Raw genomic sequence first — 189,472 nt, 5'->3', positions numbered from 1 at the left:
GGCAACAGGTAGTGCGGCATACAGGTTGCGTATCTCATCCCAGGCTTTTACGTAAGTAACCGGGTTCGAGCGTGACGAGCGGCCGATAGGGTTCTGGTCAACCATTTCAACCTGTTCAATTTTCTGGTAGTCGCCTTCAATACTGTCATAGGCGCCGGTTTGTTCGGCGTTATAGTTGCCCAGGGTTTTTTGGAGCGCAGGGGCTAATATTCGTTTTACCAAACTGGTTTTACCCGAGCCGGATACGCCGGTTACCACGGTCAAAACTCCCAGTGGGAATTTGGCATTTACGTGCTGCAGGTTATTTTCCCTTGCACCCTTTATCTCTATAAAGTCGTTCCATTTACGGCGGCTCGCCGGGATTGCAATTTGCTCCTTCCCGCTCAAATAACGACCGGTTAAGCTTTTGTCGTCCTTTAAAATCTCATCGTACGTGCCGCTAAAAACCAGGTTACCGCCATGTGTGCCGGCTTCGGGGCCAATATCAATCACGTGGTCGGCGGCTTTCATTATTTCTTCTTCGTGTTCAACCACCAAAACCGTATTGCCCACATCACGCAGAGATTTTAAAACACCAATTAAACGTTGCGTATCGCGCGGGTGCAGGCCGATGCTTGGCTCGTCCAATACATAAACAGAGCCCACCAGGCTACTGCCCAGCGAGGTTGCCAAATTTATACGCTGAGACTCACCACCCGAAAGGGTATTTGATAACCTGTTAAGCGTTAAATAGCTCAACCCAACGTCATTTAAAAACAACAGGCGGTTGGTTATTTCCATCAGCAGGCGCTTGCCCACTTTGGCATCGGTTTCGTTAAGCTCAATAGTTTGAAAGAAATCCAATGCTTTATCCAAAGCCATCAACACAACATCGGTAATGGATTTGCCGTTAATTTTCACATAAGATGCATCTTTCCTTAACCGGCTGCCTTTACATTCCGGACAGGTGGTTTTTCCCCTGTATCGCGAAAGCAACACCCTATATTGAATTTTGTAAGTTTGCTCCTCCATCTCCTTAAAAAACTCGTTAAGGCCACGGAAATACTGGTTGCCGGTCCAAAGCAATTGCTGCTCTTTTTCGGTCAGGAAATTATATTGGCGATGGATTGGAAAATCAAACTTTAAAGCACTTTTAACCAGGTTGTCGTTCCATTCGCGCATTTTTTCGCCGCGCCATGGGGCAATAGCGCCCTCGTAAATACTTTTGCTTTTATCGGGTATTACCAAATCTTCGTCGATGCCAATTACCTTACCGTAGCCCTCGCAGCGTTTACAAGCCCCGTAAGGATTGTTAAAGCTGAAAAAGTTTGGCGTAGGTTCTTCAAAGCGGATGCCATCCAGCTCAAACCTGTCGCAAAAAAAACGCTCTGTTTCGGCTGCAGCATCCGGCTCGGTGTAACGCACGTAACAATCGCCCTTGCCTTCAAAAAATGCAGTTTGTATCGAGTCACCAAGGCGGCTGTAGGTTTCATCTTCTTCGTTTTTGGAGATACGGTCGATTACAATTCTTACCGTTTGGATTGCCGCCTGGGGAGCAACCTCCTCAGCCACGACCTCTGCCTTTTTGCTTTTTGCCTTGGTCTTCCCGGCTTTCGCTTTCACCCCAACTTCTTCCCCGTTTACTTCTTCAACCAGCCAGCTGCCATCGTCCACAATGCTCATATCCTCCAGCAAATCCTCAATTTTGGATAATTTGCCACGGAATTCGACCCTTACAAAGCCTTTTTGCATCAATACGGCCAACTCCTCTTTCAGGCTGCGGTTATTGTGCGGGTAAAGCGGGCAAAGTATAGTCACCATGGTTTCGGCCGGCAGCGTCATTATAAAATTAATGACATCAGTAACCGAATCTTTCTTAACCAAACCGCCTGATACCGGCGAAATAGTTTTGCCGATACGGGAAAACAGGAGTTTTAAATAATCGTAAATTTCAGTTGATGTACCAACGGTTGACCGAGGGTTTGAAGTGATAACCTTTTGCTCAATAGCTATTGCGGGGGCAATTCCTTTAATATAATCAACATCGGGCTTGTTCATGCGGCCCAAAAACTGGCGCGCGTATGATGAAAGGCTCTCTACATAACGGCGCTGCCCTTCGGCATAAAGCGTATCAAAAGCCAGCGACGACTTGCCCGAACCCGACATACCGGTGATCACCACCAGCTTGTTTTTAGGTATGGCCACATCCATATTTTTAAGGTTGTGTACCCGGGCGCCTTTTATAATAATATGATGTTGAGGGTCTTTTTCTGCTTCTTCCATTTAGTTCATAGTTCATGGTTCATAGTTCATGGCAATAACAGGTTACCTAATGAGCTACAGACAGTTATTGGGCATAGTTTTGGCGTGCTTTTTCACTGCAAATAGCATTCCGGCTATGAACTATGAACCATCAACCATGAACTTTCGCCCAAAATGCAAAAATCCTAAAATATTTAGCAGAATCCAAATGAGTTTTAGAATTAGTGGGGAGTTATCTGCCTATTTACTAAATAGTTTGCATTGGGCTGACAATTGCCGCTAAAACCTTTTGAAATGCTTTCAGTCTATGTTTTAACCATATAAAACAAGGAAAAATATTTATCGTGAAAAATAATATTTGTTTATTTGGTGATAATTTGTTTTATTTGGGATAACAATTTTTTAATCCCTAAAAGATAACGCTATAGAAGAAACTCTACTTTAATAAAATATTTAAATACTTAAGTAAGTAGTTTTCTATGGATTTTCAATTGAAGAGTGACCAGGATTTAATCCATCTTTACATTGCGGGTGATGAAGGAGGGCTGGTTGAATTAATTCGCCGCTACCAATCAAAAATATATACTTCCATTTATTTGCTTGTTAAAGACGAATACCTCGCTGAGGATATTTTTCAGGATGCGTTTATTAAGGTGATAAATACCTTAAAAGCCGGAAAATATAACGAAGAAGGTAAGTTTTTGCCGTGGGTAACACGTATAGCTCATAATTTAGTGATCGACCATTTCCGCCGTGAAAAACGAGCGCCGATGATTAGCAATGGCGATGATTTTGATATTTTTGAGGTGTTAGGAAATTATGACGAAAGCACCGAAGACCGCATGGTCAGAGAGCAAACGTATAAAGACCTGAAATCATTAATCCACCTGTTACCTGCAGAGCAAAAAGAGGTGTTGATTATGCGCCACTTTGGCGATATGAGCTTTAAAGAAATTGCCGACATTACCGATGTAAGCATCAATACTGCCCTTGGCCGTATGCGCTATGCGCTTAATAATCTGCGCAAAATGATGCAAAGCAAGGAGTTGAGCCTTAAAAACTAGAGAATAGTTAATTAGAAGTTAGATATTAGGTCAGAAAGTTTACCGGTGCAAAATCGCCAGTTAAACTTTCTGACTTTTTTATTTGAGAACGCCTGGTTGGTTAATTATCGGCTGCACAACGCATTCCGCCCTGGAATATTATTAACTATCCCATAAACATTTCGCAATCTCCCGCAGTTTACTATTTTTACAATCCAATTAATCATCACTCTAAAGCGTTACCCAATGATAGTTATAAGAAACCACCCCGAATTTGAATCCTACCTCGGTAAAGAGATTGGCATTTCAGGCTGGCACACCATAACCCAGGAACAGATAAACAAGTTTGCTGATGCGACCATCGACCATCAGTGGATACATACTGATCCGGTGCGGGCCGAAAGTGAAGGCCCTTTTAAAGCCACCATTGCGCATGGTTACCTAACTGTATCCTTGCTGCCTTACTTTTGGCACCAGATTGCAGATGTGCAAAACCTTAAGATGCAGATAAACTACAGCATCGAAAATATCCGCTTTGCGCAACCCGTAAAAGTCGACAGCCAGGTGCGCCTGCATGCCAAATTGGTGGCCATTGTTAATTTGCGTGGTATTACTAAAGCAACCATTGGTGTGACCATGGAGATTGACGGCGAGAAAAAACCGGCTTACACCGGCGAGGTGGTATTTTTATATCATTTTAACTCCTGATAATACTTATTGGGTATAATTAAAAGATATATTGCTCTATTATACCGACATAAAATTAAGTCAAAGGAAATTGTTGGGGTTTTAATATATTTATCCCATGAAACATACCTTTATCCTTATCGCCGTTGTGGCATTTTTTGCAACGGGCTGTATATCTTCAAAAAACGACCCAAAGCCTGGCGACGGTGCTTCAACATCCGACAGCTATTTCCCGGTTACTTCCGGCAGCACGTGGACTTATAAAGAAGAAATTGCCGGTGCCACAAGCTCGACAGTGATAAAAATGACGGGGAACACAAAAACGTTTAATGGCAAAAGCTATTACGAAGCAACCAGCTCGTCGACCGTAAAGGGGAACACCTTAGGTTATTTTTACACAGCTAATCATGATTTTGCGATACTCCAAACCATTCCGAATTACGGGATTAACATAGAAATACGTTTGGGGAACGACACCAAAGCGGCAGGATATAGCTGGACTACCAGCCCAACTGCTGATGGTTACGTTAATGGTTTCCCGGCACAAATGATAAATACCATTAAAGAAAAAGGCATAACCTGGGTTGTTAACGGCAAAACTTTCACCAATGTAATGCATACCCAGGCTGACCTTCAATATGATTTAGGTTCCGGTTTTATGAGCTATTCGGTTTATGATTTCTACCTTGCCAAAGGCGTTGGTATGATAGAATCGGATACCGGCATTTCGGGCTCTATTTATGATAAGGAAACCATCTTGAGTTATAACGTGAAATAAGTTAACTCTTCTCTTCCCACACCACGCACAAGTGCAAAATGGTGCCTACCGCTTTTTGCATATCCTGTACCGATACCCATTCGTGTTTGCCGTGAAAGGCGTGCTCGCCGGCAAAAATATTGGGGCAGGGCAAGCCCATGAACGACAGTCGCGAACCATCCGTGCCGCCGCGAATACTGCATAGTTTTGCATCAAGCCCGGCGCGTTTTATGGCTTCCATGCCGTACTCAACAATCTGCGGGTGCTTGTCCAGTACGCTTTTCATGTTGCGGTATTGGGGCTTTATATCAAGCGTATAGGTTGAGCCGGGAAAGTTTTTTAATGCCTTATCTGCAACATGGCGGATTACATTGGCATGTTCAATCAGTTTATCATCCTCGAAATCGCGGATGATGAAATCGATGCTTGCCGTTTCCACATGGCCCTCAATGGCTACAGGATGCACAAAACCCTGCTTGTTTTCAGTTCCTTCGGGCGATAAATCATAAGGCAACGATGCTACTATCTGCCCGGCAATTTTTATGGCACTTTCCATTTTGCCTTTGGCAAAGCCCGGATGCGAGCTCACTCCCTTTATCACCAGCTTCGCGCCATCGGCACTGAAGGTTTCGTTCTCCATATTGCCTGCGCTTTCGCCATCCATGGTATAACCGGCATATGCGCTAAGTTTTTTAATATCAGCCTTATCGACTCCCCGGCCAATCTCTTCATCGGGTGTAAATAATATGCGGATAGTGCCGTGCTTTATTTCAGGGTGATTGATTAGCTGGTAACAGGCATCCATAATTTCGGCTACGCCGGCTTTGTTATCAGCGCCTAAAAGGGTAGTACCGCTGGCAGTAATTATGTCGTTACCCAGCTGGTTTTTTAAATCGGGGTGTTCTGTAAGTTTTATTATTTGCGCTGTGTCATCGGGCAAAACAAGGTCCTCGCCATCATAATTTTTGTGTATTATTGGTTTTACATCCGTACCGCTGCAATCGGGCGCCGTATCCATGTGCGAGCAAAAACAAATTACGGGGACAGCCTTGTTAACATTTGCAGGTATTGTTGCGTATACATAGCCATATTCGTCCATGTGGGCATCAGTAACGCCCATCGCCAGCAATTCGGACACTAACAATCGCCCCAAATCTTTTTGTTTTGGCGTTGAGGGTGTAGTTTCGGATGCCGGGTCGGATTGAGTATCAATGGTTACGTACCTTAAAAACCGTTCGGTAACCGTGTATTTGAGCAACGAATTAATATTCATATTAAGCAATATGTCACTAAAATTTTTAATTTTGAGGAAACAGTATAATATTACTCCAAAATTGTAAATATTGCGCAAAATTTATCAATTGAAAAGATATATTTTATTAATAGCCCTTGTAATTTCTACTGTTGCTGCCAATGCGCAGGCTGGTTACAATTATTATCAATTTGGCGTCGGTTTTGGCGCAAGTTATGAGCGTGGTTATACGAATGTCCCTAAACAAAGTCAAAACTTTACCGGGCAAATCTTTGGTACTTATAATTTCAACCCTTATATCCCCATGGAATTGGAATTGCAGCGTGGCAATTTATCGGGCGGAGGGCTAACTGTTGATAAGGACAGGTACGGTCGCCAGTTTACCAATAATTTTTTGGCGCTTTACATGCATGCCGATGTGCAGCTGGGTGCGTTCATTGATTATGAAAACGACTGGTTTTTAAATGCAGTAAAAGGATTTTATGCAGGCACCGGTATCGGAATAGTTAGCAACAATAATAAAGTACAGCGTACAAATGTAATTTTAGCCAATGGCGGCACCGACTACGTTTTCCCGGGGAAAGACAAAAGCATTAATTTTTCGATACCGCTAAGGGTGGGTTATGAGTTTAAAATATACGACTCATACGCCGAACCAGGCTGGGCAATTGATGTAGGCTACGTGCACAACATTGTTTTTGGCGAAGGTTTGGATGGCTACGACGACCCTACCTCGAAATTTAAGAATAATGCAACTAACCAGTACCGGCAGTTTACAATTGGCTTCAAGTACTTCTTCGGTACAACGGTATCCTATAACAAGCTGGTTAGGACTTACGGATTTTAAGCATGAATATTGAAGAACTTCGTGATTATTGCCTGCAAAAGCCTGCGGTGACTGAGGGTTTACCCTTTGGCGAGGATACGCTGGTATTTAAAGTTGCCGGCAAAATATTTTTACTTACCAGCATAAGTCAGGGAGCAAGCTTTAATGTAAAATGCGAGCCCGAACTTGCCGTTGAACTGCGCGAAAAATATACTGAAGTACAGCCCGGCTACCACATGAACAAAAAGATGTGGAACACAGTTAGCCTTAACGGCACACTCACCAAAAAACAACTTCACGATATGATTGACCACTCATACAACGAAGTGATTAAAGGTTTGCCTAAAAAGCTGCAGGAAGAGCTGGCCGCAGGTAACCAATAAAATACATTTTTATTCGGCGCCGGTAATTATATTTGCCAAAAGCCCTTTTCATGAAAACTCTTTTATCGGCCCTGTTTTGCTGCTTTGTTTTTTTTAACGCAAGCGCCCAGCTCACCCCTTTTGAACTTAGTAAGGATAAACACTACACAGCCACTTACAGCGAGGTTATTGCTTATTACAAAAAACTTGCGGCCACCAACCCGCAGATGAAATTGATCAATTACGGCACTACTGATATCGGCAAGCCTTTAACACTGGTGGTGTTATCGCGCGATAAGGTGTTCGACCCTGCTTTAATCAAAAAACAAAACAAACGTGTGCTGCTGATAAACAATGGCATACACCCCGGCGAGCCGGAAGGCATAGATGCCAGCATGATGTTTGCCCGCGACCTGCTGAAAAAAAATGCGCTGCCCAAAAACATTGTAATTTGCATGATAGCCCTATACAATATTGACGGCGCCATGAACCGTGGCTGGAGCCGCGTGAGCCAGAACGGGCCGCGGGCCTATGGTTTTAGGGGCAATTACCGCAACCTCGATTTAAACCGCGATTTTATTAAGGCCGATAGTCGCAACGCGCTGGCTTTTGAGCAGATAGTAAACACCTGGAACCCTGAGATCTTTTTGGATAACCACACCAGCGATGGCGCCGACTACCAGTACACCATGACGCTAATTGAAACCCAAAAGGATAAGCAAAATCCAATACTCTCAAAATATACTTCAGAAACTTTAACGCCAGAACTTTATAAACGTATGAAAAAAGGCGGTTATGAAATGATACCTTACGGCGCAGGGGAGCGTGGTTTGCCCGATTCAGGAATCGTAAGTTTTTTGGAAACGCCGAGGTTTGCTACGGGCTATACGTCACAGCGCAACATCATCAGCTATATTACCGAAACGCATATGCTGAAGCCGTTCGACAAACGGGTGTGGGCCACCTACGAATTTGAAAAGCACCTGGTTGATATTTATGAGCGTGATGCCAAACTGGTAGGCGAACTGAAGCATAAGGCTGATGAGCAGGTGGCTCAGCAAAAAACCTTTGCCATGGACTGGGACGTCGACCACGACCATATCGACACCATCACTTTTAAAGGCTACGCTGCCCTGTACAAACCCAGCGACATTAGCGGTCTGAAACGTTTATATTACGACCGCAACCAGCCATATACCAAAACTGTAAAGTATCTGAATACCTACAAAGCAACTGAAACAGTTGATAAACCGCTGGCCTATGTAATACCGCAGGCCTGGGGCAAAATCATAGACCTGTTTAAGCTGAATAGTGTTGCTATGCGCCGCCTGACACACGACACCTCGCTTACCCTGCAGATGTATTATATCGACGATTATAAAACCCCGAATAAGCCTTACGAAGGGCATTATATCCACAGCGCCGTAAAGCTTAACCCTATTACTATGCCGGTTAAATTTTATGAGGGCGACTACGTGGTTTACACTAACCAGCCACTGAACCGTTACATAGTTGAAACTTTGGAGCCGCAGGGTGTAGATTCTTTCTTTGCATGGAACTTTTTTGATTCGGTTTTGGGCGAGAAGGAGTATTTCAGCAATTATGTGTTTGAAGACAAAGCCGCTGAGATGCTGAAAACCGATACAGAGCTAAGGAAGAAACTGGATGATGCCAAAGCAAAGGACCCTAAACTGGCCGCCAGCGCGGGCGCACAATTAAACTTTTTGTACCGCAACTCTATCTATTTCGAAAAAACATATCTTCGCTACCCGGTAGGCAGGATTGTTACCGATACTAAACTCGATTTGAAATAATGGAATATTTGCAGACGGCCCCAGTGGCCTCCTTTATATTTGCTTTTACTATTCTTACTTCGGTTTGGGCATTTTATAGCGATAACATTTATGCCCAATTGATATTGCACCCGTTCAGCGTATACCGCGGTCAGCGTGTTTATACCGTTGTGAGCAGTGGATTTATTCACGCCGACATCATGCACTTGCTGTTTAACATGCTTTCATTTTCCTTTTTTGCGTTTGGGCTTGAACCGGTTCTGGGGCACTGGCAGTTTGGGGTGCTATACTTTGTCAGCCTGATTTTAAGTGACCTGCCCACAGTTTACAAGCATAAAAACGACGAATGGTATCACAGCCTCGGGGCTTCTGGTGCAGTGAGTGCGGTTATATTCAGCTATATTCTGTATAGCCCTGTTTCACCGCTGGGGCTTATGCTGATACCCGGATTTCAAATGCCGGCTGTGGTTTTTGGTGTACTTTACCTTATTTATTGTAATTATGCTGCCAAGCGTGCCGCAGATAATATCAATCACGATGCGCACATGTTTGGCGCACTGAGCGGATTGTTAATAACCATTGCGCTGCACCCGCACGTTGTAAACGGGTTTATAAATCAAATTACCGAGAAAGTTCAATCGTGGATGCATTGATATAGCTACCATCCGGGTTAAATAAAAAACTCATAGGCTGCTCGGGATTTTTAATAATCTCGAGTAGTAAAAAGCCCCAGTTTTTCCAAAAGCTTTCCAGCACCTGTCCGTATATTTTATTTAGCCAGGTATCAAACAATGGCTTACTGCTGGTGCCACGTAAAGGCATCGCTTCAATATAAATTTCGTCGTTAGCCTCCAGTACGTTATACTCCGGCAGACGATTAAACAGGTAAGCCGAATAAAATACCCGCCCGCAAAACTCCTCAAATTGTATTGGGTGCAGTACTTCTTCCTTTATTTTATCGTAAACCTCGCGGTGATACGAATAATTTGCGCCATTATCCTGCAAACACATCACCAGCCCAAAATCGCGGATACGGAGCGAAAAAGTAAGTGTGTTTATCTCATCGCGATAGCCAAACTCGGCGGGGTTATTATCAACCTTAAACAAAAAAATACTGTAGGGCTTAAAGTCTTCAAACACCACAGGCAGGTTAAGGCTTTGCAGCATTAAATGCAGGTTATCGAATTTATGGATGATTGATTGTGATATGTTAAATTCTTCGCCTTTGGAGTGCTGTAGTTTTATTCCGCCTTGCACTTCATTAAAAATCAGCCCATAAAGCATTTTGGCCGCCCACTGAAAAAGCAGCTGGTCATCTAATTCTTTAACAGCATCGTAACCCGATTCAAAGGCAGCGGCAATTTTATTTTCAAGCGGCTCCAGGTACTCGTCATTAACAGCGGCGGCACACGGTATTTTAATGTCCTTATAGGTGGCCATGCTTTCATCAAGCATTTTAAATGGCTTATCTTCCAGCTCGTAAAGGCTCATTAACCACTGTGGGAACACCTGCACGCGTTCCTCTTCCGACGTTAGCGCCTGCCCGGTTAAAAAGCAATTACGGTTGCCGAATTTAAAAGATTGGAACGGATGATAAATTTGTTGGCCCATGGCCGCAAAGATAAGCATCAAATCCGACCGGAAAATTTTAGCTTTGAATTTAACATGAAGCTGACTTACCAACCATTCGAACTGCTGCTGCGGCACACTTTTACAATTGCGAAATTTTCGCGTACCTCAACGCCGCTTATGCTTATACAAGTTGAGCACGAAGGCAAAACCGGCTACGGCGAGGCGTCAATGGTGCCCTACATGGGCGAGAGCTTTCAAACCGCCACCGATTTTTTAGGCAAGGTGGATGCCGCGCAGTTTAAATACCCTTTTGATTTTGACGCGATAATAGCTTACCTGGATGAAATTGCCCCCGGCAACCCCGCCATTAAGGCAGGCATCGACATTGCCCTGCACGACCTGGATGGCAAGCTGCAAAACAAACCCTGTTGGCAGTTGCTGGGTAGCAGCCCTGCAAATATGCCGGCAACCAGTTTCACCATCGGGATTGATACGCCCGAAGTCATCATCCAAAAAGTAAAGGAAGCGCCGGACTGTAAAATAATAAAAGTAAAACTTGGCCGCGACAGCGACCGCGAGCTGATAAATACCATTCGCTCGGTAACCGATAAACCACTATTTGTCGACGCTAATCAGGGCTGGACCGATTTGGAGCAAAGCCTCGACCTTTGCCACTGGCTGCACGAACAGGGTGTGTTACTGATAGAGCAACCCATGCTGAAAACCGATATCGACAGCAATGCCTGGCTTACCGAGCGCAGCCCGATCCCCATCATCGGCGATGAAGCGGTGCAGCGCCTGCCTGATGTGGAAAAGGCAAAAGGAGTTTACCATGGCATCAACATTAAGCTGATGAAATCGGCAGGAATGTATGAGGCTCACCGGATGATATTAAAAGCCAATGAACTTGGTTTAAAGCTGATGATAGGCTGCATGAGCGAAACCAGCTGCGCCACCCTGGCCGGGATAGCGCTTGCCCCGCAATGCGACTGGGCTGATTTGGATGGGCCGTTTTTAACGAGTAATAATCCTTTTAAAATGCCGGAGTTTGTGGATGGGAAGTGGGTGTTGCGATACAATGCAGGATTGGGTATTGAAATTTAAAATGCAGCTCGCTTTTTCAAACTCGCATACGCTCTCACCGGGAACGTGCCTGCTCCTTCAATTTTTGGCGGCACGGCGCTGAACAGGTAACCGCTTTCGGGCAGCAATTCCAGGTTGCACATGTGCTCAACTATCAATATTTCTGCACCAAGCAGGGTGGTATGCACAGGCCGGGTTTTGCCGGCGGTGTTATCAATATTATGGCTGTCGATCCCGACTAGTTTTACGCCGCATTCTTTTAGGTAAATGGCTGCTTCTTCTGTAAGGTATGGGTGGCCTTCAAAATAATCGGTGGTGTTCCAGTGTTTTGCCCAGCCGGTGTAAATCAATACGGCTTTGTTCCTGATTTCTTTGCCGGTAAAGTATTCTTTACCAATTTCGGTAGCATCTTTTGCATTTATGGTGATGGCCTCAAGCTCCGCACATTGTTCAAGTGCTATTTGCGATAAATCCATGCCGTGTTCAAACCTATGAAAAGGGCAATCCAAATAAGTACCGGTATTGGTAACCATCTCGATTTTGCCAATCTGGAATTCGGTGCCGGCTTCATAAAATTGTTTCGAGTTCTCGCGGCTCAAATAATCGCATATGATAGGTGCGGGCAGCCCTTTGTAGGTTACCAGGCCATCAAAAACGGAGTGGCTTAGATCGATGAGTTGTTCATCGGCCGCGATGTTTACGGCAGTCCGCTTATGTTTTTCTTCGATGTAATACTTGTTAAGGATTTTTACTTCGCCAACCATCAGCAGCTGCATATCCTGCACAACGTAATCGGCGAGGGCCTTATCGTCAATGGTGTCGCCATCAATATCCAGCCGAAAGTCCTGTCCCTGTATGCCGCCGCCATTGGTGAAAGCTATATCGAAATCAAAAACAACTCTTTTATCGGCCATAAGTACTTAGTTTGAAAAGTTATCGGTAGACGCCCCTGCCACCGGTTAAAAATAGGAAATTGTTACCGCCTGGCAAACTTAAGCAGGTATTTACGGACACGTAACTATCCGCTCAAATCCATTCCCCCATCAAATTTCAATTTATTACCTTTGCCCCGTTGCTATATTTTACATCATGAGCGAAGAAAAGTCATTAAATTTTTTAGAGGAGATAGTTGAGGCCGATATTGCTGCCGGCAAAAACAGCGGCCGTGTGCTTACCCGTTTCCCGCCCGAGCCTAATGGTTACCTGCATATCGGCCATGCCAAATCAATATGCTTAAACTTTGGTTTGGCGCAGCGTTACGGCGGACAAACCAATCTTCGCTTTGATGATACCAACCCCGCCAAAGAAGAAGTTGAATACGTTGACAGCATTAAGGAAGACGTAAAATGGCTTGGCTTTAATTGGGCTAACGAACTTTACGCGTCCGACTATTTTGATACGCTTTACGAATTTGCAGTTACGCTGATAAAAAAAGGCCTTGCCTACGTTGACGATAGCACTTCCGAAGAAATAGCAGGGCAAAAAGGCACGCCAACCGAACCCGGTACGCCAAATCAATACCGCAGCCGCAGTATTGAGGAAAACCTGCAGCTGTTTGCCGATATGAAGGCAGGCAAATATCCAGATGGCGCAAAAGTATTGCGTGCAAAGGTTGACCTTGCCTCGCCAAACATGCTATTGCGCGACCCGTTGATGTATCGTATAAAGCATACCCATCATCACCGCACCGGCGATACCTGGTGTATTTACCCGATGTATGATTTTGCGCATGGCGAGTCGGATGCCATTGAGGAAATAACCCACTCTGTTTGTACCCTCGAATTTGTATCGCACCGCGATTTGTACAACTGGTTTATCGAGAAGTTGGAGATTTTCCCTTCAAAACAATATGAGTTTGCCCGTTTAAACCTTAACTACACCGTAATGAGCAAGCGCAAGCTGCTACAACTGGTTGAGGAAAAATACGTTGAAGGCTGGGACGACCCGCGTATGCCAACCATCAGCGGTTTGCGCCGCCGTGGCTACACGCCTGCTTCTATCCGCGAGTTTTGCGAACGCATCGGCGTGGCTAAACGTGAAAATATGATAGACGTGAGCCTGCTGGAGTTTTGTATCCGCGAGGATTTGAATAAAACAGCCTGGCGCCGTATGGCCGTGCTCGACCCTATTAAAATGGTTATCACTAACTATCCTGAGGGCCAAACCGAATTGCTGTTCAGCGAGAACAATCCTGAAGTTGAAGGCGGCGAAGGCGGCAGGGAATTGCCATTTAGCAGCGAGCTTTGGATTGAGCGCGAGGATTTTATGGAAGAGCCTCCAAAGAAGTTTTTCCGCCTGGGTGTTGGCCTGATGGTGCGCCTCAAAAGCGCCTATATTGTTAAATGCGACAGCTTTGTTAAAGATGCCGAAGGCAACGTGACTGAAATACACTGTACTTATATTCCCGAATCAAAATCGCAGAACGATACCAGCGGCATACATGTAAAAGGCACCATCCACTGGGTGAGTGTGCCCCATGCAAAAACCGCTGAAGTGCGACTGTACGATCGCCTGTTCAAGGTTGAAGATCCATCAAACGAAGACGGTGATTTTAAAGAATACATCAACGCAAGCAGCCTGCACATATTAAACAACGTGTATATCGAGCCTGACCTGGCAACGGCCGTACCCGGTAAAGGTTACCAATTTATGCGCAAAGGATATTTTACGCTGGATAAAAACTCAACTACTGATAAGCTGGTGTTCAACAGAACAGTAACGCTGAAAGATGGGTGGGTGAAAAAATAAGCTGGCAGTTTGACTTAGCCGTTGGGTATTAAAAATACTCGATTTATTCAATATTAACGTGGCATTAATCGCGTCGGGTCAAAACCCGGCGCTTTGTGATTTTTTAATCCTATAATCTTCTAATCCTGTAAATCTTAGTTAAAAAACGCACATTTGCATATCATTCCCGAAAACAGCCGGGGACACATCAACAACAATGTCATTAGCCGATTTTTTTACACCCATCGACCAAAAAATGATTGTCCCTGCAAAGGGGTATTATACCAGTCAGCTGGGGAGCAAAATTGAATTTTATTCGGTTGATTTTCCATCGATGGCTGATAAAACAGATATCGCTATCATTGGCGTGCAGGAAGACCGCAATGCCGTCAACAACCCGGGCTGCGCGTTAGGTCCCGATTATGTGCGCGAAAAGCTATACCGTCTTAACGAGGGTAATTATAACACCAAGATCGTCGACCTTGGTAATATTCGCCGTGGTGCTACTGTTACCGATACATACATTGCTTTAAAAACGGTGGTTAGCGAGTTAGTCAAAAAAGATATCATCCCCATCATTATCGGCGGCGGGCAAGACCTTACCTACGCCCAATACCTGGCTTATGAGGATCTGGAGCAAAAGGTAGACCTGGTGATTGTTGACTCGCATTTTGATTTGGACGACGACGACAGCAAACCGGATAGTATTGAAACCACGTCCGAATCATACCTCAACAAAATATTTCTGCACGAACCAAATTACCTGTTTAATTTCAGCAACCTTGGCTATCAGACCTTTTTTACCAGCCAGGATAGCCTGCGGGTAATGGACAAGCTCTATTTTGATGTACACCGGCTGGGAGAACTAAGCGGAAATGTTGCCGTAGCCGAGCCCATCATCCGCAATGCCAGCATGATAAGCTTTGATATAAGCGCTATCCGATCATCTGATGCCGTGGCGAATGCCAATGCAACGCCAAATGGTTTTTATGGCGAAGAGGCCTGCCAGATAGCCCGTTACGCGGGGTTTAATGACAAGCTTACGTCGATAGGGTTTTATGAGTTTAACCCTGCTTATGATAATAATGGGCAAACCGCAATGCTGCTGGCCCAAATGATCTGGTATTTTATGGATGGAGTGTATAACCGCAAGCGCGATTTCCCACTCAGCCCAAAATCACAGTATTTGATATATAAGACCAGCCTAAAGCACGATGAGCACGAACTGGTGTTTGTAAAAAGCAAAAAATCCGACCGCTGGTGGATGCAGGTTCCTTACCCTGCAGGCGGCTCAAAAAACGAGCGCTTTCACCTTGTGCCCTGCCAATATGACGATTACAAGACCGCAGTTTCGGGCGAAATGCCCGACCTTTGGTGGCGCACGTATCAAAAATTAAATTAAGCTGTATAATTCAATCGTCGTTTTAACGTTAACACAGCTTACACGCTGATGAACAGATGAAGAAAGTATTTTTTTTAGTAGTAGCATTTTTGCCCTTTTTAGTACAGGCGCAAACCGAAGAGACCTTTGCGATAAAAGGCAAAATAGGGAGTTTGGACGCGCCTGCGCGGGCTTATTTAATATACAAACTTGGCGCTAACCAGGTAATCGACTCCTCGCTGGTGGCGGGAGGCAGTTTTGATTTTAAGGGCAATATATTGAACCCCACCAACGCCATTTTAGTGGTTGACCATAAGGGCATCGGTTTTAACAAGCTGGACAGCACTGCCGATATACTGCATTTTTATATTGATAAAGGTGAGTTTGCTATAAACAGTCCCGATTCGGCGAAGAAGGCAAAAGTTACCGGCTCGAAAATAAACGACGACGACAAAAACCTGACAGCACAGCTTGAGCCGATAAAGGCGCGGGCACAGGTTTTGGCTTCTGAAGGCATGAAAGCCGGCGCCGAAAAAAATACGCCCGAATTCAGGAGCGCGATGCAGGCCAAATACAAAAAGCTGCAGGCAGACCAGAAAACGGTCATCAAAAAATTTATACTCGGCAACCCCGACAGCTATTTGAGCTTGCTGGCCCTGTATGATGTTGACGGCCCGTCGCCCGACCCTTTCGAACTGGATTCGTTATACAAAACGCTTTCGCCGGCTTTGCGCAATACCGAAACCGCCGTTAACTTTATGAAGGCACTTGAGCCGCTGAAACACACAGCCCCTGGAGCAATGGCGCCCGATTTTACGCAGAACGACGTAAACGGCGTGCCTGTGAAGCTATCATCGTTTCGTGGTAAATATGTTTTGGTTGATTTTTGGGCCTCGTGGTGCGGCCCTTGTCGCCAGGAAAACCCCAACGTGGTGCGGGTATACAATAAATACAAAGAGAAAAACTTTACTATCCTTGGCGTATCGCTCGACAGGCAGGGCGCCCGTGCCGACTGGCTGTCAGCCATCAAAAACGACGGCCTTAACTGGACACAGGTATCGGACCTAAAGTACTGGAGCAACGCCGCAGCGGCCCTGTTTTATGTATCGTCCATCCCGGCAAACTTCCTGATTGACCCTAACGGCAAAATCATAGCGAAAAACCTGCGTGGTGATGATTTGGATGAGAAACTAAAAGAGGTGCTGGGTAAATAAAACGTCATCGTCAAACAACAGATTTTCCTTTCGTAGCCTTTTTTTGACAATTGCCGCACACCTTTCATCAATTAAATTTTTTAAGTTTACGTTTCAAACAAAAAATTAAACTGATGAAAAAGATTGTACTAATGGCATTGGCAGGCTTACCGGCGCTTGCATTTGCGCAAACCGGCAAATATGTGGTGCAGGGTTCCATAGGTAATTTAAATGCCCCGGCCAAAGTCTACCTGCAATCGCGCAAGGATGGCAAGCCTGCTACCGACTCGGTGGTGGTTGTTAATGGCAAATTTACTTTTACCGGCACAACAGGCGCAGCGCCATCAATGGCATACCTGCAGCTTAATCAAAAAGGCACCGGCCCGGGCTATCACGATTATAAAAGCATATACCTTGAAAACGGCACTATAACCGTTAACAGCCCCGATACCCTTGCCGATGCAAAGGTTGAAGGCACCAAAACCAACCTTGAAAATGCCAAATACGATTTGGCCCGCAAACCGATAGACGACGCTTACACAGCTTTAGAGGCGAAAATGAAAGCAGCCTCTGACGATGTTAAAAAATCAGAAGCTTTTCAAAAAGAAAACGAAAAAACCGAAAAAACAATTGAAGCACAGGGGACACAGATTGATGTTCAATTTATAAAGGATAATCCAGACTCGTACATCTGTTTAAACCTTTTACCCGGCTTTGCTTACGGGCATGACTATGCAGAAATAGCCCCGTTGTTTAACAGTTTATCACCAGCCGTAAAATCGTCGGAAAGCGGTAAGAAATTTGCCGAATTGCTGCCAAAAATGAAAAATGTTGCCATGGGTGCTATTGCACCAACGTTTGCCGAGGCTGATACTGCCGGCAAAATGGTTAACCTGTCATCGTTCCGTGGTAAATATGTTTTGGTTGATTTTTGGGCATCGTGGTGCGGCCCTTGCCGTATGGAGAACCCTAACGTGGTTAAGGCATACAATCATTATAAAAACCAGAAATTTACTATTATAGGCGTGTCGTTAGACAGGCCGGGAGCAAAACAAAAATGGATGGATGCCATCCATAAAGATGGTTTAACATGGAACCATGTGTCTGACCTGAAATTCTGGGACAGTGCAACTGCCGGTTTGTATGCCGTGCGTGCCATCCCTCAAAATTTCCTGCTCGACCCGGATGGAAAAATCATCGGTAAAAACCTGCGCGGCGAAGACCTTGAAAACAAATTAGCCGAAATTTTCGGGAAGATTTAATTAGTACGGAAAATCGGTAAAGACCGAAAGAAGGAAAGAAAAAGTCCGGAAGAAAGAGTCGATCAGACCCTTCGTTCCGGACTTTTTTGTTGGTGGATAAATCAATAACGGGTGTTAACCACCAGGCTGACCAGCTTTAGGATGTTTCTCGGTCTTCCGTTTACTGAAACGTTACCGTTTTAACACTTTGCTCATTGCCAGTTAATAATACCAGGCGATTACCGCCTGCGCTGGAAAACAACGGCAACAAAGTATAGGTGCTTAGCTTTACGTCCAGTTCTTTTGCAAAATGCACCGGGGCATCCATCAGCCCATCGTTATTAATTGTAATAGCCACCGGCAGCTTGTAGTTTTTGTAATATTTATCGTCGATGTATTTACCATATATATCGTTAAAAACAATGGCCAGCTTGTTATTGATAATGCCAGATGCTACCATAAATTGTTGATCAACATTGCGCGACTTCCAGTTATTGCGGCTAACCGGCAAATCAAACTTTTTGTTTCCGTCGCCGCCGAAAGCAGTTACAACAATATCGCCATGCTCATAGTTGAAATTCTCCTCCGCGTTTAGTGCAGCCATCCCAGTTTCCCTGTTAGGCTCTTTTTCTTCCTTATATTGCTCGCCCACCATAAAAAATGTATCGCCGTTGTAAACAATATTACGGGCAGTCATATTTGTTATTGGTTTATCAAACTTAAAGGTTTTTACTTCCTGTGGTTTCGAGGAATTAAATAACCAGGTACCAACCGCCTGCACATCGCCCATCGAAAACGTTTTCTTTTGCTGCGAATAGCCGGCAATTACCAGGTCGCCCGCGGGGTTTACACCGGATACGTAGTTCAGCACCCTCAAAGCAGGGTCAGCAATAATAACCGGGATAATGCTGCCTGTAGCCGACCCTGCCTTAGCCTGGTAAACAACAGGATATTTGTATGACTTATCAAATTCTTCGGATATGATATACAGGTCGCCTTTGTCTGACGCGAGGAAATTCCATACAGATATTTCTTTGGTATAGCCTGCAAAGCTGAACTGGCCGGTACCGGTAACTTTCAGGGTTTCGTCCAGCAAAAAGTATTTAAACTGGTCGGGCATATTTTTTTCGTGGGGTAGCCGGCCTACTACGGCAATGTGTTTTTTATCCGGGGTAACGGTAGTGTACCAGTCGCCGGCGTTGCTCATTTTTACAAAATCAATGCTGCCTACCGGTAAGTCGGTGTTGCTGATGGTCCCGTTTTTGTCGACTATACGGGCAGTAAGTGTATTCTTGCCATTGTCTTTGCTCCTGCTTTCTACAAAAGCGACAATGGAGTTGCCGGCAACAAGCAAACTGTTTACTTCCGCATTGTTATTAAATGTGCCGCGGTTTATCCTTATCTCTTTGTCGATATTAATGCTGCCGGTTTTATCAGCTACAATAAGGGTGTTTATTTTTTCGAAATGTTCAACCCGTTTTATTATAAAATAGTTGGCGTTATCATCAGAAAATGACGAAAATTTAGGCTGTTTTATTGTTTTAAATTCCTGGCTGTTATTTCCCTGGTTTACTTTTACCTGGGCCTGCGCGCCTATGAAGGCAAAAATGGCTATAGTGCTTAATATATAATTTTTCATACTGTTATTGATTGTTTTGCTGACGTGTTTTAAGCTCGGAAAAAAGCATGTCATATCCAATTTTTGTTCTCCTGTCTGACATCGACAGGTTAATGTTGTTCATTTTATCTAAAGTACTTTGACCATCGCTTACGTTGCCTTCGGCAAAATAAGCTTCCAGCAGGTTAAAGTATATCACCAGGGTTATGTCTTTATTAATGCGGGCCTTTTTGTTGTTTGGGTCCGCCTCTTTTAACGCAGTGTTCCACAAACCACAGGCTTTGTCTAATTTCGCTTTGGCACCAGCCGCATCCTGCTGTAACATAATCAAGCCTGATGACGCTTCGTTAAAGGCCGTGGTCATATCCTGGTATTCGGCATCGTTGTTTTTTATATAATATAGGGTGGCGGTGCGCTTAACTTTTGAGAAACCGTACTTATCGTTTAGCAGAGTGTTTATAAATTTTAAGTTTTCCTGTAATACTTTTTCGGCCGATGTTTTTACAAGCAGCTCCGTATTAATCCTTACGGGCGTTGTGGTGGCATCGCTTTTGTAAATTTTATAGGAATTAAGCTCCGGCGGTGTTAAGCTTAGCTGTTCCTTGCCATCGGGCGCAAAAACCTTCACCGTCATGGGGTGCCTGTACGAAAATTCGGTGTGATACAAGGTGGTTTTATGAACGCCGTTGTTGCCGCTGCCCAGGCTTACGCTTTCCTGCTGTTCATCCATATTGCGGGGCACAGTATGATCGTACCCAAAAAGGGTTACCACAATTTTCAACGCATTGGTTGGGTTGTTTTGATAGCCTTCCAGATTAATATAGGTCGACCCGAGGGCGCCGTAGTCATATGATGATTGTAAATCGGGGTAGGGCACCTCCGTCATATAAGGCCTGTTGGGCAGCTGCTTTACCGGCTTTCCGTTGCCATTAAGCGAGGTTTCAACAATTTTTGTGCCCAGCGACTTTTTGTTGTACTCAGCCATTTCCTTATCATACCTTGCTTCTGCGGCCTTTACAAGTACGGGGTAATCAGCCAGATCTTTTCTATATCTGTCGACAGCGGCACGTTTCTCCTGCTCGTAATTTTTCATTAATTGCTGGTTTTTCGCTTCGTAAGCGGCCTCAAGTACTACCTGGAAATTTTTGATGTTTTTGTCCACTGCAACTGCAGGTGGCTTGTTATAAAAATAGGGTATTTCGTCAGATTTTATCTTTTGTGCGAAACAGGCGCCGGTTATAATCACCAGCACAACAGTCAGCCACGTTTTAAGCGCTTTTTTCAAAATAATTAAATTTAGTAATTGATTTATTGGAGTAATGGGGCGGTTATTTTTTTGATGCGGCCCATTTATTATATTCATCCACAATAGCATCCAGGCTTGTTAAGCCGTATCCTTTTTCTTTACGGTCAATTTTGCCGGCAAGCTCGGTATCATCGCCAACCAGTTTTAGCATACTCTTCCTGAAACCTAAAAACAGAGAGGCATTGCTTACGGGTTCTTCATCGCCTTTTTGTAAAACAACTTGTTCTTCGCCCAGGTAATAAATGTATTCGCCAATTGCGCCTGGTTTTAAAACCAGTAAAAAATTACGCCCGTTTTTGCCGAATCCGATGTTTCCGCTATAGTTCATGCTTTTGTACTGAAAATTTTCAATCGAGTACCCAACCAGGTCGGCGGGTTTAAAAACGATTTTTGTGCGTAAGTCATCAGCATCAGTGTAAAAAAGGCATTCCCGCTGATTGGCTTCTTTGCCCTGGTTAAAAATATACCCCTTAATAACCTGCCCATCGGTTTTGGTTATGCTACCGGGATATAGGTGCCTGTCTAAATTGAACTTACCCGTTTGGGCATTGGCTTGTATGCTGATAAGTGCTATCAACATTGTTGTGCAGAGAATTTTGTACATGGAGGTTTATACGGTTTAGAAATGTTTATGGCTATCGGTTTCAGTTAAATTACCATTAAAAAATGTTACGCAACAATAATTAGCTATAATAGCATCTGGGTGTAACAACTATTTTACACTCGACAAGGGCCGGAATAAATCGACCTTTTTTGCCGGGTATTTGCTTTGCCTGGTATTAGGAAATCAATTTTCTTATCGATATTTTTGATTTGCGGATTAAACCTTTATGCGACTTTTTTGTCTAACTGAAAAAGTGCTTTTAATTTAAAGGAGCCGATACTTAAAACCGGAAACTTCTGTTAATAAGATTATAATAAAAATATGAAAACGTTATTCAAATATGCATCAGGGTTGTTTTTAACCGGGATGCTTTCTGTGTTAATGGTTGCCCCGGCCAGTGCGCAGCGTGGTGCAAGCCATGGTGGCGGTGGCGTTCGTATAGGTGGCGGCGGCAGCATGGGCGGAGGCTTCAGGGGAAGTAACTTAGGTATTGCACGCCCGGCAACTGGTGTAGGTGTCCGCGGCAATAGTGGCAGCTTTGCCGGTGTCAGGCCAAATTCAGCGGCGGTAGGTTACAGGGGACGTACGGGCAATGACCTGGGCGGCTCAACCGGTTACCACGGCGGCGCGTTTTACCGCACCGGCCTAGGTTACTATGGTTACCCGCACATTGGTTTCTACCTTGGCTTTTTGCCTTATGGCTATTACCCTTTTTACTGGGGTTCATCGTTATATTATTACTACGGGGGCGTGTTTTACAGCCCTTACGATAATGGTGGATACCAGGTTACCGAACCGCCTGTTGGCGCAGGCGTGCCAGACTTGCCTGAAGATGCACAGCCAATAAAAATTGACGGCGTACAGTTTTACGAGCTGGACGGTGTGTATTACAAAGAAACCGTTGACGACAAAGGCAAAAAAATATACGTAGTGGCCGGGAAAGATGGCGTGCTGAACACCAACGACAGCGCTACCGATCCTAATGCAAACATAGCCGCACCACGCGTGGGCGACATTGTAAACCAATTGCCCGATGACTGCCGCAAGGTGTCGTTAAACGGTAAAAAATATTTTGTATCCCCTAACAATATCTATTACGAAAAAGTAACTGGTCCGGATGGTAATACCGCATACCGGATTGCAAGCCTGCCCGCCAACGACGGCAAAGATATTTAATTGCCGATACGAAAATAGTTTTATGGAAAGGCCCCTATTGATCGGGGCCTTTTTTATTTCATACGACCGTAAATATTATTTAGTGTACCAAATATTGGGCAGGTACCCCCTGCACCGCTGATTAATTATTAGTCACAGCGCAATATGTGTTGAAATATTTCCTCCTGGTAATTAATATTATATCAAACGAAATAAGATTTCAAATGTCCGCATCATTGCCTTTTGGCATCCGCTTTGTATAATTGCATTTATACATTTCAGTAAAATATGAAAACTTTTCAATTTAAGGTGGCTACGCTTGGTGTAGCTTTAGCATTAGCCGGTACATTAGGAACTAGCTGTAACTCGTTAACAAAAACACAAAAAGGGGCAGCCATTGGTGTTGCCGGTGGCGGCGTATTAGGCGCACTGGTCGGCAAGGCAGCCGGTAATACTGCACTGGGTGCAATAGTAGGTGGCGCCGTTGGCGGTACTGCCGGAGCGCTAATTGGCCACAAAATGGATAAACAGGCTGCCGAAATAAAACAAACCGTTCCGGGCGCAACTGTTACCCGCGCGGGCGAAGGCATAATTGTTAATTTTAGCTCGGGCATTTTGTTTGATACCGACAAGGCCGACGTAAAAGCCGCAGCACAAACAAACCTGCAAAAACTGGCAGCATCGCTGCAAAGCAATCCCGAAACAAACATCCTGATAGTTGGACATACCGACAATACAGGCTCTGATGCGCACAATATGGAACTTTCTATACAGCGTGCACAGGCGGTAAAATCGGTAATTACAGCTAATAACATCAGCGGTTCGAGGCTTACCGTACAGGGCAAGGGCGAAACCGAGCCAATTGGCGACAACACCACCGTTGACGGCCGCGCTCAAAACCGTCGCGTTGAAATTGTTATTGTAGCAAACGATAACATGAAATCAAGCGCCAAAACTACAGGACAGTAATTAAGAGTCAAGAGCCCAGAATCAAGAGTCAAGATAAAAAGATGAACCCTGCCCAATGTGGCGGGGTTTGTTGTTTTATGGCTTGGTTATTTGCTGTTTTTAATCTAAAATGGCCCACAGTTGATCAGGGCTTTAAAAAGGCAACAATTTTTGGCGTAACATAACATTGTGTTTAAGGCGGGTAAAGGCCTGACAGAAAAGCGGGCCAGGGAGTCTGCCCTGCAGCGCTGAAGCTTTTTTCTGTCTTGATTTTTTGGTTACTTTTTTATCAAGAAAAAAGTAACAGCCCCCGCGGCAATTGAGCGGGGTGGACAATAGGTTGATACTAAAAACTTTATTTCGAAGCAACCCGCCGTGCATTAAGTACATTTCTCGCGTGCAGAGGCCTTTGCCCTCATGCTTCGAGTGTATCAGCATGACACCCATTTCACGCAAAAAAGCCGCTCCATTCAGAAGCGGCTTTCCCATTAAAAGTATAACCTGCAATAAAATTACACGGTCATAATATCTTTTTCCTTAGCGTCCGACAGCACATCAACTTTAACAATATAGCTATCGGTAAGCTTTTGAATTTCGGCTTCGCCGGTTTTCATTTCGTCTTCTGATACACCTTCGGTTTTTAGTTTCCTTATTTTTTCGTTGGCATCCTTGCGGATGTTGCGGATAGCAATTTTACCTGTTTCGGCTTCCGCTTTGGCTTTCTTCACCAGGTCGCGGCGGCGCTCTTCGGTAAGCGGGGGTACGTTTATGCGGATGATAACACCGTCGTTTTGCGGGTTAACGCCCAGGTTGGCTTCCATAATGGCTTTTTCTATCGGGCCCAACAACGACTTTTCCCAGGGCTGCACCACAATGGTACGCGCATCAGGGGTGTTAACGCTGCCTACCTGGTTCAACGGGGTAGGACTGCCGTAATAATCAACCACAATATCATCGAGCATGGAAGGACTAGCCTTGCCGGCGCGTATTTTTAGTAATTCGCCGTCGCAGTGTTCAATGGCTTTTTCCATGTGGGCGCGGGCGTCGGTAACTTGTTTTTTAATGAGTTCGCTCATTGTTTTGCTGATTTTGGTGACAAAAATAATAAAAAAGTCCGAAAGTAGGGAAGACGGAAAAGACCGAACGACAGAAGATAAATTTTGTTTGATACCAGGCCGCCCGGGGCACAGCGCAGCAGGTAATAAACGTTCCTGTTCACAGTGAAACACAAGGAACAGGGTGGAACAGCGCAAAGTCATCCCGCAGCACTAAAAGCGCGGTTTCTGCATCAGTAACGCAGTTTTTTATAATTTACCAGGCCAAAAAACGAGAAAAGTACTGACAAATTGGTGTCAGCACTTTTCTCATTTTAAATTACTATGCATTTTTAGGACAGGAAAGTATTTGCCGGCCGCCGGCCGCCCACTGCAAACTATTTAAAAGTAATGTTTGTAGTACTTTTACACAATGGCCGATGTACATTCCAAAGAAACGCGGAGCTACAACATGTCGCGCATACGTAGTAAGGATACCAAGCCCGAAATGCTGGTGCGCCGGTTTCTGCATAAAAACGGTTTCCGCTACCGGCTGCATGTAAAAACGCTGCCCGGCAAACCGGATATCGTGCTGCCGAAATACAAAACGGTAATATTTATACACGGGTGTTTTTGGCATGGGCATGAGGGGTGCAGGTATTATGTTGTGCCGAAAACAAGGACGGAATGGTGGCTAAATAAAATTGGCGGCAACATTGCAAACGACAACAAGGCTAAAGCAGTCTTACAAGATGCGGGTTGGAATATTATCACAATTTGGGAGTGCGAATTAAAGAAATCTTCGCTCGAAGAAACGCTGAAAAACCTGTTAAATTCTCTCCATAAAATTTCCTAACAATATCAAAAGTTCACTTATATCCGATTGACTTATAGTCGAATACGCGATAGCTTGCAGGCATGGATATTCGTAAGAAAATCGGCCTGCGCATAAAGGAATACCGAACAAATTTAAAGCTCACCCAGGAAGCTCTAGCCTTTAAGGCAGAGATAGATAAGACCTATGTAAACGAGGTTGAAAACGGAAAAAGAAATGTTTCAGTAATTAATCTTGAAAAAATAATCTGTGCACTTGATGCAACTGTTAAGGATTTCTTTAACAGTGAAGTTTTTAATGGAGGAACCAACTAATGGCGGTAAAACCTTCACAAGCTAAGTCATCAATTATTACAGATGAACTCGACACAGCTGTATTAACGCATTATGTAGTTACTCAAAATCCAGTCTACAAAGAAAGGGCGTACGAAATTACCGAAAGCACTTATGGCAACTTTAGTGAGCCCGAAGTATTATATCAGGCCGTTCAAAAAAATCTATTCAATGTAACTGATATTCCGTTTCCAGGGCCAGAACCGGGTACTGAAAAATTTACATTTATAGATTTGTTTGCCGGTATTGGAGGCTTTAGGCTGGCGTTGCAAAATTTAGGCGGATTATGTCTTTACAGCTCCGAATATGATAAATACGCTCAAAAAACATACTTGGCAAATTTTGGTGAAACCCCCTTTGGCGATATAACAAAAGAAGAAACGAAATCTTTTATACCGCAAGATTTTGACATTCTTTGCGGAGGCTTTCCATGTCAACCATTTTCAATAGCGGGCGTATCAAAGAAAAATAGTCTTGGTAGAAAGCACGGTTTTGAAGACGAAAAACAAGGGAATTTGTTTTTCCATGTCGCCGAAATCATTGAGAAGCACCGACCAAAAGCATTCTTTCTTGAAAATGTAAAAAACCTTGTATCCCATGATAAGGGCAATACATTTAAAGTGATAAAGCAAACACTGCTGGATTTGGGATATTCATTTGATCATCGCGTTTTAAATGGCAAGCATTTCGTTCCACAGCACCGCGACAGAACAATTATGGTAGGCTTCGATAAGAGTGTTTTTGGTGAGGATATTTCTTTCGATTTTAATTTGGTTAAACTCCCGGATGCAGACAAAAAGATAAAAACCATTTTAAAAAAGGATGTTGACCCGAAATATACACTTACCAACAACTTATGGAATTATCTCCAGGAATATTCTAAGAAACATAAGCTTAAAGGAAATGGCTTTGGCTTTGGTTTGGTAAACATGGATGGAATAACTAGAACAATAAGTGCAAGATACTATAAAGATGGCTCTGAAATATTGATACCTCAAGATGGGTTAAATCCAAGAAGGTTAACTCCAGATGAGTGCGCCGCGTTGCAAGGATACCCGGTAAATAAAGGCAAAAAGAGTTTCAGAATACCTGTTTCGGATAACCAAGCATACAAGCAATTTGGCAATTCTGTGGTAACACCACTAATTGAGGCAGTCGGAAAAGAAATAACTAACGTTATTACGTCTTTTAAAGATTAGAGGGTTAAAAGATTAACAGTTTCGGATTTATGATATAGGTAATTTAAATTACCTGACTTTATCCGGAACTGGCTCCTCCGTTTGATTAATGGCGTCTTCGAAGCGTGTTCCATTTTGATCCCCGGATCGTAATAAATGTTACCGAGGGCCATCTGTTTCAAAAACAATTGGAAATCGGTTCCATTGCCAATGAGAACATTGTTGCCATAATAATATTTTCTGTCGGGCTCCTTTAACGATTTCGATGGAACATAACATGCTTGATTATGTTTTCTATTCCAATGCTTGATTAAAGACGTAAAACTCCAACTTGACGCCTCGTTTCCTTTTTCATCTATTAAAGAAATCGATCCACCTGCATTTCTGATCTTAGAGTTCTCAACATCAAACCCAATGAGTTCTAGGGTTAGCCCTGTAAGTGGTTGCTTAATGCCCATTAAATGTTTGCCTCCTATATTCAAACGGTCCTCCTTTCCACTTTTATCTTCATATCCGTAGGTCCTAATGAAGTTTCCCACACCTTTATCGACGTAGATTCCGCCATTGGGCTCTGGGGTCATTAAGGTTATAACTTCATTCGAAATTTTGTCGAAGTTTGCAGCCTTAAATTGCTTTATTTCATACCCTAGATAATCTGGCTCAGAATATCCATTTGCGGAAATTCCTAATTCTGCTTCCAACGTATAACCCCCGCAGTTTGACGATTCACAAGGCAAAATAGCACCTGTTTTATGAAGCCTTTTAGAATCTATCCATCCAAGGGAATGTATCCTTAATAACTCATTTAATAGTATTTCCCGATAGTCTACTTTAGGCTTTAGATCGAGTATTTTAAATACCCCTACATCTACACTTAAATTTAAGGAATTAATTTCCTTCGTTACCTCTGATTCTGGAGATGATACATAACCAATGGTACGACCATTTTTTGCAACAGCCAATAAAAGTAGTCTTCCAGGTAGGCGTTTTGTCATCAAATCGGATGGTGCATCTTTACTACCTTTCAAGAAGCCGGAAAAACGAACTTCGGGATATTTAGGGTATAGTATGAACTGAGAATTTGGCGCATTGGAAATTCTGCCATCCTCGGTTATCCAAGAAAAATTAATACTGGCTTTAAATCGTTCTTTCTTCCAATCTCCTGACGAGTCCGCCTTTACTTCTGAAATCGGGAAAATGTTTAATATCTCATAACTACCACTTAGATATACCTGGTTTTTTGAGTTGTCGTTTGCAGATAATGTTTTTATGTAAATTTTATTGCATCCGTGATCAATAAACGCTCGTTTTAAATTCTCTAAGGTCATTAGGCTATTTCTAATTAATAAACTTAAGAATATAATTCATCACATTCAATTATAAAGTTTTATTTAAGAAGAAACATTAGAATTATTTTTCAAATCTGTTATTTAAATCCTTTTCCCTAACTTTCCCCCATCAAATAAAAATCTGAAATTAATTTAATACCCCATGAACGATCAAACACAAAACGACAAAATTAAAGCCGACTTAGCCGGCCGCGCTGTCGACCTCGACACTACCCTGCTGAGCAGCGCAGCATCAACTTATGCCTACAACAAAATAAACAACCTGCTGCTGATGCAAATCCTCGCCAAGCTGGAAGGCCGCGACCTGGAAGAGATCCGCAATAATGTAGACAAGTACATCGCCCAGTTTTCGGCAGAGTTTATTAATATGAATTCGGGGTTTTAAGAACCCAAACCACGCCTCATAACGTCATTGCGAGGAACAGCCTGTCCCGAACTTGTTTCGGGAAAGCAATCTCTGCACGTGCAAATCAATGGAACAATAGCTCTATGGTGACCTATCAGCGGCATTTAGGTCGCCGCAAACATTAAGGTTCGTGATTGTCCTGCGTAGAGATTGCTTCGTTCCTCGCAAAGACGGATGGAGAATAGTGGATCTTATTATTCTGAATTCGGAGGGTTCAAAGTCTTACGTTTCTTGTTTACTATTAATACTGAAATGAATTTTGTAAATTTGTTATCAACGGCTATTTAAAAATATTTGATTGCTATGGTACAAATGCAGGAAATAATGGAGATGAGTGTGGCGGAACGAATTTTGATGATCGAAAAAATTTGGGATAGCATTGATCATGATAATATCGAAACTCCTGCGAGCCATCAGCAGGAGTTGGACAAGCGTTTAGCGCGCTTTGAAAGAGGAGAAACCGCCTTTTTTAGTTGGGCTGATATAAAAAAGGAACTAAGCGCTTCTAAATAATAATGTACGACTTGTTAATATCAGACGAATCGCGTCTTGACATTCTGGACGCGTTTTCGTGGTATGAAAGTCGGCGCGAGGGTCTCGGCAGAGATTTTGAATTGTGCTTAGAGGCGGGATTTAATCAAATTCAGCGTAATCCTTTATTATATCAAAAGCGCTACAAAAATTTGCGTATTCACTTTATCGACCGGTTTCCTTACGGCATTCATTTTTTGATCGACGAAAAAAATGTTAAAGTATTTGGCGTTTTTCACACCAGCAGAAATCCTCAAAACTGGACAGCGCGGCTGAAACGCTAGCAGCGCCGCATCAACTTATGCCTGCAACAAAATAAATAACCTGCTGCTGATGCAAATCCTCGCCAAGCTGGAAGGCCGCGACCTGGAAGAGATCCGCAATAATGTAGACAAGTACATCGCCCAGTTTTCGGCAGAGTTTATTAATATGAATTCGGGGTTTTAAAAACCCGCCCCTTCCGTCATTGCGAGGAACGAAGCAATCTCTACGAAGGACATTCATAGACCAACATAATTGTGTAGACCTAAATGCGGCTGACAGGTCACCACAAAGCCTTTGCTTCATTGATTTACCTACGTAGTCCGCCAGCTGGCGGATCGTTCCTCGCAAAGACGGGTGGGAATGGCAAAATTAATATAATAAAGAGCTTAGTGGTGCTGAAGCCGTGGGTCTGTTTTGTTATAATATGCAAGCTACTGCATACATGTATTAGGGTGTGGGCTAAACAAACTTTTAGGGTTGTGGCTGGTATGAAATACCGCATTAACAATTACAGTTCGTTTTTTATTTTGAAAACAACCAAATATGGAAAATAATTAACCCCGGCGAATCTGAAGTTTTTTGAGAATTTTGCTTCATAATGCAAAGGATTAGCTTCAATCCGTCGCAACGTGCCAATTACCTCAAGCAAAAATCTTTCGCCCACTCCATCCTGCTGCTCGTTATACCAATCAGCCGACTTCTGCATATCCTCCCTGGCTTTGCGAAGAATCAGCAATTCGTACATTATTTTTCTTTTATATTAAAATGAGCTATTATCTCGTTTAACGAATAGCTTTCGGCCTCACCCGCTTCGTACTGTCTGTCGCGTTCCAGTATTTCCTGTTGTTGCGCGTCAGATAACAGGACGGTTTCATCCTCCCTGGCGTAGTCGTACTTCATGCTGTCAAGAAAGGCTAATAACGCCTGTTCTTCCTGCGGGTTATGTGGATTAACTACGATAGTCATATCACAAATTTAGAGAATTTTAAATATTGTTCCGAATTAAAAATACCGGAAACCGGGAAAGTAATCGCGCACTATGCAATCCGCTCTTTAAAGTTCGCGGTTGCCGCGCTCGTTCCTCGCTCGCAATGACAAAAATTATAGCATTCGGCTATGGTCTATCGTCCATGGTCTATGGACTAAAAAACTGACTCACCGCGCCCCCGGAAACTGTTGCGACACCAGCGTTTCCACCGGGTAGCCCATGGCCTTGCATTTGGCTACAATTTCTTCGTGCAGTTTGGCATCCATTTCGGGTTTGCGGGCCATTATAAACAGGAATTTATGGTCGGGATGGCCAACTACGGCCCAGGAGTAATCGGGAGCAAGTTCAACCACCCAATAGTCGACCTTAAAGGGCCATAAAAACTGGGCCTTCATCTGGCCGTCACTGGCGCCGTCAACCCGGAAAATTTTTGATTTAACGGTGTGCAGGTCGCCCTTTTCGTTTTTTATGCAGGTGGTTACCACATCGTAGTATCCGTCTTTATTTAAGGTGTAATGGGTAGTGGTTTGGCGACTGCCCTTATCAAACATCGTGGGTATAGAGTATAACGAATACCAGGTGCCGCCAAATTTCTTACTGTCCACATAGCTTACCGTTTTATTGGGCAAAGCCGTTACAAGGCTTAAAAAGCTAACGAATAACAGGGCTATAGTTTTCATAAATTGCTGTTGGTTACAGCTTATTTACGGGAAACGACAGGAGAGGGATTTTGGGAGGGAGGAAAAGAGCTTTTGAGAATAACAATCTCTACGCGCGTCATTGCGAGGAACAGCCTGTCCCGAACTTGTTTCGGGAAAGCAACATCTACTTAGGACAATCAACGAACCCTAATGTCTGGGGGAACCAATCAGCGGCTGATAGGTTCCCATATGCTGTTACTCCTTGATTAGCATGTGCAGTCCGCCAGCTGGCGGATCGTTCCTCGCAATGACGTTATAAGGGCTTTGTCTTCCTCTATGGTCTATCGTCCATGGTCTATGGACAAAAAACGTAGTCTTTCGGACTTTCCCGACTTTACTGACTTTCCCGACTATTTCACCAACGTCCCAATCTTCTCACCATCGGCTATTCGCATAAAGTTGCCGGGCTTGTTCATGTCGAACACGATGATGGGGAGGTTGTTTTCCTGGCAAAGGGTGATGGCGGTCATGTCCATAACGTTAAGGCCTTTGTCGTACACTTCCTGGAAAGTTATTTCGTCGTAGCGGGTTGCTGTAGGGTCTTTCTCCGGATCGGCGGTGTAGATACCGTCAACACGGGTACCTTTAAGCACTACGTCGGCTTTTATTTCGATAGCGCGCAATGATGCGGCTGTATCAGTGGTAAAGTAAGGGTTACCTGTGCCGGCGCCGAATATTACGATGTGGCCGGTTTCCAGGTGGTGCATAGCACGACGGCGGATATATGGCTCGCAGATCTGCTCCATCTTGATGGCGCTTTGCAGGCGGGTTTCAACGCCAATGGTTTCCAGCGCGTTTTGCAGGGCCATGCAGTTGATAACGGTGGCCAGCATACCCATGTAGTCGGCCTGGGCGCGGTCCATACCCGATTTTTCGGCACTCAGGCCGCGGAAGATGTTACCGCCGCCAACCACAACGGCAATCTCCATGCCTTTGTCTTTAACGGCCTTAATATCTTGGGCGTATTGTAAAACTTGTTTATTATCGATGCCGTAAGATTTATCGCCCATCAGCGACTCGCCGCTAAGTTTTAGTAGGATTCTTTTATATGCCATTCAGAGGTGGTTAAATCGGTCAAAAATATGGAAATATAATCAGTGTTAAAATTTTATATCTACTTTGTTAAGTAATAGTACTTTATGGTTTTTTGCAGAAGCACAATAGGTATCCATCGAACCTTTTTATTTATTTTTTTCTCAGCCCTCTTTACCGTTCACGGAAGAGAGGGCAGCTCCAGCGAAGCGTCGAGCGGGTGAGTAAAATCTGTGCGCGGCGTTCACGGTAATGCATTGGCGCCAATGCACGACGTTAACGCATGGCGTAGAGGACTCACCCCGACCTCGCTACGCTGGTCGACCCTCTCTCCGGCAAGCCGGAAAGAGGGTGAGCTTCATTTTTTTAAGTCTACTTCTTCAACCACTCCCCCTTAAACACCGTCCCCAACACTTCAAATGCATCGTTAAATACAATCAAATCCGCATCGCAGCCTGCTGCAACACGGCCTTTATGAGGTAATGATGCCAGTTGCGCGGGATATAACGAAGCCATGTTGATGGCTTCGGCCAAGCCGATCCCAACATGTTCCATGCAGTTCTGCACGGCCTTCAGCATGCTAAGGCACGAGCCTGACAGGGTGCCATCAGGCATTACATACCGGTCGCCGGTGAACTGGTGCTGATAGGTGCCTTCGGTAACGGCGGTAACAGCATCGGTAATCAGGTATAGCTTGTCGCCCAGCTCGCGTTTGGCCAGGCGTATCATGGCAAAATCAACGTGGATGCCATCGGCCACAACGCTGGTATAAGGGCGTTCCTCAAATATTGCGGGAATATAGCCCGGGTCGCGGTGGTGCATTTGGGGCATGGCGTTAAACAGGTGCGTTACTGCCGGGATAGGATTGTTTAGAAATGCTTTCCCTTCGCTGTAAGTGGCATTGCTGTGCCCGCTCGACAGGATGATACCATGATCGTGCAAATAATCAATCACTTCCTGGTCCTGTAGCTCGGGAGCTATGGTCATCATTTTAATTTCGCCGTCGGCCATTTCAACCCAGCGTTGTACTTCGGCCAGGGTTCCCTTTTTTATCAGGTTGGCCGGGTGGGCGCCGCGTTTTATAGGGTTAAGGTAAGGCCCTTCAAAGTGCATACCCAAAAAGTTACCTTTCGCGCGCTTCCTGTATTCTTTGGCGGCGGCAATGCCCTGCTCAAAAATAGCGGGTGTATTGGTGCCTATGGTGGCAAAAAAGCCGGTGGTGCCCTGGGCAAGCAGGTCGCTCTCCATACGTTCCAGCGCTTCCACAACCGGGGTGCCTGCAAACAGCTTGCCGCCGCTGCCGTATATCTGCAAATCGATTAACCCGGGGGCCACAAGGGCGCCGTTTAAATCAACTTTGGTAACACCATCCGGGATGGAAGTTTCGTCGGTAATGGCAATGATTTTTCCGCCGGTAATTAAAATTACCTTGTTGGGGCTGATGTTGCCATCGGTAATGAGCTGTAGGTTGTGGAGGGCTGTTATCATGGTGGTGGTATTTAGCCAACACGTCATTGCGAGGAACGAAGCAATCTCTACATAGGACAGTCAACGAACCGAGATGTTATGGGAACCGAAAAGCCGCCGGCCGATTACTTCCCACAATTTTATTGCTCCTTGATTAGCGAGTGCAGTCCGCCAATTGGCGGATCGTTCCTCGCAATGACGTGCGTGTGTTTTTTATTGCAAAAAAAATCCCCTTCGTTTTCACGAAGGGGATTAAATATTTAAGCTCCTAAAGCAACCCGCTTAAACGCGGTAACTGTAAGGCCTTTTTCAACGGTGGCCAGAAACTGGGCAACGTTTTTCGAAGGGTCCTTAACAAACTCCTGGTTTAACAGGGTGCTGTCTTTATAAAACTTGTTAAGCTTGCCTAAGCTGATTTTTTCAACCATTTCTTCAGGTTTGCCTTCTGCGCGGATTTGATCCTTAGCAATTTCAAGCTCGCGCTCAATAGTTGTAGCATCAACACCATCTTTATCAATAGCAACAGGGTTCATAGCGGCAATTTGCATTGCAACGTCTTTACCTGCTTCATCAGCACCGGCAACGTTAGCACTTAAACCAACCAATACACCTAAACGGAAGTTACCGTGTATGTAGGCAATAACTTTTTCGCCTTCAACAACTGCATATTTAGATACGCCGATCTTCTCGCCAATTTTACCTGTTTTGTCGATGATCAATTCACCAATTTTAGCAGTGGTGCTGTCAACATCAACAGTAAGGTCATAAAGTTCTTCAATTGAAGCTGGTTTGCTTTCAACGGCTGCGTTTGCAATCTGATTACCAAAGGCAACAAATTCAGCATTCTTAGCCACGAAATCAGTTTCGCAGTTCAACTCGATGATCACACCGAATTTGCCATCGGCAGATGAACGTGCAATAACCACACCTTCGTTGCTTTCGCGGTCCTGGCGGCTTGCAGCCACTTTAGCACCTTTTTTCCTTAAAAAATCAATAGCAGCTTCAAAATCGCCGTTGGTTTCAGTTAAAGCTTTTTTGCAATCCATCATACCGGCACCAGTTTGCTGGCGCAGTTTGTTTACGTCGGATGCAGATATAGTTACTGTAGACATTTCTTTGTTTTTTATATGTGAAAAATCGTAAGCCCTAAGTCCAAAGTCACTCAGTACTTTCGACTTAAGACTTACGACTAAATTTTATTATTCTTCTGTTGCTTCAGCAGTTGGGGTAGTATCCTCAACGGCAGCATCAGCTTCAACAGCTACTTTGCGGGTCCTTTTGCCTTCGGCAGCAGGGGCACGGTCAACTACAGCTTCAGGAGCATCAGCTTTAGCTTTCGCTACTGCTGCTTCTTTTTCAGCTTCGTCTTCTTTCTCGCGTTTGCGCTCGTCTAAACCTTCAACAATCGCCTGGATGATGATACCGGTAATCAACGAAATTGATTTGGTAGCGTCGTCATTTGCAGGGATTGGGAAATCGATGTTCGACGGGTCAGAGTTGGTATCAACCATTGCAAAGGTTGGTATGTTCAACTTTAACGCCTCGCTAACCGCGATGTGCTCTTTCTTAACGTCAATCAGGAACAATGCAGCAGGCAAACGGTTTAAGTCCGCAATACCACCTAACAGTGTTTCTAATTTAATACGCTCACGCTGAATCATCAGACGCTCTTTTTTCGAAAGGTTGCTGTAAGTACCGTCTTTAGTCAATTTATCGATGTTCGACATCTTTTTGATCGACTTGCGTACGGTTGCAAAGTTGGTTAACATACCACCTAACCACCTTTCGGTAATGAACGGCATGTTTACTTGTTTTGCGTAATCGGCTACTATATCTTTCGCTTGTTTCTTTGTAGCTACGAATAATACCTTGCGGCCCGATTTTACAATTTGTTTTATAGCTGCAGCAGCTTCTTCAACCTTGGTTAAGGTTTTATTTAAATCGATAATGTGGATACCGTTGCGCTCCATAAAAATGTACTGTGACATTTTTGGGTCCCATTTGCGGGTAAGGTGACCAAAGTGTACACCTGCATCCAGTAAGTCCTGATATGTTGTTCTTGCCATTTTGTTGTCTCCTCTTGATTAGCGTTTACTGAATTGGAATCTCTTACGTGCTTTCTTGCGTCCTGGTTTTTTACGTTCAACCATACGGTCATCACGTGTCATTATACCTTTAGCGCGCAGTGCGGGTTTCTTTTCAGGATCAAGTTCAACAATAGCTTTCGCAATAGCTAAACGAACGGCCTCAGCCTGTCCTTTAACACCACCACCAGCAACATTAACCTTAACATCAAATTTTCCGGTTGAACCCGAAACCTCAGTGCTCTGAGTAACGATGTATTGCAATGGCAATGTTGGGAAGTATTCTTTGTAATCTTTACCGTTTACGATAATTGCGCCGCTACCATCTGTTAAGTAGATGCGCGCAACAGCTGTTTTTCTTCTGCCCGAAGTGTTTGTTGTTGTTGGCATTTTTTCTTTTCTCCTAAATTAAAAGTTAAATGGTTGTTGGGTTTTGTGCTTCATGAGGATGCTCAGCACCTGCATATACATGCAAATTGCCAAACAATGCTTTGCCCAAACGATTTTTAGGTAACATACCACGCACCGCTTTTTCAATTACGCGTGTAGGATGTTTTGCCATTAACTCCTTAGGAGAAATGAAACGCTGACCACCTGGGTAACCAGTGTAAGAAACATAGTGCTTGTCGCTGAATTTGTTTCCGGTCAGTTTTACCTTGTCTGCATTGATAACTATGACATTATCGCCGCAGTCTACGTTCGGGGTGAAATCAGGCTTGGTTTTTCCACGAATGATCATTGCAATCTTCGTAGACAAGCGCCCCAAAATCTCGCCTTGTGCGTCAACAACAACCCATTGTTTGTTAACGGTTTTTTTGTTGGCTGAGACAGTTTTGTAACTTAACGTATTCACTTGCTTTAAATTAAATTTATTAAACGTTTATTATACCCCGCATTTTCGGGACTGCAAAGATACGCCTTTTTAGTTTAATTGCAAGTGGAATTTATGATTTGTGATTGCACCGATTAGGAATAATAATTTCACCGATTTCATTATTGGGAATTTCACCGATTTGAAGAGGATTTCACCGATTTTTTGTTGGGGAATTTGGGTGGTTTTTAAGGGCGATGAGGTTGGTGATGAATGTTTTGGACTTCTCTGCGCGCGTCATTGCGAGGAACGAAGCAACCTCTACATAGGACAATCAGGGACCTTTATTTCGTGCGAACCTGCATGCGGCTGTTAGGTCAGCACTAGCTTTTTGCTTCTTGATTAGCACGCGTAGAGGTTGCTTCGTTCCTCGCAATGACGATTTGGTGAGATGAAGCGAACTGCCAACTCACAACTGCTTACACTGATTATTTGGGCGTTTCCCCGCTGATAGAAGCGGGGCCGGGCTTTCCGCTCATACTGCACAGGCCTTGGGCGCCGGCCGGTATCCGCTGCAATCCCTAACGCAAGATTGTCTGAACCGGGATTAAACAGATTTTGGGATTTATTGGATTATGGCTTGATAAGCTCGAGGAAGGTTAATTCGTAATGTCTTCAATATCTGAAAAATCCGTTAATCTGTTTAACTGCGAAGCCTTCTTGAACTCCGATTGAAAACAAATTGTACCGTGAAAAATCCCGGTTCAAATGATTTCACTATTTTTAACCCTCACACCATGACCCAACATTCAACCAAAAACGAAATCCCCTACATCATCAAGGAGGCAGATGAAATTGATGCGGAAAACATCATTCAATATTCCAAAACCGTATTCGCCTCAACCGACCAGGTACTCACCATGCCGGAAGAATACAATATCTCCGTAGCAGACGAGCAGATTTGGATAAACAACATCAGCAAAAGCCCAACGTCGAAATTACTTGTTGCGGTGCGGGATGAGGAGATTATTGGCTTCCTGTTTTTTATCGGGCAGCAAAAAGCAAAGATTGCCCACGTCGGCGAATTGGGTGTTAACGTTCATCCCGGGTACCGGGCCATGGGTATAGGCCGTGCGCTGATGGGGGCTCTGATTAAATGGGCCGCCGACCATAAAACGATTGAAAAAATTGTGCTCCAGGTTTTTGCAACAAACTACAACGCAATTAAATTATATCACTCCTTAGATTTTAAGGAAGAAGGAAGGTTTGCTAAATCCGTCAAACAAAAAAATGGGGATTATGTGGATGTTGTGCAGATGTATTTGTTTGTGGGAGGTGCTGAAAGCAGTGAGGTATTTTTTTAAACCAAACAACACAACAACATTTTACAGAACAACACAATATCACTAACAAATTAACCGTGCCAAAACAAAAACTGCTGCTGCTTTCGATTGCTGTTTGTGCTATCTGGAGCAGTACAAAAGCACAGTCCTATACTATAGAATCTTTGGAAGGTACCAAAGTAAAAATTCACTTTACCAAGACCCCTTCATGGTATGGTGAAGCCTTTTCCTGTTTGGCCGACACCTTGTTTTTGGACGATTATGGATATGCCAAAGAAATACATGTATTGAAACGTAAGTTTTTACAGATCGATTACTATACCAGGGGTGGCTCAAATTCAATATTCCGGAGTACAATCATCTTATCTGTTAAAAGAAACAAGATCAATGCATCGATACTCGTGCAATCTTTTGGAAAGGCGTTTGGAGGCGATATTGACGGCAGCCTTTATAGGATAAAATTTAATGTAACCGGCAATGATACTGGCAATTTTAAGCTTATCGCTCATATTTACGACCGGCACAAATCATATGAGCATCCCAAAACTAGTTATACTAAAAATAAGCAGATAATTTTAGCTTTTGACCCGGACCAAAACATTTTCTACAGCGCCCGTAAAAAAGTAGCACAATCATTTATCATTGATGACCCCAAAGTACCATCGGAAAAACTGGCGGTAAATGAAGTATTACCTGTAATTTTTTTAGATAAATTAGATAAATATACTTATTGCTATTATATAAGAGGTTCGTGGTATCAAACAGGGGAGGGTGATAACTTGTTTAAACTCTATTCCAAATAACTGCCTTTCCAATACGGTATCAGTGTGGCCAAAAGAGTGGGTTACCCGTGCGCAGCTGCCTGGTAATGAACTATAAGCATAAACTCATTAAGCACTACACCCGGACGCACCCATATAATCACCTTAAATACGCCAAATGTCAAATTAATGCTAATGAGGTGCTTACCCATTCGCTTTTTTTATTTTTGCTCCAAGAATTATTACGAACGAATGAAAGTACTACTATCATATTTGTCGAAACACCGTTGGGTGGTTGCCCTGGCTCTGCTTATGGCGGCACTTAACATCGGTTTCTCCCTGCTTGATCCCTACATTACCGGCCGCATTGTTGATGAGGTAATTGAAAAACGAGCCTCACTCGATTATTCGCAATACGTACACAACATCATCGTGTTGGTAAGCATGGCCATAGGCGTGGCAATGGTATCGCGTATTGCAAAAAACTTCCAGGATTATTTCACTAATATCATTACCCAAAAAGTAGGTGCAGAAATGTATGCCGATGGGTTAAGACACTCGCTCGAACTGCCTTACCAGGTGTTTGAAGACCAGCGCAGTGGTGAGACGTTGGGTATATTGCAAAAAGTAAGGCTTGATTGCGAAAAGTTTATCACCTCGTTTATAAGCGTGTTGTTTGTTAGCTTGGTGGGGATGGTATTTGTAATTGTGTACTCGTTAAAAGTGAACTACATGGTTACATTGGTTTATTTTGGCGCAATACCTGTTATAATGTTTGTGAGCATGGCTTTAAGCAAACGGATTAAAACTATCCAAAAGCGAATAGTATCTGAAACCACCGCACTGGCCGGTTCAACTACCGAATCGTTGCGTAATATTGAGCTTGTTAAAAGTTTAGGACTGGTAAAACAAGAGATAGAACGTTTAAACAATACCACCTATAAAATACTTGAACTTGAATTAAAGAAGGTAAAATATGTCCGCAGCATGAGTTTTGTGCAGGGTACCGTGGTAAACCTGGTGCGCAGTATAATGGTTGTAATACTGTTAATGCTTATTTTTAAAGGCAGCTTATCGCCGGGAAGTTATTTTATGTTTTTGTTTTACTCTTTCTTCCTTTTCAACCCATTGCAGGAACTTGGAAATGTAATACAGTCATGGCGCGAAGCTGAAGTATCGTTGGGTAACTTCAGCAGCATCTTAAGCACCCCCATCGACCCCAAACCCGAAAAGCCAGTACTGCTTGAAAAGGTTAAAACCCTCACTTTTGATAATGTAAGCTTTAAGCACCTAACCGCTAACCGCAACGCGTTAAACCATATTAGCTTTGAAACTAACACCGGCGAAACCATCGCTTTTGTGGGGCCGTCGGGTTCGGGCAAGACAACATTGGTAAAATTGCTGGTGGGCCTTTACCAGCCTTTGGAGGGTGATATTTTATACAACAACACCCTCAGCAAAGAAATCGACCTCGACCAGCTCCGCGAGAAAATTGGTTTTGTTACACAGGATACCCAGCTGTTTTCGGGCTCCATACGCGAGAATTTGCAGTTTGTTCGCCCGGGTGCAACCGACGAAGAATGCATGGATGTGCTGCAGCGTGCAGCATGCCAAACGCTGATGGCCCGCGCCGACAAAGGCCTGAGTACTGTAATTGGCGAAGGTGGCGTAAAAGTTTCAGGCGGCGAGAAACAACGTCTGTCAATAGCCCGCGCACTACTGCGCCGGCCGGATATTTTGGTATTTGACGAGGCTACCTCATCCCTGGATTCAATCACCGAAGAAGAAATTACCGAAACTATCCGCAATGTATCGGTGCTCGATAATCACATTACTATACTGATTGCCCACAGGCTATCAACAATAATGCATGCCGATAAAATTTATGTGCTCGAGAAAGGCCGCATCATCGAGTCGGGCAGGCACTTTGATTTGCTGAACCAGAAAGGCCTGTACTACGCCATGTGGCGGCAGCAGATCGGCGAGAAGGTTTCTTTGGAAGAAGTCTGAAGTCGATAGTCTGAAGTCTTGAGTCGGGAAAGAGTTTTTTGACTTAAGACTTTCGACTCAAGACTTTGGACTACACGTTAATAATCCCTGTCTTAATAGCAAAAATAACTAACCCTACCAGGTTTTTCGAGCGGGTTTTTTCGAACAGGCGGGCGCGGTAGCCTTCAACGGTGCGCACGCTGAGGCATATTTTGTCGGCAATTTCCTGGTTCGAGCATTCCTGGCAAACCAGGCGCAAAACTTCAATTTCGCGTTCGTTAAAATCAGCCAGCGATTGCGAAGGGTTGTTGCTATTGTTATTGCCTGCCAGCTGTTTAATAAGCGTGATAGACAGGTGCTCGTTAAAATAATAGTCCTTATAAAATACGGTGGATATGGCTTCGATAATCTCCTCGGGTTCGGCATTCTTTAACAGGTAACCCGATGCCCCGGCCTTCATCATATCAACGATGTATTTATCCTCGTTAAACATGGATAATGCCAGCACCTTCACATCTCTATATTTTTGTTTGATGGCCGTAGTGGTTTGTATGCCGTCCATTTCGGGCATTTTAATATCCATCAATATCACATCCGGCTTAATATCGGTTAGCATACCCAGCAGTTGCTTGCCGTTTGATGCTTCAATTACCAGGTCAAAGTCGGCACAATCTTCAAGTGTAGCTTTTAAACCGTTTCTGAAAATTTTGTGATCATCGGCAATAGCTAATTTGATTTTTCCCATGATTTGCTTAAAAGTCAATAAAGATAGATAAAAGCGGCAATTATATCACAACTCTAATTATTGAGATGGTCCCGTTCTTTGGTTTGGTGTACACATTTACCTCACCATTAATTAATTGGACGCGGCTTTGCAGGTTTTTAAGCCCAAAGCCACGCTTTACCTCATCTAAATTAAAGCCCTTGCCATTATCCTTAAATTCCATTACCAGCCACCCATTATCCTTTGTGAGGTTTAAGTGGATGATGGTTGCATCAGCATGTTTTATAGCGTTGCTAAATAATTCCTGCGCCATCCGGTAAAAAGCAAGCTCAATTTCGGGGCGAAGTCTTACCTCGTCTAAATTATTTTTACAGTGCACCTTAACACTGGTAGTTTGTTCCATTTTAAGACAAAGGCCTTCCAGTGCCTCTTTCAGGCCGTAATCGGTTAAAACCGGGGGCAGCACGTTGTGTATGATGTTGCGGATTTCCTGTATGCACTCATCTGTAAGCTGGCGGGTGTCGGCGAGCAATGGCGTTTTTGTTTCACCAACACCTGCTTTATCCAGTCGGTGCAGGTTAAGTTTTATGGCCGAAAGTACCTGGCCCACGCTGTCGTGCAAATCCTCGGCAAGGCGCCTGCGTTCACTTTCCTGCGTTTCAAAAACGGCGTTCAGCAGGTCGGTTTGCTGCTCGTCGTGCAGTTTACGCATCTCCACCTGGTTCTTTATCATTTTTCGCTGGTATATGATTACGAAAAAAAATAAAAAAACAAGCAGTATTACAATTACAAGCGTGCCTGTAATTAATACAGGTATCAGGTTGTCTTCTGTGGCTGGGGTTGGCAAAGTAATCCTACGGTATATAACAAGTTAGCAATTATGTTGGTTACGTTTTGTATCATCAGGTATTCTTCCAGGTGCGCCTGTACAATGCGGCTAAAAAGCATAAACAAAAATATGTTTATCGAAAAATAAAACAACACGCCCGCATTTATCCAAAATAGCCCCTGTTTTTCGATATGCACAAACTCCTGCCGGCTAAGCAATTGGTAAAAATAGGCCAGCGAATAAAAAATGAGCACTATATTTAAAACCGTGTGCGATAGTGCCGGGTAATCTTTTATCGCGTCAACAAAAACAACATTTACTATCATGATCAGCAATGTTATTGCTGACATGATAACGATAGTTTTTTTAAGCACCCGGCTGAAAAAGGCATTGTAATATATTGCCGAAAAAAACAGTAAACAAATTACCAGGAACAGCCGGATGATATGCAAATTGTTAACCATACCCATTGACATGGTTATCGCCTGCACCAAATCGAACCCGGCAGATATCACAAAAAACAGGGCAGCTATACGTAGCACCTTGTCGAGGTGTTTATAGTTCAGTACTACCGCTGCAACCGGTAAAGCACCGGAAAAAGCACTGATAATACTTAAAGCATGCTGTAACGACATTGACAAGGCTGGTTTTATTAACTGATATTATGGTCCGTCATCATATTTTTAGGACATCCCGGCGAGCCTGGGCACGGTAATGCTTCCTGGCCTACTGTGTCAAGCGGTGCTGCAACAGCCCTCATATCGGCCCTTGATAGCTTTTGTGCGCTTGCTGTATTCAGCATGTCGGTACCATCGGCTTTTGCGCCTACTATAATAAGGTGTTTTTCGCCGCCGGCCTCGCTGTGTGCTTTGTTGTGTCCATGGTAAAAACGCAGGCCAACACAACCCTCCTGGTCTAAAATTTTTTGTAATATTTCTTTACCGAAAAAGTGCGAATGCGGTTGGTCAGGATGTCTTTCCCTATGATTTTTTGTCCAGCTTGCTGCTTTATGCAAGTCGAATTCTTCTCCTTCTTTACCGGTTAAAACCGGTGTTTTTGATTTTTCCACGTCGAATAAATAATTGGATTGGGGTTAAGTATTATTTTCAGGCTAATATACGATACTATTTATGATAAGCTGCGCTGCCCAACGCTAAGTTTGTTTTTCGGGCATCCCGGCGAACCCGGGCATGGAAGCGCTTCCTGTGCAACTATATCAGCCGTAGCGGTTGACGTGGCGGCGGTCATAACCGTTGCCATCTCGGCCCGGGCCATAGGTTCACCAACAGGGGCTGCCGGTTTTGTGTTAATCATATCGCTGCCGTCGTGCACGGCGCCTGCAACAATAATGTGCCTTTCGCCTTCAATATTGCCTATAACCTTTAATATAAAATTACTTATCGCCACCATTGCGCGCTGCCAGCCGTTAATCGGTTTATCATAAGCGTGGTAAACGCGAATTCCCAGGCAGCCTTGTTGCGCCAGTATTTTTTCAATTATTTCCCTGCCAAAAAAGTGAGATACGATATCACCGGGGTTTCTGTCCCGGTAGTTTTGAGTCCAGTTTGCACATACATCCAGGTCAAATGGTTCGCCCTCTCTGCCGGTTAAAACTTTTGGTGTTGGTTTTGCCTCCATAGTATTAAATTCTTAGGGGTTAATAAATAGTTTGTATAAAACTAATATTAATTAGTTATTATTTCAATTGCGCCGTAAAAACCCGTGGTTCAATAAGTTTGTTAAAAATATACATAACTAACTCATTATCAATAAATAGCGAAACTGCGGCGGGGGTTACTACTTCAAAACATTGCGTAGTTTTACGTATCAAATTCCGTGGTAGTACGGGAAGGGCGGAAGCCCTTAATTGGGGTGTGATATAGCAATGCGTTGCGGCAACTCCTGTAAAAAACTTGTTTCAATACAAGCAGGTAATAAAGTATTTATGTAACTTATACAATTATTTGTTTAATTTTACTTTCTACAAACCAATTGTACAGACATTACTACTTTTACTATGCGGCGAAAATTATATTTACTGTGGATATTGTGCGCGGGGTGTATTGCGGCCATGTTTAATGCATGTAGTAACACTGCATCAAATATTGAGGATCAGACCCCTGATACCATAAGCTATAATTTTAATATCCGCCCCATCCTCTCAGATAAATGTTATAAATGCCATGGGCCCGATGCCAGTAAAAGGCAGGCCAATTTAAGGCTTGATATGCCCGAAAGCGCGTTTAAAGCGTTGAAAGATAATCCTAATGCGCACGTATTGGTTCCGGGCAGCCCTGATTTGTCGGAACTGTTCAGGCGAATTTCAACCAGCGATACTTCGGAGATGATGCCGCCGGCAAATTCAAACCTCAAGCGCTTAACCCCGCACGAGGTTGACTTGATTAAAAAGTGGATTAAACAGGGCGCCAAATACGAAAAGCACTGGGCCTTTGTGGCGCCAAAGCTATGGCCGGTTCCGGAGGTTAAGGATAAGGATTGGGTAAAAAATCCCATAGACAATTTTATACTCCATAAACAGGAACAGTATGGATTAAAACCAAATCCGGAAGCGGATAAAGAACATTTACTTAAAAGAGTAAGCCTCGATTTAACCGGCCTGCCGCCAACTATTGAAATGCAGGACAAGTTTTTGGCGGACAAAAGCCCCGATGCTTATAACAAGATTGTTGATGAACTGATGAAAAGCCCGGCCTATGGCGAAAAAATGGCACTCCACTGGATGGATGTTGCCCGCTATGCCGACTCGCATGGTTACCAGGACGATAACTACCGTACACAATGGCCATGGCGCGATTGGGTGATACATGCCTATAACACCAACGTGCCTTACGATAAGTTTATATCCTGGCAACTGGCCGGAGATTTGATGCCGAACCCAACCAAAGAGCAATTGCTGGCAACCGGCTTTAACCGCAACCACAAAATCACTGAGGAAGGCGGCGTAATTGACGAAGAATATCGCGTTGCTTACGTTACCGACCGTACCAATACTTTTGGCAAAGCCCTGCTCGGCGTAACACTGGAGTGTGCTCATTGCCACGATCATAAATTCGACCCGTTTTCGCAAAAGGAATATTACCAGGTTTTCTCGTTTTTTAACAGCGTGAAAGAAGCCGGCCTCCAATCAACCGTTGGCGGGCCCGAAACCTATGCCAAGCGGCCGATGATGCAGGTAACCAAAGATGATGTAAAAGGCATTTTAAATTTCATAAACAAGCAGGATACCGGCAAGCTGATTGTATCCATTATGGGCGACAGCGACGCTTACCGCAAAACCTACATATTGAAGCGTGGCAACTACGATACCCATGGCGACGAAGTGGAACCCGGCACCCCAAAAGCTATTTTACCATTTGACAACCGCCTGCCAAAAAACAGGCTGGGGTTATCCGAATGGTTGTTTGACAAACGCAACCCGCTTACCGCCCGCGTATTTGTAAACCAAACCTGGCAGGAACTGTTTGGCAAAGGTATATTGAAAAGCTCGGGCGATTTCGGTATGCAGGGTGATTTGCCGTCGCATCCTGAATTATTGGATTGGTTATCTGTCGATTTTATGAATCACGGCTGGGACATGAAACGCCTGGTTAAACAAATGGTGATGTCAGCAACATACAGGCAGTCGGCAGTTATTACTAAGGATAAAGTGAAGCTCGACCCGGATAACGCATTACTGTCGCGCGGCCCGCGCTACCGCCTGCCTGCCGAGTTAGTGCGCGATTTGGTTTTGGCAAGCAGCGGTTTGCTGAACAAAACCATTGGCGGCCCAAGTGTGAACCCTTACCAGCCGCCTGGCCTTTGGGAAAACGCAACATCAGGTCGCGGCATATTAGCCAGCTACAAACAGGTTCATGGGCCTGATTTGTACCGCCGCGGCATGTACACTTTGATAAAACGTACTGTTCCGCCCGTCGAAATGGCCATTTTTGACGCCAGCAACCGCGACCAGTGCGAGGTAAAGCGCCTGCGCACCAATACGCCCCTGCAGGCCCTGCTGATGGAAAACGACCCAACGGTATTGGAAGCTGCGCGGGTATTAGCTGCTAAACTTTTAAAAGACAACAGCCCATCAAAAGATAAAATTACTAAAGCCTTCAGGTTGATAATGTGCCGCTTGCCAAACGAGCAGGAAATGGCCATATTGAACGGTTATTACACCGACCAGTTAAAAACATTAAGCAAAAAGGATGCGCAGAAGGTAATTAGCGTGGGCGAGTACCCCATCCCACAAAATATTGATAAAGTAATGCTGGCAGCAATGATGAAAACGGTAGATACAATTTATAATTTAGAGGAGGCGATAACGAAAACCTGATGGCAATGGAAAAAGACGAATTAGAGCATCGCCTGAATATTAACAGGCGGAAGTTTTTATCGAAGCTTAGTCTCGGTATTGGCAGCATCGCCCTTGGCTCGTTGCTGATACCTGATTTATTTAGCGGCGGGGCCGACGCGGACTCCGACTTTATAGCCGGCCTTCCCAATTTTGCACCAAAGGCAAAACGGATTATCTATCTTTTCCAGGATGGCGCGCCATCGCAGCTGGAATCGTTCGACTATAAACCGAAGCTGCGCGAAATGATGGGCCAGGAGTTGCCGGCATCCGTTCGTGGCAGCCAGATTTTAACCGGGATGACCGCACAGCAAAAATCCTTCCCGCTGATTGGCTCCTATTATGATTTTAAGCAATATGGCGAATCACGCACATGGATTAGCGACCTTTTTCCGCATATCGGCGGTATAGCCGACGATATTTGCATGATTAACTCCATCTACACCGAGGCCATTAACCACGACCCTGCCCTAACGTTTTTCCAGACCGGGGCACAGCAGGGCAACCGCCCAAGTATGGGATCGTGGGTGAGCTATGGTTTGGGTAGCGAAAACAAAAACCTCCCTGCGTTTACAGTACTATTGTCAAAAGGCAAGGGCAACGGACAAGGGGTATATTCAAAGCTTTGGAGCAATGGCTTTTTAGATTCCATTCACCAGGGTGTGCAATTTAGCAGCAGCGAAAACCCCGTTTTATACCTTAATGATCAGCCCGGCATTGATCGCCGTGACCGCCGCAAAATGCTGGACAAGCTGGCGGAATTGAACGACATATCCTACAAAGAGTTTAACGACCCCGAGATATCGGCCAAAGTACAGCAGTACGAAATGGCTTACCGCATGCAGGCCGCTGTGCCCGAGATTATGGATGTCTCGAAAGAGTCGGACGATATTGTAAAAATGTACGGGCCCGACTGTTTGGTGCCGGGTACGTATGCGGCTAATTGCCTGCTGGCGCGCAAGCTGTCGGAAAGCGGCGTGCGCTTTGTGCAGCTTTACCACCAGGGCTGGGACCAGCACAGCAACCTGCCTATGGAAATGGCAGGCCAGGCAAAGGATGTCGACCAGGCATCAGCCGCATTAGTGACCGATTTAAAACAACGCGGTCTGCTCGACGAAACCCTCGTAATTTGGGGCGGCGAATTTGGTCGCACCAACTTTAGCCAGGGCAAACTGGAGAAAGCCAACTATGGCCGCGACCACCACCCCCGTTGTTTCAGTATATGGATGGCTGGCGGCGGTATTAAGCCGGGCATAGTTTATGGCCAGTCGGACGAGTTTGGGTACAACATTGTGAAAGACCCGGTACACGTGCACGATTTTCATGCAACCATATTAAACCAATTAGGCCTCGACCATACAAAACTAACCTTCAAAAGCCAGGGCCGCAGGTACAGGCTAACTGACGTAGCGGGTAATGTGGTGAAAGGGATAATAGCATAACACGATTTAAGGATTGGAAGGATTACAGGGTTTTAACCATCCTGCCCATATAAATCCTGTAAATCATTATAATCATTCAATCGTGTAAAAAGGAATAATAGCATAACACGATTTAAGGATTGGAGGGATTACAGGATTTTAACAATTATCCTGGCTTCCCAAATCCTGTAAATCATAATAATCATCCAATCGTGTAAAACAATGGAAAGAAGAACGTTCATTAAGCAATCGGCAGTTTTTACCGGCAGCTTTTTTATAGCAAAGGATTTACTGGCAAAAGATGACGGGCCAATTTATGGCCATGGCGATATGCGCTACCGTATGGACAAGGCCTGGAGCAAGGCCGACCCGATGAAAAACCCGGTAAACGACTGCCACGAAATGGTGCAGGATAAAAAAGGGCGAATATTACTGCTTACCAACGAGACAAAAAACAATGTGCTGATTTACAACAAATCGGGCAAGCTGCTGGATACCTGGGGGCACGAGTTCCCGGGAGCGCATGGACTTACACTGGTAAATGAAAACGGCACAGAGTTTTTGTTTATAACCGATACCGTGAAGCACGAGGTGTATAAAACCACCATGGATGGCAAAATATTGATGACGCTTGATGTGCCGCTGGAAACCGGCGTTTACAAAAAACCGGAAGATTTTGTCCCTACAGAAACCACGGTTGATACCAACGGCGATTTTTATATTGCTGACGGATATGGCTCGCAATACATTATGCATTACGATAAAAATGGCAAGCTGAAGCACTTCTTTGGCGGTCGTGGTGATGGCGATGAACATTTGGATAACGCGCACGGTATAACTATCGATAGGCGCGGCGCAACCCCTACCTTAATTATTACCGACCGCACCCGCAATTGCTTTAAACGCTTCAGCATGGACGGCAAGCTGATAGAAGTTATAAAGCTTCCCGGTGCCTGCGTTTGCCGCCCCGTAATAAAAGGCGACCATTTATACGCCGCGGTGCTGCGTTCGCCAACCTTAAATGCCGAAAACTCGGGATTCACTACCATACTGGATAAAGACAACAAGGTAGTATCAAACCTGGGCGGTACCGAGCCGGTGTATAAAGATGGCGTGCTGCAACCGATGGCCCAGGCCGAAAAGATATTTTTAAACCCGCACGATGTGCTGGTTGATAATGACGAAAACTTGTATGTTGCCCAATGGGCGTCGGGCAAGGTGTACCCTTATAAATTTACAAGGGTATAAGACTTTTTCCGCCGTTGTTGGTGTTGTCACCAACAACCGATGATGTTTGTGAGGGGGAGAAGCAGGCATGTTTATGGCGAAAGGTAAAAATTATGCACATCCCTCTTGTTGGTGACAACACCAACAAGGGCGGGTGGTAAAAAAAAGAACTAACTAATAATTATAAAACTATCCTAATTAAATGATAAAAAGCAAGCACAAAGGTTTTGCGGAGAATTTACTATTTGCCCTTAATATTTTTATCATTTTTTTCCTGCTGTTTAGCTCATCTATAGCAATCCCAACCTGGCTTCAGCCGGTAGGCCGGCTACATCCGCTGATACTGCACTTCCCCATTGTGGTGCTTATAATGGCCATGATGCTGGAGTTTTTCCGCTTCAGGGAGCGTTTTCGCACCGAAAAACTTTACCACGATTTTACTACTTACCTGTGGCTCACCGGCGCTATATTCGCGGCTATTACAGCCATTATGGGCCTGTTTTTATCAAAAGAACAGGGTTATGAAGGTAGCACTCTTGTTTGGCACAAATGGCTGGGCGCCAGCGTTGTTTTTGTATCCACTATCATTTACTGGTGCCGCACGGCCGGGTGGTATAATGTAAAAGTTGCCCGCTTGGGTGCGGGAACTGTCGTGCTGGCCCTTGTAGTTGCAGGCCATTTTGGCGCCGATCTTACCCATGGCGACAACTTCGTATTAGCACCCGTTTGGCACCCCGAAAAAGAACTGGTGCCTGTTGATAAGGCACTGGTTTACAAAGATGTCATTCAACCAATTTTTGAAAGTAAATGCATAAGCTGCCACAACCCTGATAAAACAAAAGGCGGCCTGATGCTGATTAACGAAAAATCTATTTTGAAGGGGGGTAAGGATGGTAAGCTGATCGTTCCCGGTCAGCCGGCTGTAAGTTTGCTGCTGCAGCGGGTACATTTGGTTGCCGAGGATAAAAAACACATGCCACCCGCAGGCAAACCTCAGCTAACACCCGATGAAATGAACCTGCTTTACCTTTGGGTAAAAGGAAACGCCGATTTTAAAAAGAAGGTTATCGATCTGCCGGCAAAAGATTCGTTACGGCTCATTGCCTCAACCTATTTAAAGCCCGCCGAACAGGTTGAAGAGAAGTTCGACTTTGCTGCTGCCGATGATAAAACCATTAAAAAGCTGAACAATAATTACCGGGTTATTTACCCGCTTGCAAAAGAGTCGCCGGCGTTGGGGGTAAACATCTATAACAGAAGCAACTATCAGCCCAAAATACTGGAAGAATTAAGCGCCATAAACAAGCAAATAGTAACACTTGATTTGGACAGAATGCCGGTAAAAGATGCTGAATTGAAAACCATTGCCCAGTTTGAAAACCTGCATACCCTTAACCTTAACTTTACCGATGTAACGGGCAGCACGCTAAAGGAGTTGGCCGGGCTTAAATTTTTAAAAATGATTTCGCTGGCAGGTGCTCCGATTAACGCAGATGCCATTAAGCAAATAAGTACATTAAAAAGCCTCTCCAAAATAACCCTTTGGGACACCGGCCTCACCGACGCTCAACTGAAAGATTTGCAGGCGCGCAATAAAAAAGTCGAGTTTGTAAAAAGCTTTAAAGACGACGGTAAGCCCATTAAGTTGAACGTGCCCCAGGTAAAAAATGCGGCGTTGGTTTTCGCGCAATCAATACCGCTGGAGTTAAGTCATCCCATCAAAGGTGTGCAGATAAGATATACCACTGATGGCACCGATCCCGATAGCTCAAAGTCGCCAATTTTTAAACCGGGCGTGGCGATCACCCAAAACAAAAGCGTAAAAATAAAAGCCTACAAACCCGGCTGGCTTAGCAGCGACGTGGTGCAGTTTAACGTTTTTAAAAGCACGTTTACGCCCGATAGTGTGAGCTACCTGCAGCCACCGGTACCTAAATATAGCGCTGATGGTGCGAAGTCGCTATTTGATAAAGATTTGGGCGGCACAAATTTTGGCAACGGCAAATGGATAGCGGCACAAAAACCTATTGAAATTTACATGCAGTTTGCCAGACCTACCGGCCTGCACACCGTAACCCTTAACTGCTTGCGTATTTTGGGCACCCAGATATTTTTACCCGTGGGCATCGAAGTTTGGGGCGGCGCAGATAGAGACCACCTGAAACTACTAAGCAACGTAATACCGCCCGCCGCGCAAAAAGGCGATAAGGACATGGCCATCGGTATAGACTGTAAGTTGAATACCGCCAAGCCGGTTTCGTGCCTGAAAATCGTTGTAAAAAACATCCAGAAGCTACCAAAATGGGATCCCGTAAAAAGTACGCCGGAGTGGATATTTATGGATGAGATATTCTTAAATTAGACCAGGATTCGCAGGATTTTTAGGATTAGAGGATTTCTAGCCGTTTAGATTATAAACGAACAAAAACAAACTCGTCATTGCGAGGAATGAAGCAAACTCTACATAGGACATTCAATAACCTTGATGTTTGTGGAGAACAATACGCCGGCTATTAGGTCACCATGAGTTTATTGCACAATTGATTTGCATGTGCAGAGATTGCTTCATTCCTCGCAATGACAGTTGATAGATGATTTTATGGAAAACAAAACATTCGACGCCATTGTTGTCGGCTCCGGCATAAGCGGTGGCTGGGCGGCTAAGGAACTGTGCGAGCTGGGCGTTAAAACCCTGGTGCTTGAGCGCGGGCGCAATATTGAACACCTGAAGGATTACCCTACGGCTACGAAAAACCCGTGGGACTTTCCGCATCGCATGCAGGAACCGAAAGCGGTATTGGATGAAAACCCCGTCATCAGCAAATGTTATGCTTTTGGCGAGGATACCCAGCACTTTTTTGTGAAGGACAAGGAACACCCGTATATACAGGAGAAACCATTCGACTGGATACGCGGGTACCAGGTTGGCGGTAAATCCATTACCTGGGGCCGTGCCTGCCAGCGCTGGAGCAATTTTGAGTTTAGTGCCCCACAGCGTTACGGCTACGCGGTGGATTGGCCAATCCGCTACGAAGATATCGCCCCATGGTACAGCCACGTTGAGCGGTTTGCCGGCATTTGCGGCGGCAAGGATGGGCTTGAAGCATTACCGGATGGCGAATACCTGGAACCATTTGAGATGAGCGCGGTGGAGCAGGAAATCCAGAAAAAAATAAGCACCCATTACAAAGACCGCTTCATGGTGCGAACCCGCTGGGCACATCTCACTAAACCAGTGCCAATTCATTTGGAGCAAGGCCGTGGCCAATGCCAGGCGCGTGATCTGTGTACCCGCGGCTGCCCGTTTGGCGGTTACTTCAGCTCGGTATCGTCTACCTTGCCATGGGCGAAGAAGACGGGTAATTTAACTATCAGGCCGCACTCGGTAGTGCATTCTATTATTTATGATGAGCAGAAAAGTAAGGCAGTCGGTGTAAAAATTATTGACGCACTTACCAACCAGGAAGTTGATTACTATGCCAGGGTAATATTTTTGAATGCAGCCTGTTTAAATACCAATTTGATATTGCTGAACTCCAAATCGCACCGCTTCCCGAATGGTTTGGGTAATGATAACGGGCTGCTGGGCAAGTTTATGGCTTTCCAGAATTACAGGGCCAGTGTTTATGGCACATATGACGGCTTGAAGGATGTTTATTACTTTGGTCGCAACCCAACCAATCCCATCATTGCCAATTACCGCAACCTGCACAAACAGGATACGGATTATTTGGGCGGCTTCCTCACATTCGTATTCTCCAATCGTAACCCCGAGTATAAGAACGACCGTAACCAGGGCATCGGCGGCGATTATAAAGATTCGTTGACCGAACCCGGTCCATGGCGCGCCGGCATGTTTATGCAGGGCGAAACTATCCCTAAGGAAGCAAATCATGTGCGCCTGAGCACTGACCAGAAAGACCCATGGGGCATACCGCAACTGATAACATCCATCGGTTATGATGATAACGACGACAAAATGGTAGCCGACTTTTTAACTCAAAGCGCCGAAATGCTGGCGGTCGCCGGCCTGCGAGATATCGTTAAGAAAGATACCCACCAGGCCCCCGGCCTCGACATCCACGAAATGGGCGGCTGCCGCATGGGCCACGATCCGAAGACATCGTTGCTGAACAAATTTAACCAGCTGCACTTGTGCCAAAACCTATTTGTTACCGATGGCGCCTGCATGACCAGCACCGGCAATCAAAGCCCTTCGATATTGTATATGGCCTTTGCCGCACGGGCAGCCCATCATGCGGTTGAGGAGATGAAGAAGCGGAATATGAGTTAATTTAAAGGTATAGCAAGATATCATCATCCGATCAAAGGCTTTTTATGGATATATTCTTTCCCCGTGTCATATTTTTCATCCCTCTTGTGGGAACTTTAATGGTATTATCGTTCCCTAAGGGCAGAGCGTCATTCACTCCACATGCATTAAGAAATATGGTTATAATTTCAATTGGTGGTTCTGCTATGGGACTCTGGGCGATAAAAACATTGTACGACGAGAGAAATATGAGTTTCAATGGTGTTATTCAAAAGGTTTGTTATGAAAAGCCGAAAGAAATTCCCTATGTAACAATAAAAAGAATTGAGTATTGTTGGGGTGGGTCAAGCTACCCGAATAACGATACAATTAAAGCCGGAGACAGCGCTGTTAAAGTTAAAGGTTCATTTGAATTTAAATTAATAAGACGAAAATAACAGACCAGTCAATACCGCATTTGTTTAACGCGAAACCAGCGAAACGCCAGCTCATTAGAAAGGGAATTTATTCACCAAAAACTATAACTTCGGACAACGCTTAACGTAGATGAAATTTAGATTGAACTATCATGCTTCTGAAGAGACCGCTCTAAACGCTAACGTTATAGTTGAAAATATACGATCGCAGCTAAACGACAAAAAGTACGATATTATTTGTGTGGCAGATAATAGTGTAAAATTTAAAACTAATCCATGGGAATTGCGATGGAATTTTAGTCCGATAACATTGGATGGGGGAGAATTTAAACTGACGAATTCTAAAAGTGGTTCGACCATAGAATTAAATTATTATGACAATATTTTACCAAGGCTGTTTGTTATTGCATTCCTGGCGATTTCTTTAATTATTGAGGGAGCATATGAAGGCATTCTGTTTTTTGTCGCATTTTTCCTAATTACCGGTATCATACATACTTTCATATTAAAAAGTAAAGCCAGGGAACTATTAAGAGAAATATTAAATAGCGATACACCATAAAAACCATGACCACCAGAAGAACCTTTTCCTGCCCTTGTTGGTGTTGTCACCAACAAGCCGGGTGTGCAGAATCTTTTAAGTTTTAAGAATTAGCAGCCGGCCTATTTAACCCACAAACCTCGTCGTTTTGTTGGTGACAACACCAACAAAGGCATAATGACATGGGGGCGGGGTTGTCACACCTGTCACATCTATCACGTCAAAAACAGTGTAACAACGTGATAAGCTACATCTTCAAATCAGCTAATTATCAAATTCAACTTTTCTCCGCCAGTAAATCCTCAGTCAGTTTATCAAACTCAACAATAAATTCGGTATAGTGCTTGCCGGTACCTGGGCCGTTGAAGCCAGTGTGTATTTTGCGTACATTGCCCTTTTTGTCGATGATGATGGTGGTGGGGAAGCCCATAAAGCCGGCCAGTTGGGGCAGGCTTTTCTGCGGATCGCCTTTGCCGGGCGTGTAGCCGGTAATCAGCAAGGGATATGGCACTTTAAAATGATCTTTCAGCTGCGCCACTGTTTTCTGCGATTTTTTGAAATCGGTAGTGCGCTCGTAGGCCAGGCCTACCACTTCAACGCCTTTAGGGTGATATTTTTTATAATAACCGCTGTTGATTATAAAGTTGGTTTCGTCCATACAGTTAGGGCACCACGAGCCCAGTATCTGCACAATAACCACTTTATTTTTAAAGCGGGCATCGGTTAACGATACCTTTTTGCCGTTGATATCAGGAAAGCTAAAAGCTATTTTTTTGACGCCCGGTTTCATTGCGGTTAACCCGTAGGCATCAGGCAGTTTGGCGTTGACATTTTTTACGGCCGTCCATTTGGTGAAAGCCGAGAAGCCGGAATAGTTTTCGCCATCCACCAGGGTTTTGGCATCTTTAATTTTGGCGGAGAATATAAAAGCATGACAGCCATCAAAACACGACAGGTACATCATATCGCCCGATACCGAGCCTTCCAGGTAGCGGTCATCGCCGGTGGTGGTTAAAAAGGTGCCGGTAAGGCGGTTGCCGGTTTGTTTAAACTCGCCCACCAGTTCATCGCGACCATCAGTCCCCTCGCCAAAAACAGCAGCCCAACGGCCGGTAATATCAAACTTAGGTTTCTCCGGGTTTTTAAAAAAGCGCCATGGCGTGTTAGGGGTGGCGGCGAAAGGCAATGCGGAATCATGGTCGCCCAAGTGGCGTATCCAGTTGCCGGTTAAATTATCGCCGGTAAGCTTCAGCCTGAATTCTGAATCGAACAAAGGCATCTTTATAAAAACCGAATCGCCTTTGGTGGTAACACCGGGCACTTTGTAATGCTCGGTACTGTTTATAATAGTTATTTGCTGCTTGCTGCCAACATTGGTAACCTCGAAATTAAAGGGCAGCTGGTGTTTGCTCTCGTTGGTTAAGGTGCCGCGCCACATGCCCGTTTTAAGTTTGGTTTGGGCCGATGCAGTGGTTGCTATACAAAATGCCAATAAAATTGACAGGCTGAGTCGTGATTTTAGTATCATACCCAAACCTATAAAATTATTGCGAAATTACTTCAGCACCTCTCGCGAAATTACAATTCTTTGAATTTCAGAAGTCCCCTCGTATATCTGGGTTATTTTGGCATCGCGCATTAAACGCTCCACATGGTATTCCTTTACAAAGCCATAGCCCCCGTGTATCTGTACAGCCTCGATAGTAGTGCGCATGGCTACTTCGCTGGCAAACAGTTTGGCCATTGAGCTTGCCTGTGCATAAGGTTGACCTTGGTCTTTTAACCATGCGGCGCGTAGACACAGTAAGCGTGCGGCTTCAATTTCGGTAGCCATATCGGCCAGCTTAAACTGGGTGGCCTGCAGGTCGGCAATGGTTTTGCCGAATGCTTTGCGTTCTTTGGAATAATTTAATGCGAGTTCATAAGCGCCTGATGCAATGCCCAGTGCTTGTGCAGCAATACCTATACGGCCGCCCTCGAGCGTGTTCATGGCAAACTTAAAGCCGAAGCCATCGTCGCCAATGCGGTTTTCTTTGGGCACTTTAACGTCGGTAAACATCAGCGAGTGGGTGTCTGAGCCGCGTATGCCCATTTTATTTTCTTTGGCGCCAACTTCAAAGCCCGGCATCCCTTTTTCAACTATCAGTGCATTAATGCCGCGCGAACGTTGCTCGGGGTGGGTTTGTGCCATCACCAGGTAGGTCGATGCGGTGCTGCCATTGGTTATCCAGTTTTTTACGCCGTTTAACAGGTAGTGGTCGCCCATATCAACAGCGGTAGTGCGCTGCGATGTAGCATCAGAACCCGCTTCTGGTTCGGATAAGCAAAATGCACCTATCTGTGTGCCACTGGCCAGTGGTACCAGGTATTTTTGTTTTTGAAATTCATTGCCATATTTCTCCAGCCCGTAACATACCAGCGAGTTGTTTACCGAAACCACTACCGATGCAGAGGCGTCAACCTTGGATAGCTCCTCCATAGCCAGCACGTACGATATGGCATCCATGCCGCTGCCACCGTATTGGGGCGATACCATCATGCCCAAAAAGCCAAGCTCGCCAAGCATTTTAACCTGCTCGGCCGGAAATTTCTGGTGCTCATCGCGCTCAATTACACCGGGTTTAAGCTCGTTTTGTGCAAAGTCGCGCGCTGCCTGGCGAATCATTAACTGTTCTTCGGAAAATTCAAAATGCATGGGCTGGTTATTTTGTGCTGCAAAAATAATATTATGCATGCATAGTAAAAAATATCTGTCAAAAAAAAGAGAGCCTTTTTGAAGCTCCCTTTCCCCTAATTAATTTAAACTATTGATTAAACCCAAAACAAAGAACAAAAAAACCTCAGCTTGGGCGTCTGAGAATTCAAAAACAATTATTTTTCACAGGTAGATGTTTTATCGTTTTTCACAGATTGTATGCAGGGCTGTTAACTTCTTATCAAATGTTAAGCCATAAATGGTAAAGGCTGGTATTATTTTAACTTGCCGTGCCAAAATGGGCCGGGCCCTCCAAAATAACCGGGGCGCTACTATTAGTTAATATTTTAGTTATTGATTTATAGCCAGTTAAGTAAATTAACTAAAGGCGTACCCCTTACACCACTCTCAATTAAAAAGCATAAAACAGGAACATATTAGCACGAACTATTCCTGTTAGTTGTGGACGGTAACAAAAATGTTACGCTATTAAAGCGCTATGTATTAGCGCATTGGGGGTTTTCGCACTAAAATCTATTTTTATTTAACGTTTATTTGCTGCGCGATGCCGGCAAGTGTACAATTTAGCGCCTTTTTGCGTTTGCTTGTCTGATATTTCATACACCTGCTGTATTATATTATCTACATAGAACTAAAAAAATGAACAAAAAACCAACAAAACTGGCCATTTACCCCTTTATTGTGGCCGTATTATTCATCACTGCCTGTAATACCAAAACAAAAAACTACGCCGACAATGATATCATATTTAAAAACATGGACACCACGGTTAAACCGGGGGATGATTTTTTTAAATATGCCAACGGAGCCTGGCTTAAAAAAAATCCGATACCGGCGGCCTACCCATCGTGGGGTATTGGCAACGTAGTTAACGACGAACTGCGCGACCGCCTGAAGAAAATTAATGAAGACGCCCTAAACGCAAAAGCCGAAAAAGGCAGCAACACCCAAAAAATTGGCGATTTTTATTTTAGCGGGATGGATACCCTTGGTATCGAAAAGCATGGCCTCGACCCGCTTAAGGCCGAGATGGATAAAATTGAGCAGGTGAAGGATGTTAACAGCCTGGTTGATGAGTTCGCACACCTTGCAACCATTGGGGTGGACCAGCCGATAGCGGCGGGTGTTGGCCAGGACGCCAAAAACAGCAGCAAAAACATGCTGCAACTCTTCCAGGGGGGCATTGGCCTTCCAAATCGCGATTATTATTTTAATACCGATGCCCATAGCGTTGAAATCCGTAACGATTACCAGCAAAAACATTTGCCTATAATGTACAAGCTGTCGGGCTTAAGTTCTGACGCTGCCCTTGCAGCAACAAAAAAGACCTATGAACTGGAGAAGTTTTTAGCAGATAGCAGCCGCAAGCTGGAAGACCTGCGCGATCCGTATAAAAATTATCACAAAATGCCCATTGCCGGGCTTAGCAAACTTGCACCGGCTATCGACTGGAAATCCACCTTTGATAAAATGGATTTTAAAAATGCAGATACCGTAATTGTTGGTCAGCCCGAATATTACCGTGCCCTAAATAAGGCATTAAAAACCTATAGCATTGCCGACTGGAAAAACTACCTGCGTAAAAACCTGGTTGATGCTTATGCCGGTTATCTGAGCAAAGCTTTTGACGGCGAAAACTTCAGGTTTTACGGCACCGTATTATACGGCAGCAAAGAACAGCTACCCCGCTGGAAACGCGTGCTGGATACCGAAAACGGCATAATGGGCGAGGTTTTGGGGCAAATATTTGTAAAAGAGTATTTCCCCGAAAAAACAAAAGAGCGCTACGTAAACCTGGTTGAGGCCATGCGCGCCAGCTTTAAGGAGCATATTGAAAAGCTGGATTGGATGAGCGAACCCACCAAGCAAAAAGCCTACGACAAGCTGGCAAAAGTAACCCCCAAGGTTGGCTACCCTGATAAATGGAAAGATTTTTCGACTTTGACTATTGACCGCGGGCCTTATGCGCAAAACGTAATTCGGGCAAACAACTTTTGGCACCGCTTTAACGCCAATAAGCTGGGTAAGCCGGTTGACCGTACCGAGTGGGATATTACGCCGCAAACCTACAATGCGTACTACAACCCATCGAACAACGAAATTGTACTGCCTGCTGCCCAGTTTTCAATCCCAGGCATAAAGGATGAAGATGTTGACGATGCCGTAGTTTATGGCTATGCGGCCGCATCGACCATTGGCCACGAAATGACCCATGGCTTTGACGACCAGGGCCGCCAGTTTGACGCAGCCGGCAACCTTAAAGCCTGGTGGCAGCCACAGGATTCGGTTAAGTTTACCCAGCGTGCCCAACTGCTGATCAACCAGTTTAACGGCTACACTATTTATGGCCTGCACGTAAACGGCAAAGCTACCCAAGGCGAGAATATTGCCGATTTAGGCGGCATAGTAATAGGCCTTGATGCGTTTAAAAAGACAGAACAGTATAAAGAAGGCAAATCGATAAACGGGTTAACGCCGACGCAAAGGTTCTTCCTCGGTTATGCCTTAGGCTGGCTTGGCCAACAGCGGCAGGAATACTTATCGAGCCAGATACTGACCAATGAGCATGCGCCGGGCTTTATGCGTGTAAACGGTCCGTTTACCGATGTGCCCGAGTTTTACGAAGCCTTCCACATTAAAAAAGGCGACAAAATGTGGCTCGACCCTGATAAACGGGTGAAGATTTGGTAGGGAGAGTCGGGAAAGACAGGAAAGTCAGTAAAGTCCGAAGACAGAACACTGATTGATATTAATCAAGCAGAGATGCGCCAGGTAACCGGCGCGTCTCTACTTTTTTCACCTAATCTCCAATCTCCAGCCTCTAATCTCTATATTTGACTTAAACTGACTCTCCCATGAAAATGATAACTACCAAGCCGGTTATTTATTTGGCGGCATTTGCAGCTTTTGCATTGTGCGCATACCAAACCAAAACCATACTTGATAATCCCGACGACCCCATCTATAAAAATGTCGACGCTTCGGTTAAGCCCGGCGAAGATTTCTTTTTATACGCCAATGGCACCTGGATAAAAAACAATCCAATCCCTCCTGCTTATTCAAGTTGGGGCATTGGCAATATTGTTACCGAAGAGATCCGCAATCGCCTTAAAAAGGTAAACGAGGATGCCATGCAAGCCAATGCGCCAAAAGGTACTACCACCCAAAAGCTGGCTGATTTTTATTATACAGGGTTGGACAGCGTGGGCATCGAAAATGCTGCGATGTCGCCTTTGTTGCCGCAACTGGCTATAATTGAAAAGGCCAAAACACCTGACGATATTTTAAATGCGGCTGCCATGTTAACAACCACCGGCACGCGTAATATAATTGGCATGCGAGTAAGCCAGGATGATAAAAACAGTTCGAAAATGATGGTGCAGCTAAACCAAACCGGGCTGGGGCTGCCAAATCGCGACTATTACTATAAAACCGATGCCCGCACCACCCGCATCCGTGCCGACTATACCGATAAATATTTACCCACGCTGTTCAAGCTATCAGCCTGGGGCGACCAAAAGAGCGCCGCAGCAGCCAAAGGCGCGTTTGCCATTGAGAAATTTTTGGCCGATAGCAGCCGCAAACTGGAGGCCCTGCGCGATCCATATCATAATTATAACAAGCTAACCCTCGCCCAATTAAACAGCCTCACCCCCAGCATAAACTGGAACAATTTATTTACAGCATTGGAGCTTAAACCGGTAGATACCGTAATTGTGGGCCAGCCTGAGTACTACCGTGCTGTTGATAAGGCAATACATACTTTTAGCGTTGATGACTGGAAAGCATACCTGCGCTTAAAGCTGATTACCTCGAATGCGCCATACCTTAACAACGCAGTCGCCGAAGAAAACTTCCGTTTTACAGGCAAGGTGCTGCGCGGCCAAAAGGAACAGTTACCACGCTGGAAGCGGGTGCTCGACACCGAGAACGGCATAATGGGCGAACTGCTGGGCCAACTGTTTGTAAAGGAATATTTTTCGGAACGGAGCAAAGCGCGCTACGTTGCCATGGTTGAAGCCATGCGACAAACCTATCGCGAGCATATCGAAAAGCTGGACTGGATGAGCGCTGAAACCAAGCAAAAAGCTATAATTAAGCTAAATGCCATCCACCCAAAAGTGGGCTACCCTGACCAGTGGAAAGATTTTTCGACGCTTAATATCAGTCGGGCATCATACGCCGGTAACGTAATAAAAGCCCGGCACTGGCAATACACGGTTAATATAAACAAGCTTGGCAAACCTGTAAACCACCAGGAATGGGGCATGACACCGCAAACCTACAACGCCAGCTATAGCCCATCGAACAATGAGATTACATTGCCGGCCGCACAATTGCTGATACCCGGTATAAAGGACGAGGATGTTGATGACGCAGTGGCTTACGGTTATGTTGCAGCCTCAGTCATCGGCCACGAAATTACGCATGGCTTTGACGACGAAGGCCGTTTGTTTGATGCAAAAGGAAACCTGAAATCATGGTGGACACCCGCCGACTCGGTTAAGTTTACCCAGCGCGCCCAAATGCTGGTCAACCAGTTTAACGGTTACAAAGTGTTGGATAGCCTGCATGTAAACGGCAAAGCCACCCTCGGTGAAAACATTGCCGACCTTGGCGGTATTGTATTGGGTATTGATGCCTTTAAAAAAACGCAGCAGTATAAAGAAGGCAAAAAGATAAACGGCTTTACGCCTATGCAGCGTTTCTTTTTAGGCTATGCCCTAAGCTGGCTTGGTCACGAGCGGGACGAAGCGCTGGCCAACCAGGTTATTGTCGATGTGCATTCGCCGGCCTACTTGCGGGTAAATGGACCGTTTACTGATGTGCCCGAGTTTTATACGGCTTTCCACATTAAAAAAGGCGATAAGTTATGGCTTGATCCGGATAAAAGGGTAAGGATTTGGTAGGAGGAAGTCCGAAAAGTCGGAGGATTTTTCAAAACAAGCGGTATATCAGCCGCTTAAAACTATTTTTGTCATTCTTCTCTCTGTTCAGAATGACAACAGGGGATAAAAATGCAAAACAAATCATCCGAAATAATAAAAATAGCAGTTGTAGGCCCTGAATCGACGGGCAAATCAACCATGTCGGAGTACTTAGCGGCGCACTACAATACCATCTGGGTGCCCGAATATGCACGAGGTTATTGCGAGAAGCTAACCGAACCTCCTACGTGGCAGGACGAAATCAATATGTTTTATGGCCAGGTTGCCCAGGAGGATGAAATGTTGCCCAAAGCCAACAAGCTGCTTATTTGCGATACCACCTTTCTCACCGTAAAAATATGGAGCGAATACACCTTTGGCAAAGCGCCACAGCAAGTGCTTGATGAATTGCCCAAACGCCCTTACGACCTTTACCTGCTGCTCAACATCGACATGCCATGGGAAGAAGATCCTTTAAGGGACTTTCCGCACATGCGGGAACACTTTATGGAGGTGTGGTACAAAGAATTAAATGAGTTAAATGCTAAATACGTATTGATAGAAGGAACAGGGGCCGAAAGGCATGAAAGGGCTGTGGAAGCTGTGGATGAATACTTAAAGAGATTCTAATACAGGAAAATAAATCCGAATTCGGGCATCCGATATCCTAAATTCTTTCTCCGCCATGCAACGTTCTAAAAACCCTTGCGTCATTTAACGTGCAAGCTGATCAAAAATTGGAAGCCATCTTTATCGACAAGCATTATAACCTGGTGGTTGAGTGCAAAAAAGGCAGTAAAAAAGCCTGTTATGAGCTTTACAAATTGTATTCTAAAGCGATGTTAAACGTCGCTTTCAGGATAGTGGGAAATATTGCCGAAGCTGAAGATGTTTTACAGGAGGCTTTTGTTGATGCGTTCAGTAAACTGAAGGATTTTCGGCAGGATACCACCTTTGGTTTATGGCTTAAACAAATTGTGGTAAACCGCTCCATCAACCTGCTGCGGAAACGCAAGCTTGACCTGGTTGATCTGGAAGGCGAACAAATAGAAAACATTGCCGGCGAGGAAGCAGAGGATGATGATGAAACACAATACCAGGCGGCAAGGGTTAAAGAAGCAATGAAGGATCTGCCTGAAGGCTACAGGTTAGTAATATCGCTATACCTGCTTGAGGGCTACGATCATGAAGAAATAGGACAGATATTAAACATTTCGGAAAATACCTCGCGGACACAGTTCCTGAGGGCAAAACGAAAGTTATTGGAAATTTTACAACGAAAGGGAATAAAATCATGAGCAAGCGATTAGAGGAATTTATGAAAATGAACAGGGAAGAATTTGACGACCTTGAACCGTCGGCAGATTTGTGGAGCAGGATTGAAAAACACCTGCCACCACAAGGTGAAGAGTTGAAAAAGAAAGAAGCAAAAACATTTTCGCTGGGCTTTGTGCTGCGCGTTGCAGCTACCGTTATTGTGATTATGGGTATAGGTTTTGGCTTTTACCTGCATGGCGAGAAGAAAGAAAAGATTGATTTAGCGGCCATTAACCCAATTTATGCACAGCAGCAAGTTCAATATACATCGCTGATTCATAGCCAGCGCACCGAGCTGAAGTCGCTTGCTAAAACCGAGCCCGATTTGTATAAGGAGTTTAGCAATGAAATTGCCCAAATGGACTCTACCTACAAGCAACTTAACAGCGACCTGGCCACCAGCCCTAACCAGGAACGTGTTTTACGCGCAATGATACGCAACCTGCAGGTGCAGACACAAGTACTTACACAGCAACTGGATGTTATTGAGCAGCTAAACAAGTCAAAAAAGGAACAGAACAATGAAACTAAAAGCATATAAGCCCGCGCTGCTGTTAATGGCGCTTTTTATAGGCTGTACTGCGGGGCTTGCCCAAACTATATCTATACAAACAAAGCCATCGCTATCGGTGAGCACAAGTTTTGACAATGCTGGCTTTGACCTTAAAATGGATAACCTGGCGCAGAATTTAAAGGCTGATCTGAAAGATTTGGGTAGACATATTTCGGCAACAGTCAATAACATTACGTCGAACATAAAGATTGAGGAAAATGAAAGTGATTCCTCTTCTGCAATTAGCCTGAACCTTGGTGATTTGCTTAGCAATCTTAATTTAGAGTTTTCGAAAAATGATGACGCATCTGATGCGAATGGGCCGGGTATAAGAGAAAAAAATTATAGCAAAAGCTACCCGCTTGATGGGAACGACAAAATAAGGCTGAGTAATCAGTATGGTAAAATAACAGTGAATACCTGGGATAAAAGCCAGGTTAGGGTCGACATAGAAATTAAGGCCGAAGCAGGTAGTGAAAGTGATGCGCAACGCCTGATTGATGGGGTACAAATACACGACAATAAAAATGGGGACCAGGTGTCATTTACTACTGACATACACCATGATGACGACGATGAAGGTTTCTGGAGTTTTTTTAATTTTGGCGGGAAGAACAAAAAACATAAGCTAAATATAAATTATGTTGTTTATATGCCGGCCCAAACTGACTTAAATGTTGAAAGCAGCTATGGTTCAATATTCTTGCCCAGTCTAAACGGAAGGGTCCGGATTGTCGCCTCACAGGGCAGCGTAACAGCACAAAGCCTGTCGAGCAACTATAACGAAATTGAGGGCAGCTATTGCAGTTTAAAAGTTTCTGCTATGAATGGTGGCAGGCTTGCTTTTTCGTACGGAAGCGTTGATGTAGAAGAATGCAACAATATCAGGGCGGACTTAAGCTACGCTTCGTTTAGGTTAGGTAAGCTGAATAACACTGCCGACGTAAATTTAGCGTATGGCGGTGGGTTTAAAATAAGAGATCTTTCCAACTCATTTAAAAAGCTAAATATTAACACATCCTACTCAGATATATCGTTGGGCATATCTCAGTCGAGTAATTTCGACTTTGATATTGTAACCAGCTATGGAAGCGGGTTCAAATACAACGACAACAAAGTAACTATAACCGCCAAAAATCCACCGGAAGGAAGTAAGCATGTAAGCATGACGCATAGCTATAAAGGTTATGTCGGCAAAGGCAACTCCGATTCGCATATCGCCATAAACTCAAGCTATGGCGGTGTGAATTTTGAATAGGCCCTAATTTTTACGAGTTATGGCGAATTTCACGAATTGATTTTCTGTATCGTCTTCTCAATAGTCGCCTTATTCGTTTCAGATTTTGCCAGCTTCAACGCAGTTTTCAAATGCCGGATTGCTTTTTTATTATCCAACTCGGTATACAAAAAACCAAGCAGCGAATAGTACAAATGGCTGTCTTCCAGCTTTAGCTTTTCAGCTTCGGCAATGGCCGCGGGTTTGCCATTGGCTTTGGCAAGGGCATAGGTGCGGTTAAGTGCTGCCATGGGCGAGTACTCAATGGTCAGCAATCTGTTGTATAGCTGCAAGATGCTCTCCCATTTTTCTGTGCTGTCCTCGTGATGGGTGTGCCACCAGGCTATGCCGGCTTCAATATGATATTTTGTTAGCTGGTTACCGGTGGCAGCATTATTTAAAAAATACTTGCCGCGTTCAATCAGTTCAACGTCCCAAAGGCTGGTGTCCTGGTCGGGGTATAAAACCTGCTCGCCATCGGCATTAATGCGGGCATCAAACCGCGATGCATGGAAACACATTAAAGCCATCATGGCGTTTACTGTCGGTTTGTTGGTTGCTTCGTTAATGGTAAGTAAGTAACACAGGCGCATGGCTTCCACACATAAATCCTTCCTTACACTTGTGTTTTGCGAAACAGAGTAATAACCCTCGTTAAACAACAGGTAAAGCGTAGTCAATACATTTTCGAGCCGTTTGTCAATTTCCGAATTTGGCGGGAACGCTATTTTCACATTATCCTCGCGCAGTTTGGTTTTGGCCCTTAAGAGGCGTTTGTTAATGGTTTCTTTATTGCTCAGGAAGGCATTTGCAATTTCTTCGATACCAAAACCGCAAAGTATACGCAATGAAAGGCCTATCTGTGCTTCGGCCGGGATAGATGGCTGGCAGATAGCAAACATCATTTGCAGCTGGCTATCTATAATGTTATTGTCGGACAGGTCAATTTCTATTTCGTGCAGCTCGGTATTGCTGTACTGAAGTTCCGTGGTTATTTTTTCGCTGAAAAGTTTGTTCCTGCGCAGGTAATCGCGGGCTTTGTTTTTGGCAACGGTGTAGAGCCATGCCGCAGGGTTATCTGGCAGGCCCTTCAGGCCCCACGTTTCTGATGCCAGCAGGAAGGTATCGCTGGCAATATCTTCCGCAATTTCTATATGCTCGAAACCAAAAAGCTTAGCCAGTACAGCTGTAATTTTACTAAACTCGGTGCGGAATAAATGCGGTATCAGTTCCTTTTGTTCCATTATAAAAAAGGCCCATGCAATAATACAAAGGCCAGGTTAAGTTTGATTGTAAAACGGGATAAATTAATATAGAATAATGAATGTCAAATATCCAATTCCAAAAGTTTCTTCACTTAATCGTTCGATGTTCGCCATTCATTATTCGATATTCAAAGAAATCACATCGGGTTAATTTCGCGGACCTCAACGTTTCCGCCAAATTCAAAAACAGGGCAACCTTTTGCTAATTCAACGGCTTCCTCCATTGTTTCTACTTTAACAATCGAATAGCCGCCTATCAGTTCTTTAATTTCGGTATAAGGGCCATCGGTAACAACGTTGTTTGGCCTTACAACCTTGCCATCTGAAGTTAAGCGGTTGCCTGGGCTGCTCAACTTGTTTTGGGCTGCAATGCCGCCAACCCAGTCCATCCACCTTTTTGTAACGGCCTGCAATTCTTCGGGCGAGCCGGTAGGCTGGTTTTTGTAGTCGTTTCTGTAAACGAAAAGAAAATCTTTCATGATGTTTAGTTTTTAATGTTTATACCTCAATGACGAACTGACAATTACCGATTGGACAAAAAGAAAAAATTAATTTTAAAAATATCAAGCCGCGGAAAAAACCTTTCGTTAATACACCCTGCAAAGCAATCCCTTTAAATACTCCCCTTCCGGAAATGACGACCGCACCGGGTGATCTTCCGGCTGACAAAGCTGGTTTATAAATTGTACCTGCTTCCCGGCATCAAGCGCGGCCCAGGCCAGCACCTGTTTAAAGGTTTCCATATTCATAGCGCCCGAGCAGGAATAGGTTGCCAGCAGGCCGCCTTTATTCAGTAGTAACATCCCTAACCTGTTCAAATCCTTGTATGCCCGTGAAGCTTTGTCCAATGCCGACCGCGATGGTGCATACTTTGGAGGGTCGAGAACGACAATGTCAAACAGCCCACCATCCTCCCGTAGTTTGCGGAGTTGTTTATTTACATCGGATGTTACTGTGGTTACTTTACCGGCGTCAAACCCATTCAGCAACACATTTTCTTTTAGGGTTTCAACGGCCAGGGCAGAACTATCAACAGACATAACGGCGGCGGCCTGGTTTTGCAGCGCGTTTAACGTAAACCCACCGGTATAACTAAAACAGTCCAGAACCTTTTTGCCTTTGGCATGAGCGGCTACAATTTTGCGGTTGTCGCGTTGATCGCAGTAGAAGCCCGATTTCTGCCCTTCGGCGATGTTGATGTTGTATTTAATTCCGTTTTCAATTACCTCAACCCTATCAGGCGGATGTGTGCCGGCCAATACTATGTTTTGTGTTTGCAATCCTTCATGACCACGCGATGTAGCATCGCTTTTATCGAAAATGCTTTCAGGTTTTAGGATTCTATTCAGTTCATCTATAATACAAGGCATCATTTTTTCGATACCCGAGGTAAGTACCTGCACCGCTAAATGATCGGCGTATTTGTCTACGATCAACCCTGGCAGGTAGTCCGATTCACTGAATATTAAACGGCAGGTGTTGGTGACGCCATCAACCAAAACCTCGCTACGGCTTTCAACCGCTACAGCCACTTTATCTTTAAACCACTGCTCGTTAATTTCAACGGTTTCATCCCATTCCAGCAAGCGCAGGGCAACACGCGATTGGTCGTTGTAAAAACCATAGGCCATAAATACGCCTTTGGCATCAATAAGTTTTACCACATCGCCATTGGCAGGTTTACCTTTTACTTTTTCGATGGCACCCGAAAATACCCACGGGTGGCGGTGCAAAACAGCTTTTTCTTTACCCTTTTTTAATACAACCTCAATCATAGTTGCAAAGGTATTAAATCAGGACCGGGATTAATGGATTTGAGGGATTTTAGAAATATACCGTATAGCGGTGGGTTTAAAACCCATCGCTATACCTGTAAGAAATCCTATAATCCAAAAAATCTTAGTTTAGTTCGGCTTTTGCCAAAAATATTCAGGATTATTGGCGGCATATTCAATTGTACCCTTTGACACCGCTTTAGGCTGATTTTGAATAGTGCTAAACCCGCCGGGGTACAGGTTAATATATTCAACATCCTTTACAACCTTGCGGGTCTCTAAATCCCAATCGCTTTTAAGCGCGCATCTAAGCCAGTACAGGTTTTTCGACATGTAGCGGCCCAGGTAATCTTCTTTAGTTTGTTTCACTTTATTGTTCCAGTTGGCATCGTCATTTAATACCAGCGGTTTGCTGGCAATTAGCCGTCCGCGCACTTCCTCAATATTCAGTAAGTTGCCCTGATCGTCACTTACATAAGCGTTAAAGGTCGGATCCATCCACACCCATTTGTTCAATGTCTTCGACCACACTACCGTGATTACGTGGCAATCAAAATCAGCGGTGTCCTTCGGCATACAGGTTACCAACCGCGCTTTAAAGCCCTCTGCCTGGTAAGCGTCTTTTAATATAGTGGCCATCATGCGGCAATTAACGCCGCGGTCATCCTTTTTGCATACCGCAATTATATCCAGCGCATTTCGTGATGGCGGATTGTTCGAGTTACCATCGTGCCTTACTACGTTGTGCGCCCAGTACAGCAGGTTTTTAATTTTGCTTATCTCGTCGCCATTGCCGCTGACGGAATCGAGATTGAATTTGATTTTGAAATCAACAAGCTCGGGTGCGGATGGCGATTGATAGGTAAACGCCGGCAGGCCTGTAGCTGCGTTACTATAGGTCCCGGCATTTTTCAAAATATAGCCATAGTCGTATTTTCCGCGTATTTGGCTCAATAGTTTTATAAACGTAGGATCATCGCGCAGGCTGTTTAAATCGCTGTCGACACTTGCATTTGCATAATTGCTGAAGCCTTCATCAACTGCTTTTTTAAACCATGCAATAGCTTCTGGTTTTTGTTTGTTCAAAGCGGTATAGCAGGCCTGGTTATAATAAAGGCTTTGTGTAAGGCCTTGGCTGTTTTGCTTTGCAGCGGGAGATAATTTATTGTAACGGCCAAGCCAATCGTTAACAACCGCGATTGCCTTTGGGTAATCTTTTTCTTTGGAAGCCGCCAGCATGTTGCTCTCCATTTTTACGCAATATTTATTAAAATCAGTGGATTCGTTGCTTTCCTGCGCTTTTACTATAAATGCGCCTAAACAAATACCACATACCAGCAGTAATTTTTTCATTGTTTTAAGATTTTATGTAAGATGAAAATTTGAGGCAAAAGGTTGCCTGGCGGAAAAATTTTCGCGGGATATACAGGAATTAATAAAATGTCGAACTGTCTATTTAGCAAGTGGGGTGCTGAAACAAGTTCAGCATGACGATGATCGGTTTACCCTGTATCCATCGCTTTTTTAACTGCCTCTTTTTTATTACGCGAAACGGGGATTTCATTACCGTTAAACAAAAGCAGGAAATCGCCATATTCCTTTTTCCAGCTTTTAACAAGCTGTTTATTTACCAGGTGCGATTGATGACAGCGGATAAAGCCGTAGTCTTTTAATATCTCTTCGTACTCGTAAATGGGCTTGCAAACCAAAAGTTCTTCGCCATCTTGCAGGAAGAAGGTGGTGTAGTTGTTCGACGATTCGCAGCGTATAATTTCACCTGTTTTAACAAAGCGGGTTTCTTTGAGTGTGTTTAAAGCGATGCGCTGTTCATCCTTGTTTTGCTGCCCCTTTAATAAATGGATGAGGTTTTCCAACTGCAAGTTCTGCGCTTTGGCCTGGTACTTTTTTATCGCCCTGTCCACCGCAGCCTGCAGGTCATTAATATCAATAGGCTTTAACAGATAATCTACAGCCGCAAAGCGCATGGCTTGTATGGCATATTGGTCGTAGGCGGTAACAAATATTACCTCAAAATCATAGTTATTCAATCCCCTTAACAAATCGAAGCCGGTTTTGCCGGGCATCTGTATGTCTAAAAACACAATATCCGGGCTGTGTTTTAAAATAAGAGACGTGCCATCATCAGCATTTAAAGCTGTGTCGCAAACAGTAACCTGCGGGCAGTAGGAATTTAGCAGCCCCTGCAGGTTGGTCAGATTGTGCTTTTCATCGTCAATTAATACAGCCTTAATACTCATAGAAACCAGTTATTAAAGGTAAGCTCAATATCTGCACCGGTTGACTTGTTCTTTTTCACTTCAAATTTAATGGGTTGGCCTTTTGTAAACTCGTTCAATAACTTTATACGGTCATGGGTGAGTTTTAGTCCAAACCCATCAGTATTTGTATTTCCCAAAAATCCGGGACCGTTATCTTTAATATTTACTATCATGTTATTGTCGCGCCTTGTAAAGTTAACCGCTACTTCGCCTTTCTCCTGCAATGCCGAGATGCCGTGCTTTATGGCATTTTCAACCAGCGGTTGCAGCAACAGCGATGGCACTTCTGTTTCATAAGCATTAATGTTTTTATCTATATTGACATGATACGTAAACCCAAACCGCAGCTGCTCTAGCTTCAGGTAAGTCTCTAAAGTTAGTATTTCTTTATCTAACGATGTTTGGTCCTTATTGCTGTTATTTAACGAATCGCGCATCAAGCGGGCAAAGTCCGAGAGGTAGCTGTTGGCGCCTTTTATATCCTGTTTGTTTATCAGGCCCTGTATCGAACTCAATGCATTAAAGATAAAATGCGGGTTAAGCTGGGCATAAATACTTTTAAGCTCCAGTTGCAGCTTGGTTTTTTTTGCCAGTTCCTTCTCGGCATTCTCTTTTTGTTTAACATGCCTTACCATGAAAAAAACAAAGCCCAGCGAAGCACAAGATAATATCCCGGCGATAATCTTAAATAGCACGGAATCATACCAGGGCGTTTTAACTTCAAACGGATAAGTGGTTACATGTTCGCGCTGCGCGGTATAACGCATTTTTAACAGGTACCGGCCAGGTGCAAGGCTTTTTAGCCAGATGAAATTATTATCAAAATCGTTGTATTTCCAGGGGGTGATGGTGTTATCGTTTTTTACCAACTCGTACTCCAGTTGCTCTTTGTGGTAAATATCGGCACTGAAATAAAATACCAGGTTATTGTCTTTGGGAGCAACTATTAGTTTCTTTGGCAGGTAGCTAAACCGATCAATCTGATCGGCCGGATACTTCATCTTCCATTTGTCAATCTCGGCTGCATCCTGCCGGTAGCTCCATGGGTGGGCAAGCCTTTTTAGAAAAAAGTTCAGCTCATCAGGAAGGTATATCTGGCTGATAGTCGGTTTAACGGGCTGCCATTTTACCACAGCGGCAGCGACAATTTTCCCCGAGTTTTTTAACCGTACATCCACAATAAGCCGGTTGCCAAGCGCAGTGTTGTAACCGCCCAGGTAAGCCATCTGTGGCATTGACGATGCGGATTGCACCATATAGTCGGTAAAGCTCGCGGGTTTTTGCCAGGGCGTTACTACCGGACCATCTTCAATCATCACCCGGTATTCATAATTATTGGCATTGCTTTTATCAACCCCATGCAGAAAAAAATGTGCCTTCGCCGTATCGTAAGTGGTAATGGCGACAAAGTTTAGCGGGCGGTTACGGATAAACGCCGTGTCTCTTTTCAGCGCCTCAGTAAGTGCGGCGCAGCTGCCATCGCCCCAAAATGCGTTGTTAATTTCTTTAATTGCTGAAACTATACCAATATTACCCGGTTTGTCAGTTAGCCCGCTTGGGTAGCTTTGCGAGTATGCACCCCACATAATTTGTGCATTTGCTGGTTTTGCTAACGCGATAATTATTATCAACAGCAGGAATATCTTTTTCATTTTCGTTTGATTTATACTCAAATGTCTGCTGATTATAAATGTTATTTTGCGGCGATGTGAATTGGGTGGCGTGTGGTGTGAATTTGGTTTAAAAAGCGAATTGATTATAAGAAGGCAAGGAAAATCGCCGGTAGCTTAACCCCCGATATGGTCCCACCCCACAACGCTATATTTCGTCCTCGCCTGATTTTCTGAACCACCGTATATCAGCGTTTTGTGCACTTCGGCCGGCAACGCAAGTTCACCAAACAAATCCATCCCGTTAAACAACCCCTGGGTAATGGTTTGTGTGGCTTTGACCTCAAAAATATCAAAACCACCGGGCTTTCTTAGTAACATATCAACTTCATTACCCGCGCGGTCCTGCCAAAAATAATATTCGCGGTGAAGGTATTGATGCTGGTTTTGCTTTTGATACTCCGCGACAATCATATTCTCAAAAAGATTACCTTTTAACCTGTTTTCAATTAATTCGTGACCTGTTCTTATTCCTAACAGGTGGCTTAACAAGCCGGTATCGTAAAAGAACAGTTTGGGGCTTTTAACCAATCGCTTATTAAAATTTTCGTGGTATGGTTGCAGCAGAAAAATAATATAGCTGCTTTCCAATATAGATAACCATGCTTTAGCGGTAGGTTGTGATATATCGCATTCATTTGCAATAGCGCTAATGTTTAGCAACTGGCCTGCGCGAGTGGCACATAAGCTCAAAAATGTGCGAAACAGCTTTAAGTCCCTGATATTTAAAAGCTCTGTTACGTCTTTTTCAATATAGGTTTGTATATAATTGGCGTAAAACACTACCGGGTCAATATCCCTGTCGAAAATAGCTGGATAAAATCCCTTTATAGCAGCCGAAGCATAGGTGCTATCCAGCAAATCAACATGTTTCAATTCCTTAAAATCTAAAGGCAGTAATTTAAACAGCGCCACCCTGCCAGCAAGCGTCTGGGTTATATTACTTAGCAGGTGGAAATTTTGCGAGCCTGATAAAATATACTGCCCCATCTGTCTCGACTCATCAACTCTGCCCTGGATATAGGAGAATAGCGCAGGCACGCGCTGTACTTCATCGAAAATTACTTTTTCATTATATTGATTCAGAAAGCCGACAGGATCATCAGTTGCAAAGGAACGTGTATCCGGATTTTCCAACGAGATATATCGGTAATCTGCAAATAATTCTCTCAACAACGTGGTTTTTCCCGATTGCCTTGGACCAGTTAGGGCAAGAACCGGGAATTTAGATTGCTGGGCAGCTATTATTTGCGCAATTTGACGGTTAATATACATTTATCAGCATTTAAGTATAGTCAAATTTAGTGCTTATTTTGAATTTGCCGGCATTTCATTTTGAATTTGCCATTGTTTTATTTTGAATTTGTCAACATTCTATTTTGAATTTGCCCCAAAAAATGTTTAAATAATCAATAACAATCCATTTCACAAAAAAGGCATCCACAAACAAATGCAGATGCCTTTCAATTCTTAAACGCTAAACAATTACAGCGTAGCCATATCAATTACAAAACGATACCTCACATCGCCTTTAACCATACGGTCGTAAGCGGTTTGGATATCTTTAATGTCGATCATTTCGATGTCTGACACAATGTTATTCTCGGCGCAATAGTCAAGCATTTCCTGGGTTTCGGCTATGCCGCCGATGCCCGAACCGGCAAGGCTTTTACGACCGCCCAGTAAGCTGAATGCGGCTATCTGTGCAGGCTCTGGCGGCACTCCAACACAAATATGTGTACCATCAGTACGCAGCAACGAAAGGTACATGTTAAAATCGTGCGGGGCTGATACGGTATCCAATATAAAATCAAAAGTTCCCTTTGCTGCGTTTACCTGCGCTTCATCCGTGGTAACCACAAAATGGTGAGCACCAAGTTTTTTGGCATCTTCTTCTTTTTTGGGCGATGTGCTCAATACGGTGACATCAGCTCCAAAGGCAACGCCAAATTTTACAGCCATGTGGCCAAGGCCGCCCAGGCCCAGTACTGCCAGTTTATGGCCCTTGCCAACTTTCCAGTGCCTTAGCGGCGAGTAGGTAGTTATACCGGCACACAAAAGTGGCGCAACGGCAGCAAGATTAAGTTTGTCTGACACATGCAGTACGAAGTCTTCATTAACCACAATGGTGTTTGAGTAGCCGCCGTAGGTTGGCGTTTTACCATCCTGCTCAAGGCCATTGTAAGTCTGCGAACTGCCTTTTAAACAGTATTGCTCCAAATCACGTTTACAATTTTCGCATACCCGGCACGAATCCACCATACAGCCGGTACCGGCCAGGTCACCAACTTTGAATTTTTTAACATGGTCGCCCACTTTAATTACGCGGCCAACAATTTCGTGACCCGGTACCATTGGGAAAATGCCCGGAAACCAGTCGTTTTTTATCTGGTGTAAATCGGAGTGGCAAACGCCGCAAAATAAAATATCGAACTGAACATCGTGCGGCCCTACTTCGCGGCGTTCAAATGTCCAGGGGGCTAAAGGGGTGTGCTCGTTTTGAGCAGCATAAGCTTTTGTTTCAATCATGGTTGAGTTTTTTTAAGTTAGCTAATAATCCGGGGTGATTAGGGCTACCCTTATGGCAAATATACAGGTGTGTTGTTAACATGTATTACCTGTGCAATAAATATTTATCAATTTAGTGTACTTATTAAGTCTTAAGCCGAAAGTCCTGAGTCAGAAGCTACCTGGTGACTAAGGACTTAAGACTAATTAGCCTCAACGTGTTTCTTAAAGTTATCCAAAATAGCCTGCCAGCCGCCGCGCTGCATCTCAATAGGATTCTGGCTTTCCGGCACAAATTCTTCCACAACTTCGGTGGTATTATCGTTGCCGCTAAACTCAATTTTAACGGTGCGGCCATCAGCCATGGCGTATTCAATCAGCGCATGCTCTTTCACATTACTGTAAACGCCTTCAAAATCAAAGCTAAAGCTGCCGTCTTTAGCAGCCATAGTTGTTTTAAATTTTCCGCCGGTACGCGCGTCGTTATCGGCATAAGGCGCATACCAATCGTCGGATGCAAAGGCCCATTGTGTTATGTGTTCGGGTTTTGTCCAAAACTCCCACACCTTTTCAACGCCCGCGTTGATTGTTGCTGACACCGTTATTGTTTTATTTTCTGTTGCTGCCATATGTACGCTTTTAATGGTGGTAATCCTAATCCGAAAATAAAGGTAAAAGATTCATTTTGATGCAAAAAACATGAAAATATTGGGCGTCTCTTTATACCGGTCTATCCTCCTTTCCGCGTTAGCTCCAGGTCGCATACCAGCACGCCGCCTTGGGCCGTCAGCGTCCAAAATTACCCACGCATTCAAACATAATCTCTTTTTATAAATTAATCAATTGATTATCAATGCGTTTCATGGCATTGAGAACCACAAACCCGGAAGCGCTGATTATCAAGACATTACAATTGGTAAAAATTAGAACAACTGATAGTGAGGATGTTTCACAACGTTCCGGGTGTTCCGAGGAAAAATGGAACGCTTGCTTCCGGCGGCAGTAGAAGTCCAGACCCAGGCAAACCCACATTAGCGAAAGTTTTCTTTTCTGTTCCGATTGATACAATTTTCCCCATGTATAATTTCCATTTTAGTTTGCCGTTAATAATTCGGTTATTTAAAAAAAATCTATCCTAAATTATCAACAGTGAGCAACATAAAAATACTGAATACCGAAATCCTTTCAAACAACTGGTACACGCTTAAAAAAGTAACTTATGAAATTCTTCAAAAGGGTGAGGTTTTAGTACAAAACCGCGAAGCTTATGACAGGGGAAACGGGGCAACCATCCTGCTTTATAATAAAGAAAAGCAATCGGTAATTTTAACACGGCAGTTCCGGATGCCCACCTTTATAAATGGGAATGCGTCGGGGTATTTGATTGAGGCCTGCGCAGGATTGTTAGATACCGATAATGCCGAAGATTGTATAAGGCGCGAAACCGAGGAAGAAACCGGGTTTAAAATAACCCATGTCGAAAAAATATTTGAGGCTTATATGTCGCCGGGCTCGGTAACCGAGATATTGTATTTCTTTGTCGCCGAATACACCAAAGAAATGAAAGTTACCGAAGGTGGCGGGCTTGAAGAGGAAAGTGAAAATATTGAAGTGCTTGAGCTATCATTTACCGAAGCGCTGGGCATGATTAAAACGGGCGAAATAATGGATGCCAAAACCATAATGCTATTGCAATACGCCGCGCTAAATAATTTGTTGGGCTAGTTTGCAGTTACCTTACCGCTAAAAATAGTGGCAGGATTGCTTTTGTCGAATGAGCGCGTAGCGGTTACCATTAGCGTGCTTTCGCCTGCGGCCAGTGCCTTAAATTCCCAGGTATCGGTACCGGCAAAACCTACAGGTGCGTTGGTACCGGGGTTTGAATGAGAATGGCTTACCAATGTTAAAACTTGTGGATTAAATTGAGGCGGATCGAACGCGTAACCGCCATCGGCCGGGTTATTAAGCGTTAGTTTCAGCGATTGGCCTTTCGCCAGCGCAATGGTTTGCCCGTTTTTGGTATAATCAACCTGAACCGCACTGTTAGGCGAAACACCATTTTTCTTGCAGGACGAAACCGATGATAGCGACAATGCAATTACAGATAAAACAATGAGTAATTTAATTTTCATGTGGCGGGTTAATAGCTTGTATACCATTACGCAATATAAGCTTTGAACGCTACAGCGACAAGGGGAAAAGGTTTAATCGAAAGTCTTTAGTCTGAAGCAAAAGAGATCTTGGGCTGACTTTGGACTTTAGACTAAAGACTCCAGACTTAAACTAACTGGCGGCCCGCCGCGTGCCCTGGTACAACGAATGCAAGTTAAGCAATGTTTCCAGCTTTACCGGCTTGCTGATATTCGCTTTTACAAAGGCATATTTATCAACCAGCAGCTGGTCCTTAGGATCAATTGATGATGAAATTATATAAATATCTATTGTTTTTTTTAACCGTTTATAAATATGCTCAAAACTATCGAGAAAGTCCCAGCCGTTAAAACCCGGCATGTTGAGGTCTAAGAAAACAACATCGGGCAAAATATCCGGAGATGAATGAAAACTTTCGATAAGGTCCATACTTAAACGTGCATCCTGGCTATGTGACGCATCGGGGAACAAATGAAATTTATCCAGCATCTTCTGCATAATTAAATGCTCGATGGGGTCGTCGTCTATCATTAATAAATTAATCATAATTATTAATATTAAGTGTGACGTTTAGTGGAACAGCGATAAAACAAAACCCGTTCCAATACATTACTGAACATCAGTAAATTAGGCATAATTGTGCAGAAACAGCTTAAAACGTACTGGTTCAATAAATTCCGCTTATTACCAATATTATTATAACAAGATAATTATGATTGGTATACTATACAGTTTTTTAAACGCGCGCAATTTTTCAATACAACACCTGCTGGTGCTTACCATTCAGCGCCCTGCTTAACCAATAATTTAAGGCGAGGCGTTTTTTTAACCTAAGATTAGCAAAAATTACTTTTAACTGATTCCATTTGCAAGTCGCAAACATTCAGCGCCGTTTTTTCGTATAAACACTCACTTACAGTTTTCTGCTAAATGAGGTCCGGAAAATATATTTTAATATTTCTTCTTTGTCTGCAATCATTTGTGTCGCTTTCGCAGGAAATGACATTGAATGTTACCGCATTAAACAGCGCCAATGGCCTTTCGCAAAACTCGATACTATGTGTAACCAAGGATAGGTATGGTTTTATGTGGTTTGGAACACAGGATGGTTTAAATAAATACGACGGCTTTAAATTTGTTGTTTACAAACACATTGGGAATAACCCCAAAACGCTTCCCGCAAATAATGTAAACTCCGTTTGTGAAGATTCAGAAGGCAGCATTTGGGTGGGCACCCGGCTTGGCGGATTGAGTAAATATGACCGCGCTCACGACTCATTTCAAACATTTCAGCACGACAACCTAAAGCCACTTTCAATAAGCAGTAACAATATAACTTTTATTTACTGCGATCGGCAAAAAAACCTATGGATCGGAACCGAAAACGGGTTGAATTTATACAACAAATACACCGGCAGATTTAGGCGTTTTGTTAATAGTCCCGGTGATTCAGCGTCGCTTAGCAACTCGTCCGTCTTTTCAATTTTTGAGGATTGTAACAATCATTTATGGGTTGGAACAGCCGGAGGATTAAATATGCTTAACCTGGCCACCGGAAAATGGGAGCGTTTTGTTGACAAAACCGGTGGTAAATCGGCAAACAGTATTAATGCCATAACAGGCGACGAAAACGACAACATCTGGATTGGTACCAGCAAAGGTTTGAGCTTGCTGGAAAAAAACAGTCGTAAATTTAAAAGCTATACTATTAACCCGGATAAGAATTCAGCAGGTGGTGTCAATCCAATCTACTCGTTGGCAAAGACGGCCGGCAATAGATTTTGGATAGGTTCAAATACAACCCTGCAGTTATTTGATGCGGCAAACCGGAAGCTAATCCCCATTAACGAAAACACCAATGGAAGTAACGCAATGCCCAACGATGGTGTATATGCCTTATACGAAGACAATGCCGGGATACTTTGGATCGGGACCTCCAGTGAAGGCCTCCTGAAATATGATAAAAACCTATCAATTTTCCCTGTTTACCAGGCATCATTAACAAACACCCCTTCAGCAAAAAATATTGTAAGGGGCATTACCGAAGACAAAAACGGAAACCTGTATCTCGCCACAGATGTAGGTCTCGAATATTTTAACCGTGCCAACCAACGGTCTGTTTATTATCAGCACAACTCAAAAAGTGCAAATAGTTTGGTGAGCAACTTCACCTCATGTGTACTCATTAATAAAAAAAATGATGCTGTTTGGGTTGGAACATATTCAGGTGGACTGGATTGCTTCAACCCAAACACAGGTCAATTCAAACACCACATAAAAGGAAATGGCCGGGTAGATATCACATCAAACGCCATTTATGCATTGCTTGAGGACCATAACGGCCATATCTGGATTGGATCGGAGGATGGCGGATTGAGTGAATACGACCCTAAAACGAATTCGTTTACCCGGTATCTAAATGACAAAAAAACAAGTAACAGTTTAGCCGATAACACCATTGAAGCCCTTTACGAAGACAAAGAAGGCAATATTTGGGCCGGGGGATATTCAAATGGGATATCTGTGTTTAACCCCACAACGCGTCAATTTGCGCAAATAAATATTCATAACAGCACGTTGGCCAGCAATGTTATCAGCACGTTTTATGAGGACGAGAAAGGGAACATGTGGATAGGGACAATGGAAGGCGGTTTAAATAGCTATAATATTAAAAACCACACATTTAAGATATACAACGAAACCAATGGCCTAATAAACAATACTGTTAATTACATTGCGGGTGACAGTTCGGGCAATCTTTGGCTAAGTACACTGCAGGGGGTAACGCGGTTTAACCCTGCCAGCGGGGAGTGTAAAAATTTTGGTTACTATAACGGTTTAAAAAGTAAAGAATTTAACCTCGGCGCCGGCACAAGGCTAAAAAGCGGTGAAATTGCATTGGGAAGTATTAATGGGTTTACTATCATCGACCCCAATAAACTGTTTAATAATAATAACAAACCCCGGGTGGTTATTACCGGCTTCGAATTATTTAATAAGCCTGTAAAGTTTGATACGCCCAACTCGCCTCTTCGACAGAGTATAGGTATAACAAGTAAAATTCAGCTCGACTATTCCCAGTCCGTCTTTACACTGGAGTTTGCCGCCCTTGATTATACCATACCCGAAAATAATACTTATGCCTATAAGCTTGAAAACTTTGATAAAGAATGGCAATTTGTAGGCAATCAACGTAAGGCTACCTACACAAATCTCGACCCCGGCGAATATATTTTTAAGGTAAAAGCTGCTAATAATGATGGCGTTTGGAGTGAAAGCCCTGCTACCCTTCACATTGTTATTAAAGCCCCCTTTTGGATGACATGGTGGTTTAAAACTGGCACTATACTGTTTTTTATACTATGGTTTTACCTGTTTTATTTAATAAGGTTAAGATTTGTAAGAAAACAAAAAGATGAGTTAGAAATACAGGTGAAAGCCCGCACGCAGGAGATAGAATTACAGGCTTTCAATTTGAAGGTTTTAAACGACGAACTGCAATTACAAAAAGAAGAAATGGAAACGCAGTCAGAGGAACTGCAGTTACAATCAGAAGAGCTTTTAGAACAGCAGGACGAACTACAGGAGAAATCTAAATCACTCGAACTTTTAAACCAGGAACTAACTATTCAAAGAACACAGGAAGCACAGGCCCGTATCATGGCTGAAAAGGCCCGCCTGGAAGCTGATAAAGCGAACCGGGCCAAAAGCACTTTTCTGGCAACTATGAGCCATGAAATACGGACGCCAATGAATGGTGTTTTGGGGATGGCTTCGTTATTGTCGGAAACAAGTCTTGATAACGAGCAACGTGAGTATACTGAGGCCATCGTAAATAGTGGTGAGTCGTTGTTAATTGTAATTAATGACATCCTGGATTTCTCCAAAATAGAATCGGGCAATCTTGAGCTCGATCCTCACGATTTTAGCCTGCGTAAGTGCATTGAAGATGTACTGGAGTTATCTGCAGCAAAAGCGGCCGATATCGGTATTGATTTGGTATACCAGGTTGATGATATAATTCCCGCCTATATTAATGCTGATGGGTTAAGGTTGCGCCAGGTTTTAACCAATCTTATTGGCAATGCTATTAAATTTACTCATAAAGGCGAGGTTTTCCTGATGGTTACCAAAGGTGAACTGCAAGGAGATGAATTTGATTTAAATTTTGCTATACGCGACACCGGCATAGGTATCCCGCAACAGCATTTAGGTAAACTATTCCAGGCATTTAACCAGGTAGATTCATCGGTGTCGCGTAAATACGGCGGAACCGGCTTAGGCCTGGTTATTTGCGAAAGGCTGGTAAATTTAATGGGGGGGACCATAGATGTGGAAAGCGAATATGGTGTGGGCAGCAAATTTACTTTTAGTATCAAAGCAAAAAAGGGCGAAGACACTGCAGTTAAGCAACACTATGAAGCTACAGTTTGCGAAGGAAAAAAAGTGCTGGTAATAGATGACAACGATACCAACCTAAGAATTATAAAAACGCAGCTAAAAAAATGGAAAATAATTGTAACCGCCGTTAGTTCCGCTAAAGAAGCGATCGCAATTTTATCGGCACAAAAGGATTTCGACATGGTGATCACCGATATGCAAATGCCGGATATGGATGGCATAACACTGGCTGGCCGGATAAAATCAATACAGGCTGATATGCCTGTGATATTGTTAAGTTCAATCGGGAACGAAACGCGCAAAACGCACGGTCACCTTTTTACAAATGTTTTAACAAAGCCGGTAAAGCAGCAACAGTTATTTGATGTAATTGCAATGGATGTAAAAAAACGGGGTGCTGCACAACCCGAAATGAAAAAGGCGCTGCTATCAGAAGATTTTGCATTACAATATCCATTTAACATGCTTGTTGCCGAGGATAATTTAATGAATCAAAAATTAATTACAAGGATACTTAATAAGCTTGGCTACCAGCCTGACCTTGCCAACGACGGCCAGGAGGTGTTGGATTTAATGGAAAATAAAACGTACGACCTTATTTTAATGGATATGCAGATGCCCAATATTGACGGGCTTGAAGCAACGCGGGTTATCAGGGAAAAATACGGTACCAGGCCTTTAATTGCTGCAATGACAGCAAATGCCATGAGCGAAGACCGCGACGAATGTATTAAAGCGGGTATGGATGACTACATTTCAAAACCGGTAAATATTGAAAGCTTAATGAATAGGCTTATCGATCTCAATAAAATTATTGTGAATGACCATCCCGTGGTGCGGTTTGAAAATTAAAGTATATGCGCACATTTAATTATATGGGAGTGTGTTATTTTCAACAGTTTGGGATTGTGCGGTTAAAGGCTTAAGGGCAATGTTTGCAAACTTAGCGTTGTTATTTGCCGGTAATCAATAACTCAACCCGCCTGTTTAAATATTTGTCGTGATCGGTAAGTTCGGGGTAAACTTTGGGTTTGGTGCTTGCCAGGCCTTTGTAGGTCATTCGTTTGGCATCGATGCCGTTTTTTACAAAATAGTCGTAGATAAATTTGGCCCTATTTACCGACAACTTATAGTCCCTGGAATCGATATCCATTCCGTCCGGCCCATTGTCACAACATATGTGTCCCTGTATTTCAAACTTTATGTTGTCGTGCTGTTTTAAGTAGCTTAGCAAAATCTTCAAATTGGCTTCACATTCGGGGTTCAAAAAATGCCGTGCAGATTGAAAAGTCAATTCTTCCAACGCCAGGCTGCCGCCAACTTCAATGTTTGATAAATGGGCTATTTTATCAGTGAATTGCGGTGGGGGCAATTGCGGCTGGGCGACCACCTTTGTATGAATAATCTTATTAATCACGATGTCGACCCTCCTGTTAAACGGATCACCTAACGGCCCTTTTTTTGCCGTGCTCATTTCCACGGCTTTCCAGTCGGCGGCAACTACCAGGTTTATATGTGATTTGATATAGGCGGCAACAATTTCGGCACGCTTTTGAGAAAGCACTGCATTATCCGGCCCGGTCCCTAAATAATCAGCAAAACCTGTAATGTGCAAATTATCGACACCTTTAAACGATTTACACAATGAATCTAATTTCTTTTGATTGCCGGCCGACAATTCAAATTCGGCTATCTTATAATATAACCGAACAGTATCGGAGTTCGAGGCAAACATCGGCATTGTTTTAAGCGCAATAAGTAAAAGGAATACTAATTTAAGCTTCATTAATTAAAGTTAAGTTAATAATATGGAATGTCATCTGGGTTTCTCGCGCGACGACAGATTATGAAACTGGAAAATGCTTCAAACAAGTACTAGTGACATGGATCCGATACAGTAAATATGCGCAAAATGCATTAATCTATAGCCAGGTATGTTCACAAGTATAGGCCCTTACCCCGCCCACCCTTCCCTATCCAAACTTCTAAAGTTAATCGCCTCTGCTAAATGCTCCAGTTCAATTTCTTCGCTGCACGCTAAATCGGCAATGGTGCGCGATACTTTTAAAATCCGGTCATAAGCCCGTGCCGATAGCCCTAGTTTTTCCATAGCTTTTTTCAGCAGTGCCTGGCCGGCGGGTGTGATTTTGCAGATGTCGCGTACCATTTGGGGGCTCATTTGGGCATTGGCATGCAGGTCGGGTTTGCTGCCGAAACGTGTGGCCTGCACTTCGCGGGCTTTGATCACACGGTCGCGGATAAGCTCGCTTTTTTCGGCAAGGCGGTCGCTGGCCAGCTCTGTAAAGTTGACAGGGGTAACCTCCACATGCAGGTCAATACGGTCGAGCAACGGGCCTGATATTTTGCTTAAATATTTTTGAACCATGCCCGGCGGACAGATGCATTCCTTTTCCGGATGATTAAAGTATCCGCAAGGACAGGGTGGCGTTGAACTTTCTCCCCTACCGAAAAACCTTGTCTGTACCTCCATCAAAGTTAATTCCATTGTTTCCTCAAACGTTAGGCGACTTTATCCGCAAAAAACGGGTTGAATCCCTCCAGTTACAATCCGAAGTGGCCCGTATTATCGGCGTCTCCGAAGACACTATAACCAACTGGGAAACAAATCGCTTTGTGCCGCAAATTAACCTTTACCCCGCAATATTCCTATACCTCGGCTACTATCCCTTTACCCACGAAACGGAAACAATTGGCGGCAAAGTGAAGCAACTACGCAACTGCCTCGGACTGCCGTACGAAGCAGCCGGTGAAATATTCGCAGTCTACGCAACAACTGTACGAGGGTGGGAACTGAATAAGAACCACCCTACCGCACGGAAACGACTGCTGATACAGGCCAGATTTGACAGCCTTCCAGATTTTCTTAAAAACAAAACTACTCAATATGAAAGAACAGAAAAAATCCACATCACACTTGCCGATGTCCTACAATGAATCTGTCCAACAGACATACAATCTCATTGTAGCGAAGGCGTTGCACCTTCTCACCACACTCGAACAGGAAGAACTCCGGTACATCCTCGAAAGAAAACAGAAAGGGTCACAGTACCCCATCATCATCCATGAATTAGTTAGTCCGATACTATACCTCCGTCTTGAATATGGCGAGGATTCGCGGCTTGCGGTTCACTTCGGTGCCGAACCCGCCTCACCTTTTCCGGAAGTACAGGCAGTTACGGCAGGGTTTCTGCGCATATTGTTTACCCTCACTGGAAAAGCATACACCGGGGTGGACATTGAGGACTGTGTTAAAACAGATTGGCTCATCAATGTTTGTTCGGAGATGTTCGAATATCTCGAAGACCGCACCAAGTATCACACGTTTCGGAAAATTCCTTATAACAAGAAGCACGCGCGAAAGCGGGTGTTGGAAGTAGTGTAACCGTAAGCCGTCCCCAGTAAGGGCGGCTTTTTTACACCAAAGAAAAGCTGTCTATGATGAATATAAAAATTCAGTCGCCATGTATGCTGGGTTTTATTTGCCGCAAACAATGTTATTGCTTTTTGAAGGTATAAAGATAGCCGTTGTCAGTTTTCTCATCAAGCGTGAAGCTTGACTTGTCGGCTGAAAAAACAACGATACCATGCCAAACAGCTCCCACACTCGTACTTTTGCAAAGCAATGTCGAAGTGGTTTTATCGAAGCTGGCATCGCCGGTGTAAGAAGGGATGGTTGTACAGGCCGTTTTGAACGTGAAGGTAGTACCATCAGATGGAAAGATTGTTTCTGACCCTATCTGGCAAGGTAGAAACGGCGGGTCTGTATCGTTGCTAATATCCCGCAGCGTCACGTCATCCTGAATTTTCACTACCTTCCATGTTCCACTAAATGGTGATGCAGGTGGGGTTGGGTCAGATTTTTTAGAGGAACAACTAAAGCAGGTACAAATTACGATGATACCTAACACCAGTTGTATTGTTTTAGGAAAGGCGAGTAGCATTTTTTTCATATAGGCGTGATTTTGGGTTTCCGGTAAAGTTCACAAAGCCCCGTTGTATAACCTATTCACTAAAACTATAAGGTATAGGTAGTTTGTATAATTTATGCGTTCTTTGTACTTTTAATAAATTTCGTTGTATGTACGGTCCTAAAATTCGATTGATACGGGAGATTAAAGGATACTCCCAAGAATATGTTGCAGGAATATTAGGGATGACCCAACCATCCTATTCCCGTATAGAAACTAATCAAACAAAACTGGACACCGGGACACTTGAAAAATTGGCTGAAATTTTGGAAGTCTCACCGGCTGACATTATGAGCACTGAACCGACGGTGATTAATTTCTATGGCACGAATCACGGGGCGCAATGTACGTTTGGCACCGTTGGACATTTTGATGGTAGCCAAAAGGAATTACTGGAAAAAATCATTGTTGCAAAAGACGAAGAGATTGCCCGGCTGAATGATATTATTAAAGAATTAATAAAGAAAAAATAAAGGAGTGGTATGCTACCGCTTACCAGCACTAATAATGCTGCGTAATACGTCTTGCTTATTTGTTCCCGTTTCGTACTGTACTTTCACCCGATAGCCTTTCATCACCATATGCGTTGGTGTCCGTGGTGGTTCGAGTGCTAAAACACCTTGAAACATATCTGGCGACACAAAGCGTATGGTTGCCTGCGGTGATAGGGATAGCGTGTTTTTCACCAGTTGTTTAATGTGGTCGAGCTTTGAATTATTAGAAGAGCACACCACTATTTGTTCATACCCTGCAGCCAGGCATTTTTGAATATTGTGGAGTTCCCATTCGGCCGTTGTGGTAACAGAAATTTCAACGGCAATGCGCTGCCCGTCCCGTTCGAGTACTACGTCTACTTGTCCAGTGCCGTCCGGCGTGGGTACTTCAAGACTTGCTTTATATCCTTGTGCTTCTGCTAACTTCTTTATAAACGACTGTAGATAGCGATGCTCACGAATGCTTTCCTGTTTTTGGGTGTCCTCAATAACCGGCACTGGTTTTGCTTGCATAGGGGCTTGTTGCTGCTCTTGTCTAACAACCGGTATAGGCGCAATTGTTGGGGGTTGTACGGTCTCAGCCGCTATGATAGGCGCACTATAGGTACGGCGGGAATATGCTTGTATTGCGTTTTTATGTGACGGTTCGAAAATGTCATGGTATGGAGTGACTGCTAAGTTAAAATCAGCGTCCATAATACTAACTCTTGCAATAGCTTCGCCAGTTGATAAATTTTGCAAATCTGCGGCGGTGAAATGGGTAAAACCACCTTCTAACTTCTTTGCATCAGTATCGCCCAACCGAAAGCAAATCCGTGTCCCGGCATTTGAAAGTACACTATTCGCCACTTCTCCATCATATTTCGTAACCTGTTGCATATCCTGATGCGACAAAATTAGGCCAAGTGCGTATTTGCGGGCGCCTGAAAGGATGGAATTCATCGAGGGGGTAATAAAATACTGGAATTCATCAATGTAACAGAAGAACGGAATACGTACCTCGGCTGCCTGGCTTTGCCGAGCCATTGCAGTTTGCTGCAACTTGGAAACAATGAACGCGCCTAACAGATAGCTGTTTTCTGCACCTAACAGCCCTTGTGATAATTTGACTAATACAATCTTTCGACTATCCATTAATTGAGCAAAGTTTAGACTTTGCTTTTGACACACCATCTGTCGAATGACTTTCGGACGGAGAAATGCATCCAGCCGGGTTAAGATAGGGCCGATGGAACTGCTTTTTAAAATCGGAAATTCCTTCTGCCAATAATACGAAATATCGGGGTCAGTAATAGTTGTAAGCACGGTAGCACGGTATGGCAGTTCAATAAGAAACTTCCGTAGGTCGCCCAAGTGATACTGCTTGCTGTTACAAACAAATGCCAAAATTGCATTGGCAAAAACACTATTCATTTGGTCGCCCCATGAGGTACTAAAGCGGCGAAATAATGCCACGAGGTCAGAGGCTAACAGTTCTCGTTCAATATCTGAATGTGCGACTAACATATTGAGCGCAATGGGAAACTCTGTATCACTAGGGTCAATCAACACTACATCTTTTATTCGTTCCTCCGGAATGGCATGTAAAATGTCCTCAATTAAATCGCCGTGTGGGTCAAGACACATGAGGCCGGTGCCCGCATGAATGTCTTGCAGAATAAGGCTTTTCAGGAGCGTTGATTTGCCGGTGCCGGTTGCGCCCATGATATGGATATGCCGGAGGCGCTGCTCGGTACTAATGCCAACGGTACAGGGTCTTCCATTGTGTTCATTTATTCCCAATGTGTACGCGTGACCAATGAGCGATAGAGGCGCGGGGTGGGTCGTTCTATTGCTTTGGATTAATTTCGCACTGTGCACGGACATGCTCGGAAAATGCACAAACGTTGCGAGCTCTGACGCGTTTAACAGCATACCCACCCGGTGCGACTGGCGCAGCACGATGTCGGCCAAGCGTTTATGCACGGGATATTCGGGCCCTTGTAGGGCAATGAGAGCATTGTACGGCGTTGTTGATGCTTCCGTAATACTAAGTGCAAGTTGCGTTATACATTGCTGTGCAGCCTCTATATCGTCTGCCACGGCCACTGCGCGAATTGTGACACCAAATAGCGGCACCTCTCCCTTTTGGCGCGCAAGTGTTGGCATTTCAGGTGCATCAATAAAAAATGATTCTTTTTCGCCAACGGTGACGCGATTCTCGCCATGAGCGCAATACATGCATCCCCGTGAGGCTCAATGAGCGCAACTCCATACCCTTTATAAATATCATCCTCTGCCATGTTGAGCAGCAAACTGGTCTTTCCGCTCCCTGTTTTCCCAATACTGTAGATGTGTGAAAACCGGTCTTGCAGCTTGATGCCAAAGAGCTTATTGGAGTTTCGAAAGTTAGTATAGCCGATGGGGGTGAAAGGTTTTGAGTGGTCATAAGGATTAGTCATGTACTTAACAATCCTACGGGAAACTAAAAAGTTAAAAAGAGAGGCTATTTAGTGTTATATACGCTTTTTAAAGATATTGGGGTCTAAACCTAAAACACCTCCCTTTTATGTTTTTACTCGGTTGTCATACTTAGTGCATATTAAAACTAGGATGTGATATTATGAAAACGCTAGGCAAAAAAATAAGCAACGTACCCAAAGCGGAGCCACGCAGTCTTTTGCCTAGCAGCACTGACGTTGCGCGTGGTTCCGCTTTGGATTTAACAGCTAATGAGCCTCCCATTGAAGTATTACTTGACCGCTTGGCTGAAATACTTGTAGAGGCATATTTATATGAAAGACGAAATAATAAATAATCGAGTTAAGCAAGCGGTAATATACTGTCGGGTATCTACAAAGGAACAGGTTGACGAAGGAAATAGCCTTGTATCACAAGAGCGGCTTTGTCGCGAATACGCGCTAAAAGAGGGCTATGAGATTGCAGAGATATTTATTGAAAAGGGAGAAAGCGCAAAAACCACAGACCGAAAGGAATTGAAACGCATGATGGAATTCTGCACCACAAAAAGAGATAGGGTGCAGGCAGTCATTGCTTATAAGGTTGACCGTATTAGTCGAAATATCGCAGACTACAGCATGATAAAGGTGCGGTTAAAGAAGTTTAACGTTACAATCAGATCGGTAACAGAATTCTTCGAAGATACTCCGGCTGGTCGATTTATGGAAAGCATTATTGCCAATGTGGGCCAGTTTGATAACGAAGTACGAACAGAGCGCAGCGTTGGCGGTATGAAAGAAGCAGTACAAGAGGGGCGATATGTCTGGAAAGCGCCTCTAGGATATGACAATGTGCGTATTGATAACAAAGCTACTATCGCGCCAAATGCAATGGCGCCACTAGTTACTGAAACCTTTGAACTTATCGCGGATAGGTGCTATTCAACCGAGGTAGTGCGCTTAATGATGAAGGAAAAGGGTTTGGTGGACGCCAAAGGCAATGCAATAAATCGGTCATATTTCTTTCGGATAATTCGTAATCCGTTATACAAAGGAACGCTAAAACAGTTTGGCATGATAAGTAAAGGAACATATCAACCAATGGTTACCGAATCATTATTTGACGACGTCCAAGCAGCGCTAAAAGGACGAAAAAACAAGATTAAGCACTATGTAAAGGAAAACCCAGACTTCCCTCTCCGTCGATTTATATTAAATCCAGAGGGCAAACAATTAACCGGTTACTGGGCTAAAGGCAAATATAAAAAGTACCCATATTATTCATTCCACCAACCTAATACAACGATTCGGACTGAGCTTTTAGAATCTATGTTCATGGATTTTTTACAGGAATATGCGTTGGACACGCGACATTTAAATCAGCTTAAGGATTATTTAGAATTTCGCCTTAATAAGCAAGTTGCAAATGATACAGTAGCTGATACTGCTGTTTTGAAAAGGGTTGAAGAAGTTAACCAGGAAATCGCTTTCCTCTTTACAACGCACCGAAAAGGCAACGTCAGCGAAACAATGTTTGTTAGTAGAATGGGTAGGCTTGAAAACGAGTTAGAAGAATTACAAGAACTTCAGCGCGTAAAAAAGGTGGACGATTTTGAGATTGCTAGTGTTTTAAACTTCGTGGCCGAGGCATTGAAAACACCGCAGTTCTTGTGGAAAAAAACCTCTTTAGATATAAGGCGGAAACTACAAGAGTTTTATTTTCCGATAGGTCTAACCTTTGATGGAGAAAAATTACGAACTCTCAAAGTATGCAGTGTTTTCAAGCTAAAAAAGCATTTTGATAGCTTAAAATTTCCGATAGTGAACTTACATAACACAGAAACAAACACTATGTCCACACCTAATATGCCTCCCTTCGAGGAAATGCCTTTGGAATCAAAGGAGTTTGCAGAGCAGGTTGTGGATGATTTAAGGAAGTTGAGTGATATCGTTGAAGGGAAAATAGTTATGGAGGACAAGTATCCTTCTGAAGAAAATATCTGATTGCTCTCGACGACTTAATGTCTGGCAAAATTGATTGGATGATTTCAAAAATGTTCTTTTTCTAAAGATCAGAAAACGAATCAGTTATCTCGACTTCATAGTTGCCACTACTTGTCAGTTTCTTCAGGACAGACAATGACGGGCGGGTTGCAGAACAGGTAAAGAAAAGGTTCAATCATCAAACACGGGTAATTCGTGTCTCGGAAGCGGCCTGCCATAAAAGGTCTAAACAACCATTGTAACAAAAATGATACCTATTTAAAATGCCGACCATTTCGTTATAAATTCCAATATCTATATTTTTACCTAGTGCCCATAACCGAACCTTATGCACCTATTTAAAAACTACAAAAACCCTGATGCAGTCGTTGTTAAGTTATTGGAAAGGCTTTTAATAAGTACAAAGCCCGCCCAAATCGTGGAAGAATTATCGACACACCCGGACTACCCTAGTATTTTAGCTATCAGCGATGTATTAACATCGTATAATATTAATAACACATGTTATAAATTTGACGAGGGCGGTTTCAGGAACATAGAACCTCCTTTCATTGCCCAAACATCTTTAAACGGTGGGAGCTTTTTGCTGGTTGACTCAATAACGGATGATAAAGTTACTGCCAGCAACGAGAAATGGGACAAGCGTCACTTAAAAGTAGAGGAATTTAACAGGATTTTTAGCGGCGCTGTTTTGACAGCTGAGACGCCCAAGATTTCCATTACGCCGGTCAAGAAAATTAAGACAACAATGGAGAAGTTATTCTCTTCGTTAAAGCCTCTATTAGCAATACTAGCGGCATTATTGATTTTGGCGGTTGCCGTTGCGCATAGTGCTTTTCTTAGTCACGTAACGGTTCAAATTACAACGCTTGTCACTATTAAAGTAGCCGGTCTTTTCACATCGATACTACTATTAGCAGAGTCCATAAACCATAACAACCAACTGATACAAAAAATCTGTCAGACAGGCAAAAAGACAGATTGTAACGCAATACTTTCTTCGCGTGCAGCAAACGTTTTTTCCGGTCTTAGTTGGAGTGAGGTGGGGTTTTTTTATTTCAGCTCTACCCTTTTGGTAACTCTTTTTGAATCAGGATCGTCGCTTAGTTGGCAAACGCTCGTGTTTTCGAATTGGCTTAGTCTGCCATACACCTTTTATTCTATCTACCATCAGCTTCTCATTGCAAAAAGATGGTGTGTGCTATGTTGCATAGTACAAGCTTTATTATGGTGCGAGTTTTTTACCTTTACCTTTTTTAAATTTGATAACTCCATATTCACTACGCCAGACCGTCTTGATATTTTATTTGCCTGCCTACTGTTACCTATAATATTTTGGGGAATAATCAAACCAATATTACAAAGGGTTCAAGAGGTACCTGTCCTTAAAAGGCGCCTTAAGGTCTTTCAATATAGCGTAGAGGTCTTCAATTCTATAATGTCCGCTCAGCCGCTTTGTTCTATGCCCGACGAGAAGTGGAGTATATCTTTAGGCAATGACGAGCCGGGAAATGTTATAACAATTGTCACCAATCCCACGTGTTCCTCCTGCCGCGAGACGCACAGGCAACTTGAGAACTGGCTTAAACGGGATGTTACATTACAAGCAAGGATTATTTTCAAATCGGATTCGAACGACCATGAGATTAAAACTAAACTTTGCAATCACCTAATGGCCATAAATGAGTTTTCTGATAAAAATATCGTGATGGGAGCACTAAATAGCTGGTACGGCAATCGAGAAAAAGACTATGAAGGATGGTCAAAACAATACCCGGCGACCATTAGTGAAGCCGCGACAAGCAAGTTGAGATTGCAAAACGATTGGTGTACGGAAATGAAAATAGAGCATACACCCACGGTTTTCTTAAACGGCCGGTTACTGCCGGAAATTTATAAACTAAGCGATTTAAAGTACCTTTTATAACAGTAACTTTTTACAAGAAAAAGGGAGCATGAACCTTTAACATGCCGTTTTGATATCGGGGCGGTGCCGATAATATTATTAATTACTTAAAATTATTAACTTAACTATGGAATCAAAAGATTCAAACTTGGAAAAAATCGCTAAGACCTTGAAAAGGAGCGAAATGAAAAACATTGTTGGCGGAAATATGCAATATTATTATTCGGACACCAATCCGAGAGCCGTTAGCGTGCCAGGCGTTAATTGCGTTTGCATGTGTGATGGGTCTACCTCTACCGATGGCGGTAAAACTAAGCAAACCGTAGAAGGGGGACTCGTTTGTGCAACATATTGCTACTGTTAAGCTTTACATTTAAAAATGACTAATATAGCCTGATAATGAGACATTATCAGGTTATATTGATGACTGTTTTAGTACGTTTTACTTGGAGAATGAAGAAAATATTAATTTTTTTAACGTTGGTGCCGGGATTTGTTTTTGCGCAACAGAATAACCAAAATGACGTATGGCGTTTGAGGCTCGTAGATAGCTTAACTCTTAAAGCCATTGAAAATGTGACCGTAACAGTTAATGATTTAGCCGCCTTTATGACAGATGTGAATGGCATGGTTAGTTTGAGGAAGCAAAATGTTGGTTTAAATGGCAGCTTAAAGTTTTCGTGCATAGGCTACAACACATCGCAATTTAAGATGAGGGCCGGTTACAATATGCCTGACACGATAAAGATGCTGCGTTCTATAATTTCCCTTAAGGAAGTGAAAATTAATTCGGCTAAAGCGACTAAGATAGCTTTAGGAGAAACTGCCGATGAGTATAAGGGAAGGTATTACCCTCTCGTTAATGAAGAACTTGCGTTATATATACCGAATAAAAAAAAGCTGAGCGCAATCATAGCCAGCGTTTATTTTTTCGTAAATGATGGTTTAAAGGGTATCGATAAGCCATTTAAAGTGCAGTTATATACGAAAAATGACGATAGCTTATACCCCGATAAGGAAATGATAAAAGATAGTATCATAGTATATAATCCCAAAAAGCTCCACAAACTAGAAGTTGATTTAACAAAATACAATCTTCAGGTTCCCGTAAACGGTTTTTTTATCGTTTTTGAAACTCTTTCTGCCAAGTGGTATGGTGATGATTTGGTGCAGTATGGACAACAATACTGTCACAGGGTACCCGGAATCGACAGAGATTACGAGAACATCAATGATTGGATGGTTCAGAACGATCCAAGAATTGGAGCGGACAGGGAGTATAGTTTGACCAGGCGTGATAGGGACCACGAAAATCCCTGGACGACATTCGCTTTAGGCGAGAACTTTGCAATGGGCGCTATACTTATTGAAAATTGACAACTAAGCATTTTTAAATAAGTTCGACACCCCGATAACCTCGACTCAAATTTTGTTAAAATTTGAGTAATTCAAACAACATTATGGAGCAAGACCTATTAGAACAAATTGCCTATCTGGAAAACGCTATCACGAAGGCGTTTGGGAAAGCAGAGATCGAGTCTGCATTTATAGAACACTGCCGTGGCGGCTTTTTGACCAACTTAAACAGTGCGCATATAGACGCTATATCGAAAGACAATTACTACATGGCTCCGATGACTTCGGGCAAATTGAGCATGCGAATTATTAACAACGAAAAATTTGTTTATGCTGCCTCAATTTATCTGCCTAATGTGAACATTATGCCGCATGCTAAAGCTGACGATAATGATGCTCTAGAAGTTAAAGGGCAAAAGACATGGACAGGAACGGGTAATTTTAGTAAAAATCCTCTGCCCCCTTTGATATGGTCTGCCAATTCGCAGGTGCTAGTAATAAAAGGTAGTGGAACATGTAAGGTAAGAATACTACAAGTGCCGCGTGACACCGATATAAACAATTTTTCATCGGGAGTAACACTGACTGAAATTGACGAACAAATGTTAAGTGATGGTGCCTCCATATCAAATTGGGATAGTAATAGGATTATTGAAATTATAGAAGTAGATGAAGCCGTTGTAGTGCAAACGCTGACTATAAATAATCCCAGAATAGAACTGCATTGGATATTTAATGAAAATCTTGTGGCTTTTGACGCATTGCCGTCGAAGCCTTTTCTAGCCCGGTTGATGGCTTTTTTAAATTTATTAATAGAGATGGAAATTGACGCACCTCAGGAGTTGTATGATAAGATATTTATATATGGCGACCCGCTTCTTAAGATCAGGGCTATAGAAGCGATGTTGTTAGAACAGCACCCACTCGCAATAGATCACCTGCGATCTGCAATTGATTCGCCCCTTCCCTTTTTATCTGACCGTGCAAAAATTTTGAGAGATAAACTACTTGCAACAAATAGTTAGAATATGCCACTAATAATATCAATACCTGAAGACGATACAACTATCGGATTAGTAGAATTTAGAGAAATAATGAAAGGAACAAAAGTTGATTTTAAAAACCAAGACGATCTTTTCTATTCGGCTAAATACTTAAATCAATTGAACAATAATAAGACGTTCTTAACAAACTTTCTTACTGCCGAACTAAAGAATATATATGATTTTCAGAAATCAAACGTACACGGGTCTTCTGTATTCAGCATTTATCAGACAGACGAGTACTTACTGAGGGCTGTGGTTTGGAGCCCGGTATCTGAATCAGAAAAGGCGGATCCCAATTTTAAGTATGATGTTTTTCATGACCATAACTTCGATTTGTTAACCGCAGGGTACTTTGGGCCCGGCTACAAAACAAGGTCTTTTATATATAATTCCGATGAAGTTACCGGTCTTTTGGGAGAGCATGTAAAGATGGAAGACAAGGGAATATACACGTTGTCGGAGGGTAAAATCATGTATTATCAGGCGAAAAAAGATATACATAATCAAATACCGCCGGAAAGCATATCTGTGTCTATTAATATTATTCCTAAAAGAAATATAGCGGCTAGCCCACAATATGAATTTGACGAACATGCGTTTAAAATAGCGCGTTATATCCAGGTTTCAAGTAATGAGTTGAGTATCCGTATGGCTGGCCTATTAGGTAGTGAAAATAATATAGAGGTGCTTAAAGCAATAATGATAAAAAATGACAATCCTCATATTAAGGCGCATTCTGCAATATCGATTATTCAGATTGCCCCTGATTTACGAAATTGTGTTACAAATTGGGTGTACAATTCAAAAAATAAACTGCTAATCGACTTGTTTGAAAAGGAAAATGTTCGATATGGTTCCTGCGTTTAATGGTGATGCACGAGTCGGTGTGATGCTTGCCTAACGGATTGTCTTACAAACAGTGGGTTCTGCTTTTTAGCATAAATACGAATAAGGTTCTAGCTAATGTCTTCGATGTGGGATTTTGAATTGGCATGTTTAGACATCCCCCTTGAACATGGGAATTGTTAGCGTCCTGGTCATGTCTCGTTAGGCAATTCATGCAGACATCGATGCCTGCAACATTGTCTCACGTCCATGTAACTCAATCCGGCAATTCCGTTGTAATCAGAAATAGACTTTTTGCTTCTGTATGCGTGGTCCGTATAAATTATTTAGCGAGGATATCTTTTTAGGACACTTATGCGGTCAATTAAACTCAATTGTTTTTATCTTGAATCCGTTGACTTAGGAGAAATTACATCGTGGGTGTACTGGTGGAAGTTGTATGGTGTTTTAATTGTAATTTGTAACCATCTAAAAACATTGTGGTTTTCAATTTAACATGGTCATTGTAGAAAATCGGCCGGAGGGGTCGAACCGGACGAAAGAATACTAATTCTACAAACCGGTTCTTTGTTTACAAAGGACAATTTATAGTTTTTTGTAGCTACTTCGTCTTTATAACTATTTTACCTCCCTTATGCTAACTTTCTTCCACTGCTATCCTAATAGTTATGGAAAAAGGAAATCAACCTATTCCAAATACATTACGATTACACCGCATGACTATGGGGTATACGCAACGGCAAGTTGCAAGCCTTTTAGGATTGCATGATTCGGTACCGGTGTCGTTATGGGAAAAAGGAGCGCTGCTTCCAAGTACGGTAAATCTGATAAAATTAAGTTTGATATACCGTACCTACCCCAATGAGCTGTACAGCGATATATTCAACACTTTTCGCGAAGAGTTACGAGTAAAAGAATTTGAACAATTTAAGACAATCTAGCTGCAAAGTTATTTGCGGCCCGGCTTTCTATGTCCTTTAGATAAGGGACAGATAGTAACATTAAATTATTGAAGCTTTTTATATCGAACGAAACAATCGAAATATATAAAAAAACGAGCGACCGAACGATACAATTATTAGAGCATCTTTTTACAACAATGAACACTCATAATATTAATTACAATCCACTCGAAATTCAACTCGCGCATGAAATCGCCGCCAAACTCGAAGATCCTAACGCGCTTTCACTCTATCTGACCTTTGCCCACCAAGTTCCCCATGAAAAACTTCGAGAGTTATTAGACCGGGTGGCAGGAATACCAGACCGCCAAATCAAGCGCACTCGTGGAGCGCTGTTTACCCACCTTGTCAATCAATACAAACAATACGGCTATGATTATTCTGGGAATTAGCATCGGCACCCGAACATCAGGCATAGCAATTATTAGTGACAAAGGACTTATGTCATGGAATACGCTCTCTTTCAAAAGTTCCTGGTCTGAAAAGAAAGGCGAAGCAATTATCAGTAAGTATGAAAAGTATTTAGAGCAACACGACGTTACTGCGATAATACTAAAAGTGCCCCGACTAAGCCACCATAGTGCCGCCATCATTTCGCTTTTGAAACAAATAGACACAATCGTTAAAAGTCACGGCTGTATGGTTGACTACAAAAGCCAAGCAGATATTAAAGCAGCTATACCAGCGATTAAAAATGGACAAGATTTGATTGCCCATACCACGCTCCATTATCCAATCCTGCAACGTGCACAACACCGTGAATTAACCAATCGCAATAATTATCACGACAAAATGTTTGAAGCAGTATTAGTTGCCCATTTATGGAAAGAAGAAAACAAGAATTCATCGTATTAGTTATTTACAACTAATTAGCCTCCCTTTTGGGAGGCTTTGTTTTTTTATATCTTTAATGTAAATAACCATTCCTTTCACAACCCAATAACTAAATCTTAAACGTATGGAAGCAATCAAACGAGTCGGTATTTGGATACGCGTATCCACCGACATGCAAGTTGAAGCAGAAAGCCCTGAACATCATGAACGCCGCGCCCGATATTATACTGAATCAAAAGGCTGGCACGTTATGGAAGTGTACAGACTTGAAGCCGTGAGCGGCAAATCAGTCATGGGACATCCAGAAGCAAAACGAATGCTCTCTGACATCAGAAGTGGACACATCACCGGGCTTGTTTTTTCAAAGCTTGCCCGGCTTGCCCGTAGCACAAAAGAACTATTAGAATTCGCAGACATTTTCAGAACGGAGCAAGCAGACCTTATTTCGCTTTCCGAAAACATCGATACCAGTTCACCCGCCGGCCGGTTATTCTTCACCATCATTTCAGCAATGGCCGAATGGGAGCGTGAGGAAATCGCCTCACGTGTCCAGGCCTCGGTGCCAATCCGTGCCAAGATGGGTAAATCATTGGGTGGTCAAGCCTCGTACGGGTATAAGTGGGAAAACAACACGCTCGTAATAGACGAAACGGAAGCGCCCATTCGAAAGCTGATGTATGAGTTATTTATTACTCATCAACGCAAACACAGCACCGCCCGCGCATTAAATGACCTCGGCTATAGAACCCGGAACGGCTCGGCATTTTCCGATACCACTGTTCTTCGACTGCTGCGCGACCCCAGTGCAAAGGGTGAGCGCCGCGCGAATTACACTAAAAGCCCCGGCAAGGATAAACAATGGTCGCTTAAACCGCAATCGGAGTGGGTGATTATGCCCTGCCCCGCAATCGTGGACGCTGAACTGTGGGACAAATGCAACAGCATTTTAGATGCACAGGAAAAGAAGGTTGTGCGCATTAGCGTCAAGGCCGTGTATCTGTTATCCGGCTTTGTACAGTGTGAATGCGGGAAAACGATGTATGTGAGACATGCGTCAAAAATGTACTTGTGTAGTGTTTGCAAAACGCGCATAAGTTCTGAAGACATCGACGAAATATACCAGGTGTATTTGAAAGATTATTTAGGTAGCATTAACCATGAGGAATTTGTGGCGCAGTCTGACACGCAATTGCAAGAGAAAAAGCTATTGCTTGAAACAACTCGCAAAGAACGCAACAGGCTCTCAAAACGCATGAACGACCTTTTAACCTTGCGATTGGATGGTGAAATTACCAAAGATACCTTCAGTGAGCAACACGTGCCGATGGAGAAACGATTGCGACAACTCGATGAGCAATTACCGGAACTTGAAGCGGAAATTGATGTCCGCACCGTGCAACTACTATCGAGTGATGCAATCTTAAACGAAGTGGAACATTTGCATTACAACTGGGTTGATATGACATTCGAACAAAAGCGCGGTATTGTAGAAACGATTACAACAAGCATCGTTATAGGCAAAGAGGAAATCACTATCAATTTAGCCTATGCTCCAATGATTTCCTCAAATCCAAAGAATGTTCCACACACCAACATTCCTGTGTTGGCATTCTGTGAAATTGACTGCGATAGCCCAATGCCGAAGCATCCAACGTATCCCAAGGAACTCGTGGATATTTCTGATCACTTGCGTAAACGCCGTTTGGACTTAAAGCTGTCACAAATTACTGTAGCAGGAATTTTTGGTGTGTCCGAAGATACAATAACCTATTGGGAAAATAAACGGTCTGTTCCACAAATGATACAAATGCCTAAAATTACCCGGTTTCTTGGGTATAATCCTGTCCCGATTGATACGAGTACATTAGGTGGGAAGATAAAGGAGTTTCGGTATTTAAACGGCCATAGCAAAAAGCTATTGGCGGCCCGATTAAATGTTGATCCCTCAACAATTACAACTTGGGAAGACAATCTATTTATGCCAACGGTTGCAAATTATGAAAAGATAATGGCTGTATTGGCGTTATTGGACCGTTCGTCGAAAACCACATGGGAGGATGTGTTGGATTTTTGATCAAAACAAAAAAGGCTGTAATCTATCGATTACGGCCTTTTTTACAACATGGAAACTACTACGTGCCTAAAGAATTTAATTAATATTGATTATATTTATAGTGTCTAAATTAAACTTTCGAGTTAAATGAAAAAATTTATCTTCCTTATATTCTTTCTCTCTATTAATTATAGTTATGCACAGGAAGTTGAGGGCAAAGAACTCTCCAAAGAATATTATGATCATATTTTAAAAGAAAATGAGAATTATAAAAAAGCAAAATTTATAACTGAAGAACGAACCAGGGCATTAGACTTTGGCTATGACTTTGGAAAATCCTATAATTTTGTAAGTCTCAATAAGAAAATAAAAAACGCTGACGAACTTTCATTGTACTTTGGTTATAAATTTAAAGATCAAGATATTGATTATTTGAACAGTCAATACAAAACAAATTTTAAATACGGTACTGGAAGATATGATGATTGTCTTATATTGAGAGATATAGCTTATAAAAACGGGAGGATTGGCTATTTATATCAAACCACCTCCGAAAACTCGATAACCAAAAGCCCAGATCCCAAGGAAATTATTAAGGTCTTACAGCTTCATAAAAACAAGAGAATTATTTGGGGAGGTAAGTCCAAAATTCCAGAGGCACTTGCCAAAACACTAAGTGAGTATGGCATAACTTTTTTTCAAAATTACCAATCGGCAATGAATCAGAACAACCAAAAGGCGATGCAACCCGTTGTTATAGTTTATTCATCACGAAATGCGAAAAAAGCTACCGAAATATTTGAAGGGCAAGACGGTGTTAACATATCAAAAATAACTAGAAATTGTTCAAAATTTAATAATTTCATAGTTGTTGAAAATATTGATAAATTAAAGAATACATTGGAGGCAAATAAAAAAAGTCGTCCATTTGTTGTGTATCATAACCGCAATGAGATAAATGAATTAGTGTTAAAGTATAATGCTCAATCGATCACATGCAATAGCTTTGAAATCAAAAAAGGAGATTTTCTTAGTACTAACTTCCTGGATTTTGAAAGTATTGTGAAAGCATTTGAAAAAACCAAATTGTCGCCCAATACGCTGGACGGAACAATGAGAGATGTGTCCGAGCAATACAATATCGCATTAAAGAAAAAGAACATAAAAGTTAAAGCGATGATTTATGCATCCGGCATTTCCCTATTAAGTTCTGTAATAACAGCTTTACATTTCTTATTCGCAAGCACAGAGCATGGCTCCTCAACTAATAATATTGCTTAATCCATGAAATATGAGTACTAGATTTTTCTTTACAACAATTAAACAGACCATCGAAGCATTCTCCGGCCCTCATGCAGGTAGTGCAAAAGCTGATAAAAAACTGACAAAACAGGAGGCTAATATTCGTCTTGTTATTTCATTGATGCTTTTAGTAATTGCTATGTATCTTATAAGATATGATAATGTGCCGAACTCAAATTATAAAGGACTACCTGGAGTAATTATAGGAGGAATTATCGGCTATTGGCTTAGGTAATATACAGTTTCTGCGGCGGAGCCATTATTCTCGAACTTGCCTTCAACGAACTAATACAAACTACTACATTCGCTTTTCTTTCATTGCGTCAATAACCGACCTAGCGATCATCTCCCGTTTTCTATCCATCTCCTGCTCCGGTACTGCTGTATAATCAACCTTTACCCGATACCCCTTTACTCGTATATCGTTTGAAGCGTCTTTCGCAATTTCAGAATCTAAATACAGAAACAAAGAGTCTGGGCTGAGTACTAGCATTTTCTCTCTGTGCGCAATTTCAAATTTTTCCTCGATCTTGGCTGTCATACGTGCCCGCACCTGACTATCAGTTGAACAAGCAACAATCATGTCATATCCGGCAGCCAGACATTTCTCAATATTATGTAACTCCCACACATCCTTTGATGTATCGTTAATTTCAACCGCAATCAGTTTATTGTTTCGTTTAAGACTCACATCAACTTTACCTCTTCCATCTGGTGTAGGCTCTTCAATGAATGCGGTATAACCTCGTGATTCCGCCATGCGTTTGATGAGGGTCTGTAGATACCTGTGTTGCGTTTCTTGCTTCTTGTCTTCCGGATTTTTAAGCCGCGATTGTACAAATGGTTCCGCTGGTTTTGATGCCGTTGTGGGTTTGTGTGTCGGAATATAGGTAGCTTTTATCGTTTCTTTTTCTGTCGGATATTCGTGTACAGAATGGATATTTTTCAACAGCGCTTCGACCTCTTCTTTCGGTGTGCCGTAATTGTTGCGCGAAAAATCAATCACTCGTTCCTTGATCTCACGCGCGACATCCTGCTCCATTACTTCAAAAGGCAGCGTTTGTAAATTGCAATTATTTTCAGGCCGCTCAATGCGGATAATAGCTTCGCCAGCATCAAGATTTTGTAAATCATCAGCGTCAAAGAATGAGAAACCGCCCTCAAATCGTTTCGCATCCGTATCACCAAGTCGAAAGCATATTCGGGTGCCAGCGTTGGCGGTTACAGCGCTTGCAAGCTCTGCATCATGCTTTGTTAATTGTTGCATATCCTGGTGAACCAGGATTAAACCTAAGTGATATTTTCGAGCGCCTGAAAGTATGGCAGACATAGAGGGTGTAATGAAATTCTGAAACTCGTCGATGTAGAGATAGAAGTTGCTCCGGTCAGCTTTTTGTTTAGCTTGTCGTGCCATAGCTGCCTGTTGGATTTTTGATACCAAGAACGTACCCAACAAGTAGCTGTTCTCGGTTCCCATTAATCCCTGGGAAAGCTTAATCAATACTATCTTCTTTGAATCTAATATGTGCTCAAAATCCAGGCTTTTCTGTTGGGCTACCATGTTGCGGATAAGCTTGGGGCGGAGGAAGGAATCAAGACGGGTTAAGATCGGGCCGATGGAACTAGATTTCAATATTGGAAATTCCTTATGCCAGTAATACACGATACTAGGATCAGCAACTGTTAACAGAAACTTATCCCTGAAGCTTTTTTCAATCAAAAACCGGCGTAGGTCTACGAGTGTTCCACCTTTGGTGCTTTCGAGAAAGGCAAGGATGGCATTGGCGAAGACTGAATTCATTTGGTCACCCCAAGAGGTTGAAAGGCGCTTAAAAGCGGCCACTAAATCAGAGGATAAAATATCCTTTTCAATTTCGGAGTGAGCAGTTAAGATGTTAAAGCCAACTGGAAACTCGGTATCAGACGGGTCAATCACGATGACGTCCTTGTGCCTATTCGGATGTACCCACGATAATATACTATCTATTAAGTCTCCATGCGGGTCAAGTACAGCAATTCCTTCACCATTGGCCATATCTTGGATGATGCTTGAAAGAAGCAAAGTTGATTTGCCAGTACCGGTTGCCCCGATGATATGAGTGTGCTTTAACCTCTGTGTTTCACTGATCGTGACATTTGAAATATTGCCTTGGTGAATGTTTGCACCAAAAATATGTTGATGATTTAAAAACGCCGGTGGTGCCGCTTTCGTTTTTCGTGTGTCGCGCTCCAATTTATGAGACACCACAGATACTGATGGAAAATGAACAAGGGTCGCAAGTTCCTTGCTGTTTAATAACATGCCTAAACGATGAGATTGGCGCGACATGACGTCTTCGAGGCCTTGACTGTAATATCCGTCATTCAATGGAAACAAGCTGTTATACGGCGATTGTGTGGCTTGTATGACACCATTGGCTAACCGTTGGGTGTCATTGTCTGTATTGTAACCAATGACACGAATACAAACCGCAAATAATGGTACTGATATTTTTTCCTGCGCAAGCTTCACCATTTCCGGAGCATTGAGAAAAAATGAGCCGCCTTCATTGTCCATTACGGAGCGAATAATACTTTCAGCCCAAGGATTGGCAACTCCCTTAAACAGTATTTGTATGACGAGTTGCTCGCCACCGGTTAGGTTTTCCAATACACCGAATATGCCGGTGAGCGGGTCCACATCAAAACTCTTTGGTGTTGCAAGCGGTCGCATACATTCCTCTTCCAATCCGAAATCAAATCTGAAATAACGACCGCCTGGTGCGACAATATCGCCTATGGATGCTTCATGAATACCACATGTTGGAAAGTATGCTTTGACTTGATTGTGTACGTAATTCGCGTCCGGTTCACGGCAGACAAATTGAATCCTAATTGAGGCTTGGGTTGCAATAATTTCAAATGAAATGGGATAGATTGATTGCGAGAGCATAAAGAGCAACTGCTCTATTTCGTCAGGCCGAATCTTTTGGTCTTTCGGCAATGACACTGAAAGAGCAATGAGCGGTGCATCATTTTCCCAAATGAAAGGAACAAGCGGGCTGTCATCCGCAGGCTCTTCATTAATTATTTCGTCACCGGAACTAGCAACGCTCTTAATTGCTTGATATGCTCGTGTGAATACAGAGGGGCGGAAACTGTCATCTATGACCGATGATTGCACAGGCACGGAATGATAGAAAAACGGCTCAAACGGTGGCTCTATATCAACCGGAAAAGGATACGCCTCCCATCCCCGCAACCGTTGTTCCCAGGCATAGAATTGAACGGTTAGCGCCTCGTAGCGTTTCATGCGCTAAATGCCAATCGTTCAGTTTCTGATAGCCCTCGTATGCCTTTTGATGTGGTTACTTGTTCAATGGCTTCGGTAATGCTGTCTTTAACGCACAATTTAAACATGCTTGCAGTATCAAGTTGGTAATATGTTGTTCCTTGCCAGCCTTCAACAACAGTGTTTAGCAATGGAACTTTCATAGCAAGGTCGCGTGTGCCATGTTTCGGTTCACCCTGCCAATATGAGACAAAGAACCCGTTGCCAATGGGGGCGGCGCAGATGTCAAATATATCTTCTTTACGCTCTATTCGTAAATACTCCCGCTTGTTTGAAAGCATACCGGCTTCATTGTAGTTGACGCGGGACATTTTAACATCCGGTATTTGCCGGCTAAGCATGATCTGCTCAACAAGAGTGTAGAATTCTTGTGCCGAAAATTGCAATGTGCCAAAATAGTGGCATTTGTTTGAATGGACTGCCCCAACGTGTTTGGGACTTCTGTAGTAATAGTAGATGCTCAAAATGATGAGGATGATGACAATGAGAATCATAATACAAGGTTTAAGGTTTGGTTATCAATAATTTATCTATATAAAAGTAAAGAGATTTTTGAAAAAACAAATACTATATCAGTAATATTTATTCACACACGTATTCATTTCATCAGGTAAGCACCTCAAAGCGCACGGCGGGTAATATGTAAAGGCCGGGCAAGCAAAAAAACAACAACCGCCCGCTTGTATAGCCTTTACGTGTTATCCGGCGCGGGCTATCTTCGCGGCGCTGGTGAATGAGGTTATTAATTTCTGGCTGTACTAATGTGTTTGCCTATCACCTTAAGCGTATGTAAATTGATTATTTTTCTACAAGAGCCGCATACGTATAAGCCATTCCAATCGCTTCCAATGAGAGGTTCGATTTCATTGCCATCTTTGTCACAGGGATAAAACCCGTAATCTGAAGGGGTATTTTTACAGATACATACCCAAACTTCTCTATCATTAGGTACATGAGTGATTATTTCCATACCGATAATTATGCCTTAAGTTAATAGCGTGAGTCAATATGTACTACATCATTGATCGTTAGACAGTCTTGGTGTACGTATGGCAGCAATTGGTAATGTAGTTGCGCTGAATGGTACAGAAGTAGTACCGTCGATAAGCAGCTTTAGATAGATAGAATGCGAGGGTAAGTTGATAAAATCTTCAATGGTAAAAATGGGGTAAAATTCTTCCGCCATTACCTTTGCATCAGCCGCCCCTAACCGAAAACAGATGATCGTTCCCACATTACCCAAAATGGCGGTGCGGATTTCCTCGGAAAGCTGCTCTAAGTATTGGTGGGTTAAGAATAACCCAACCTTATACTTGCGCACTTCGGAAAGCATGGTTGCAAAAGAGGTTGTTAAGAATGAATGGGCTTCGTCAATGTACAGATAAAATGGTTTTCGCTCTTCGTGTAGGAGGTGCGCTCGTCGCATGGCTGTTGTTTGCATTCCAGTAGTTAGCAAGCTGCCTAAAAGAGTGGAAACATCTTCGCCAATTAAGCCCTTTGAAAGATTGCAAACGAGTATTTGGCTACTGTTCATTACGGTTTCAAGAGATATGCCTCCCTGTTGACCTACAATCCCATGCAAAGTAGCATTTGCTCGAAATACCCCCGCCTTATTAAGTATCGGACTAATAGCATCAGCCTTTAAGCTTGGCGGGTATTTATCAAACTCATTGAACCAAAATGACAAGATATTTTCATTGGTTGTAAACTGTAGCACAAGTGAGCGAAACGCCTTATCAAGCAACAAGGGTTGAATGTCTAACAAAGTGGCCGTTGGGTATTCAAGCAGGGTTAAAATAGCAAAACGTAGAATATATTCAAGCCGTGGCCCCCAGGAATCAATCCATATCTTTTTAAAGGTTTGAACTATTTCAGAAGCAACTAAATGCCGCTCATGTTCCGGTACTTTATACAGCGGGTTAAAGCCCGGCAAATGATCCAGGTCTGTCGAATTAAAATATACCAAATCCTTTTTACGGTGCTCCGGAATGTACTTTAAAATAGTGTCTGCGGTCTCCCCATGTGGGTCAATTACGCAAATACCGTAGCCTTTCTGAATGTCGTCGAGCGCCATGTTGATGAGCAATGTACTTTTACCAACCCCTGTTTTACCTAAGCAATATATATGTTGAAGCCGGTCGTTTGGTTTAATGCCAAAGAGTTTATTGCTGTCGCGCCAATTGGTAATGCCTATGGGAGTGAAATAATGGTAGTCATACATTATCTAACTGTATTTCAAAATTGATTGGAATTACAGGACGGAATAGTTAGTTTTTAAATAAATCTGCCCTACTGTTTGTGTTTTCACCCTTATGCAATACTTAATCTATACCGCTAATTATTTATATGCTATGATGAATCCGCTGGATAAAGAAGAACAATTACATATTGTCGTCCCTGATATGGAGCAACGAACTTCTTTATCCAGCAATAAAGATGTCATTCGTTGCTCCATTTTGGGTTGTGAAAATGTGGAGCCGTCAAACGAAATACTCTTGGCAAGATTAGCAGCTTTAATTTTAGAGGCTTATTTCTATAACAAAAAACAACCTAAATAATGAAATTAAGAAAGCCGTCATTTATTGCCGTGTCTCTACGAAAGAGCAAGCAGATGAAGGAAACAGCCTTGTTTCACAAGAGCGTATTTGTCGTGAATATGCGGCAAAGGAAGGCTACCAAATCGCACAGGTCTATATTGAACGAGGCGAAAGTGCAAAGACGGCTAATAGAAAACAACTACAACTGTTGTTGAAATTTTGTACTGGCAAAAAAGGCGTAATTCAAGCAGTCATCGCGTACAAAGTTGACCGTATTTCTCGAAATATTGCGGACTACCATGTAATCAGGGGCACATTAAAACGGTACGGCGTAGAGATACGCTCTGTGACAGAGTTTTTTGAAGATACCCCAGCCGGTCGCTTTATGGAAAATATTATTGCGAACGTTGGTCAGTTTGATAATGATGTACGTACTGAACGCTCACTGGGCGGAATGAGGGAGGCAACTCAAGAAGGACGATATGTTTGGATGGCACCAATCGGCTACAGTAATGTAAAAATTAATGGTAAATCGACCATTGCCCCAAATGATAAAGCAGCCTTAATCCAAAAAGTATTTGAATTAATTGCGACCCGGCAATATTCCACAAATTCAATACGGCTTATAATGTCGAAACAAGGATTAACGAACAGAAAGGGTGGCCCGGTTACGTGCTCAAACTTCTTTCATTTTCTCCGAAACCCCTTGTATAAAGGGGTAGTCAAGAAGTTTGGCAATGAATACCAGGGGACTTTTCAGGCTTTAATAACACCTAAATTATTTGATACAGTTCAATCTATTTTGGACGGTAGAAAAAACGTTGTAAGTCATTATTTACACGAAAATCCTGATTTTCCACTGCGTAGGTTTTTAACTAACGAGGCGGGTAATAAAATCACCGGCTATTGGTCACAAGGGAAACGTATTAAATATCCATACTACTCTTTTAAATTGCCGCACACTACAATTCGCAAAGAAGTGCTTGAGGAAAAATTTATGAGTTTTTTAGCACAGTATGAGTTTGATACACTGCATTTCAACCGCATGCAGTATCATTTGAAAGAACAATTTGAAAAGCGCGTAAATACTGTAGCGGACGAGAATAAGAATATTGAGAAGCAGATTGCAGATTTAAATAAACGGATAGACTCGCTCATTGAATTAAAAACTAATGGCACAATAAGTCTCAACACATTTACTGAACGAGTAAAAAGGGCGGAGAGCGATATAGAACAACTTGAAGGCTTGCTAAAAACATCCAGTCCGAAAGAATATGATATTGATGAACTTATGTCATTTGCAAAAGTCGCGCTAAAAAAGCCCCATCTATTATGGCAAAAAAGCCCACTCCATATTCAACAAAGATTACAGGTGTTCGACTTTCCTGAAGGTGTCACCTTTGATGGCGTAAATTGTCGAACACCCAAAGTATGTAATCTTTTCAGGCTAAAAGTGGAATTAGACCATGAACTTTTCTCTACAGTGCCCTCGGGAGAAAAAAGTAAAAACACCCGAAATAAGTTAAGTTCTCCACCCTCTAGTAGTCTTATATATACCAAAGCTTATTGGGAAATGATTGCCGATGAAATATTAACGCTTAAATCGATAGTGTTGTCACCTGACAATCCCAATTTGGGTTCAAAACAGAGTTAATAATGACTGATTTTCACTATTAGATGACGGCTCGAAAATGACTTTCAAACTTGATAGTTTTGTTCTATTTGTACTATCTAACTTCTGTAAACAGCTAATACAAAGTATTTCTCGTGCCCTACTGAACGCAACAAATCCAAGCCTGTAATTATCGGTTTTGTCACTAAAACGTATGTCCCTATCTGTTTCCAGCCATTTTTTAAGTTCTTTATTGGTCTTCGCGATTACCAGCACAGCCTCGGCTTCAAGTCCTTTAGACTTGTGGATTGACGAAATCAGTTCAGTGGTTATACTTTCAACACTCTCGTTTTTTACCGTTGCTAAATTTGAAAATAAAGTATCCGTATTCGTGTCACCTGATATTCTAAGTTTCAACTCGGTTTTTAAGAAGTTCACTAATTCCTCTTCACAATTTATTGATGCCCTAAGGAGCTTTATACCTAATGTCCGAAACTCAATAGTACTTAGTTTATACTCTTCGCAAAACTTCTTTGGCGGAAGATGTACTGCATCACAAATTAATTTAAGTGTTTCAGAAAGTTTTGAGTGTGGTTTTAAATTATCATTGGAAACAAGTTTTAGATTATATTTTTCGGAGACCTCGTTATATTCGTCGTTTCTATAAGCTAGGTAGAACCTTTTGAAACCGCTGATACTCTCCACTTCTTTAGTAAGTTCTCTATACTTGTCAATTATTGAACTTATATCTGTACAATCAATAAAGTAAATTCCTGTAGAATTTATTCCTGAATATTTCGATTCCTGCTGTATTTGGGTATTAAAGTTATTTATGAACATTGTGACAGCAACAGAGGATCGTTTATTGAATTTTTGTAATACTACCTGTGACGCTGCTTTGAACGCCATTATAGGCAATTTCGTAAAGTGGGGCTTAGCCCTTTTGATGGTGTAATTCGAGATATATTGTTCGGGATCCCCGACCGCATATATTATCGTTTTTTTTGCCTTCCGAATTTGGTCAAAAATTGCGTACTGATTACTTGTTGCATCTTGAAACTCATCAACGAACAAAAATTGTAGTCTTTCCCCGATCAATGCTCGAAGATTTTTGTCCTTTATTAATTTGGAAGAAATTGTTGCTATTTGTTCAAAAGGAACAATCCCTTTATCTAGTAATTTTTTAATTAGGTTAGCTGCAACACCGTTTTTATATTGTTTACGCTCCGCTACGCTCGGAAAACTCTTTTTCTTTGTAATTTCCTCTGCTCTCCCATCAATGTCATATTCAACGAATAGCTTATCTAATTCGACCAAGCCAAACAATGAGGCAAAAGGTAACAAAATATAGGCGTTAAAGAAACTATATGTAGTTCCGATAAAAACATTCGGGGGTAATTTTATTTTCTTTTCAAGTCGCTCCTTTATTGAAACAGTGGCAGCGTTAGTGTAAGTGATCGCTGCTAGGGTGCGATGTGGCTCTAGTAAAGCGATACAGCGAATAATTTCATCCACGAGATCGTGTGTTTTGCCACCTCCTGGCCCAGCAATTATTAGCTTTGGCTTCTCCATACTACCCAATAAAGTCTAGCCCCCTAATAATGTATGATGGAAGTATAAAGGTTGCAGTTTTTAGGCTAAGTTCTTTAGACAGATTAAAAGAAAATTCTGATTTATATTGTTCTATTTCAGAAAAAAAAGTTTCCACATCGATATCATTTGTTCCTGTAACTTGCTCAAACGCCTTACCATTCGTCGGCTTGGTTTTTATTAGCGCACTCAATAATATCGCCTTTCCGGAACCGTTTTTATTCGAATCAATTAGATCCTTCTCAAACTGGCTTTTATCACTCTTCTCAACTAAAATGACCGGGCTACTAAATTCGCTTTTTAAATTATTAGCTCTATTTTCTGTCCTCTTATTCGTATCGCTATCCGTTAGAACCAGACACTTTACAAAAAAACCGTTTTTTACAACTTTAAGAAAATGGCTAAATGCTACTCCGTTAACATTTATAACTGAACAACCAATTTTCTCAAAAGTCACATTTTTATGCCGCTTGTATAAAACCGGTAACAGTATCTGTTCGGAAATCCCCTCAACTAGTATGACTTTACGTGAAAAGAACATGCACGATTTGGTCGCATCTAAATACTTTTCAAGATAAGCTATACTTTGTGCTTCCTTCAGAACATCTAATTTATCTAACAAATAATGACATTTAATCTCACCTGAAATCAGATCCTTAAACAATACAACAGAATTTTCTAAACTTAACTTGCCAGTGATATGAGTCGAATGAGATGTCAGTAGCAGTTGAGAGTCTTTATTTACATGAGTAGCCTCAATATTTTCGGCCAAGTGACTTTGTAATAAAGGATGTAAGTGTGCTTCAGCTTCTTCAATTCCAATAACTCTAAAAGATGTATAGTCGCCATTTACGTGCTTTCCTGTAATTTGGGATAATACCAATGAAATATACAGCAAATTATTTCTGCCTAATCCATTGCGGTCAACGCTGATAGGATTAGATCCGTATGTTAATCCAATTTTTTTGAGGATTTCAAATGTTTCCGGAGAAGAAAAACTAAATCCTATTGAGTGGTCGGCTCCATCCTCATAAAGAGAAACCTTTTCAAGCAATATGCTAACTTCGCTTTGGATCGACTTTAGATTAGTGTTTCCTTTGATTTCATCTTCCAAAGTTTCCAGTATACTTTTTATTGAGGAATAGCCAGCCAAATCTTTTCTACAAAGAATTTTATACAATAAACGATAGTCTCCACTAGCGATTAACTCCCGCTTTGCATCCCTTAATGCATCTAAAAATTCCATTTTTAGCATTCTGAGATAGTAAGGATCGCATCTATTGGTTAGATCGTCCCCTCCATAGAGCCTATACTCATAATAGTCTATTGGAAAATCAATGTTTGATATTCTCTGATCTTCTGTAAACTCCTTGCCGCTTTCGCTCTTTGAAATTGCATCTACCTTATCCTGAAGTTGTTTGCGTTGTTCAATTATCCATTCACTCTTTTTAACCCAGTCGCTTCTGATGGCATATAAGTATGTAATCCTAGCTTGTGTTAAGGCCCTATCTATAAACCAATCACCAACCACTGCGGCTTGATCAGGCTCGAAACCGCACATCGTAGCCTCAATGCTTACTTCGGGAAATTTAATGTCTTCAACAGGGATTTTGGGATTAGCTACCTGTTTTTTGAAGTGTTTTACCGCTTGATAATTGAAGTCGTCGATTTCTAGTGTTCGTTTCTTTGCAGCCATTATGTCCTGGCCAAAAATTAATCCTATCGCGTTTAGAAGATTAGTTTTACCTATGTTATTTTCCCCTATTATTAAGGTGAAAGGTTTAAGGGGAATCTCAAAAAAAGGATCCCCGAAGTTTCTAAAGTTTTTTATTTTGAGATTGCATATATACATCTGCCGTAAATCAAACTAAATGATATTCAATATTATACATTTTTTTTATTAAGTCGGTTACTCTTTCCGCAACCGATATAAAGAAATTAATTAAATTGTCATTAGTTTTGATGCACTTTCTATATAACCCATTGCTTGATGGATTTTGATAATTTTCTTAAAGGTGAAATTGTTCATGATATTGAAAATCATTGCTGGGGGCAATTTGTTGAAGAAAAAGATGGATTTGCAGTCCTTTTTGACCGATTAGGAAGAAACCGAGAGGTTGATATTGATTACCTTATCAAGGCGGAATTACCGTTAGCACTGGATGCATTGGGGTTCCAGCAATTTTTTAATGACAAAAAAGGGACTGAAAAGTACAAGCATAATGGAAATACTATTGACGTGATAAATGGTAAATACTTTATTCGCAATATCCAAATCTTTAACACTGTTGAAGTCCAAATTGCTTGCAATCAGTTTCGTTTTATTTCCTTTAACCTGTTGGCCAGGAGGATGCGATCAAGGACTTATTCGCGAATCAACAACAAATTAGCTAGGTAGTTATCCCCACAACTTGCGTTTAGAATAACTTTAACGCTCTGATGTTACAATAGATTTATTGACACAATAGAGTAATGGAAAATGAACGTCGACATATTCCAAATAGATTACGAATGCACCGCAAGCAAATGCGGTATTCACAGAAGCAGGTGGCACATCTTTTAGGTTTGCATCCTGCTCAATTGTCACAGTGGGAAAACGGAGTGAAGCTGCCAAGTACAATCAACCTCATCAAATTAAGCATCATCTACCGCGCCCTGCCAACCGAGCTATACTTCGAATATTTTCAGGAGTTACGAGAACACATTATAAGCAAAGAGTGGGAATTGTTTGGTAAGGCTAGCTAATCAAACAGTTCACTCAAACGCATTGACTGCCATAGTAAAGGCCGTAGTTTTTGATGCGTCTATATATTTTCTCTCCCTTTTGTATATATCGAACGAACGTATCGAATCTAATTAATAATAACGTACGAACGAACGCACATTAAAAAGTAAATGAAACCAATTAAAAGTACTATGTACAGTCCACAAGAAATACAACTAGCACAGGAATTAGCAAAAGGATTAGACGACCAAGCATCCGTAAGCTTCTACCTTGCCTGCACCAAGAAATATTCACACCGGTCACTGCGTAAAACCCTTGACCACGTGCTTTCCATCCCGAAAACCAATATCAGAAAGTCGCGGGGAGCACTCTTTAACCACTTAGTCAGTCAGCTTGATGAAATAGGCCAAGATGACTTTGGAGATGATGAAGATACTCTCTATTAGTCTGGGCACCCGTGATTCGGGCATTGCGTTGTTAAGCCACGGCCAACTAGTCCATTGGAAAATGCATACGTTTCATGGAACATGGTCGAGTGATAAGCTTAGCGACATCCTGGTGCGGTTTGACCGGTATATTACGCGCTATCGGGTACAGCATGTAGTCATCAAGATACCACCAGCAACACACCACACCAAAGCCTTCCTAACACTACTCAAACAACTTTCCGAACTTGTACAGTATCGTGGCTGTATGATTGCCTGCCATACCAAGGAAGATTTAAAAGCATTGGTGCCAGAGGTGAGTAATACGATAACACTCATGGAGTATGTCACCCGACACTATCCAATCCTCTTGCCTGAACAAGCCCAGGAACTTGTAAGCCGGCAGCCGTATCATATAAAGATGTTTGAGGCTGTATTGGCAGCCCACGTGTACAAAGGTCAAATAGCGCCAAAGTAAGCAACGGTTATTTGGAACATTCTACCGCTCCGGACCAGGGCGGTATTGTGTTATCCCCATAAGTTACCTATGCCGCAACTTTTACCTCGTTATCTCTCCATAACTAGTTTGCTATACTTTTCATAAACCAACACGTGTCCTTTATGAAAAAACAAAAGCAAACATTTGCAACCTTAATGAAAGATTTCGAGTACCGCTATGATGTTCGCACTGTCTTTGATGACTTCTTAACGCTTTCTATCTGCGCGTGTTCGCAAAACTCCCAAACCGGCATCTCATATTATGAAGACCTCTTTCTGCAAACAATGATTCGGTACTTAGACGATCCATTCATGCATAATTTCCCTAAAATGTTTGCACAAATGATCTGCGAAATGGAATGCCGGGTAAGGAGCGACACTGGCAATGATGTCCTGGGTGAATTCTATGAACAACACCTTTACCGAAAAGGTGCTTCACAATATTTCACGCCCTGGCCAATGTGTACATTATTGGCTAAGTCAACTATAGATATTGTCGACATCCATGCCACGCGTGAACCGATACGTATTCTTGATCCAAGCTGTGGCAGCGGGCGGATGCTCTTGGCAACAGCACTAGAAAACGGCCCGGATCATTCCTATTACGGGATAGATATCGATGAGACGTGTGTGAAAATGACCGCACTCAATATGTTTTTGAATGGCATATTTCATTCCGAAGTTATGTGTGGTGATGCGTTGTCGCCTGATGATTTCAGGGTAAGCTACAAGATTTCGTTTCTGCCGTTTGGTATATTTCGGGTAGATGAGAAAGAACAGTCATATTTATGGACGCTGCACAAGAATTCATTTCGCAAAGTGGAAGTAGCGTCAAAATGTCCGTCAATGGTATTTCAGGGTAAGACCTTACTCAAAGGTTCGCAATTGAAGCTATTTTAAACCAAACAGAGGTCGAATATGACCTCTGTTTTTGTTGCGTCCATAAGGGGCTTCAATAAGAGAGCCGCCGATTAATGAATCAACGGCTACTGTTATATATGCCAGGATTTTTTTTAAATTTTTTTAGTGTCTTTTAGCTACAAATTCGATATCATTTCCCGGCGTATAATTGTATGCAATATATACAAACCTCGTTGATGTCAGCTCAACAATGCCTATTTTAAGAGTGACCTTATTATCACTGTTATATGCCGTAATCATTTTACCGTCTGGTGAAATGGAGAATGTCACATTAGTTAGGCTTACCGTATTGTCGGGCTTAATTTCTTTATATGTGCCACTGATAATTCCTCCCGTTGTTGACGTAACGGTATACACCCAATGAACATCATCACCAGGAGGCAGAGTTGCTGCTTGCCATTGACGGCCTGTACCGCCATTGTACCTTGTTGAATCGGAGACATCAATAAAATTTACGCCACTGAGATTATTCACCAAAGCATCTATTTGAGTCTTTGTTAATGCATGTACTCTTGCATAGTGATACCAGTAAGCGATTCTTGCCTCGTTGTGATTAGGGCCAGCGAGGTAAAACGCAATTAAAGAATCTTTGGTAACGGTGATATTGGATAAGCTGTCTAATGGCCAGTCTGTCATATAAATTGTTTTGCCATTATTCTTCAACTTCCAATGATTGGGACGAAATATCTGATATTGCTGACCGTTTAATGGAGAGCAGGAACTTCCATTAAGGTTAGCGTTTGGCACATACTCACCATTAGCGAAGTACTCGGAATATACATTTGATGAACAATAATAATGGATGTTTTGAAAATCCCACCCAAGAAAACTGCCATGTCCACCAACAAGCGTGGAATTCAAACTTGTCATTGTCCATTGCCCGACTAATAGCTTTTTAAGGCTATCTAATTCGTTTTGTGGTAGTGAATCACTAAACGATACCCGCACGGTGTGAATTGAAAGCACATTGGTAAGAGTGTAAACAGAACTCCCGGCCAATGCTGTAACAAAGGAGCCGTCTATCCATAATGAGTCGGTATGAAATCCGGGATTCGGATGGAATATAACATCGAGAGAGCCACCAGACGGAACTGCTGCAACGGTCGGGGTAACTGTTCCACCAACCCCAGCTGTGCAATTGATAACAAATCCGTATGTAACAGTAATTGTATGATCGTCTTCAACAGCAGAAAACGTAAAGGAATTTGAAATGGGGCGCGGAGAACCGTCAACAGTAATAGAAGAAATAGCCTGGCCGTCAGAAGAAGTAAATGTATACGTTTGGTCTACTCCGGCCTTAACCACTGTCGTTCCCAAAGGACTGATAGTACCTCCGCCGATAGCCGAGGCGATAATTTTGAAGGTTTTTGGCGCAGATGGTGTTTTCTTGCAGCTTATAGCAATGAATAGGGCAAATAATAGGAGTAGGAACAGCTTTTTCATGTGGTTAGGTCAAAAGTGGGTTTATTTCACCTCGAATACAAAGCTTGGCAAACAGAGCCGTTCTTCCTACCACAAAACGGGATACTTCATCCTGTATTTGGATAAACTATCGGTAATTGTATATCTTTATGCCAAACCTCTATTGTTATGATGCGTGGAAATATAATAGGAAAGAAAATACGGACGTTGCGGGAACTGAAAGGCTATTCCCAGGATTATGTTGCCGGAAAGCTTGATATTGCCCAAAACACGTATTCAAAAATTGAAAGTAATCAAACAAAGCTAAATACCGACATCCTTGAAAGGATAGCTGAAGTATTAGAGGTATCAATCACCGATTTACTAAGTGAGGAGCCCATTGTCCTGAATTTCAACGGGGTTAATCATGGAGCGCAAGGCAAGTTTGATTTAATAGAGCATTTCCATTCAGGCCAAAAAGAGTTGTACGAAAAGATTATTGCAAGCAAAGACGAGGAAATTGCTCGAATGCAGAAGATCATTGATGCTTTGCTAGGTAAGAAATAATCTGCTCCACACTTCAATATTATTCCAAAAAAACAAAAAGGGGGGAAAGAAAGCCCCGCACGGAGGAACGGAATAAAGAGCCGTGTGGGTGAATGGCTGCGCGGGTTTATGCCGGAAATTCCTTGCGGGGCGCTTGAGAGGATGTGTGAGCCGAGTATCTTTGCGGTTTTTTTCTATTTGTTTTAAATATATAACGCTCTGTGATACCGATCTTTTAAGAGTTTGATTGCTACTTTTGTCATATGAGAATATCGCTAGTATCATTGAAATGAAGCAATGAACCTAAATAAACTATATAGGAATATGCATCGGTAATTTTAAAGAGGTAAGGTGCTAATTAATAGTTAATGACTTATTTTACAAATTCTGAGGTTCATATTACTTTATATGTACTTTTAACCGGCCTATTGTACGCATCCCGACCTTAAGCACTTTACTTATTTGTTCGTTGTTAACTTTTTCCCGATAACCGCCCCAGTGCAATTCAACAAAATATATACTGTACGGCATATTTGCGATGTATGGGATGCTTTGTTTATGATGCATGTAGTTTCCCTACTTCCGTTTTGTTGATTTAATACCCTATAATATCATCTGTTTTTTTACAAAACACGATATTAGTACCTCAAATACACTTAACTTAACGCTAATTTATTATAATCAATAGTTTTGTTCAGGCAGCTTATCAAAAAAAACATTTAGTTGCTTTTTAAGTGTAACGAATTATCTAAAGCAATTATGCCTTATTTTAAAAATGATAATAAGATTTGAATTTTGTAAAAAAATAAACACCTAAAATTGCAATTATTAGTAAAGCAATTGTGATTACGTACAATATGATTTTGGGTAACAATTGCGGGATATCATTATCTTTTCTATAATTTTTCATCTTCCTAGTTCTAATTGATTTTTAATAAGGTTAAAATATCTCCCTTTAGCATGTACAAGTTCCTTATGTGTGCCAGTTTCGATAACAGTCCCATCATTTAAGACAATTATTTTGTCAGCGTTTTTTACGGTGCTCAATCGATGAGCAACTATTATAACTGTTTTGCCAGTATAAAACTCACTAAGGCCATCCGTAATTATTTTCTCGTTTTCAGCGTCCAAATAGCTCGTGGCCTCATCTAAAAATAAGAATTTAGGATTTCTAAATATTGCCCGACTTATTAGTATTCGCTGTTTTTGACCTTCACTTAAACCAACCCCCTGAGTTCCAATTTTGGTTTTATATTTAAGAGGTAAGCTCATAATGAAATCATGAATCCTTGAAGTTTTAGTAGCATCTAGTAACCTATCTGCATTTTCATCGCATTCATTACCCATAACTATGTTTCTTAGAATCGTGTCTGAAAATATAACACCGTCTTGCATTACTACCCCACAATGAGACCTTAACTCCGATGGCGATAAATCCTTCAAGTTAACGTCATCAATTAAAATTTCCCCCTCCGTCGAATTGTACAACTTTAGCAGTAATTTCAATAAAGTTGATTTTCCACTTCCGCTTGTACCTACAATTGCAGTAACTTTTCCTATAGGAATTTCTAAGTTTACGTCTTTCAGTACATACGGAGAGTTTTTTCCACCATATTGAAAACTCAAATTGCTAATTGAAATCTTATTCTTAAAGTTGTAATCATGAATAGTATCTGAAGTTTTCCGAACTATTTCATCCTCATCTTTTTGATTATGGACTTCATTCAAGCGCTGGAGCGAAAATCCTACGGTTTGTAATGTAGTAATAAATGCTGTCAATTGTGTTATAGGAACATTCAGCTGCCCGATAATATAAGATATGCTTAATAAGACACCCAAAGTCATGTGCCCTTGTACAACACTATAAGCAGCTAAAAAGGTGATAATAATATTTTTTATCTGTGAGATGGAATCTGCTCCTAAATTTTGTACCTGATCAATAAACAACGTTGATATATTAATATGGAACATTTTATTTTGGATTTTCTTCCATTGATTTGCCTTGTATGATTCGAAAGAATTAAGTTTAATTTCCGGCATACTTCGCACTATTTCATATATTTCATCATTGTTTTCAGAAAGTTCACGAAAGCGCTTATAGTCTATTGTTTTGCGTTTTCCAAGAAAAAATATTGTCCAGGTAACGGAAAGAGCGCTGCCTAACGCAAAAACTAAAGAGATCTTGATATCATAAAAAATGAGAACAGTCATAAAAACAGCAAGATTTACTAAAGAAAAAAAGGTTCCTATAAATTGATTACTTACAAAATCTTCTACCCTTTTGTTGTCAGATATTCTTTGAATTATGTCTCCCGATGTTTTCGATTCAAAAAAGTATATGGGAAGTTTAAGTACTTTATATAAAAAATCGGTAACAATTTTGATATTGATACTGGTGCCGGTGTGGAGTAGAATGTAAGCCCGGAATGTATTACCAAGTGTATTTGCAAGAAAGAAGAACAATTGAAAAAAAAGCAAATACTCAATCAATTTTACGCTTTTGTTTTTAATTCCTACGTCAATAATATCCTTGTTTATAAATGGCAATATGAAGGCAAAAATCGAAGATATTGCCGTCAGTAGGAAAATAAGGATAAATTGAGAGCGGAATGATTTGATGTTGGAGAGCAAAAATTTCCAAATATTGACCTGCTTTTCTGGTCGAATTTCTTCTGTATCAAATTCTTCATTAGGTTCGAGAAACAAACAAAATCCTTTATCTAAGTTATCAGGAAGAAAAAAACTTTTAAAGTCATCTTCATTAAGAGTAATCTTAGCTAGTGAAGGATCTGCAATTAAAAAAAACCGTTTTCCGTTTTTTTTTTGTTTTATTTTGTATAAGATTACGAAATGGTTTTTCCCCCAAAACAAGATACAAGGGAGTACAGCTAATTCTATTAATTTTTCAAAAGTTAATTGATAGTTAACGGCATCAAAATTGATAGATTTAGCAGCCTGCGAAAGATCAAGTAAGTTAACACCTTCTTTATTGCCAAACGTTTTTCTTTTTATAAATTCCGAGTCGACTTTCTTTCCATAGAATTTAGCGATCATTCTTAGGCAAGTAGGGCCGCAATCTGCCCCATCTCTCTGATGGTAGAAAGGAAAGCGCATTAGGCAGTTACTTCCTTTATGTTTGATTTTGTCAACACATAAGATAATAATAATTTTTCTTTAATATTAAACTTATTTGTAGGGCATGCTCGCATATCCTCATGCCAGGATTTTGGACATCCTCCACCACAAACGGGGAGCATTTTACAACTATTGCACTGGAATTTATTATCTAAGATTTCATCGTTCCAATTGACTAGTGGTCTATCTTTATATTCTTCATCTGGTCTATCAAATTTAACATTTCCAAGAACATAGCTAGTGTCCTTGTAGACATCAACATATGAAACTTCTGTACAATTAAATAGGTTTCCATAGGCATCCACCATTTCGTTAGATGGATTAACGGCAAGACAAACTGTTTTTACTCTACTTGGCAACAGGTTTGGCATGAACCCGTGCTGATATTGGTCAACCATCCAATCAATCTCCATTTCCGAAAACTCTTCTTTTGAAAAAGATTTCAAATGCGCATCATTTCCCCAAGAGTACACTGAAGCTACATAAAAATTTGTGATAAATTTGTTAAAATCATTATCGGCCATTTTTTTTATAAGTGGCGTCACTCCCAAATAATTGCGCTTATCAACATTACATCTAATTGATATTGAGCATCCCAAACTTGAGTAATCAGGCATACCAAAAATTTCCGTCAAATTTTTAAATATAATGTCAAAGGTATCATAGCCTTCCTTCGTAATACGTCTAACGTCATGGTATTCAGCTGTACCATCCAAAGTAATTTCCATTGACCGAATATCCAAATCTAATGCTAATTCCCTGAATATTGTCGGTTTAAGGCTCAACCCGTTAGTTACAATTTTTGCACCATATGAAATTTTAAACTCCAAAGCAAGTTCCTTCAATTTTTGGGTTAAAATCCTTATTTCTCTCAAAGCCATTAGAGGTTCCCCTCCGAACCATGCAATGAAAATTCCAGAGTAAAAATTTGGTCTTTGAACTAATTTTTGCCTATAACGCAAGATCAATTTTTCAATTAATTCATCTTTGATATTAACTTTTTTATGGTCTTGTCCACAATAATCACAGCCAAGTTGACACATAGCAGATGGTTGTATTACTTGATAAAGAACGGTATCGTCATTAATGAACTTTTTGTTTTCATCAATTATTTTTGATAACTCATTTTCTTCCTCATCGACCAAAATTCCTTCCTTAATAAGGTTGGCGATAAGGGTTTTAGATAATTTCTGCCATTGATTTTGTAATAAGGCGTTATAAACCCTCTTACTTACTACAACTGCCCTTGCTGACCTCGTTGAGAATATTATTCGACTACTATTATTTTCACCGATTTCATCAGTAAAAATTGTGTAATATGAAAGTTTTTTATGTAGCTGAGACACCTTGCGATAATTTTAAAATAAATAAAAAAGAATGGAATTAACATAATTGCCCCATCCGGGCAATTATGTTAGGAACAAGGGAATTAAGGTTTGTTAATGCAAGTAGAATTCGAAGTGCCGGTCGTGCAGCCAGTATTTGTACAGGTTCCATTGGAGCCTGCCGAACAACTAGGGTTAGAACAAGCATTGTTGGTGTAAAGTACCCCGCCATACACTTGAATAGCAAGTTCATCAGTTAAAGAAACAATTTCTGATGTTTCATTGGAGTTTTCCATTCTCCGGATTAGATCCCTAAGGTTTTGGTTTTTCATATTATTTTGTGGTATTGTTTAGTACCTATCTAAGGTAGGCTTTCAAACTGAAATTCCAAATTAAAATGATAGAATTTTCAAAAAAAAATTAAGGTAAATCGTAGTGTATGAGGCATTTACATATAAAAAACATTGCATGTCAAAGCACTTAGGAATGTTGTTCCTAAATTGATATAGCACTCGATATTTTATTTCAAATTATCTATTCATTTCTTAGGTTTTTTACAGGATTTGACATCGCAGCTAACAAAGACTGGATACTAACAGTAATCATCGCTATTAATAATGCTATTCCAGCAGCCAGCGCAAATAACCACCAAGAAAGGCTGATGCGATATGCAAAATTTTCAAGCCATTTATGCATTGCAAACCAAATTATTGGAAACGCGATAACGCTAGCTATGCATACCATCTTGACAAAATCCTTTGTTAAAAGAATCACAATATTCTGAAGACTTGCACCCAGCACTCTGCGAATGCCAATTTCTTTAATCTTTTGTTCAGCAGCAAACGCAGCAAGCCCTAACAAGCCCAAAGCAGATATAAAGATTGCTATTACGGCAAATGTGGTGATTAGAACTGCTTGTTGTTGTTCGGCATTATAAAGGTTATTATATGCATCATCAAGAAAGGTGTAATCGAAAGGCATGCCAGGAAAATACTGCCTCCAAACTTGTCGAGCTGTACCTATTGCAGTTGAAGTGTTAGAAGGAGTTGTTTTAATATAAAAACTAGTAGCGTTATTTTCCGCAATAACCATTGGCCCGATCTTATCGTGAAAGCTTTTAAAATAAAAATCTTTAACCACCCCAATTATAACCCCGGTATCATTCTGATGAACAAAACGTTGCCCAATAGGATCGCCTACGAGATTTACAAGTTTCAAGGCGGTCTCATTTAATAAAACATTATGCCTATCAACAGTTCCCTTGTTGAACCACCTTCCCTTGATAATTTTGAGATGCATTAAATTGGCAAAGTCTGGATCTGCACCAAATGCTGAAAATGAAGGCTGAAAATCTTTAGCCCGGCCCGGCCAGTCAAAGCCGCCTGAACTTGATCCTTCAAAAGCTATGATATTACTTCCTGCAATGGCAACATTGGCTGTAGTGTTCCGAGATTGTAATTGTTTTTTTACCGATTCATTTAACTGTCCGGGTTTGTTTCCATTAAAATGAGGAATTTTCCACCAAGGGAAGGTAAAAGTAAATACCTGACTACGAATGTAGCCAGGATCGGTTTTTTTCACATAGTTGAGCTGACTATAAATAACGATTGTGCTGGCAATCAGAACCACAGAAATGGCGAACTGCATAATTACCAATACTCGCCTTAACGTAAGGTCTTTGATATTTAACATGGATACACCTCGAAACACATTAAGCGGTTTAATGGATGACAAAAGAATTGCAGGGTAAATGCCATTCAAAAGGAAAGAGACTAAGAGTGCGCCCGCTAGTACAATCCAAACAACAGGGTTAAAAACCGGCTCAATAAAATCTTTTGCAGTGAACTGGCGAAACCAAGAAATGCTTAACTCCATCAAACTTAACGCTATTATAAGTGATAGCATACTTACTAAAAATGAATCAGCCATAAATTGGCCGAACAATTGCATTCTTTCTGCACCGATGATTTTACGGATACTTACTTCTTTCGACCGTAAACTTGCACGTGCTGTGGTCAGATTAACATAATTGATACATGCCGTCATTAATATGAGGGCGGCAAGTATAATAAAAACATTTACAATAGTCTGGTTGCCATGAATCAATGAAGAATATTGCCAATCATTTTCAAGATGGATACGAGATAAGTTTAGTAAGCTATATAATGATTGTCCATTGTCATCTTTCCTATTGTTATGCAAAATTAATTGCAGTTTTGCTGTAACTGCACGTAAATTTGAATTTGGGTTAAGTTTAATAAACGTTAGATAATCGCTATTACCCCAATCTAAGTTATCTTTTTGCTGCTGCGGACTAACCAAACGAGATTCAAGCGGCAATAACATGTCAAACCTGAAACTTGTATTAGCAGGGTAATCCTTCACAACACCTTGTACCTGGTAATTATTTGTGTCTATCCGGACAACCTTTCCAATGGGGTCTTGATTGCCAAAATACCTTTTTGAAGCAGATTGTGTAAGAATAACGCTGAACGGATTTTTAAGGTACTGATCCTCAGAACCTCTAACAAAATTGTATTGAAACAACTTAAACCAGTGACGGTCAACATAAGCGGCATTTTTTTCACTTATAATTTTATCAGCAATGTGAATAAAAAGATCGCCAGTGTGAACCTGCAGTCTAGTTATTGTATTAACCTCAGGGATTTCGTTTTTAGCATGTTCGCCTAATACGTACGGGGAATTTTCCCATTGCCATGTCTCAGTTTTAGATATAGTTACTGAAGTCTTTATTAAAAATATATTTTCCCAGTCAGGTTCGAAACAGTCAAAACTCATTTCATTTTGTACCCAAAGTATTATTAGCATGGCTGCTGCTGCGCCAATACCTAAACCTGTTATGTTGATAATTGTAATGCGTTTATGTTTCCATAAATTTCGCCAAGCAATTTTAAAATTATTTCTAATCATGGGTTATCTTACTGTCAAAAGGTTTAGTCCATAAGCAAAATTAATTGCTCTTGTAAAGGTATTCAAAAATATTGAAATACTAATTGCTTACAAAGCAATATTTTTTAAAAAAACGGCAGTCAATTGATATCTTGAAATTTATTGTATAAGAGCACCTCTATTGGATTGTCCAATAGTATTGTTTAACATTTTAAACTTAAGACCTAACCCAACTCCTAACCATGTTTTTTAAATAACCAATCCTGCTTATCGCCGAACATCATATTTACAACCGTTAATAAGCAAAATTAAACCTGTTGTTAAGTTTAACCGCTACACCGGTATCGCCACTTGCGCGAACCAGGAAGCAGACTAGAAAGAAAATTTTTGAAACCGCGAGAGCCAGGTGTAACCATGCTCCTCATATAAAAACCATTGCTCTTTTTTCCGAGCCGCCCAACGCCAACGGAGAGCAACGAAGTTGGCGGCGAGCGGAGCAAAAAGTCCAGGCAGAGGGAGCGCAGCGACTGAATGGAATGTCTGGACACGAACTACCAAAGCAGTGCGGAACGAGCGCGATAGCCAATGTAATGGGACATTTCGTGCGCTGCCGGTAGTGAAGCTTTTTGCGACAGTGCAGGCGAGCCTAACAAGAAAAGCGGTTGGCATTTACAATACTGAGCCGCCAGGCGAAGCGTTGTAAATGCCAAAGGGAGCTTTTATGAATGACACCCTTTTTCTCTCAAAACACATGACAGGTTCAGCCCGCGGAGCGGTTAACAGCTGGTCAGCTGTTATATGTGCTTGAAAAGCTTATATAACGGCTGACGAAAACCTGGCGTTGGTTTTGAAGAAATTGGGTGGAATGAATGCCTTATTTCCGGTGTCATAAATATTTATTTCATTTATTATTTGCGATTTATAATATTTTTCTATATTTACATAAAATCCTAAATCGCACAATTATGAAATATTATATTTTCATAGTTCTCCTCTTAAAATGTAGCTTGTCGTTTTGCCAAGTTAACCTATTACAAAATGGTGATTTCTCGTCAGAAAATTACGCGTGGCAAACAAACGGAGATTTTCACTACGACAGGAGATTTAGCAATGGGGCCGACGGACAAGCAGGTTATGCTTACCTCGCTACTAATATTGGTAATCCCGCTGATAGGCTATATGGCGAGTTATATCAATCAGTCACTATTCCATCTGGCGTTTCAACAGTTACATTTGATTTCGAGTATTCGGTTTCTACAAGTGAGCCCAACGTAGCTGACAATGACTTTCTGCATGTCGGAATCTATATAGGCACTCAAGAAGTATTTCCAATCTTCAATATTTCTAATCGCTCAAACACGTGGAGTGGATCAGGGTATGCAAAGACCGCCTCAATTACAATTCCACCAGAGTTATACAATCAAACAATAACGGTAAAATTTATTGGCAGTACGAATCAAAGTTACCCAACTGTCTTTCGTGTTGACAATGTTGAATTATTGGCTTCGTTTGGTCCTCCCGGCATTCGAACTAATTGTATAACATGGACGAATGGCAATCTTCCTTCGGCTGAAGTTATTAATGCCGCAGATAATTTATGTAACCAGCATTATATCCCTAATTATATCGATGTGCCTACATTGGCAAATTTTAGTGTTATTAATGCATCAGTTGCCACATTAAATGCATTATATAAGGTAAATATTCCAACGACACTTCCTTCCGACTACTTTCCCACATTTTTCGGAGACATTGACTCGCTTTCTTCTACCGAAAAGCAGGCTATAAAAGCTATGTGTTTTTTAGAATATGATGATGGCCGATCATGTTTAAGCAGAGATTACACGTTCATCACCCCACATAATAGAATTACAACTGGCAATATTTTAAGAATGCTTTATGAGGCGTGGAATATTCAACCAGATATGGACGGGTATGACATCTTTAACCATAGTTCAAGCTTCTTTTTTCAAGGTGTTTATTACGATGACTACAACTATGGATATTTCAAACGTGCATTCGAAGATGGAATCTTAGGAAGCTATGTATTTAACTTTGGCTTTCCCGATAATATAAACGTCAATCCGGGAGAATTCTACTTGGTAGTCCTAAGCAATCTGGTCAATAAATATGGGCAACGATTTATCTCATCAAATAACTTTTACAACCCTAACAATATACAATTAAGTAATTCCAGCACACCAACAGATATTACACGTGGTGTTTTTAAGACATATGAACAAAGCGAGTTCTCAATTCCAAGCGGAGGAATTGGATTGAATTTCGTCTATAGCTATCATTCAGATTGGATTGACATACCTTCACTTGGATATAATGAATACTTCAATAAATGGGGAAATTTCGATGAACAATTAGCGAAAGAAAGGATTTTTCCGCTTGGCATTGGATGGACCCATACTTATAATATTTTTGCCCAATCCGTCTTAGATCAATATAACAATGATAGGTATATAATTATTCGACTAGGTGACGGTAGTATCCTGGTCTATAACGCACTTGCAGGGAAATTTGAGAGTTCCGGGGTTTATGATAAGTTTATTATAACTAATAAAATTGGCGGGCATATCACCTCATTCAATCTAGTATCAAAGAATCAGGTTACCACTCAATTTAACATTTCAACCAATAGCAATGAAAATCTCCCATCTTTCTTCTATGCTACGACCATACGGGATCAAAATAACCAATCCCTTACTTTTAACTACGAACGCTCACATTGTGATAGTACTTCGGAGCGATGCTTCGGCTCAAGCGCTGAGCGCCTGTATAGAGTAATAGATAACTTTTCTGGCCGCATATTAAATTTTCACTACGTTCCAGGCTCAGATTTATTAGCCTACGTAAGTGATAATTCTAACCGAACGATACACTTCAGCGTTAATCGCACTAAATTAAATTTAGCGGCTGTAACCGACGCCAATCTTAATATCACTAATTATGTCTACGGGTCCAGCGATGTAGATAATCACTTATTGACCTCTATTATAAAGCCACAGGGTAATACAATTAACAACACCTATGCTGCGCGGAAGCTTAAACAAACACAAACACCCGATTATGTAACAAAGGTCGATTTCACTGCCGCATATTCGCAGTCGTCAATTGGTACGCAAAGCGTAATTACAACGACTCCTTCGTCAGGCACCCAATATTCAATTACTTATAATCAATCAGCAGCAGGCACGGTATCGAATATAAAATCAGCAAGTTCCGACATTACACTTACATATGGAGACAGCCAAAATCCTACGCTTCCAACTGTAGTGGTAGACAATCAGTCAAATATCCGCGAAAACTTCCAGTATGATAATATGGGGAATGTTCTGCGGAGCGATTATTCAGGTGGAGGGCAATCACAGACAAATCAATATACATATGACCCGACTAACCATGTAACCAGTCATACATGGCCGAATAATACTATAACGTATTATTCTTATGATCCAAACGGAAACGAAACCAACGAGACCACATCTAACTATAAGATGGATTACGGTTATTTTTCGACTGGCCTTCCTGCTACAAAAACGGATGCCAATGGAGTGGTTACAAACTTCGGATATAATCAATACGGTAATCTAAATTCGATTTCGATAAGCGGAACGCCTATTCATTACGCAGCTGAATATGATGAAGTAAGCCGACTCAAATCGATTACAGACGGCAATCAGGTTAAAACAACCTATGGATATGACAAGAATGATAATCTTAAAGAGGTCATACAAGACCCGGATAGATTAAATATTAAAACATCATATCAGTATGATGGTAATGATAACCTTCGTTTTATTGAACCTCCACAAGGTCAGGGCGTTTCGTTAACATACAATCAAAGTGATGATCTAACAGATGAACTGCAGCTCGGCCTTACCCGGCACTGGTCCTATAACTCTGATGGAACGCTCAATACCTATATTGATAAAGATAACGTTGCGTTTGGCCACCTCTATTATCCAACAAACGATCCTAATGAGGGAAAGTTAAAAACGAATGGGATTGAAAATTACTCTTACAGCGCAAATACACATCTCGTAACATCCATATCCGCCAACCAGTCTGATAAAGGAACTTTAAATTATGGTTATGATCAACTGCTGCGTCCCAATGATATTTCCTTTAATTCTCCGACTTATTCGGCTGACGTTACTTACAATTATGACATTTCAGGAAATATCACCAAGATTAATTTAGTAAATGAAAACAAGTCATTTACCTATGACTATGATGAGTTAAACAGAATTAAGACAATAAGAGACTGGAATCAAAACACAATTGTAACTTATAATTATAAAAACAACGGATTACTTGACTATGAACAACTGAGTAATGGAATCGCAATTTTTTATCATTACGATGCCGCCAACAGGTTAGACAGTATTTATAGCTTAAGCGGTGACAGAGTAAAAGTTATCCACTCTGTCGGTTGTACGATGGACAACAACGGCAATCATCTAAGAGAATCATCTTTCGTTAATTGGCCGGGCAAACCAGGGACAACTTATACGCCACAGTCCAATGCCACCTTTACATACGACAAAGATTTTAATTTTCTTTTGCAAGCCAACGGCAAAACGTTGGATAATGATGGCAATGGTAATATTAGCAGAAATGGATTTAACGGATTTTCAGATGGTATTTTTGACCGGCATAATAATCTAACAAGCTGCAATGTTGACGGTGAAGCAAGAGCATATCTTTACGATTCCTCGGAAAGTCGCTATTGTAATAATGATTTACGTTATACAATTGATCATGTCAACAATAGTAATGTACTTGCTGTAAAACGACTTGGTGTAAGCGACCCTATTGCGCTTTATGTGTATTCTCCATACGGCCTAGTGTGCAGTATCAATTCTCAAACCGCTGACCCAACATTTTATATGTATGACTTTAGGGGCAGCACTGTTGCAACGGTTGATAAAAATCAGACCATTGCTGACTATTATAAATATGACCCTTGGGGAAACGTTTTAGAAGCGTCTTCTTCTCCAGGCAAAAACACCCCCTTTCTTTTTGTGGGTAAATATGGTGTAATGTATGAAAGTCCGCATTTATATTTTATGCGGGCAAGGTATTTTGACCCGACTATAGGTAGGTTTTTGGGTGCAGATGCAAATTGGAGCACAAATTTATTTAGCTATTCGGATAACAATCCTGTCACTAACATTGACCCAAGCGGACAACTCTCACTTAAAGAGATATTAGTAGAATTTATATCGGATGTCGGAGGCGTCTTAAAAAACACTGGCCTGACGAGAGTTGGAAATAACGGCGCATTATATTTAGAAAAAGCGTCGGGTCGAGTGTTCCAAGGTAATCAAAGTGTAGTAACAGCATCGCTCTCAAAAGTTGGAAAAAGGCTCGCTTATTTTCAATACCTCGGAATTGCAATGTCCGCCGCAGATGTTGTAAACACCTACAAAGCAGAAGGTAATAGAGTTGATCGTCAAACTATGATCGCATATGATAATAAAGCTGGGAGTTTTATTGGGTCTTGGAGTGGAGCAGAAATTGGGGCTGGACAAGGCGCAATCACTGGAGCGGCAATTGGTGTTTTGTTCTTTGGCGTAGGCGAGGCACCAGGGGCAGTTATAGGAGGTGTCATTGGAGGGATAGCCGGAGGGTTTGCAGGAGGATATTTACTTCGTCATTTAGGTGATACAATATTTGGGCAATAATATATGAAAAAAATTATTTGGTACTGGAATCTTGTCTATTATCATGTGTTCAAAGAGTTAAAAGCTTTACATAAGCGCTTTACGAGCATTAATTCAAACTATGGTGTAATTAAAACTAATGCTTTAACGGAATTCTATAAAACTTATGATGTAGCCAACATCTTTAAGTTAAATGACGACATGTTTAATGACGTTGAAACTGGGTTGCTAATTCATTGGGCAAATGCAATAATTTACTTCTTATTGGTTTTATTAATGGTCGGTATTCTAAATTTCATCGATTATTTCTCTAACACGGTAAACTCTTATAATACAGCTAGTGGCATCGGCTATATTTTTTTTCTGATTTATCTTTTAGTCCCACCATTGTCATTCAATTATTTAACATTATATAAAAATAATAGGTATTTGAGCTTCTTTGAAATATTTCAACAATTGAATACACGAGAGACTAAAAAACATAGCCGAATAGCGCTAGTAATTGGTGTCTCGCTTTTGATGTTCTGCATATGCAGCTTTATCATATAGCTTTAAATATCATTTAGAAAATCTATTGGTCAAATAATCGTAAGAAAACGCCAGGAAATGAGAAAAATTGGTCTGCTTTTATTAACCATTATTTTCCACTGTTATACTTGTGTTGCTCAAACATATAAATATGACGCGATAAATCGGTTAGTACAGGTCTCCTCTAACTGTAGCGGGACATTGTACAATTATGATGCCAATGGAAATCGCAAATCAATTACTCAAATCTCAATTGAAACTGTTTCGGAGGCATCTGATGAAAAATGCGGAAATGATGGAAAAATAACGATTACACCCAAAGTCATACCCTCAAACTATCGTTACTCTTGGAGTAATGGCAAAACAACAGCAAGTATAAGCAATCTCCCTCCCGGTAATTATTCTGTCGTTATTACTGAGCCTGTTTCTGGATTTACTTGCGATCAATCATTTACAATCAAGGCTGCCTTTAAAGATTCATTACGAGTAGATACGCATTCCCTAACGTGTATCGGCGGAAATGACGGCGGTGCCAAGGTAAACATAGTAACACCAAACCCTCAAGGCGTTTATTCATATCATTGGACTAATAGCGCTGATACGAACTATGTAGCAACCGATTCCATATCTAATCTAACGTTTGGTAAGTATTCGGTGAATATTCGCAATAGCTTTACACATTGCATCAAAACAATTTCATTCAATATTGATCAGCCCCAACCGTTTTTAACAGGTATCAACACAACACCGCTTTCATGCAATCAATCAAATGATGGAACAGCGACTGCAAATGTAGTAGGTGACCCAAGTTTGTATTCATACGCTTGGACCGGTGCATTCACTGGTTCAAAATCAACACAAAAAATTACGGGCTTAGCAGCGGGCATATATATTGTTACCTGCACACAGCTAACAACAAATTGCATTTTACGAGACACGATTACCATAGACGAAATTCCTACGTTCTTAAACGTAACTAAAACAGACAGTAAATGCTATTTAGCAAACAATGGCACTGCAAAAGCAGGTGTTACTAATAGTTCTAATCAATATACATATGTCTGGACGGGACCGTCAATTGGAACAGCAACAACCCAAGAGATTGCAGGCCTTTCCCCTGGTTTATACAAGGTTCAAGTAACCGAAAGCTTCGGAAACCATTGTACTGAAATAGATTCTGTCACGATAACTGAACCAGGCAATATTTTACAGGACGTGACGGTTACTCCGACCTCATGCAAGGGGCAAGCTGACGGGACAGCGGAAGCGAAAGTATCAGGCTCTGCTTCTCAATATACATACATCTGGTATTCCGATACCGACGGGCTTACATTGGCACAAAACGAATACCGAGCAACGGGACTTAAAGCAGGCGCGTACACGGTAACTGTTACGTCAGCAGCCCCCGACTTTTGTGTGGCTACCAAGCATTTCGAAATAAAAGAAGCCGGCTTGGATATAAAAAGCCAGTTATTCCCTAATCCTACAACAGGAGTGGTGACAATAAAGATATGTACGTTGATAAAGGGAAATATTGCCTATTCAATTTATACAACTAATGGACAGTTGCTCAGAACCGGAACAACCCCGGCACAAAGTGGACATTTTTCATTGGATTTGTCAGGTTATCCGCCAGCGACTTATGCAATTACTGCAATTGTTGACGGAGTTAAATACTTTTTTGGGGTAATTAAAATTTAGGAGATATATAAAATGAAGCCAGTATTGTTTATTATTCCTTTTCTAATAACGCTGTTATCTTCATTTTGTGCAGAGGCTCAAAATAATTCCAATCCAATACTAACGCCAGTCCCATTTCTCACAATTTCGCCAGATGCCCGTTCTGGTGGTATGGGCGATGGTGGTGTCGCATTTTCAGACGATGCGAATACAACGTTTTGGAATCCTGCACGTATGTCATTCCTTTCCCAACCCTCAAACGCCTCGATTTCTTATAGTCCTTGGTTAAGAAAGATTATTCCTGGTAGTTATTTTGGGTATGCTTCATTTGTTCAGAAAATTGATGACCGAAACGCCATCGGTTTTTCAATAAGGCAGCTGAAACTTGGAAAAATTGATTTGTATGATAATAACGCACAGCCCTTGGGAAGTTATGAACCGAATGAATATTCTATCGATGCATCCTACGCTAGAACTTTTGGGCAAAACTTTTCATTAGCTTTAAGCCTACGGTACATTCATTCAGATATTTCTAACTCTACAGCCGTCCAAGAGGTTGAAACGAAACCAATAAATACTATTTCAACAGATGTCTCAGTCGCATACAATTATCCGTTTAAAGATGGAGTATACTCATTTGGCTTAGATATTTCCAACATCGGGCCAAAAGTTAGCTATACGACGGGAGGGCAAAAGTATTTCCTCCCCATTAATTTACGTTTAGGTCCCTCCTGGACATTTTTCAGTGAACAGTTTCAGACAACAATCGCCTTCGATATCAATAAATTGCTGGTACCAACTCCTCCACTTCGAGACTCGAATGGAGATATAATAAAAGGTCGAGACGATAATCGTTCTGTTGTCTCTGGGATTTTCGGCTCGTTTTCTGATGCCCCTGGAGGATTTGACGAGGAATTAAAAGAGGTATATGGGTCTGCTTCCTTGGAACTGGTTTACGTGAAGCGATTTGCAATGCGCCTAGGATATTTCTACGACAATAAAGACAAAGGAAACCGTCAATATGCAACAACTGGAATTGGGATATTACTTGATCCCATTAATATAAACCTTGCATATGTTATAGCGCAACAGATGGATAGCCCTTTTGCAAATGCATTGCGCTTTTCCTTAATACTCCATTTAAACGAAAACAAAAAATAAAGACCCTATGATGATCTGTAACCCTAAAAGTGGACACACCCGTGCCCACTTTTTTTGTGTTCAATTATCAGGTATAACTATCAAATATGAGTATTAAAACATTCACAGATGAGCAAATAGCAGGGCTGATTAAAAACAATAATGTCTTGAAGTTTTCCGGTACATATATCACATATACACCCGAATTTAAAGCAAGAGCAGTTAAGCAATATTTCAATGAAGGCAAGTCGCCAATGCAAATATTCACACAGGCAGGGTTTGATTTAAGCGTCATCGGCAAGAAGAAAGCAAAATCTCGTATGATTCAATGGCGCAAAATATATGCGGCAAAAGGGGTTGCCGGATTCATCAAGGAACACAGAGGCCGACCCAGAGGCAGGCGCAAAAAAATAATACCGAAAGGGTTAACAGACGAAGAAAAGATTAAGAGATTGGAGTTGGAAGTACGGTATCTCAAAAAAGAAAATGATTTTTTAATCAGACTCCGGGCCAAACGAGCGGAGTAAAACTATGGCCAAAAATGAAATTTGGTATCATTCGAGAGATAGGAAATAATGTTGATACGCTGTGCGGCATTGCCGGAGTGTCTCGAAGCGGATACTACAAATGGCTCAAACGGGTTGACGCACCGGAGAAAGACCATAAGGATTATCTGTTGATAAAAGAGGTATTTGATAGGGGTAGGGGTACATACGGCTGGCGAACCTTGCAAATGAAGCTTAAAGCAGAGCGTGGCATTGTGATGAATCATAAAAAGATCATCAGAATTAAAAACAAGTACCGCCTGATAACTACAATACGGAGGCGGAATCCGTACAAATATGCTCTGAGAAAAACACAGGATCACCGGACGTTCCGCAATACGTTAAATCGGCAATTCAATCAAAAGAACCCCTACAGAACGCTATGCACGGATATTACCTATGTGCCCTTTCATAGCAAAATGGTGTACCTGTCAGCAGTTAAGGACATCGCCAGTCGTGAAATTGTGGCTTGGCACCTGTCGAATAATATAACCATGGACATTGCACTACGCACCATTGAAAATCTGAAAAGGAATCGAAACATACCGTGTTTCAAAGGCATACTAATACATTCCGATCAGGGTAGTCACTATACGAACCCCGAATATGTACGGAGGGTAAGGAAATTGAACATGGTGCAATCAATGTCGAGAAAAGGAAAGTGCGTTGATAACGCTCCGATGGAATCTTTTTTCGGACACTTTAAAGACGACATAGACTACAAGGACTGTAAAACATTTGAAGAATTAAAAATTGTCACCGGAAAGTATATTGAGTATTATAACAATGAGCGGCAGCAATGGAATTTAAAAAAGATGACTCCTGTAGAATACAGAAATCATCTTTTACTTGGTCGCCAGTAGATTAAACCAGTGTCTACTTTATGGGGTACAGATCATGAAAGGGTCTCAAATAATTCTACTTGCACAACGTCTTGCTTTTGATACGGGCTTATATTGAGTATATAGTCAACAGCCTTCTGCGCCTGAATACTCGAATAGACAATCAAACGTGAATCCCGCTTCAATTGATCAAGCCAGCCATTGATATACGCAACGCTGTTATCAAACTCAACATGGTCAATACCGGCAACAGAATTCAGGAAACAGGTGCCAATTTCTGCAACCAATTCTTCCTGCGAATACATTTCTGTACCAAAGCCCGGATTGTCAACAATACCTTTCCTATTGAGTCTCTTTGCATGGCCTGTTGAATGAATCAGTTCATGAAAGAGCGTACTGTAATAGCTTTCGTTGGTCTTAAACGTTTGTTGCTTTGGCATATTAATATAATCCTTTATTGGGCTATAAAACGCCTTTTGCTTGGTGTGTTTAATCACAGGGCAATTGGGCATCATCTCAATGATTTCATCACAGGTTCCTATGTTTGAAACGGGATAGGGATTGTTGGGAACGCTGTAGGATTCCGGAATGCCATCACATTGAGCGATATTATACACTTTGTAGTATCTAAGAATGTGTGACGCTTTAGCGCTATCTTGTGCCTCTTCCTGCTCTTGTTTTTCCAGTGGTTTCCAAAATACTACAATATGGCCTCTTTCACCAGATTTAACTTTTCCTCCCAACGCTTGCAGTTGCTTCCACGTAATGAAGTAGTTTTGGGCATATCCGAGTGAGGCAAGCATCCATACATTCATTCCCTTGTAGGGAATTTCGGTAACAATGTTCATAGGATACCCGGCTTCTGTCCATGGCTGTTGCCAGGGTACAATGTTGCGTTGTAATTGGTCAATAATGCGGTTGGTAACGATGGCATAGACATCGGTGTGCTGTGTTGTTTCCATGACGTACTAATTAAGTTTTTAAAGAATCTTTCTTTAAGCGTACGATGGAATGGAATGGGATATAAGGGGGGAGAAATTATCTGTTTGTGATTTTATTAAACTATCTAAGGACGATCATATAGCTAACAGGAAAAGCCCTCCGTGAAAAATGAAATTATTGTAACGTAGAGTGGCAATAATTGCCATTGCCTCAAATAGTTAACAAAATTAGGTGTGCTTTTTGAAAGAGAGGTAAAAGTGTTTAACGATACAGAGTTTTCGAATATTATACTTTAAATTTACTTATTAAAAATACTATGGCGTCAATATTTACTTATAGAGTTTATAAAGGGTTAAATTTTCGAGTCACCCCTCGGGCGTTAATGCAGCTATAACTATAAAGTATAGATACATAAAAAAGGCCGAGTGCAGCAAATGCTAACTCGGCCTTTTTTTATTTAAATATGTCATGAACTAAAATGGATTAATTATTAATTTTTAAAACTTAAAGCTATGTCTAAATCAAGAAATGATGAAGCCTACGATGCGGGCTATGAAGATGGTAAAAATTCGCACGTAATACACAGGTTTGCCCAAAGCCATTCAGACATTTTTCCAGAGCAACCAGGTGACAGTTCGTATAATGGGGGTTTTTGGGATGGCGCTGCGGATAGACATGATGATGATAATAGCCATTATCAAGGCGGTAGCGATGATAGTAGCAGTGACTGCTTTATTACAACGGCAACACTTATGTCGATCGGTAAATCTGATCCCTGCGAGGAACTAAATGCGTTCAGAGAATTTCGTGATAAATGGTTACTAAACAAAACCGATGGTCAGCTGCTGGTATCCGAGTATTACAAAATAGCCCCGCGAATAGTAGCTGCAATAAACGCGTTGCCTGATTGTGGAAAAATATATAATGACCTTTGGAAAACCGATATTGAACCGTGCTTGGGTATGATAAGGAAAAAGCATTTTAACAAAGCGAAATCGGCTTATATAAATGCAGTTGCCATGTTGAAACTGAAATATTTGACTACGTGATTGTGAATTTAGCTGATAGTACTGGCATCAATTTTTTTAAGTGTTCCCGAGCCAAATGTTTGTTCGATCAATTTACCCAACTTTAATAAGTTACCGTTAATTTGGGCGTCGATAAAGAGTTTGAGGACCTCCTGTCTGTTAAGGAATGTACCTTTGTTATTCTCATAGATGATGTCAATCGCATCATTCATCATAGACACCTCATATGATCGACTGATGATAATTCCGCGGTTATTTAACTTTTCATCTCTAAATAACAATTCATCTTTGATAGATTCATAAAATGAAGCCGTGAGATAGGAAATGACAGCTTCCTCAATGCTTTGTAAATAGACTCTCTTACCATCTCGCGAAACAATTCTAAAACCATTCCGATATGGTTTTAGCTGTTGTCCAGATTGATTGTCTTTATTTTCGGATATTATCTGAAACGCTGTGTAAGATTTAATGTGCAATAACTCATGGAAAAGCGCCAGGGAAAATTGGATATCTGATACATCGCGGTCAATCAAAACACTTTGCTGCAAAGATGAATGGGCACCATAAAGTAATCTACCATTAGTATATCTTTCTGTACCCTCAGGTGGTAAGACGTGGATATTAACAAGAGGAATATTGATCTGTTTCGTGCGTTTATATTGTTCGAGTATGCGGTTTAAGGCCATTTGGGTAAATTCAATGAGCGCAACGTCTTTTTCCGTTTTTTCTATTTCAAAGCCTTCAATTTTTTTCCCGCCCATAGTTTCAATATTGGTAATGATATATTCATGCCATTTTTGCGCAAGTTCTTTTTGTTCATTAGATATACCAATAAGTTTGTCTATGTACGGGTTGTTAAAACCTTCCATAGTAGAATCATAGCACCTTTATTGAAAAATAATCCCACATTGAAAAGCCTCGTTTCAACAACGTCTATTTGCTGCCTATTTATTGCGTCCGACAATGAATAGGGACAAATTCTCCCCCCTTATCTCCCTCCCCTAAAACAGATACCCTGTATCTAAACCTCTTCCTTTACAATAAAATAATCCCTACATTCATTCACCCTTAACCTTTCAATCGATGGAAAAACAAAAGATTGTTGGAAGCTGGATACGTGTGTCCACTGACTTCCAAGTCGACAATGACAGTCCTGAACATCACATGTTGCGGGCACAAATGTATGCCGATGCCAAAGGCTGGCACCTCATAGAAGTATACCGGCTCGATGCAATCAGCGGTAAGTCGATCATGGATCAGCCTGAAACCAAACGAATGCTTGCTGATATTCGGAGTGGCCGCATCACCGGATTGATATTCTCCAAATTAGCCAGGCTCGCCCGTAACACAAAGGAATTATTGGACTTTGCAGAAATATTCAGAGAATCCAATGCAGACCTCATATCACTTGCAGAAAGCATTGATACTAGTACTCCTGCGGGCAGACTCTTCTACACTGTAATTGCCGCTATGGCCCAATGGGAGCGTGAGGAAATATCAAGCCGCGTAGCAGCATCAGTTCCCATACGTGCGAGGATGAACAAGCCATTGGGTGGTCAAGCACCGTTTGGGTACGCCTGGGTTGATAAGGAGATGGTCATTGATGAAAACGAAGCGCCAATTCGCAAACTCATGCATGAATTGTTCATTGAACACAAGCGCAAAGGCACCGTTGCTGATGTGTTAAACAAACAAGGCTATCGCACCAGAAATGGCTCAAAGTTCACTGATACTACTATTGGCCGGTTATTAATCGACCCAATGGCCAAAGGCGAACGCCGGGCCAATTACACCAAAAGCTTAGGCGAAAACAAACAATGGGTGTATAAGCCGCAAGAGGAATGGATTGTCATGCCATGTCCCCGTATTGTGTCTGATGAGGTATGGAACGAATGCAACCGCATTTTAGACGTCCAAGCAAAACCTCGAAAGAAGCCGGCAAAGAAACCAGTTCATTTGTTTACCAACCTTTTGTTTTGCTCCTGTGGGCCGACGAAAATGTACATCCCATCAAACAGCAAGAAATACGTTTGTACGGCTTGCCGGAAAAGCAGAATTGAAGAAAACGATTTAGAAGAAATCTATTTCGCGCACCTCAAATCATTCCTTTTGACCAAAGAACATTTAGCAACCTATCTTTCAAAAGCAGATGCAACAATTGAAGACAAAAGTGAGCAACTTAAAACGCTTAATCAGGAATTGAAAAAAGTCCGAGAGCACATGGACAAGTTGCTTGACTTACACCTCTCCGGTGAGCTTCCGAAACAAGGCTTCGGCGACAAATACAATCCACTCAATGAACGGGCACAGCAACTAACAGAACAATTGCCGCGATTAGAAGCCGAAATTGACTTCTTGAAGATGCAAACACTCAACAGTAGCCATCTGCACGGAGAGGCCCAAAACTTGTATGACCGTTGGCCTCAATTATCCATTGAGGCCAAACGGACTATTGCCGAACAAATAACGGATTCGATAACGATAGGGGGCGACGAGATACACATCAAATTCAGCTATAATCCATCGCTTTTAGGAATTGAGCCAGATTCCCAACGCAACCTCAGGGGTTCATACTCGCCACCAGCATAAAGCTGCTAGGATAATCAACGGTAAACTTGGCGCGCGATATGGTTACCCGCCGCTCTTCCAACGGCTGGCGCATTACTTCAAGAGCGCTGCGCTTAAACTCCGGCAATTCATCCAAAAACAACACGCCGTTATGCGCCAGCGATATTTCGCCGGGTTGGGGATTGCTGCCACCGCCAACCAGGGCAACATCACTATTAGTGTTAAAGTGGAAATAGCTTATGTTTGTATTGTTAATCATTTCAGCCACTTAACAAACATAAGATGATTTTAGGAATTTATTCGCGAGTTAGTACCGAAGAGCAAGCCGAAAAAGGTATTTCTTTAGATAATCAAGTTCATAGAGGAACACAACTTGCTATTAGAATGAGTTGGGAACCTAAAGTATATCAAGATGCCGGGGTCTCTGGAACGCTCCCAGTCAATAAAAGACCTGGCTTAAAGGCTATGATGGAAGATATTGCCAGTCGTAAGATAGGGGCTGTATGGGTTTCCGCAGAAGATAGATTATCACGTGCCGGCATCATAGAAACTACTGCTATCAAAGATATTTTTAGAGAAAATAAAATACGATACTTTGAAAATGAAGTTGAAATAAATCTACATGACATTAACGTTGGTTTATTATCCGATATAAAAACACTACTTGCTCAATTTGAAAGTGCTAAAACAGGTGCTCGTATTAGCGCAGACTTAAAAGCCAATATTGAGAAAGGAAAAGTTAGTGGCGGTCCCTTGATAACCTTTGGTTATACAAAAGATGAAAATAAAATGTTAGTGATAGATGAAGATGAAAGAGCAGTAGTAGAATACATCTTTAAGTTAGCATTGGAAGGGAAAGGTACCAAAGTAATTGCTGGTATTCTGAATGATGAAGGCATCTTAACAAAACGTGGTCGTGTTGATGTTGGTAAAGGTATGATGGTAAAAGGTAAAAAGAAAGAGACTTTTCTATGGCGTGATAGTGTTATTTATAGAATATTAACTAACTCAATTTATACAGGTCAGAGGCTTTACAAGGATAAACATTACCCTTTTCCTAATCTTGCCATTATTAGTGAGTCAACTCTTTCACTGGTGAAAGATAAGCTATCCAATAGAAATCAGTTCAAAGACACTACAAACAAATACAACTATCAGTTAAAAGGCTTGATACAATGTGGAACGTGTAGAGGACGATTTTATGGTCATAAACGTGCTAACGGTAAAGACAATACTTATATCTGTAATTCACAAAGGTATGGTGAATGGTGTGGTAATAAAGGTATCAATATAGATTCTTTAGACCAGTTGGTTATAGACAATATTCTAAAGTTAGAGGATACAACTGCCAAAGCGTTTGTGACTATGGCTACAAAAAGTACACAAGGTCAACATTTAAAGGATTTTAACCGTTACACTGAAAAAATTAAAGAAGTAGATACAAGAATATCAAATCTAATTATGATGGCTGAAACTGCAGCCATTGACCCAGCAATGTTTAAGACACGTATAGAGGAATTAAATAAATCAAAAACAAATTATAACAATTTGTTAGAACAGGTTAGAAAGACCCTCGGTGTGTTTGAACACGAAAAAGCAATCAAACAATTCATCAAAGAGACGGTCGCAGATTTTAAAATTCTAAAGACAGACGAAGCAAGGAAGTTAGCGATTCAAAACATTGTTGATTGTATTACATTGAGGTGGAACGAAGAGGAATCCCAGCACATGATAGGTATATTTTTTAGGTTAGATAAAATTGCCCGTTACACTGATTCTAACAATGAGGTCTATTTTATGAACAATGAAATTACCTTGACTAGAAAACCTGATAATAGAATAGGTAGTGTTGTTGATGAAAGATTGTATCTATCAAATGCAATTAACTATAGCGACGAAGAAATTCAGTTATTACGTTCTACGATCCCATACCCTGAAAAATCATTGACTACAGCACAAGGTCATTCGATGGTCCCAGTACCATTAAAGATTGATATAAAAGATTTGAAAAAAGCGTTAGTATCGATGAAAGACGAGGAACGTATAAGAAATACTAATAATTAAGTTCCTAAAACCAACTCTATCTACTGGGAAACAAGAATTCGAGAAATATCACACGAGATACATCAAAACTTTAATTTATCCGAAATTCGTGATACTCTGCTTATCTTGCCTTTAGAATCAATCTTTATATGAGTATTTGGAATAATTATAATCGTCAATCACTTACAAGCCTTTCAGAAGAACGTTTGATAATTCTTGTTAATGGCATGAGTAGATATGATATAATCGAATGGTTATCATGGAATGACCCTAATGGAATTTATAATGATGAACGGTCGCTTAAAGAATTGGGTAACATTATGTCTAAAGAAGAAGGAATAGAAATACTTCTACGACAAGTTGAAGAAAACAGGATAGTTGGTATTAAATAGCAATTAAGCTACTAATAACGACTTTACCTTCATAACTGTGCTGGTAGATACTCCCGCAACTTTTCCTGCCTCACGGACAGTTAAACCTTTATTAAGTGCTTTGATAATTTGTTGAGACGACTGTTTATTTAAAAAAGATTTTTGATTTTCGGAAGTACCCTTTGGTCGACCCAATTTCCCGCCGTTTTGTACATAGACTATTCGACCTACAGTTGTGCGTTCTTTAATGTTTTCAAGTTCCATTTGATATAAGGAAGCCATAACCGAACTAATCATGTTCCAAATGGGATTTTTAATACCACTCGGGCGAGATTGGAGTCCATTATTGCGAATTACAACATTTATCCCCTTTTCATCTAACCAATTAAGAACACTTATAACATCACCAGTATTTCTTCCTAACCTCGAAAATTCTTCACACACAATCTCGGTCACCTTGCCATTTTCAATAAGTTTTGTTAATTCCTTTCCTCTGGGTCTGTCTTTAAATGATACGCTACCTGAAATCTTATCAAGTAAAATCAAGTCGTAATTGTCATTGTCTGCTGTAAATCTATTTCCTGATTGATTCAATGTACTCACGCGGTTATATTTGACTCTCATTTTGTTGTGTTTTTAATTACACAATAAAAGTACAGCGGAATAACCTATTTCGCCGCACAAATTCAGTGGTTGTGGGCAACTTTTCTGCATCAAATTAAACCATGAATAAAATAATAGCAAATAGAAAGTCGTATTAATGTTTCAACCAGCTTTAATGTCAACTTCGAATAAATGTATATTACGCGCCGTATTTTTTGAAGTCATATGCACATAACATTTTCTTATAACTCGATAATTTTTTTTCTGGATAACTTCTTAAATAAGATTCAACATCGTCTAAATCGAGATTACCCTCCATTGTCGACCAAAAAATAGCATTTTCTTTTGAGCTATTTGGGATATGTGAATCATCAAGTATTTTCTTAATGGTATCGTGAGTGGTTTTACAAGTAGCTGAAGTAGACGGCAAAACCAAATCTAATTTTGCCTTTTGATTTTTTTTAAGGACGTCTGAATGAGCTAAATGTGTATTAATTGTACTGAATCCAAAAATTGGGAAATAAATATTACTTGGTATAGAATACTTATCAATTAATGCTAGAATTTGAGAGTTTGATTCATCTATTATTTTAAAGTAATTTGTAATAGTTTCTGAACTTGTAGAAAATTGATATTGAATCGTTTTGTCAGTTCCAATTGCCAGTATTTTTTCAGAGTTTTTCAATTCATCTAAATCCTCTGTAATTTTAACAGCTATCTTTCCACCAGAATAAATCTCTCTAACAATAGATTGAACTTTTCTTATATCTAGTGCAGAAATTTGCAATTGAAGACTTGAAAGTGCTTTATAAATCGCGGTAAAGTTGTCCGTCTTGATTTTATTTATCCTTATAGTGCTAAACCCTTCCATATCAATGTCATGTTCAGTAATTTCCTCTGATGTCCCATCAGCTTCATACTCAACTAACAAAAAATTTTCCCTGATTTTAATTGCTTGTTCTGAATTTGGTTCAATATAAGTGAAGATTGTTTTCAGTATGCTCTTTATATTTTCATCCCCTATATTATAGCCAAAGAAAATTATTGGATTATGGATAAATAAAGAAAGTAATTGGGCTCTAATCAATTCATACTTTTGCGAAAATTTTTGATAATCATCAGACGTAATTATTAGTTTACCAGCATTGGTAGTGCAACCATGTATTTTGTATACTGATCCGTAGGGATTGCTTAAAAGAATATCGTTGCCTATTAGCTTGTTAAATTCGAACGTTTCTTCAATCAAGCCGTCATAATTTGTAGTAATGATTGACCCAATGTTTTTCCTGATTTTTTTTAACTCTGTTAATTCATCAACTTTTGTTTTTCTGAAGTCAAGAGTAGAAAATATTTGACCTATATAAATTTTAAAGCGGCTCAATTTTACGCTTTTTGCCATGTTGGCGTAAAAGATGTCATTAATATCTTTAAATTTTCCGTTCCGATCTCCCGAAAGTATGCTGTTGAACTCCTCTTCCAATAAAGTCGCTATTTTATCAAACTTATACTTTCCATCCTCTTCGCATTGAGCTTTGATGTCTAAATAATATTCGTCATTCCCTTTTAAATCAAAAGCAATTTTAGATAACAAGCCGTCCCATGTATAAGAATTTTCAAGATAGCGGAGACTAAATCCAGTTCCAATAAATAACACTGGATGATTTTTATATTGAGAAATAAATTCAGTAATATTCATAAATAAGGTTTTTATAAATATAGGGTTATCTCTTTTGACAAGAGAAAAATATTCTTATAATTCTCATGTCATCTTACTATTACACCACAATAGATGACTTCTGGGACACTTTCGTTTAAACACAATTAAACTACTACACGAAAGAAAATAATCAAAGGGAGACGATGATTTTAGATATATATCATATCGTATTAAAATCAATAAGTAAACATGAAAATTAAACCTCGACACATTAAGAAATTCGAAGCATTTATTCAAAATTCAAAAAATACTAACCCGACAAACACCGAAGATGCGAAGACTGATAAAAGGTTAGCTCGGTTGATAAAAACGAAGAATCAGAAAATAATGATGAAGGCGAAGGTCACATTCTGGATGGAATAAACAAGTTCTTCGACGAACTACGTAAACATTAAATCAAACTATGGATATATACTACTTAATTAATGGAAAAAAATATTTGGACAATTACTTGTTAAGGGAGCAACTACAATTAAATAGGTCCGAAATACAAAAGCTAATGATTGCACATCCATTTCCAAAAGATGAAATAATTTATATTCAAAATAAAAAACTTTACTCATTGTCAGCTATACATTCATTTATAAAAACGTTGTTAAATGAGCATGAGCGGTAAGTTAATCTCTTTATTAAATAAGCGAAGAGCAAAATTAAAAGAATACAATAGTACCTCTACTAACAGTTGGAAAAAGAGATTAAAGCGAATTGAATTACAAATAATAGACGGCCAAATAAATATTGAAAGACTTAAGCAGCAATATAAATAATGAGTTATCCAACTCTGGAATAAAATGGAGTAAAAGTAAACAGTTAATCATCCTTTAGAATTGGTTGACTATGCCTAATTAATAATATACTTTATGAATAAACCTACATTGTTAAAAAAATCAAAGAATACTACAGATTACATTACTGATATAACTAAAGCATTTACCATCTTATCTAACAGAAAGAAATTATATCATTTGACAATTGATGAGGTACCAACGCCACATATTCAAGATTTCTATTTCCAATTAACGAATAAGCTTTTTAACAAAATCAATAAGGACCATCGAAACCCCTATGAACACGTAAACTACCTGTTTATTATGGAGTACGGTGGTGTTATATCAAAACGTGAAGTTTACAATTCTACAATAGATAATTTAGGAATTCATGCCCACTGTCTAATTGATACCTCGTTAACAATACCACAAATAGAGTTTTATCTTAATACAGTTTTCAAAACTATCCCAAATTACAAGCTTCAAGATATTTCTAAAAGTGATACGAAGGAAGGATTACTAAATTATCTCTTAAAACAAAATCACACAGGATTAATGACCGCCGATAGTTATAATTACAAGATATTAGTTTAATAACTTTAGACCTTAATCTTAAACAATGACCTATCACTTAAAAGTTTTAGCAAATGGTTTAGCCATCTGCGAACTAACGGTAATCAATCCTAATAATGGAAAAGAGGTTACGTGCAATGCGTTAATTGACACCGGTGCGGAAATAACTATACTGTGCTGTGGTTTATTTGACGAACTTGAATTTAACCAAGTCGAGTTATTAAAAGGAGGTACGTCTTCATTGGATAAAGACCAAATTGTAAGCGTTGCAATGGTAGATATGAAATTGCCATCTGCAAATTGGACTACTTTCCAAACTTTGGTATATAAAAAAGACATTTCAATTAGAGAAGAATACTCTGCAATTATCGGAATTAACATTTTAAGAAATTATCAATTGGTTTATCACGGTTCTAAAAAAACAGCTTGGATTGATGAAGTCTAAATCGATAAAAAATCTCCATACACTTTGCTGCATGGAGATTTTCTAATCGTTATTCAATACTAACAGTTGCATCAGCAATGAGTAAGAAAGTTAGATTGATATTCGAAGTATCCTAATGAATAGTAGTATCAGGAGTGCTGTTTGGTATACCCTTTAAAGCACCCATATCTATTAATTTCATATTCTCTTTTACAAAACCATCTTTAACTTTGAGAATTTTTTCATCACTCAATTTCATCCATACAGAACCGTCAACACCCACGTTGATTTCATCTACTTTTCCTTTAACTGTAACCGTACTCAAAATAAAGATTTTGTTATAGTCAAAATCATCCTCGGTGGTTGGTTTATAAAACAGTTGACTATACTTCGTGAATACTTGCCTTAAAGCATTATCGTTGTATCCCAATAGAAACCCTCTTGTCTCGTGACTGGGCTCGTCTATGTATTCATCTAATTTGGGTTTATAGAAAGCTAATGGTTGTTCATTAATATCGCTGCTTGTATGAGTATTCATTTGTTCAATAATTTTGTCATCCTGTCCATTATAAATCCAATATTTATTATCGGTAGCACTACTGAAATATGAAAATAATGCCTCTTTAGGCTTGGGGGTGTTAAATCTTAACTCTACCACATCTATAGGGTCCGTTCCTATCTTTTCAGTGCCTGGGTATTTAAGTAGGAAAGAAAGCTTCTCGTTGAATGGGTTTTTCTTGTAATAGAATCCGTTAAATGTAACGTACTGGTGTAAATATTTGCTTTTAAATTCTTCCGGGTTGGCTCTATATTCAGTATTGAGGGCGAGGTTATCAGTAATGACAAGCTCATTACTCTTACTCGTTTGTGCAGTGTCTGAATTAACTTGAGCTTGTGACGTTTGGTTTTTGTTCGAGTTGGAGCAACTTGTTACCGCACCAATAAATACGATAGAACCGATAGCCAAGTATCGTTTCACGGTGATAAGAGAATCAAAATTGACTTGTTTTTTTGTTAGCTTTTCTTTCATTGCAATTGATTTAAGATTTTAAAAATTTATGATTTGAAGCTAACATACGGACATATTTTGAATTTGTAGTCCGTACGGTTTACAATAAATATCCACAGTAGGGCTACTATTGGAAGGATATGCCACCAAAATTAGACGAGACACAAAAGAAGATTTTAAAAAAACTTGCAGAGAGGGTTAAATCAATCCGTAAGGCCAAGGGTTGGACTTTAGAAGAAGCCGGTAATGGTGGTAATAAAGACCGTCAATCCATACATCGATTAGAATCAGGTGAGTATAACCCGTCAATTATTTACCTAATAGAATTGTGTAGAGGTTTTGAAATGGATATTTCTGAACTATTAAAAGATATAGATAGTGAATCTTTATAGCATACCGAAAACTCCCATCAACGGATAGAAGTTAACTATTCGGTAACTATTAAAGTTTGGTGATTAAAAACCCGTCTTTCACTTTGGATACAGAAATTGTCTTTATTTCTTTACCTTTTCTGTATTTAGCATAGAAATACGCAGAAGGTGTGGTTTTAATTGTCCATTCTTTTTCTTCAAAAAATAACCCTTCTCCACTTTTCAATTTGTCGATTTCTGCACCAAAAATCACGGGTTTAGTACCACCCACTTTAGTTGCTAATAATGCTGTTGATTGTTCTTTTGTCTTTAATACTGGCATTGCTTTATGTTTTAAATTAATAACTATAGAGCAATTATAAGGAGGTTTTTTTGTTGGCGCAGCATTTATAAAAAGAAATAATATGAGGCAGGTTAAGTCTCATATCAGGTTTAGTTAGCTTGACTACTTTTTCTTTTTAGTGGGTATTGGTAATGTATGATCCGTTTTAGAAACAGTAATCCACGATTTATCAAATCCCAAAGCCTGTAAGGTTTTTTCTTTATCCAGCCCAGCAGGCTTTCTAATCTTTATCAAGACACTATTTGACGGAACTTTTTCGTGAATTGTAAATTGAGAACCATGTGGCTGCCATGTAAACATGTGTGCATTTGTCTGTTTTGAAAAACCCTGTAAATTGTTGTTTTTATTCCATTCCCAGTAGAACAGTTCAGGGTCATAACGGATAGTCTCAAATTCAAAAACTACAACTTCGGACAAGTCATTAGCTTTAATTAAAACAATAGTGCGTAAGTGGTCAAACCTCTCTCTTACCGCACTAACTCTATCATTCCAAATAGATAACACTTGTTCGCCAGGCAAATTAGGGTCAACCGAAGTGTCGATGTTTGCCCCAAAAGAATAAACAATGGAATTTCTGCCTGATACTAACGGTACTTTCTTTGCTTTTGAAGGATTAGAAGATTTTACAGTTTTGGCTCCCCAAGCAGTATTACCTAATCTTACATCATCCAAACCAACATTGGAGTCTCTCCATTCAGCACCTATTGCAGTAGCAAATATTGCTTCCCATTCAGAGCCTATAAGATTTGGCGCACCTTTAGATGCTAGTAAATAAACAATTTCTCTACCCACAATAAGGGGTAGAGAGGGTGGGAAATTATTTAAAGGAAATGCTGGTGGGCTTTTGTGTACGGTTCTTAATTTAGGTGATGGTTTGTCCATCAACAAATATTATCATATTTCATAAGCTTTGCAAACTTCTGTCATATCCAGTGTTTTAGCAACGTATGGTAATAGTTTTAAGATAACCGCTTTAACCATATTTACAGGAACGGCATTACCCGCTTGTTTCCTTGCTTGTGTGTCGTTCTTAATAATTTTATAGGTATCAGGGAACCCTTGTAGTCTAAACATTTCGCGTGGAGTCAACCTTCTCTCGCCATTAACTAGTAAGTAGTTGTAAGAGGCCCCTGCTCTTAAAGCACATGAATAAGGGTATGAACAGATGTTACCCGATTTGTTTTCATGCCAAATAGAAAGTTTATAAGCAGATGTATGTCTCTCTTTCCTTTTTGCTAATATGTATTCTGAAGCAAGATGTTTTTTATCTACTTTCTTTTCCAAAACTTCCTCTAGCGGTTTGAAGGGTCTGATAGGCTCGGGATAGGTAAATACAATTGGATCACGATGTCCAACTATTACAACACGTTCTCTTTTTTGAGGCAATCCATAATCAAGAGCGTTCAATACCGTAAACCTAACCGAATACCCTAATTCTTCTAATGTCTTAATGATGACCTTTAATGTTTCGCCCCCGTTGTGACCTACCAATTGTTTAACATTTTCAAGTATAAACGCTTTTGGTTTCTTCTCCTTTAAGATGCTTGCGATGTTATAAAAAAGAGTTCCCCGAGTGTCTTCAAAACCTTTCATTTGACCTATGATACTAAAAGGTTGACATGGAAAACCCCCAAACAGGATGTCGTGGTCAGGGATGTCTTTAGGGTCAACTTTAGTGATGTCTCCAAATGGTCTATGACCAAAATTATTTTCGTAACTGTCTTGACAATATGTATCTATATCAGATGAAAAAACACATTCTGGTTCGATATTATTTTCAACACAAGCTTGGTCCATAGCAACCCTAAAGCCACCTATACCGCAAAACAGGTCGATAAATTTAAGTTTTTCCATTAGTGAGATTTGATTTTAAATATAGAATTAAATATGATTTTAACGTAGACGCCTACAAATGTTGTGGAAACATATAAAAGTTACTAACACATAGCGCTAAATATGTTAGCAATTTTATTTAAAATTATTGGAGTAACAAAGTTGTATTTAATAATTAACTTGTAATCAAGTCATTATTTTTTACTCCGATCATAGCCTTTAAATCTCAACTATTACCCCTTGTTGACATTCGGCAGCCTCTGCCATCGCTTCTTCACGTGAACCAAATTCCAAAGTTTCACCATCTTCATCTGTGCATACAGAGTTTAATCCGTTCCATTTTTCAATTACAATAAAGCTCATATTTTATGTTTTTTATTTAGTTAATAGTCTGTTTAAAATCATTCAATGTTTTGGTATGATAGTATTCACAATATCCATCCCAGTGAAAATCTAACATTTCATTTACACTTTTCTTGGCCCCTGGAATGACTTCAAGCCAAACAATATATCCTTGTAATTGCTCAAATGACCTTGAACGTGTTAGTTCTAAAAACATCTCGTCATCTACAATAAAGTCTTGAGCGAAACCATTAGGGTAATATAATGCCATTGCGGATTCGCTAATCTTATCAGATAAATAATCATCCATATAACAATCGATGTAGGATGCAAGCTCGCATTTCACGTTTTCAAATGTCCAAAAATCCCGTAGTATAGCGTCCTTTTTTTCACGATAGGTATTCTCAAATTCTAATAAGCTGTCAATGTCTAATTTTGATAGTAGGTGTTTTATCTTTTTTATTTTCATGGTTGTTCCTCTTTTAATTTGGTTAAACAGACAATAGGTTTTTCAACTTCTCTATTCTTGATTTACGTTGTGATATGGAAGGTTTGCTATCTGCGAATAGTTTGATACCATTAATTTCAACCTCAATTCTCTTTCTTTTTTCTTTCCCGGCAGATGTTCTAAACAATCCAGATTTAACTAAATGTTCAGCGATATTAGGTAGGTGCAAATTGTTATCTACAAAGGTTTTTAAGTTATCCAAATAATTAGTTTCACAATTAATTGAAACACAGGGTTGAATGTATTTAAAATCAAAAGAATTATAAGTACGACACTTTTCAATGTCATCCTCTAAAGCCTGAATTACATCTTCTATTTTGTTCCCGTCTTCATCAAATACATCATCACCGTAGTCATAGGTTTCTTCACCATCTTCGTCATAGGCTTCTAATTCAACATGAGTTTCATTTAATATCCCTGTGACATATACATATTCCCCAGCTTCTAATTGACCGTCTGTTGTAGAATAAAACAGCTCAAAATCAAATCCGTATTTATCAGCCATCCAAACCCATAGCGTTACACGTGGTTGCCAGGAATGCCCAGCACTAAAGTTAACAGTGTAATACTGCCCCGTCTTATCAATACGTGATTCCCTGATATTTGTAAAATCATCCACTCTAGGCATTATCTCGCCTAAAGTTTCATTTTTTGTTGGGTGTCTTGTAGTCGGGTCGGTTATTTTACCTATCAAAATAGTAAATGCTTGACGGTCACTATAGGTTGAATTACCGCAGCCGTAATTACTACTTTCTAAATAATTTAGATAGTTAGTTAGAACAGTTTCTAGATTTTGCATCTGATTGTTAGTGCCCCTGAACGTAATAGAGAAATCATAAATATTAGCCATTTTTATAAAAAATTAAAATCATAGGCATGACACGCCATGCCATTAAGCGGGGTTTGAATTGTGGTGACCTCACAGAATTTTTAATGCCGGCAAAGAGTTTTCGACTCTTTTAATGAATGATTTAAGTCACTCATTTAATCACTGGGTCGTGATTAATATCTCATTGAGAACGATACAAACGTACGAAAACAGGGCGCAGTCGTGCAAAATGTAATTTTTAAAAACTTATTTATTATTGATAATCAAAACGTTACATGTTTTCTACTTTAACACAACAACATCGCTGATTGTGTGGTGCGGCGAGCGGAATGGCCGCGTGGTTACCAGCGCATCAGCGGCAGATAGCTTGCCTGCAACCGAATGTATCTTGGTAGTTTCCAATGATTCGTACAGGCTTAAAGGCGGCAAAATTGAAGGCAGTCTGCGCGCCAACATAGTTTTCCCCGCTCCCGGCGGACCAATCAATATCACATTATGTCCGCCTGCAGCAGCAATCTCAAGGGCGCGTTTAATGTTTTCCTGGCCGCGCACTTCGCTAAAGTCGCTGTCGTAAGCTGTAAGGCTTTTATAAAATTCTTCACGGGTGTCAACAATTACGGGGGTAAGTTGCGTTGTGCCGTCAAAAAAGCCGGCAACCTCGGTCAGGCTTTCAACCCCGTACACTTCCAGGTCGTTAACAATGGCAGCTTCGCGGGCATTTTGCTTGGGCAGTATAAAGCCATTAAAGCCGTCTTTACGCGCCTGTATGGCTATGGGCAGAGCGCCTTTAATGGGTTGTACCGTACCATCAAGTGATAGTTCGCCCATTATCAAGTACTTGTCCAGGTTTTCGCCATCAACCTGGCCCGAGCCGGCCAAGATGGCTGTAGCAATGGTAAGGTCGTATGCCGAGCCCTCCTTGCGAATATCGGCGGGGGCCATGTTTACTATAATCTTCTGCCGCGGCATCCGGAACCCGTTGGTTTGCAACGCGGCCTCAATGCGCTGCATGGATTCACGCACAGCGTTATCGGGCAAACCCACTATCAAATAAAAAGGTTTGCCGCCGCCACTGATGTTTACCTCGACGGTTATGGTAATGGCTTCGATGCCGTAAACTGCGCTTCCAAAAGTTTTAACTAACACAATGATAAAGTTTAATCACCCGGCGAAAGTTATATAATTTAATTGAGGGATGGAAAAAGCGGGGGCGAATTAAGATTAAAGTACGAACTTTTATATCACAAAAAAGATGCATAGCGTTCCATTTTCCCACGCGGAACACCCGGAACGCTGTGAAACATGCTGATTATCAAGCGTTCCATTTTTTAATCGGGACGGGGTATTGTTTAATCTTTTCAGTAGCTTTATATCAAATACCAATATAAACCCGTCACCTGCCCTCGAACCTGCTAAGTTTTAATGAAGCAAAAACTGATAATCCTTTTCCTGTTGCTGTGCTGCTTTCGCTTGTACGGACAGGATAAGAGCAATGTGGCTAACCCGGTTGTCGTTAAATTAAAGACCTTTTTAACAACCCACCTCACCGAGAAAGCATATCTGCAATTTGACAAACCTTATTATGCGGCAGGCGATACGGTTTATTTTAAAGCCTATGTTACGTTTGGCGAACGGCACCAGCTATCAACCTTAAGTGGCGTTTTGCATGTTGATTTGATCAATACCAATAATAAAATAGATCAATCAATAAAGCTACAGTTGGTAAACGGGCTTGCCTGGGGCGATTTTTTATTGCCCGACTCGTTGCCAAAAGGCAATTACCGCATTCGGGCTTACACCCAATGGATGCGCAACGAAGCTGATGCGTCCTTTTTTGAGCAGGTGGTTCCGGTTGGCTCGACCGAAAAGGAAAAGATTGCCGAAAGCACGCCTGCAGGGGCAAAAATAAATTCAAAACCTGATGTTCAATTTTTTCCCGAGAGCGGCAGCCTGGTGAATGGCATTAGGTCAAAAATCGCCTTTAGGGCAGTTAGTACAAATGGCAAGGGGATTGATGTGGCAGGGGTGGTATTGGATAATAACAATACCGAAATATGCCGTTTTGCCTCAACCCATTTGGGCATGGGGTATTTTTACTTACAGCCCCAGGAAGGTAAAAGCTATAACGCCAGAATTACTTATGCCGATGGAATGCAAGAGATGGTTAAACTACCTGGTTCCGAAGCCTCGGGCTTAATGTTAACAATAAACAACGACTCGTTACCCAAAGCATCGGTACGGATTGAAGCCAACAAGGCCTGCTTTGCCCAAAACCGGGATAAGGACTATATGCTGCTGATTTATTCGGGCGGCGTTGCAACATCGGTTACTACTAAGCTTGATAGTAATGTGATATCGCTGGATATTGCCAAGCGGCACTTGCATACGGGCGTTGCAACAGTTACGCTGTTTTCGCCAGGCGGTGAGCCAATGTGCGAGCGGCTGTTTTTTGTGCAAAATTACGACCAGCTTACGCTTGATATAAAAAGCGATAAAACAGTTTATGCGACAAGAGGAAAAGTAAACATCAGTTTGCTGGCAAAAAACCGCTCCGACTCCGTAACTATGGGCCATTTTTCGGTATCGGTCGTAGATGAGGGTAAAGTATCAGTAAACGAAAATGAGGAAGGCACCATCCTTTCAAACCTGCTGCTAACGTCAGACTTAAAAGGAGAAGTAGAACAGCCAAACTATTATTTTACAAACACTGGCGATTCGACCCGCAGCAACCTGGATTTGGTGATGCTTACCCGCGGCTACCGCAGGTTTGAATGGCGGCCCCTGCTCGATAATGCCTACCCGGCTTTAACTTACCAACCTGAAAAAATGTTAGAGATAACCGGAACTGCGAAAATGCTGGGCGGCAGGGCACTATCAAAAGGTACAGTATCATTAATCGCGCCATTTAGCGGCCACGGGGTTTTAAGCACAGTTACAAATAGTAAAGGAAATTTCAGCTTTACCAACATGGTATACATTGATTCGGCAAAATTTATTTTACAGGCGGTGAATGCGAAGGGGAGTAATAACACGATGCTTACTTACAATGCGGATAAGCCGGCGCCGGTTACGCTTTACCAACAACCTCAATCGGTTGTGGCGGATACGGCGATGAACGCTTACATGAAAAACAACCAAAAGCAACGCAAACAGCTATATACGCAGGGGTTAATTAGCGGAAAAATGCTGAGAGAGGTAAAAATAAACGCCCGCAAACGCGATGATAACTACAGAACACAGAGCCTTGCAGGCGCGGGCCACGCCGACCAGGTTTTACACAGTAAAGACATCGGGTATGGCATGCTAAGAGATAATTTGAATGGGAAATTGAGGGGTGTTGTATTTGTAGGGCCAACTCCTTATTTGGAATTAAGCTTTATGGACCATTTAGGCGGTAAAGCAAAAGCGATGCTGGTTATTGTGGATGGTATTGAAGGAGCACCTTTACCCATTTCGGCAGATGAAGTTGAAACCGTTGAAGTATTAAAATATGCCAGCGCCAGCATATACGGAATGAACTCGGCCGGCGGTGTGTTAGTGATAACCACAAAACTACAACAGGGCAAGGAATTGAAAGATATTACCTCCAAGGGCATCCTGCCCATAACCGTAAGAGGCTTTTACAAAGCCCGCGAGTTTTACTCGCCTAAATATGAGAGCGCTACCGACAACAAACTTGCAGATTTACGAACCACCATTTACTGGAACCCCGAAATATTAACTGACAAGGATGGGAATGCCCAATTTGAATTTTATAATGCCAATGCCAAAGGCAGCTATCGCGTTGTTATGGAAGGAATTGATTCCGAAGGTAACCTTGGCCGGCAGGTTTACCACTATAAAGTAGAATGATTTTCAAAAAAACTACTAACTATTTAGTTATAGTTATTTTTTTTAATAGCTTTAAGTGATGAAAAACCTCTCCTTAACACTATCGCTTTTTTTGGTATCGTTATGCTGCCTGGCACAAAATACTATAACCGGCCGCATTATAAGCCAGGCTGATACCAAACCTGTAGCCAATGCCAATGTTTTTTTGAGTAATGCAACCATAGGCGACCATACTGCCGCCAATGGCACATTTATCCTGGCCGGCATAAAGCCCGGCAAATACCAACTGGTTGTGTCAATTGTAGGTTATGACACTTACACCCAGGATGTGATTGTAACCCACACCAATATCGATTTGCAAACCATCACCATCTTCCCAAAATCCATCGGGCTTAAAGGGGTTACAATAAAGGCAAAAGCGGGGGCCGACGCAGACAGACCCCGCTACCTGGCATGGTTTACCAACGAATTTTTGGGCAGTTCGGACCTTTCAAAAGAATGCAAGCTGTTAAACCCCGAATTGCTTGATTTTAACTACGATAACGCTAACAATATACTTACAGCAACATCGGTTGATTTTTTAGTTGTACAAAATGATGCGCTTGGCTACAGGGTAAAATATCTGCTTAAAGATTTTACGCTGGCATTTGGTGAAGAAGAAGCGCGCACATTCAGTTACTCGGGATCGGTATTGTTTGAGGCTATGAAAGGTAGTCCTGCGCAGCAAAAAGAATGGCAAAAGCGCCGGCAGGAAGTATTTGAAGGTTCGCAGATGCACTTTTTACGATCAGCAATTGCGGGCACCCTCGAGCAGGATGGCTTTAGGGCTCTGCGTTTGCCCGCTAACCCGCAACGCCCCGCCGATAGCGTGATAGAGTTAGGCCTGAAGGTAAGCGAGATATTAAAAAACGATAAAAAATACCGCGATTCGCTGGCATACTGGAAAAAGAAAGCCGCGCTCCCTAAAAACATTGATAAACTGGATATGACTCCTCTAAAAAAAGAAGACATAATTACCGGACCCAACAAACAGGGCATATACACGCTCAATTTTAATGGTAACGCCTATTTTATCACGTATAATAAATACCATCGCTTTAATCGCAGTGCACGCAGCAAACTTTCCGATCCGGAAAATAAAGACAATACGCTGGTGAACTTTAACCACCCACGGTTATTGTTTGATGCCAACGGCTCTGTGATTAACCCTAACGGGTTGGTTTACGATGGCGTTTGGGTGCGGGGCCGCCTGGCAACTTTATTGCCGCTTGATTTTGAGCCACTGCAAAACAACACGGCGGGTGAAATTGACAGCGCGCTGGTAAAAAATATTACAGCGAAAGTTAACGCCTACGCCACAAACCACGTTCCCGAAAAGGCCTACCTGCATTTCGATAAACCTTATTATGCAGCGGGCGATACCATGTACTTTAAAGCTTATTTAACCGTTGGAGATAACCATTCCCTGTCGCACTTAAGCCGGATATTATATGTTGATTTGATAAACACAAACAACAAAATCAGTACCTCGCTAAAATTGCTGGTTACTGACGGAGTGGCCTGGGGCGATATTGCCTTACCACGCACCCTTGCTAAAGGCAGCTACCGGGTGAGGGCATATACCCAATGGATGCGAAACGAGGGCGATGCTGCTTTTTTTGATAAAACTATAGTCATCGGCTCGAGCTTAGCTGGCGGTCCGGCTACTGCCCAAATAAAACCTGCTGCTGTAAAACCCGACATTAAGTTTTTTGCCGAAAGCGGAAATCTTATTACCGGCATATCGGGAAAGATAGCCTTTAAGGCTGTTGGCGGAGGCGGTTCAGGTGTTGATGTTAAAGGCGTAGTATTTGACAGTGACAATAAAGAAATTGCAACATTTGCGTCCTCGCATTTGGGGATGGGGGCATTTAATTTAACCCCGGCAGAAGGTAAAACCTACACCGCAAAAGTAACTTATCCCAATGGCGTGCAGGATGTAATTGAACTGCCCAAACCCAACCCGAATGCCATAACAATGGCCTTTACCGACCTTGGCCGGTTGTACTCAGTAAAAATAAATAGCAGTAAGCAATGGTACCAGCAAAATAAAGGGAAAAGCTATACGCTGATAGTTTATTCAGGCGGCATACCACAAAGCTTTACCATAAAGCTGGACAACCCGGAAGTTAGCCTGGATGTTTTGAAAAGAGATTTTCGCACCGGCATAGCAACGGCCACCCTGTTTACGGCAGGAGGAGAGCCCCTATGTGAACGTTTGCTTTTTGTTCAAAATAACGACCAGCTAAAATTAGATGTCAGTACCGATAAAGCGACCTATGGTGCCCGTGCAAAAACAGGCATAAAATTTAATGTAACAGGCGGCGCCGGAGACCCCGCTTCGGGACATTTTTCGGTAGCAGTTATTGATGAAACGAAGGTGCCTGCCGATGACTACAACGAACCGGGTATTTTGGGCAATATATTGTTAACATCCGATTTAAAAGGATATATTGAGCAGCCCGGCTATTACTTTGCCAAACCCAATGAAAAAACTGCCGCAGACCTTGACCTGGTAATGCTTACCCATGGCTACCGGAATTTTGAATGGAAAAAAATAATGGCTGGCGATCCGGCTGGTCCTTATCAACCCGAAAAAGGACTAACGCTTAGCGGTATCGTGAAATTTAATGGTAAACCGTTAAAAAATGGCAAGGTAAAATTGTTTAGCCGTTCGGCAGGCGGATTGATCCTGGACACGCTATCAGATGACCACGGCAGGTTTGTTTTTGATAACCTTACGTTTGATGATACTACAAAATTCGTATTGCAGGCCCGCACCCCGAAGGACCAGAAAGAAGTAGATATTAAACCCGACAGCGCATTGGCTTCGCCCGGCATTTCTTTAAAAGACCTGCTGGACACGCAACAGGAGAACGTTTCGGTATACGAAAAAAGCAGCAAGGCGTTTTTGGATGAACAGGACAAAAATGGCATCAATAAAAGCGTACATATGCTAAAAGAGGTAGTGGTTAAAGATAAAAAGCTAAACCCCCTCGAACATTCGCAAAACCTTAACGGTGCGGGTAATGCCGACCAGGTTATAACCGCCGAGTGGTTGGAAAAATCGGCCGACCTTACACTTTTTGATGCTTTGCGGGGCAAGGTGACATCGGTGATTTTTACGCCCAATCATAAGATGCGCTCAGATCGGAGTATGGAAGGAATCGACGCTAAACACCCGCCCAACTATATGCTGGTGATAGTTGACGGTATGCCTCAGTTTAATAGCGATGAATCGCAATTGCTTTTTATACCACGTGGAATTTTAGATGACTACAGCCCCTCAGACATTGAAAGCGTGGAGGTATTACTTGGAGCGCACGCCGCCGCGATATACGGAAGTGTTGCTACCGGCGGGGCAGTTATTATTACTACCAAACGTGGCCGCGCGGTAAATAATTATTATAAAGAGTCGCCGGGAGTTATAGCATTTAAGGCCAATGGTTTTTATAAAGCCAGGCAGTTTTATATGCCCAAATATGAACATACCGACACCAACGCTGCCAAAAAAGATTTGAGAACAACCGTTTATTGGAACCCAGAAATCCCGACCGATAAAAGCGGCAATGCCCAATTAGATTTTTATAATGCCGACGGTAAAGGCAGCTACAAAGTAGTTGTTGAAGGCATTGATGCCGAAGGCAATTTAGGCAGGCAGGTTTTCAGGTATAAAGTGGAATAGTAACGTCTTACTTTTCAAAGTACAAAAGTTGCACCGTTTCCCCATCAAAAACAGCATAGCTACAGGCGGTCACCCATTCGCCAAGGTTTATGTAGCGGCTTTTATCATTTAGTTTGATATCCAGCGGCAGGTGGCGATGACCGAATATAAGATAGTCGTAAAAATGAGTTTGCAAAAGTTGATTGCAAAAATCTACCAGCCATTCCTGTTCACCAGGCTTATTGTCTTCTTTGCTCAAGTTAACTTTCCGACTGTGCCTCGACCAGTAGTTGGCAACCCCCACGCCCAGGTTTGGATGGATGCGGGCAAAAAGCCACTGGCAAAGCTTGCTCCGAAAAATGCCCTTTAAAAATTTGTAAAACGTATCGCCGGGGCCAAGTCCGTCGCCGTGGTGCAGGTAAAACTTTTTGCCGTTACGCTCAATCTCCAATTCGTTGCTGATGATGGTTGCGCCAAGCTCCTGTTCAAAATAATCAAACATCCACATGTCGTGGTTGCCCTTAAAAAACCAGAGTTTTATGCCCGCATCGTTCAATTCGGCCAGCTTGCCTAAAAAACGGATATAACCCTTGGGAACAACTGTTTTATATTCAAACCAAAAGTCGAAGACATCTCCCATTAAAAACACTTCGGCCGCATCGGCTTTAATCATATCCAACCAGCGCACCAGGCGGTCTTCGCGCTCGCGGCTGCTGGGGTAAGTGCCGGTGCCCAAATGAAAATCGGAAGCGAAATATAATTTATTGCGGATAGCCATTATGGCTGTAAAAATAAGCTAATAATATTTAGATGTACAAACGCCTGGCAACAGGCCGCAGCATCGTTTAAAAAAAAATAGCCCACGCAAGGTGGGCTAACTAAAATAATTTATAGCCGCTCCATTTCAAGAGCGGATAAATTCGAAAAATATGCCGGGCGTTACCCCAAACAGCATGGTGAAAAATGATTTTGCGCCCCAGCAAATCAAGCCATTAATAAATGGCAAAGGTTTTTATTTACGATGCAGTATTTAACTGCTGATTGTTAAATGGATTGGCTTGTTCGCACACTTGGTTTACAAGGTCGCGTGATAATGGTTTGGTCATAAATGAATTAACACAGGCATATTTTTTCGATTGAAAAACATCAGCCGTGCGAATTGATGAGCTCATGATATGCACCCGCACATTTTTATGAGCATCCGCGTTAAAGCTTTCCAACTTGTCTAAAAACTCCCAGCCGGTTAGCTGTGGCATATCAAGGTCAAGCAGTATTACATCCGGCATGGTGCCGCTGTCTTTATTTTCTTCTAAATAATCTAAAACCAATCTGCCATCAAAAGTGTAAGTAGCTTGCTGGCAGTTATAATTATTATGCAACAAGCGCTGCATAATATAGTGATCTGTCGGGTTGTCATCAATTACTACAAGTTTGCACATGATAAATAGATTTAATGGTTGCTAATATAAGTATTTTAAAATTAACGTGTTAGCTATTGATGGTTTTTGTAATAATTTAGTTACACCGTTTTTTAACAATACTACTGACCTAGATAAGGCAATAGGCATGCCACATAATTTTTAAAGATTTATAGCTGATTTTTATTGTAGCGAAAAAGTAATTTTACTATTGATTAATAATTTAAGCGCCGTGGGAATAACGAGACCGCGATTTGTGGAAAATTTGGTGCACGTATTGGGGATTAAATTGGCGATAGGCCAGATTTGTTGTGCCAAAAAACTCCGCCGAACCAATACACTTCAAAAAATCGTCATTGCGAGGAACGAAGCAATCGTTACTCAGGACAGTCACGAGTCTTTCTTTTTGTGGCGACCAGGAAGTCGGTTTACAAGTCGCCACAAAGTTATTGTTCCGGGATTAGCATGTGCAGAGATTGCTTCGTTCCTCGCAATGACGAGCGGAGAATGGGTCAATTTTACTTCGATGCCAACTCGTTTGCTATTGATTTTGCACTCTCTGCCAACCGGATAAATTCCGACCGGTAACCTTCTTCGTCGTTCCCTTTGGCGCCTTTGGCCAGGCTGATAGCCTGTGCATAGGTTGATTGCTGTTTAAATTGCGAACCACGCAGCAGCATCCCAAACTCGGCAACAGCGGCAGCAAACCTGAAATCGACAGTAGTGGCCTCCAATGCCCTTGGACTATCTTTTATAGATACCTGGCTTAACTTACTGGTTGCCGAATCAGGGTCTTTATACCTGAATTTGATGGTCATCATTTCATCTGATGATTTATCTACACTGACAGGAAGCGCTTTTTGATACTTTAACGGATCCACACTGCCGGCATAGTCGTCCTTTATCCCGGCAGGTACAATTTCATACAAGGCGGTCACGGTATGGCCAAGGCCCATATCGCCGGCATCTTTTTTATCGTTATTAAAATCCTCTTTGGCCAGCATACGGTCCTCGTAACCCAATAGCCGGTATGCCTGTACTTTCGCCGGGTTAAATTCAACCTGCAGCTTCACATCCTTTGCAATGGTAAACAAGGTGCCGCCAAATTCGCTAACCAGGGCCTTATGTGCTTCGGTAATGTTATCGATATAAGCATAATTCCCATTGCCTTTATCGGCAAGGGTTTCCATTTTACTGTCTTTATAATTACCCATGCCAAAACCCATTATCGATATGGCAACTTTGCTGTCGCGTTCTTTAGTTATCAGCTTTTCCATATCGCCATCGCTTGACGGGCCGACGTTAAAATCGCCGTCGGTGCACATAACAATGCGGTTGTTGCCCCTTGCCATAAAATTCTCCTGGGCAATTTTGTAGGCCAGCTTCAGTCCTTCGCCCCCGGCAGTGGAACCACCTGCGGCCAGGTTTTCGATGGCATCATTGATGGTTGATTTTTTGTCGCCGCTGGTAGCAGGCAGTACAAGCCCCGCATTACCCGCATAGGCCACAATAGCGACCCTGTCCTGAGGCCGCAATTGTTCAACAAGTATTTTCATTGATGATTTTACCAACGGCAGTTTATTGTCCTGGAACATTGAGCCCGATACATCGATTAAAAACACCAGGTTTGAGGATGGCGGTTTTTGGGCATCGATAGTTTTTGCCTTAAGGCCGATGCGTAATAACCTGTGTTTTGCATTCCACGGCGCGGAAGATAATTCGGTATGTATTGCAACCGGGCCGCCATCGGTTGGTGCAGGTAAGTTATAGTGAAAGTAGTTTATCATTTCCTCAATACGCACGGCATCGGCAGGAGGCATTTGCCCCTGGTTAATAAAACGCCTTACATTGCTGTATGAGGCGGCATCCACATCGACAGAAAAAGTAGAAAGAGGTGCGTTTTTAACCGTTGTGAATGCGTTTTCGGTAATACCGGCATAGCTTTCATCGTCATCATCGCGTTTGGTTACCACAGTTTTATAGCTCTTGTCTTGTATTTGCGAGAAGGGCCTCGAAATTGTTTGTTTTTCAGAATGTGCGGGGGCAGCTATATAGCCAGAATAATCCTGGTCTTGCACAGACCCATATCCGACTACCACAACCTCATTCAATTGTTTCGCATTTGTTTCAAGATAAACCGTTAACGTATCTGTTTTTCCTAGTTTTACTGTTTTACGATTGTAACCAACGAAAGCAAAAGCCAGGTTTTTGGTACCGTCGGGCACTTTAATCGTAAATTCACCCTGATCGTTTGTTACCGTTCCAATTGAGGTGCCAGGTACCGATACCGATACGCCTGGCAAAGCAAAGCCGTCATCTTTTGAATAGACAGTCCCCGTGATGGTGCGGGTATTGCCATGCTTAAACCCTGTTAAGCCGGCAAAAATTAAAATAATTAATAAAAGCTTTTTCATAATGCGTTTAGTTTTACTGATGATGCTGTAAAACACACATTTCCATAAGCCATTTAAAAAAATTAATTTTACCACCCCGTAAATGAATTTTTTTAGGAAACCAGTTAAGCTAACCGATGCAGACGATGATAAACTGCTAACCCTTTACCGCCAAAGCGGTGATTTGCTGCATTTAGGTAAACTTTACGAAAAACAAATGCCCCTGGTGTTCGGTGTTTGTTTAAAATACCTGAGAGATGAAGAGCAGGCCAAGGATGCCGTTATGGGGATTTTTGAAGAGTTGACGGTAAAAGTTAAGCAGCACGACATTAAACAGTTTAAAAGCTGGCTGTACGTGCTTAGCCGCAATTATTGCCTTATGCAGCTGCGTGCCGGTAAAAAGATGGAAGTAATTAATTTGGATGACGTTATGGAATTTTCATTAATTCTGCATCCTGATGATAACAACCGCGAGGCAGCAATGCAGGCGCTTGAAAAATGTATGGAGAAATTACCGGTCAATCAAAAACAAAGCGTGAGTTTGTTTTATTTAAATGAAAAGTGCTACAAAGAAATAACTGAGCTTACGGGTTTTACCCTTAACGAAGTGAAAAGCTTTATACAAAACGGTAAACGCAACCTGAAAATTTGTTTGGAGAAGAACAGTGAGTAAACACGAGGCCGACATATTGCTGATAAGGAAGTACCTTAACGGGGAGCTTGACGCCCGTGCTATGCACCAATTGGAGGCCCGCGCACAGGATGATCCTTTTTTAATGGACGCCCTTGAAGGTTATGAAAGCTCGGGCCGCGACCAGCAAAATAATTTAACTGACTTAAGCGGTCGCTTACAACAACGTGTTGAACGCAAGGAGCGCCGCATTATCCCATTCAGGTGGTTGGCTATTGCAGCATCGGTATTGGTGGTGTTTACTATTGGATGGCTGTGGTTAAGCAATAGACCCAAACAATCAGTAATCCCGGTAGCGAAATTAGAAAAGCCCCCTGTTAAGACACCGCCAGTACAGCCATTGGCGAAAGATACCACCAGTGCCAGGCAATTGGCCGAGAATATTCCGGCACCAGCAGCACCAAGGCGTATAACTACCGTTAGGCCTGCCGGAGCAGCTGCACCTGCTTCGCCTGAAATAATAGCAGCCGAAAGAAACGATGTACTGAAAGAAGCCAGGATAAATAAGGACGCCGCCGCAGAGAAAGACACCACCCCGTTAAATGAAATGGTGGTAATGGATTATAGCTCGAAGAAGAAAGCGGCGCCTATTGACACCGGATCCGCAGGATACTTCGCTAATTATACGAACAAGCCGGCCGCAACTACCGACCAGGTGCTGAAAAGCCAGGCGCTGGGTGTATCAAAAACAACTGCAATATCGCCATTCAGCTCTGCCCAGCAGCGGCCTATTATATTGCAGGGCCGTGTAATCGACAATAACGACAAATCGCCGCTACCAGGTGCATCTGTAAAAGTAAATGGTAAAAACTATGGCGCGCTTACCGACAATAACGGCAAATTCCGGATAAAGGTAGACAGCCCAAAATCAAAGGTGGAAATTGGGTTTGTGGGCTATAACACAGTGAAGGTAGATGCGCAGAAAAGCGATTCACTAAAAACCATTGCGCTTGAGCCAAACAACAGCGCGCTTGCCGAAGTGGTTGTGATGAACAGCAACCAGGCTACATTAAATGCCCGCCCATCGGATGGATGGGTTAGCTTCAATAAATATCTAAAAGAAAATGCCACATCACCCGATGGAAAAAAGGGCATGGTAAAACTGTCGTTTATGGTCGCCGCAGACGGCGGCATTAGCGAGGTAAAAGTAACCCGTGGGTTAAGCACTGCGGCCGACAAAAAAGCCATTGATTTAATTAACAACGGCCCTAAATGGAATGGAAACAGCAACGGAAAGCCACAACTGGTTAAGCTGAATGTAAGGTTTGGGGATAGAGATTAGTTAATTAGAGGTTGGAGATTAGGAAAAAATCGCCGACTCGTTTTGGAATAAATTCATCACTGGTGAACAACAGGGTAAATTCCTCCTAATCTCTAATCAACTAACCTCTAATCACTATTTCTTATTCCTGTCAGCATAAGCAAATACCTTTTGCAGCAACGGCGACGTACGGGCGCTGATATTTTTGCGGATGTTTAACTCCTCAAGCGCAATTTCATAAAACAAGCCGTCGATCGCCTTTTGGGTAACGTAGGCGCTGATGTCGGGGTTAACCCTGGTAACAAACGGCACTTTGTTATACTCGTTTGCTGCATCGCCATAGTATTTTGTTGCACCAACTTTGTTAAGGCTGTTTTGTATAACTGGTTTAAATGAGGCCGTTAGTTGCAGGGTGGTTGTACGCTTAAAATATTGAGTGGCTGCATCCTGGCTGCCCAGCAAAATGTTGGCTACATCAGTAAGCGTCATTTGCTTAATAGAATTTATAAAAATGGGCTTGGCCTGTACGGCTGCATCTTCCGCGGCGCGGTTTAGTGACAGGACTACGTTGTCGCACAATTTCCCCAGGCCAATGCTCCGCAAAGTATTTTCAACTTTTCGCGCCTCGGGCGGGAAAAGGATTTTTACTGCAGCATTCGCAAAAAAAACCATCGACTGCTGAAAGCTGGTTGGAGCTTTTTGAGGTACCAATTTGTAGGGCCTCTTTTAAGCCGTTGCCTATTTCAATGTTTGTGGGATTGCCTGATGTAGCAGCACCAACGCCTGCCTGGGCAATCTGGTTAAGAGAATCACAACTTGATAATGTTATAATTATAGCCAGGAAGGGGATTAATAGTAGCTTTTTTTTCATTGCGATAATTTGAAGTGTAATAATTTTCACCGACAGAACGGGCAAATTTCCTGCCCCTGCCGGTGTTGCAACCAACAAGTGTTCCGACGATTTTGTTTGCCAATCAGAGCGAATGTTCTAATCTCTAATTAACTAATCAACCAATCTCTAATCACTATTTCTTCTTCTGATCAACAAAGGCAAATACCTTTTGCAACAGCGGGGTACTGCGGGCGCCAATATTTTTGCGAATGTTCAATTCCTCTAAAGCAATTTCATGAAACAAACCGTCGATAGCTTTTTGCGTTACGTAGGCGCTGATATCCGGGTTCATTTTGCTAACAAACGGAATTTTATTGTATTCGCCTGCTGCCTGGCCATAGTATTTTGTGGCGTTGGTTTTATCTAAACTGTTTTGAATAACCGGTTTAAATGATGCAGTTAACTGGTCGGTAGTGGTCTTTTTAAAATACTGCGTGGCTGCATCCTGGTTGCCCAGTAATATGTTCGACACATCCTGCAGCGTCATGTGGGTAATAGCATTTATGAATATCGGTTTGGCCTGTTTGGCTGCATCTTCGGCAGCCCGGTTAAGCGACAGGATAACATTGTCGCATAGTTTACCCAAGCCGATGCTGCGCAACGTTTTCTCGGCCTTTTGCGCCTGTGGCGGGAAGAGGATTTTTATAGCGGCGTTGCCAAAATATCCATTTAATGCCGATAGCTGGTCTGAGCTTTTTGCGGTACCTTGCTGCAACGCTTGCTTGAGGGCTTTACCCATATCTAACGACGATGGGATGGGTAGTTGGACAGCTTTTGCCGGCGTTGAGTTAACAGGCGCGTTGTAACTTGATAATATAAAAGACAACGTTAATACGGGGATTATTAGCAGGGCTTTTTTCATCGCAAAAGTTTTATGGGTAGTTAGCAAATAGCATTTATCACTGCCAAATTAAACAAATTTTGGCAGAAAGGCTATTTAACAAAAATCCGTAACAGGGAAAATACACCCGCAGCAATCAATGCAGATATTGGTATGGTAATAACCCAGGCCCAGATAATGTTTATGGTTAAGCCCCAGCGTACAGCCGAAAGGCGTTTTGTTAAACCAACACCTATTATTGAACCCGTAATGGTATGGGTAGTTGAAACCGGTATACCAAAGTGCTCTGTAAAAAACAAAGTGATGGCGCCGGCAGTTTCGGCGCTTACGCCTTCGAGCGGTGTAATCTTGGTGATTTTCGACCCCATGGTTTTTACTATCTTCCAGCCGCCCGACAAAGTGCCAAGCGCAATAGCAGAGTAACAAGCCAGTGGTATCCAGTCGGGCATGGTATCCCCGGGTTTTATTATTTTGGCAGTTACAATAGTAACGTATAAAATGCCCATTACTTTTTGCGCATCGTTACCGCCGTGGGCAAAGCTTAGTGCTGCAGATGATACCAGTTGCAGTCTTTTAAACCAGCGCTCTGCGGCGGCCGGCCTTGAATTTTTGCATATATGTAATATCAAAAGTGTTACAAGGTATCCCATTACCAGGCCAATTACCGGAGCTAAAACAATATATGCCAGTATGGTTAGTATATAACTCATGTTTACGGCATTTAAGCCGCTTACACCCATGTATAAAGCATTGGTGATGCCGGCACCGGCAAAGCCACCGATAAGTGTATGCGACGAGCTTGAAGGGATACCAAACCACCAGGTTATTAAATTCCACGAAATTGCGGCTACCAGCCCTGCCAATATTACGTGAAGGGTAATATAATTTTCGACAACAATTTTTGATACTGTTTTGGCAACTTTATGGTCTTTTATAAAAAAGTAAACTAAAAAGTTAAAAAAAGCCGCCCACACAACCGCCTGGAATGGGGTTAATACTTTGGTTGATACAATGGTTGCAATGGAGTTTGCCGCATCGTGAAAACCATTGGTGTAGTCAAAAATCAGCGCAAGGCAAACAATAACAACAAGGGTAGTAGTAATCATTTACTTATGCGTTTTTAACTAAAATTGATTCCATTACATCAGCTGCATCCTCGCACATATCTGTAGCGGTTTCTAACGCCGATAAAATTTCTTTGTATTTGATCAAACGGATAGCGTCTTTTTCATATAAAAACAGGTCAGCTACAGCGCGGTCGAACACGTAATCTGCTTGGTTTTCAACGCTGTTTATCCTGATACACGAGTCGGCAATGGCGCGCACGTTTTTAAGATCTTTCAACTCGCGCACAGCCTTTTCAAGGTCGATGCTGGCCTGCAGCGTAAGCTCTGATAGTTTGCGGATGTGCTCGTTATAATCGTCAATGCGGTACAGGTTCATGCGGTTTGCCGCTCCCTGGATGTAATCGGCAACATCGTCAATAGCCGACGCCAGCGCATGAATATCCTCACGATCGAACGGTGTAATGAAGTTTTTGCCAAGCTCCAAGTGTACCTGGTGAGTTATTTCGTCGCCCTTGTTTTCAAGCTTGTCAATCTGTTTAAACAGTTCTTCGCGGGTAGCCGCGTTATTTGAATTTACAGCCTCAACCAATATGGTTGCCATGGTTACAACGTTGTTTGCTGCCTGTTCAAATAACGGAAAAAATACCTTTTTATCCTTTGGTACAAAGTATTGGAAAATGCTGTTTAGTGACATAACTTAACATGGGTTTAGGCAAAGGTAACTTTGCAATGTTAAGTTAATGTTAATTTTTTAGATTTGGTATGTTAGGTAAATGTAAAGTCTGCTTTGAGCGCTGTAGTGTAAAACCGAAAGTTGACCCCAATCCCTCGGTGCTCCGTACATTGATGGTTTGTTCATGCGCCTCAATAATATGTTTAACAATTGCAAGCCCTAATCCAGAGCCGCCTATCTGCCTTGAGCGACTGGTATCGGTGCGGAAAAAGCGCTCAAAAAGACGCGGCAGAAATTTTTCTTCTATGCCAATGCCATCGTCAGTAACCTCAACCAGCACCTGGTCGTGCAATTCAAAAAGGCTTACTGATGTGTTGCCTTCTTCATTGCCGTATTTAAAGGAGTTATCTATCAGGTTAACCAAAACCTGGCGTATTTTCTCGCGGTCGGCATTTACCAGTATGGGTTCGTCGTATTTTTGTTTAAATATCAGTTTAATGTTGTGTTGCCTCGCCTTAAGCTCAAACGACTCAAAAACCTCTTTTATTAAGTCATTTATTTTAAAACGGGTAAGGTTAATCGGTATCTCACCCGATTCTAGTTTTGATATTTCGTCCAGGTCTTTTATAAGATAGCTCAAACGGTCAACATTTTTGGCTGCCTTCGCCAAAAACTGCTTAGCCATGTCTTTATCCTCAAAATCATCATCTTGCAGCGCCTCGATATATCCTTGTATAGCAAACAGTGGTGTTTTAAACTCGTGTGATATGTTTGACAAAAAATCGCGGCGAAATTTTTCCTGCTTACGCAATTCGTCAATCTCGGTTTTCTTTTCTTTAGCCCATTCCTTTACTTCAGTTTCCACATCATTAATCGGGTCGGCGCTCATGTGTTCCCCGAGAGCATCACGCAAATCGCGGCCAAGCTTCAGGTTATGGATCAGTTTATAAATCAGCTTTATTTTTGAATAAACGTATTTTTCAATCAGGTAATAAAAAACCAGGAAGCTTGTAATTATGGTGATGAAGAACGTAAGTGCTACGTTATACCAGCTATGTTGAAAATAGTAATTTACAGCAGAAAGTGTAACGGCAACCGCTGCCGCATTGATTAAAACAAGTATGCGAAGTTTCATAATTGTAAATATACGATTAGTGGTTTGAGATTGAAGATTAGAGGTTAGTTATTAAATTGTTAAGAAAGGGGATGATACCCGGTGCCCCCCGGCCTCGTCACCCCAAAAACACAATCCGACTTTCGGACTTCCGGTCTTTCCGACTTTCGGACTATAAACCTATCTTTGCCCCACTATGTCTGATAAAAAAGTTAGGGTACGTTTTGCGCCGAGTCCGACCGGTGGTTTGCACCTGGGCGGGGTACGCACGGTGCTGTTTAATTACCTGTTCGCCAAAAAGACCGGCGGCGATTTTGTTTTAAGGATTGAAGATACCGACCAAAGCCGCTACGTTGAGGGCGCCGAACAATATATTTTAGATTGCCTGGAGTGGTGCGGGCTAATACCCGACGAAAGCCCGGTTGCCGGCGGCCCGTATGCGCCTTACCGTCAAAGCGAACGCAAAGCACTTTACCGCGAATATGCTGAGAAATTGGTGCGGGAAGGCCATGCCTATTATGCATTTGATACGCCCGAAGAACTGGATAAAAACCGCAAGGAAATTCCTAATTTTCAATATGGACTTGCCTATCGCGATAGCCTGCGTAACTCGTTGTCACTAACAGAGCACGAGGTAGACCAGTTGCTTGATGCGCATACGCCACATGTTATCCGCATAAAAATGCCTGCCGATGACCGCGTGAGCTTTAACGACATGATACGTGGCCATGTAAGCTTTGAAACTAACCAGGTTGATGACAAGGTTTTGCTTAAGGCCGATGGCATGCCTACTTACCACTTGGCCGTTGTGGTTGACGACTACCTGATGAAAATTACACATGCGTTCCGTGGTGAGGAATGGCTGCCAAGCGCCCCTGTACATTTACTGTTATGGGAATATTTAGGCTGGAAAGCCGACATGCCACAATGGGCGCACTTGCCATTGATATTAAAACCCGACGGCCATGGCAAATTAAGCAAACGCGATGGTGCACGCCTGGGTTTCCCTGTGTACGCCATGAACTGGTTCGATGAAAAATCAGGCGAGCTAACTCCTGGTTTCCGCGAACTAGGCTTTTTACCTGAAGCATTTTTAAACCTGCTGGCAACGCTTGGCTGGAACGACGGAACCGACCAGGAAATATTTTCGCTGGATGAATTGGTGGATAAGTTTTCTTTAGAACGCGTAAGCAAAGCCGGTGCAAAGTTTGATTTTGAGAAAGCTAAGTGGTTTAATTCGGAGTGGATTAAGAAGTCGGAAGCCGGAAGGCTGAAGTCGGAAGTCAGAGCCGTGCTGGAAGATAAAGGTATTGTTATAAATGATGATGCTTATCTGCTGCAGGTTATTGATAAAGTTAAAGACCGTTGTGTGCTGTTGCCGGATTTTTATCACCAGACTGCTTACTTTTTTGAACAGCCTAAGGAGTACGATGTAAACTCGGTTAAGCCGAAATGGACAGATGCCAAAACGGATTTCTTTAAAGCAGTTATTAATTTAATAAATACTACCGAAGCATTCGAACCCGTTGAATTTGAAGCGGCCTTTAAAGCACTTGCTGAAGAAAAAGGCATTAAAGCAGGCGAACTGATGTTGCCGTTCCGTATAATGCTGGTAGGTGGCAAGTTTGGTCCGCATGTGTTTGATATTGCGGTAATACTGGGCAAGGCCGAAACTATTAGCAGGATTGAAAAGGCGCTAACTGTTTTTAATGCATAAATTTTTGTATTATTGGGTTACACTTAACCCAATAGCACATGAATAAATATTATTGCAAAAGCATCATTACCGCTATGATGCTTTTTTTTGCTTTATACAGTTCGGCACAAACAGATACAATAAAAGTTATCAAGGCCGGCCGGTTTGTTGATGTGCAACAAGGCAAAGTACTGTTGAACCAACTGATACTTATTGACCATGATACCATTAAAGCAGTTGGCAGTAATATTGTAATCCCGGTAGGCGCAAAAGTAATCGACTTAAGCAATGCCACGGTTTTACCCGGCCTTATTGATTGCCACACCCATTTAACCGCGCAGCCCGGCGAAAATTATTACGACGATCTCTTCCGCAAAACACCTATAGATTACGCCATTGTAGCCCACATTTACGCAAAACGAACGCTCGATGCCGGCTTCACAGGCTGTCGCGATGTTGGTTCGGCGGCGTTTATGGATGTTGCCTTGAAAAACGCGATTAATAATGGCGACATTCCAGGTCCGCGAATCCAACCTGCAACATTGTTTATCGGTAGTACCGGCAGTCACGGCGATTTGGATGGCTTTTCACCTTACCTTGAATTTACAGGTCCCAAACAAATGAGCGGCGTAGCAAACGGTGTGGATGAAGTTCGTGCACAGGTGAGGTATAATATAAAATACGGCGCCGAAGTAATAAAGTTTGGTGCAAGTGCCGGTGTACTTACTGAAGAGGAGAGTGTTGGTGCCCCGCAATATACCCAGGCCGAAATGGATGCCATTGTTGATGAGGCGCACCTGTGGGGTAAAAAAGCGTGTGCCCATGCGCATGGCACTATCGCTATAAAAATGGCCGTCAAAGCAGGCGTGGCATCCATAGAGCATGGCAGCTTTTTGGATGACGAAGCCATCAGCCTGATGAAAGCACACGGCACCTACCTGGTGGCCGATATTTATAATGATGAGTACATCATGAGCGACTACGCCAAGCATGGCACCCCTGCAAAAATCATCAATAAAGAAAAACTGGTTGGCCAGGCGCAGCGGCTTAGCTTCCAACGCGCTGTTAAGGCCGGTGTTAAAATTGCTTTTGGCACCGATGCCGGTGTATACCCGCACGGCTGGAACGGCAGACAGTTTAAATACATGGTTAAGTTCGGCCTTACTCCAATGCAAGCCATACAATCAGCAACACTCAACGCCGCCGATCTGTTAGGCTGGACAAATAAAGCAGGCGCCATAGCCCCGGGCAAATACGCCGATCTCATTGCGGTGACAAACGATCCATTGGCTGATGTTACAGCGCTGGAACATGTGCAGTTTGTAATGAAGGGCGGTGTGGTTTATAAGGATGAGATTGGTGGGAAGTAACTTCCTCAAATACTCGTGCTAATCATCTGGAATTCAGGAAAACAGTAACGTAAAACCCTAAATATCTATTTATTAAATAACCGGCCATGTAAGTGCTGTTATACGCAGCGACGCTCCCGTAATTCGAATAAAATCTAAAAACCACCTTTCCTTCATTTCAAGCTAATCGACAAAAAATTAAAAAATATTTGCGTAGTTAAATGGCTACGCATATATTTGTAGCCAAATAGCTACATAATGAATTTAAGACGAGACGTTTTCCAGGCCATAGCCGACCCAACCAGGCGGGCTATACTACTATTGGTAGCCGCACAATCAATGACGGCCGGCGCCATTGCGGCAAACTTTGACACTGCCAGGCCCACAGTTTCAAAACATTTGCAAATACTCACCGAGTGCGGGCTGCTTGAACAAAAACAAAATGGGCGGGAAGTTTACTACTACATAAACGCAAAAAGCATGAAACAGGTAGCCGATTTTATTGAACCTTTCCGTAAAATGTGGGATGACCGGTTCAATCTGTTAGAAACCATTATGAAAAATTACATCATAAAAGAATAGGCTATCATGGAACTAAAAACAAAAATTAATGCCGAAGACGGAAAACAGGAATTAACCATTACAAGGGAATTTGAGTTGCCGTTGGCCTTGCTTTTTAAAGCCTTTACAGAGCCCGAAATTATTGAACAATGGATGGGAACCAAAGTGCTTAAACTTGAATGTAAAAAGTACGGCAGTTACCAGTTTGAGACAAGCGACCCCAAAGGAAACGTGGTATTTAAGGCCAATGGAGTAATACATGAGGTTAGCCCAAATAGGAAAATAACCCGGACGTTTGAAATGGAAAACGCCCCATTTGGCGTTCAGCTTGAGATTTGTGAATTTGAACACGTTACCGAGGGTACCAGCAAGCTTAATATGCACGTAATATATGAGTCGGGCGAAAAACGCGACCAGGTGCTGAAGCTGCCATTCGCCCAGGGAATAAACATGGCACACAACCGGCTGCAGGATATGGTAAGCAAATTAAAACAACTATAAACATGGAAAAGAGAAAGACGCTTTGGTATTGGATAATTACGATAATATTATCCTTTTGTATTTTTTCGGGCGGATTGGCGCAGGCCATGCAGGTAAAAGGGGTTGTGCAGGGTTTTAAACCGCTTGGATACCCCATCTATTTTATTTCACTTATCGGCGTTTGGAAAATGCTGGGCATAATTGCGATATTAATCCCGGGTTTTAAATTGCTTAAGGAACGGGCTTATGCGGGTATATTTTTTGTAATGAGCGGAGCGGTGATTTCGCATATTGCCAGCAGTGATGTTTCTGTTCAAATAATTGCCCCTTTCGTACTGGCCATTTTTACTGTTTTATCCTGGTATTTAAGGCCTGCTGACAGAAAGATTATTTCAGCTATTTAAGAATAACCCACAAGATTTTATTTTAACAGGCATGAACAATAGTAAAAAGGCGTTTTCTGCAGCGCAGCGGGAAGAACTGCTCAGCATATTGAAAGCCCGTTTCGAAAAAAACATGAACCGCCATAAGGGAGTAGAATGGGCCCAAGTACAGGCAAAGCTGGAAGCTAATGCCGAAAAGTTATGGTCGCTCGATGAAATGGAAAACACAGGCGGCGAGCCGGACGTTGTTGCGTACGACGAACAAAAGGACGAATATGTTTTTTATGATTGTTCGGCCGAAAGCCCAAAGGGCCGCCGGAGTCTCTGTTACGATCGCGAGGCGCTTGATGCCAGGAAAGAATTTAAACCGGCAAATAGCATAATTGATTTGGCTGCCGACATGGGCGTTGAAGTTTTAACCGAAGAACAGTACCGCGAGTTGCAGCAACTGGGAAGTTTTGACGCAAAAACGTCGAGCTGGTTGAAAACTCCGGCCGATGTCCGCAGGCTTGGCGGCGCTATCTTGGGCGATTTTCGTTATGGCAGGGTTTTTATTTATCACAACGGCGCCGATTCGTATTATGCTGCCAGGGGCTTCCGGGGTTCGCTAAGAGTATAAACCGCACACTAAAACCAGGTATTATAACAATGAATGAAATTAATCCAAAAGTTGATTTTTATTTCAACAAGGCCAAAAAATGGCAGGAAGAAATTGAAAAATTAAGAGCGATTGCGCTTGATTGCGGGCTAACCGAAGAGATGAAGTGGGGTTGCCCTTGTTATACATGGCAGGGCAATAACATTGTTTTAATACACACATTTAAAGAGTACTGCGCGTTTTTGTTTTTTAAAGGAGTCTTGTTAAATGATGTTGAGGGTATCCTGGTTCAACAGACGGAAAATGTGCAGTCGGCGCGCCAGGTAAGGTTCACCAATATCGACGAAATAGTAGAATTGACAGCAACTTTGAAGGCCTATATTCACGAGGCCATTGAAGTGGAAAAAGCTGGCTTAAAGGTTGAATTTAAAAAGACCGATGAATTCAGTATGCCTGATGAATTTCGATATAAACTAGACCGGATTCCCGCCCTAAAAACTGCTTTTGAGGCACTCACCCCTGGGCGGCAAAAAGGGTACCTGCTTCATTTTTCGCAGGCCAAACAATCCAAAACCCGCGAAGCAAGGGTTGAAAAGTATATCCCGCAAATATTGGACGGTAAGGGGCTGGATGATTAGTGTCACGAAAAATCCAACCCCGCCAATTCGATAATTTTGTGCTAACCTATTTTACCCGTTCTATATATTCTCCGGTGCGGGTATCTACTTTTATCTTATCGCCCTGGTTTACAAAAAGAGGCACTTTTACTTCTACCCCATTTTCTGTAGTGGCGTTTTTCAGCGCGCCCGATGATGTATCGCCTTTAACAGCCGGCTCAGAGTAGGTAATTTCTAATTCAACGAAGTTGGGGGCTTGGGCCATAATAGGCTCCTCGCTTTCAAAAGAAACAATTACGTTCATTCCTTCTTTTAAGAATTTTGCCGACGGGCCGAATAACGCTTTCGAAACATTATGTTGATCATAGGTTGTGTTATCCATAATCACCATAAAATCGCCCTCCTGGTAAAGGTATTGAAAGTCATTAGTTTCCACCCGGCAAATTTCAACCTGTTCGTCAGTGGCTAAACGGGCCTCTACAATTTTGCCGGTCTTGATATTACGAAACTTATCTAAGTAAAACGCCCCGCCTTTACCGGGTGTACGATGCAGGACTTCGGTAACGCTTACCAGTTCGCCATTATAGCGTAATATATTCCCTACTTTAATTTCAGATGCCTTTGCCATGAAAATGCGTGTTAAATGTGGCGCCAAATATAAACTAAGTTATTGTAAACGCGAGGCAAAAAAAATCTCAGTTACCCGTCTGCTGGCATATTAAATAACCACGACAATATCAACCCTGGTTTCATCAAGTATTTAACCGTGTTCATGTAAAATTTTTCAGCGCCAGCCCAATTTCATCTTCCTTCGTGCCTATTAAACAAACAGTTAAAAATCGAAATCATGAAAAATCACATTCACCCCGGAGATGAGCACACCCCGGATTTAAACAATGACGGCATTGACCGCAGAGGTTTCCTGGAATGTATGGCCTGGGCTGGTACCGGCGTACTTTGGATGATGTCGGGCGGGATACTAAAGTCGTACGGCATGAGCCAAATGATTGATAAAACTACGGGTGGGTTGAAGAAAGGACTGTTAATGCCAAAATCCGATTTCAGCTTTGCCCAGATAAGTGATAGCCACATTGGGTTTACCAAACCCGCAAACCCTGATGTTGTAGGCACCCTCCAGGCTACCATCGCCAAAATAAACGCCATGCCTTCGGCGCCGGCGTTTGTATTGCATACCGGCGACCTTTCGCACCTTGCCCAGGCCGATGAGTTCGACACCCTGGAGCAATCATTAAAAAGTGTAAAAACCGAAAAAATATTTTATGTCCCCGGTGAGCACGACTGGACAGATAACGGCAAGCTTTACCTGGAGCGATACGGCAAGGGCACCAAAGGGGATGGCTGGTACAGCTTCGACTCGAACGGAGTGCATTTTATAGGCCTGGTAAATGTTACTAACCATGTTGACGGCGGCCTTGGTAATATTGGCGCTGAACAATTGAAATGGCTGGAAAACGACGTTAAAGGCCTTTCAAGCAGCACGCCGATAGTGGTTTTTGCGCACATACCGATGTGGGCAATCTATCCGCAATGGGGATGGGCGACCCAGGATAGCGCGCTGGCCCTTTCATTCCTTAAACGCTTTGGTTCGGTATCGGTGTTAAATGGCCACATACACCAAACCATTCAAAAAGTGGAAGGCAATATTACCTTCCATACCGCCAATTCAACGGCATTTCCGCAACCCGCACCCGGAGCGGCGCCATCGCCCGGTCCGATGAAGGTACCTGCTGAAAAGCTGAGGACCTTGCTGGGTTTAACGAGCGTTCACTACGTTGAAAACAACCATACGCTGGCCATAACAGATATTCCGCTTATTGAAGCCGCTGCTGTTACAGGCGGTCAGTAACACATCTTTAAATTATCAATCAACCGCATATTAAGACGGGATTTGCTGGTGCACGGCAGCCCTCTTAAATACTGCGCTTGTCAATTCCATTGTTCATGAAAAAATGTTTTTTGTTCTTTTTGATTATTGCGGCGGCCAAAATGGCCTCCGCCCAATACAAACCCGTTGATAAAGAATCGTCGCTGAAGTTTACGATAGGCAACTTTGGGTTTGATGTACACGGAAGCTTCGGCGGTTTCCTGGGAAGTATAAACTTTGACCCTCAAAACCCGGCAGCCGGCAGTTTTGATGTAACCATAGACGCATCAACCATAAACACCGATAACAGTTTACGCGATAAACATTTAAAGGAAGACAGCTATTTTGACGTAGATAACTACCCGCGTATCCGTTTTTTATCCACTAAAATTGCCGCTAAAGGAGGCGTATTCACAATGAGTGGGCACTTAACCATAAAAGGTAAATCAAAGAATATCTCGTTCCCATTTACTGCCTCACCGGCCGATGACGGCTACCTGTTTAAAGGCTCGTTTAAAATAAACCGGAAAGATTTTGGGGTTGGTGGTACCAGTACCATATCAAACGAGCTTGAAGTTGTTTTAAATGTGCACGCTGCTAAAGTTTAAATGTTATGAAAGTAAATAGAAAATTGGCGGCCGTTGGCTTAATTGCCGGCTTGGTTTGTACATTGGCAGTAGCCTCGTCATTCAGCCCAGCCCGGGAACAGGTGCAATATGTGAACTTAAAAGTGTTGCCAAAAAACATCAGCTCAAAAGAATTACAGGGGATAATGACCGATGATTTTGAGGACGGGCTTGGCGTAACCTGTGGTTTTTGCCACGCCGATGCCAAAGACGGCCATGGCCTTGATTTCGCGAGCGATGCCAAACCCGAAAAAGAAATTGCCCGCGCTATGATGCGTATGACTTTGGGGATCAACAAGAAGTATTTTAAAATCAAGCACCCGGCACTTGGCAGCGCCACGCTCACCGTTACCTGCAACACCTGCCATAAAGGGGTTGCATTTCCTGATGGCGCCGATCAGAAATAATAAAAGCGAATAATTTTACCGGGTTACATAACCAGGGGGTATGATGCAACAGGCAACAGATTTTTTATTTAAAATAAATAAGAGGTGGTACCACCTCTTATTTTGGCTTGTGGCCTACTTTTTTTGGGTATTTATATTCCGGAATGGCACGCTGGTTTTAACCCGCGCAATAACCATTCAGTTTTGTTACCTCATATTTATTGCAGCCAACTACTATCTTAATGCCTCGTATACAATTCCTTACCTGTTAAATAAAAAAAGGTATATAAGGTTTGGTATATGTTTCATCATGGGCATCGCCTTTACCTCGGCGATAAGGGTGCCGGTATCGGAATTTGTTAGTACATATATTTTTAATCGGGGCAATGTCCGCTTCAATTACTTTTCAATATTCTGCAATTCATTTGTTAATATCACTTTTTGGGTGCTGGTGATATTAACAGGCAAAATGATTGCCGAAAAAATCCGGTCGCAACTGTATATCGAACAAGTTGAAAAAGAGAAGTCGGCTAATGAGCTTAATTTTTTACGTGCTCAGTTTAACCCGCATTTCCTGTTCAACTCCATCAACTCCATTTACGGGTATATCGACAAATCGAATAAAGAGGCCAGGAATATGTTGCTTGTATTTTCGGATATGCTGCGGTACCAGCTATATGAATGCACCGTAGACTACATCGACATAGACAGGGAACTGAACTACATAAGAAATTACGTAGCCATACAAAAAAGCCGAATTGACGAGCGAATTAAAGTATCGTTTTACACAGGGAAGATAGATGGCAATGTTAAAATAGCGCCCTTCTTATTGATCTCTTTTATTGAAAATGCTTTTAAATACGTTGGATTTAATGAAAACGGCCGCAATGTGGTAGAGATCAACCTTACCTACAGCGGGGATATGCTCTTTTTTACCATAACGAATACAAAAGACGCCTTTACCGGCCAATCAAAAAAGGCATTGGGATTGGGAATTGCCAATACCAAAAGGCGGTTGGAACTTTTGTACCCCTACAGGCACGAACTCACCATAATCGAAAAGGAAGACTGTTTTGAGGTTATTTTAATTTTAGCAGGGGCATAATATTAAAACTCATTAATCTATGCCCGGCAAAATTCCTGTTATATGCAATTAGTCGCCTCCAATTCGTGTAATTCGTTTAAATTCGTGAAAATTTGTGCCCTTCATTAAATTAGTGCCATTTATGAAATCAATCCTCGCCTTTCTGTTTCTACTGTTTGTTATAAATTCCGGCAAAGCCCAGCAGCATGCCGAATACACCCCACCTGATGATCCGGCCGTTCAACAAAAGCTGGCGCAATGGCAGGATTTAAAGTTCGGCCTGTTTATGCATTGGGGGCCATACAGCGAATGGGGCGTGGTTGAAAGCTGGAGCCTTTGCCCCGAGGACGAGGGCTGGACACAGCGCAAAGGCCCTTATGGCGCCGACTACAACACTTATAAAACAGCATACGAAAACCTGCAAACTACTTTTAACCCCACACATTTCGACCCCGATAAATGGGTAAGGGCCGCGAAGGATGCCGGTATGAAATACGTGGTTTTTACCACCAAGCATCACGACGGGTTCAGTATGTTTGATACCAAACAAACCGACTATAAGGTAACCAGCCCCAAAACGGCGTTCTCAACCAATCCGAAGAGCAATGTGGCGAAGGAGATATTCAACTCTTTTCGCAAGGAAAATTTTATGATAGGCGCCTACTTTTCAAAACCCGACTGGCACAGCCCCTATTATTGGTGGCCGTACTTTCCACCTAAAGACCGGAACGTAAATTATGACCCGGCCAAATACCCTGAAAGATGGCAGCAGTTTAAAGATTTTACTTATAACCAGCTACAGGAACTGATGACCGGCTACGGCAAAATAGATATTTTGTGGATGGATGGCGGCTGGGTGCGCCCGTTAAGAAAAGCCGATTCGGCTTTGGCGCACGAGATGGGCAACAGGTACAACCAGGACATTGATATGCCTAAAATTGCTAAAATGGCCCGCGCCAACCAACCTGGATTAATAATGGTTGACCGCGCTGTGCCTGGTGCATACGAAAATTACACCACGCCCGAGCAGCAGGTGCCCGCAGCACCCCTCAGCTACCCATGGGAGTCGTGTATAACCATGGGCAACTCCTGGAGTTATGTACCTGGCGACAAATACAAATCATCGCAACAGATAGTGCAGCTGCTGGTAAAAATAGTATCGCGCGGCGGCAACCTGTTGATGAACATCGGGCCCGGCCCCGACGGCGATTGGGACCCCGAAGCTTACAAACGTCTGGCCGACATTGGCAAATGGATAAAAGTTAACGGTGAGGGGATTTATGCATCAAAAGCCATTGCACCATATTCGGATGGGGATATATTTTTCACCCAAACTAATGGCGGAAGTAACGAATATGCGTTTTTGCTGGGCAACGAGAATGGGCTGATATTGCCCCCTGTTGTTAGCATTAAACCCGGCAATGCACGAAAGGTGCAGCAACTTACGCTATTGGGAGTAAAGCAAAAACTGAAGTGGAAACAGGATGGCGATGTAATTAACGTTACGATACCTGCGGCGCTGCAAAATAACAGCGGATTAGCATACGCAGCGGGATTTAAAATAAAATATTGACGCGAATTTCACTAATTGAATCGAATTACACGAATTTTACGGGGCGACGAGTTTGATTGTAGGGGCGAATTGCATTCGCCCACACAGCGCAGGTGACTTATCTATGTCCCGACAGGTTCTATATTTGGCGAACTGCGTGCATCGGGCGTATGCAATACGCCCCTACATTTGACCTGAACAATTAGACATTCTAAAACCAATTCGTGTAATTCGATTCAATTCGTGAAATTCGTGCCCAATCAATTCGTGTCATTATGAAACTACAAGAACTTACATCATACCTCGAAAGCCTGGCCCCCCTGGCTTACCAGGAAGATTACGATAATGCCGGACTGATTGTTGGTCGCCCGGAAATGGAAGTGCACCGTGCGCTGGTTTCGCTTGATTGTACTGAGGCCGTGGTTAACGAGGCTATTGCCACCAACTGCCAGGTAATTGTATCGCATCATCCGATAGTTTTCCGTGGATTAAAAAAGTTTAACGGCAAAACCTATGTGGAACGCGTGGTGGAGAAGGCCATCCGGAACAACATCGCCATTTATGCAATTCACACCAACCTGGATAACATGATGGCGGGTGTAAACGCTAAAATATGTGAAACGCTGGGGTTGAAAAACTGTCGTATCCTATCGCCAAAGCATACCCTGCTAAAAAAACTGGTTACTTATGCTCCGCAAAGCCACGCCGATGCGGTGCGTAATGCTCTTTTTGCAGCCGGCGCCGGGAACATTGGCAATTACAGCGAAACCAGCTTTAACGCCGAAGGCACAGGCACTTTTAAAGGGAATGACCAAACCAATCCATATGTTGGCGAGCCGGGCAAGCGTCACCTGGAAAACGAGGTGCGCATCGAGACAGTTTATCCCGCCATATTGGAAAGTAAAATTTTAATGGCCCTGGTTTTAAACCATCCTTATGAGGAGGTAGCTTACGATTTATACAGCCTCACTAATCAAAATCAGCAGGTTGGCTCGGGAATGATAGGTGAGCTGGATAATGCCCTGGCCGAAGAAGCATTTTTATACCATGTGAAAGAAAAAATGCATTGCCACGTTATCCGCCATACTGAATATACGGGCAAAAGCGTTAAAAGAGTAGCGGTATGCGGCGGGGCCGGAGGCTTTTTATTAAAACAGGCCATTGCCGCAGGAGCCGACGTTTTTATAACAGCCGATTACAAATATCACGAGTTTTTTGATGCTGATGGAAAGGTGCTGATTGCCGACGTGGGACATTTTGAAAGTGAGCAATTTACGCAGCAATTATTGTATGAAATTATTACAAAAAATTTTACTAACTTTGCCGTCCGTTTAACAGAAGTAAATACAAACCCCGTCAAATATTTTATTTAATGGAACAAACCGTAGAACAGAAGCTTAAAGCTTTATACGAGCTACAAACTATCCACACCAAGATTGATAAAATTCGCCAGGTTAGAGGTGAATTACCTATGGAGGTTGCCGACCTTGAAGATGATGTTGCAGGTCTTGAAACCCGTATACAAAAAATTAAAGCCGAGCTGGATGATTTGGAAGATGATATTGTTACCCGCAAAAACCTGATAAAGGATGCGCAGGCAAACACAAAAAAATATGAGACCCAGCTTAACGAGGTTAAAAACAACCGCGAGTATGATGCAATTTCGAAAGAAATTGAGATACAGGGACTCGATATACAGGTAAGTGAGAAAAAGATCAGGGAGTTCGGTTTCGAGATAGCATCAAAAACCGGGATCTATGAAAAAGCCCTTGCCGACTTGGAATCGCGCAAAGCCGACCTTGACGCCAAGAAAGCTGAATTAGGTACCATCACTGCTGAAACACAGAAAGACGAAAACGAATTAACAGCCCTTGCTGATAAGGCAATTGTCAACATCGACGAGCGTTTACTGATTGCTTACAACCGCCTGCGCCAAAATGCAAAAAATGGCCTTGCAGTGGTAACCATCCAGCGCGATTCATGCTCTGGCTGTTTCAACCAGATTCCGCCACAGCGCCAGTCGGATATCCGCCAGCGTAAAAAAATAATCGTTTGCGAACATTGCGGCCGTATATTGGTTGACGAGCAAATGGCTTTGGAAGCAGAAGAGGCATAAGCCCCGCCCCCTAGCCCCCTAAAGGGGGAATAAAACATTTGAAAGGCGCTCAGTGATGGGTGCCTTTTTTGTTTGTCTTTATCTCCGCCAAAATAGCTACCTTGTTAATGCCAATAAACAAATATGCGCTACACAGTCGCTTTATTTTCCATGCTTGCGTTTTCGCTGATATATGTTAACGCAAAAAGTTTAGTCGGAAAAAGACCGGCCGCAGATACCGCAATGAAAAAAACGATCCATAAAATCTGGAAATTTAAAAGCTTCAAACCGTTGCCTAGGGCGGGAATGGGCGGCTTTGATAAAATTGATATACTGGATTTAACGAACGAGAAATTTTTAACCAGTTACCCCGACCGGTATAAAAAAGAATCGCAACAGGCAGCTTATGAAATAGTTAACAACGCTATTGTTATAAAAATCCCAGACAAAGAGAGTAACATGGAATTAAAAATCAAAACACTTACAACTAATACACTCACTTTAATTATTAGGATATTTTACAAAAGCAGCACCGACGGCAAACGAATGGGCACTGACTTGCTGGAGCTATCATTTGAGGCCGATTGAAACAATGCCACTATTTAATGGCAGCCAATACCCGCTTCCCACCAAAGTCCTCCGCATAAAACACCCGCTTATCATCCCCCAATTTAACATTCCTAATTTCTCCGGGCCCTTCAAACCCGATGCGGATGCCGGCTATTTTGCCGATGTTTTGGTTTACGGCTGTGGTGAATATCTCTTTGCCATTGAGGCTTACAGTAAACTTATGGTTTTGCACAACACAGGCCAGGTGCTGAAAGTTGGCGAAATCGCAGCCGAAGGCACTTAAGTCGGTTGTCTTTCCGGATATATATTTATCGCCAGTTGATAATTGCAGGTTGGCAATGCAGCCCTTGTCGCAAAGAGGTATATCGATTGCGTTTTTTGTGCCGATAATCTCAACCAACACCTTGCGGCAGGATGACTGCTCGGGCAAAGATGTATTGCGCAGCGTGGTTTCAAAATTGAAATTATCACTCGCAAGCCCTTCAAAATCGCGTAAATTGTAAAAGTAAACCGCCGATCCATTAAACACCGGGGCACCCTTTATTTTTTCGAACTGGCGCGCGGTTATTCCCAGCGCACCGGGCATGTGGATGGAGTCGTTATTGAGGTAGCTGGGCACAGGGTCCTTGTCAATAAGGCCCAGCCAGCTGTTGGTTTTTATGAATACCGGCTGCTCTTTCTTTATTCGTCCGTTAATCACCAGTTTGGCGTTAAAATACCCGGGCACGTAATAAATAGAGGTATGTTGCTTCCCGTCGCCGGCAACTTTTTCTCGCCGTTTGGGATCCCAGCTTTGCTGTATGTACACGCTGTCGCTATGATAAGCCGAGGCATCGTAATCAAAAACTACAGAATTCGGCATTTTATCGCTCACGACCCTGGCGCTGAATTTTACAGGTGCATTGGTTATAATTGCAGGTGCGCGTTTTGCAGCCAGTGATAATACCAGGTAGGCCGCAACGGCCAATCCCGCAATAGTGAAAATTACCGGCATCGATAGTTTTCTGCGTTTTACCGCCTGCTGTGGTTCTCCGGCGGGCGCCTTTACTTTGTCTAATTCGGCTTGTTTTTTGAACGAGCGCCAGTCAGCAAAATCAAGGAAACGGGCTAATGCATTTAGGGTGATGATGGTTGGCGTATTATCATACCGAACTTTGCCCCAGATACGTTTCAGGGTTGAGAGGCTAAGGCGGGTTTGCGTTTTCTCGAAAATCAGTTCGCTTAGTTTTTCGAAATCATAGTCGCCCCAGTTGCCGCTGTTTTCCCAGCTCAGGGCCTGTTCAGCCAGCTCCCGCCAAAGTACTATGTATGGCTTTTCGGTACCCATTTTACGGTTTCAATAACGGCATTAAGTTACTAAATGATTATGACGTTTGAGGGAGGGGTTTCGTTACAAAAAACTCATTTCGCGCCGGGTTAAAACCCGGCGCTACAACATGGGCCGAGCTGATGGCTCTTTGCGGACGGGAAGATGCCCACTGATTGCATTTGAATTTCTTACCGCAGGCCTGCGACCTGCGCTGGAGGACGCCGCCCCGTTGGGGCTGTGAAAACGTAAATTTGATATTCTTTTTTACCCAAAATAACACCGTAGCGATATCCCCAGCCCCAACGGGGCGACACTCATCAGCAAAGGTCGCAGGCCTGTCTTGATAGCGAATCTTAATCCCCTGATTGCATTTGAATCTCTCTTGAAAGCTATTTGAATAGGTCTAACGGCGCTTTAACCTCAACTTTGATTTAACAAACCCCAAACCCTCTTTAATCCAATTTATTGTGAAAGCATTTATTACCACCTCGAAAATCATATTGGCTTTTATCCTGCTTTCAACTGCGGCTAAGGCGCAGGACAGCCTCAATTTCTCGCCGCCCGTTAAAGCGCCGGTAGTTTACGCTATCGAGGCCAAAGACAATATTGTAGTAGATGGCCGGCTGAATGAAGAAAGCTGGAAATTGGCTCCTGTTATCTCCAATTTTTTTAAGCTGCAGCCGCGGCAGGGCGGCGCTTACCTGTATAAAACCTTCGTTAAAATTGTGTACGATAAAAAGAACCTGTACTTCGGTGTGTTTTGTAAAGATACGGCCGGCAAAAAAGGTGTGCGGGTACAGGACTACCGCCGTGATTTTACACCTGATAACGATGTTTTTATGATACAGCTCGACCCGCAGAACCTTAAGCGCTTTTGTGTGTCGTTCCAGGCTACGCCGCTGGGCACACAGGGCGACATGCAGGTGTTTGACGACCAACTGCAGGATGTGAATTGGGACGCCCTGTGGAAGGTTAAAACCACAGTTACCGACAGCGGTTACTATGCCGAGTTTGCTATCCCGTTTAAATCGTTGCGCTACATTAAACACGGCAACGATTCTGTTTCGTGGAACCTTACTTTCTCTCGCATTGCCCGGCGGGACAACGAACAAACGGTGTTCCCGGCTATCCCGCAAACCTACTCGCCATACCGCATGAGCTACGGGGCCGAACTGAAAGGATTGCAACTGCCGCCTCCTTCAACCAATATCAGGGTGCAGCCGTATTCGTTATACCAGTACTCGCAAAGCACCAACAGCAATAACGTAACCACCAACAGCAGCACGCTTAAATTTGGCGGCGAAGCCAAATGGGCCGTAAACCCGCATGCTGTATTCGACTTAACCTTGAATACCGATTTTGCCCAGGCCGAGGTTGACCAGGCGGTGAACAACCTTACCCGTTTTAATGTATTATTTCCAGAAAAGCGGCAGTTTTTTTTGGAAGACCAGGGCGTGTTTGCCGGGGCAAGTATCGAAGGACTGAAACCATTTTTCAGCCGCAGCATCGGGCTTTCAAATACCCAGTTTAACGCTAAGCCCGTACCTATCGACGCCGGGCTGCGCTTTACCGACCGCACAAAAGACCGAACCTTTGCCTCGCTATACGTGCACCAAGAAGGCACATCCGAACAGGGCGCTGCCGATTTTGGCGTGCTGCGCTATCTTAAAAACTATGGCAAGGAAAATAACATCGGCGTAATGTTTACCGACCGGGTTGACGAGGCTGACCCACGCAAAGGCTTCAACACCAAAAACAACAGCACATTAACGGTGGATGGTTTGGTTAGACCGAGCAATACGTTAAGCATTCAATACCTAACATCGGTATCAAACAATAACAGCCCCGATAGCCTGGGTTTTGCCAATTATTTTAAGATAAAATACTTCGATAACAAGTTCTTTTTTTACTACCAGAACGAGTTTATATCGCAGAAGTATAACCCGGCAATGGGTTTTGTTTTTCAAAATAATGTGATTTATCACCAAACGGTTGAGTTTATTTCCCTGCGGCCCAAAAACAAAAAGTGGAGCTGGATACGCGAGGCCGAAATTGGGTTCGACGTAAACTATTACCAAAACGCCAGCGATTTTAAGTTCCAGCAGGCCGATCTGTACATTTACCCAATTTACGTGGTGCTGAACAACGGCGGTGTGGTGCAATACGCCATCAGGCCTAACTGGCAAAATATCAACTTCGATTTTAGCCTGCTGGGTGTTAAACTGGCACAGCGCAACTATTCATATACCGTGCACGAGCTTACTTACCAGTCGGACCAATCAAAGAAATTTTCATTTTTGGGCGATTTTAACTTTGGTCAGTATTACAATGGAACCATGCAGTCTGCAGTGCTGGGGATGCGGTATGCGCCCAGCCCGATGATCGCTGTATCGGCCAATTATACCCTGCAAAAGTTTGAGGATTTCGGGCTGGATAAGGTTGCCCTGCGCACCAACCTGTACAACGCCCAGTTGCGCGCTGCGCTTAACCCGCAGGTGCAGGTATCTGCGTATTACCAGTATAATTCCTACGGCAAGCTTGGCCAGTGGAACGCCCGGGCCAGCTGGGAGTTCGCGCCGTTAAGTTTTATTTACCTGGTTTATAACGAAAATAACTTTAAGGATACCCCGGTTAAAAATCAATCGATGATAGCGAAGATTAGTTTTTTGAAGCAGTTTTAGGGGGGGCGTGGCACGATGACATCCAAATTAGTTAGTTACCGGATGAACTGAATAAATTTATCAGGATATCTTTTAGAAACTTTCAAAAGCACTTTTTGACCGAGTTTAAAAGTATCTACTTGAGTTGAAAATTCACTTTGTATGCGTTTTCTTTTATAAACGAATTCAACGTAAATATTAGAATGGCTTCGCCCAGCATCCCTTTCAATTACGGTAGCATCTACGTATTCATAAAATCTAAGTTCCCTTTTGGCGTTAATATTATTTATTATCCCGTATACAAGCCCTGCAAATAATAAAATTACCATAATACTATAACCAACCACCTTTTTTTCGACCTCTTTCATTTTTCTACTATTTGTATGCTCCGCGCCGAAGTCCAATTGTGGGGCTAGCAGATAGCTAACAAAATGAAAGATAGTAAATTATTTAATCACAAACTTAAAAGGACAAATTTTTGCATCGAGGGATTGATATAGTGGCTTGCCGTTGCTTTGATCGTTGGGTTTTATCTGAAAAACAATCATCTGATGAGCAGATTATTAACGAAATAGGTATTACAACACTTCCACCTTCTTCCCGACCACTTTTTCCGGAAACAAAGGATTTATTCCCACCGCAATAAATATCACCAAAATACAGCCAATGGCATTTAACCATAAATAAGCCACTACCTCAAAATAGCCAAGGACGCAAATCAGGATTTCGGTAATCACAGCTGCAATAAACACCGCATTGCCCCGTATTTTTTTGAGATAGAAAGCTACTACGAATACCCCGAGGATGGTGCCGTAAATATATGACCCCAGTTGGTTTACAAACTCCAGCAAATTACCCACCTTGCTGGCGTAAAGCGCCATCCCTACGCAAACAATGCCCCAAAAAATGGTTGCCAGGCGCGAGGCATCGAGGTAGTTTTGGTCGCTGGCGCCGGGGTTGATGATGCGCTTATAAATATCAACCACGCTGGTTGATGCCAGCGAGTTTAAGGCGCTGGCTGTTGAGCCCATTGAAGCAAGGAAGATGATGGCCACCAGCAAGCCTATTAATCCGCGGGGCAAGTAGTGGGTAACAAAGTTGAGGAACACGTAATTGGTATCGTCGCCGTTGGCTTTGGCGTTATTTCTTTTCATGACACCAATGGCTTCCTTGCGGATATCGGTAGTTTGTTTGTCGGCAACTTTTAATTCCGATTGCGCTTGGGCTATCTGGGCCTGGTCCTTACTGTCGAAAGCTTTTATCAGTGCTTCTGATTTGCTTTTGCGCTGTTCAAACGCTGTGGCGTATTGTGTCTCGAGTTTGTTGTATTGTGCCGAGTAGCTGCTGCCTTTTACCTGCTCCACCTCGTAACGGTTAAAAAACATTGGCGGGCGGTTAAACTGGTAAAAGGCGAACACCAAAATCCCTATCAGTAAAATTAAAAACTGCATGGGTATTTTCAGCAGGCCGTTCATGATCAGTCCCAGGCGGCTTTGGCCAACCGAACTTCCGGTTAAGTAACGGCCCACCTGGCTTTGGTCGGTACCGAAATAGGAGAGCTGTAAAAAGAAGCCACCTATCAGCCCGCTCCAGATGTTATAACGGTTGTTAGGGTCAAACTTCCAATCGATAACGTTCATACGGCCCAGCTTGCCCGCAAGCTTAACGGCTTTTCCAAAGCCTACATTGCCGGGCAGCAGGTGTACTACCAGCACGCCGGCAAAAAACATCCCTAAAAATATGATGCTCATTTGCAGAAGCTGTGTGTATGACACCGCCTTGGTGCCGCCATAAACGGTATAAAATATCACCAGGCTGCCAATAAACAGCGTAGTGTAAACGGTGTTGATATTTAATATGGTCGATAGGATGATGGATGGCGCGTAAATAGTAATGCCCGTTGAAAGCCCCCTTTGTATTAAAAACAGAAAGGATGTAAGTGCCCGTGTTTTAAGGTCGAACCGATTCTCCAAAAACTCGTAAGCGGTATAAACTTTCAGCCGGTGAAAAATGGGCACAAAGGTTACACAAAGCACGATCATGGCCAGCGGCAAACCGAGGTAAAACTGCACGAATCGCATCCCGTCGGAATAGGCCTGGCCGGGTGCAGAAAGGAAAGTTATGGCGCTGGCCTGCGTAGCCATTACCGATAGCCCGACGTGGTACCACCGCATGGAGCGGCCGCCCATTAAAAATTGGTCGATGTTTTTGTTGACGCCGCTTTTCCAAACGCCATAAATAACGATGGTTAGCAGCGTTGCAGCAAGAACTATCCAGTCGGTTAAGCTCATTCAAAAAGGATGGTAATGAGCCAGAAAATGAAGATCAACAGGACCAGCCATCCGGCTACAATGCCGTAAAACTGGTTCCAGCTACGAATAAATGAAGGCAGTTCCGGATCAGGCGTTGCCACGTCCCCTAACAAATACATTAAGGAAGAAGCCTGCAAACAGCAAGCCTACGACGCCAAGGATTGGGATCAATACAAAAGTAGTATCTATTACTACACCGATAATGAGGCCGGTAAGCAAGCCTACAAGGTAATATAGTGAATCGTTAGTTTTAACTTCTTCGTGGTGTTTCATAATTGCAGGTATATTATGGCACAAAAATAAATATTAAATGGTGGATAACAATAGGGGGAGTGTTAATTGTTTTGTGCTTTCCGCGGGCGGAAAAACTAAAAAGCCCCCGTAAACCGGGGGCCTGTATAAGTCCTATTCTATCGCTTACAAATATTTTGTAATATCAGCAGATAATGGTGTAGTTGCCGAGCGGAAACGGTGGATCAATTTACCGTTTTCGTCAATCAGGAATTTTTCGAAGTTCCATTTAATATCGCCGGTAAACTCTGGGTTTGGGGCGGTGGTTAGGTATTGGAACAATGGGTCAATATCTAAACCTAAAACGCTTACTTTACCGCTCATAGGGAAAGTTACGTTAAAGTTATCATGACAAAAGGTTTTGATATCCTGGTTGGTGCCTGGCTCCTGGCCGCCAAAGTTATTGGCCGGGAAACCTACTACTACCAGCTTGCCTTTATATTTTTCGGCAAGGGCTTCTAAATCTTTATACTGCTTGGTAAAGCCGCATTTTGATGCTGTGTTTACGATCAAAACTTTTTTGCCTTTGTATTTGGCTAATGAAAAGTTTTCGCCATCGATGCTTTTCAGTTTAAATTCATAAACCGATGCTGGGGCCGATACCAGGAAGAAGGCTAATATTAACGTAAGTAATTTCATGGTTGGTAATAATTGATAGTTTTCGATAATAATTTACGTAAAACTAACTAATAAAATTTCGCTTGGCTAAGTACTCATCCTCTTTTTGTGTCATTTTTTGTTTTGTA

The 189,472-nt window shown here is 42.1% G+C and carries 168 protein-coding genes and 3 pseudogenes; 93 read left to right on the top strand and 78 right to left on the bottom strand.

Features of this window, described 5'->3' with window-relative positions; translation table 11 throughout:
• A partial coding sequence (locus Q0R52_RS11365; protein ID WP_295794773.1) for an excinuclease ABC subunit A occupies positions 1–2,262 on the bottom strand: 2,262 nt, incomplete at its 3' end.
• A 458-nt stretch (positions 2,263–2,720) separates the two neighbouring features.
• On the opposite strand from Q0R52_RS11365, the gene Q0R52_RS11360 reads away from it, so the two are divergent.
• The 3 genes from Q0R52_RS11360 (at position 2,721) to Q0R52_RS11350 (ending at position 4,749) form a co-directional block, all read left to right on the top strand.
• Positions 2,721–3,305, top strand: a complete 585-nt coding sequence (locus Q0R52_RS11360) for a sigma-70 family RNA polymerase sigma factor (RefSeq protein WP_295794772.1) — start codon at positions 2,721–2,723, stop codon at positions 3,303–3,305.
• Between the two features lie 225 nt (positions 3,306–3,530).
• Positions 3,531–3,992: a MaoC family dehydratase gene (locus Q0R52_RS11355; RefSeq protein WP_295794770.1), complete on the top strand. Its 462-nt coding sequence runs from the start codon at positions 3,531–3,533 to the stop codon at positions 3,990–3,992.
• A gap of 97 nt (positions 3,993–4,089) precedes the next feature.
• The gene (locus Q0R52_RS11350; protein WP_295794769.1) at positions 4,090–4,749 is read left to right on the top strand and encodes a hypothetical protein; all 660 of its coding nucleotides are present in this window, start codon (positions 4,090–4,092) and stop codon (positions 4,747–4,749) included.
• Between the two features lies 1 nt (position 4,750).
• On the opposite strand, the gene pepT is transcribed toward Q0R52_RS11350, so the two are convergent.
• Complete coding sequence (pepT, locus tag Q0R52_RS11345) at positions 4,751–6,001, bottom strand: peptidase T (RefSeq protein ID WP_295794768.1); 1,251 nt, start codon at positions 5,999–6,001, stop codon at positions 4,751–4,753.
• 88 nt (positions 6,002–6,089) lie between these two features.
• On the opposite strand from pepT, the gene Q0R52_RS11340 reads away from it, so the two are divergent.
• Genes Q0R52_RS11340 through Q0R52_RS11325 form a run of 4 tightly spaced genes read left to right on the top strand, consistent with a single transcriptional unit; the run spans position 6,090 to position 9,614 of the window.
• Positions 6,090–6,827, top strand: a complete 738-nt coding sequence (locus Q0R52_RS11340) for an outer membrane beta-barrel protein (protein ID WP_295794767.1) — start codon at positions 6,090–6,092, stop codon at positions 6,825–6,827.
• 2 nt (positions 6,828–6,829) lie between these two features.
• Complete coding sequence (locus Q0R52_RS11335) at positions 6,830–7,189, top strand: MmcQ/YjbR family DNA-binding protein (protein WP_295794766.1); 360 nt, start codon at positions 6,830–6,832, stop codon at positions 7,187–7,189.
• A gap of 50 nt (positions 7,190–7,239) precedes the next feature.
• Positions 7,240–8,982 (top strand): M14 family zinc carboxypeptidase, encoded by a 1,743-nt coding sequence (locus Q0R52_RS11330; RefSeq protein WP_295794765.1) that lies wholly within the window; start codon positions 7,240–7,242, stop codon positions 8,980–8,982.
• On the top strand, positions 8,982–9,614 hold the full coding sequence (locus tag Q0R52_RS11325; RefSeq protein WP_295794764.1) for a rhomboid family intramembrane serine protease: 633 nt from the start codon (positions 8,982–8,984) through the stop codon (positions 9,612–9,614). The genes Q0R52_RS11330 and Q0R52_RS11325 overlap by 1 nt, the downstream gene beginning before the upstream one ends.
• Here Q0R52_RS11325 and Q0R52_RS11320 read toward each other — a convergent pair.
• Positions 9,583–10,572, bottom strand: coding sequence for a hypothetical protein (locus Q0R52_RS11320; RefSeq protein WP_295794763.1), 990 nt, complete (start codon positions 10,570–10,572; stop codon positions 9,583–9,585). The two genes, Q0R52_RS11325 and Q0R52_RS11320, sit on opposite strands and share 32 nt — an antisense overlap.
• Before the next feature lie 54 nt (positions 10,573–10,626).
• On the opposite strand from Q0R52_RS11320, the gene Q0R52_RS11315 reads away from it, so the two are divergent.
• Positions 10,627–11,637, top strand: a complete 1,011-nt coding sequence (locus tag Q0R52_RS11315) for a dipeptide epimerase (RefSeq protein ID WP_295794762.1) — start codon at positions 10,627–10,629, stop codon at positions 11,635–11,637.
• Here the strand turns inward: Q0R52_RS11315 and Q0R52_RS11310 are convergent.
• Positions 11,634–12,530, bottom strand: a complete 897-nt coding sequence (locus tag Q0R52_RS11310) for a cyclase family protein (RefSeq protein ID WP_295794761.1) — start codon at positions 12,528–12,530, stop codon at positions 11,634–11,636. The two genes, Q0R52_RS11315 and Q0R52_RS11310, sit on opposite strands and share 4 nt — an antisense overlap.
• A gap of 175 nt (positions 12,531–12,705) precedes the next feature.
• Between Q0R52_RS11310 and Q0R52_RS11305 the strand changes: the two genes are divergently transcribed.
• From Q0R52_RS11305 to Q0R52_RS11290, 4 genes are all read left to right on the top strand, one after another.
• Positions 12,706–14,364 carry a glutamine--tRNA ligase/YqeY domain fusion protein gene (locus Q0R52_RS11305; RefSeq protein WP_295794760.1) on the top strand — a complete coding sequence of 553 codons (1,659 nt, stop codon included), beginning with the start codon at positions 12,706–12,708 and terminating at the stop codon, positions 14,362–14,364.
• A 196-nt stretch (positions 14,365–14,560) separates the two neighbouring features.
• Complete coding sequence (locus Q0R52_RS11300) at positions 14,561–15,745, top strand: formimidoylglutamase (RefSeq protein WP_295794759.1); 1,185 nt, start codon at positions 14,561–14,563, stop codon at positions 15,743–15,745.
• Between the two features lie 56 nt (positions 15,746–15,801).
• Positions 15,802–16,938, top strand: a complete 1,137-nt coding sequence (locus tag Q0R52_RS11295; protein WP_295794758.1) for a TlpA disulfide reductase family protein — start codon at positions 15,802–15,804, stop codon at positions 16,936–16,938.
• A gap of 113 nt (positions 16,939–17,051) precedes the next feature.
• Positions 17,052–18,179, top strand: a complete 1,128-nt coding sequence (locus tag Q0R52_RS11290) for a TlpA disulfide reductase family protein (RefSeq protein WP_295794757.1) — start codon at positions 17,052–17,054, stop codon at positions 18,177–18,179.
• 160 nt (positions 18,180–18,339) lie between these two features.
• On the opposite strand, the gene Q0R52_RS11285 is transcribed toward Q0R52_RS11290, so the two are convergent.
• Genes Q0R52_RS11285 through Q0R52_RS11275 form a run of 3 tightly spaced genes read right to left on the bottom strand, consistent with a single transcriptional unit; the run spans position 18,340 to position 21,686 of the window.
• Complete coding sequence (locus Q0R52_RS11285) at positions 18,340–19,797, bottom strand: hypothetical protein (RefSeq protein WP_295794756.1); 1,458 nt, start codon at positions 19,795–19,797, stop codon at positions 18,340–18,342.
• 4 nt (positions 19,798–19,801) lie between these two features.
• The gene (locus tag Q0R52_RS11280) at positions 19,802–21,061 is read right to left on the bottom strand and encodes a hypothetical protein (RefSeq protein ID WP_295794755.1); all 1,260 of its coding nucleotides are present in this window, start codon (positions 21,059–21,061) and stop codon (positions 19,802–19,804) included.
• A 43-nt stretch (positions 21,062–21,104) separates the two neighbouring features.
• On the bottom strand, positions 21,105–21,686 hold the full coding sequence (locus Q0R52_RS11275; protein WP_295794754.1) for a hypothetical protein: 582 nt from the start codon (positions 21,684–21,686) through the stop codon (positions 21,105–21,107).
• A 321-nt stretch (positions 21,687–22,007) separates the two neighbouring features.
• Here Q0R52_RS11275 and Q0R52_RS11270 point away from each other — a divergent pair, with 321 nt between their 5' ends.
• Both Q0R52_RS11270 and Q0R52_RS11265 read left to right on the top strand, forming a co-directional pair.
• Positions 22,008–22,862: a DUF6515 family protein gene (locus Q0R52_RS11270; RefSeq protein ID WP_295794753.1), complete on the top strand. Its 855-nt coding sequence runs from the start codon at positions 22,008–22,010 to the stop codon at positions 22,860–22,862.
• A gap of 267 nt (positions 22,863–23,129) precedes the next feature.
• Positions 23,130–23,810, top strand: coding sequence for an OmpA family protein (locus tag Q0R52_RS11265; protein WP_295794752.1), 681 nt, complete (start codon positions 23,130–23,132; stop codon positions 23,808–23,810).
• Between the two features lie 132 nt (positions 23,811–23,942).
• Here the strand turns inward: Q0R52_RS11265 and Q0R52_RS11260 are convergent, their stop codons facing one another.
• Both Q0R52_RS11260 and frr read right to left on the bottom strand, forming a co-directional pair.
• Complete coding sequence (locus tag Q0R52_RS11260) at positions 23,943–24,278, bottom strand: hypothetical protein (RefSeq protein ID WP_295794750.1); 336 nt, start codon at positions 24,276–24,278, stop codon at positions 23,943–23,945.
• Positions 24,279–24,301: 23 nt separating this feature from the next.
• A complete protein-coding gene (gene frr, locus Q0R52_RS11255) occupies positions 24,302–24,865 on the bottom strand; it encodes a ribosome recycling factor (protein ID WP_295794749.1) in 564 nt (187 codons plus the stop codon).
• Between the two features lie 391 nt (positions 24,866–25,256).
• Between frr and vsr the strand changes: the two genes are divergently transcribed.
• The 3 genes from vsr to dcm (Q0R52_RS11240) all read left to right on the top strand — a co-directional run bounded on the left by vsr (position 25,257) and on the right by dcm (Q0R52_RS11240) (position 27,189).
• Entirely contained in the window at positions 25,257–25,679 is a 423-nt protein-coding gene (vsr, locus tag Q0R52_RS11250; protein ID WP_295794748.1) for a DNA mismatch endonuclease Vsr, read from the top strand.
• Positions 25,680–25,741: 62 nt separating this feature from the next.
• On the top strand, positions 25,742–25,972 hold the full coding sequence (locus Q0R52_RS11245; RefSeq protein WP_295794747.1) for a helix-turn-helix transcriptional regulator: 231 nt from the start codon (positions 25,742–25,744) through the stop codon (positions 25,970–25,972).
• Positions 25,972–27,189 (top strand): DNA (cytosine-5-)-methyltransferase, encoded by a 1,218-nt coding sequence (gene dcm, locus Q0R52_RS11240; protein ID WP_295794746.1) that lies wholly within the window; start codon positions 25,972–25,974, stop codon positions 27,187–27,189. Before Q0R52_RS11245 ends, dcm (Q0R52_RS11240) begins: the two co-directional genes overlap by 1 nt.
• On the opposite strand, the gene Q0R52_RS11235 is transcribed toward dcm (Q0R52_RS11240), so the two are convergent.
• On the bottom strand, positions 27,186–28,496 hold the full coding sequence (locus Q0R52_RS11235; RefSeq protein ID WP_295794745.1) for an MvaI/BcnI family restriction endonuclease: 1,311 nt from the start codon (positions 28,494–28,496) through the stop codon (positions 27,186–27,188). The genes dcm (Q0R52_RS11240) and Q0R52_RS11235 overlap by 4 nt on opposite strands.
• 163 nt (positions 28,497–28,659) lie before the next feature.
• Between Q0R52_RS11235 and Q0R52_RS11230 the strand changes: the two genes are divergently transcribed.
• The 3 genes from Q0R52_RS11230 (at position 28,660) to Q0R52_RS11220 (ending at position 29,738) form a co-directional block, all read left to right on the top strand.
• On the top strand, positions 28,660–28,902 hold the full coding sequence (locus tag Q0R52_RS11230; RefSeq protein ID WP_252793720.1) for a hypothetical protein: 243 nt from the start codon (positions 28,660–28,662) through the stop codon (positions 28,900–28,902).
• Between the two features lie 324 nt (positions 28,903–29,226).
• Entirely contained in the window at positions 29,227–29,436 is a 210-nt protein-coding gene (locus Q0R52_RS11225) for an addiction module protein (protein WP_252793721.1), read from the top strand.
• A 2-nt stretch (positions 29,437–29,438) separates the two neighbouring features.
• The gene (locus Q0R52_RS11220) at positions 29,439–29,738 is read left to right on the top strand and encodes a type II toxin-antitoxin system RelE/ParE family toxin (RefSeq protein ID WP_252793722.1); all 300 of its coding nucleotides are present in this window, start codon (positions 29,439–29,441) and stop codon (positions 29,736–29,738) included.
• A 488-nt stretch (positions 29,739–30,226) separates the two neighbouring features.
• On the opposite strand, the gene Q0R52_RS11215 is transcribed toward Q0R52_RS11220, so the two are convergent.
• From Q0R52_RS11215 to rplM, 9 genes are all read right to left on the bottom strand, one after another.
• The gene (locus Q0R52_RS11215) at positions 30,227–30,463 is read right to left on the bottom strand and encodes a type II toxin-antitoxin system RelE/ParE family toxin (RefSeq protein WP_295794744.1); all 237 of its coding nucleotides are present in this window, start codon (positions 30,461–30,463) and stop codon (positions 30,227–30,229) included.
• Complete coding sequence (locus Q0R52_RS11210) at positions 30,463–30,684, bottom strand: hypothetical protein (RefSeq protein ID WP_252793724.1); 222 nt, start codon at positions 30,682–30,684, stop codon at positions 30,463–30,465. The genes Q0R52_RS11215 and Q0R52_RS11210 overlap by 1 nt, the downstream gene beginning before the upstream one ends.
• A gap of 189 nt (positions 30,685–30,873) precedes the next feature.
• Positions 30,874–31,386 (bottom strand): lipocalin family protein, encoded by a 513-nt coding sequence (locus tag Q0R52_RS11205; RefSeq protein ID WP_295794743.1) that lies wholly within the window; start codon positions 31,384–31,386, stop codon positions 30,874–30,876.
• 371 nt (positions 31,387–31,757) lie between these two features.
• Positions 31,758–32,462 carry a UMP kinase gene (pyrH, locus tag Q0R52_RS11200; RefSeq protein WP_252793726.1) on the bottom strand — a complete coding sequence of 235 codons (705 nt, stop codon included), beginning with the start codon at positions 32,460–32,462 and terminating at the stop codon, positions 31,758–31,760.
• Positions 32,463–32,811: 349 nt separating this feature from the next.
• On the bottom strand, positions 32,812–33,927 hold the full coding sequence (gene nagA / locus Q0R52_RS11195; RefSeq protein ID WP_295794742.1) for an N-acetylglucosamine-6-phosphate deacetylase: 1,116 nt from the start codon (positions 33,925–33,927) through the stop codon (positions 32,812–32,814).
• 239 nt (positions 33,928–34,166) lie between these two features.
• Positions 34,167–35,018 (bottom strand): translation elongation factor Ts, encoded by an 852-nt coding sequence (gene tsf / locus Q0R52_RS11190; protein WP_295794741.1) that lies wholly within the window; start codon positions 35,016–35,018, stop codon positions 34,167–34,169.
• An 87-nt stretch (positions 35,019–35,105) separates the two neighbouring features.
• Entirely contained in the window at positions 35,106–35,972 is an 867-nt protein-coding gene (gene rpsB / locus Q0R52_RS11185) for a 30S ribosomal protein S2 (RefSeq protein WP_252793729.1), read from the bottom strand.
• 18 nt (positions 35,973–35,990) lie between these two features.
• Positions 35,991–36,380: a 30S ribosomal protein S9 gene (gene rpsI, locus Q0R52_RS11180; protein ID WP_252793730.1), complete on the bottom strand. Its 390-nt coding sequence runs from the start codon at positions 36,378–36,380 to the stop codon at positions 35,991–35,993.
• 25 nt (positions 36,381–36,405) lie between these two features.
• Entirely contained in the window at positions 36,406–36,843 is a 438-nt protein-coding gene (rplM, locus tag Q0R52_RS11175) for a 50S ribosomal protein L13 (protein WP_295794740.1), read from the bottom strand.
• Positions 36,844–37,598: 755 nt separating this feature from the next.
• Here rplM and Q0R52_RS11170 point away from each other — a divergent pair.
• Positions 37,599–38,165, top strand: a complete 567-nt coding sequence (locus tag Q0R52_RS11170; protein ID WP_295794739.1) for a GNAT family N-acetyltransferase — start codon at positions 37,599–37,601, stop codon at positions 38,163–38,165.
• Positions 38,166–38,221: 56 nt separating this feature from the next.
• Entirely contained in the window at positions 38,222–38,947 is a 726-nt protein-coding gene (locus tag Q0R52_RS11165) for a hypothetical protein (protein ID WP_295794738.1), read from the top strand.
• A 41-nt stretch (positions 38,948–38,988) separates the two neighbouring features.
• Here the strand turns inward: Q0R52_RS11165 and Q0R52_RS11160 are convergent, their stop codons facing one another.
• The gene (locus Q0R52_RS11160; RefSeq protein ID WP_295794737.1) at positions 38,989–39,117 is read right to left on the bottom strand and encodes a hypothetical protein; all 129 of its coding nucleotides are present in this window, start codon (positions 39,115–39,117) and stop codon (positions 38,989–38,991) included.
• 40 nt (positions 39,118–39,157) lie between these two features.
• Between Q0R52_RS11160 and Q0R52_RS11155 the strand changes: the two genes are divergently transcribed.
• Entirely contained in the window at positions 39,158–40,915 is a 1,758-nt protein-coding gene (locus Q0R52_RS11155) for an ABC transporter ATP-binding protein (RefSeq protein WP_295794736.1), read from the top strand.
• Between the two features lie 70 nt (positions 40,916–40,985).
• Here the strand turns inward: Q0R52_RS11155 and Q0R52_RS11150 are convergent, their stop codons facing one another.
• The 5 genes from Q0R52_RS11150 to Q0R52_RS11130 all read right to left on the bottom strand — a co-directional run bounded on the left by Q0R52_RS11150 (position 40,986) and on the right by Q0R52_RS11130 (position 44,085).
• Complete coding sequence (locus Q0R52_RS11150; protein ID WP_295794735.1) at positions 40,986–41,639, bottom strand: response regulator transcription factor; 654 nt, start codon at positions 41,637–41,639, stop codon at positions 40,986–40,988.
• Between the two features lie 40 nt (positions 41,640–41,679).
• Positions 41,680–42,351, bottom strand: coding sequence for a sensor histidine kinase (locus Q0R52_RS11145; RefSeq protein WP_295794734.1), 672 nt, complete (start codon positions 42,349–42,351; stop codon positions 41,680–41,682).
• Between the two features lie 83 nt (positions 42,352–42,434).
• Positions 42,435–43,082: a hypothetical protein gene (locus Q0R52_RS11140; protein ID WP_295794733.1), complete on the bottom strand. Its 648-nt coding sequence runs from the start codon at positions 43,080–43,082 to the stop codon at positions 42,435–42,437.
• Positions 43,083–43,099: 17 nt separating this feature from the next.
• Positions 43,100–43,516, bottom strand: coding sequence for a hypothetical protein (locus Q0R52_RS11135; RefSeq protein WP_295794732.1), 417 nt, complete (start codon positions 43,514–43,516; stop codon positions 43,100–43,102).
• Positions 43,517–43,575: 59 nt separating this feature from the next.
• Entirely contained in the window at positions 43,576–44,085 is a 510-nt protein-coding gene (locus Q0R52_RS11130) for a hypothetical protein (RefSeq protein ID WP_295794731.1), read from the bottom strand.
• Between the two features lie 379 nt (positions 44,086–44,464).
• Here Q0R52_RS11130 and Q0R52_RS11125 point away from each other — a divergent pair, with 379 nt between their 5' ends.
• The 7 genes from Q0R52_RS11125 to Q0R52_RS11095 all read left to right on the top strand — a co-directional run bounded on the left by Q0R52_RS11125 (position 44,465) and on the right by Q0R52_RS11095 (position 54,700).
• Positions 44,465–46,783 carry a PSD1 and planctomycete cytochrome C domain-containing protein gene (locus Q0R52_RS11125; protein WP_295794730.1) on the top strand — a complete coding sequence of 773 codons (2,319 nt, stop codon included), beginning with the start codon at positions 44,465–44,467 and terminating at the stop codon, positions 46,781–46,783.
• A 5-nt stretch (positions 46,784–46,788) separates the two neighbouring features.
• Positions 46,789–48,243, top strand: a complete 1,455-nt coding sequence (locus Q0R52_RS11120) for a DUF1501 domain-containing protein (protein WP_252793738.1) — start codon at positions 46,789–46,791, stop codon at positions 48,241–48,243.
• A 201-nt stretch (positions 48,244–48,444) separates the two neighbouring features.
• On the top strand, positions 48,445–49,470 hold the full coding sequence (locus Q0R52_RS11115; RefSeq protein WP_295794728.1) for a hypothetical protein: 1,026 nt from the start codon (positions 48,445–48,447) through the stop codon (positions 49,468–49,470).
• A gap of 181 nt (positions 49,471–49,651) precedes the next feature.
• A complete protein-coding gene (locus Q0R52_RS11110; protein ID WP_295794727.1) occupies positions 49,652–51,811 on the top strand; it encodes a c-type cytochrome domain-containing protein in 2,160 nt (719 codons plus the stop codon).
• Between the two features lie 237 nt (positions 51,812–52,048).
• Positions 52,049–53,743 carry a GMC family oxidoreductase gene (locus Q0R52_RS11105; RefSeq protein WP_295794726.1) on the top strand — a complete coding sequence of 565 codons (1,695 nt, stop codon included), beginning with the start codon at positions 52,049–52,051 and terminating at the stop codon, positions 53,741–53,743.
• A gap of 44 nt (positions 53,744–53,787) precedes the next feature.
• Entirely contained in the window at positions 53,788–54,159 is a 372-nt protein-coding gene (locus Q0R52_RS11100; protein ID WP_295794725.1) for a hypothetical protein, read from the top strand.
• A 109-nt stretch (positions 54,160–54,268) separates the two neighbouring features.
• Positions 54,269–54,700 (top strand): hypothetical protein, encoded by a 432-nt coding sequence (locus tag Q0R52_RS11095; RefSeq protein ID WP_295794724.1) that lies wholly within the window; start codon positions 54,269–54,271, stop codon positions 54,698–54,700.
• Positions 54,701–54,956: 256 nt separating this feature from the next.
• Here Q0R52_RS11095 and Q0R52_RS11090 read toward each other — a convergent pair whose 3' ends face one another.
• Together Q0R52_RS11090 and Q0R52_RS11085 are read right to left on the bottom strand one after the other, a co-directional pair.
• Entirely contained in the window at positions 54,957–56,207 is a 1,251-nt protein-coding gene (locus Q0R52_RS11090) for a TlpA disulfide reductase family protein (protein ID WP_295794723.1), read from the bottom strand.
• A 27-nt stretch (positions 56,208–56,234) separates the two neighbouring features.
• Positions 56,235–57,374: an acyl-CoA dehydrogenase gene (locus Q0R52_RS11085; protein ID WP_252793757.1), complete on the bottom strand. Its 1,140-nt coding sequence runs from the start codon at positions 57,372–57,374 to the stop codon at positions 56,235–56,237.
• Positions 57,375–58,034: 660 nt separating this feature from the next.
• Here Q0R52_RS11085 and Q0R52_RS11080 point away from each other — a divergent pair.
• The 6 genes from Q0R52_RS11080 to Q0R52_RS11055 all read left to right on the top strand — a co-directional run bounded on the left by Q0R52_RS11080 (position 58,035) and on the right by Q0R52_RS11055 (position 65,451).
• Positions 58,035–60,086: a M13 family metallopeptidase gene (locus Q0R52_RS11080; RefSeq protein WP_295794722.1), complete on the top strand. Its 2,052-nt coding sequence runs from the start codon at positions 58,035–58,037 to the stop codon at positions 60,084–60,086.
• Positions 60,087–60,250: 164 nt separating this feature from the next.
• Positions 60,251–62,305, top strand: a complete 2,055-nt coding sequence (locus tag Q0R52_RS11075) for a M13 family metallopeptidase (RefSeq protein ID WP_295794721.1) — start codon at positions 60,251–60,253, stop codon at positions 62,303–62,305.
• A gap of 108 nt (positions 62,306–62,413) precedes the next feature.
• Positions 62,414–62,953, top strand: coding sequence for an ATP-binding protein (locus tag Q0R52_RS11070; protein WP_295794720.1), 540 nt, complete (start codon positions 62,414–62,416; stop codon positions 62,951–62,953).
• A gap of 107 nt (positions 62,954–63,060) precedes the next feature.
• Positions 63,061–63,621, top strand: coding sequence for a sigma-70 family RNA polymerase sigma factor (locus Q0R52_RS11065; RefSeq protein WP_295794719.1), 561 nt, complete (start codon positions 63,061–63,063; stop codon positions 63,619–63,621).
• A complete protein-coding gene (locus tag Q0R52_RS11060) occupies positions 63,618–64,181 on the top strand; it encodes a hypothetical protein (protein WP_295794718.1) in 564 nt (187 codons plus the stop codon). Before Q0R52_RS11065 ends, Q0R52_RS11060 begins: the two co-directional genes overlap by 4 nt.
• Complete coding sequence (locus Q0R52_RS11055; RefSeq protein ID WP_295794717.1) at positions 64,162–65,451, top strand: hypothetical protein; 1,290 nt, start codon at positions 64,162–64,164, stop codon at positions 65,449–65,451. The genes Q0R52_RS11060 and Q0R52_RS11055 overlap by 20 nt, the downstream gene beginning before the upstream one ends.
• Positions 65,452–65,480: 29 nt before the next feature.
• Here the strand turns inward: Q0R52_RS11055 and Q0R52_RS11050 are convergent, their stop codons facing one another.
• The 9 genes from Q0R52_RS11050 to Q0R52_RS11010 all read right to left on the bottom strand — a co-directional run bounded on the left by Q0R52_RS11050 (position 65,481) and on the right by Q0R52_RS11010 (position 75,595).
• A complete protein-coding gene (locus Q0R52_RS11050; protein WP_295794716.1) occupies positions 65,481–66,713 on the bottom strand; it encodes a DUF6596 domain-containing protein in 1,233 nt (410 codons plus the stop codon).
• Positions 66,714–66,871: 158 nt separating this feature from the next.
• Positions 66,872–67,213, bottom strand: a complete 342-nt coding sequence (locus Q0R52_RS11045; RefSeq protein ID WP_295794715.1) for a YciI family protein — start codon at positions 67,211–67,213, stop codon at positions 66,872–66,874.
• A 108-nt stretch (positions 67,214–67,321) separates the two neighbouring features.
• Positions 67,322–68,509: a class I SAM-dependent rRNA methyltransferase gene (locus tag Q0R52_RS11040; RefSeq protein ID WP_295794714.1), complete on the bottom strand. Its 1,188-nt coding sequence runs from the start codon at positions 68,507–68,509 to the stop codon at positions 67,322–67,324.
• A gap of 129 nt (positions 68,510–68,638) precedes the next feature.
• Positions 68,639–69,862 carry a transglutaminase domain-containing protein gene (locus Q0R52_RS11035; RefSeq protein ID WP_295794713.1) on the bottom strand — a complete coding sequence of 408 codons (1,224 nt, stop codon included), beginning with the start codon at positions 69,860–69,862 and terminating at the stop codon, positions 68,639–68,641.
• 149 nt (positions 69,863–70,011) lie between these two features.
• Positions 70,012–70,767 (bottom strand): LytTR family DNA-binding domain-containing protein, encoded by a 756-nt coding sequence (locus tag Q0R52_RS11030; protein WP_295794712.1) that lies wholly within the window; start codon positions 70,765–70,767, stop codon positions 70,012–70,014.
• Positions 70,764–72,440, bottom strand: coding sequence for a histidine kinase (locus Q0R52_RS11025; RefSeq protein WP_295794711.1), 1,677 nt, complete (start codon positions 72,438–72,440; stop codon positions 70,764–70,766). Before Q0R52_RS11025 ends, Q0R52_RS11030 begins: the two co-directional genes overlap by 4 nt.
• Positions 72,441–72,575: 135 nt before the next feature.
• Positions 72,576–73,733: an ATP-binding protein gene (locus tag Q0R52_RS11020; RefSeq protein WP_295794709.1), complete on the bottom strand. Its 1,158-nt coding sequence runs from the start codon at positions 73,731–73,733 to the stop codon at positions 72,576–72,578.
• Between the two features lie 210 nt (positions 73,734–73,943).
• A complete protein-coding gene (locus tag Q0R52_RS11015; protein WP_295794708.1) occupies positions 73,944–74,987 on the bottom strand; it encodes an NAD(P)-dependent alcohol dehydrogenase in 1,044 nt (347 codons plus the stop codon).
• Between the two features lie 182 nt (positions 74,988–75,169).
• A complete protein-coding gene (locus Q0R52_RS11010) occupies positions 75,170–75,595 on the bottom strand; it encodes an SRPBCC family protein (protein ID WP_295794707.1) in 426 nt (141 codons plus the stop codon).
• 520 nt (positions 75,596–76,115) lie between these two features.
• Between Q0R52_RS11010 and nudK the strand changes: the two genes are divergently transcribed.
• Positions 76,116–76,691: a GDP-mannose pyrophosphatase NudK gene (nudK, locus tag Q0R52_RS11005; protein WP_295794706.1), complete on the top strand. Its 576-nt coding sequence runs from the start codon at positions 76,116–76,118 to the stop codon at positions 76,689–76,691.
• On the opposite strand, the gene Q0R52_RS11000 is transcribed toward nudK, so the two are convergent.
• A complete protein-coding gene (locus Q0R52_RS11000) occupies positions 76,688–77,098 on the bottom strand; it encodes a protease inhibitor I42 family protein (protein ID WP_295794705.1) in 411 nt (136 codons plus the stop codon). The genes nudK and Q0R52_RS11000 overlap by 4 nt on opposite strands.
• A gap of 151 nt (positions 77,099–77,249) precedes the next feature.
• Positions 77,250–77,663 carry a response regulator gene (locus Q0R52_RS10995; RefSeq protein WP_295794704.1) on the bottom strand — a complete coding sequence of 138 codons (414 nt, stop codon included), beginning with the start codon at positions 77,661–77,663 and terminating at the stop codon, positions 77,250–77,252.
• A 384-nt stretch (positions 77,664–78,047) separates the two neighbouring features.
• Here Q0R52_RS10995 and Q0R52_RS10990 point away from each other — a divergent pair, with 384 nt between their 5' ends.
• On the top strand, positions 78,048–82,370 hold the full coding sequence (locus Q0R52_RS10990; RefSeq protein ID WP_295794703.1) for a two-component regulator propeller domain-containing protein: 4,323 nt from the start codon (positions 78,048–78,050) through the stop codon (positions 82,368–82,370).
• Positions 82,371–82,470: 100 nt separating this feature from the next.
• On the opposite strand, the gene Q0R52_RS10985 is transcribed toward Q0R52_RS10990, so the two are convergent.
• The gene (locus Q0R52_RS10985) at positions 82,471–83,304 is read right to left on the bottom strand and encodes an OmpA family protein (RefSeq protein ID WP_295794702.1); all 834 of its coding nucleotides are present in this window, start codon (positions 83,302–83,304) and stop codon (positions 82,471–82,473) included.
• A 168-nt stretch (positions 83,305–83,472) separates the two neighbouring features.
• Positions 83,473–83,961 (bottom strand): annotated as a pseudogene (locus Q0R52_RS10980) (ATP-binding protein); the annotation flags it as partial.
• A 62-nt stretch (positions 83,962–84,023) separates the two neighbouring features.
• Between Q0R52_RS10980 and Q0R52_RS10975 the strand changes: the two are divergent.
• A complete protein-coding gene (locus Q0R52_RS10975) occupies positions 84,024–84,473 on the top strand; it encodes a helix-turn-helix transcriptional regulator (RefSeq protein WP_295794701.1) in 450 nt (149 codons plus the stop codon).
• Positions 84,424–84,921 carry a hypothetical protein gene (locus tag Q0R52_RS10970; RefSeq protein ID WP_295794700.1) on the top strand — a complete coding sequence of 166 codons (498 nt, stop codon included), beginning with the start codon at positions 84,424–84,426 and terminating at the stop codon, positions 84,919–84,921. The genes Q0R52_RS10975 and Q0R52_RS10970 overlap by 50 nt, the downstream gene beginning before the upstream one ends.
• Positions 84,922–85,033: 112 nt before the next feature.
• On the opposite strand, the gene Q0R52_RS10965 is transcribed toward Q0R52_RS10970, so the two are convergent.
• A complete protein-coding gene (locus Q0R52_RS10965) occupies positions 85,034–85,489 on the bottom strand; it encodes a hypothetical protein (RefSeq protein WP_295794699.1) in 456 nt (151 codons plus the stop codon).
• Positions 85,490–85,617: 128 nt separating this feature from the next.
• On the opposite strand from Q0R52_RS10965, the gene Q0R52_RS10960 reads away from it, so the two are divergent.
• A complete protein-coding gene (locus Q0R52_RS10960; RefSeq protein WP_295794698.1) occupies positions 85,618–85,980 on the top strand; it encodes a helix-turn-helix transcriptional regulator in 363 nt (120 codons plus the stop codon).
• Between the two features lie 12 nt (positions 85,981–85,992).
• On the opposite strand, the gene Q0R52_RS10955 is transcribed toward Q0R52_RS10960, so the two are convergent.
• Positions 85,993–88,221, bottom strand: a complete 2,229-nt coding sequence (locus Q0R52_RS10955; RefSeq protein ID WP_295794697.1) for a type IV secretion system DNA-binding domain-containing protein — start codon at positions 88,219–88,221, stop codon at positions 85,993–85,995.
• A gap of 382 nt (positions 88,222–88,603) precedes the next feature.
• Here Q0R52_RS10955 and Q0R52_RS10950 point away from each other — a divergent pair, with 382 nt between their 5' ends.
• The 12 genes from Q0R52_RS10950 (at position 88,604) to Q0R52_RS10895 (ending at position 100,983) form a co-directional block, all read left to right on the top strand.
• Positions 88,604–88,798 carry a hypothetical protein gene (locus tag Q0R52_RS10950; RefSeq protein WP_295794696.1) on the top strand — a complete coding sequence of 65 codons (195 nt, stop codon included), beginning with the start codon at positions 88,604–88,606 and terminating at the stop codon, positions 88,796–88,798.
• A complete protein-coding gene (locus Q0R52_RS10945) occupies positions 88,776–90,443 on the top strand; it encodes a recombinase family protein (RefSeq protein ID WP_295794695.1) in 1,668 nt (555 codons plus the stop codon). Before Q0R52_RS10950 ends, Q0R52_RS10945 begins: the two co-directional genes overlap by 23 nt.
• 328 nt (positions 90,444–90,771) lie before the next feature.
• Positions 90,772–92,370 carry a vitamin K epoxide reductase family protein gene (locus Q0R52_RS10940; protein ID WP_295794694.1) on the top strand — a complete coding sequence of 533 codons (1,599 nt, stop codon included), beginning with the start codon at positions 90,772–90,774 and terminating at the stop codon, positions 92,368–92,370.
• Between the two features lie 432 nt (positions 92,371–92,802).
• Positions 92,803–93,726 (top strand): hypothetical protein, encoded by a 924-nt coding sequence (locus tag Q0R52_RS10935; protein WP_295794693.1) that lies wholly within the window; start codon positions 92,803–92,805, stop codon positions 93,724–93,726.
• An 83-nt stretch (positions 93,727–93,809) separates the two neighbouring features.
• Positions 93,810–94,730 (top strand): hypothetical protein, encoded by a 921-nt coding sequence (locus Q0R52_RS10930; protein ID WP_295794692.1) that lies wholly within the window; start codon positions 93,810–93,812, stop codon positions 94,728–94,730.
• Between the two features lie 3 nt (positions 94,731–94,733).
• The gene (locus Q0R52_RS10925; RefSeq protein ID WP_295794691.1) at positions 94,734–95,618 is read left to right on the top strand and encodes a hypothetical protein; all 885 of its coding nucleotides are present in this window, start codon (positions 94,734–94,736) and stop codon (positions 95,616–95,618) included.
• A 647-nt stretch (positions 95,619–96,265) separates the two neighbouring features.
• On the top strand, positions 96,266–96,538 hold the full coding sequence (locus Q0R52_RS10920) for a helix-turn-helix transcriptional regulator (RefSeq protein ID WP_295794690.1): 273 nt from the start codon (positions 96,266–96,268) through the stop codon (positions 96,536–96,538).
• 68 nt (positions 96,539–96,606) lie between these two features.
• Complete coding sequence (locus tag Q0R52_RS10915; protein WP_295794689.1) at positions 96,607–96,951, top strand: hypothetical protein; 345 nt, start codon at positions 96,607–96,609, stop codon at positions 96,949–96,951.
• Complete coding sequence (locus Q0R52_RS10910) at positions 96,932–97,414, top strand: hypothetical protein (protein WP_295794688.1); 483 nt, start codon at positions 96,932–96,934, stop codon at positions 97,412–97,414. Before Q0R52_RS10915 ends, Q0R52_RS10910 begins: the two co-directional genes overlap by 20 nt.
• 103 nt (positions 97,415–97,517) lie before the next feature.
• Positions 97,518–99,467 carry a recombinase family protein gene (locus Q0R52_RS10905; protein WP_295794687.1) on the top strand — a complete coding sequence of 650 codons (1,950 nt, stop codon included), beginning with the start codon at positions 97,518–97,520 and terminating at the stop codon, positions 99,465–99,467.
• Between the two features lie 126 nt (positions 99,468–99,593).
• Complete coding sequence (locus Q0R52_RS10900; RefSeq protein WP_295794686.1) at positions 99,594–100,727, top strand: hypothetical protein; 1,134 nt, start codon at positions 99,594–99,596, stop codon at positions 100,725–100,727.
• A gap of 10 nt (positions 100,728–100,737) precedes the next feature.
• Positions 100,738–100,983 carry a hypothetical protein gene (locus Q0R52_RS10895; protein WP_295794685.1) on the top strand — a complete coding sequence of 82 codons (246 nt, stop codon included), beginning with the start codon at positions 100,738–100,740 and terminating at the stop codon, positions 100,981–100,983.
• Positions 100,984–101,046: 63 nt separating this feature from the next.
• Here Q0R52_RS10895 and Q0R52_RS10890 read toward each other — a convergent pair whose 3' ends face one another.
• The 3 genes from Q0R52_RS10890 to Q0R52_RS10880 all read right to left on the bottom strand — a co-directional run bounded on the left by Q0R52_RS10890 (position 101,047) and on the right by Q0R52_RS10880 (position 106,300).
• The gene (locus Q0R52_RS10890; RefSeq protein ID WP_295794684.1) at positions 101,047–104,040 is read right to left on the bottom strand and encodes a type IV secretion system DNA-binding domain-containing protein; all 2,994 of its coding nucleotides are present in this window, start codon (positions 104,038–104,040) and stop codon (positions 101,047–101,049) included.
• Entirely contained in the window at positions 104,037–104,573 is a 537-nt protein-coding gene (locus Q0R52_RS10885; protein ID WP_295794683.1) for a hypothetical protein, read from the bottom strand. The genes Q0R52_RS10890 and Q0R52_RS10885 overlap by 4 nt, the downstream gene beginning before the upstream one ends.
• 524 nt (positions 104,574–105,097) lie before the next feature.
• Positions 105,098–106,300 (bottom strand): DUF87 domain-containing protein, encoded by a 1,203-nt coding sequence (locus Q0R52_RS10880; protein ID WP_295794682.1) that lies wholly within the window; start codon positions 106,298–106,300, stop codon positions 105,098–105,100.
• Positions 106,301–106,430: 130 nt separating this feature from the next.
• On the opposite strand from Q0R52_RS10880, the gene Q0R52_RS10875 reads away from it, so the two are divergent.
• Together Q0R52_RS10875 and Q0R52_RS10870 are read left to right on the top strand one after the other, a co-directional pair.
• On the top strand, positions 106,431–106,637 hold the full coding sequence (locus tag Q0R52_RS10875; protein WP_295794681.1) for a hypothetical protein: 207 nt from the start codon (positions 106,431–106,433) through the stop codon (positions 106,635–106,637).
• A complete protein-coding gene (locus Q0R52_RS10870; protein WP_366520886.1) occupies positions 106,609–108,270 on the top strand; it encodes a recombinase family protein in 1,662 nt (553 codons plus the stop codon). Before Q0R52_RS10875 ends, Q0R52_RS10870 begins: the two co-directional genes overlap by 29 nt.
• On the opposite strand, the gene Q0R52_RS10865 is transcribed toward Q0R52_RS10870, so the two are convergent.
• Positions 108,256–109,800, bottom strand: a complete 1,545-nt coding sequence (locus Q0R52_RS10865) for a UvrD-helicase domain-containing protein (protein WP_295794680.1) — start codon at positions 109,798–109,800, stop codon at positions 108,256–108,258. The genes Q0R52_RS10870 and Q0R52_RS10865 overlap by 15 nt on opposite strands.
• Position 109,801: 1 nt before the next feature.
• Positions 109,802–111,670: an AAA family ATPase gene (locus Q0R52_RS10860; protein ID WP_295794679.1), complete on the bottom strand. Its 1,869-nt coding sequence runs from the start codon at positions 111,668–111,670 to the stop codon at positions 109,802–109,804.
• A gap of 138 nt (positions 111,671–111,808) precedes the next feature.
• Between Q0R52_RS10860 and Q0R52_RS10855 the strand changes: the two genes are divergently transcribed.
• The 5 genes from Q0R52_RS10855 (at position 111,809) to Q0R52_RS10835 (ending at position 114,366) form a co-directional block, all read left to right on the top strand.
• On the top strand, positions 111,809–112,216 hold the full coding sequence (locus Q0R52_RS10855; RefSeq protein WP_295794678.1) for a hypothetical protein: 408 nt from the start codon (positions 111,809–111,811) through the stop codon (positions 112,214–112,216).
• A gap of 74 nt (positions 112,217–112,290) precedes the next feature.
• Positions 112,291–112,563, top strand: a complete 273-nt coding sequence (locus Q0R52_RS10850) for a helix-turn-helix transcriptional regulator (protein WP_295794677.1) — start codon at positions 112,291–112,293, stop codon at positions 112,561–112,563.
• A gap of 150 nt (positions 112,564–112,713) precedes the next feature.
• Entirely contained in the window at positions 112,714–112,989 is a 276-nt protein-coding gene (locus tag Q0R52_RS10845) for a hypothetical protein (protein WP_295794676.1), read from the top strand.
• A gap of 61 nt (positions 112,990–113,050) precedes the next feature.
• On the top strand, positions 113,051–113,446 hold the full coding sequence (locus Q0R52_RS10840; RefSeq protein ID WP_295794675.1) for a hypothetical protein: 396 nt from the start codon (positions 113,051–113,053) through the stop codon (positions 113,444–113,446).
• Between the two features lie 143 nt (positions 113,447–113,589).
• Positions 113,590–114,366, top strand: a complete 777-nt coding sequence (locus tag Q0R52_RS10835; protein WP_295794674.1) for an N-6 DNA methylase — start codon at positions 113,590–113,592, stop codon at positions 114,364–114,366.
• Positions 114,367–114,489: 123 nt separating this feature from the next.
• Here Q0R52_RS10835 and Q0R52_RS10830 read toward each other — a convergent pair whose 3' ends face one another.
• Positions 114,490–115,830 (bottom strand): hypothetical protein, encoded by a 1,341-nt coding sequence (locus Q0R52_RS10830; protein ID WP_295794673.1) that lies wholly within the window; start codon positions 115,828–115,830, stop codon positions 114,490–114,492.
• 147 nt (positions 115,831–115,977) lie between these two features.
• Here Q0R52_RS10830 and Q0R52_RS10825 point away from each other — a divergent pair, with 147 nt between their 5' ends.
• On the top strand, positions 115,978–116,355 hold the full coding sequence (locus Q0R52_RS10825) for a helix-turn-helix transcriptional regulator (RefSeq protein ID WP_295794671.1): 378 nt from the start codon (positions 115,978–115,980) through the stop codon (positions 116,353–116,355).
• An 885-nt stretch (positions 116,356–117,240) separates the two neighbouring features.
• On the opposite strand, the gene Q0R52_RS10820 is transcribed toward Q0R52_RS10825, so the two are convergent.
• The 3 genes from Q0R52_RS10820 to Q0R52_RS10810 all read right to left on the bottom strand — a co-directional run bounded on the left by Q0R52_RS10820 (position 117,241) and on the right by Q0R52_RS10810 (position 123,725).
• Positions 117,241–119,448, bottom strand: a complete 2,208-nt coding sequence (locus Q0R52_RS10820; protein WP_295794669.1) for a peptidase domain-containing ABC transporter — start codon at positions 119,446–119,448, stop codon at positions 117,241–117,243.
• Positions 119,448–120,815, bottom strand: coding sequence for a radical SAM protein (locus Q0R52_RS10815; RefSeq protein WP_295794668.1), 1,368 nt, complete (start codon positions 120,813–120,815; stop codon positions 119,448–119,450). The genes Q0R52_RS10820 and Q0R52_RS10815 overlap by 1 nt, the downstream gene beginning before the upstream one ends.
• Positions 120,816–121,328: 513 nt before the next feature.
• Entirely contained in the window at positions 121,329–123,725 is a 2,397-nt protein-coding gene (locus tag Q0R52_RS10810; protein WP_295794667.1) for an ABC transporter permease, read from the bottom strand.
• A gap of 944 nt (positions 123,726–124,669) precedes the next feature.
• Between Q0R52_RS10810 and Q0R52_RS10805 the strand changes: the two genes are divergently transcribed.
• From Q0R52_RS10805 to Q0R52_RS10785, 5 genes are all read left to right on the top strand, one after another.
• Positions 124,670–129,403, top strand: a complete 4,734-nt coding sequence (locus Q0R52_RS10805; protein ID WP_295794666.1) for an RHS repeat-associated core domain-containing protein — start codon at positions 124,670–124,672, stop codon at positions 129,401–129,403.
• A 585-nt stretch (positions 129,404–129,988) separates the two neighbouring features.
• Positions 129,989–131,611, top strand: coding sequence for a T9SS type A sorting domain-containing protein (locus Q0R52_RS10800; RefSeq protein WP_295794665.1), 1,623 nt, complete (start codon positions 129,989–129,991; stop codon positions 131,609–131,611).
• Between the two features lie 12 nt (positions 131,612–131,623).
• Positions 131,624–132,751 carry a type IX secretion system outer membrane channel protein PorV gene (gene porV, locus Q0R52_RS10795; RefSeq protein WP_295794664.1) on the top strand — a complete coding sequence of 376 codons (1,128 nt, stop codon included), beginning with the start codon at positions 131,624–131,626 and terminating at the stop codon, positions 132,749–132,751.
• A gap of 86 nt (positions 132,752–132,837) precedes the next feature.
• Complete coding sequence (locus Q0R52_RS10790) at positions 132,838–133,257, top strand: HTH domain-containing protein (protein ID WP_295794663.1); 420 nt, start codon at positions 132,838–132,840, stop codon at positions 133,255–133,257.
• Positions 133,258–133,271: 14 nt separating this feature from the next.
• Positions 133,272–134,138, top strand: coding sequence for an IS3 family transposase (locus Q0R52_RS10785; protein ID WP_295794662.1), 867 nt, complete (start codon positions 133,272–133,274; stop codon positions 134,136–134,138).
• A 32-nt stretch (positions 134,139–134,170) separates the two neighbouring features.
• Here Q0R52_RS10785 and Q0R52_RS10780 read toward each other — a convergent pair whose 3' ends face one another.
• Positions 134,171–135,079, bottom strand: coding sequence for a zincin-like metallopeptidase domain-containing protein (locus tag Q0R52_RS10780; RefSeq protein ID WP_295794661.1), 909 nt, complete (start codon positions 135,077–135,079; stop codon positions 134,171–134,173).
• 492 nt (positions 135,080–135,571) lie between these two features.
• On the opposite strand from Q0R52_RS10780, the gene Q0R52_RS10775 reads away from it, so the two are divergent.
• Positions 135,572–136,108 (top strand): CFI-box-CTERM domain-containing protein, encoded by a 537-nt coding sequence (locus Q0R52_RS10775; RefSeq protein WP_295794660.1) that lies wholly within the window; start codon positions 135,572–135,574, stop codon positions 136,106–136,108.
• Positions 136,109–136,116: 8 nt separating this feature from the next.
• Here Q0R52_RS10775 and Q0R52_RS10770 read toward each other — a convergent pair whose 3' ends face one another.
• The gene (locus tag Q0R52_RS10770; RefSeq protein WP_295794659.1) at positions 136,117–136,956 is read right to left on the bottom strand and encodes a hypothetical protein; all 840 of its coding nucleotides are present in this window, start codon (positions 136,954–136,956) and stop codon (positions 136,117–136,119) included.
• Between the two features lie 214 nt (positions 136,957–137,170).
• On the opposite strand from Q0R52_RS10770, the gene Q0R52_RS10765 reads away from it, so the two are divergent.
• Positions 137,171–138,676: a recombinase family protein gene (locus tag Q0R52_RS10765; RefSeq protein WP_295794658.1), complete on the top strand. Its 1,506-nt coding sequence runs from the start codon at positions 137,171–137,173 to the stop codon at positions 138,674–138,676.
• Here the strand turns inward: Q0R52_RS10765 and Q0R52_RS10760 are convergent.
• Positions 138,651–138,878, bottom strand: a pseudogene (locus Q0R52_RS10760) (ATP-binding protein); the annotation flags it as partial. The gene Q0R52_RS10765 and the pseudogene Q0R52_RS10760 sit on opposite strands and share 26 nt — an antisense overlap.
• A gap of 59 nt (positions 138,879–138,937) precedes the next feature.
• Between Q0R52_RS10760 and Q0R52_RS10755 the strand changes: the two are divergent.
• Together Q0R52_RS10755 and Q0R52_RS10750 are read left to right on the top strand one after the other, a co-directional pair.
• Positions 138,938–140,719, top strand: a complete 1,782-nt coding sequence (locus Q0R52_RS10755; RefSeq protein ID WP_295794657.1) for a recombinase family protein — start codon at positions 138,938–138,940, stop codon at positions 140,717–140,719.
• Between the two features lie 128 nt (positions 140,720–140,847).
• Complete coding sequence (locus tag Q0R52_RS10750; RefSeq protein ID WP_295794656.1) at positions 140,848–141,090, top strand: hypothetical protein; 243 nt, start codon at positions 140,848–140,850, stop codon at positions 141,088–141,090.
• 3 nt (positions 141,091–141,093) lie between these two features.
• On the opposite strand, the gene Q0R52_RS10745 is transcribed toward Q0R52_RS10750, so the two are convergent.
• Positions 141,094–141,693: a recombinase family protein gene (locus Q0R52_RS10745; protein ID WP_295794655.1), complete on the bottom strand. Its 600-nt coding sequence runs from the start codon at positions 141,691–141,693 to the stop codon at positions 141,094–141,096.
• A 178-nt stretch (positions 141,694–141,871) separates the two neighbouring features.
• Positions 141,872–143,368: an SIR2 family protein gene (locus Q0R52_RS10740; protein WP_295794654.1), complete on the bottom strand. Its 1,497-nt coding sequence runs from the start codon at positions 143,366–143,368 to the stop codon at positions 141,872–141,874.
• Between the two features lie 881 nt (positions 143,369–144,249).
• Here Q0R52_RS10740 and Q0R52_RS10735 point away from each other — a divergent pair.
• Together Q0R52_RS10735 and Q0R52_RS10730 are read left to right on the top strand one after the other, a co-directional pair.
• Complete coding sequence (locus Q0R52_RS10735; protein WP_295794653.1) at positions 144,250–144,750, top strand: hypothetical protein; 501 nt, start codon at positions 144,250–144,252, stop codon at positions 144,748–144,750.
• Between the two features lie 25 nt (positions 144,751–144,775).
• Positions 144,776–145,174: a hypothetical protein gene (locus Q0R52_RS10730; RefSeq protein ID WP_295794652.1), complete on the top strand. Its 399-nt coding sequence runs from the start codon at positions 144,776–144,778 to the stop codon at positions 145,172–145,174.
• 112 nt (positions 145,175–145,286) lie between these two features.
• Here Q0R52_RS10730 and Q0R52_RS10725 read toward each other — a convergent pair whose 3' ends face one another.
• Positions 145,287–146,183 carry a hypothetical protein gene (locus tag Q0R52_RS10725; RefSeq protein ID WP_295794651.1) on the bottom strand — a complete coding sequence of 299 codons (897 nt, stop codon included), beginning with the start codon at positions 146,181–146,183 and terminating at the stop codon, positions 145,287–145,289.
• Positions 146,184–146,302: 119 nt separating this feature from the next.
• On the opposite strand from Q0R52_RS10725, the gene Q0R52_RS10720 reads away from it, so the two are divergent.
• Positions 146,303–146,554, top strand: coding sequence for a helix-turn-helix transcriptional regulator (locus tag Q0R52_RS10720; protein ID WP_295794650.1), 252 nt, complete (start codon positions 146,303–146,305; stop codon positions 146,552–146,554).
• 49 nt (positions 146,555–146,603) lie between these two features.
• Here Q0R52_RS10720 and Q0R52_RS10715 read toward each other — a convergent pair whose 3' ends face one another.
• The 7 genes and pseudogenes from Q0R52_RS10715 to Q0R52_RS10685 all read right to left on the bottom strand — a co-directional run.
• Positions 146,604–146,855, bottom strand: a complete 252-nt coding sequence (locus tag Q0R52_RS10715) for a hypothetical protein (RefSeq protein WP_295794649.1) — start codon at positions 146,853–146,855, stop codon at positions 146,604–146,606.
• 123 nt (positions 146,856–146,978) lie between these two features.
• Positions 146,979–147,758, bottom strand: coding sequence for a hypothetical protein (locus Q0R52_RS10710; protein WP_295794648.1), 780 nt, complete (start codon positions 147,756–147,758; stop codon positions 146,979–146,981).
• Positions 147,759–147,770: 12 nt separating this feature from the next.
• Positions 147,771–148,730 carry a DNA (cytosine-5-)-methyltransferase gene (gene dcm / locus Q0R52_RS10705; protein WP_295794647.1) on the bottom strand — a complete coding sequence of 320 codons (960 nt, stop codon included), beginning with the start codon at positions 148,728–148,730 and terminating at the stop codon, positions 147,771–147,773.
• A 198-nt stretch (positions 148,731–148,928) separates the two neighbouring features.
• A complete protein-coding gene (locus tag Q0R52_RS10700; protein ID WP_295794646.1) occupies positions 148,929–149,072 on the bottom strand; it encodes a hypothetical protein in 144 nt (47 codons plus the stop codon).
• A gap of 16 nt (positions 149,073–149,088) precedes the next feature.
• Positions 149,089–149,520: a hypothetical protein gene (locus Q0R52_RS10695; protein ID WP_295794645.1), complete on the bottom strand. Its 432-nt coding sequence runs from the start codon at positions 149,518–149,520 to the stop codon at positions 149,089–149,091.
• A 22-nt stretch (positions 149,521–149,542) separates the two neighbouring features.
• Positions 149,543–150,409 (bottom strand): hypothetical protein, encoded by an 867-nt coding sequence (locus tag Q0R52_RS10690; protein ID WP_295794644.1) that lies wholly within the window; start codon positions 150,407–150,409, stop codon positions 149,543–149,545.
• Positions 150,410–150,676: 267 nt separating this feature from the next.
• Positions 150,677–151,534 (bottom strand): annotated as a pseudogene (locus Q0R52_RS10685) (magnesium chelatase domain-containing protein); the annotation flags it as partial.
• Between the two features lie 276 nt (positions 151,535–151,810).
• Between Q0R52_RS10685 and Q0R52_RS10680 the strand changes: the two are divergent.
• Both Q0R52_RS10680 and Q0R52_RS10675 read left to right on the top strand, forming a co-directional pair.
• The gene (locus Q0R52_RS10680) at positions 151,811–154,240 is read left to right on the top strand and encodes an MG2 domain-containing protein (RefSeq protein ID WP_295794643.1); all 2,430 of its coding nucleotides are present in this window, start codon (positions 151,811–151,813) and stop codon (positions 154,238–154,240) included.
• 58 nt (positions 154,241–154,298) lie between these two features.
• Positions 154,299–157,943, top strand: a complete 3,645-nt coding sequence (locus tag Q0R52_RS10675; protein WP_295794642.1) for a carboxypeptidase regulatory-like domain-containing protein — start codon at positions 154,299–154,301, stop codon at positions 157,941–157,943.
• A gap of 7 nt (positions 157,944–157,950) precedes the next feature.
• Here the strand turns inward: Q0R52_RS10675 and Q0R52_RS10670 are convergent, their stop codons facing one another.
• The 3 genes from Q0R52_RS10670 to Q0R52_RS10660 all read right to left on the bottom strand — a co-directional run bounded on the left by Q0R52_RS10670 (position 157,951) and on the right by Q0R52_RS10660 (position 161,754).
• Positions 157,951–158,700 carry a UDP-2,3-diacylglucosamine diphosphatase gene (locus tag Q0R52_RS10670; protein ID WP_295794641.1) on the bottom strand — a complete coding sequence of 250 codons (750 nt, stop codon included), beginning with the start codon at positions 158,698–158,700 and terminating at the stop codon, positions 157,951–157,953.
• Positions 158,701–158,938: 238 nt separating this feature from the next.
• The gene (locus Q0R52_RS10665; RefSeq protein WP_252793587.1) at positions 158,939–159,361 is read right to left on the bottom strand and encodes a response regulator; all 423 of its coding nucleotides are present in this window, start codon (positions 159,359–159,361) and stop codon (positions 158,939–158,941) included.
• Positions 159,362–159,858: 497 nt separating this feature from the next.
• Positions 159,859–161,754, bottom strand: a complete 1,896-nt coding sequence (locus tag Q0R52_RS10660) for a von Willebrand factor type A domain-containing protein (RefSeq protein WP_295794640.1) — start codon at positions 161,752–161,754, stop codon at positions 159,859–159,861.
• Between the two features lie 82 nt (positions 161,755–161,836).
• Between Q0R52_RS10660 and Q0R52_RS10655 the strand changes: the two genes are divergently transcribed.
• Both Q0R52_RS10655 and Q0R52_RS10650 read left to right on the top strand, forming a co-directional pair.
• Positions 161,837–162,406 (top strand): sigma-70 family RNA polymerase sigma factor, encoded by a 570-nt coding sequence (locus Q0R52_RS10655; RefSeq protein WP_295794639.1) that lies wholly within the window; start codon positions 161,837–161,839, stop codon positions 162,404–162,406.
• Positions 162,399–163,706 carry a carboxypeptidase-like regulatory domain-containing protein gene (locus Q0R52_RS10650; RefSeq protein ID WP_295794638.1) on the top strand — a complete coding sequence of 436 codons (1,308 nt, stop codon included), beginning with the start codon at positions 162,399–162,401 and terminating at the stop codon, positions 163,704–163,706. The genes Q0R52_RS10655 and Q0R52_RS10650 overlap by 8 nt, the downstream gene beginning before the upstream one ends.
• 114 nt (positions 163,707–163,820) lie before the next feature.
• On the opposite strand, the gene Q0R52_RS10645 is transcribed toward Q0R52_RS10650, so the two are convergent.
• The 5 genes from Q0R52_RS10645 to Q0R52_RS10625 form a co-directional block, all read right to left on the bottom strand.
• Positions 163,821–164,396: a DUF4197 domain-containing protein gene (locus Q0R52_RS10645; protein ID WP_366520884.1), complete on the bottom strand. Its 576-nt coding sequence runs from the start codon at positions 164,394–164,396 to the stop codon at positions 163,821–163,823.
• A 314-nt stretch (positions 164,397–164,710) separates the two neighbouring features.
• A complete protein-coding gene (locus Q0R52_RS10640; RefSeq protein ID WP_295794637.1) occupies positions 164,711–165,439 on the bottom strand; it encodes a DUF4197 domain-containing protein in 729 nt (242 codons plus the stop codon).
• A 71-nt stretch (positions 165,440–165,510) separates the two neighbouring features.
• On the bottom strand, positions 165,511–166,524 hold the full coding sequence (locus Q0R52_RS10635; protein ID WP_252793582.1) for an inorganic phosphate transporter: 1,014 nt from the start codon (positions 166,522–166,524) through the stop codon (positions 165,511–165,513).
• A gap of 4 nt (positions 166,525–166,528) precedes the next feature.
• Complete coding sequence (locus tag Q0R52_RS10630) at positions 166,529–167,179, bottom strand: DUF47 family protein (RefSeq protein WP_295794636.1); 651 nt, start codon at positions 167,177–167,179, stop codon at positions 166,529–166,531.
• Between the two features lie 49 nt (positions 167,180–167,228).
• A complete protein-coding gene (locus Q0R52_RS10625) occupies positions 167,229–168,293 on the bottom strand; it encodes an ATP-binding protein (RefSeq protein ID WP_295794635.1) in 1,065 nt (354 codons plus the stop codon).
• Between the two features lie 175 nt (positions 168,294–168,468).
• Here Q0R52_RS10625 and gltX point away from each other — a divergent pair, with 175 nt between their 5' ends.
• The 7 genes from gltX to Q0R52_RS10590 all read left to right on the top strand — a co-directional run bounded on the left by gltX (position 168,469) and on the right by Q0R52_RS10590 (position 173,977).
• Positions 168,469–169,989, top strand: a complete 1,521-nt coding sequence (gene gltX, locus Q0R52_RS10620; protein ID WP_295794634.1) for a glutamate--tRNA ligase — start codon at positions 168,469–168,471, stop codon at positions 169,987–169,989.
• 38 nt (positions 169,990–170,027) lie between these two features.
• Positions 170,028–171,338 carry an amidohydrolase family protein gene (locus tag Q0R52_RS10615; RefSeq protein ID WP_295794632.1) on the top strand — a complete coding sequence of 437 codons (1,311 nt, stop codon included), beginning with the start codon at positions 170,028–170,030 and terminating at the stop codon, positions 171,336–171,338.
• A gap of 237 nt (positions 171,339–171,575) precedes the next feature.
• The gene (locus Q0R52_RS10610; RefSeq protein ID WP_295794631.1) at positions 171,576–171,899 is read left to right on the top strand and encodes a metalloregulator ArsR/SmtB family transcription factor; all 324 of its coding nucleotides are present in this window, start codon (positions 171,576–171,578) and stop codon (positions 171,897–171,899) included.
• Positions 171,900–171,905: 6 nt separating this feature from the next.
• Positions 171,906–172,379 (top strand): SRPBCC domain-containing protein, encoded by a 474-nt coding sequence (locus Q0R52_RS10605; RefSeq protein ID WP_295794630.1) that lies wholly within the window; start codon positions 171,906–171,908, stop codon positions 172,377–172,379.
• Between the two features lie 2 nt (positions 172,380–172,381).
• Entirely contained in the window at positions 172,382–172,762 is a 381-nt protein-coding gene (locus Q0R52_RS10600; protein ID WP_295794629.1) for a DoxX family protein, read from the top strand.
• Positions 172,763–172,793: 31 nt separating this feature from the next.
• Entirely contained in the window at positions 172,794–173,360 is a 567-nt protein-coding gene (locus Q0R52_RS10595; RefSeq protein WP_295794628.1) for a DUF4256 domain-containing protein, read from the top strand.
• A gap of 29 nt (positions 173,361–173,389) precedes the next feature.
• Positions 173,390–173,977 (top strand): YdeI family protein, encoded by a 588-nt coding sequence (locus tag Q0R52_RS10590; protein ID WP_366520883.1) that lies wholly within the window; start codon positions 173,390–173,392, stop codon positions 173,975–173,977.
• A 46-nt stretch (positions 173,978–174,023) separates the two neighbouring features.
• Here Q0R52_RS10590 and efp read toward each other — a convergent pair whose 3' ends face one another.
• Positions 174,024–174,584 (bottom strand): elongation factor P, encoded by a 561-nt coding sequence (gene efp / locus Q0R52_RS10585; protein WP_252793576.1) that lies wholly within the window; start codon positions 174,582–174,584, stop codon positions 174,024–174,026.
• A gap of 219 nt (positions 174,585–174,803) precedes the next feature.
• Here efp and Q0R52_RS10580 point away from each other — a divergent pair, with 219 nt between their 5' ends.
• The 8 genes from Q0R52_RS10580 to Q0R52_RS10545 all read left to right on the top strand — a co-directional run bounded on the left by Q0R52_RS10580 (position 174,804) and on the right by Q0R52_RS10545 (position 182,172).
• On the top strand, positions 174,804–175,823 hold the full coding sequence (locus tag Q0R52_RS10580) for a metallophosphoesterase (RefSeq protein ID WP_295794627.1): 1,020 nt from the start codon (positions 174,804–174,806) through the stop codon (positions 175,821–175,823).
• A 95-nt stretch (positions 175,824–175,918) separates the two neighbouring features.
• Positions 175,919–176,449, top strand: coding sequence for a YceI family protein (locus tag Q0R52_RS10575; RefSeq protein WP_295794626.1), 531 nt, complete (start codon positions 175,919–175,921; stop codon positions 176,447–176,449).
• A gap of 5 nt (positions 176,450–176,454) precedes the next feature.
• The gene (locus tag Q0R52_RS10570; RefSeq protein ID WP_295794625.1) at positions 176,455–176,874 is read left to right on the top strand and encodes a c-type cytochrome; all 420 of its coding nucleotides are present in this window, start codon (positions 176,455–176,457) and stop codon (positions 176,872–176,874) included.
• A gap of 40 nt (positions 176,875–176,914) precedes the next feature.
• Positions 176,915–177,958, top strand: coding sequence for a histidine kinase (locus tag Q0R52_RS10565; RefSeq protein WP_295794624.1), 1,044 nt, complete (start codon positions 176,915–176,917; stop codon positions 177,956–177,958).
• 121 nt (positions 177,959–178,079) lie between these two features.
• Complete coding sequence (locus Q0R52_RS10560) at positions 178,080–179,510, top strand: alpha-L-fucosidase (RefSeq protein ID WP_295794623.1); 1,431 nt, start codon at positions 178,080–178,082, stop codon at positions 179,508–179,510.
• Positions 179,511–179,764: 254 nt separating this feature from the next.
• Positions 179,765–180,862 carry a Nif3-like dinuclear metal center hexameric protein gene (locus tag Q0R52_RS10555; protein ID WP_295794622.1) on the top strand — a complete coding sequence of 366 codons (1,098 nt, stop codon included), beginning with the start codon at positions 179,765–179,767 and terminating at the stop codon, positions 180,860–180,862.
• Positions 180,862–181,605, top strand: coding sequence for a C4-type zinc ribbon domain-containing protein (locus Q0R52_RS10550; RefSeq protein ID WP_295794621.1), 744 nt, complete (start codon positions 180,862–180,864; stop codon positions 181,603–181,605). Before Q0R52_RS10555 ends, Q0R52_RS10550 begins: the two co-directional genes overlap by 1 nt.
• A gap of 123 nt (positions 181,606–181,728) precedes the next feature.
• Positions 181,729–182,172: a hypothetical protein gene (locus Q0R52_RS10545; protein WP_295794620.1), complete on the top strand. Its 444-nt coding sequence runs from the start codon at positions 181,729–181,731 to the stop codon at positions 182,170–182,172.
• Positions 182,173–182,182: 10 nt separating this feature from the next.
• Here the strand turns inward: Q0R52_RS10545 and Q0R52_RS10540 are convergent, their stop codons facing one another.
• Positions 182,183–183,481 (bottom strand): hypothetical protein, encoded by a 1,299-nt coding sequence (locus tag Q0R52_RS10540; RefSeq protein WP_295794618.1) that lies wholly within the window; start codon positions 183,479–183,481, stop codon positions 182,183–182,185.
• A gap of 449 nt (positions 183,482–183,930) precedes the next feature.
• Here Q0R52_RS10540 and Q0R52_RS10535 point away from each other — a divergent pair, with 449 nt between their 5' ends.
• Positions 183,931–186,144: a DUF5916 domain-containing protein gene (locus Q0R52_RS10535; protein ID WP_295794617.1), complete on the top strand. Its 2,214-nt coding sequence runs from the start codon at positions 183,931–183,933 to the stop codon at positions 186,142–186,144.
• Between the two features lie 35 nt (positions 186,145–186,179).
• On the opposite strand, the gene Q0R52_RS10530 is transcribed toward Q0R52_RS10535, so the two are convergent.
• The 4 genes from Q0R52_RS10530 to Q0R52_RS10515 all read right to left on the bottom strand — a co-directional run bounded on the left by Q0R52_RS10530 (position 186,180) and on the right by Q0R52_RS10515 (position 189,365).
• Positions 186,180–186,491, bottom strand: a complete 312-nt coding sequence (locus Q0R52_RS10530; protein WP_295794616.1) for a hypothetical protein — start codon at positions 186,489–186,491, stop codon at positions 186,180–186,182.
• Positions 186,492–186,701: 210 nt separating this feature from the next.
• Positions 186,702–188,414 carry a sodium:solute symporter gene (locus tag Q0R52_RS10525; protein WP_295794615.1) on the bottom strand — a complete coding sequence of 571 codons (1,713 nt, stop codon included), beginning with the start codon at positions 188,412–188,414 and terminating at the stop codon, positions 186,702–186,704.
• A gap of 108 nt (positions 188,415–188,522) precedes the next feature.
• The gene (locus tag Q0R52_RS10520) at positions 188,523–188,708 is read right to left on the bottom strand and encodes a hypothetical protein (RefSeq protein WP_295794614.1); all 186 of its coding nucleotides are present in this window, start codon (positions 188,706–188,708) and stop codon (positions 188,523–188,525) included.
• Positions 188,709–188,852: 144 nt separating this feature from the next.
• Positions 188,853–189,365, bottom strand: a complete 513-nt coding sequence (locus tag Q0R52_RS10515) for a glutathione peroxidase (RefSeq protein ID WP_295794613.1) — start codon at positions 189,363–189,365, stop codon at positions 188,853–188,855.
• Between the last annotated feature and the right edge of the window lie 107 nt (positions 189,366–189,472).

This window comes from Mucilaginibacter sp. (assembly GCF_025359345.1).
Lineage (GTDB): Bacteria > Bacteroidota > Bacteroidia > Sphingobacteriales > Sphingobacteriaceae > Mucilaginibacter.
The sequence above is the reverse complement of the archived record's forward strand: the minus strand, read 5'-3'. Positions and strand labels throughout refer to the sequence as shown.

Excerpts from the sequence above, each read along its gene's own strand:
- Q0R52_RS11360 (WP_295794772.1), top strand. The coding sequence starts at position 2,721 with ATGGATTTTCAATTGAAGAGTGACCAGGATTTAATCCATCTTTACATT.
- Q0R52_RS11355 (WP_295794770.1), top strand. The coding sequence starts at position 3,531 with ATGATAGTTATAAGAAACCACCCCGAATTTGAATCCTACCTCGGTAAA.
- Q0R52_RS11350 (WP_295794769.1), top strand. The coding sequence starts at position 4,090 with ATGAAACATACCTTTATCCTTATCGCCGTTGTGGCATTTTTTGCAACG.
- pepT (WP_295794768.1), bottom strand. The coding sequence starts at position 6,001 with ATGAATATTAATTCGTTGCTCAAATACACGGTTACCGAACGGTTTTTA.
- Q0R52_RS11335 (WP_295794766.1), top strand. The coding sequence starts at position 6,830 with ATGAATATTGAAGAACTTCGTGATTATTGCCTGCAAAAGCCTGCGGTG.
- Q0R52_RS11330 (WP_295794765.1), top strand. The coding sequence starts at position 7,240 with ATGAAAACTCTTTTATCGGCCCTGTTTTGCTGCTTTGTTTTTTTTAAC.
- Q0R52_RS11325 (WP_295794764.1), top strand. The coding sequence starts at position 8,982 with ATGGAATATTTGCAGACGGCCCCAGTGGCCTCCTTTATATTTGCTTTT.
- Q0R52_RS11320 (WP_295794763.1), bottom strand. The coding sequence starts at position 10,572 with ATGGGCCAACAAATTTATCATCCGTTCCAATCTTTTAAATTCGGCAAC.
- Q0R52_RS11315 (WP_295794762.1), top strand. The coding sequence starts at position 10,627 with ATGAAGCTGACTTACCAACCATTCGAACTGCTGCTGCGGCACACTTTT.
- Q0R52_RS11310 (WP_295794761.1), bottom strand. The coding sequence starts at position 12,530 with ATGGCCGATAAAAGAGTTGTTTTTGATTTCGATATAGCTTTCACCAAT.
- Q0R52_RS11305 (WP_295794760.1), top strand. The coding sequence starts at position 12,706 with ATGAGCGAAGAAAAGTCATTAAATTTTTTAGAGGAGATAGTTGAGGCC.
- Q0R52_RS11300 (WP_295794759.1), top strand. The coding sequence starts at position 14,561 with ATGTCATTAGCCGATTTTTTTACACCCATCGACCAAAAAATGATTGTC.
- Q0R52_RS11295 (WP_295794758.1), top strand. The coding sequence starts at position 15,802 with ATGAAGAAAGTATTTTTTTTAGTAGTAGCATTTTTGCCCTTTTTAGTA.
- Q0R52_RS11290 (WP_295794757.1), top strand. The coding sequence starts at position 17,052 with ATGAAAAAGATTGTACTAATGGCATTGGCAGGCTTACCGGCGCTTGCA.
- Q0R52_RS11285 (WP_295794756.1), bottom strand. The coding sequence starts at position 19,797 with ATGAAAAATTATATATTAAGCACTATAGCCATTTTTGCCTTCATAGGC.
- Q0R52_RS11275 (WP_295794754.1), bottom strand. The coding sequence starts at position 21,686 with ATGTACAAAATTCTCTGCACAACAATGTTGATAGCACTTATCAGCATA.
- Q0R52_RS11270 (WP_295794753.1), top strand. The coding sequence starts at position 22,008 with ATGAAAACGTTATTCAAATATGCATCAGGGTTGTTTTTAACCGGGATG.
- Q0R52_RS11265 (WP_295794752.1), top strand. The coding sequence starts at position 23,130 with ATGAAAACTTTTCAATTTAAGGTGGCTACGCTTGGTGTAGCTTTAGCA.
- Q0R52_RS11260 (WP_295794750.1), bottom strand. The coding sequence starts at position 24,278 with ATGGGAAAGCCGCTTCTGAATGGAGCGGCTTTTTTGCGTGAAATGGGT.
- frr (WP_295794749.1), bottom strand. The coding sequence starts at position 24,865 with ATGAGCGAACTCATTAAAAAACAAGTTACCGACGCCCGCGCCCACATG.
- vsr (WP_295794748.1), top strand. The coding sequence starts at position 25,257 with ATGGCCGATGTACATTCCAAAGAAACGCGGAGCTACAACATGTCGCGC.
- Q0R52_RS11245 (WP_295794747.1), top strand. The coding sequence starts at position 25,742 with ATGGATATTCGTAAGAAAATCGGCCTGCGCATAAAGGAATACCGAACA.
- dcm (WP_295794746.1), top strand. The coding sequence starts at position 25,972 with ATGGCGGTAAAACCTTCACAAGCTAAGTCATCAATTATTACAGATGAA.
- Q0R52_RS11235 (WP_295794745.1), bottom strand. The coding sequence starts at position 28,496 with ATGACCTTAGAGAATTTAAAACGAGCGTTTATTGATCACGGATGCAAT.
- Q0R52_RS11230 (WP_252793720.1), top strand. The coding sequence starts at position 28,660 with ATGAACGATCAAACACAAAACGACAAAATTAAAGCCGACTTAGCCGGC.
- Q0R52_RS11225 (WP_252793721.1), top strand. The coding sequence starts at position 29,227 with ATGGTACAAATGCAGGAAATAATGGAGATGAGTGTGGCGGAACGAATT.
- Q0R52_RS11220 (WP_252793722.1), top strand. The coding sequence starts at position 29,439 with ATGTACGACTTGTTAATATCAGACGAATCGCGTCTTGACATTCTGGAC.
- Q0R52_RS11215 (WP_295794744.1), bottom strand. The coding sequence starts at position 30,463 with ATGTACGAATTGCTGATTCTTCGCAAAGCCAGGGAGGATATGCAGAAG.
- Q0R52_RS11210 (WP_252793724.1), bottom strand. The coding sequence starts at position 30,684 with ATGACTATCGTAGTTAATCCACATAACCCGCAGGAAGAACAGGCGTTA.
- Q0R52_RS11205 (WP_295794743.1), bottom strand. The coding sequence starts at position 31,386 with ATGAAAACTATAGCCCTGTTATTCGTTAGCTTTTTAAGCCTTGTAACG.
- pyrH (WP_252793726.1), bottom strand. The coding sequence starts at position 32,462 with ATGGCATATAAAAGAATCCTACTAAAACTTAGCGGCGAGTCGCTGATG.
- nagA (WP_295794742.1), bottom strand. The coding sequence starts at position 33,927 with ATGATAACAGCCCTCCACAACCTACAGCTCATTACCGATGGCAACATC.
- tsf (WP_295794741.1), bottom strand. The coding sequence starts at position 35,018 with ATGTCTACAGTAACTATATCTGCATCCGACGTAAACAAACTGCGCCAG.
- rpsB (WP_252793729.1), bottom strand. The coding sequence starts at position 35,972 with ATGGCAAGAACAACATATCAGGACTTACTGGATGCAGGTGTACACTTT.
- rpsI (WP_252793730.1), bottom strand. The coding sequence starts at position 36,380 with ATGCCAACAACAACAAACACTTCGGGCAGAAGAAAAACAGCTGTTGCG.
- Q0R52_RS11170 (WP_295794739.1), top strand. The coding sequence starts at position 37,599 with ATGACCCAACATTCAACCAAAAACGAAATCCCCTACATCATCAAGGAG.
- Q0R52_RS11160 (WP_295794737.1), bottom strand. The coding sequence starts at position 39,117 with ATGGGTAAGCACCTCATTAGCATTAATTTGACATTTGGCGTATTTAAG.
- Q0R52_RS11155 (WP_295794736.1), top strand. The coding sequence starts at position 39,158 with ATGAAAGTACTACTATCATATTTGTCGAAACACCGTTGGGTGGTTGCC.
- Q0R52_RS11150 (WP_295794735.1), bottom strand. The coding sequence starts at position 41,639 with ATGGGAAAAATCAAATTAGCTATTGCCGATGATCACAAAATTTTCAGA.
- Q0R52_RS11145 (WP_295794734.1), bottom strand. The coding sequence starts at position 42,351 with ATGATAAAGAACCAGGTGGAGATGCGTAAACTGCACGACGAGCAGCAA.
- Q0R52_RS11140 (WP_295794733.1), bottom strand. The coding sequence starts at position 43,082 with ATGTCGTTACAGCATGCTTTAAGTATTATCAGTGCTTTTTCCGGTGCT.
- Q0R52_RS11130 (WP_295794731.1), bottom strand. The coding sequence starts at position 44,085 with ATGGAGGCAAAACCAACACCAAAAGTTTTAACCGGCAGAGAGGGCGAA.
- Q0R52_RS11125 (WP_295794730.1), top strand. The coding sequence starts at position 44,465 with ATGCGGCGAAAATTATATTTACTGTGGATATTGTGCGCGGGGTGTATT.
- Q0R52_RS11120 (WP_252793738.1), top strand. The coding sequence starts at position 46,789 with ATGGAAAAAGACGAATTAGAGCATCGCCTGAATATTAACAGGCGGAAG.
- Q0R52_RS11115 (WP_295794728.1), top strand. The coding sequence starts at position 48,445 with ATGGAAAGAAGAACGTTCATTAAGCAATCGGCAGTTTTTACCGGCAGC.
- Q0R52_RS11110 (WP_295794727.1), top strand. The coding sequence starts at position 49,652 with ATGATAAAAAGCAAGCACAAAGGTTTTGCGGAGAATTTACTATTTGCC.
- Q0R52_RS11105 (WP_295794726.1), top strand. The coding sequence starts at position 52,049 with ATGGAAAACAAAACATTCGACGCCATTGTTGTCGGCTCCGGCATAAGC.
- Q0R52_RS11100 (WP_295794725.1), top strand. The coding sequence starts at position 53,788 with ATGGATATATTCTTTCCCCGTGTCATATTTTTCATCCCTCTTGTGGGA.
- Q0R52_RS11095 (WP_295794724.1), top strand. The coding sequence starts at position 54,269 with ATGAAATTTAGATTGAACTATCATGCTTCTGAAGAGACCGCTCTAAAC.
- Q0R52_RS11090 (WP_295794723.1), bottom strand. The coding sequence starts at position 56,207 with ATGATACTAAAATCACGACTCAGCCTGTCAATTTTATTGGCATTTTGT.
- Q0R52_RS11085 (WP_252793757.1), bottom strand. The coding sequence starts at position 57,374 with ATGCATTTTGAATTTTCCGAAGAACAGTTAATGATTCGCCAGGCAGCG.
- Q0R52_RS11080 (WP_295794722.1), top strand. The coding sequence starts at position 58,035 with ATGAACAAAAAACCAACAAAACTGGCCATTTACCCCTTTATTGTGGCC.
- Q0R52_RS11075 (WP_295794721.1), top strand. The coding sequence starts at position 60,251 with ATGAAAATGATAACTACCAAGCCGGTTATTTATTTGGCGGCATTTGCA.
- Q0R52_RS11070 (WP_295794720.1), top strand. The coding sequence starts at position 62,414 with ATGCAAAACAAATCATCCGAAATAATAAAAATAGCAGTTGTAGGCCCT.
- Q0R52_RS11060 (WP_295794718.1), top strand. The coding sequence starts at position 63,618 with ATGAGCAAGCGATTAGAGGAATTTATGAAAATGAACAGGGAAGAATTT.
- Q0R52_RS11055 (WP_295794717.1), top strand. The coding sequence starts at position 64,162 with ATGAAACTAAAAGCATATAAGCCCGCGCTGCTGTTAATGGCGCTTTTT.
- Q0R52_RS11050 (WP_295794716.1), bottom strand. The coding sequence starts at position 66,713 with ATGGAACAAAAGGAACTGATACCGCATTTATTCCGCACCGAGTTTAGT.
- Q0R52_RS11045 (WP_295794715.1), bottom strand. The coding sequence starts at position 67,213 with ATGAAAGATTTTCTTTTCGTTTACAGAAACGACTACAAAAACCAGCCT.
- Q0R52_RS11040 (WP_295794714.1), bottom strand. The coding sequence starts at position 68,509 with ATGATTGAGGTTGTATTAAAAAAGGGTAAAGAAAAAGCTGTTTTGCAC.
- Q0R52_RS11035 (WP_295794713.1), bottom strand. The coding sequence starts at position 69,862 with ATGAAAAAATTACTGCTGGTATGTGGTATTTGTTTAGGCGCATTTATA.
- Q0R52_RS11030 (WP_295794712.1), bottom strand. The coding sequence starts at position 70,767 with ATGAGTATTAAGGCTGTATTAATTGACGATGAAAAGCACAATCTGACC.
- Q0R52_RS11025 (WP_295794711.1), bottom strand. The coding sequence starts at position 72,440 with ATGAAAAAGATATTCCTGCTGTTGATAATAATTATCGCGTTAGCAAAA.
- Q0R52_RS11020 (WP_295794709.1), bottom strand. The coding sequence starts at position 73,733 with ATGTATATTAACCGTCAAATTGCGCAAATAATAGCTGCCCAGCAATCT.
- Q0R52_RS11015 (WP_295794708.1), bottom strand. The coding sequence starts at position 74,987 with ATGATTGAAACAAAAGCTTATGCTGCTCAAAACGAGCACACCCCTTTA.
- Q0R52_RS11010 (WP_295794707.1), bottom strand. The coding sequence starts at position 75,595 with ATGGCAGCAACAGAAAATAAAACAATAACGGTGTCAGCAACAATCAAC.
- Q0R52_RS11000 (WP_295794705.1), bottom strand. The coding sequence starts at position 77,098 with ATGAAAATTAAATTACTCATTGTTTTATCTGTAATTGCATTGTCGCTA.
- Q0R52_RS10995 (WP_295794704.1), bottom strand. The coding sequence starts at position 77,663 with ATGATTAATTTATTAATGATAGACGACGACCCCATCGAGCATTTAATT.
- Q0R52_RS10990 (WP_295794703.1), top strand. The coding sequence starts at position 78,048 with ATGAGGTCCGGAAAATATATTTTAATATTTCTTCTTTGTCTGCAATCA.
- Q0R52_RS10985 (WP_295794702.1), bottom strand. The coding sequence starts at position 83,304 with ATGAAGCTTAAATTAGTATTCCTTTTACTTATTGCGCTTAAAACAATG.
- Q0R52_RS10970 (WP_295794700.1), top strand. The coding sequence starts at position 84,424 with ATGAAAGAACAGAAAAAATCCACATCACACTTGCCGATGTCCTACAAT.
- Q0R52_RS10965 (WP_295794699.1), bottom strand. The coding sequence starts at position 85,489 with ATGAAAAAAATGCTACTCGCCTTTCCTAAAACAATACAACTGGTGTTA.
- Q0R52_RS10960 (WP_295794698.1), top strand. The coding sequence starts at position 85,618 with ATGTACGGTCCTAAAATTCGATTGATACGGGAGATTAAAGGATACTCC.
- Q0R52_RS10955 (WP_295794697.1), bottom strand. The coding sequence starts at position 88,221 with ATGTATTGCGCTCATGGCGAGAATCGCGTCACCGTTGGCGAAAAAGAA.
- Q0R52_RS10950 (WP_295794696.1), top strand. The coding sequence starts at position 88,604 with ATGAAAACGCTAGGCAAAAAAATAAGCAACGTACCCAAAGCGGAGCCA.
- Q0R52_RS10945 (WP_295794695.1), top strand. The coding sequence starts at position 88,776 with ATGAAAGACGAAATAATAAATAATCGAGTTAAGCAAGCGGTAATATAC.
- Q0R52_RS10940 (WP_295794694.1), top strand. The coding sequence starts at position 90,772 with ATGCACCTATTTAAAAACTACAAAAACCCTGATGCAGTCGTTGTTAAG.
- Q0R52_RS10935 (WP_295794693.1), top strand. The coding sequence starts at position 92,803 with ATGAAGAAAATATTAATTTTTTTAACGTTGGTGCCGGGATTTGTTTTT.
- Q0R52_RS10930 (WP_295794692.1), top strand. The coding sequence starts at position 93,810 with ATGGAGCAAGACCTATTAGAACAAATTGCCTATCTGGAAAACGCTATC.
- Q0R52_RS10925 (WP_295794691.1), top strand. The coding sequence starts at position 94,734 with ATGCCACTAATAATATCAATACCTGAAGACGATACAACTATCGGATTA.
- Q0R52_RS10920 (WP_295794690.1), top strand. The coding sequence starts at position 96,266 with ATGGAAAAAGGAAATCAACCTATTCCAAATACATTACGATTACACCGC.
- Q0R52_RS10910 (WP_295794688.1), top strand. The coding sequence starts at position 96,932 with ATGATTATTCTGGGAATTAGCATCGGCACCCGAACATCAGGCATAGCA.
- Q0R52_RS10905 (WP_295794687.1), top strand. The coding sequence starts at position 97,518 with ATGGAAGCAATCAAACGAGTCGGTATTTGGATACGCGTATCCACCGAC.
- Q0R52_RS10900 (WP_295794686.1), top strand. The coding sequence starts at position 99,594 with ATGAAAAAATTTATCTTCCTTATATTCTTTCTCTCTATTAATTATAGT.
- Q0R52_RS10895 (WP_295794685.1), top strand. The coding sequence starts at position 100,738 with ATGAGTACTAGATTTTTCTTTACAACAATTAAACAGACCATCGAAGCA.
- Q0R52_RS10890 (WP_295794684.1), bottom strand. The coding sequence starts at position 104,040 with ATGAAACGCTACGAGGCGCTAACCGTTCAATTCTATGCCTGGGAACAA.
- Q0R52_RS10885 (WP_295794683.1), bottom strand. The coding sequence starts at position 104,573 with ATGATTCTCATTGTCATCATCCTCATCATTTTGAGCATCTACTATTAC.
- Q0R52_RS10880 (WP_295794682.1), bottom strand. The coding sequence starts at position 106,300 with ATGTATGACTACCATTATTTCACTCCCATAGGCATTACCAATTGGCGC.
- Q0R52_RS10875 (WP_295794681.1), top strand. The coding sequence starts at position 106,431 with ATGATGAATCCGCTGGATAAAGAAGAACAATTACATATTGTCGTCCCT.
- Q0R52_RS10865 (WP_295794680.1), bottom strand. The coding sequence starts at position 109,800 with ATGGAGAAGCCAAAGCTAATAATTGCTGGGCCAGGAGGTGGCAAAACA.
- Q0R52_RS10860 (WP_295794679.1), bottom strand. The coding sequence starts at position 111,670 with ATGTATATATGCAATCTCAAAATAAAAAACTTTAGAAACTTCGGGGAT.
- Q0R52_RS10855 (WP_295794678.1), top strand. The coding sequence starts at position 111,809 with ATGGATTTTGATAATTTTCTTAAAGGTGAAATTGTTCATGATATTGAA.
- Q0R52_RS10850 (WP_295794677.1), top strand. The coding sequence starts at position 112,291 with ATGGAAAATGAACGTCGACATATTCCAAATAGATTACGAATGCACCGC.
- Q0R52_RS10845 (WP_295794676.1), top strand. The coding sequence starts at position 112,714 with ATGAAACCAATTAAAAGTACTATGTACAGTCCACAAGAAATACAACTA.
- Q0R52_RS10840 (WP_295794675.1), top strand. The coding sequence starts at position 113,051 with ATGCATACGTTTCATGGAACATGGTCGAGTGATAAGCTTAGCGACATC.
- Q0R52_RS10835 (WP_295794674.1), top strand. The coding sequence starts at position 113,590 with ATGAAAAAACAAAAGCAAACATTTGCAACCTTAATGAAAGATTTCGAG.
- Q0R52_RS10830 (WP_295794673.1), bottom strand. The coding sequence starts at position 115,830 with ATGAAAAAGCTGTTCCTACTCCTATTATTTGCCCTATTCATTGCTATA.
- Q0R52_RS10825 (WP_295794671.1), top strand. The coding sequence starts at position 115,978 with ATGATGCGTGGAAATATAATAGGAAAGAAAATACGGACGTTGCGGGAA.
- Q0R52_RS10820 (WP_295794669.1), bottom strand. The coding sequence starts at position 119,448 with ATGCGCTTTCCTTTCTACCATCAGAGAGATGGGGCAGATTGCGGCCCT.
- Q0R52_RS10810 (WP_295794667.1), bottom strand. The coding sequence starts at position 123,725 with ATGATTAGAAATAATTTTAAAATTGCTTGGCGAAATTTATGGAAACAT.
- Q0R52_RS10805 (WP_295794666.1), top strand. The coding sequence starts at position 124,670 with ATGAAATATTATATTTTCATAGTTCTCCTCTTAAAATGTAGCTTGTCG.
- Q0R52_RS10800 (WP_295794665.1), top strand. The coding sequence starts at position 129,989 with ATGAGAAAAATTGGTCTGCTTTTATTAACCATTATTTTCCACTGTTAT.
- porV (WP_295794664.1), top strand. The coding sequence starts at position 131,624 with ATGAAGCCAGTATTGTTTATTATTCCTTTTCTAATAACGCTGTTATCT.
- Q0R52_RS10790 (WP_295794663.1), top strand. The coding sequence starts at position 132,838 with ATGAGTATTAAAACATTCACAGATGAGCAAATAGCAGGGCTGATTAAA.
- Q0R52_RS10785 (WP_295794662.1), top strand. The coding sequence starts at position 133,272 with ATGAAATTTGGTATCATTCGAGAGATAGGAAATAATGTTGATACGCTG.
- Q0R52_RS10780 (WP_295794661.1), bottom strand. The coding sequence starts at position 135,079 with ATGGAAACAACACAGCACACCGATGTCTATGCCATCGTTACCAACCGC.
- Q0R52_RS10775 (WP_295794660.1), top strand. The coding sequence starts at position 135,572 with ATGTCTAAATCAAGAAATGATGAAGCCTACGATGCGGGCTATGAAGAT.
- Q0R52_RS10770 (WP_295794659.1), bottom strand. The coding sequence starts at position 136,956 with ATGGAAGGTTTTAACAACCCGTACATAGACAAACTTATTGGTATATCT.
- Q0R52_RS10765 (WP_295794658.1), top strand. The coding sequence starts at position 137,171 with ATGGAAAAACAAAAGATTGTTGGAAGCTGGATACGTGTGTCCACTGAC.
- Q0R52_RS10755 (WP_295794657.1), top strand. The coding sequence starts at position 138,938 with ATGATTTTAGGAATTTATTCGCGAGTTAGTACCGAAGAGCAAGCCGAA.
- Q0R52_RS10750 (WP_295794656.1), top strand. The coding sequence starts at position 140,848 with ATGAGTATTTGGAATAATTATAATCGTCAATCACTTACAAGCCTTTCA.
- Q0R52_RS10745 (WP_295794655.1), bottom strand. The coding sequence starts at position 141,693 with ATGAGAGTCAAATATAACCGCGTGAGTACATTGAATCAATCAGGAAAT.
- Q0R52_RS10740 (WP_295794654.1), bottom strand. The coding sequence starts at position 143,368 with ATGAATATTACTGAATTTATTTCTCAATATAAAAATCATCCAGTGTTA.
- Q0R52_RS10735 (WP_295794653.1), top strand. The coding sequence starts at position 144,250 with ATGAATAAACCTACATTGTTAAAAAAATCAAAGAATACTACAGATTAC.
- Q0R52_RS10730 (WP_295794652.1), top strand. The coding sequence starts at position 144,776 with ATGACCTATCACTTAAAAGTTTTAGCAAATGGTTTAGCCATCTGCGAA.
- Q0R52_RS10725 (WP_295794651.1), bottom strand. The coding sequence starts at position 146,183 with ATGAAAGAAAAGCTAACAAAAAAACAAGTCAATTTTGATTCTCTTATC.
- Q0R52_RS10720 (WP_295794650.1), top strand. The coding sequence starts at position 146,303 with ATGCCACCAAAATTAGACGAGACACAAAAGAAGATTTTAAAAAAACTT.
- Q0R52_RS10715 (WP_295794649.1), bottom strand. The coding sequence starts at position 146,855 with ATGCCAGTATTAAAGACAAAAGAACAATCAACAGCATTATTAGCAACT.
- Q0R52_RS10710 (WP_295794648.1), bottom strand. The coding sequence starts at position 147,758 with ATGGACAAACCATCACCTAAATTAAGAACCGTACACAAAAGCCCACCA.
- dcm (WP_295794647.1), bottom strand. The coding sequence starts at position 148,730 with ATGGAAAAACTTAAATTTATCGACCTGTTTTGCGGTATAGGTGGCTTT.
- Q0R52_RS10700 (WP_295794646.1), bottom strand. The coding sequence starts at position 149,072 with ATGAGCTTTATTGTAATTGAAAAATGGAACGGATTAAACTCTGTATGC.
- Q0R52_RS10695 (WP_295794645.1), bottom strand. The coding sequence starts at position 149,520 with ATGAAAATAAAAAAGATAAAACACCTACTATCAAAATTAGACATTGAC.
- Q0R52_RS10690 (WP_295794644.1), bottom strand. The coding sequence starts at position 150,409 with ATGGCTAATATTTATGATTTCTCTATTACGTTCAGGGGCACTAACAAT.
- Q0R52_RS10680 (WP_295794643.1), top strand. The coding sequence starts at position 151,811 with ATGAAGCAAAAACTGATAATCCTTTTCCTGTTGCTGTGCTGCTTTCGC.
- Q0R52_RS10675 (WP_295794642.1), top strand. The coding sequence starts at position 154,299 with ATGAAAAACCTCTCCTTAACACTATCGCTTTTTTTGGTATCGTTATGC.
- Q0R52_RS10670 (WP_295794641.1), bottom strand. The coding sequence starts at position 158,700 with ATGGCTATCCGCAATAAATTATATTTCGCTTCCGATTTTCATTTGGGC.
- Q0R52_RS10665 (WP_252793587.1), bottom strand. The coding sequence starts at position 159,361 with ATGTGCAAACTTGTAGTAATTGATGACAACCCGACAGATCACTATATT.
- Q0R52_RS10660 (WP_295794640.1), bottom strand. The coding sequence starts at position 161,754 with ATGAAAAAGCTTTTATTAATTATTTTAATTTTTGCCGGCTTAACAGGG.
- Q0R52_RS10655 (WP_295794639.1), top strand. The coding sequence starts at position 161,837 with ATGAATTTTTTTAGGAAACCAGTTAAGCTAACCGATGCAGACGATGAT.
- Q0R52_RS10640 (WP_295794637.1), bottom strand. The coding sequence starts at position 165,439 with ATGAAAAAAGCCCTGCTAATAATCCCCGTATTAACGTTGTCTTTTATA.
- Q0R52_RS10635 (WP_252793582.1), bottom strand. The coding sequence starts at position 166,524 with ATGATTACTACTACCCTTGTTGTTATTGTTTGCCTTGCGCTGATTTTT.
- Q0R52_RS10630 (WP_295794636.1), bottom strand. The coding sequence starts at position 167,179 with ATGTCACTAAACAGCATTTTCCAATACTTTGTACCAAAGGATAAAAAG.
- Q0R52_RS10625 (WP_295794635.1), bottom strand. The coding sequence starts at position 168,293 with ATGAAACTTCGCATACTTGTTTTAATCAATGCGGCAGCGGTTGCCGTT.
- gltX (WP_295794634.1), top strand. The coding sequence starts at position 168,469 with ATGTCTGATAAAAAAGTTAGGGTACGTTTTGCGCCGAGTCCGACCGGT.
- Q0R52_RS10615 (WP_295794632.1), top strand. The coding sequence starts at position 170,028 with ATGAATAAATATTATTGCAAAAGCATCATTACCGCTATGATGCTTTTT.
- Q0R52_RS10610 (WP_295794631.1), top strand. The coding sequence starts at position 171,576 with ATGAATTTAAGACGAGACGTTTTCCAGGCCATAGCCGACCCAACCAGG.
- Q0R52_RS10605 (WP_295794630.1), top strand. The coding sequence starts at position 171,906 with ATGGAACTAAAAACAAAAATTAATGCCGAAGACGGAAAACAGGAATTA.
- Q0R52_RS10600 (WP_295794629.1), top strand. The coding sequence starts at position 172,382 with ATGGAAAAGAGAAAGACGCTTTGGTATTGGATAATTACGATAATATTA.
- Q0R52_RS10595 (WP_295794628.1), top strand. The coding sequence starts at position 172,794 with ATGAACAATAGTAAAAAGGCGTTTTCTGCAGCGCAGCGGGAAGAACTG.
- Q0R52_RS10590 (WP_366520883.1), top strand. The coding sequence starts at position 173,390 with ATGAATGAAATTAATCCAAAAGTTGATTTTTATTTCAACAAGGCCAAA.
- efp (WP_252793576.1), bottom strand. The coding sequence starts at position 174,584 with ATGGCAAAGGCATCTGAAATTAAAGTAGGGAATATATTACGCTATAAT.
- Q0R52_RS10580 (WP_295794627.1), top strand. The coding sequence starts at position 174,804 with ATGAAAAATCACATTCACCCCGGAGATGAGCACACCCCGGATTTAAAC.
- Q0R52_RS10575 (WP_295794626.1), top strand. The coding sequence starts at position 175,919 with ATGAAAAAATGTTTTTTGTTCTTTTTGATTATTGCGGCGGCCAAAATG.
- Q0R52_RS10570 (WP_295794625.1), top strand. The coding sequence starts at position 176,455 with ATGAAAGTAAATAGAAAATTGGCGGCCGTTGGCTTAATTGCCGGCTTG.
- Q0R52_RS10565 (WP_295794624.1), top strand. The coding sequence starts at position 176,915 with ATGATGCAACAGGCAACAGATTTTTTATTTAAAATAAATAAGAGGTGG.
- Q0R52_RS10560 (WP_295794623.1), top strand. The coding sequence starts at position 178,080 with ATGAAATCAATCCTCGCCTTTCTGTTTCTACTGTTTGTTATAAATTCC.
- Q0R52_RS10555 (WP_295794622.1), top strand. The coding sequence starts at position 179,765 with ATGAAACTACAAGAACTTACATCATACCTCGAAAGCCTGGCCCCCCTG.
- Q0R52_RS10550 (WP_295794621.1), top strand. The coding sequence starts at position 180,862 with ATGGAACAAACCGTAGAACAGAAGCTTAAAGCTTTATACGAGCTACAA.
- Q0R52_RS10545 (WP_295794620.1), top strand. The coding sequence starts at position 181,729 with ATGCGCTACACAGTCGCTTTATTTTCCATGCTTGCGTTTTCGCTGATA.
- Q0R52_RS10540 (WP_295794618.1), bottom strand. The coding sequence starts at position 183,481 with ATGGGTACCGAAAAGCCATACATAGTACTTTGGCGGGAGCTGGCTGAA.
- Q0R52_RS10530 (WP_295794616.1), bottom strand. The coding sequence starts at position 186,491 with ATGAAAGAGGTCGAAAAAAAGGTGGTTGGTTATAGTATTATGGTAATT.
- Q0R52_RS10525 (WP_295794615.1), bottom strand. The coding sequence starts at position 188,414 with ATGAGCTTAACCGACTGGATAGTTCTTGCTGCAACGCTGCTAACCATC.
- Q0R52_RS10520 (WP_295794614.1), bottom strand. The coding sequence starts at position 188,708 with ATGAAACACCACGAAGAAGTTAAAACTAACGATTCACTATATTACCTT.
- Q0R52_RS10515 (WP_295794613.1), bottom strand. The coding sequence starts at position 189,365 with ATGAAATTACTTACGTTAATATTAGCCTTCTTCCTGGTATCGGCCCCA.